Raw genomic sequence first — 230,686 nt, 5'->3', positions numbered from 1 at the left:
CGCAGTTTACCGTGCAGCCCTTTATCGCGAGAGCCGGAAGTGGCACCCGCTTCGGTGGTGTTACGGAAATGTAACAGCGTCAGATCGGGGATCAGCGCGGTGACAAAAGCCGCCATGGTGGTCGACTTCCCTGCACCGTTACCGCCTGACAGCGTAGTGACCAGCTCGTCAAGGTCGAAAGTGCGGGCGAAGAAACCATTCCAGTTAATCAGCGTTAGTGAACGAAATTTGCCACGTTCAATCATTTACTCTTCCTCCGCACTGTCCGGCGCGCTGTTTTCCGTTTCATTATCACCTTCTCCGCTTTCCTCGTTCAGCACCAGGCCACCGTCAAGCTGCATCGCTTCACCATCACGGATCATCCGCAGCTGCGCTTCACGCGCATCGTCCCCGCTGCGCACGTCCGCACCAAAGCGGAACACCGACTCGGTAATACGGAATTTGCTGCTGTCATTACCCATGAACCACACCATACCGAGGCGACGCAGACGGTTTAATGACGCCCGCATCTTCTCCTGTAGCTTCTGGCGGTCGAGGTCAGATCCGGTGGAACGCTGGTTCACCAGCTTCAGCAAGCGACCTTCATCGGCCAGAGACATCAGCTCGTCGTGCAGCTCCTGCTGGCTGAAGATCCCTTCATTGGCCAGCCGTTCAGGACTGAGATAGAGATAGCAAAGAATTTTTCCCACCATCATGTCCAGCTCAGAAAGCACCGAACGTGGAATTAGCGTGGTCGAGCGCGGGCGCAGATAGAAAAAACCTTCTGGCGCACGGATCAGTTCTACGTTGTAGCGCGCATAGAATTCTTCCAGGAACTCCTGGTAATCCATCAGAAAAGCGTGGTTGTCCAGCTCTTCAATACCAATATGACGCCCCGCACGCAGCTGGCTATCCAGCGCCGGGAAAATCGGGCTGGCCAGGGCCTGTGCCAGTTTGACCGGCATCACTTGTTCAATATTTGTCGATGACATGTGCCTGCACCTTGGCTCCGTAATCATTTATAGCCTGCCATTGAGCAGTCAGGCCGGAGAAATCTGCTTCGGCCACGCCTAAGCGTACGGCCTGATCGACGACAATGCGCGCCACGTCAAAATGACGAACGCGCGGATATTGTGTCAGGTAATCGCGCATCACCGCACCGAGATCCAACGGTTTTTGCTGCGCTTTATAGACAGCCAGCGCTTCTTCAATCATCGCCGCCAGCCGTTCGCGAATTTCGTTGAACTCTTCGTACTCCAGCTCGGAGGGCAGTTCGCCGGTGACCTCTTCATTGCGCAATACCAGATCCTCATCACGCATGTCGTACAGGCGCCCGGCGTTGGCGTGGGTCAGCGCCCACGGCATGTCGAAGTAGTTTTGCACCGACAGACGCAGACGCTGGGCGAACACGCGGTTTTTATCCATATCGATGGCGGTGCGGATAAATTTATGTACATGTCGGTCGTAGCCAATCCACAGGTCAATCGCCTGCTGGCCCCAGCTGATTATGCGGTCAAGCTTGTTTTGCAGGTCAAAAACCAGCTTATCGACAAAGCCCAGATCCGGGCTGTTCATGGTCGCATCCTGAATGCGCAGCAGGTTGGCCTGAAGTTTGTCGCCGGCGGCTTCCAGCGTATCCTGAAGCTCTCGCAGCGTGCCGGACGTTTCGTTCAGCAGCAGTTCGCAGCTGGAAATAGCCGCGCGCCAGTCTTTATGCAGCAACTGTGCGATATCGTCTTTTACCGCCTGCTGCTGCTCATCCATGATGCGCTGGGTAATATCAATGCTGTCGAAGATCTCCGCCACCGAGTATTTGAGCGGAGCGTAAACGTTGCGATGCCAGTGGAACTCATCGCCATTTTCATCGGCGGCATCTGCTGCACGTTTCAGCTCGCTGGCAACGATTGACAGCTGCATCGACAGGCGCAAGGTGGAAAACTCGCGCTGGCGAATGTAATAGTCGGTGATGCCAATGCCTAGCGGGGTAAGTCGATAAATGGCATGGCCTTCGGAATGCTCGCTGGTAAAGCGATTAACCAGGCGCTGACGCACCATGTCATTGATGGCATTGTTGGCCCGTACCAGTACCGTGTCACTGGTTTGCTCAAATCCTTCGCTGACGTGGCGAAAAGCATCAATCAGTTCGCCTTCACTCATTTCCCCATCCATGCGCTCCCCGTTCAGGGTGGCGAGCGCCAGCAAAAAAGCCAGACGTTCGGTTGGCAACGAGACGGAAAAATCATTTTTTCGCGCCCAGGCCACCAGTTCAGGTAATGTCTGGGAAAAATCACTCATAGTTCGTCTGCCTTATGGGTTTCCGCGCGGTAACGTGGATGTAACGCCCTAAACTTAAAAAAGGCTCCTGGCGGCAATACTGCTTCTCCAGGGCCAGCACCTCATCAAACCGGTCGAGCTGTTTGCTTTTGTCACGCAAATAGTCGTGGAAAACCCGAATGCCGGTTTTATTTTCTATCACGAATCCGCATGCTTCCAGCCAGGCGTAAACCTGCTGCGGATCGCGTGGATAATCAGGAGACAGGGTTTTCTTTTTACGTTTATTCAATCCGGCCTGCAAATAGCCGAAGTTGCCCAACACCATGGTTTGCATCAACAGGCCGTTGAGGTTGTAGAACATCAGCGATAATACGCCGCCGGGCTTAAGCGCCTGATACAAGGCGGCTAAAGTCTGCTGCGGTTCCGTTATCCATTCCAGCACCGCGTGAAACAATACCAGATCAACCGGTTTATCCAAATCATCGGCAATCTGTTGCGCGCTCATCTGCCTGAACTGCATATTAGCACTCACGCCTTGCTGTTGCGCGAGACGCTGTGCGCGCGTCAACATTTCTTGTGAAACATCACACAACAGCACCTGATGCCCACGCGCGGCAATACCGCACCCGGTTTGCCCCTCTCCGCCGCCGGCGTCCAGCACCGACAATGGCCCGTCCGGGAAGGTGGTTAACAGCTTGTCCAAATCCTGCCAGAGGATCGCCTGCCGGATGCGCCCTTTAGTGGTACCGTAAATGTTCTGCGAGAATTTTTCTGCGATATCATCAAAGTTGCGATCCTGCATACTAACTGCTCCGGCGTCAGGGCGTGATTCAGCGGAGTATTTTGGCATACACTGGCAAATAAGGAACCTTTCCGTCGCTTCATAACGCCTGGGTGATGTTTTTTCGGACAAAAAGAGGCCTTTATCATGTTTTTTACCCTGAAGAAAATCATGGGTAGCCTGCTGCTTCCGCTGCCAATACTGCTGCTAATCATCGGGCTGGGGCTTCTCCTGCTTTGGTTTAGCCGCTGGCAGAAAAGTGCTAAAACGCTCATTTCCGTGGCCTGGTTGTTTTTGCTGCTGCTAAGCCTGCAACCGGTTGCCGACAGGCTGCTGGCACCACTGGAACATCGCTACCCGACCTGGCACAATCAGCACCCGCTGGATTACATCGTGGTGCTCGGCGGCGGCTATACGTGGAACCTGCAATGGGCGCCCAGCTCCAATATGCTGAATAACAGCCTGCCGCGGCTGGCCGAAGGTATCCGCATCTGGCGGGCAAACCCACAGGCAAAACTGATTTTTACCGGAGGTAAAGCGCAGCATAATCCGATGAGTTCTGCTGCGGTCACAGCCAGCGTGGCACAATCTCTGGGCGTCCCCGCCGCGGCCATTATCATCCTTGACAAACCGCGCGATACCGAACAGGAAGCGCATGAAGTAGCAAAAATCGTCCATAACCAACCCTTTGCGCTGGTGACCTCGGCGAATCATCTGCCGCGGGCAATACGCTTTTTCCAGTACCAGGGGTTACAGCCCTGGCCTGCCCCTGCCAATCAGTTAGCTGTCGCATCCCCACTTAACGTCTGGGAGCGGGTGCTCCCCTCTTCATTCTGGCTTGGTCACAGCGAGCGCGCACTTTACGAGAATATCGGTCGACTGTGGCAGTGGCTGAAACAGCCAGACAGCCCGTCAACCGGGCCACGGCAGCAGTGAGCGGGCGGCAAGCGTAAACGTGGTCGGTCGAACCGTGCACGGAGGATCAGGTGCGACACTTCATCCCAGATAATATCATGCCAGCGGCGTGCCGCGGATCCTTCGGCTACCGGCACAAAGTGCACATCATCATTCGCCAGCGCATCTCCGGCCCGCTTGCGCACACAGGATGAAGTTCAAACTCACGCGAAGCCCGCTGAATGGGGCCGGCGAACTGTTTTCTGCATGCGTTCAGCGTCGCCCACCAGGCCTGCGCAGACGGGACGATATCAGGAGAACATGACTGCCACTATCTGCCCGCGCAGCTGCTGCCCGCGCTCCGGGGTTCGCACCGGCACCTCCAGCATGACGCCGCTAATGCGCTCTGTTAATAGCACGTTAAACCGTGATCCTGCTGACTGATGACCAGGCCGTATAGCGCCAGGAGGCGCACTTCACCCCTGCGTGCCAGCATTAACAGCTTTGGGCCTCCGGGCGGCGGCACCTGGCAATCTGAAATATCTGGCTAATCACGGTATCGTATGTCCGCTGCCGCCATAAAGGGTATAAGGGCCGGACCAGGGCTACTGGCTGATGCACTCAACCCGACTGACAGGCTCACCGTGCGCCAGCGCAATGTCAGCGCGCAGCTGTTGTTTCTGGCCTCCTCACAGAACAGAGGCCAGATGATGGCGCTTTTAAAGGACTTTCCGCGGCAAAAACCGCGTATATTTACCGGCTCGTTGCGGCCACTGACGCGGGCGCGCAACAGGTTTACTGCATGGCAGCGCGCACGCGTAACAGATCTTCTGCCGTATCCACCCCTGGGCTGGGAACCGCTTGCGCCACATCAACGTGAATTTTTTCGCCGTACCACAGCACGCGTAACTGTTCCAGCAGCTCTATCTGCTCCAGCGGGCTGGCTTGCCAACGCACATAGCGGCGGATAAAACCGGCGCGATAGCCGTAGATACCAATATGGCGCAGAAAGTGGTCGCCAATATTGTCACGTGATACGGCAAAGCGCTCGCGATCCCACGGGATGGTGGCACGGGAGAAGTACAGCGCGTTACCCTGGGCATCGCGTACTACTTTCACCGCATTGGGGTTAAACGCTTCTTCCACAGAATCCAGGTGCACTGCCAGCGTTGCCATCCCTACGCTGCGCTGCGCAAGGTTTTCTGCAACCTGACGGATTATGACCGGGGGGATCATCGGCTCATCGCCCTGAACGTTAACAATCACCTTGTCGTCGGGGAATTGATAGTAATCAATCACTTCTGCCAGACGCTCAGTCCCGGACTGATGATCGACCCGAGTCATACAGACTTCGCCACCGGCTGCTTCCACCGCACGCGCCACGTCAGCATGATCCGTCGCCACAATCACTCGCCCGGCTCCCGATTCCTGTGCACGTTGCATAACATGTACCACCATCGGTTTACCGTGAATATCCATCAACGGTTTTCCCGGTAGCCGGGTAGAAGCGAAACGGGCAGGAATGATGGCAACAAAACTCATGGGTGGCTCTCGTCCAGAGTCAGCGCTCGCGCTTCCACTTCCAGTAACACGGGAATACCATCCCGCACCGGGAAAGCCAGACCGTCAGGTTTACAAACCAACTCCTGTTGTTCTTTGTTGTAGTACAGCTTGCCGTGACAAACCGGACAAGCGACGATTTCAAGTAGACGATAATCCATGATTTCTCCGTAAGGGACCCGTTTATGTAACCCGGTTTTGAATCGCGTCAGAATATCATAGCTGCCGCACCGGGAGTTACTCAGTTACATTGAAAGTTGGCGGCAGGTCATTCAGTTTCCTGCAAGGCCCAGCAACCGAATTCTGGCGGTGCTGGCATTCTTCATTGCTGCTGCCGTTGGCTTACGTGGCGTAAGGCCATGACTGGCTGGAACCGACCCGCCATGGCGTCAGTAGATGATGAAAGAGTAGCTGATATTAGCGCGCTGTTAACGCAGCTATCGTGTTCAAAAGCTCTTCAGCCTTAGCCTCAGGCAGCGAGGCGTCTACCGGCAGATACCACCAGTTATGCGCGGCAAAGGAACGCGCTTTTACAGCATCTTTTTCCGTCATCAGCAGCGTTTGCCCGCTGGCTGCGATCGCATGCAGGCTGTCGGGGCTGTAGGGTTGATGGTCGGCAAATGCCACCTGCTTCAGCGGCGTCACGCCCTGCTGACGCAGCGTGTGGAAAAAGCGTGGCGGGTGGCCGATACCGGCCATTGCCACGACGTTATCCAGCTCGGCCACAGGCCGCCGCTCGCCGGATTTAAGGTTCACTGCCAGCCCCGTCTGTAGCTGCATGGCCACTTCTCCGGGGAGCGCAGTACCGCCGTTGGTGACGATTGCCGTAACGCTACGCAGACGGCCGGCACGTTCACGCATTGGCCCGGCAGGAAGCCACCAGCCATTACCAAAACGTCGTTCGCCGTCAATCACCACGATTTCAATATCGCGCGCCAGGGCATAGTGTTGCAGCCCATCGTCGCTGATAATGATATCAACTGCCGCAGTGCGCAACACCGCTTCAGCCGCCTGACGCCGCACTGGTGCAACGGCTACGGTTGCGCCAGTGCGCTGATAAATCAGTACCGGCTCATCACCGGCTTCGGCGGCGGTGGTTTGCGCGTCCAGCACCAGCGGATAATGCTCTGCTTTGCCTCCGTAGCCGCGAGAAACCACGCCTACGCGTAATCCGCGTTGCTGCAAAGCCTGCACCAGCCAGATGGCTAGCGGAGTTTTGCCATTGCCCCCGGCGGTAAGATTGCCCACCACCACCACCGGAACCGGAGCGCGCCACGCCTTACGCCAGCCCCGGCGATAGCTCAGGTGCAGCAGGTTGCTTATCAGGCCGTACAGCAGGCTGAAGGGTATAAGCAGCAGATAAAGCGCACAGCGCCCGCTCCAGATACGCTCAATCATTGGCCAAATTGCATCTTATGCAGCTGCGCATAGGCACCGCGTTCAGCCAGTAGCTTTTCATGAGTACCGCGTTCCACGATGTGACCATCTTCTACCACAACAATTTCATCCGCTTTCTCAATGGTGGAAAGACGGTGCGCAATCACCAGCGAGGTGCGGTTCTTTTGCAATTCGTCCAGCGCCGACTGAATGGCACGTTCGGATTCGGTGTCCAGCGCGGAGGTGGCTTCATCAAGGATCAAAATCGGGCAGTCACGCAGCAACGCCCGCGCGATAGCAATACGCTGACGTTGGCCGCCAGAGAGCAGCACGCCATTTTCACCAATCACCGTATCAAGGCCGTCGTCCATCTTGCTGATGAAGTCCATGGCATGTGCCATAGTCGCGGCCTTTTCAATATCTTCCCGGCTGTATTGCTCATGGCGAGCGTAAGCGATGTTATTGGCAACGGTATCGTTAAACAGATGCACATTTTGCGATACTAACGCTACCTGATTACGCAGTGAGGCCAGCGTGTATTCACGCAGGTCATGCCCATCCATCATAATGCTGCCGTGCTGGATATCGTAAAAGCGCGTCAACAGGCTGGCCATTGTAGACTTACCGGAACCCGAACGCCCGACCAGCGCCACGGTTTTTCCGGCCGGAATTGCCAGATTGATATTATTCAGCGCGGGCAAATCGCGCCCGGGGTAGCTGAAGGTCACGTCGCGAAATTCGATATCGCCCTTTGCACGCTCAATGCTGCGTTTACCGCTATCGACTTCCTGCTCGCTATCGAGAATCGAGAACAGCGTCTGGCAGGCCGCCATGCCGCGCTGGAACTGGGCATTGACGTTAGTTAAGGATTTCAACGGGCGCATCAAAGCGATCATCGATGAGAACACCACGGTGATGGTACCGGCAGTAAGCGTCGCCATCACGCTGGGAAAACTGGCAGCAAACAGCACAAACGCCAGCGCCAGTGAGGCGATCAGCTGTATAATCGGGTCGGAGATTGAAGATGCGGATACCAGCTTCATTCCCTGCTGACGCATGCGGTTGCTGACGCGGTTAAAGCGTTCGCTCTCAATATTCTGGCCGCCGAAGATCAGCACTTCTTTATGCCCTTTCAGCATCTGCTCGGCGCTGGTCGTCACCTGCCCCATAGTGTTCTGCATATTCTTACTGATATTGCGGAAACGCCTGGAGACGGTGCGAATGGCGAAAGAGACCACGGGCGCCAGCACGATCAAAATCAGCGACAGCTGCCAGCTATAGTAAAACATCAAGATAAACAGGCCGACGATTGAAGCCCCTTCGCGCACCACGGTCACTAATGCGCTGGAGGAAGAGGAAGCGACCTGCTCAGAATCATAGGTAATACGTGACAGCAATGTCCCGGTGGACTGCTGGTCAAAAAAGGAAACGGGCATGCCCATCATATGGCTGAATAAGCTGCGGCGCATTTTCATCACCACATTGCCAGAAACCCAGGAAATACAGTAGCTGGAAGCGTAACTGGTTACGCCACGCACCAGCATCAGACCAATAACGGCGAGCGGCATCCACAACAGCACCGAGTTATCCGCTTTACCAAAGCCATCATCAAGTAAAGGCTTCAGCAGTGACAGCATAAGTGTATCGCCTGCCGCATTGAGGATCAGCGCGACAGCGGCCACAATCAATCCCGTCTTATATGGCACAATCATTGGCCAGAGACGACGGAATGTCTGCCAGGTGGAGAGATCTTTATCCAGATGCATTTTTTAACCAGCTTTAGTTGAAAATAGCCGCTTATTCTAGCCGGAATCCCTGGGTACGCCAAACCACTGATGATACCAACGGTTCATTATTTGTTCTCTTAACCCAATAAGTTGCCATCGGTGCGCAAAAAAATGTGCGCTTAACTGGCCGGAAAGCGCAGTATCCCGCCATTCGACCCCATTTTCGCCGTAGCGACGAATAATCTGTGTTGCTGGCAAACGCCATGCGCTGAAACGCGCCGCGGAAGCGACGGCTGCGGTTGGCGAGACGGCGCGCAGAAAAGGGGGAGTGGAAGAGGTTCGGCTGCCGTGATGAGGCACCTGGAGCAGGTCTGCACGCAGGCCTGAGCGCTGCTCCGCAGTCAATTTCAGTTCCGCCGCCGCTTCGATGTCCCCTGTTAATAATACCCGCCATTTGCCATCGCTGACCATCACCACACAGGACTGGTTATTGCCGTCGCCATTTTCTTTATGCGGCGGCCAGAGCACGCGAAAATCTAACCCCTGCCAGCTCCAGCTATCCCCCTTTCGGCATGAAAGATGGTCCGTCCGGGCCAATGGACTACGCACACGGGCCTGGGGGAATGCATCCCTGACGCTGGCCAGCCCGCCGATATGGTCAAGGTGAGCATGACTGATAATAACTTGAGTGACGCGGATCCCCTGCCAGGCAAGCCAGGGAAGGATCTGGCTTTTGGCAGCATCGCCGCCAGGCCAGCGATTACCGGTATCATAGAGCGTGGCTTCTCCATGCCGTGAAATCACCACTGCCAGTCCGTGCCCCACATCCAGCATATCTACCCGCCATTCCGCAGCGGGAAACAGTGAACGCCAGCTACATATCAACAGAGCCGTGCTTGCGATGCTGGCCGTTGAGGTGCGCCACCAGCCGAAGCGTAAGCTTAGCAATGCAAGCCAGCACAGCAGGCTGGCAGCGCTTAGCGCATGGTCCAATGGAAACCAGCCACGCGGCAAACTCTGTAACGGCATAAATACCAGCGCCAGTGACCGGTCGACGCATTGCCATAGCAGAGGAGCAATCCACGGCACCGCATTGCACAGTAATGCCACAAGGATCAGCGGCACGGTGACCAGAGAAATGAGCGGCACCGCCCACAGGTTAGCCAGCAAAGCGCTCAGGCTGATTCCATGAAACAGCAATGCCTGCAGTGGCATCATAAGTAATAACATCCCGAACTGCAGATGCAGTAAACGCAGCGGTAGCCAGCGCCAGCGCCGACAAAAACGCGCGGGTAGCGGAAAACTGTGATACCAAAGCAGCAACCCTGCTACCGCAAGGGCTGACAGCCACAGGCTGTCTGACAGCAAGCTGAGCGGGTCAAAGAACAGTATCAGGGCAATGCACAGGCTCCATACCTGCCAGGGCTGACAGAAGATCCCATGCAGTCGCAAAATACTCCACGCCAGCAAGGCCAACATGGCACGCAAAGCCGGTGCATTCCCGCCTGAAAGCCAGCAGTAAATCAACGCCACCAGCAGGCTGCAAAACAGCGGTAATCTATAGCCTATATATCTGACCGGCAATGCAAACTGTATGCCGCGCATCAGCAGCCAGCCCAGGCTGGCGGCAAGGGCAATATGCATCCCTGAAATTGCCATCAGGTGCGCTGTACCGGTTTCACGTAACAGTCGGTTAATTACCGGTTTGACCTGCTCCCGCTCACCAAATGCCAGCGCAGAGATCAATCCTTGCCACGGCAATTGAGCATAATTTTTTTGCGCAGAGTTAATCAGGCGGGCACGCCAGCTACAATCTGCCGTTACGATCTCTGCACTTTTCACTCTGCCGGTTAACGGCGTGTGGCTAGCCAGGGCAAAACGTTGACGATCGAATCCACCCTCATTGAGCTGCGCATGCACCGGCCTGAGTATCAGCTGCATCCGCCAGCGCTGACCGGAGCAAAAGGCGATATCTTGCGGCGGCGACTTTACGCTGGCGTAAACGGGAGGGAACAGCACCCTGCCCCGATAGTTTGTTATTCGTATTTTTAGTCGTCCGCCATTGGGCTGTACATTTTCAATCTGCACCCCGGCTTCAATTGGTGCCCGGGTCAACTCATTAATCTGGAGCAGTGCAGACTGCCCGGCTGATACTGCCCAAACAAACATGACCAGTATCAGCGCCGGAAATTTTGTCAGCCGCCACGGGCACAGCGCCAGAACAGCAGCAAGCAACAGAATGATGAGCGCAACACCATAACCCGGCAGATGAGGTAAAAAGTTGAGCGGCAGCGTTGCAACTATAACGCCCCACGCTACGCGGATAATCGTCAGCGACATGCACCCTCCCTGTTCAAGACCGGCTAAGTGTGCCGTGACTTTGCGGGGCATGCAGCCTGATAACTACCGATTTGGATAGCAGCGCGCAAACAGTTTGCACTTTTGCAGCAAGTTGCAAGAATGATGCGGGAGGGAGAATTTTCGCTTACGGCAAAAAAAAACGACACCGAAGTGTCGTTTTAGCAATTCATCGCTTATCAGCCGCCGTATATATTGGCGCGATCGCGCAGCTCTTTTCCGGGCTTGAAGTGTGGAACGTATTTACCTTCCAACTCCACTTTGTCACCCGTCTTCGGGTTACGGCCGGTACGAGGTGCCCGATAGTGCAAAGAGAAGCTGCCAAATCCCCGGATTTCGATGCGTTCACCCTCTGACAACGTCGTTGCCATGTGCTCCAGCATCTCTTTTACCGCATCCTCAACGACTTTCGCCTGAATATGAGATTGCTGGCCTGCAAGCCTCTCAATCAGTTCTGACTTGGTCATAAAACCTCCGGTTAATCCCTGACAGGAATAGTTATGACAGTTAACGACGATAACGGGGCAGCTTATGCTGCCCTTGAACGATTACTCGCCTTTAGCTGCTTTGAAAGCTTCAGCCATAGCGTTAGAGAAATTGCCTTCTTCCTGTTTGGTGTTAACAGTGTTGATAGCTTCTTTCTCGTCGGCCTGGTCTTTTGCGCGAACAGACAGGCTGACAACGCGGTTTTTACGGTCAACGCCGGTGAATTTAGCTTCAACATCGTCGCCAACATTCAGCACCAGGGTTGCGTCTTCTACGCGATCCAGCGATGCTTCGGAAGCGCGCAGGTAGCCTTCAACGCCATCAGCTAATTCAACTGTAGCACCTTTAGCGTCAACCGCAGTGACTTTACCGTTAACAATTGCACCTTTCTTGTTCAGAGAGACGTAGTTGTTGAACGGATCTTCTGCCAGCTGCTTAACGCCCAGCGAGATACGCTCACGCTCTGCGTCAACCTGCAGAACCACAGCTGCGATTTCGTCGCCTTTCTTGTATTCACGAACCGCTTCTTCTCCGGTCGCGTTCCAGGAGATGTCAGACAGGTGAACCAGGCCGTCGATGCCGCCATCCAGGCCGATGAAGATACCGAAGTCAGTAATTGACTTGATTTTACCTTCAACACGGTCGCCCTTGTTGTGGGTTTCTGCAAACTGCTGCCATGGGTTAGATTTGCACTGCTTCAGACCCAGGGAGATACGACGACGCTCTTCATCGATGTCCAGAACCATGACTTCTACAACATCACCCACGTTAACCACTTTGGATGGGTGGATGTTTTTGTTGGTCCAGTCCATTTCTGAAACGTGTACCAGGCCTTCAACGCCTTCTTCGATTTCAACGAAGCAGCCGTAGTCTGTCAGGTTGGTCACACGGCCAGTCAGCTTGGTGCCTTCTGGGTAACGTTTAGCGATAGCAACCCATGGATCTTCACCCAGCTGCTTCAGGCCCAGGGACACACGGGTACGCTCACGGTCAAATTTCAACACTTTAACCATGATTTCGTCGCCAACATTGACGATTTCGCTCGGATGCTTAACGCGCTTCCAGGCCATATCGGTAATGTGCAGCAGGCCGTCAACGCCGCCCAGATCAACGAATGCACCGTAGTCAGTAAGGTTCTTAACGATACCTTTAACTTCCATGCCTTCCTGCAGGTTTTCCAGCAGCTGATCGCGCTCTGCGCTGTTTTCAGATTCGATAACCGCACGACGTGAAACTACAACGTTGTTACGTTTCTGATCCAGCTTGATGACTTTGAACTCAAGCTCTTTGCCTTCCAGGTGCAGCGTATCGCGGACTGGACGCACGTCTACCAGTGAACCTGGCAGGAACGCACGGATGCCGTTCAGCTCAACTGTGAAGCCGCCTTTGACCTTGCCGTTGATAACACCGGTAACAGTTTCAGCGTCTTCGTAAGCTTTCTCCAGCGTGATCCAAGCTTCGTGACGTTTAGCTTTCTCACGGGACAGCAGGGTTTCACCGAAGCCGTCTTCTACTGCATCAAGGGCAACGTCAACTTCGTCGCCAACCTGGATTTCCAGTTCGCCGGCTGCGTTCTTGAACTGCTCTGCAGGAATTGCAGATTCAGATTTAAGACCCGCATCAACCAGAACTACGTCTTTGTCGATAGAGACAACAACGCCACGAACGATGGAACCCGGGCGGGTTTCGATTGTTTTTAAGGATTCTTCAAATAGTTGAGCAAAAGATTCAGTCATATTGATAATCTTCAGGATTCTTCAATTTAACGTCCACCTGACATCCTGACGGGTGGGGTTGTTTCACATGCCCCATGACGTCCATATCACAGGGTTATTTAAATCATTCCGCGAACTGTTGCTTATAACATTAGAAACAAGCATAGCTGAAAATTACGCCAGTGCGAGTTTGTCTCGCGCATATTTAAGCGCGATTTCAATCACCTGTTCAATTGACATGGTAGTCGAATCAAGCACTAAGGCGTCAGCTGCAGGCACCAGCGGCGCGATTGCGCGATTGCGATCGCGCTCATCTCGCTCTTTTATCTCAGATAAAAGGCGCTCAAAGTTAACACTAAAGCCTTTTTCCTGCAACTGTAGCATACGGCGGCTGGCACGCTCTTCAGAACTGGCATCAAGGAATATTTTCACTGGCGCATCGGTAAATACGACGGTCCCCATATCGCGACCATCGGCAATCAGCCCCGGTAGCTCACGGAAACCACGCTGGCGGCGCAGTAGCGCTTCGCGTACCCGGGGAAAGGCGGCCACTTTGGAAGCCGTATTACTGACATCCGGGCTACGGATCTCAGTAGAAACATCTTCCCCTTCAAGAATGACTTCAATCTCACCGTTGTGAGAAACAAAACGCACGTCAAGATGAGCGGCAATCGGGACCAGAGCCTCTTCGGAGCTGATATCTACCTGGTGGTGCAGCGCAGCCAGAGCCAGCACGCGATAAATGGCGCCGGAATCCAACAGGTGCCACTGCAGTGCCTCGGCCATCGCTTTACACAATGTCCCTTTCCCTGCACCGCTCGGGCCATCAATAGTGATCACGGGGGCTGTTGCCGTCATGTCGTTCTCCTTTCGGTGGGATGCCCAGGCAGCAGGTGCCCAGGGAAATATCGACGCGCATTATACCTCGCATAACCCAGGCTGCAACCGCGCGCTGGCATTGAGCGCCAGGCTAGCGGGCGGCAGCGCCGTTACTTATGCCAGCTGGCTGATGCGGGCTAACTGAGTAAAATAATCAGGGAAGGTTTTGGCGGTACAATTCGGATCAAGGATGGTCACCGGGGTCGATGAAAGAGCCACCAGCGAGAAACACATGGCCATACGGTGATCGTTATAGGTAGCGATTTGCGCGCAGGCAATTTTGGCGGGTGGTGTAATACGAATGAAGTCATAGCCTTCTTCAACTTCAGCGCCAACTTTACGTAACTCTGTCGCCATCGCCGCCAGCCGATCGGTCTCTTTAACCCGCCAGTTATAAATATTACGCATGACCGTGGTACCTTGCGCAAACAGCGCGGTGGTTGCTATCGTCATGGCAGCATCGGGGATGTGATTCATATCCAAATCAACTGCCTTCAGTTCGCCACGGGTGCAGGCAATATAATCATCACCCCATTCTACGCTGGCCCCCATTTTTTCCAACACATCGGCAAAACGAATATCGCCCTGCATGCTGTTACGACCAATTCCTGTTACCTTTACCGTACCGCCTTTGATTGCGGCAGCTGCCAGGAAATAAGACGCAGAAGAGGCATCGCCTTCTACCAGATATTCACTCGTTGCCTGATACTGCTGCTGCCCGCGAATGCGGAAGGTATGGTAATTGTTATTATCCACCACCACGCCGAACGCAGCCATCAGCTTCAGCGTGATATCGATATAAGGTTTAGAAACCAAATCGCCTTTGATAATGATTTGGCTATCATTTTTTGCCAGTGGCGCCGCCATCAATAGTGCGGTCAAAAACTGGCTTGAAACGCTACCGTCCACCGTGATTTCACCGCCGCTAAACCCCCCCTTAACACGCAGCGGAGGATAATCTACCTGCTCAAGATAATCGACGTCAGCACCGCCCTGGCGCAAAGCGTCTACCAGATGGCCTATCGGGCGCTCTTTCATGCGCGGCTCACCGGTCAGAATAATATCGTTACCACCAATGCATAATGCTGCGGCCAACGGGCGCATCGCCGTACCTGCATTTCCAAGAAAAAGCTCAAGCGATCTGTCGGCCTGAAGTGCGCCTCCCTGACCAGTTATTTCACAGCGGGTACGGTCTGCGGACAGACTGTACTGCACGCCAAGCGCCTGCAATGCATCCAGCATATGCCGTACATCGTCGCTGTCGAGCAGATTAGTCAGGCGGGTGGTGCCCTTTGCCAACGCCGCCAGCAACAAAGCTCGGTTCGACACGCTTTTAGAACCTGGAAGGTTAACAGTGCCGTCTACAAGGGCGATAGGTTGTAAAGTCAGGGAATCCTGCATGTGAAACGTATTCTCCAAAATAATTGCAATGAAACCCCGCCGGAATGCGAGGTTTCATATTAAAAGCTTATTACGCCTTTGGTGTACCTTAGCCGCGACGACGCTCGAAGTCGACCATAAAGTCGGTTAGCGTTTTCACCCCTGACAACGGCATGGCATTGTAGATTGAAGCACGCATTCCACCGACCGCACGATGACCTTTCAGGGCGTGTAATCCGGCAGCCAAAGACTCTTCAAGGAAAAGTTTATCCAACGCGGCATCCGCCAGCTGGAAAGGCACGTTCATGCGCGAACGGTTGCCGGCAGACACATCATTGCGATAGAGATCGCTGCTGTCGATAGTGCTGTACAGCAGGTCTGCTTTAGCTTGATTGCGTTTGTCCAGCTCGCCCACGCCCCCCTGCTCTTTCAGCCATTTAAACACCAGGCCAGACAGATACCAGGCGAAGGTCGGCGGGGTGTTAAACATTGACTCGCTTTCGGCCAGCACTTTGTAGTCAAGGATGGAAGGCAGCTCTTTGCGCGCCCGGCCTAACAGATCTTCACGCACAACTACCAGCGTTAAGCCAGCCGGGCCGATATTTTTTTGTGCACCGGCGTATAGCACGCCATATCGGCTCACATCGACAGGCGTCGACAGAATTGTTGAAGAGAGATCGGCAACAACGACCTTGTCACCAAAATCAGGCGTTTCATGGATGGCAATACCATCAATGGTTTCATTCGGACAGAAATGGACATATGCGGCATCGTCGGACAGCGCCCAGCTGTTCATCGGCTTAATGGCACGCAGACCGTTAAGCGTGGTTTTTGCATCAATAACGTTAGGTGTACAGAATTTTTGCGCCTCTTTTATAGCGCTGGTCGCCCAGTAACCGCCATCAACGTAATCCGCTTTGCTGTTTTGACCCAGCAAGTTTTGCGGCACCGCTGCGAACTGCCCACGCGCCCCGCCGTGGCAGAATAAAACTTTGTAATTGGTGGGGATTTTCAGCAGATCGCGAAAATCTTGTTCTGCCTCTTCTGCAACCTGAATAAATTCCTTACTGCGGTGACTGATCTCCATCACCGAAGTTCCCAAACCCTGCCAGTTGCACAGTTCCTGCTCAGCACGACGAAGCACTTCTGCCGGCAGCATTGCCGGGCCGGAGCTAAAATTATAAATCTGACTCATTTCCCCTCACCATTAATTAGAAAAAGCGGTTGTCTTCTTCATCGGTTTTATCATTGCCATCAAGCTGCTGCAATAGCTTGTACGCTGAATCATTGAGTTCTGCGAGGAGTGCTGCAACAGTTTATAGGGCAAATGAAATAATAAACGATATTTTGTGAGGTACTTTCCTGATGTCATAACGGCTGCTTCACTTTTCACAAAAACAGGGCACTCTTCACCACATGAAATTAACGTTGCCGGATAGCGATTACAGCGGAAACCCCGTATCATTGCGCGCTTTCCGCACAATCAATCACGAGTGGGCAAAATGACTCAAACTTTTATCCCAGGCAAAGACGCCGCGCTGGAAGTCTCCATAGCACGCTTTCAGCAAAAATTGCAGGATCTCGGCTTCAACATTGAAGAGGCATCCTGGCTGAATCCGGTCCCTAACGTCTGGTCAGTCCATATTCGCGATCGCGACTGTCCGCTGTGCTTCACTAATGGTAAAGGTGCCAGCAAAAAAGCGGCGCTGGCCTCTGCACTGGGTGAATATTTTGAGCGTTTATCCACCAACTATTTTTTCGCCGACTTCTGGCTGGGTCAACAGATCGCCAACGGCGATTTTGTTCATTATCCTGATGAAAAGTGGTTCCCAATAGCGGATGACGATAGCTTGCCCGAGGGCATTCTTGATGCACGTCTGCACCAATTCTACAACCCGGAAGATGAAGTTAGCGCCAGCGATCTGATCGATCTGCAATCCGGTAATGCGGCACGGGGTATTTGCGCGTTACCGTTTACCCGCCAGTCGGATCAGCAAACCGTTTATATCCCAATGAATATCGTCGGCAATCTGTATGTGTCGAACGGTATGTCGGCCGGTAATACCGCTAACGAAGCTCGAGTACAGGGCCTTTCAGAAGTTTTCGAGCGCCACATCAAGAATCGCATTATCGCCGAATCTATCAGCCTGCCGGCCATCCCACAGGAAGTGCTGGATCGCTATCCTGGGGTGGTGGAAGCCATTGCTACCCTCGAAGCGGAAGGTTTTCCCATCTTCTCTTACGATGCCTCACTGGGCGGCAAATACCCGGTTATCTGCGTGGTGTTGTTCAACCCCGCGAACGGCACCTGTTTTGCATCATTCGGCGCGCATCCAGACTTTGGCGTAGCGCTTGAGCGTACCGTCACCGAACTGCTGCAAGGGCGTGGGCTGAAGGATCTGGACGTCTTTACTGCGCCAACCTTTGATGACGAGGAAGTCGCGGAACATGCCAACCTTGAAACGCATTTCATCGACTCCAGCGGTCTGATATCCTGGGATATGTTTAAAGATGAAGCGGATTACGCTTTCGCGGACTGGAGCTTCAAAGGGACAACTGAAGAAGAGTTCGCTACGCTGATGGCGATTTTCAGGTCAGAAGATCGTGAAGTTTATATTGCAGATTATGAACACCTTGATGTCTACGCCTGCCGCATTATCGTTCCAGGCATGTCCGATATCTACCCGGCAGAAGACCTGCTGCTGGCCAATAACAGCATGGGGGCTTATCTGCGCGATACGCTACTTAGCTTGCCAGACAGCCGTTGGGATAAGCCAGACTATCTGTCACTGTTGCAGCAGCTTGACGATGATGGCCACGACGACTTCACGCGCGTGCGCGAACTATTGGGCCTGGCAACCGGTAAAGACAATGGCTGGTATACCCTGCGTATTGGTGAACTTAAGGCTATGCTGGCCCTGGCCGGGGGAGACCTGCAACAGGCGCTGATTTGGACCGAGTGGACGATGGAGTTTAACCAGTCGATCTTCAGCCCAGCGCGGGCAAACTACTATCGCTGTCTGCAAACACTGCTGCTGCTTAGTCAGGAAGAAGATCGCGATCCGCAGCAGTATTATGCCGCTTTTGTACGCATGTATGGTCAGAGCGCAGTAGATGCCGCATCGGCTGCTATCGCTGGCGAAGCCCCATTCTATGGTTTGCACAGCGTGGACGGCGACCTGAAAGCATTCCCGGCTCATCAGGCACTGCTGGCTGCTTATAACAAACTGCAGTCCGCCAAACGCCGTTACTGGAAATAATGCCGCAAAAATGGGCATAACCTGCAAATGCAGCAGTAAGTTGTTTTAACCCGTGGCGCCGGGGCAATGCCAGCTGAAGCAAAGGTAAACGTTGAGGCGTTTACCTTTTTTATTATCATTGCCCCGTCCTGAAAAACCTGGCACATCTTGCTCGCACACTGAGGAATATGTGCTGAACCAGTATGTTCAACGTACGTAAAGCGATTATTCTCTACCCTGCTAATAAGCCGATGTCGAAGAGATCGAAAAAGGTACGTGGACGGGAAGTACCGGCTCAAAATGTTATCGAACAGGTGACCAGCATCCGGTTGCAACAATCCCGGCTGGGTAAGCGTAAATGGCATGACTTGCTGCAACGGCAGGCAGAAATGGCACCGTATGTCGGCCGCGATAGCCTGTTCCAGAACCAGCGTTGCTCACGTACGGAACCAGACGCTTTGCCAAAAAAATATCTGTATATCATGAAGTTGAGATTCCACATACCCTTAATGCGGCCGCAGCATTCAAAATGGCCCTGTCTTGGGAGAGTTATCTAACCGTCGCACCCCTCGATTTTGCCCGCTGTCTGGCGTAGCGCCACAACCGCACCTGGATCCGCGATGTGGTGGTTTCAGGGTACTCCGACGACAATAAGTCAGTACAAGGACCGGGCGAATTCAGCGCTGGGATGGCTAACATCGGGAAGACAAAGCTGCAGCCCTGTCATGAACCCGGCAAGCATAAATAGCTGGCAATGAGGGAAGAGTACTCGCTGCATGGCGTACACCCGCCTGATGCCGGGATCAGGCAGCGGGTGAAGCACATTCTGCAAGGCTATGGCCACTACGTCATGTGTTAAACGGACGAACCCGTTTGCGCGCTTCTCTCAGGCATGTGCGATTGGCGTAGCATGGCGATCGGTTTTACGTAGTAACATCACCAGGTAGACCAGTGCCACTGCGGCAATCATGACAAACAGCAGACGATCGGAGTAATTTTGCATTAATATTGACGTCATCGCCGGGCCAACCAGACTGCCCACGGTGTAGCTCAGTAACAGCGCCTGATTCATCGCCACCAGCTCGTGATTTGCCACCGTTTCACAAGCCCATGACATCGCCACCGGGTAGAGGGTGAATCCCGCACAGCCGAGAAGGAACAATGCAGGGGCCATGGCGGCATTACCCAGCATCGCCAAAGCGCCAAGGATAACGACAAACACCTGTACGCGCAGTACCAGCAGGCGGCCAAAGCGGTCCGCCAGCCTCCCTACCGGCCATTGTCCAATAATTCCTGCACTGACCAGCAACGCCATCCAGTAGCCAACGGTGGCATCGCTGATCCCCTGATGAGAAAGATAAAGCGGCATCAAACCATACAGTGAGCCGAGCAGGATACCGGAGATAACACAGCCATTGATCCCCAAACGCGCGCTGCGGCGGCGCAACATCGGCCACATCCGCCCCGCCGGCAGCTGTTCTTCGCCCCGGCCAGCCGTTACGCGGCAGAATATCAGCGGCAGGATCGCCGCCAACACCACGCCGCTCACCCACGGTAAGACATGCATCAGTTCGGTGGAAACCTTGCTCACTAACAGCTGGCCGATCACGGTGCCGAGGTAATAGACGATCATATAGGCCGCCAGCATGCGTCCACGATTGTGCAAAGTGCCGTTGCACATCAGCGCACTTTCCACCACCACCCAAATCAGCGCACAGCCAATGCCGGCGATAAAACGCCACAGGGCCCATAAACCAAAGCCGGTTCCTAATCCCAGCGCAACAATCGCCAGCGCAAACAGCAACGAGGCAAAATAATAACTGCGGTTAAACCCGTAGCGTTTGATCACCCAGCCAGCAATTAACGTGCCCACCAGATTGCCACAATAGTAAGAAGAGCTGACAACTCCCACCTGCCAGGTGGGTAAGGCGTCATGCGTCAGCCATAGCGGGACCAAAGTATTAAGCACGGCGATAGAAATCGTCAGCAGCAGCAGGCCGCAAAGCAATACCAAAACAGGGCGTGACCAGGTGAACATAATAGTGAGCAACCGAAACGGGGTGATATTTTGCGCGCATCATGCCACCGCGCTGGCGATTGGAAAAGCGTAATAAACCAGCAATAGCACAATTTGCATTTCGCCGATTCGGTCATTTTAGCCGTGCCGGCACGGTAACAGGTCAACGTCACCCAACACCCCATTAGCTTGATTGATTTAACGATAAATACCAGCCTGCAGCGTGCATTATCCCTCATCTGTTCTGCTTAACGGCAGTGGAAATAAGCCTGGGTGGCATAAACGGCGTAAATAGCAGGAAGAAAGTGATTGATGCAGGGCGGTCAGTGGATCGCACTAACCTGTTAAGAGCAAAGCCCCAATCTTAGGGCTTAATCTTTGCTCTTAATGTGACTAAACCCGCCTACGGCGGGTTTAGTCACTGCATAGCGAAATCATCCGCGCGCAAACTCAACCAATAAAGGTTAAACCTTTCATATAAGGACGCAAAACCTCTGGCACTTCAATACGTCCATCGGCCTGCTGATAGTTTTCCAGCACCGCCACCAGGGTACGCCCCACGGCCAGTCCGGAACCGTTCAGGGTATGCACCAGGCGGGTTTTGCTTTCGCCCTTAGGCCGGCAGCGCGCTTTCATACGGCGGGCCTGAAAATCTCCCATATTCGAGCAGGAAGAAATTTCACGGTAGGTATCCTGCGCCGGCAACCACACTTCCAGGTCGTAGGTTTTTTGTGCACCGAACCCCATATCTCCGGTGCACAACAGCACCTTGCGGTACGGCAGATTAAGAAGCTGCAAAACTTTTTCAGCGTGCCCGACCAATTCTTCCAGCGCATCCATTGAGTCTTCCGGTCGCGTGATATGCACCATTTCAACCTTATCGAACTGGTGCATGCGGATCAGCCCACGCGTGTCACGACCATAGGCCCCGGCTTCGGAACGGAAGCAAGGCGTGTGTGCGGTCATTTTCAACGGCAGTGATTCTTCTTCCAGAATTTCATCGCGTACCAGATTGGTCAGCGGCACCTCAGAAGTAGGGATCAGCGCATAATTGCTGCTGGATGCTTCTTCATCCAGTGGACGAGTATGAAACAGATCTTCGCCGAATTTAGGTAACTGGCCGGTGCCGTACAGGCTGGCATGATTGACCAGATAAGGCACGTAGGTTTCCTGATAGCCATGCTGTTCGGTGTGCAGATCGAGCATAAACTGGCTCAGGGCACGGTGCATCAGCGCTATCTGGCCCTTCATCACGATAAAACGTGAGCCGGTAAGCTTGACCGCAGCGGCAAAGTCCAGCCCCGCAGCCCGCTCGCCCAGTTCAACATGGTCGCGCACGGTAAAATCAAATTTACGCGGTACGCCCCAGCGGCTAATCTCCTGGTTTTCACTGTCATCTTTGCCCGGCGGCACCACGTCAGCGGGGATGTTCGGGATCGCCATTGAAAAGTCGTTAATGCTGGTCAGCAGCGTATCCAACTCTGCTTTGGCCGCGTCCAGACGTTCACCCAGCGCATTCACTTCCTGACGCAATGGCTCGATATCTTCCCCGCGCGCCTTGGCCTGGCCGATGGATTTGGATCGTGAGTTACGCTCAGCCTGCAAATTTTCTGTTTCAACCTGCAATACTTTACGGCGCTCTTCATGCGCGCGCAGCGTGTCAACGTCCAGCTTATAGCCCCGGCGTGCCAGTTTTTCAGCGACTGCGTCTGGCTCATTACGCAGTAGATTGGGATCGAGCATGGTTGTCCTGTGAATAATTATTGAGTAAAAAAAGAGGGGAGCGCATCCACAAGGTGAATACGTTTATTTCATTGTTAACCTTACCGCAACGCCATCATCAGCGGTAGCGTTTTGTCGGGCTATTTTGATCCTGTTCCGTCAGCCAGGCAAGCTTTTCACCAATCTTGCCCTCCAGCCCGCGCGATGTCGGCTGATAATATCGCGTTTGCGCCAGTTCCGCTGGGAAATAGTTCTCACCGGCGGCGTAGGCGTTGGCTTCATCATGAGCGTAACGATATTCTGCTCCCAGTCCCATCTCTTTCATCAATTTGGTCGGCGCATTGCGCAAATGTTCAGGAACATCATAATCAGGGTTTTCGCGCGCATCGCGCATCGCTGCCTTAAAAGCGGTATAGACCGCGTTGCTTTTTGGTGCACAGGCCAGATAGACAATCGCCTGCGCAATCGCCCTCTCTCCCTCGGCCGGGCCAACGCGGGTGAAACAGTCCCAGGCAGAAATGGCTACCTGCATACCACGCGGGTCGGCATTACCGATATCTTCTGAGGCAATCGCCAGCAGGCGCCGCGCCACATATAGCGGGTCACCGCCGGCAGTGATAATACGCGCATACCAGTAGAGCGCTGCATCCGGTGCCGACCCACGCACCGACTTGTGCAAGGCGGAAATCAGGTCGTAAAAGCGGTCACCCTTATTATCAAAACGCGCACTGCGTTCCCCGCAAACTTCGTTAAGCAGTTGCGGCGTCAGTTCACGCTTGCCCTTAGCGTTGACCTCCGCCATGTCGGCCATCATTTCCAGCGTATTCAGCGCGCGTCGGGCGTCGCCGTTAACCAGTTGAGCGATCATATCGCGGGTGTTTTCTGGCAGCAGGATGTTGTCTTTGCCATAGCCACGCTCGCCATCCTGCATGGCCTGGTCAAGCACCGTTGCAATATCGTCACTGGTGAGCGATTTCAACAAGTAGACGCGGGCGCGGGATAACAGCGCCGAGTTTAGCTCAAACGAGGGGTTTTCCGTGGTAGCGCCAATAAAGGTGATGGTACCATCCTCAATATGCGGCAAAAAAGCATCCTGCTGGCTTTTATTAAAGCGATGAACTTCGTCGACAAACAGGATGGTGCGCCGCCCGGCGTGACGGTTTTGTCGCGCACGTTCGATCGCCTCCCGGATATCTTTAACCCCCGAGGTGACAGCAGAAATGCGTTCGACGTCGGCCTGGCCGTAGTGACCGATGATCTCTGCCAGCGTGGTCTTACCCGTGCCTGGCGGCCCCCACAAAATCATCGAATGAAGCTGCCCAGCCTCGATAGCACGCGGCAACGGTTTCCACGCCGCCAGCAGATGCCGCTGGCCGATATATTCAGCCAGCGTGCGTGGCCGCATACGTGCGGCCAGAGGCTGAAACTCATTACGGGAAAAGTCCAGGGACAGGTTACTCACGCCAACCTCACTGCCGCTGATCGTCCACGGTCACGCCTTCAGGCGGGGTAAACTTGAATTTATCAGCGCTGATCGGGCCATTTTGCTGGCTTTTCAACGCATAGCTACTGCGTTGACCGTCCTGTTCGATCGCACTGAATTGATTAATGGTGCCGTTCTGCGCCACGTTGATGGTGAACTGTTTCAGGTTGCCATCGGCAGATTTTGGCGTCAGCGAGAAATCGTCACCTTTTTGTGCAACATGATATTGTTTCCAGTCACTGGCTTGATTTCGGGCAATAAGCATAAACGGCGTGTTGCTGGTGGCATCTTTCAGCAGGCTGGCGCTGACCTGCTCAACAAACGGGTTGTAAAACCACAGGGTTTTACCATCCGCAATCAGGATACTTTCATCTGGTGCGGTCATGTGCCAGTTGAACAGATTAGGACGCTGCACCCATATTTCACCTTCGCCGTCCTGCACGGATGATCCGCTAGCGTCTGTGACTTTCTGATTAAAGGTGGCGTGAAAGCTTTTTACTTTGTCCAGACGCTGTTGCAAATCGCTTGCGGCATCAGCCCACGCACCGGCAGCAGTAAAAGTCGCCAACAAACAGCAGGAAATGATTAATCTTTTCATTACGGCATCCTTAGTGAAGCTCTTGTATCCCGTTTAGGGTTAAGCGTAACGTGGATAACTTTAGCCAGGGAATGACTGGAAAAACAGGAGAAAAAACTGATTTCTTCCGACTCTGCCGTGCAGATATGGGGACAAATTATAAAGATTCAACGGGTAAGGCGCGCCTTACCCGTTGATGATTTCCGGTCAGTGCGGGCAGTTATCTCTCATGTGGCGGAGGTGCCAGCACTTCACGATTACCGTTATGGCCCGGAGACGAGACAATGCCCTGCGCTTCCATCTGTTCGATGATGCGCGCCGCACGGTTGTAACCAATACGGAATTGACGCTGCACGCCCGAAATCGAAGCACGGCGTTTATCCACCACAAACTCAACCGCCTGATCGAAAAGCTGATCCAGCTCCTCGTCTCCGTCTATGCCGCCCGCCGCGCCTTCACCGTCATCTCCTCCGCTAAGGATCCCTTCTTTATACTGAGGACGTTCGCGCGCTTTCCAGTCTTTGACTACCGCGTGAACTTCCTGATCGCGCACAAAGGCACCGTGCACGCGCACCGGGATCGACGAGTTAGGTGCCAGATACAACATGTCACCCATACCCAGCAACGACTCGGCTCCTCCCTGATCGAGGATGGTACGCGAGTCAATCTTACTGGAAACGGTAAAGGCAATACGCGTCGGAATATTGGCTTTAATCAGACCGGTAATGACGTCTACCGAAGGTCGCTGGGTAGCCAGTACCAGGTGGATGCCGGCAGCACGCGCTTTCTGCGCCAGGCGGGCGATCAGCTCTTCCACCTTTTTACCGACGGTCATAATCAGGTCGGCGAACTCATCCACCATAACCACGATGTAAGGCTCTTTCTCCAGCACCGGAGGGGTCATATCCATGCTGTCCGTGGGTTTCCAGAACGGATCGGGTATTGGACGCCCCATGGCGTCGGCCATATCGACCTTTTCGTTATAGCCTGCAATATTACGCACGCCCAGCGCCGACATCAGTTTGTAGCGGCGCTCCATCTCAACTACGCACCAGCGCAGCGCATTCGCCGCATCTTTCATGTCGGTGACCACATCAGTTAACAGATGTGGAATACCTTCATACACCGACAGTTCAAGCATTTTCGGGTCGATCATGATAAAGCGCACTTCTTTCGGCGTGGCTTTATACAGGATGCTGAGGATCATCGCATTGACCCCCACCGATTTACCGGAGCCGGTGGTACCCGCGACCAACAGGTGAGGCATTTTACCTAAGTCGGCGACCACCGGATCGCCTGAGATATCCTTACCCAGCACGACAGACAGCGGCGACGGGTTATCGCGAAACGCCGGACAGTCCAGCACTTCGCGCAGATAGACCGTTTGGCGATGCACGTTCGGCAGTTCGAGACCGACATAAGGTCGGCCAGGGATCACCTCGACGATACGCACCGCCACCGCCGACAGGGAGCGGGCCAGATCGCGTGACAGGTTGGAGATGCGCGCGGCTTTAACCCCGGGTGCCAGATCCAGTTCGAAACGGGTGATCACCGGGCCTGGAGAATACCCGACAACCTCGGCCTTCACCCGATAATCAGCCAGACGAGCTTCGATAAGACGGGCGGTCTGCTCAAGCGCAAACTGGTCAACCGGTTCGGTTTCTGACGGGGGCGAAGCCAGCAGATCGAGGGTTGGCAGCGGTGTGGTTGGCCTGTGCGTTGGCTGCTCATGGCGCATCAGGAACGGATGGATAAGGCTGTCCATATCCGGATTCTGCGGGATAAGCGCCTGATCGGCTTCAGGTGAGTCAACAGGTTGACGCGCCGGAGCCGCAGACGGCGCAGCTTCAGCCGCAGGCGGCTGTTGCCATGCCGCAGCCGGGGACGCAGACGGCGCAGCTTCGGCCGCTGGCGGCTGTTGCCATGCCGCAGCCGGAGCCGCAGACGGCGTTGCTTCAGCCGCTGGCCGCTGTTGCCATGCCGAAGCCGGGGACGCAGACGGCGCAGCTTCGGCCGCTGGCGGCTGTTGCCATGCCGCAGCCGGGGACGCAGACGGCGCAGCTTCAGCCGCTGGCCGCTGTTGCCATGCCGCAGCCGGGGACGCAGACGGCGCAGCTTCGGCCGCTGGCGGCTGTGGCCATGCCGCAGCCGGAGCCGCAGACGGCGCAGCTTCGGCCGCTGGCCGCTGTTGTTTTTCCGGTTGCTGCCATTGAGGCTGCTGCTGCACTTCAGGCTCAGATTCGGGGGCTACCGACAGTGTAAACAGGGGTTCGACAGGACCTTCCTCTACTAAATCGTCCATTGGCGAGAAATCAAACGCACCTCGCGTGTCAAACGTGAAGGCCGGTCCCTCGTCTTTCACTTCCGATGCATATCGCTGTTGCTGCTGCGCGGCAAACTGGTTGGCCAGCTCGGCCTGCTGCAGGGCTTCTTCATTTTCCGCAGCCAGTTGGTCACCACTCAATTGGCGCATATCGCCCAGGGTGACGTTCTGACCGCGCGGTTCTGACGTGTAAGCTGCAGGCTGCTGTATCTGCTCCTGGTCTTTCGCTTTTTCTTCAGCCATCCGCTGCGAAGGAAGTTTAATACCGTAGGAAGCCAGTTCGCGTCGCGTCGGCAGCTTGACCGGATTTGGCCGCGGCAGCTCAGGACCAATACCCTGCTTAACCTGTCGGTTGACATCGTCACCGCTGGTGGCGGTAAAACCAGGCATAAATGGCGTGTTGCTGCTGGTTGATTGCGCCGGGGCGTCCAGCGCCGCACCCTGGGTAGCGGTCGCCACTGAATCAGGGTGAGACGCATGTGCGGTTGAGAAATCAAACGGCGAAGCGTGCTGTGCATCACGCCAGTTGCCGAGCTGCGGGCCGTCATCTTGATCAAGCGGCAGCGATGGGGTGGGTGTCTGCACCTCGGAAAGCAATTCGAAGCGGTAAAGCGGCGGGTCAACGGCAGTGGATCCGACAGCCTGCTGCGTTGGTACTGGCTGCTGGCTGACAGCCGCAGAAGATTTTGCAGCGGCAGTGGGCGATTCAACCTGCTGACCTGCCGTCGCTTCTGCCCCTGGCATTGTCGCCGCGATTACCCGCGCGGCATTGCCCTGTTGGTCAACGCTTTTATCCTGCACGGGTTGGGGTTTCGACAGAAGAACATCGTCATCGTGCGCAGCGTTGCTACCGGCGTTCAGGTCAGCGCTGCCGTGCTGATCTTCGTCATGATAGTCTTCTTCCTGCTGCCATCTTTCATCGCCGCGCGATCGGTTGCTGGCGAAGGTGAGTATGCCCATCACCACTGCACCAATCTTTTCAGCGATAGTCAGCCAGGACCAGCCGGTATACAGCGTCAACCCTGAAGCCCAGACGCACAGCAGCGTCAACGTGCCGCCGGGACCACTTAAATAAGGGGACATGGCACTGCTCATCAGGCTGCCAATCACCCCGCCTGAGGCGAAGTACCAGATATCATCGGCGTTGAGAGCAGCTAAACCGCATGATGTGACCACCAGGGCCAGAACGCCAATCAGTCGCAGGGCGACAGCGAAATAATCGATGTAGTCCTGGGAATGGCGCTGCCGGAAAGTAATCCAGCACAGGCCCAGAATTATTACAGGAATGGCGTAAGCCATTACGCCAAAAACGAAAAATAGCGTATCCGCAAGCCACGCCGCCACTTCCCCGCCTACATTGTGGATGGGTTCATGCCAGGCAGTTTGTGACCAGCTGGGATCGGAAGGATTAAAACTGACCAGCGCCACCATCAAATAAGCGGCGAATAAAGCAACGATAATCAGTAAGGCTTCAAGCAGGCGACGCCCGCTGCTCAAAGATTGTAACGTAACTTCTTTGTCTTCTGAGTATTCCTGGCTCAAGAGTATCTCCAGGTGCCTGTAAACTATGAAGGAAACAGCGCCGGACAAGCCCGACGCTGAACCTGTATGAATTCACAGGAGTGTAGCGAAAACTATCAGGTTTTGCACCTGCCCTGTGTTACCGAGTTTTAATGACCAACCGGTTGCTTTGTTTTACTTCTTCCATGACCACGTAGGTACGGGTATCGTTCACGCCCGGCAGACGCAGCAAGGTTTCGCCGAGTAATTTACGGTATGCCGACATATCCGGTACACGGGTTTTTAATAAATAGTCAAAATCACCAGAAACAAGGTGACACTCTTGAGTTTCCTCAAGTTTTTGTACAGCGGCGTTAAATTGCTCAAACACATCCGGCGCACCGCGATTCAGAGTAATCTCAACGAATACCAGCAAAGAAGCGTCCAGATAATGCGGATTGAGCTGAGCGGTATAACCGAGAATAAAACCCTGTCGTTCCAGACGACGCACACGCTCCAGGCACGGTGTTGGTGATAAGCCCACGCGTTTAGATAGTTCGACGTTAGAAATACGTCCATCTTTTTGTAGTTCATTCAAGATGTTGCGGTCGATTCTATCCAGATCTTTACCAGGTCGTTTTTTATTTTCTACCATTAGTGTCTCTCATATATTTCTTCCCTTTACCTGCCAGACCCTGAACTACATCAATGTAACAGGGTTGATCTAAGTAGAAGACATAGAGCCTGTCGCGTTATAAAACACTTTATCCGCATGACGCATGTTGTCTGTCCACACCATGCGTCATTCCAAATAACAGACTGAGTTTATTCGGCCTTCAATGCAAAACTCTGGGCGTCACCCCGGGTTCATTCTCGAATAGTCTCTGCTTCCCATAATGTTTTCGCAAAAGCGCAGCCGATTGTCAAAGCAAAACAAACAAAATCAGAACAACATGCCATACAAGCTGCTGTCTGTCTGTTTTTCAATGACAATTTTGCCCGGACCGGACCGTAACAGCTGGCTGGCTGCTGTTTTATCAGTCGGAAAAAACCTGCCCCGGCAGTTGATTGACGCCACCTTTTTCATTAATTGTTAACAAAATCGCAGAATGCTTTTTTTGCCTCGTCAAATTCCCTACAATCCCCTTCATCTGTTTGCCAGTTAAATAATGAGGGTCTCATGAGTACGGCTAAACACAGTAAATTGCTGATTTTAGGTTCAGGTCCGGCTGGCTACACCGCTGCCGTGTACGCGGCGCGCGCTAACCTTAATCCGGTGCTGATCACCGGATTGGAGAAAGGCGGTCAGCTGACCACCACAACCGACGTTGAAAACTGGCCGGGCGATGCCCATGAGCTGACCGGCCCGCGGCTGATGGAGCGCATGCACGAACATGCTGTTAAATTTAACACTGAGATCGTCTTCGACCACATCCACCGTGTCGATCTGCAAAATCGTCCGTTCCGTCTGACCGGTGACGAAGGTGAGTACACTGCCGATGCCCTGATCATCGCCACCGGGGCTTCAGCCCGCTATCTTGGCCTGCCTTCAGAGGAAGCGTTTAAAGGACGTGGTGTATCTGCCTGTGCCACCTGTGACGGCTTTTTTTACCGCAATCAGAAAGTCGCGGTGATCGGCGGCGGTAACACGGCCGTAGAGGAAGCGCTTTATCTGGCAAACATTGCTGCTGAAGTGCATTTGATCCACCGTCGCGATAGCTTCCGTGCCGAGAAAATTCTGATTGACCGCCTGAATGAAAAGGTAAAAAACGGCAACATTGTCCTGCATACCGATCATACGCTGGATGAAGTGCTGGGCGATCAGATGGGCGTCAGCGCACTGCGCCTGCGTTCAACCAAGGACCAACAGACGAAAGATCTGGCGGTTGCCGGACTGTTCGTTGCCATCGGCCATAGCCCGAACACGGCGATTTTCAACGGCCAGCTGGCGCTTGAAAACGGTTATATCAAGGTGCAATCAGGGATCCACGGCAATGCTACTCAAACCAGCGTTCCGGGCGTATTCGCAGCCGGTGACGTGATGGACCACATTTATCGTCAGGCGATTACCTCTGCCGGCACCGGCTGCATGGCTGCGCTTGACGCTGAACGCTATCTTGACGGGCTGGTTAAAAAACAATCAGTAACTTGTTAAAATATTGAGCTTATTATCCCCAAGGCGACGAGCAATTGTCGCCTTTTTGCCCTCTGCGTTGTACCATTATCACGACATCAATCCTTCCAGGCTTTTGCCTTTCTACTGTTTACGACAGGGCAATACGGCAACAGATGAACAAAACACGGCAACAAATTCTCACCCGCTGGCTAAAAAGCCAGAGCGTGCACGGTCAGCGCTGGCTGCGTCTCTCATTTCTGTCAGGCATTTTGAGCACGCTGCTGATCCTTGCTCAGGCCTGGTTGCTGGCCGCACTGTTACAGGCATTAATGGTTGACCAGCAGCCGCGCAACGCGCTGCTGGTTCATTTCTGCTTACTGCTGGCCTGTTTTGCCGGGCGCGCGTTACTGGCCTGGTTACGTGAGAAAGCAGGATGCAAAGCGGGCCAGGCAATACGCCTGGCATTACGTCAGCAGGTGTTAAACCGACTGGCGCTTCTTGGACCGGCGTGGATCCATGGCAAACCGGCCGGCAGTTGGGCAACGCTGCTGATGGAACAGATTGAGGATATGCAGGATTATTATGGCCGCTATCTGCCCCAAATGATGCTGGCCGGCGCGATCCCGTTGATGGTGCTACTGGTGCTGTTCCCTGTGAACTGGGTTGCGTCGCTGATACTTCTGGCTACCGCGCCGCTTATCCCGCTGTTTATGGCAATGGTCGGGATGGGGGCTGCGGATGCCAATCGCCGAAACTTCCTTGCGCTGTCGCGTCTGAGTGGACAGTTTCTTGACCGGCTGCGCGGTCTGGACACGTTACGTCTGTTCCATCGCGCTACGGCGGAGACCGCCACTATCGCCACGGCCTCTGAGCAGTTTCGCCAGCGCACCATGGAAGTTCTGCGCATGGCATTTCTCTCTTCAGCTGTGTTGGAGTTTTTCGCCTCAATTTCCATTGCGCTGATCGCCGTCTATTTTGGTTTCTCCTACCTGGGCATATTTGACTTCGGCCATTACAGCGGCCCGGTGACCCTGTTTGCTGGCTTCCTGGTGTTGATCCTCGCCCCGGAGTTTTATCAACCGTTACGCGATCTCGGCACGTTTTACCATGCTAAAGCCCAGGCAGTTGGCGCGGCCGACGCGTTACAAAGCTTCCTTGATCAGAGTGAAGCGGCCGCGACAGAACGTGGTGATTTAACGCCGCAGCTCGACGGAGGAGTCGACCTGGTGGCAACCGGGTTGACGATTTTCAGCGCCGACGGCCAGCAGCTGGCCGGGCCACTGAATTTCAAGCTAAGGCCGGGGCAGCGTGTCGCCCTGGTGGGGCAAAGTGGCGCCGGAAAAACCTCGTTGATGAACCTGCTACTTGGCAACCTGCCTTACCGTGGTTCACTGTTGGTTAACGGCACTGAACTGCGCGATATCGCCCTGCCGCACTGGCAACAGCAGCTGGCCTGGGTCGGGCAAAACCCCCACCTTCCGGCCGCCACTCTGCGACAGAATATTCTGCCGGGCGCCGTTCACGATGAGGGGCGTCTGCAACAGGTGTTGGCGCTGGCTGGGATAAACGAATTCTTGCCCCGACTGCCGGCTGGCCTTGATAGCGACACGGGAGAGCGGGCCGCCAGGCTGTCGGTCGGTCAGGCCCAGCGTGTGGCCGTTGCGCGCGCGTTAATGAAACCCTGTCAGTTACTGCTGCTGGATGAACCCGACGCCAGCCTCGATGCGCAAAGTGAACGGCACGTTAACCGTGCGCTGCTGGAGGCATCCGCAGCACAAAGTACGCTGCTGATTACCCATCAGCTTGACCGACTGGCGCAATGGGATGAGATTTGGCTGATGCGTGATGGCAAAATCGTGCAGCAGGGATGCTGGGATACGCTGGCCAATCAGCCCGGCCCCTTCGCCGGGCTGTTGGCACAACGGGGAGGATCGCTTGAATGAAAACTCTGCTGCCATTTCTGAAACTCTATCGTCGCCATATTCTGCGGCTGCTGTGCGGCATCCTGCTGGCGGCAACCACGCTGCTGGCCAGTATTGGCCTGCTGACGCTGTCCGGCTGGTTCCTTGCGGCCACTTCGCTGGCTGGCGTGGCGGGCATTTACAGCTTCAACTATATGTTGCCCGCTGCCGGCGTACGCGGCGCGGCTATCAGTCGTACCGTTGCCCGCTACCTGGAGCGGCTGGTCAGTCATGACGGCACCTTCCGCGTACTGCAGCATCTGCGCGTGTTCACCTTCAGTAAACTGCTACCGCTTTCACCGGCTGGCCTCACCCGCTTCCGTCAGGGAGATCTGCTTAATCGCCTGGTTGCCGACGTCGATACGCTGGACCATCTCTATCTGCGGGTCATTGCGCCGCTGGTTAGCGCGCTGACGGTGATTGTGTTGGTAACCACGGGGCTGAGCTGGCTGGACAGCAGGTTGGCGCTTACCCTCGGTGCGTTGATGCTGCTGACCCTGCTGCTACTGCCGCCGGTATTTTATCGTGCCGGGCTGCCGGTTGGCAGCGATCTGACCCGCCTGCGCAGTGAGTACCGTGACAGTTTGACCCGCTGGTTGCAGGGGCAGACGGAACTATGTCTTTATGGCGCAGCGAGCCGCTTTCGTCAGGGGATGGACGCAACCGAGGCGGCCTGGCTGACCGCTCAACGGCGTCAGGCAAGCCTGACCGGGATGTCACAGGGGCTGGTCATGCTGATGGGCGGTATTGCCGTGACGCTGATTTTGTGGTTAAGCGCCAGCGGTATCGGTGGCGATGCCCATCCCGGCGCATATATCGCCCTGTTTGTCTTCTGTGCACTGGCCGCTTTTGAAGCGCTTGGCCCGGTGGGTACGGCTTTTCAGCATCTCGGGCATGTTATCGCTTCAGCGCAGCGCGTCTCTGAGATCATTGCACAACGTCCACAGGTTACCTTTGCAACGAAAGACGCTGCACCACAAGCTGATTCAGCAGCGCTGAGTCTGAACAACGTTAGCTTCCGCTATGATGATGGCCCTTTTGCCATCAAAAACCTGTCGCTGGAGATTGCCGCCGGACAACACATTGCCCTGTTGGGCCGGACCGGCTGCGGCAAATCCACGCTGTTGCAGCTCCTGACCCGCGCCTGGGATCCCCAGTGCGGCAGCATCATACTTAACGGCCGACCGCTGCACGCCTGGAGCGAAGCTGAACTGCGGGCCTGTACCAGCGTCGTGACTCAACGCGTGCATCTGTTCAGCGCCAGCCTGCGGGATAACCTGCTGCTGGCCGCCGCGTCCAGCCAGGATGAACAGCTGTCAGACGCGCTGCGTCAGGTGGGGCTGGAGAAGCTGTTGGACAGCGATGCGGGACTGGATGCCTGGCTGGGTGAAGGCGGTCGCCAACTTTCCGGCGGGGAATTGCGCCGCCTCGGCCTGGCGCGCGCGCTGCTGCATAACGCTCCCCTGATGTTGCTGGATGAGCCTACCGAGGGGCTGGATGCGGAGACCGAGCAGCAGATTCTGGCTCTGCTACGCGAAATTGCCACCGGCAAAACCCTGATTATGGTCACCCACAGACTGCGCGGACTGGCGCACTTTGACCAAATTTGCGTGCTGGATGACGGCCAGCTGATTGAGCAGGGAGACCACCAGAAACTCGTCGCAAAACAGGGGCGCTACTGGTCATTTCTCCAACGCTTTGCGCTATAGTGATGATCCCGTCCTGATGAGCACTTTTCCATGCGGCTAATCCAGCTTTCGCACGAATCGCTAAACTTCCCGCCACCTGAAAAGGCGCTGCGGGAACCTAACGGCCTGTTGGCTATGGGTGGCGACCTGAGCCCCCAGCGGCTGTTGAACGCTTATCACCGTGGCATTTTCCCGTGGTTTTCTCCGGGCGACCCGATTCTCTGGTGGTCTCCCGATCCGCGTGCGGTCCTGCTGCCGCAGCACTTTCATCTGAGCCGCAGCATGAAGCGTTTCCACCAGCGGTCCTCCTATCGTGTTACCCTTAATCACTGCTTTCATGACGTCATTGAAGGCTGCGCCTGCGACCGACAGGAAGGAACGTGGATTACCCACGAAGTGAAACACGCCTGGCAGCGGCTGCATGCACTTGGTCATGCGCACTCTATTGAAGTTTGGCACGGTGACGAACTGGTTGGTGGGATGTACGGCCTGGCGCTGGGGCGAATTTTTTGTGGCGAATCGATGTTCAGCCGCAGAGAGAATGCGTCCAAGACCGCACTGTTGGTATTTTGTCACTACTTTCTGCAACAGGGTGGCAGGCTGATTGATTGCCAGGTGCTGAATCCCCATACCCGCTCTTTGGGTGCGCAAGAAATCTCACGCGCCAGCTACCTGGAATATGTCAGTTCTCACGCAATTCAGACACTTTCAGCAAACTGCTGGCGTGTGCAGCGGCTTTTTTAGTGCAATCGTTAGATGTTTTACACGCATGGTGAGTAGAACAGTGATATAATGTGCGCGTTTGGTATGCCGTCCGCTTTTCATCGTTACAAGAGGATGAAGCGGAATACCAGGCTGAGAATCGCAACGCACCTTGTCAGAACTGTTTAAATCGTGCGAAAAAAGCAGATTTCAACAGATTCTTAGCCCGCTGCTCCCCCACGCTGACGCTATTTACTCCAGATTTAATCGTAACTCGTCTGCGCCGGGTGCGCGTAAGAGGGGTTGATGTGGGTGAATTCATCCGCAATTCTTTACTTAATATGTGAAATTCGGCATTATCTTGCCGGTTCAAAACTAAGGTAGTCCACCTAGAGGATTCGATGGCCAAAGAAGACAATATTGAAATGCAGGGTACCGTACTTGATACGTTACCTAACACCATGTTCCGCGTTGAATTAGAAAATGGACATGTGGTTACCGCTCATATCTCCGGTAAAATGCGCAAAAACTATATCCGCATCCTGACGGGCGACAAAGTCACTGTAGAGCTGACCCCGTACGACCTGAGCAAAGGCCGCATTGTCTTCCGTAGTCGCTAATTTGCCCCATTCTGCCGTGCTGCCGCAATAACCGCAGCACTGATATCCAGGGCCGGACAGGAAACTGTCCGGCCTTTTTATTTGGCAAACGTTATCAACCGGCCTGGTTAAGCCGGAGTCGCCCTGTGGCCGCCTCGTCAGGCGACGGGGAAAGCGGGAATGACTATCCCGCGCTTATCCACTGTCGCCAGTTAAGCTGCCTGAAGGAATGATGAGGGGCCTGTATGCCGTGTTGACGTAAAACAAAAAAGCCTGACAGGAGAAGATCCCGCCAGGCTTGATGTCGATATCACTGAGTGGATTAATGCACCGCGCCTTCCGCTTTACGCTTCTCTGCACTGAGGAAATGGTAGGTAAGCTGGTTTTTCTCTTTATCCAACGTCACCGACACCGATCCACCTTCTACCAGTGAACCAAACAGCAATTCATTGGCCAGCGGTTTCTTCAGGTTTTCCTGCACGGTACGAGCCATCGGGCGCGCGCCCATCGCTTTGTCATAGCCCTTATCCGCCAGCCAGTCACGGGCATCGTCGCTGACTTCCAGCGAAACGCCTTTGGCATCCAGCTGTGCCTGCAGTTCGACAATAAATTTGTCGACAACCTGGTGGATCACCGCCTGATCGAGGTGTTTAAACCAGATGATATTATCCAGACGGTTACGGAACTCAGGCGTGAAGATCTTTTTGATCTCTTCCATCGCATCCGTGCTGTTGTCCTGCTGGATCAGGCCGATAGATTTGCGCTCGGTTTCGCGTACCCCGGCATTGGTGGTCATCACCAGCACGACGTTGCGGAAGTCCGCTTTGCGCCCGTTGTTATCGGTCAGCATACCGTTATCCATCACCTGTAACAGGAGATTGAACACATCCGGGTGGGCTTTCTCTATTTCATCCAGCAGTACCACCGCATGCGGATGCTTGATCACCGCATCGGTCAGCAGACCACCCTGATCAAACCCCACGTAACCAGGAGGCGCACCAATCAGGCGACTGACGGTGTGGCGCTCCATGTACTCGGACATATCAAAGCGCAGCAGCTCAATGCCCAGTGCTTTCGCCAGCTGGACTGTTACTTCCGTTTTCCCGACGCCGGTAGGGCCGGCAAACAGGAAGGATCCGACAGGCTTGCGATCCTGACCCAAACCGGCCCGACTCATTTTGATGGCTTCGGTCAACACTTCAATCGCGTTATCCTGACCGAACACCAGCATTTTAAGACGGTCGCCGAGGGTTTTCAGCGAATCGCGGTCGGACGCGGAAACACTTTTCTCCGGTATGCGTGCAATACGCGCGACCACGGTTTCAATATCCGCCACATTGACAGTTTTCTTACGCTTGCTGACCGGCATCAGGCGCGCACGTGCGCCGGCTTCATCGATCACGTCAATCGCCTTATCAGGCAGATGACGGTCGTTTATGTATTTCACCGCCAGCTCTACCGCCGCGCGCACCGCTTTAGCGGTATAGCGGACATCGTGATGCGCTTCGTACTTCGGCTTGAGGCCGATAATAATCTGCACCGTTTCATCGATAGAGGGTTCAGTAATGTCAATTTTTTGGAAGCGGCGCGCCAGCGCACGGTCTTTCTCAAAGATATTGCTGAATTCCTGATAGGTCGTTGAACCCATCACGCGGATTTTGCCACCCGACAGCAGCGGTTTAATCAGGTTCGCTGCATCTACCTGGCCGCCAGAGGCGGCGCCGGCACCAATGATAGTGTGAATTTCATCGATAAACAGGATGCTGTTATGATCCTGCTCCAACTGTTTCAGCAGGGCTTTAAACCGCTTCTCAAAATCACCGCGATATTTAGTCCCGGCTAACAGCGAGCCGATGTCCAGCGAGTAAATGGTGCACTCTTTCATCACTTCCGGTACGTCGCCCTGCACGATGCGCCAGGCCAGACCTTCCGCAATTGCCGTTTTGCCAACGCCAGACTCGCCCACCAGCAGCGGGTTGTTTTTACGCCGACGGCACAGCACCTGAACGGCACGCTCAAGCTCTTTATCACGGCCGATCAACGGGTCAATCCCCCCAACGCGGGCAAGCTGGTTGAGGTTGGTGGTGAAGTTTTCCATACGTTCCTCCCCGCCTGCTTGCTCTTCGTTTACCGGATTTTCTGCACCCGATGCCGGGCCTGGCTCATCTTTACGCATACCGTGAGAAATAAAGTTCACCACGTCCAGCCGGCTGACATCGTGCTTGCGCAGCAGATAAGCCGCCTGCGACTCCTGTTCGCTAAAGATAGCGACCAGCACGTTGGCTCCGGTCACTTCGCTGCGGCCCGATGATTGCACATGGAACACAGCACGTTGCAGAACCCGCTGGAAGCTCAGCGTCGGCTGGGTATCGCGCACTTCCTCACTCACCGGCAGGACCGGAGTGGTTTGTTCGATAAAGGCTTCAAGCTCCTGGCGTAATGCCACGATATCCACCGCACAGGCTTCCAGTGCCTCTCTGGCCGACGGGTTACCTAACAGCGCCAGTAACAGATGTTCGACGGTCATAAACTCATGTCGGTGCTCACGCGCTCTGGCGAAAGCCATATTTAAACTGAGTTCCAGTTCTTGGTTGAGCATAGGCACCTCTCACAGTAGATCGCCTTCTTCAGGCTTTTTCCAGCGTACATAGCAACGGATGCTCATTATCCCTGGCATATTTGTTCACATGAGCGACTTTGGTCTCGGCCACTTCGGCAGTAAAAACACCACATATCGCTTTGCCCTGGTAGTGAACGGTAAGCATCAGTTGCGTTGCACGTTCAATATCATAAGAAAAGAACTTTTGCAGAACGTCAATAACAAATTCCATTGGGGTGAAATCGTCATTGTTCAGAAGAACTTTATACATTGAGGGTGGCTTGAGCTCTTCACGGACTTTGTCCTCTGCGAGCTGTTCAAAATTAAGCCAGTCGTTAGTCTTACCCATATTTTTCCAGTGTGATCAGCATAACTTGCGCCAGACTTAGCTGGTTCAGATGTGGAACAGCCTGAACAGTAAGTCGAACAGTGCGGTTAAATTTTTGTTGCATCGCCATCAATAGCGACCTCTATCACAAAATTTGCAATAGCGTTAACTGCTTCAAATTTTGATGAATTTTTCCTCGCCTCAGACTTACGTTTGCTTGACCGTACCCATCAATTCTTTACAGTACAGCAACGGGCTGACCCGCTTTTCACCAGCCTGCAAGCCTGACCCGAATAATTCGAGTTGCAGGAAGGTGGCAAGCGGGTGGATCCCGATGAGCTGACCCCAGTCAGTGACAAGGGTGAACATACACGGCCAACGCACCTGCAGCTTGAAGTATAACGGGTTTCACCACCAGAAAACCTCACCCTATACATACAGTCTTTCGAGGGATGAAGAAGCATGATGACGGGTACTGTTAAATGGTTTAATAACGCCAAAGGCTTCGGTTTCATCTGCCCGGCGGGCGGTGGCGATGATATCTTCGCCCACTACTCCACTATCCAGATGGACGGTTACCGAACGCTGAAAGCCGGGCAGCAAGTCCAGTTTGATGTGCATCAGGGACCAAAAGGCAACCATGCCAGCCTCATAGTCCCTGTGGAAGAAGTCCTGGCAATTAGCGCCTGATCCTGACTACACATTCTGTCCAACCCTGAGACAAAATGCCAGCCGGCAGCGCTGGCATTTTTATGTTAAGCGCCACCGCTTTCATCTGTATTGGGTGGTGGTCAGACAATTTCAAGTGCCCCTGTAATCACCAGGTGCAAAACGGCTTGCAGACGGCCGATCGCTGGCTGTTGATTATTTCTCAATCGGTTTTGCCGCGCGCCAGCCACTGTACCCGGGCAAACATCTTACGCAGCAGCGCCGGCACCGCTTCCGTACCCCGTTCTGCCGCATCCATCGCTACAGCAATTGCCAGCTCCGGCTTTGAAGAGTGGTGTACCGCCTTAGCGATAATGCGCCGCAGATTCATCGGCACGTGAGAAGGCAAGCGGGCGATACGATGATAAACCTCAGAAAATCCCTGCTTGTACAGGAAATGCTCCATATCCAGTGCGGGTAACTGGGTCAGATGTTGCTGTTCAGGCTCGCCATCCAGCAGGCTGCGGGCAGTAGCGGCATATTTTCTTCCCGCTTCATCGCCGTCGGTCAGCACATGCCACTCAATGCCCATGCGCCCGGCAAACGTCAGTAACGGTCGCAGCCCGCACTGGGCAAACTCAATCACCTTTACCCCTTCGGCGGCAAAATGGTGACCGCACTGACGCGCCAGCTCGTTCATTACCCACACTTCGGTTTCACCTTCCACCAGCAGCCAGCAGCGGGCAAATAGCGAAGAGGGCCGGTTAAAGCGAATATGAAAAGCAATACGACGGCTCTCTTCAGCGCTCATGCCTCCCGGACCAACACGCCACGCCGCGACCCGTTCAGGCTCACGTACCAGACGGCATACTTGTTCCACCGGCACCTGCGACAGCAATTCCCCTGAATTGGTGGTGGTGATTTTTTGTAAAGGCAGCAGGTTCAGTAGCCCCCACGCCACCGCCAGCATAATAGGGTGCAGGCGCGTTTCCGGGTCTTCTACCAGCAGCAGCGGCCGGGCCTGAGCATCAAGTTGATGCGCCCCACGCACCTGCAGCAGCAGGGCAAACATCCGCAACAGGATCACTCTGCGGCTGCGGCTGTCGGCCTCGGCGATCAGCCGATTAATATTATCCAGATAGCGCCAGCCTCTGCGAGAAGCCATCTGATGGGATAAACGCCCGCTTTGCGACGCTGCGGAAGGTTGCTGGAGCGAAAAATAGTGTTGCAGCAGTTGTTGCATGGTTATCAACCCCTGACGCAGAGCGCTGTCGGTCAAATTCTGCGGACGTGAATGCAAATCACGCGTCAGCGTATCAATGTGCTCTACCAGCGTATTGAAACCGGCATCATCGCCGTGCTGCGTGGGCTCAAGATGCATACGGCGGTTAAAGCGCGCATCACGCAGTCGCAAAACCGGATGTAGACGTTTAAGGGTGCGCAGCCGCCCGGCCCCATCGTCCTCCAGAACCTTCCCCACTTCTCCGGGGAAGTGATGACGGGTTACCACCGTCCCGTCCGCCAGCAGCTCCCCCAGCACCTGATAACAAAGTTGAGGCGACCCCGCCTCGCCTCGCTGCCATAAATCGCTGAACTCCGCGTAGCGCGCCGCATTGCGCTGCCCGGCTTCGAACTCGCGGAAGGTGAAGCGTATCTGGATATGCCGTTCGCGCCCGGGGTCATCTCCCGGAGGAAAATGAAAATCTCCAGCGCAGAACTGATAAGGCTCGCCCGGGGCCAGCAGAAGCGTCAGCGCATCCAGCAGACTGGATTTCCCCCAGGCATTTTCGCCGATCAGCACGTTATTTTCTTCCAGCCTGAGCGACAGCTTATTGATACCACGAAAGCCGCTAACGGCGATTTTTTCCAGGATCATCTTTGCCTCTGTTATCCCTTTTATATTGAGGATGGTTGGCCGGAACAACGTGGTCAAGGCGGGCAAAAAAAAACAGGCGTTATCGCGCCGGAATATCATTGATCCAGGCTTGCCCGGGAAACAGCTTATTTTATTTACCCTGCTCCCGGTTGCGCTAACCTAAACTATGCTTGTGCTGCAAATCCTTCCTTCCGGCTGATGGATATTGCCTTAACTCAGGAGAAAAGCATGAAGCAAACCGTTGCAGCACTGGTGGCAAAAACGCTGGAAAGTGCAGGCGTTAAACGCATCTGGGGGGTCACCGGTGATTCACTGAACGGCCTCAGCGACAGCCTGAACCAAATGGGCACCATTGCGTGGATGCCCACCCGCCATGAAGAGGTAGCCGCCTTCGCCGCTGGCGCAGAGGCGCATCTGACCGGCGAACTGGCGGTATGTGCCGGTTCATGCGGCCCGGGTAATCTTCACCTGATTAACGGGCTGTTTGACTGCCACCGTAACCATGTGCCGGTCCTGGCCATCGCCGCGCATATCCCTTCAAGCGAGATCGGCAGCAACTATTTTCAGGAAACACACCCACAGGAACTGTTTGGTCAGTGCAGCCACTACTGTGAAATGGTCTCCAGTCCCGGGCAGCTGCCTCAGGTACTGGGTATCGCCATGCGTAAGGCTATTCTGAACCGCGGCGTGTCGGTGGTGGTGCTGCCCGGGGATGTCGCGCTCCAGCCGGCCCCCGATAACGCTACTTCAGACTGGTATCCGCCCCAGCTACCTCAGGTGCAGCCAATCCCTGCCGAACTGGCAAAACTGGCAGCGGCGCTTAATCAGGCTGAAAATATCACCCTGCTGTGCGGCAGCGGTTGTGCCGGCGCGCACGCCGAGGTGGTTAAACTGGCTGAAACCCTGAAAGCGCCAATTGTGCATGCGCTGCGTGGCAAAGAACATCTTGAATACAACAATCCTTATGACGTAGGGATGACCGGCCTGATCGGCTTCTCTTCCGGCTATCACGCGATGATGAACGCCGATACTCTGCTGGTACTTGGCAGCCAGTTCCCCTATCGTGCTTTTTATCCGCCGAAGGCGAAAATTATACAGATTGATATCAATCCCGGCAGCATTGGCAGCCACAGCCGGGTCGATATGGCGCTGGTCGGCGATATCAAAACCACCCTCAATGCCCTGCTGACGCAGCTGTCGGTGAAAACCGAACGCACTTTTCTGGATACAGCGCTGAAGCATTACGTTGAAGCACGCAAAGACCTGGATGCACTGGCCACCGCGAATGATAATCAGCCGATCCACCCGCAGTATCTCGCACAGCAAATCAGTCAACATGCCAGTGAAGACGCCATCTTCACCTGTGATGTCGGTACGCCAACCGTCTGGGCGGCGCGCTATCTGAAAATGAACGGTCAGCGTCGTCTGATCGGCTCCTTCAGCCACGGCTCGATGGCCAACGCCATGCCACAGGCGATTGGCGCTCAGGCGATTGACCCGCAGCGCCAGGTGGTTGCCCTGTGCGGCGACGGCGGTTTCAGCATGCTAATGGGGGACTTCCTGTCCCTGGCGCAGCTCAAGCTGCCGGTGAAAATAGTGATATTTAACAACAGCGTGCTGGGTTTTGTCGCCATGGAGATGAAAGCGGGTGGCTACCTGACCGATGGCACCGGGCTGGATAACCCCAATTTCGCCGCCATTGCCAACGCCTGTGGGGTGAAAGGCATTCGTGTGGAGCAGGCATCCCAGCTGGACGCAGCGCTTCGCGAGGCGCTGGCTCACGACGGTCCGGCGCTGGTTGATGTGGTCACCGCCAGCGAAGAGCTGGCTATGCCGCCGCAGATCAAACTGGAACAGGCTAAAGGCTTCAGCCTGTATATGCTGCGGGCGGTGATAAGCGGCCGTGGCAATGAGGTGGTCGACCTGGCTAAAACCAACTGGCTGCGCTAAATCGGTTGCCGGCCATGTGACGGAGGCCGCAGCGTCCGTTTCACTGTGAACAGGAGTACAAAGGTGATTGATTTGCGTAGTGATACCGTTACACGCCCGACAGCGGCCATGCTGCAAGTAATGATGCATGCTGAAACCGGCGACGACGTATACGGCGACGATCCCACGGTCAACCAGCTTGAAGCCGAAACCGCACGTCTGAGCGATAAAGCGGCGGCGCTGTTCCTGCCCACCGGCACACAGGCCAATCTGGTGGCGCTGCTGTGCCACTGTCAGCGTGGTGAAGAGTATATTGTCGGCCAGCTGGCACACAACTATAAGTATGAAGCGGGCGGCGCAGCGGTACTGGGCAGCATCCAGCCCCAGCCGATCCTCGCCGCCGCTGACGGCACGCTGCCGCTGGACGTGGTGGCGCAGTTTATCAAGCCTGACGAGATCCACTTTGCTGTTACCCGCCTGCTGAGTCTTGAAAACACCCACAACGGCAAGGTACTGCCGATAAGCTACCTGCAACAGGCGTGGGATTTCACCCGTGAGCGTCAGCTGGCGTTGCATATCGACGGCGCACGCATTTTCAATGCTGCGGTGGCGCTCGGTTTACCACTCGAAACGCTGGCGCGCTATTGCGATACGCTCACAATTTGCCTGTCGAAAGGTTTGGCTACACCGGTTGGCTCCATGCTTTGCGGCAGCGAAGCGTTTATTCAGCGGGCGCGCCGCTGGCGAAAAATGACCGGCGGCGGGCTGCGCCAGGCGGGCATCCTGGCGGCGGCCGGGCTGTATGCGTTGCAACATAACGTCGCACGTCTGAAGGACGATCATGATAACGCCGCCTGGCTGGCTGGCGCGCTACAAGACCTTGGCGTGGATGTCATCAGTCAGGATACCAATATGGTCTTTCTGCGACTGCCGCAAGCACAGATCGCTTCACTGGGGCCGTGGATGCGCGAGCGTGATATTCTGCTCAGTCCCGGCGCGGTGACGCGTCTGGTAACACATATCGACGTAGACCGGGCGGCGCTGCAAATTCTGGTCAACGCATGGCGGGCGTTTTTAGCAACAGGCTAATCGCTACTGTGCAGGGTATTTTTCCAGCAGCGCGGCGGCGATTGCCTCTGTTTCCGCATCGGCGATGCCGCGGTAGTCTGACGGGCGGGCATGGCGGGCGTTTCAGCAACGGGCTAATCGTTACTGTGCAGGGTATTTTTCCAGCAGCGCGGCGGCGATTGCCTCTGTTTCCGCATCGGCGATGCCGGGTAGTCTGACGGGCGGGCATGGCGGGCGTTTTAGCAACAGGCTAATCGCTACTGTGCAGGGTATTTTTCCAGCAGCGCGGCGGCGATTGCCTCTGTTTCCGCATCGGCGATGCCGGGTAGTCTGACGGGCGGGCATGGCGGGCGTTTCAGCAACAGGCTAATCGCTACTGTGCAGGGTATTTTTCCAGCAGCGCGGCGGCGATTGCCTCTGTTTCCGCATCAGCGATGCCGCGGTAGTCTGACGGGCGGGCATGGCGGGCGTTTCAGCAACGGGCTAATCGCTACTGTGCAGGGTATTTTTCCAGCAGCGCGGCGGCGATTGCCTCTGTTTCCGCATCGGCGATGCCGCGGTAGTCTGACGGGCGGGCATGGCGGGCGTTTCAGCAACAGGCTAATCGTTACTGTGCAGGGTATTTTTCCAGCAGCGCGGCGGCGATTGCCTCTGTTTCCGCATCGGCGATGCCGCGGTAGTCTGACGGGCGGGCATGGCGGGCGTTTCAGCAACGGGCTAATCGCTACTGTGCAGGGTATTTTTCCAGCAGCGCGGCGGCGATTGCCTCTGTTTCCGCATCGGCGATGCCGCGGTAGTCTGACGGGCGGAAATGCATCTGAAACGCCGCGATCAGCGCCTGTCGCTGATACGGCAATATCGGGTTGGGCACTTCATAGCCATAACTTGCCAGCAGGCCCAGCAGTTTCGTTATGTCTACCCGCTGGCTGGCGGGCCGCCCGGCCAGATAAAACGCCACGCGGTCATCATCAGGCCACGCCCCCACGCCCTGCAGGGCCAGCCAGCGCCACGGAAATAGCGGGCCGGGATCCTGCTTACGCATCGGGGCGATATCGCTGTGCGCCACCACGTCCGGCGGGCTGATGGCGTAACGCTCGACGATATCACGCAGCATCGGCAGCAGCGCGGCCATTTGCGCAGCAGGAAACGGAGCCCAGCTCACGCCGGAGGCGGTGCGGTGCCAGCCTGGGTTCTCCAGCTCAATACCAATCGAGGTATCGTTGAGCCGGGTGGCTCCTCGCCAGAAGCTGATCCCGGCATGCCAGGCCAGCATCGACTCAGGCACCAGCCGCCAAACCAGCGGTTGACCGTCATACTTCGGCGGCACGGCCGGAAGTAAATAGTGCGCGCTGACGCTGCGGTCGGTAAGCACGTTCAGCGAACGCGGAAAATCACCGGCCGTGTAATGAATCACCAGCACCTTGATGCGCGGGCGTATACCGTAAGCCTGCTGGCGGGTATCCACCGTATAACCCCGCTGCGGCTGCAGCCCCTGCGGCGTTATTGAGGTATAAAGGGAGATAGCCAGCAGCACCCACAGCGGGCGTAGGACAGAAATGGGACGCATCAGTGGCGCAGTTTCACCGCGGTGCCGCTGACGCTGACCATCAGCATGCTGCCGTCTTTGCCTACGGTTTCATAATCTATATCAATGCCCACCACCGCATCAGCACCCAGCGCTTTTGCCTGCTCTTCCAGCTCGGCAAACGCGATCTGACGCGCTTTGCGCAGTTCTTTTTCATACGCACCGGAGCGCCCGCCGACGATATCGCGGATGCCGGCGAAAAAGTCGCGGAAGATATTTGCGCCGAGGATCGCCTCACCGGTCACCACGCCGCAATATTCGCTAATCGGCTGGTCTTCCAGCGTGGGGGTTGTGGAAAATTTCATGTTGCTCTCCTTGGTCAGAATGGCTATCGCTTTCAGGGTTAAACTGAGTGGCTATACTTAATGATAAAGCACGCCCCCAGATAACAATAAGGAAATCAAAATGAAATACCCGCCTTTCGCTGCCGTGCTACCCGCGGCTCTGTTACTCAGTGCCTGTAACACCGTCGAGCCGGCCCTGGAAGACACCGGTGCACGCCTGAGCTCCTGTGTCGGGGGTGGCCCCGACAGCGTGGCGCAGCAGTTTTACGATTTGCGCGCGCAGCAGCCCGCAAAAGGCGTACCAGATGCGCAGCTGCTGGCAAAGTACCGCCCTTATCTCAGTGACAAATTGTACCAATCGCTGATCGGCGTACAACGCGAACCGCAAAAAAGCGTCATGCTGACCGGGGATATTTTCTCCAGCGCCAGCGAGGGCGCAAGCCACGCCAGCGTTACCGATTCCTCGACCATTCCCAACCGCGATGCCCGCAACATTCCCCTGCGCGTCACCCTGCAACAGGGTAACAGCGAATGGCAGGATGAGGTATTAATGGTCCGCGAAGGCGCCTGCTGGACGGTGGATGACGTGCGCTATCTGGGGCATAAGCCGCATTTGGCCAGCGGCTCACTCTATCAGCTGCTGTCAAAATAAGTTTTTTGCGTGCCCCGCCCTGTGGCACGCACAGTTGCATAACGCCGACAGGCTAACAGGCCAGATATACCTGTAACGCGATATGATGTGCTGTAATTTACGCATTCTGCAAGCAGAAATAAATTTTAACGCACAATGATTGCATAACTATTCTGTCGGCGTTAAGATTTGCGCCATCAATTGCTATTCACTTTTTGCGCATGAGTATTCAACTAAACGCTATTAACTGCTTCTATGGTGCCCATCAGGCGCTGTTTGACATTCAGCTAACTTGCCCGGAGGGCGAGACGCTGGTTTTGCTTGGGCCGAGCGGTGCCGGTAAAAGTTCACTCCTGCGCGTGTTAAACCTGCTGGAAATGCCGCGTTCGGGCACGCTTTCGATCGCCGGAAACAACTTTGACTTCGGTAAACCGCCTGCCGACAGCGCCATTCGCGCACTGCGTCAAAATGTCGGCATGGTGTTCCAACAATATCATCTCTGGCCGCACCTCACCGTCACACAAAATTTGACGGAAGCTCCGTGTCGCGTGCTCGGCTTAAGCAAAGACCGGGCGCATGAGCGGGCGAAAAAGCTGATTGAGCGCCTGCGCCTGACCCCGTTCGCCGACCGCTATCCCCTGCATCTGTCGGGTGGCCAACAGCAGCGCGTAGCCATTGCCCGTGCGCTAATGATGGAGCCAGCCGTGCTGTTGTTCGACGAACCGACTGCCGCACTTGACCCTGAAATTACTGCGCAAATCGTCAGCATTATTCATGAGCTGGCGCAGACTCATATCACCCAGGTCATCGTCACCCATGAAGTAGAAGTGGCGCGTAAGACCGCCAGCCGCGTGGTTTACATGGAAAACGGTCACATCGTGGAACAGGGTGATGACCGCAGCTTTAACCAGCCGCAAACCGAGGCGTTTGCACATTACCTATCGCACTGATTGCAGGATATAACGATGAAAAAAATTGTCATTGCCGCACTGTTAGCTGGTTATAGCCTGAGCGCCGGCGCCAGCCAGACCATCCGTTTTGCTGCTGAAGCGTCTTATCCGCCGTTCGAGTTTATTGATGCCAACAACAAAATTCAGGGCTTTGATGTCGATCTGGCAAACGCGCTATGCCGTGAAATCGATGCCGACTGTACCTTTACCAATCAGGCCTTTGACAGCCTGATCCCCAGCCTGAAATTCCGCCGCTTCGATGCAGTAATGTCGGGAATGGATATCACCCCCGAGCGTGAAAAACAGGTGCTGTTTACCCAAGCCTATTATGATAACTCGGCCCTGTTTATCACGCAGAAAGGCAAAGTGGCCAGTGTGGATGCGCTGAAAGGCAAGCGCGTAGGGGTGCAAAACGGCACCACGCATCAGAAGTACATCGCCGAGAAACTGCCGGAAGTCAAAGTGGTGCCTTATGACAGCTACCAGAATGCCATCCTCGATTTGAAAAATGGCCGTCTCGATGCCGTATTTGGCGACACGGCAGTGGTCAATGAATGGCTGAAGAAGAACCCGGAGCTGGCACCGCTTGGCGAAAAGGTCACCGACAAATCCTACTTTGGTAGCGGACTCGGCATTGCCGTTCGCCAGGGAAACAGCGAGCTGCAGGGTAAACTCAACGCGGCGTTGGACAAAGTTAAAGCCAACGGCAGCTACCAAGCCCTCTACAGTAAATGGTTCCAGCAGTAATCAATGAACGACTTCTATCCTCTTGCCAGTGCCGCCGGGATAACCGTCGGACTGGCCGTCTGCGCCCTGGTCGCCGGATTATTCATGGCGATGGTGTTTGCCGTTTGGGAATCTGCCCGCTGGCGCCCGCTGGCGTGGCTCGCTAGCGGACTGGTCACGCTGTTTCGTGCTTTGCCGGAAATCCTCGTGGTGCTGTTTATCTATTTTGGTGCCTCGCAGCTGCTGATCAGCCTGTCGGATGGTTTTACCCTCGATCTGGCTTTCGTACAGATCCCGGTGCAGATCAACATCGAGAATTTTGACGTCAGCCCCTTCCTCTGCGGAGTGATTGCGCTGGCGATCCTCTACGCGTCCTATGCATCGCAAACTCTGCGCGGCGCGCTGCAGGCTGTACCGCTGGGGCAATGGGAATCAGGACAGGCGTTAGGAATGAAAAAGTCTGCCATATTTCTGCGCCTGATTGTGCCGCAGATGTGGCGACATGCGTTACCGGGGCTGGGCAACCAGTGGCTGGTGTTACTGAAAGACACTGCGCTGGTGTCATTGATCAGCGTTAACGACATTATGCTGCAAACCAAAAGCATCGCCACGCGTACACAGGAGCCTTTCACCTGGTATATGATTGCTGCGGCTATTTACCTGGTGATCACCCTGTTCAGCCAGCAGGTGCTGAAACGCATTGAGCTACGCGCAACACGCTTTGAGCGGGGAGATGCCTGATGCTGAACTATTTTCCTGAACTGCTGAAGGGGCTGCACACCAGCCTGTCGCTGACCGTAGCGTCGCTGCTGCTGGCCCTGGCGCTGGCGCTGATTTTCACCGTGGTGCTGGCGTTGAAAGTGCCGGTGTTCAGCATGCTGACCCGGGGTTATATCACGCTGTTTACCGGTACTCCGCTGCTGGTACAGATCTTCCTGATCTACTACGGGCCGGGCCAGTTTCCTTCTGTTCAGAACGTATCCTGGCTGTGGAGCCTGCTGTCACAACCGTGGCTGTGCGCGCTGCTGGCGCTGTCACTTAACAGTGCTGCCTACACCACGTTACTGTTTCACGGTGCGGTACGCGCCATCCCCTCCGGACAGTGGCAGGCCTGTGCCGCATTGGGGATGGACCGTAAAGACCAGCTGCGCATCCTGCTGCCCTATGCGTTTAAGCGTGCGCTTTCGTCCTACTCCAACGAGGTGGTGCTGGTGTTTAAAAGCACTTCACTGGCCTATACCATTACGCTGATGGAGGTCATGGGCCAGGGTCAGCTGCTGTACGGGCGCACCTACGACATCGGCGTGTTTGCCGCCGCTGGCGTGGTTTATCTGTGCGTCAACGGCTTACTGACCCTGTTAATGCGCCTGATTGAACGACGGGCGCTGGCTTTTGAGCGGCGCAACGGATAAACGCTGACCGCGGGCTATAGCAATCGCCCCGCTATCGACTGAACTCATCGTTAACCCTTTCAACAAGCCGTGGCAAAGGCCATTTGTCACGGCCTCCGTCAGAACTGTAAGGCATTAAGGAACTGAAAAAGATGAAAAAAATCGTTCTGGCGGCCCTGCTCGCCAGCGTAACCTTTGCTCCCCAGGCCGCAGAGAAGATTCGTTTCGCCTCGTCGGCTACCTACCCTCCTTTCGAATCCCTTAACGGCGAAAATCAGATCGTCGGCTTCGATATCGATTTAGCCAACGCGCTGTGCGCGCAGATGAAAGCGGAGTGCAGCTTTAGCAATAACCCGTTTGACAGCCTGGTACCGGCACTGAAATTTCGCCGCTATGACGCCGTCATTTCCGGCATGGATATCACCGCAGAGCGCAGCAAACAGGTGAGTTTCACCCGACCTTATTATGCCAATTCAGCCATTATCATTGCGCAGAAAGGGAAATTCACCGCTATCTCACAGCTGAAAGGGAGACGTGTCGGGGTTGAAAACGGCACCACGCATCAGAGGTATCTGCAGGAAAAACATCCGGAGATCGTCACTGTCGCCTATGACAGTTATCAAAATGCCATTCTCGACCTGAAAAATAGCCGCCTGGACGGCATCCTGGGGGACAGCGCGGTGGTGGGGGCCTGGCTGAAAACCAATGCGAATCTGGCGAGCGTGGGTGAGCACATTACCGACAGCGACTTCTTTGGCACCGGCATCGGTATTGCGGTACGTAAGGACAATCAGGCGCTGCTGGATCAATTTAATGCGGCTATTGATGTGCTGAAAGCCAACGGCACTATCGACAGGCTGGATCAGCGCTGGTTCGCGCGCTAACCAGCGGTGTGCGTGGCGGCAGGCGATGCTGCGCCCGGTCGCTGTGTTAGCGCTCAACCCGGCGAGTGAAATAACGGCGGCTGCCGGCAGGCACGAAAAGCAGCAGCAGCACCAGCAAATCGGCTGATTTCTCCAGCAGCAGCGAGGGTATCAGCTGGCGGTCATCTTCCCTGACCATGCTGAATATCTCCGGGTAAATCCAGCCCAGGGAGGCGAAAAACATATACAGCAGCACGCCGGCCTGAATAGCGAGGAAGCCCCATCGTCCCCAGTTGTGTCCGCGCATCAGGGCAAGTGCGCAGCGCAGTTCCATTAACCACACCAGCTGACTGGCGATGAAAATCAACGTTGAACCCCAGGCCTGAGCACTACGATGGATCAGGTTCATCAACTCCTCATAGCCGAGTTCGTTAGCCAACAGCAGCACGCCAAGGCAGCGAGTAGCCATAATCGAACTGCCGGCAACCCACACCGCAACGGGCATATGCTTCGCCCGGCTGAACGAGGCTTTGTTTTTTCTAAAATTCGGTAACATCATTTCCTCCGTCCCTGGCTTCATCATGATGCAACCGTTTGTCCCGGCGCTTTATATCAGTGCCTGACTCTCTGGCCAATGAAACAAAAAGCGCTCCCGCTTTTAGCCGCTGCGATAGATAACCCCGTGTTGCATAGGATTCACCAACTATCGGGCTGGTAGATATTGTTGCTGGCACAATATCCACCACTCTGATCCGCTGACAGGGTATTTATCGGTACTGATAAGGCTATTTTTCGGCCCGGCAACCACCTGCACGAGCTGATGCTTGTTCAAAGCGGGCTGACGCGTCTCCACCAGCGTTGGCGGTTGACGGTCGAACCGGACTGATGCCCGGGCGGGTTTATTCGCCGATGGTTGATGGCGATCGCGCCGGTATGATCACTGACCACCACGGGCTTTCTGTAAATCCTGCTGCCGCTGCTGCTCTTCACGTGCCATCAGCCGCCAGGCAACCAGCCCGATCATTCCCACCACCAGCAGGATCAGCGACGCAAGGGCATTAATTTCCGGGTTGACGCCACGACGCACGCTGGCAAATATCTGCATTGGCAATGTCGTGGCACCAGGCCCGGTGACAAAGCTGGATATCACCAGATCGTCAAGCGATAACGTAAATGCCAGCAGCCAGCCGGTAACAACGGCCGGGGCGATCATCGGTACGGTGATCACAAAGAACACTTTCAGCGGCGTTGCGCCGAGATCCATCGCCGCCTCTTCGATCGATCTGTCCAGCTCACGTAACCGCGAATTGATCACGACCGCCACGTAGGCGGTGCAGAAGGTCACATGCGAAAGCCAGATGGTCAGCATTCCGCGATCGGCGGGCCAGCCGAAGGTATTTGCCATGGCGACAAACAGCAGCAGTAGCGACAGCCCGGTGATCACATCCGGCATCACCAGTGGAGCAGTCAGCATAAAGGCAAAGCTGGCCGATGTCTTAAAACGGCCGAAACGCACGATGACCACCGCCGCGAGGGTGCCGAGCATCGCCGCCGCCGTCGCCGACATGGCGGCAATTGACAGGCTGAGCGCCACCGCGCTCATCATTGCATTATCGTCGAACAGTACCCTGTACCAGCGCAACGAAAGGCTTTCCCATCCGGCGAGCTGCGACGAATTAAATGAATAAACCACCAGTAGCAGCATCGGCGCATACAGAAAGAAGAAACAGACGGCGAGGATCGCCGTACGCCACTTCGAGCGAATAACAGGTAAACGATTCATCCCTTGCCCCCCACCTGTTTGTTCTGGTGTTTATGAAACCAGATAATTGGCAGGATCAGGATCAGCAAAATGATCACCGCTAACGCAGATGCCACCGGCCAGTCACGGTTGTTAAAGAACTCCTGCCACAGCAGGCGGCCAATCATAATGCTGTCCGGGCCACCCAGCAATTCCGGGATCACATACTCCCCGACCGCCGGAATAAACACCAGCATCGATCCGGCAATAATTCCGCCTTTGGTCAGCGGCACTATCACGCTGAAGAAGGTCTTAAGCGGGCGCGCACCGAGATCGAGCGCAGCCTCCACCAGCGAGTAGTCAATACGCGTCAGCGCGGTGTAGATCGGCAACACCATAAATGGCAAATAGCAATAAACGATCCCGATGTACACCGCGAGGTTGGTGTAAAGGATGGCGATCGGGTGGTCGGTGATCCCGCTCCACATCAGAAAACGGTTTAACACGCCGTTATCGTTAAGGATCCCCATCCACGCATAAACCCGCACCAGAAACGAGGTCCACGAAGGCAAAATCACCAGCAGCAACAGCACATTACGCGTGGCTGGCGCAGCATGCGCCACCGCCCATGCCAGCGGATAGCCAATGAGCAGACAGATCGCCGTTGATATCGCCGCCACCTGCAAAGAATGCAGATAGGCGTCGATATACAGCGGGTCATCGGTCAGCGTTAAGTAGTTACCAAAGTTGAGCACCATACTCAGTTGGCCATCAGCCCAGCTGAACAGTTCGCTATAGGGTGGGATAGCACGCGCCACGTCGGCGAAGCTTATTTTGAGCACAATCAGGAACGGCAGCATAAACAGCAGCGAAAGCCAGAGGGTCGGCAAGGCGATCGCCAGTTTCCGCCCATGCGCCATCTGCATGCGGGTCAGCAGCCCTTTTATGCCGGTTTGCCGGGCGCCCGGGGCCGACGTATAACGTGCAGTAAATTGACTCATTGGCCCCCCGCTATAGCGTCAGAATAACGCAGCTGTCTTGATCCCAACACAGATGCACTTCATCACCCCAGGTGGGTGCACCCTGGCGGAAGCGGTGCGCGTTTTGCAGCTGGGCGCTAATCATCTGGCCATTGCTCAGGCGAGCATGGTAGACAGAAAGATCGCCGAGGTAGGCAATATGCACCACTTCGCCAACGGCATAATTGCAGCCATCGGCGGGTACCTGTGTGCACAACATGATCTTTTCCGGGCGCAGCGCCACTGCAATCGGCACGCCATCGACCACTGACGCATCAGAAGTCACTTTCAGCGGATGGGCAAGGCCGGGACTGTCAATCAGCAGGTTATCAGGCCGACGTTCGCGCAGCATCCCCTCAAACAGATTCACCGAGCCGATAAATTCGGCGCTGAAGCGCGTAGCCGGGTGCTCGTAGATCTCTTCCGGCTCACCGATCTGAACGAATTTACCCCGGTTCATGATCGCAATACGCCCGGCCATCGTCATTGCTTCTTCCTGGTCATGGGTCACCATCACACAGGTCGCCCCCACGCGCTCAAGGATATCCACCACTTCGTGCTGCATCCTGTCGCGCAGTTTTTTGTCCAGCGCGCCCATTGGTTCATCCAGCAGCAGCAACTTCGGCCGCTTCGCCAGGCTCCGTGCCAGCGCCACGCGCTGACGCTGACCACCGGAAAGCTGATGGGGCTTACGTTTGGCGAATTCCTGCATATGCACCAGCGCCAACATCTCGCCAACGCGCGCGCTGATCTCCCCTTTTGCCAGACGATCCTGCTTCAGGCCAAAGGCGATGTTTTGCTCCACCGTCATGTGCGGGAAAAGCGCATACGATTGAAACATCATATTTATCGGGCGTTGATAGGGCGGCACATGGGCAAGGTCAAGGCCGTCCAATACGATTTGCCCCTGAGTGGGCGTTTCAAATCCGGCCAGCATGCGCAACAGCGTTGACTTACCGCAGCCTGAAGGCCCCAGCAGGGCAAAAATCTCGCCTTTGTAGATGGTGAGGTTCACATCATCTACCGCGTGCTGACCTTCAAAAGATTTAGTCAGATTACCGATCTCCAGCAGCGGCGTCAGCACCTTGCCAGCTTCGCTTTGAGGACGGGGGATCACATCATTCACTGCCATTTTACTCCGGTGCTATAGGTAAGGCTGCTGTCGGGGCTTTGCCCCGCGCTGAAACCGCCGTTCAGAGGCCGCATGATGCACTTCTGCGGCGACTTTTAAGTTTAGTTGTATCACCCCGTCACTGACCACTTTTTACCTTAGTCCATGCACGTGTGCGCACACGGTCAAGCTTCGGGTCCTGCACCTTGAGCGTGAACAGTTTTGCCATAATGTCCGCCGGAGGATAAACGCCAGGGTTATTACGGATGGCGGCATCAACCAACGGCACCGAAGCTTTATTACCACTGGCGTAGAAAACCGCATTGGAAATCTGCGCCGCCACTTCAGGTTTCATCAGGTAGTTAAGGAACTGCCAGGCTTCATCAACATTTTTCGCATCTTTAGGGATGGCCAGCGTATCGAAGAACGCCAGTGCGCCCTCTTTTGGGATGCTGTAGGCAATATCGACACCATTTTTCGCCGCCAGCGCGCGGTTCTTCGCCTGCAGAACGTCCCCCGCCCAGCCGATAGCCACGCACGTGTTGCCGTTCGCCAGGTCATTGATGTACTGCGATGAGTGGAAGTAACGAATGTTTGGACGCAGCTTCAGCAACAGGTCAGTGGCTGCTCCCGAGTAATCTTTTGCCTCACTGCTGTTCGGGTCTTTACCCTGATAATTCAGCACGGTGGCAAATATTTCCTCAGGAGCGTCAAGGAAGGAAACGCCACAGCTTTTCAGCTTAGCGAGATTTTCAGGCTTCAGTACCAGATCCCAGCTGTCCACCGGCGCGTCTTTGCCCAGCGCCGCTTTGACTTTTTCAACGTTGTAGCCGATGCCGGTGGTGGCCCACAGATAAGGGATAGCATATTTATTGCCCGGGTCGTGTTGCTCCAGTTTCTTCAGCAAATCCGTATCAAGATTCTTGTAATTCGGCAGCTTGCTGCGGTCCAGTGGCTGAAACACGCCGGACTGTAACTGGCGCGCAAGGAAGCTGGAAGAAGGCACTACCACATCATATCCGGTGTTGCCGGCCATCAGTTTCCCCTCCAGAACTTCATTGGAATCGAAAACGTCGTACACTACTTTGATGCCGGTTTGTTTCTCAAAATCCGCCACGGTATTTGGCGCAATGTAATCGGACCAGTTGTAGACGTGGAGCGTTTTGTCGGCGGCGGGCGAGCCAGCTGAAACTGCCATCAGCATTGCCACAGCACCAGCAGATAACCATTTTTTACCTTGGTTGAGCATCTTCTATCCTCCAAAACAGGGCTAATCTTTATCCCATGCCGCCAGGCGCAAAGTTCCGCCAGCAGCGTGCAGATCGACAATGCATCATTATTCACTGTAGTACGAATACTCAATACCGGGCCTCTGCCAGCATGACGGCGTAAATCCGACCAGGCAAGGATAGCCCCAGTCATTCATGCTGGAAAGCCCCCGGACTAAAAAACGCCGGGTAGCGATTTATTATGCATATTTCCCCTACAGGACAGGCATCAGACGCGTTAAACCCCGATAAAATACGGTAACGGTGGGTAAAACGCAGAATAAAAAAGGGTCAGGGTGACCAAGTGAGCGCGGTTAAGCAGCCTGCCACGCTTTATTCACTGAAATAAAACCGGGCAAGATGAACGGGCGGTCATGATCCCGCCCGTGGAAAACCGTGAGGTGCAATTTAATGCAGCAGGGAATGGCTGGTTATCATTGGAGGTCGTTCTTCATCTTCAGCGATCATCAGGAGATGATTCGCGAAGGCTTCCATGACGATCATCGAAATCTGTTCTTCACTCTCTTTCATGAAGTGAACGAACTGACCGTAGGTCAGGCCAGCCGCTGCGCTAAGCGACTGGCAAACAATCAGCTTGGGCAGATTGTCGTCCTGAATATCCAGAAATGCTTTCACCGTCAGTGAACTGGCATTGATTTGCGAAAGGTCGCCCGCAAGCGGGATCAGCGCGGTCGGCTTAACCTCCGCCAGCGCCGAGAACAGGATAACCCCGTCCATTAAATCAATCTTGGCATCGAATACGCCGTCGAAATTTTGCATATGCGGCAGATGAAGAGCCTGACACGAATCACACTCAAACCAGGTGATACTTTGTTGATCCAGCCAACGTCGTAGCACGTCGAGATCCGGGACGACCAGTGAAACCATATGCATTTGTCTCTTGAGCCTTAAAATTGCGCTCTAGCTTACGTAAAAACGTCAGCAAAAACTACGATCGCGATAGAAATATGAGGTTAAAAGCCGCAATTAGGACAGAACCCATACTGTTGGTAGATCAATTCTATCCATCGCTATGCCAACATCCTGTGCTGCGCTGACTTTCACAACACGTCTGTTTACCCGGCGGCGAGCCACCGCCATTGACAGCGCTAAGTTGACGGATCGCGGCGTGTTAAAACGGCTGGGAAATTGGATTAACGCGTAGCCCAGCCTTGCTGATGCAGATAATCAAGGATGAACGGGCGGCTCTCTTTACTAAGGGTTTTCTGGATATGTTCACTCCAGCTTTCAGAACGAGGATTGCTGTCGCGCTGCTGGTAATATTGCACCAGTTCCTCGTCGTACTGCGCCAGCAGTTCGCTGTCCAAAGCCCGGTAACAGTTTTCATGCACTAACAGCTCCGCTGGCATACGTGGCTTACATTGCGGGTCCTGAGCCGGTTTGCCCAGACACAGACCAAACAGCGGCAACACAAATTTTGGCAAACCCAACAGTTGCGTAACCTCGGCAATGTGATTACGAATACCGCCGATGTACACGCCGCCGTAGCCAAGTGATTCTGCGGCTATCATGGCATTCTGCGCCATTAAGGCCGTATCGACGCAGCCCAGCAGCAGCTGCTCTGCCATGCCCAGCTCCGCCTGCGGGCTGATTTGCTGCAGGCGGTTGAAGTCCGCGCAAAACACCCAAAATTCCGCGGCTTGTGCAACATAGTGCTGGCCGCCGCTCAGTTTAACCAATGCGTCACGCAAAGCGCGGTCGCTGATGCGTATAATCGAAGAGCACTGCAAAAAGCTGGAGGTGGAGGCTGACTGAGCGGCATCAATAATCGCTGCACGCTGTTCGGCGGTGATCTTCTCGTCACTGAAAGAGCGGATCGAACGATGGGAACGTAATAGCTCAATGGTTGGGGTCATGAGGATCTCCTGGTGTGGGTTGATCACGCAATGAACGCGCGTTAAACAATGCGGGGGCGACTATCCTGGTGCAGCGCCATAGCATTACCGAAACGGCTGGCAGCATCAGGGCTGTTCCGGCAAACAGCAATGCCTTTGCGGCGGGCTTGCCGCTCAGTGGCCATGGCAGTCTCTCGCGCAGTGCAAAGGCGGAGGCGACCAGCATCGCAATGCCCACCACTTCCAGCAGAAGTACCAGCCGTGGTAGTTGACTCAAGGCACGCATTTTTACTCTCCTGACTGCGGCTGTTTGCTTTTGGCAGAGCCAGATTGAGGGACGCAACCGATCGGTATAGATCTGGCGAATCAGACTAACAGGTAATACCTTCTTCCTTTAAGCAGGAGATGCGGGCATCATTCAGCCCATTAACTCAAAATTGACACACCTCATTTTCAGGAGAACTCCATGTTTGCAGTGATTTTTGGCCGCCCGGGCTGCCCCTATTGTGTACGCGCTAAAGAACTGGCAGAGAAGCTGACTGAAGAGCGTGAAGACTTTACCTTCCGCTATATCGACATCCATGCTGAAGGTATCACTAAAGCCGATCTGGAGAAAACCGTAGGTAAACCGGTCGAAACCGTTCCACAGATTTTCCTCGATCAGACTCATATCGGTGGCTGCACTGATTTTGAAGCTTACGCGAAAGAAAATCTGGGTTTGTTCCAGTAAATTCTGCGGGCTGCGGGCGCGGGCAACCCGTCAGCGCCCGGGCTGATCCTTCGTAGCGCAAACTCCGTACCCCCTTTCCCGGCAGTGTCATCACCCGAATTTGCCTCCATCCTCACCAACCTGCCACCTTTTACGGTCTGAGTGATGTCTTTCAGCCGTTAACACCGGCCTCGCCACTTGCTGCGTACATCCCTGCCACAGAAAGATAAATAACCTCGCCGGGAGGTGGCTGTATGGCTCGGTAGCGATTAAAATAGTGCGCGTTTGAAGAGATTATTCCGATTACGCTGCTGACATTGCCCCCCGGGCAGCATCACCGGGTAAAATTAACCTATTAACCCTGCCATCACAGGTTATTGATAAAAAGAAGTGAAGCGTGAATATAAACGTCGCAGATTTGTTGAGTCGCAATTACATCCTGTTGTTATTTGTCGTGCTGGCGCTGGGGTTATGCTTAGGCAAACTTCGGTTAGGTTCCGTCCAACTCGGTAACTCTATTGGCGTTCTGGTGGTCTCATTACTGCTCGGTCAGCAGCACTTTTCCATCAATACTGACGCCCTCAACCTGGGCTTTATGTTATTTATTTTTTGTGTGGGCGTCGAAGCCGGGCCAAACTTCTTTTCTATTTTCTTCCGCGATGGCAAAAACTACCTGATGCTGGCGGTAGTTATGGTCAGCAGTGCAATGGTGCTGGCTCTTGGGCTGGGTAAGCTGTTCGGCTGGGATATTGGCCTGACTGCCGGGATGCTGGCCGGGGCGATGACATCCACCCCGGTACTGGTGGGCGCTGGCGATACCTTGCGCCAGACGCTGGCCGACGGCAAAAGCCTGAGCCAGGCACAGGATCATCTCAGTTTGGGCTACGCGCTCACCTACCTGATTGGCCTGGTCAGTTTGATTTTTGGCGCGCGCTACTTGCCAAAATTACAGCATCAGGATCTGCCTACCAGCGCACAGCAGATCGCCCGGGAGCGCGGACTGGATCCGGACAGTAAACGTAAAGTCTACCTGCCGGTGATCCGCGCCTATCGTGTAGGCCCGGAACTGGTGGCCTGGAGCGATGGCAAAAATCTGCGTGAGTTGGGGATCTATCGCCAGACGGGTTGTTACATTGAACGTATTCGCCGCAACGGTATTCTGGCTAATCCGGATGGAGATGCCGTGTTACAGCCCGGTGATGAAATCTCGCTGGTCGGCTACCCCGATGCCCACGCTCGTCTCGACCCCAGTTTCCGCAATGGCAAAGAGGTCTTCGATCGCGACCTGCTGGATATGCGCATTGTCAACGAAGAGATTGTGGTAAAAAACAACAATGCGGTTAACCGACGCCTGAGCCAGCTTAAGCTGACCGATCACGGCTGTTTCCTTAACAGGGTCATTCGTAGCCAGATTGAAATGCCGATTGATGACAGCATTATTCTCAATAAGGGCGATGTGCTGCACATCAGCGGGGAAGCAAAACGCGTCAAATCCGTCGCGGACCGCATCGGCTTTATTTCCATTCACAGCCAGGTCACTGACCTGCTGGCATTCTGCGCTTTTTTATCGTTGGCCTGATGATTGGCATGATCACCTTCCAGTTTAGCAACTTCAATTTTGGTATCGGCAATGCCGCTGGCCTCCTGTTCGCCGGGATTATGCTTGGCTTCCTGCGAGCCAACCATCCCACCTTTGGCTATATTCCACAGGGCGCCCTGACCATGGTGAAGGAGTTTGGGCTGATGGTGTTTATGGCAGGAGTTGGTTTAAGCGCCGGTAGCGGCATCAACCAGGGATTGGGCGAAACCGGCTTGCTGATGCTGGCTGCAGGAATAGTGGTCAGCCTGGTTCCGGTGATTATCTGTTTCCTGTTTGGTGCCTGGGTGCTGAAAATGAACCGCGCTCTGCTGTTTGGCGCAATCATGGGCGCCCGGACCTGTGCCCCGGCGATGGAAATTATCAGCGACACTGCACGCAGCAATATTCCGGCACTTGGTTATGCCGGAACTTACGCGATTGCTAACGTACTACTCACCCTGGCGGGTACGCTGATTGTTATCATATGGCCGATGCTGGGGGGCTAAAATAATTTAAGCCTGCGCCGAACTTTTTTTGGCGCTGAAGTCTTAATTATTGCCACTGCTTTTCTTTGAAATTCCCACATTGAGGAGCCCGTTAACCTTCTGATTAACGGGTTTTTTTCACATACAGTTCCCCCCCTGTATCACCCCCTGGTTCAGCCATTCACTCTTAATGTTTCCTTAAGCGCTGCCCGGCAAAATAAAAAGCCTGTTTATCAGCCGGCAGAAACAGCATGAAAATGTCAACCCTGTTCAACAGAGGCACGAAGACCCACAACATACAGAGCGATCCCCTTTACCCATTGCCCCTGCACTTTTATCTTAATCAGCTGGTGTTACTGCTGCTTACCGCCCTGTTTCTGACCTGGCTGTCGCGCAGCGGGAACTGGGATATGGCGGTCAGCCGCCTGTGGTACGACCCGCTTATTCATCGTTTCCCGTTACAGGACAACCGCTGGCTGGATGTGATCAACCATCGCCTGCTGAAAGATACGCTGATTTGTGGTGGCTTCCTGCTGCTGCTGGCCGGTTTGCTGCGCCGCCAGCCGCGCCAGATACTGGTAGCCCTGATGATGGGGATTGGGCCGCTGGTGGTTGGGATATTAAAGGCCAGCAGCGCGCACTCTTGTCCGTGGGATCTGGTGCAGTTCGGCGGCAAAGCCGTCTCTTATCCGCTGTTCGGCATCGTGCCTGCTCACAGTGGGCCGGGGCGCTGCTTTCCGGGCGGGCACGCTTCAAGCGGTTTTAGCGCCATGGCGCTGTTTTTTTTGTTCTATCCGCGCCGTCTGCGGCTTGCCGTCATTTGCTGGTGGATAGCGTTAACCATTGGGCTGGTAATGGGTTTTGGCCAGGTGATGCGTGGCGCGCACTTTCTGTCGCACAACCTGTGGGCGGCATGGTGGGTATGGCTGACACAATGTGTCACTTTCGGGTGCGTGACGCATCTGCTAAAAAAACGGGAAATTTATCGTAATGGAAGCATTCAACCGGGCGCGGTTTCCCGGCTCTGACGCCGGGGCAGACTCTGCTGGCTGGCTTACCGGACCGGCCACCTTTTTGTCCGCGATGCTATCTCCTTAAGCCGCTGCGTTCATCCCGGTGTAAAACGCTGTTTACTTTTCCTCTGCGTAATGGTTGAGTGCGCAACTAATATCACTTTATGAGTCTGAAATTTAAGGATCTGGCTTTCTTAATCAAGCTACTCAGAATTTTCTCACCATGCGATCACATTATTATTTCCTTCCTCATCCGTCCAGTTGCGCAAATTAACACAGATTCATGCTGCTTTATTTTCTATTTGCGCAACTGATTAAAATTACGGCAGTCGATAAGCTCTCACTGATGAACAACCATTGATTTATAACAGTTTTTCTGAACATTATCAGCATCATCTTATACTTTGCCATTTGTTAAAAATCGCAAAAAAATAAATTTTTAGCGTAAACACCTGGTTGAAAACAGACAATTGGCAGAATTGGCTGCAAAAGTGACTCCATTTAGCTATTGATACTAAAAAGGTGGTAGAAATGTGATTCCGATCACCGGCAATTAATCATTCAGTACTTTCTTCTCTATCCTGGGGTGGTAAAGTGTGCGCCATAAAATCACAGCAATTAATTAAAGCCGTAAATCAGGAAATTAATTTCTCTCTGACCAATGGCAAAAGATTTAGTTAATTTATAACGCGTTAACACTGGAGAATTCATGGATACATCCCAAACGGCGGTGCTGGCCCCCGAAGCAACTCAGGATGCCAGCACATGGCGTAAAACTGATACCATGTGGATGCTGGGCCTGTACGGCACCGCCATTGGTGCTGGCGTATTGTTCCTGCCGATTAATGCCGGTATCGGTGGCCTGATCCCGCTGGTGATTATGGCGCTGCTGGCCTTCCCAATGACCTTTTTTGCTCACCGGGGACTGTGCCGCTTTGTGCTTTCCGGGCGTAAACCGGGCGAGGATATCACCGAGGTAGTCGAAGAGCATTTTGGCGTCGGCGCTGGTAAGCTCATCACCCTGCTCTACTTCTTTGCCATCTATCCCATTTTGCTGGTGTACAGCGTTGCCATCACCAATACGGTTGAAAGCTTTATGATCCATCAACTGCAGATTCAGGCCCCGCCGCGTGCGCTGCTGTCACTGATTCTGATTATTGGCCTGATGACCATTGTACGTTTCGGCAAAGAGATCATCGTCAAGACCATGAGCCTGCTGGTCTATCCGTTTGTTATGGTGCTGATGGTGCTGGCGCTGTATCTGATCCCCCACTGGAGTAGCGCGATTTTTGACAACGTCAGCCTGGCTGGCAGCGGTAAAGGTTTGATGATGACCCTGTGGCTGGCCATCCCGGTGATGGTGTTCTCTTTTAATCACTCGCCGATTATTTCCGCATTTGCCGTAGCCAAGCGCGAAGAGTACGGCGACCAGGCGGAATCCAAGTGCTCTCGCATCCTGGCGCGCAGTCATATCATGATGGTTGCCACGGTGATGTTCTTCGTTTTCAGCTGCGTACTGAGCCTCACGCCGGAAAACCTGGCGGAAGCCAAATCACAGAACATCTCCATTCTGTCCTACCTGGCAAACCACTTTAATACGCCGCTGATGGCATGGCTGGCACCGATTATCGCGATGGTAGCCATTACCAAGTCTTTCCTCGGCCACTATCTGGGCGCGCGTGAGGGCTTTAACGGCACGGTCAACAAGATGCTGCGCAGCCGGGGTAAAAACCTTGCTGAGAAGAAACTTAATCGCTTCACCGCGGTGTTTATGCTGGTAACCACGTGGATGGTGGCAACGCTGGACCCAAGCATTCTGGGTTTGATTGAAAGTTTGGGCGGTCCGATTATCGCGGTGCTGCTGTTCCTGATGCCAATGTATGCCATCAACAAAGTCCCGGCTATGCGTCAGTACAGCGGTAAGCTGAGCAACATATTTGTGGTACTGGTCGGCCTGGTGGCGATTTCTGCGGTGGCCTGGAACCTGATCTGATATTGATGCCCGTCCGGTACTCTTCACCGCAAAACGGGGGCTTTAGCCCCCGTCTGCCATTAAACAGCGGAACGTCATGAGAACCACTGGCCGAACCAGCTGTTGATCTTCATCTTCACGAAATCCCAGATACGGCCAAACACCCCCCCCTCTTTTACCGCCTCCAGCACCACCAGCGGCCGCTGCTCAACAGACTGGCCATTTAACTGAAAATCAATGGTTCCCACCACCTGGTTTTTCGCCAGCGGAGCGGTCAGCTGCGGCTGACTTAGCGTAAAGCTGGCTTTCAGGTTCTTCATCTGCCCGTGAGGCAGCGTGATTGCGGCGTCCTGCGCAACGCCAAGATTGACCTCATGACGATCGCCGTACCATACGCGCTGCGTGACGAAAGCGTTTCCTGCTTTAACCGGCGTCACGGTTTCGAAATTGCGCACCCCCCATATCAGTAGCTTTTCGCTTTCGCGAAAGCGCACCGCATCGGTCGCCGCCCCCAGCACCACGGAAATAATCCGCCGATCGCCATCGACCGCCGAAGCGACAAGGTTGTTGCCCGCACCGGAGGTATGCCCGGTTTTGATTCCGTCAACCTGCAGATTGGTACTCCATAGCAGGCGGTTGCGGTTGTGCTGGCGGATTTTGTTGAAGGTAAACGCTTTATCTTTATGCAGCGCGTACTCGTCCGGCACGTCGCGGATCAGCGCCTGACCAATCAGCGCCATATCCCGTGCGGTGCTGTACTGCCCGTTGGCATCAAGGCCGTGAACGGTTTTGAAGTGGGTATTTTTCAGCCCCAGCGCCTGCACATAATGGTTCATCAGGCCGACAAATGCGTCCTGACTGCCGGCAACATAGTCGGCCAGAGCGATACTGGCATCGTTCCCCGACTGGATAACAATGCCTTTGTTGAGTTCAGAAACCGCAATACGGTCACCGGGTTTGAGGAACATCAGGGATGACCCCTTCAACACCGGATTACCGGTCGCCCAGGCATCTTTACCTACGGTGACCACATCATCCTTACTGATCTTGCCCGCTTTTAGCGCCTGGCCAATAACATAGCTGGACATCATTTTCGTCAGGCTGGCCGGATCGAGACGCAAATCGGCGTTGTACTCCGCCAGCACTTTGCTGCTGTTGTAGTCCATCAGGATCCAGGCTTTGGCATCGAGCTGCGGCGCCGCGGGCATCTGTTGCCCCCGGGCGCTGGAAAGCGTTAGCATTAACAGTGATGAAGTACTGACCAGTGTCATCACACCGGTAGAAAGGCGCGTTTTTTTCTTCATGGCGTAACCAGGTATCCCTCTGAAAGACCAAGATAATTGACGCAGTGTCTGGCGATTAACCTCACTACACTAAGGCGTTATCGCTTAAAAAAAAACCGTTTATTGGCGAAGTTTGCTGATATTTACTTAACGCAGCGGAAATGGGCCCATTTTTCGTCATGCCGTCAGCGCCTGAAATGAAGCTAATGGCAATTTGTAGCCAACGGTTATCACCGTCACAGAAATCCGCTCATACTAAGACAAACTGCAAGATGAGAGAAGACAGCGCGGGGCTGTGGCCGATCTGTTGGCAATACAGCGTTATCATTTTTTCGACAGCCCTTTTTCCCTTGCCGGGGCAGCGTGCTCCCATCAGCCGGGATGACGTTTCCAGCCGCAGAGGCCAGTATCGTTGCCGCAGATGTTCTATAACAAAGTTAGTCTGAAAGGACCTTCATGGCTTGATCTCTTGCCTTAATCCTCGCACCGATACGGTTAAGATGAGCGGTAAAAGCACCCGCCACATAAGCCGGTGCGCTGCAAAAGGAAAAAAACATCCTTTCAGCCCTTCAGTTTCGGGTCCAGCGCATCGCGCAAGCCATCTCCCAACAGATTAAATGCCAGTACGGTAAAGAAAATCGCCAGGCTGGGAAAAATAGCCACGTGCGGTGCCAGCACCATATCCGCCTGCGCTTCATTCAGCATCGCGCCCCACTCCGGGGTCGGCGGCTGAGCGCCCAGCCCAAGGAATGACAGGCTGGCAGCAGAAATGATCGAGGTGCCAATGCGCATGGTGAAGTAAACGACGATCGACGACAGCGTACCGGGCAGGATATGGCGCAGAATCAGGGTGAGATCAGATGCGCCAATACTGCGTGCCGACTCGATATAGACCAGATGTTTCAGCACCAGGGTATTACCGCGTACCAGGCGAGCAAAGGCCGGAATGCTGAAAATCGCCACCGCCAGAATGACGTTTGACATACCGCTGCCCATCACCGCCACCACAGCAATTGCCAGCAGAATGCCGGGAAAGGCAAACAGCACGTCGCAGATACGCATTATCAGACGGTCCCACCAGCCTTCATAGTACCCGGCGAGCAGCCCGAGTACGCTGCCAATTATCGCCCCAATCGCCACCGAAAAGAACCCGGCTACCAGCGACAGACGGGTCCCCAGCAGCACGCGGCTATAGATATCGCGCCCCAGCGCATCAACGCCAAACCAGTGCAGCGGCGAAGGCCCCTCGTTTAACCGATCATAGTCAAAATAGTTTTCCGCGTCGAAAGGAGCCAGCCAGGGGGCAAACAGGGCTATCAGGATCAGCAACAGCACGAACACCGCAGCCACCATCGCCATATGCTGACGTCGAAAACGCCGAAAGAACTCGCTCCAGGGGGTACGAACCCGATCGGGGGAAATGTTCGGCAGTGAAGAGAGTAAGGCATTACGTCGCCAGTTAATCATCGTACATCCTTACTGGTAGCGAATGGCTGGATTGATTGCTGCATACAGCATATCGACCAGCAGATTGATCAAAATAAATTCCAGCGAAAACAGCAGCACTTCGGCCTGGATCACCGGATAATCACGCATCTCTACCGAGTCCACCAATAACCGCCCCAGGCCAGGCCAGTTGAACACCACTTCGACCACGATAGAGCCGCCCAGCAGAAAACCAAATTGCAGGCCCATCATAGTGACCACCGGGATCAGGGCATTACGCAGACCGTGCTTCACCATCACCACCGCTTCAGGCACCCCTTTCGCCCGCGCGGTACGCATGTAGTCTTCCTGGACAACCTCCACAAATGAGGCTCGGGTAAAGCGCGCCATCACCGCCGCTACCGCCGCACCAAGGGTGATGGAGGGCAGGATATAGTGTTGCCAGCTATCGGCCCCCACGGTTGGCAGCCAGCCAAGCTGGACGGAGAAGAGCTGCATCAGCAAAATGCCAAGGGCGAAAGCCGGGAACGAAATACCCGATACCGCCAGCGTCATTCCCAAACGATCGGGCCAACGGTTGCGCCACACGGCGGAAACCACCCCGACGGCCATGCCAATAAAAACTGACCACAGCATGCTGGTCAGCGTAAGTCCCAGCGTAGGCAAAAAGCGTTGCGCGATTTCGGCAGAAACGGGCCGTTTCGACACCATCGATATGCCAAAATCCCCCTGTAACGCTCGAGTGATGTAACGCCAGAACTGCTGCGGCAGTGGCAAATCCAGCCCTGACTGCTGGCGCACCATCGCCACCACTTCTGCATCGGCTTCGCGTCCGGCAATCAGTCGCGCCGGGTCGCCGGGCAGCAGGTGCACAAACAGAAATACCAGCACGGCAACAATCAGCAGTGTGGGGATCAGGCCAAGCAGTCTTTTAAGAAAATAATTAAGCATGTTGTACCCTGCACCTCCCCGGCGGGAGGCGCGTTAACCGTTACTTCAGATCTGCATCGTCAAAGTTGAACGACGTATCCGGCATCACGTAGAAACCGCTCAGATTACGGGTGTTCGCTGAAATCAGCTTTTCCACCACCAGCGGTGCCCACGGCTGGTCATGCCAGATACGGTCCTGCGCATCTTTATACAATGCGGCTTTTTGCTCACCGTCGGTGGTATTCAGCGCATCGGCTAAATCCTTATCCACTTGGGGATTGCTGTAGAAGGCGGTATTGAAGATGGTTGGCGGCCAGGACTGGGTGGCAAACAGCGGCGTCAGCGCCCAGTTTGCTTCACCGGTTGAGGCCGACCAACCGGTGTAAAACATGCGCACACCGCTCTCTTTCTGGCCTTTGTCTTCCACCTGGGCCGCCCGCTGGCCGGCATCCATCGCCGTCACTTCCACCTTAATCCCTACCTGAGCCAGCTGCTGCTGGGTAAACTGCAGTACTTTCTGCGCCGTACTGTGATTATGTGAAGACCACAGCGTAGTGGTAAAGCCGTTTGGGTAGCCCGCTTCTTTCAGTAGTTCACGCGCTTTCGCCGGGTTGTATTCCGCTGCCGGATACTGCTGCGCATACTGGATAGACGGCGGTACAATGCCGCTGGCCGGGGTGGCATATCCGGCGAAAGCCACCTTCGCCAGCGCCTGACGGTTAATGGCGTAGTTAATCGCCGCGCGCACTTTCGGGTCACTGAACGGCTTCTGCGTCACGTTAAAGCTGATATAGCGCTGCATAATCGACGGAGAAGCCACCAGGTTCAGCTTGCTGTTTTTCTCCAGCAGTTTGGCCTGCTCAAACGGGATCGGAAAGGCAAAGTTGGCCTCGCCGGTTTGCAGCATCGCTGACCGGGTATTGTTATCTACGACCGGGCGCCAGGTGATGCTATCCAGCTTCGGATAGCCCGGTTTCCAGTAACCGTTGAACTTCGCCACCTTGACGAAATCGGTCTGATTCCAGGTCACAAACTGATAAGGACCGGTGCCAACCGGATGGAAAGCGATATCCTTGCCGTACTTCTTTAGCGCGGCCGGTGAAATCATCGCTGCGGCCGGGCTGGCCAGGGTGTTGATAAACGCGGAGAACGGCTGTCTGAGGGTGATTTTCACCGTGTTTGCATCAATCACATCGGTACTGGCGATGGTTTTAAACAGGTTAAAGCGCTTAAGATGGTTATCCGGGTTGCTGGCGCGGTCGAGGTTGGCTTTTACCGCTGCGGCATCAAACTCCGTGCCGTCCTGGAACTTTATCCCCTTTTTCAGCCTGATGACGTAGCTTAGCCCGTCCGGGCTGGCCTGATAGCTGTCTGCCAGCACGTTTTCAAGTTTCATTTCTTCATCAAAACCGAACAGCCCCTGATAGAACGACTTGGCCACCGCCTGCGACAACGTATCGTTGGCATCGTAAGGATCGAGGGTGGTGAAATTAGACGCCACCGCAATAGTGACATCCTTCGCCGCCACGGCGGGAAGTGCAGCACAGCTGCCCAGCAGGCCGGCCGTTAACCATACATTACGCGTACGCTTATTCATCATCTTGTTTATCCCTTTTGTTAAGCAGTAATCAGGCCCGGCCGATAGCGTGGCGCGCCACAAAATGCCCGGTACCGACTTCTATCAACGGCTCCACTGCCGGTTCGTCGCCCAGGGCGCGAATCGGACTGGGAATTTCATCAACTAACAGTGCACGTTCACGTCGGCGATGAGCCGGATCGGCCACCGGCACCGACGCCATCAGCTTACGGGTATAAGGGTGCTGAGGATGGCCGAATACCGCCTGACGCGGCCCGATCTCCACGATTTGCCCAAGATACATCACCGCCACCCGGTGGCTGATACGCTCCACCACCGCCATATCATGGGAGATAAACAGAAACGCGATGCCAAATTCGCGCTGCAAATCGAGCATCAAATTAATTATCTGCGCCTGAACCGAAACGTCCAGCGCCGATACGGCCTCGTCGGCAATCACCACTTTTGGCTTAAGCGCCAGCGCACGCGCAATACAGATCCGCTGACGCTGGCCCCCGGAGAACTCATGCGGATAGCGCCGGGCGTGGTCCGCCTGCAGCCCGACGCGCTCCAGCAGACTTGCCACCCGCTGCTCCGCCTCCTGTCCCCGGGCAACACCATGAACCAGCAGCGGTTCCATAATGGAATATCCAACGGTCAGGCGGGGATCGAGCGAGGCGTACGGATCCTGAAAAATAAACTGCATATCACGGCGTAAGTGCGACAGCGCCGGGCCGGACAAGCGTTCAATACGCTGACCATTAAAGGTAATGCTACCGCCCTGGTTCGCCACCAGCCGCAATAAGGAGCGCCCGGTGGTGGACTTGCCGCAGCCGGATTCCCCGACCAGCGCCAGCGTTTCACCGGCGCGCAGATCGAAGCTGACCTTTTCTACGGCGTGCACACGGCGCTTCACCCGGTTAAAAATACCGCTGCGAATGTCAAAACGGGTCACCAGGTCACGCACCTGAAGGATCGGGGCTTTCTGCCTGTCGACCGTATCCTGCGGTGCTTCTGCCGCCGTGGCGACAGCATCGGTCAGTGGAAATTTCGCTGGCAGATCGCGCCCGCTCATCGACCCGAGTTTAGGCACCGCCGCCAGCAGCGCACGCGTGTATGGCTGTTGCGGGCGGCTAAAAATTGCTTCCACGCTGCCGGTTTCCACCACATCGCCGCGATACATCACCTGTACCCGATCTGCCATTTCTGCCACCACCCCCATATCGTGGGTAATGAAAATGACCCCCATCTGCATCTCTTTTTGCAGCACGCGGATCAGTTGCAAAATTTGCGCCTGGATGGTGACATCCAGCGCGGTGGTCGGTTCGTCGGCGATAAGCAACGCCGGACGGCAGGAGAGCGCCATGGCGATCATCACCCGCTGACGCATGCCGCCGGAAAGCTGGTGTGGATAGCGCGCCAGCACATTTTTGGCTTCCGGAATGCGCACAAGGTCGAGCATACGCCGCGCCTCGGCCAGCGCCTCGGCATGGCTTTTTCCCTGATGCAGGCGAATTGACTCGGCTATCTGTTCGCCAACCGAAAAGACCGGATTAAGCGAGGTCATGGGTTCCTGGAAGATCATCGCCATATCAGCGCCCCGTATCCTGCGCAGCTGCCGCTGAGAGAGGATGGCAAGATCAACCGGCGGCTGCTGGCGGCGATGGAACCATATACTGCCGCTGTCGAGGGTGCCGCCTCCCTGCTCCACCAGCCGCATCAGCGCCAGAGATGTCACTGATTTGCCGGAACCGGACTCGCCGACAATCGCCAGCGTTTCACCGGCATGCACGTCCAGCGACAAATTTTTCACCGCCTGAATGTGCTGGCCTTCACGCGCGAAGCTGACGCTCAGATCGCGTACCGACAGTACCTTGTCCTGATGTGAAAACGCGCTCACCAGGGTTCCTCCTGATAAATAGCGACCACCGGCGCTTTGCCCTCCACGCCATAAGCGCGATACATTCCTTCACTATTGAAAGGCAGCGCGAGGTTACCAGCAGCATCGACGGCAATCAGCCCCCCGCTGCCACCCAGCGCGGGGATTTTCTGCATAATAACCTGCTGCGCCGCCCGATGCAGAGACAGCCCGCCATATTCCATCAATGCGGCCACATCATAGGCAGCCAACAGGCGCATAAAGGCTTCTCCGCTTCCGGTACAGGAGACGGCAACCCCGGCGCTGGCATAGCATCCCGCACCGGGTAGCGGCGAATCACCCACGCGCCCGGCCTGCTTATTGGTGATGCCGCCGGTCGAGGTGGCTGCCGCCAGATTGCCGGCACCATCACACGCCACAGCCCCCACGGTGCCAAATTTACGATCGGCATCGATCGTGTCACCGTCATGATCCAGCCGCATTTGCCCGGCGGCAATAGCGCTTTCCAGCTGAACGCGGCGCTGGGGGGTAGAAAAAAAGTGATTATCGACCATTTCAAGGCCCTGCTGCTCCGCAAACGATTCCGCACCCTCACTGATAAACAGCACATGCGGGCTGTTTTCCAGCACGGCGCGCGCTGCCAGCACCGGATTGCGAACGCGGGTAACACCCGCCACTGCCCCGGCTGCGCGCGTTCTGCCATCCATTATGCAGGCATCAAGCTCATGACGCCCCTGATGGGTAAATACCGCGCCGCGCCCGGCATTGAACAGCGGACATTCTTCCAGCTGTCGCACCGCTTCGGTAACCACATCCAGCGCGCTGCGCCCCGCTGCAAGGCTGGCCTGCGCGCCAGCAATAATCTGTGATAACGCCTGACGATAGTGTTGCTCCTGGCTGGCATCCATGCTGGCACGCGCAATGGCACCGGCACCGCCATGAATTGCAATCGTCGCTTTGGCCATTATTCAATTTACCCTGTGATAAATCAGCATGTAAAACACTGAGTTAGAATATATTTCTCGTGAAAATAACCCTTTTGACTATAGGTAGGCAGTATAGAGATGTAAAGCGGAATATTTACCTGTGGATTATAACTAATCGTTCTAAGATAAGCCCCGACGATACTTAAGGCCCGCCTGCATGGGTAAACGTGACCCCGCAGCGGATCCACGCCATAATAGAGCCATCAGCTTTTGTTCGTCTTCTGGAGACATAACCTATGGAAGCATTTAGCGCGGGATTGATCTCACTTGACGATGCCCTGACAACCCTGTTGGCACGCATCACCCCTCTTGCTGACAAAGAAACCGTTAGCCTGACGCACGCGGCTGGCCGTATTACTGCCCACGCGGTGATTTCCCCGCTGAACGTACCGCCGTTTGATAATTCGGCGATGGACGGTTATGCCCTGCGGCTGGCCGACCTCGCCCCGGGAGTCGCGCTGCCGGTCGCCGGGAAGGCCTTCGCCGGTAGCCCTTATGACGGCGAATGGCCTGCGGATAGCTGCATCCGCATTATGACCGGCGCGCCGTTGCCGGCAGGATGCGAAGCGGTCGTCATGCAGGAACAAACCGCTGCGGTGGGTGACGCGGTGCGCATTACCGCCAGCGTTATCGCCGGGCAACATATTCGTCGGGCGGGGGAAGATATCACCAAAGGCGCTCAGGTGCTGGCAGCCGGGGTAAAACTCGGCGCGGCGCAACTGCCGCTGCTGGCCTCGCTCGGTATTCCACAAGTGACGGTGCTGCGCAAACTGCGCGTGGCGATATTTTCAACCGGAGACGAACTGCAGCCGGTGGATCAGCCGCTGGCGGCAGGGCAAATCTACGATACCAACCGTTTCGCCGTGCGGCTGATGCTGGATAAGCTTGGCTGTGAAGTGATTGACCTTGGCATCATTCGCGACGACCCGGCCGCTCTGCGCGCCGCCTTTATCAACGCCGATGCCAGCGCCGATGTGGTTATCAGCAGCGGTGGCGTATCGGTTGGCGAGGCTGATTACACCAAACAGATCCTGGAGGAGCTGGGAGAAATTGGCTTCTGGAAGCTGGCAATTAAACCCGGTAAGCCGTTTGCCTTTGGCCGCCTGGCGCACAGCTGGTTCTGTGGCCTGCCCGGCAACCCGGTCTCGGCAGTGCTGACCTTTTACCAGCTGGTGCAACCCCTGCTGGCCAGGTTGACCGGGCAGCACGGCCCGGCGCTGCCGCCGCGTCAACGGGTTCGCTGCGTCAGCGAACTGAAAAAGACGCCGGGACGCCTTGATTTCCAGCGCGGCATCCTCCAGCGCGATGCTGACGGCGATCTGCTGGTGAAAACCAGCGGACATCAGGGTTCGCACATATACAGTTCGTTCCGGCAGGCCAACTGTTTTATTGTGCTGGAGCGCGAACGCGGCAATGTGGCAGTGGGTGAATGGGTAGAGGTTGAACCCTTCAACGCGTTGCTGGAGGGCTGATATGTTGCCCGAACTGAGCGATGAGGAGATGCTGCGCTATAACCGTCAAATCGTCCTGCGGGGTTTCGACTTTGACAGACAGGAACAGCTGAAGGCCGCCCGCGTACTGGTGGTGGGGCTGGGGGGGCTGGGCTGCGCCGCCAGCCAGTATCTTGCCGCCGCCGGAGTCGGGCAGCTGACGCTGCTTGATTTTGACCAGGTTTCGCTGTCGAATCTGCAACGTCAGATATTGCACGGCGAGGCCGAGGTAGGAATGGCAAAAGTCGATTCGGCGCGGGCACGCCTTGCTGCCCTCAACTCACTGATTGCCATCGACACGCTGAATGCCCGCCTTGATGACCACGCGCTGGCACCGCTGATCGCCCGGCATCAGCTGGTTATCGACTGTTGCGACAGCCTTGAAACGCGGGAACAGCTCAACCGCCTGTGTTTTGCCGGTAAAACGCCGTTGGTGTCCGGGGCGGCAATCCGCATGGAAGGGCACATCAGCGTATTCAGCTGGGGCAACGAGGAACCCTGCTATCGCTGCATCAGCCGTTTATTTGGCGCAGCAACCCTGAGCTGCACCGAAGCGGGGGTGATGGCACCGCTGGTCGGGGTGATCGGTTCACTGCAGGCGATGGAGGCCATTCGCGTTCTGACCCACTACGGCAGCCCGGTAGCCGGGCAACTGCTGCTGTACGATGCCATGACGCTGCAGTTCCGCTCGATCAAGGTGGCGAGAGATAAGGCCTGTGAAGTCTGTGGAGGTGATGGCCAGTGAGAAGTTCGGGGGAAAACCGGGAAAATCGACAAACCGCTGCCCCATGCCGGGGCAAACGGTTTGCGCAGAGGCTGACTGCTGCTGCAATCAGCCTCTGCTACGGGGATTAAACGATGCCCTGGCTGCGCAGATAATCTTCGTAGTTACCGGTGAAGTCGTTCATTTTGCCCGGCGTCATTTCAATCACGCGGGTCGCCAGTGAACTGACAAATTCACGATCGTGGGAAACGAAAATCAACGTGCCTTCGTACATCTCCAGCGCCATATTCAGCGCTTCGATGGATTCCATATCGAGGTGGTTGGTCGGTTCATCCATGATTAATACGTTCGGTTTCTGCATCATCAGCTTGCCGAACAGCATACGTCCCTTCTCGCCACCGGACAGCACCTTAGCCGGCTTTTTGATGTCGTCCTGGCTAAACAGCAGACGCCCGAGAATGCCGCGCACCGCCTGCTCGTCATCACTCTCCTGCTTCCACTGGCTCATCCAGTCAAACACGGTGAGATCGTCACTAAAGTCGTGAGCATGGTCCTGAGCATAATAGCCAATACGCGCGTTCTCAGACCATTTCACCGTTCCGCTATCCGGTAACAGGTCGCCCACCAGGGTTTTCAGCAATGTGGTTTTCCCGATACCGTTCGGGCCGATGATCGCCAGCTTCTCACCCACTTCCAGCAGCATATTGAGTTGGCTGAACAGCGGGCCGTTATCGAAGCCTTTGGTGACGGCTTCCAGCTCAAGCGCGTTACGGAACAGTTTCTTGTCCTGCTCGAAACGAATAAACGGGTTTTGCCGGCTGGACGCTTTGACTTCGTCCAGTTTGATTTTATCGATCTGCCTGGCGCGTGAGGTCGCCTGACGCGATTTCGACGCGTTGGCGCTGAAACGGCTGACGAAGGATTGCAGTTCGTTAATCTGCGCCTTTTTCTTGGCGTTATCCGACAGCAAACGCTCACGCGCCTGGGTGGCCGCCGTCATATATTCGTCGTAGTTACCCGGGTAGACGCGCAGTTCGCCGTAGTCGAGATCGGCCATGTGCGTGCACACCATATTCAGGAAGTGACGGTCATGCGAAATAATGATCATGGTGCTGTTGCGATCGTTCAGCACCTGCTCCAGCCAGCGAATGGTATCGATGTCCAGGTTGTTGGTTGGTTCATCCAGCAGCAGAATGTCCGGGTTAGAGAACAGCGCCTGTGCCAGCAGCACACGCAGTTTCCAGCCGGGAGCGACTTCGCTCATCGGGCCATAATGCTGCTCCAGCGGAATGCCCACGCCCAGCAGCAGTTCACCGGCGCGCGCTTCGGCGGTGTAACCGTCCATTTCACCATAGGTCACTTCAAGATCGGCAACTTTGTAACCGTCCTCTTCGCTCATTTCCGGCAAGGCATAAATGCGGTCACGTTCTTCCTTAACCGCCCACAGCTCGCCGTGGCCCATGATCACCGTGTCCAACACGGAAAACTGTTCAAAGGCGAACTGATCCTGGCGCAGCTTACCGATTCGCTCGTTAGGATCGAGAGCGACGTTACCCGCTGAAGGCACCAGGTCCCCACCGAGAATTTTCATAAAGGTGGACTTGCCGCTGCCGTTGGCACCGATCAGACCATAGCGGTTGCCGCCGCCGAATTTGACAGAGATATTTTCGAACAGCGGCTTACTGCCAAACTGCATGGTGACATTGCTGGAAACTAGCACAGGATAGCCTTTCGTTTGCGAGGTGGATGGGTGGATCAGCGCGCATTATGCCAAAAAAATAGCGCGCGGCATACAGCACTCTGGCAGAGGAAAAGGCCGGGGTTGTGCGGTGCAGCCGGGTAAATCCCCGGCTGCCGGGCTTAATGGCTGGCCGCCTGGCGTTTTGCCGCTGCCAGCGACGGGCGGCTTTCGTTATCTTCACCCAACCGCTCATGGAGGTAGTGTTCGATTTGCTCCAGGCTGCGGTTGCGCGTTTCCGGCACGCATTTGACCACGAAAATACCGGAGAAAATGCCAATCAGGGCAAAGCTTAAGAAGGCACCGGGCAGCCCCACGCTGGCTAATAACAGCGGGAATGCCAGCGATATCAGAAAGTTGGCAATCCACATAGCGAAGATTGCACTGCCCATAAACACGCCGCGCATGCGCGTTGGGAAGATCTCCGACAGCAGCAGCCAGGTGGCCGGTGACAGGAAGGCCTGCTGGAAGCAAAGGAATATCAGCATCCCGAGCAGTACCATGTAGCCGCGCAGTGCATCAGCCTGCCCGTGCACGGTTTCCGGCATAAAGAAACTGACAGCAGCAATAAACAGCAGGCTGAAGGTACAGCCAAACTGTCCGATTAGCGTCATGGTGCGCCGCCCCGTTTTGCCCAATAGCCAGATGCCCACACAGGCCATCAGCACCGATACCGCGCCGTTGGCGATGGTGGCAAACAGCGCCGCGTTGGTGCTCATCCCCACAGCCTTCAGCATGGTCGGCGCGTAGTACATAATGGTATTTACGCCGGAGGTTTGTTGGATCATGGCAATACCGATACCGATCAGAAACAGCTTCAGCAGCCATGGTTTTGCCAGATCGCGCAGCCGCGCCTTAACCCCGTGATCTTCTTCTGCCAGCGTTTCCTCGATTTCCGCCATTTCCCAGTCCACGTCTTCCCTGGCACGGGTGCGTTCCAGCACGCGCCGGGCTTCTGCCAGCTTGCCCTGCATGGCATACCAGCGCGGGGTATCGGGCATAAACATCATGCCGAACCACAACAGCACAGCCGGGACGGTGGCTAAAGCCAGCATCCAGCGCCAGCTTTCACTGCCGCCCCAGGCGGCGTTAAATCCGGCATTGGAGATATAGGCCAGCAGCTGACCGCTGACGATCATCAGTTCCTGCAAAGTCACCAGCTGACCACGATGGTTAGCCGGCGCAATTTCGGCGATATAGACTGGCACCGTGGCCGAAGCGCCGCCGACCGCGACGCCGAGGATCAGACGGAAGAAAATCATCCATCCAACGTTCGGCGCAACAGACGTGCCGACGGCACCGATAATAAAGATCAGCGCAAGAAGGATAATGATGTTCTTCCTTCCGGCCGCATTGGCGAAAAGGCCCGAGAATAGCGCGCCAAAAGCAGCACCGAACAGCAGGGAGCTGGTCACCAGGCCGGTTGTGAAAGGCGTCAGGTGCAGTTCATCGCCCATAAACAGCAGTGCACCAGAGATCACGCCGGTGTCGTAACCGAACAGCAGGCCGCCAAGGGTGGCCACTGCTGCAATCACTTTGACAAAGGGTTCTGTTTTACTGCTGCTGTTGGGGCCGGACGCCCGGTTAAGGGTAATATATTGTTCTTTTGTCATGGGCTACTTTGACCTCTCATCAACCTGGTGAGTAAGGGGACGAACCAGAAACCTGTCCGCTGGCATGGAGCATTGTCATATGCCATTTTCAATTTAAATCATTTCGTCCATTTTTGTTATTAATGAAATTAAAATTCTGAGTTGCCGATCGCACTTTTGCCCCAAAATAGTGTTTGTTGGCGAAAATTCGCTACTGGCGGGTTTTAGACGGGGATTTACTCAGTTTTTAAGATATTTCTTGTTTCATTTATCATTAACAAGGAAAATATGTTCTAAACACTGATGATATGCCATCAAGAAAAAGAGGTGAGACAAGTAACAGGCCGTTTGCGGTACAGCGTGGAAAATTTAATGTATTCAGTTCGTTAAAGATCCCCACCGCTGGATTGCACGGTGGTAAGCGTGCGCAGCAGTTTTGCATTATTCATGGCTGAAATTAGCCCGCTGGTGGATGAGAATAACGCTTTATCTGCACGTACCGAACAGCAGGCAGCTTCAGTGAAGGAGGCCGCAACCGGTATGGCGCAAATGATGCAAACCGTTTCAAGAGACTGGCAAAATGCGACTCAGGCAGCCGGCATGGCTTCACTTGCGGCACCATCGGCCGAAGGTGGCGTCTTGCCGCCAGCGAGCAGGATAAGCTTATCCTGCTGAATGACAGCCAGTTGCAGCAATCCTCTTCATCCTGCAACTGGTTAAAAGAGCAGGTTTCACCCCTGTATCACAGCGCTAAATGATCCAATCTGGAGCCGGCACGCCAGGCCGTTTGCCCGCGCATGCCATCTGGATGATGAGTCTCGCACGGCCTGTTCAACGGCCGTGCGTTTTGGTTATACGGGTTTTTTCAGGGTTTTTCAGCGGCGCCAAATACCGGGTAATCCGGCAAATGTACCTTCTGCCAGCTTTCCCAGCCACCGCCAAGCGCCTTATACAGCGCCACCAGGTCGAGAAGGCTTTGTACCCGTGCCTGCTCTGCCTGCTGTTGTAGCTGCGCCAACTGTCGCTGCGCATCCAGCGGTTCGATAAATGAAGACAGCCCCTGACGGTAGCTGACGCTGGCAAGGTTACAGGCGTTTTGCAGCGCCTGGGCGCTGTCATCCAGCCCGGTGACCTGCTGCAGATCGCTGCGGTAGCTGACTAACGCATTCTCCACGTCCTGCAACGCCGTCAGCACCGTCTGACGATACTGTAACGCCGCGCTGGCCTGCTGCGCTCGCGCCAGCTTCACGCCGGAAACCAGCCTTCCCCCCTGGAATATCGGCAGGGTAATTGACGGGCCAAAGCTGTAAAAATTGCTGCTCCAGCGATCCAGATAGCTGGCATCACTGTTACGCACACCAAACTGCCCGCTAAGCGACAGGCTGGGGAACAGCTGCGCCACCGAAACGCCAATACTGGCCGTGGCGGCATGCAGGCTGGCTTCGGCGGCGCGAACATCAGGGCGGCGGCGCGCCAGCTCAGACGGCACGCCGACCGGCACCGCGGGTGGCAACAGCGTTAGCGCTTTACGCGGCGTCAGTTCTGCGTCCAGCGCCCCCGGAACCTTACCGGTTAATACCGCCAATCCGTTCATCGCCTGGTGGATCTGCGCCTGGTAATGCGGCAGCTGCGCACGCAGCGAGCTGAGCTGTGCACGGGCATTTTCTACGTTGGTCTGCGGTGCCAGTCCGTTTTGCTGCTGGCTGCGCGTGAGTTCCAGCATCAGCTGCGCCACATCAATTTGCGTTTCGATTGTCCGGGTAATGGCCTGTGCGCCGCGCAGTTGCAGATAAGCGCGTGCAACCTCGGCTTCCAGCGACACCAGCGCATCGTTGCGCTCTTCCACCGACTGCTGCTGCCGGGCATCCGCCATTTCGACCTGGCGGCGCACCTTGCCCCACAGATCCAGTTCCCATGAAGCATCGAAACTGCCCTGATACAAACCAATCGGTTTTTCCAGGCTGTCCAGCACCGGGCGCAAGCTGTCGGCGTTGCCCATCCCATTGAGCCGATCGTCGACCCCTTGCGATTCCAGTTCGCCTTTTATTCCCAGCTGCTGACGGGAAAAGCGCGCATTGCCACTGGCTGAAGGCGCCCAGGCACCACGCGCCTGATCCAGCTGCTGACGCGCCCCGGCGATGCGCAGCACCGTCTGTTGCAGGGACAGATTTCCCTGCACCGCCCGCTCGATCAGGCTGTTTAACTGCGGATCGCCAAACGCTTTCCACCAGTCGGCGCGGGGGGCTGATGGCAGAATTTTTGCTCCCCCCTGTGGCGGCATACTGTTAAAAACTTCCGGCGTAACGGGCCTGGGGGGCTGATAGTCCGGCCCCGGCGCACAGCCGCCAAGCGACAGCGCTGCCGCTATCAGTACGCCGTTTCCTGAGCGCCGAATATAACAAGGAACCTTCATGTCAGTGTGCTCCCGCACTGCCCTCGCTCTTGATCGGAGCCAGCAGTAAACAAAATGGAATAAGGATCAGGGCGACAATGCTCAGGCCCATAAAAACGTCAATATAGGCCAGGAAACGCGCCTGTACGATCATCTGTTTATACAGCTGGCCGCTGGCAATAGTCAGCGGGTCACCGGCAGTATGCGCAAAGTCCCTGACGCCCTGTGTCCACCGCTCAAGCGTTAAGTTAAACGGTTCGTTGAAGGGCGTCATGCCGTCCGCCAGCTGCGCGCTACGTGCCTGTGAGCGCTCGGTGATCATTGAGGTGGAGAGTGAAATGCCGATCGACCCGGCCACGTTGCGGAACATGGTAAACAGCGCCGACGCATCGGCATTTAAACGCTGCGGAATAGTGACAAAGGCGATCGTGGTCAGCGGTACAAACAGGAAACCTAAACCGATAGTCTGGAAGCTACGCATCAATACCAGAGTAGTGAAATCGATATCCGGCGTCAGGGTTGAGGAATAGATAAACGACACGCCCAGCAGCGTAAAGCCAAAGGCAATCAGCAGGCGTGTTTGTACCAGCGGCATCAGCTTTAACACCAGCGGGATTGACAATACGATCAGCACTGCCCCGGGTGACAATACCAGCCCGGATAAGGTGGCAGTGTAACCCAGATCCTGCTGCGCCAGCTGTGGGATCACTACCGAGCTGCCATAGAGAATGACCGCCATTCCTGCCATCAACAGGCAGGCCACCGCAAAGTTACGGTCCTTCAGCACAAGCAGATCCACCACCGGCCTTTTGGCATACATCAGCCAGTAGACAGCACCGACAATGCCGGTCAGCGCCAGCAGGGCGAAAGTGACAATAAAGCTGGACTGGAACCAGTCGGCATCTTCGCCGCGATCCATCATCACCTGCAAACAGCCCAGGCCAAGGGTAATCAGGCCGATGCCAATATAGTCAATGCTGAGTTTACCCTTGGCCAATTTGCGCTCCCACGGTGGATCTTCCAGCAGCTGATAGATGGCCAATACGCTGAAGATCCCTACCGGAATATTGATGAAAAACACCCAGCGCCAGCTGTAGTTATCGGTGATCCATCCACCCAACGTTGGGCCAAGCACCGGTGCTACGATCACCGCAATGGATGACAGGCCAAATGCCTTGCCACGATCGGCGGGTTTAAAGTAGTCCAGTAACACCGACTGTTGCACCGGCTGCAGGCCACCGCCAAAAAAGCCCTGTAATACGCGGAACAGAATGATCTGCCACAGCTCCGTGGCGATACCACACAGGAAGGAACAGACGGTAAACATCACGATGCAAACCAGAAAAAACTGCTTGCGACCCAGCAGGCGACTGAGAAAGGCGGAAATCGGCAAAACGATGCCGTTCGCCACCAGATATGAGGTCAAAACCCAGGTGGATTCGTCGTAACTGGCCGAGAGCGATCCCGCAACGTGCGGCAGGGCAACGTTGACAATCGTGGTATCGAGGATCTCCATAAACACCGCCAGCGTCACCGTCATCGCCACCAGCCAGGGATTACTGGCTGGCTTCCAGCTCTGGCCGGAACTCATTCCAGCGTTACCTTCGGTTCAACCGACAGGCCAATCGGCAGCGGATGGTTGGCATCCAGCCCGCTATCAATGACAATTTTCACCGGGACGCGCTGGACAATTTTCACGTAGTTTCCGGTGGCATTTTCAGACGGGAACGCAGAGAAACGCGAGCCGCTGCCCATTTGTATGCTGTCGACATGCCCTTTCAGCTTCAGATCGGGCCACGCGTCGACGCTGATATCGACTTTATTACCCGGCTTCATGCGCGCCAGCTGGGATTCTTTAAAGTTGGCAACAATCCACACATCCGGTGATACCAGCGAAAACAGCGAAGAACCCGCCTGCACCAGCGTGCCTGGCTGCACATTGCGTTTGCTGATAAAGCCATCGTAAGGCGCACGCACCTCGGTGTAGGACAGATTGAGGCTGGCAGTATTGAGTTGCGCCTGGGCCTGATCAACCTGGCTTTGGCACGCTTCGACGCGGGTTTCCTGCTGACGGATTTGTAAAGCCACCTGCGAAGCCACGGCGACCTGAGCCTGCGCGTCAGACAGCTCCGCTTTGGCCGTGCGCAGCCGGGCGCTGGCGGCATCGATATTGCGTTGCGAGGTGGCGCGTGGGTCAACGCCGCGCTGACGTTTATCGTCTTCCCGCGCGTTAAGATAGTTGGCTTCAGCACGCGCCAGCTGCGCCAGCGCCTGCTGTTTCTGCGCCGGATATTGTACCCGCGCCAGGTCCAGCTGTGCCTGCGCCTGATGCAGCTGTGCCACGGCAACCCCAAGCTGCGCCTCAGCCCGATCGTGCTGGGCGGTGGCATCGCGTGCATCAATTACCACCAGCAGGTCACCTTCCTTCACCCGCTGGTTGTCTTTCACCTTCAGCTGAGTGATATAACCCGCAACTTTTGGCGCGATGGTAACGGCATTCGCTTCGGTAAAAGCATCATCGGTGGTTTCAATATTGCGGGTCATCAACCAGAAAAGCAGCGCAACGAACAGCATAATGACCACCACAATGCCCAGAATAATCAGCGGTTTTTTGCCGGGACGTGGACGACTATTTTCATCTTGCTGGCCGTCATCGGCCGGTTGTGATTCATTTTGTACCAGGGATTGATCATCGGGTGCGGAGGGAGTTTGCTTAGCCATAGTTTCCATCAGTACAGGGCGTTGCTAAAGCGCAGACGCAATTATTCAGTCTGAGATAACCATAGGAGCAAAACTGACAAATGCCAGGAGTTCCTGACAAAAATTAATTTAACCGAAGCTCCATATGGAAAATGAGCACATAAAGCCCCCGGTCACTGCGCAGAGACTCGCCCAACACGGGCAATGTATAGCAGCGCTTCAGCAGATAGTCACCTGGCGCGTAAAGCCATACTGCTGGCACAGCTCGGTTGACATTTATTGCCGGCTTTCACTGAATTGCCGGAAAATGAGCAGGGTTTCATCGCTGACATGGTGCTCAATGCCTTCCGCATCGCGGCGGGCGGTATCCGGGCTGATACCCAGCGCCAAAAGGAAAGTTTCCACAATGTGGTGGCGCTCACGACTTTCGTTCGCCAGCTTTTCTCCTTCCGGGGTCAGGAATACGCCGCGATACGGCACTTGCTCGACCAGCCCGCCAGTGGCGAGACGTTTCAGCATTTTAGCCACCGTGGGCTGCGAAACGCCAAGACGGGCGGCCATGTCCACCTGCCGCGCTTCGCCAAACTCACGGATAAGGTCAGAAATCAGCTCAACATAGTCATCGATCAGCTCACGACGATGCGCTTCACGTACCTGGCGGAAGCCTTCGACATGCTCTTCGATATCTTTCAGTGGCGCGGGCACTGCAACTTTTGCGCGACGACTCATTCAGCTTCCTCTTTATTATCAACCAACACATTTCACCAACGCATCGGTCTGTTAGTGGCACATTGTAAACGAACCGCCGGGAAGCACAAAATTTAGCATTTTAGCTCTGGCTATACGATATAGCCTGTGCTATATCTCTGGGTAATTGGTGCATAACCTGAATGACCGGAGGGCCAACAGATGAAACTCCCACTGCTGTTAAGACTATTTTGCCGATCGCCCTTTACACTGCGCCTGATGCTGCTGGAAATGCTGCTTAAACCTGAGCCAGCCACCCGGGCTTCTTAACCCCTTTGCCTTTTTTACTGTTTATCCTTTGTCAGCGCTGATTCACTTTTTACTCGTTAAGCAATAACCTTGCCTGTCCTGAACGGGTTTAGCCCACGGTTTACTTGACTTCTTTTTCATTGGTGAACAGGCTCGGGCAGCCAGCACGTAAAATCGCTGAAGCAAAGCAAAAAAAAATCCGCCCCCCGGGGCGGATTTCTTCAACGTCAGTCCGCTAAACGGACTTGCGGTTGGCAGCTTAGAAGCTGTAACCTACGCCGGCAGTCCAGGTACCAACGTCAACGCTGCGGATACGGCTCTGCTCGTAACCCACATCCAGAGCAACGTGCTCCATTGGGTTAAACTGCATGCCGGCACCGTAAGAGAAGCCAGCATCGCTTGAAGATGACTGGAAGCGATCTTCTCCAGTTGCCTGGAATTTACCGAAGCCAACACCAACCACACCATAGATGCTTGCCCAGTCGTTCAGACGGAAAGCAGGACCACCGGTGATGCCGTAGTACTGGCCTTTCAGGTAGTCACCTTCTTCGGTGCGATCTTTCTCTGTGTAGGTGAAAGAACCGATCCAACCCAGCGGATCGCTGCCGTTTTCGTAACGGTACTTCAGGTTGAAGCCGTTAGCTTTGTTAGCAACGCCCTGGTAATCGCTCTGAGCGTAGCCGCCGGTAACGGTGCTCTGCGCCATTGCTGAACCAGCAGATACTGCCAGTACGCAAGCTAATGCTGAAAGACATGCAATTTTTTTCATAACCACCTCAAATGTGAAAGTACTACTCTCCTGACAACGTTGAAAATATAACAAAAAATGGCCGGAAACTCTGCCCCGATTTTGTTGTCTAATGAAAAGTTTGGTGTAACAGAAAGTTAATGGAACACCTTATGTCATTCATTTTTCTTATCTTTTCTTTAAGAATATTCGCACTTTTAGAGCGAAAAAAAAACCTTCATTGAGATAATTCTTAATACTGACTGGCAAATTTTTACTCAACCGCCGCCACTTTTACCCTTAGCCAGACTTTTTTTTACTACATGCCCGGTTTACCGACAGCATCCGTTACACTAAGCGACAGGTTTTCTTACAACGGATATCAAGGCTGGAAACAGGATGTCTTCTTTACAGGTAAAAAATGCCATCTGGCGTCCCGTGGCGTTGCTGCTTATCGCCATGACCTCTATTCAGGGGGGAGCCGCGTTGGCCAAAACGCTGTTCCCAACGGTCGGTGCGACAGGGATCATCGCCCTGCGACTCGGCTTGGCAACCTTGATCCTCTGCATCATCTTTAAGCCCTGGCAGTTGCGCTTTAACCGACAGCAGAGGGTACCGTTAGTTATCTATGGGCTGGCGCTTGGCGGCATGAACTACGCGTTTTATTTGTCCATTCGCACCGTACCGCTGGGTATTGCGGTGGCGCTGGAGTTTACCGGCCCGCTACTGCTGGCTCTGGCCGGTGCGCGCCGTGCGCTGGACTTTGTCTGGGTGGCGCTGGCCGTGACCGGATTGTTCTTCCTGCTGCCGATTGACCACGATATGGCCAGCGTTGACCCGATGGGTGCCCTGCTGGCATTGACCGCCGGGGCCTGCTGGGCGGTCTATATTCTGGCCGGACAACGAGCGGGCAGCCAGCATGGTCCGGCAACCGTGGCGGCAGGCTCTGTGATTGGCGCGCTGATCTTTGTTCCGCTGGGGCTGGTATTCGCCAATCCGGGTATCTGGACGCTGTCTCTGCTGCCTGTCGGGTTAGCGATCGCTATCTTGTCCAGCGCGCTGCCCTACTCACTGGAAATGCTGGCACTGACTCGTCTGCCGGCACGTACCTTTGGAACGCTGATGAGCCTGGAACCCGCCATGGCGGCAATTTCCGGCATGCTGTTTCTTGGTGAAGTGCTAACTCTTGTACAGTGGCTGGCGCTGCTGGCCATTATCATTGCTTCAGCGGGGTCTACTTTGACCATGCGACCGGCAAAACCTAAAATCACCCCAATAAATTCAACCGAAGAATAACGTTTTGCCGCCCGCGGGAACCGACTTTACCTGCAGGCAATACAGTTGCAGGGGGTTTATAATGGCATAGCTTCTCTCAAACAGGGGCTGATTAATTCCCACAGAAAAGGCTGAATATATTTTCCACAAATTGAATATAAAAGACGCAATATAAAATTGTATTCAAAAGCAATATGTTAAAACGTCAATAAATCAAACACCCTTGGTGGAAATTAGCAGATATCGGCGTGGTTAAGCTATTTTCCAATCCACCGCTCTATGCCATCGATAGGCGCGACCTTTCCGGCAGACGGCGAAATCGGTGCTATACTGAAGTCCGTATTCAATTCAGAACAGCCCGAATATTAAGAGGATATAAATGATGAGTACCGCTAAACTGGTTAAAACAAAATCTTCTGATCTGATTTACACCCGCAACGATGTGGCTGAAGACGAGAAAAAAGCCACCATCGAGGTGCTTAATCGTCTGGTTACTCAACTGATCGATCTGTCCCTGATCACTAAACAGGCTCACTGGAACATGCGCGGAGCCAACTTTATCGGCGTGCATGAAATGCTGGACGGCTTCCGCACTGCCATCACCGATCATCAGGATACCATCGCCGAGCGCGTGGTACAGCTGGGTGGAGTCGCACTGGGAACAGCTCAGGTGGTGAGTGACAGAACGCCGCTGAAGAGCTATCCCCTGAACATTCACAGTGTACAGGATCACCTGAAAGCGCTGGCTGACCGCTATGGCGTTGTGGCTAACGATATGCGCAAAGCTATCAGCGAAGTTGAAGACGAAGACACGGCAGATATCTTCACCGCCGCCTCGCGTGACCTTGACAAATTTCTGTGGTTCATCGAGTCCAATATCGAGTAGTACCGTCTGGTACCCCGTCGACGTAGCAGATCGGGAGCAGATGGCCGCGCCATCTGCTTTTTTTACCTGGAGGAATTATGGCCAGTGGTTGGGCACGAGATGATGCCGTGCAGGAACAGATTGATTCCACCGTTGATGACGCCGTACTGCGTGCGCGTCGCGCCCTGCATCACGGCGTCAGCGCCAGTGAATGTGAAGAGTGCGGTGAAGCGATCCCTGAAGCCCGCCGTTTAGCCCTGCCGGGAGTCAGGTACTGTATTCAATGCCAACGCCTGCACGACGATCGCCAGGCAGCCAGTCTGTACAACCGCCGTGGCAGCAAAGACAGTCAGCTGCGCTGAATATATTTGCGATCAAAATATGCGCCCGCTGGCATTAACAAGATTTTCATTCAAGACAGCGTTGTTTTCATCCTGAAATTAGCTAAATTGCTTATGCACCATCAGGATTATCATGCCCCCCAACAGCACCCCAAAATAGTGCAAGAGGATTGCCATGCCGTTTTAACCGCGAAAAGTGCAACCAGATTGCTGTGTTAGATCGAGGTTTACAAACTGGCACGATTCTTTCATTAGGCTGCGGGCATTTAATCGGTTATGCCCTTTCCCAAAACAGCAATAAGGATAAGATGATGAAGTCAATTTTTAAGTTTTCGATTGCCGCGTTGGCGCTGGCATTTGCTTTCTCTTCCGCAGCTGCTGAAAAAAAACTGGTCGTGGCTACCGATACCGCTTTTGTGCCCTTCGAATTCAAACAGGGTGGTCAATATGTCGGCTTCGACATTGACCTGTGGGATGCAATTGCCAAACAGCTGAACATGGAATACACCCTGAAGCCAATGGACTTCAGCGGCATTATCCCTGCTTTGCAAACACGCAACATCGATCTGGCGCTGGCCGGTATTACTATCACCGACGAACGTAAAAAAGCCATTGCATTTTCAGACGGTTACTACAAAAGTGGCCTGCTGGTGATGGTGAAAGCCAACAACGACGCCGTAAAAGGGATAGAAGACCTGAACGGTAAAGTTGTAGCGGTTAAGAGCGGTACCGGTTCCGTTGACTATGCCAAACAGCACATCAAATACAAAGACCTGCGTCAGTTCCCGAATATCGACAACGCTTATATGGAGCTGGGCACCAACCGTGCCGATGCGGTGCTGCACGACACGCCAAACATTCTTTACTTCATTAACACTGCCGGAAAGGGGCAGTTTAAAGCGGTAGGCAACTCCATTGAGGCTCAACAATACGGTATTGCCTTCCCGAAAGGCAGCGACGATCTGCGCGAAAAAGTTAACGGCGCGCTGAAAACCCTGCGTGATAACGGTACCTATAATACGTTATACAAAAAGTGGTTTGGCAGCGAACCTGAATAACACCGTCCCTGCTTGCAACTTAACGCCAGGGGGGATTGCCGTGTACTACCCCCGGCGTTTTTAATCTTAAGCAACAAAGGGTTTTCAACCCGGAGAATACGACACATGCAGTTTGACTGGAGCGCTATCTGGCCTGCTATTCCCATCCTGCTGGAAGGCGCGAGGATGACCCTGCTGATCTCTGTCCTCGGTCTGGTTGGCGGAGTGTTAATCGGCCTGGTTGCCGGTTTCGCCCGCGCCTACGGTGGCTGGCTGTCACGTAACATCGCGCTGGTATTTATTGAACTAATCCGCGGCACGCCGATTGTGGTGCAGGTGATGTTTATCTATTTCGCCCTGCCGATGGCGTTCACCGATCTCAGAATCGACCCGTTCAGCGCGGCGGTGGTCACTATTATGATCAACTCCGGCGCTTATATCGCCGAAATTACCCGTGGCGCGGTACTGTCAATTAACCGTGGCTTCCGTGAAGCGGGACTGGCACTGGGGCTTTCCAGCCGTGAAACGCTGCGCTATGTCATCATGCCGCTGGCGCTGCGCCGTATGCTGCCCCCGCTCGGTAACCAGTGGATTGTCAGCATCAAGGACACGTCGTTGTTTATTGTGATCGGCGTGGCGGAACTGACCCGTCAGGGGCAGGAAATTATTGCCGGTAACTTTCGCGCGCTGGAGATCTGGAGCGCCGTTGCCGTTATCTATCTGATTATTACCCTGGTGCTGAGCTTTGTGCTGCGTCGCCTGGAGAGAAGGATGAAAATCCTGTGATTGAATTTAAAAACGTTTCCAAGCATTTTGGCGCAACCCGGGTGCTGCACGACATCGATTTGAAAATTAACCAGGGTGAAGTGGTGGTGATTATCGGGCCGTCAGGTTCCGGCAAATCTACCCTGCTGCGCTGCATCAACAAGCTGGAAGAGATCACCAGCGGCGAGCTGATTGTCGACGGCATAAACGTCAACGATCCTAAGGTTGACGACCGTTTGATCCGCCAGGAAGCGGGGATGGTTTTCCAGCAGTTTCATCTGTTTCCACAAATGAGCGCGCTGGATAACGTGGCATTTGGCCCAATCCGCGTACGCGGTGCAAAAAAAGAGGATGCGCAGCGTCTGGCGCGTGAATTGCTGGGCAAAGTGGGCCTGGCTGAACGTGCCGGTCACTTCCCTTCCGAGCTGTCCGGCGGGCAGCAGCAGCGCGTCGCCATTGCCCGTGCGCTGGCGGTGAAACCCAAAATGATGCTGTTCGATGAGCCCACCTCGGCGCTGGATCCGGAACTGCGTCACGAAGTTTTAAAAGTGATGCAGGATCTGGCCGAAGAAGGCATGACGATGGTGATCGTCACCCACGAAGTCGGCTTCGCGCAGAAAGTGGCTTCCAGGCTTATCTTTATTGATAAAGGCCGCATCGCCGAAGACGGCAACCCCGATGAATTAATCACTAACCCTCCCAGCGCACGTTTGCAGGAGTTTTTGCAGCACGTTTCGTAATAAACTTTGTCAGCAGTCGGATGACTGTCCGGCTGCGGGTAATCCGCCTGATTAATTTATCAGCTTAGATATATTGTCATCAGCCAGGGAGAGATGGCTGTATATGCCTACATCCCAAGTTTCTGCATCCTCCAGGCTCACCGTTAAGCAATATCCAGACGAATTCAATTCTAAAATACCCGAAGTATTTACGCTCATCAAAAAATCCATATTACCGGAGCACTTAACAGGAGGGATAACATCCTGCATTTAGCTAACAGTCAAATTAATCCGGGACAATTTAATCAGGTCACCTCTGTTCAACTTCAGCAGGCCAGCAATGCCGATTTAAAAAGCGCGCTGCCGGATAAGAAAAAAAACTTTTTACGGCACTTGAACAAGGTGAATAACAGCAATAACGCTTATCGCAGTCAGGTTAAGAATAATTGTGAAAATACTCTCAGTGAATTATCCTTATCAATGTCTGAATTCTTTCCTGTTGAGATTATCGAAAAAATATTTTATGATAACTTTGACAACAGAGAAGAACTATTAACAGGATTGAAATACTGCTTTGCTAGAAAATTATTAGATAGCAAGTCCTACACTTCGTTTTTAACTGCTGCCGAAATTAATAATAAGTTTATTAATTTGCTGGTTCTGGCGAAAAATCGTGGGGGCGATAAAATTGATGATTTTGCATGGCATGAACTCAATCAAGTTGCAGATTTCAGACTGCCTAATTTATTTTCCTGCCTCAACATGTGTAACGTCCGCTCAATTATCTCTGTCATTTGCATACAAGCCAGGCGTAAGCGCTTAAAATCGGATCCATTTAGCGAAAAACTTTATCAGTTACTTTTAAATCTTATAACAAAAGTTTCTCCGCCCTACGATAATATAGAAATAAATTCTTTTTTAAGAGAGGCAGCATTCGACGAACGTTTATACGAACTCATTTATGATTATATGGTAAGTTCTGATATTAAAGTCTGTAAAAGATCGGTCTCCACGGCAATGAGAGCTTCGAACATAGTCAAGGGGACGGCGCAAAAAATAGTTATTCATGCTGATAAAAATGACCTTCTGGAAGGCATAAATCTTCTAAAAAGAGACATCTGGATTCAGACAATCAACAGCATTTTTTAAATCTGGATTCTGTTCTGAAAAAAAGAGCTGCCCCCCCCTACAGCTTCTACAACATACACACCAACAAGGGAAAAACCATCAGCAATGTCATAAAAAGGCACTGTAGCGGCGATAAGAAGTTACTTGCATTATTGGAAAATTTGAAAGCGTTAGCGAAAGACGACCCGGGTCCTCATCTGGAAATGACTCAACGCGTAGTGCGCAAATTAACGCAACAGGGGTTGCTCCAGCCACGAAATCAGGATTAGACATAAATAACCCGGCAATGTTGCTTAACTGCGCACCAGCGGAATAATACTGAAACCTTCATCCGCTCACCGCACAGTCTATTTTCAGTGACCTGCCCGCCGATGCTTCGATTGCCAAACGTTAACTCTGACCAGATCCGCTGACTATACTTGCCATTAATTGCTGCTATCAGCATCGTCATCGGAGAAAACAATGCCGGGGTTAACACCACAGTTACGCTATCTGCTGCAAGGACTGATTTTCCTGCTGTTTACAACTGCAACACTCACTGCTGCACCGGCTGTGAGCCTGCCTGCCGCAATGGTCGGCGCCTCACAGACGCAACCAGCGCCCTCTGCCCGGCAGCAACCAGATCTTGCGGAGAAAAAAGCCGCCTGGAACGCCCTCGCCAATATTCTCGACAATGACAGCTCGCGCAAAGAGCTGGTCGAGCAGCTGCGCGCGGCGGCCGCTACGCCAGCGTCCTCAAACGAGCCGCTACTGACGCCGCCCGCTGAAGATGAAGACAAAACCGTTTTACAAAGCGTTACCGACGTCAGCCGCCATTTCGGCGGGCAGTTCGCCGCCCGCCTGCAGACTCTGCATCAGCGTATTGCCGATGCCCCACATAAACCGTTTAATCAGCAGACGTTTATCAACGCGCTGCGCCATTTCGCTATGCTGACGGGCGCGCTGTATGCCTTCTACTGGCTGTTACGCTGGGCGGTGTCGCCGCTATATCGCCGGATGGGGGCCTGGGGCCGTGAGAAAAATCAGGATCGCCGCAGCTGGCTGCATCTGCCGGGCATGATTGTGGGTGCCTTTATGCTCGATCTGCTGCTGCTGGCGCTGGCGCTGTTTGTTGGCCAGATGCTTAGCGACAATATGAACGCCGGCAGCCGCACCATCGCCTATCAGCAGGGCCTGTTGCTTAACGCCTTTGCCCTGATTGAGTTCTTTAAGAGCATCCTGCGGATGATGTTCTGCCCGCGTTATCCACAGCTGCGCTTTTTCCATCTCTCCGATGCGCGTGCCGCCTACTGGAATTTGCGCTTAAGCTGGTTAAGCGGATTGATTGGTTACGGTCTGCTGGTGATTGTGCCGATTGTATCTAATCAGATAAACGTGCAGGTCGCAGCACTGGTAAATATGGCGATCATGGTACTGGTCACGCTCTGGGCGCTGTATCTGATTTTCCACAACAGGCAACATATTCATCAGGAGCTGACCCGGCTGGCCGATCGATCCATGTCGTTTTTCGCGTTATTTATCCGTGCATTTGCGCTGGTGTGGCACTGGCTGGCCAGCGCCTACTTCGTGACGCTGTTCCTGTTCTCAATATTTAACCCCGGTAACAGCCTGAAATTCATGATGGCGGCCAGCGTACTTTCTCTGGCGATCATCGGCAGCGGCGCGCTGATTTCCGGCGTACTGACGCGCTGGATCCACAAAACCATTGTGCTTTCCCCTGAACTGCGCAGCAGCTACCCCGAACTGCAAAGCCGTGTTAACGGCTGGGTTTCGGCGCTACTGAAGCTGGCGCGCGTGCTGACCGTCTTTGCCGTCACCCTGCTGCTGCTGAATGCCTGGCATCTGTTCGACCTGTGGCACTGGCTGACGGAGGGAGCGGGCGAGAAGATGGTGGATATGCTGATCCGCATTGTGGCGATCCTGTTCTTTTCCGCCGTCGGCTGGACCCTACTCGCCAGCCTGATTGAGAGCCGTCTGGCCTCTGACTCGCACGGACGACCGATGCCAAGCGCCCGTACGCGCACGCTGCTGACGCTGTTCCGTAACGCCCTGGCGGTAATTATCAGCAGCATTACTATTATGATCCTGCTCTCCGAAATAGGCGTTAATATCGCTCCGCTGCTGGCAGGCGCCGGCGCACTGGGGCTGGCGGTCTCATTCGGTTCACAAACCCTGGTGAAAGATATTATCACCGGAATATTTATTCAGTTTGAAAACGGCATGAACACCGGCGATCTGGTGACCATCGGTCCGATAACCGGAACGGTGGAAAGAATGTCGATCCGTTCGGTTGGCGTCAGGCAGGATACCGGGGCTTACCACATTATTCCCTGGTCCTCGATCAGCACTTTTGCAAACTTTGTGCGCGGCATCGGCTCATTTGTTGCCAATTATGATGTCGACAGGCGTGAAGATACTGAGCGGGTCAATGCCACCCTGCAGGCGGCGGTAAAAGAACTGCTGGAGGACAACAGCATCCGCGCGATGGTGATCGGTGAACCGGCCTTTGCCGGGTTGGTGGGCTTGACCAATCAGTCGTTTACCGTACGCGTCTCCTTTACCACCCAGCCGCTGAAGCAGTGGACGGTGCGTTTTGCCCTGGATGGGATGGTGAAAAAACACTTTGATGCAGCGGGGATTAAAGCCCCGCTGCAGACGGTGCAGGTGATGCAGAGCGGCACGGATATTGACGGCGCGGCCAGCTTTGCCGCCCTGGGATCGCCAAATTGATGCGCTTACCTGGCCAGCAGGCGAGCGCGCTGAGGCTGTTCCATAAAGCTCCAGGCAATAAAGCGGCTTTGCTTCTGCCCCTGTGCCATATCGATGGTGCGCACTGCTGCCACGCCGGCCTCTTCGAGCGCGCGCCAAAGTTCAGGCAGGTTCTCCTTGCGCGAAACCAGCGAGGTGAACCATACGCACTGGCGGCCAAAACTGACGCTCTCGTCAATCATGCGACGGATAAAGGCTAATTCGCCGCCCTCGCACCACAGTTCATCCTGCTGTCCACCGAAGTTCAGCGGCGAGTGGCGATCAAGACCGAGATTGCGCAGCTTGCGCTGGCTGCCCTGATGCGCATCGGCGGCCGATGCATGGAAAGGCGGATTGCAGAGCGTGGCCTGGTACAGCTCGTTTTTGTGGATCACGCCGCTAAATATCGCCTGGCTGTCTTTCTGGCGACGCAGGCGAATAGCACGATTCAACCCCGGGTTAGCGGCGATAATGGCGTTGGCTGCGGCCATCGCCCGTTGGTTAACCTCGCTGCCGGTAAAGCGCCACTGGTATTCGCTATGACCGATCAGCGGATAGATCAGATTCGCACCGCAGCCAACATCCAGCACGTTGATCTCACGCGGCACCACGCGGCGGTTATCTTCCGCCAGCAGATCGGCGAGATGGTGGATATAGTCAGCGCGCCCCGGAACCGGCGGGCAGAGGGATCCTTCAGGGATATCCCAGTGGGCTATCTGATAAAAATGGTGCAAAAGCGCCTGGTTCAGCGCCTTTACCGCGTTGGGATTAGCAAAATCTATTGACTCGCTGCCCCAGTTATTCACCGCAACAAACGGCGCCAGCGGCGGATGGCTGGCAATCAGCGCAGCAAAATCATAGCGGCCGCGATGGCGGTTACGCGGGTGAAGCACGGTTTTTTCGGCAGCGGTTTTCATCAATGACTCTCTTATCGGCAGGCGCGTAAGATACCTGCTGTGATCATAATGGTAAACCACTGGCGACATTTTTCCGCCTCAGGTTGCTCAGATGCCCCATGGCGCGTCCCTACCCTTCATCGCTATCCCCCATCAGGGACTGATAAAAGAAACACATTTGTCATTGCCCGAACTGCCCTGATTGCCCGATGCATGGTCATCCCTGTGACAGGTGATGTATTTTTGTTCTTATATGCTAACCGCTACTGAAAGTTTTGCTGTACCTATTTAATGCAGATGCAATTTGTTGTACCGGCTCTCATCTACAAGGGACTTTCGTGAGTAAATGACAGCGTGAAATCACCTCAAATAAAGCCCAACTGGTTAATGCAGACGTCAGGAAAATGCAACGCAAAGTGTTTGTTGACAGCCTGCTGGATACTGTTTCTGGCGGTTGGGTAAATGCTTTTGCCAACTGGACTAAGCGTATTTAATTGAGACTGCAAGGGGGGATATTCTTCTGATCCCCCCTTTACCCCAGGGAGGGATGCTCATGACGTTAATAAAGGGCGAGAAGATTAAGCATCTTGAAATAATTTTAAAGGTCAGTGAACGATGCAATATTAGCTGTACCTACTGTTATGTCTTTAATATGGGAAACACACTGGCTGCCGATAGTCATCCTACGATATCTCTTAATAACGTCATTGCTCTCAGGGGATTCTTTGAACGCTCAACTGCAGAAAATGAGATCGAGGTTATTCAGGTAGATTTCCACGGTGGTAAACCGTTGATGATGAAAAAAGATCGTTTCGACCAAATGTGTCATATTCTTCTACAGGGTGACTATGGTAATTCACGAATTGAGTTAGCACTGCAAACTCATGGCATTTTAGTTGATGAAGAATGGATTACTCTGTTCGAAAAATACAAGGTGCAGGCCAGCATACCGGTCGATGGCCTAAGGCATAGAAACAATCGGCACCGGCCAGACAGAACTGGGGAAAGCACATATAAGGGAACCATTAACGGGCTGCGTCTGCTGCAGAATGCGTAGCAGCAGGGCCGCCTTTCCGCAGAGCCCGGAATTCTCTCTGTGGAAATACCAAAGCGAATGGGGCAGATATTTATCACCAATTCGCAGACGTTCTCAAACGTCAACGCTTCGATTTCCTCATCCCGGACGATCATCACGATGATATCACTGATAGCGAGGGCATTGGACGATTTCTCAATGAGGCGCTTGATGCCTGGTTTGCTGATGGAAGACCTGAACTTTTCGTCAGGATCTTTAACACCGACCCGGGTACGCTGCTTGATAAGCAATTTAGCCGGGTTAGCGGTATGAGTGAAAATGTTGAATCTGCCTGTGCCTTTACGGTGACGGCTGATGGATTGCTTCGTATTAATGACACACTGCGTTCGACATCTGATGAAATATTTAATCCGGTTGGACACGTCAGGGATCTCTCGCTCACAGGGGTACTTAAAAATACTGCTGTCGAAGAATATCTTTCATTGAGTAATACACTGCCTGAGGGGTGTAAAGACTGCGTATGGAATAATGTCTGCCACGGAGGGCGTTTGGTCAATCGCTTTTCACAGGCAAACCGATTTAATAATAAAACAGTATTCTGTTCATCAATGAGAATTTTCCTTAGTCGTGGCGCATCCCATCTGATGGCAACCGGCATCGATGAGAGAACGATAATGGCCATTATTCAGGGGTAACGGGAGCGAATGATGAAAGGAATAAATCTCTGGCTGCTCAATATTTCATATATCGCCCTCACCCTTTTTTCAATTTATACCTCTGCCAATATGAAAACGCCTGTTATATTAAAACTGAGCTTTGACAACTACTCCACTCCCCATGCAACGTTTGTAATCGATGGTCAGCCGGTATATGCAATGCTTGATACAGGCTCTTCTTTCGGTTTTCATCTGCATGAATCGCAGCTTAAAAAAATAAAGGGGATAAAAAAAGAGCACATGTACCGTAGTACTGATGCAGCAGGTAAAATTCAGCAGAACATAGAATATCTTGCTGACTCTCTCGACATGAATGGGCTTGAATTAAAAAACATCACAATCACGCCATTTAAAAAATGGGGTCTGGTCATATCCGGCAAAGGTAAACTGCCAGAAAGCCCCGTCGTCGGCATTGGTGCATTCAAAGATAAACAGATATTACTGGACTACATATCCAATTCATTGACCATTGCAGAAAATATCAATGACGCATCTTTGATGAAAGGAGGATTCAAAGAAATTTCTTTCCGGATGTCTGCTGATGGTATAGTTTTTAATGTCGAACAGTCCGGATATAAATACAACCTGATATTTGATACCGGTGCCACTACATCTATGATCTGGAGAGAAAGACTAAAAAAACATGAAATTGTGAGCTGCCTGCTGGTCGATCCTGAAATGGATAATAAAGGATGCGAGGCCACTATGCTCATGATTAAATCAGGGAACGGAGATGCACAGCCCTTTGCGGCGGTTATTGTCGCTGGCGACTTTAAACATATGGGCAGCATTGATGGTCTTATCGGAAACAGCTTCCTGAGAGGAAGGAAAATACTTATAGATTTTAAAAACAGCAAGGTTTTCATCTCTGATGCCCGTCAAAAAGGATAAAAACTCTGTCTTTCGGGTCGAGGCTTTGCAACACAAACGTGAGGGGTGGTTAGGCCCTTCTCGTCTTCACATTCCCTCAAGCCTTACCGTTGGTCTTTTTCGCTTTTGCTCTCCTTGTATGGCTCATCGGCCAGAGATGATCGCCGTCGCCGACAGGGTTTATAACCTGAAGGAAAAAATTTTATTACATAACGCTGATGCCGTTGTTCAGGAAATTATCTATGCTAAGACCATCACTTAAAAGGAAAGATTTATGGCGCATCAACGTTACTCTTATCAACCGAAACAGGGTCACGGCCTGCCGCACAATCCGCTGAACGCGATAATTGGCCCACGTCCTGTCGGCTGGATCAGCTCACAAAATGCCAGCGGTCAGCGTAACCTGGCACCTTACAGTTTTTTTAACTGCTTCAACTACGATCCGCCGATTATTGGCTTTGCCAGCAGCGGCTGGAAAGACAGCGTGCAAAATATTGTGGAAACCGGTGAGTTTGTCTGGAACCTTGCCACCCGCTCACTGGCGGTGCCGATGAATGAAAGCTCTGCTTCTCTGCCCCACGGCGAGGACGAATTTGCCTTTGCCGGACTGGGCGCCGAACCTGCCAGCCTGGTCGGCGTCAGCATGGTGGCGGAAAGCCCGGTGAATTTTGAGTGCCGCCTTACGCAGTGCATCCAGCTGCAAAGCGCCGACGGCGAGGCCATTCCGGGCTGGCTGGTTCTGGGCGAAGTGGTGCTTATTCATATTGATGAAGCCCTGCTGGAAGACGGTATTTATCAGACGGCGAAAGCGGAGCCCATTCTTCGTGCAGGCGGACCCAGCGCTTACTACACCATCAGTGAAGCACACAGATTCGATTTGACGCGACCGGATGCCCGTTAGCGGCGGACAGAGTGGGCAAAATGACGGCGGCGCTGCCGTTTTTCAGCATTTATTTGTTATGATAGCGGCACTTTTGCACCGTTTATCATGGAGTGATTATGAAACGTATTGCCATCGATATGGATGAAGTCATTGCCGACTTCCATCCCAAGATTTTAGCCACCTGGAACAACCATTTTACCCGGCAGCTCAGCGCGGAAGAACTTAACCTGTTTGACCTGCACCGGGACTCCCCACAACAGCTGGCCGAGCTGTTTGCCTTGGTAGATCATCCAACCTTCTTTGACGATCTGGCAGTGATTGCCGACAGCCAGCAGGTTATCGCCAGGCTCAGTGAGCATTACGAGATTTTTATCACCACTGCGGCGATGCTGATGCCGAGTTCGTTTAATGCCAAATTCCGCTGGCTGAACGCCCACTTCCCGGCGATCCCACATAGCAATATTGTCTTCTGCGGCGATAAAAGCATTATCAAAGCTGACTATATGATCGATGATAATGCGATTAATTTTGCCAACTTCGGTGGCGAAGGCATTCTCTATTCCGCGCCGCATAACCGCAAGGTGACCGGCTACCGCCGGGCAGAAAACTGGCAGGATATTGCAACCCTGCTGCTGTAATCAGCTGGTGAAGAGGGGCGCGAAACCTCGCGCCTGGTGCGCAACGGTTAGCGGCTATGATGCTGCAACATCGTCTCGATCAACTGTTTAAGCAACGGCTGCACGCGCTGCGCTTTATCAGCACGCCAGGCAAAAGGCGCGGACTCATCCATATAATTACACTGCGCCAGCTCAAGCTGTAACGCATGCTGGTTCTCCTCCGGCTTACCGTAGGCGCGGGTAATATATCCTCCCTTAAAGCGCCCGTTCAGTACCCAACTGAACCCTGACTGCGCCTCACAGCATTGCGTCAGCCGCTGCGCCAGCGCGGGTGTACAGCTGGCACCGTCATTGGTACCCAGATTGATATCCGGCAGCCTGCCCTTAAACAGGCGCGGCACCCGCGAGGCAATAGAGTGGGCGTCAAACAGCAGCGCATAGCCAAAACGCCGTTTGATCTGCGCCAGCTCATGCTGAATTTTGTCGTGATACGGTTGCCAGATCTGCTGTAACCAGGCGTTACGCGGCGGCTGGCCCGGCGTCATCCCCGGCTTAAAGGTTGGCGTACCGTCAAACAGCGTTTCCGGATAGAGTCCGGTGGTTGCGGTGGTATACAGCGCCTGATTGTCCGGTGGGCGATTAAGGTCAATGACCAATCGCGAGTAATTCGCTGACAGCACGCTTACCCCCATCTCACCGGCAAAATCGTACAGCGCGGGAATATACCAGTCGGTATCCGGCAGACTTTGCGCTTCATCACTGAGCCCGGCTTCAACCTCCGGCGTGAGCCGGGTACCCGCATGCGGAATACTGAGTAGCAGCGGCAGCGTTCCGGCACGGAATTGATAAGCGTTCATCGTTCTTCTCCTCGGAAAATCGCCCGGCAGGGCAGCTGCCCGCCAAGCCAGTAAACCAGTTCGGCCGGGCGTGTCAGCGGCCAGTGGACAAAATCGGCCAATTTACCGCTTTCCAGCGAGCCGATGCGCTGTGCCAACCCCAGCGCCCGCGCGGCGTGCAAGGTCACGCCGGCCAGCGCCTCTTCCGGCGTCATGCCAAACAACGTACAGCCCATATTCATCATCAGACGCAGCGACAGCGCGGGTGACGTGCCGGGATTGGCATCGCTGGCCAGCGCCATCGGCACCTGATAACGGCGAAACAGCGCCACCGGGGGGCGCTGTTTTTCACGCAGCAGATAGAAAGCGCCGGGCAGCAGCACCGCCACCGTGCCATGCTGCGCCATCGCCGCGACATCACTTTGCGTGGCGTACTCAACATGATCGGCAGACAGCGCGTCAAATTCAGCCGCCAGCGTACAGCCGCCAAGGGACGAGAGCTGCTCCGCATGCAGTTTCAAGGCAAAACCCAGCGCCCTGGCGGCGCTAAACACCCGCCGCACCTGATCGGGCGAGAAAGCCAGATGTTCGCAAAAGGCATCCACCGCGTCCGCCAGCCCTTCAGCCGCTACCTGAGGCAGCAGCTGGTCACAAATCACATCAACCCATCCTTCCGGGTCATGCTGGTACTCCGGCGGGATCGCATGTGCGGCCAGACAGGTGGCCTGAATCTGCACGGGAACCTGCTGCGCCAGTTGGCGGATGGCCTGTAACATGCGCAGTTCGCTGGCAACCTCCAGCCCGTAGCCAGATTTGATCTCAACGGTAGTCACCCCCTCCGCCAGCAGATGATGTAAGCGCTGTCGGGCACCCTCCACCAGCTCGCTCTGCGTGGCGCTGCGCGTGGCGCGCACCGTGGCGAGGATCCCCCCGCCCTGCGCGGCAATCTCGCTGTAGCTGACGCCGTTAAGGCGCTGTTCAAATTCATCACTGCGGTCGCCGCCAAACACCAGATGCGTATGGCAGTCCACCAGCCCGGGCGTCACTATCCCCCCGCCAAAATCGGTGCGCTTTCGCGCCTGAATATGCGCCGACTGCGCGTAAGGCCCTACCCAGACAATCTGTTCGCCGCTCACCGCTATCGCACCCTGCTCAATGATGCCGTAGCGCCCGCCCTGCATGGTGACAATATCTGCCCCGAACCATAAATGCTCACAGCTAAGTTGCTGGTTCATCCGTTCTCCCACGTTGTGCACTTTACTGTTGATTCATAAGTATGTATATGTATATACAACCTCATTGCACAGGAAGCAACCATGACTCGCTTTTTTGCGCCACGCGCACTGATGGCCGATGGCTGGCAACATAATGTCCTGATCGACGTCGATGACCAGGGTTTCATCAGGACGACCCGCGCCAACTGTCAGCCACAGGGCGCACAGCGTCTTAATGGCTGCGTGCTGCCGGCGATGGCAAACCTGCACTGCCATGCCTTCCAGCGCGCAATGGCCGGGCTGGCCGAAGTGGCCGGCAATCCTCAGGACAGTTTCTGGAGCTGGCGTGAACTGATGTACCGCATGGTACAGCGCCTGACCCCGCAGCAGGTCGGGGCTATCGCCGCTCATCTGTACGTCGATATGCTGAAAGGCGGTTATACCCAGGTGGCGGAATTCCACTATCTGCACCACCAGCCCGACGGGCAACCTTATCCCGATGATGCGATGCTGCAGCAGCTGATAAGCGCCGCCGAACGCAGCGGCATCGGCCAGACGCTGCTGCCGGTTTTGTATAGCTATGCCGGTTTCGGCAGCCAGCCCGCCCGGGCGGGACAGAAACGCTTTATCCAGGATGCGCAAGGTTATCTGGCGCAGCAGCTGCGGCTGCAACAGATGATTAAGGCCAGGCCGCTACACAATCAGGGGCTGTGTTTTCATTCACTGCGCGCGGTCGATGAACAGCAAATACATGAGGTGCTGGCAAGCAGCCCTCAACATCTGCCGGTGCATATTCACATCGCCGAACAGGAAAAAGAGGTCAGCGACTGCATCGCATGGAGCGGCGAACGCCCCGTCAGCTGGCTGCTCGACCGCTTCACGGTGGATGCGCGCTGGTGCCTGATCCACGCAACCCACCTTAGCCAGCAGGAAATCAGCCGTCTGGCCGCCAGCCGGGCCGTTGTCGGCCTGTGTCCGACCACCGAAGCCAATCTCGGCGACGGTATTTTCCCCGCCGGTGATTATATTGCTCTGGGTGGACGCTGGGGCATTGGATCCGACAGTAACGTGTCGCTGGACGTGGTGGAGGAGTTACGCTGGCTGGAATATGCGCAACGCCTGCGCGACCGCCGCCGTAACCGCATTGTCACATTACAGCAGTCTGCGGTCGGCGATGTCCTGTTCAAACAGGCGCTGGCCGGGGGCGCTGAAGCGTGCGGAGTCAGGATCGGTAGCCTGCAACCCGGCTATCGTGCCGACTGGCTGGTATTGAACAACGACGCCCTGCTCGCCAGCACCGCCGACGGCGCCCTGCTCAACCGCTGGCTGTTCGCCGGCAATCGCGCGCAGATTCAGGATGTGTTTGTCGCCGGGCAACAGCGTATCAGCGCCGGACAGCATGCAGGCCAGGCGCAGATTGACGCCGACCTGCGCAACGCATTGCAGGCGCTGCAATGATCCATTGGTATGACAGCCGGACTTTGCCGGTCAGCCGCTGGCGTAACGGCGGCGGTGACACGCGGGAAATCATCAGTTTTCCCCCTGACGTGAAGGATTTTGACTGGCGTATCAGTATTGCCACCATCGCCGCCGATAGCGATTTTTCGCTATTTCCGGGCGTGGATCGCATTATTACTCTGCTAAACGGCGGGGTAACGCTTTACCGCCAGGATCGGATCTGTCAAAAATTGGTGCTGAATCAGCCTTTTGCCTTTGCGGGTGAAGTGATTATCACGGCGCGTATTACCGCTGTCAGCAGCAGTGATTTCAATATCATGACGCGGCGCGACCGCTTCTGCGCGCGGTCGGGCATCAGCACTCAAAGTCTGACTGCAGCGGCATCGCACTGCGGCGTGGTCTATGTTATTTCAGGATGCTGGCAGCACGGGGAGACCCGACTGTCAACAGGTCAGGGGGCGTGGTGGCAATCTGGCGCTAAAACCTTTGTGCCTGAGTCCGGGAATGCGCAGCTGCTATGGGCCAGGATCGTGCCACAGCCAACATCAGCCGTGGCCTTTAAAACGCCCCAGCAGCTGATAGCGTGAACCGGGATAGAGCAGGCGGGCGTAGGTAACAATTTTGCCGTCGCTCCAGGTCTGGCGACGGATCAACAGGCAGGGATCCTGCGCCCGGATTGCCAGATGCTGGCACTGACTGGCGTCCGGCAGAACGGCTTCAACAATATGTTCGCCTGCCGTCAGCGGTGCCACCTGCATCAGATAGGTATAGGGCGTAAAATTGTGGTAATCCTGTTGCAGGTAATCGGGTGCCATGAGCGGATTAACGAGACGGTCTTCCAGCTGAACCGGCAGTTCGTTTTCAAAATGCACCATCAGCGAGTGAAATACCGGTTGCCCGCTGCTTAAGCCCAGCATGGCTGCCTGTTCCGGGTTGGCTTGACTTTCCCCCAGCGTTAATATTTTACAGCTGTGACGGTGACCGCGATCGGCTATTTCTTCGGCTATATTATGCACTTCCAGCATTGCGGTGTAGCCCTTCATCTGCGCGACAAAGGTGCCTACCCCCTGCATGCGCATCAGGTAGCCTTCACTGGTCAGTTCGCGAAGCGCACGATTAATGGTCATGCGGCTGACGCCAAGCTCATTCACCAGCTCGCTTTCTGACGGTACGCGTTGATTGGGCTGCCATACCCCTTCGCTAATCTGGCTGACGATGGCCTGTTTGACACGTTGATAAATCGGAGCAGGTCGGTCGCTCATCGCTGCTGAAAGTTGAGAAATGGCGGTCTGGCGAACCATAACGAATTCCTTGTTGTCGTAATAGCCGCAGTTTACTGGCTTAAATCCGCTATGTATAGACATGTGGGTTACCCCCTTAAGTAGCACGACGAACCCGTCGGGTGCAGCCTGTAGACGGTGGATGTCCCGACCTCCCTCCCATTCGTAGCCGCCGTTTTGTGACAAAGCTGGCACAACCCTCGGTAGTTGTATAGACAAGAATATACAAATGTGATTCACTCAGGATCATTCAAATAAGAAACCCTGCAAACACAATTGTCTATACAGGAGCAAACATGCCAGCACCCCTGCATCACTGCCTGCTTAAGCCCGGCAAGGTGGACCTTGCCATCCTCAAAGCCATCTATCGCGGCGGGGTTAACCTGGCGCTGGACGCCGCCTCGCGCACCCGTATTCAGCAGGCGCACGACACGGTGAATGACATCGTCAGCTCGGGCAAAGTCACCTACGGGATTAACACCGGTTTTGGCAAACTGGCGCAAACCACCATTCCCGCCGGACGCCTGGCTGAACTGCAACGTAACCTGGTGCTGTCGCACAGCGTTGGTCTGGGCGACTTACTGCCGGATGACGTAGTGCGACTGATCGTGGCGACTAAAGTGATTAGCCTGGCGCGCGGCCACTCCGGCATCCGCATCGAACTGGTTGATGCGCTGATCGCACTGTTCAACGCCGGGGTTATGCCATGTATCCCGGAGAAAGGCTCGGTCGGTGCTTCAGGGGATTTGGCACCGCTGGCGCATCTGTCTCTGATGCTGCTGGGCGAAGGTGAAGTGCGGGTGGCGGGTAAACTGCTGCCTGCCAGGCAGGGTTTAGCCCTCGCTGGCCTGCATCCCTTTGTCCTCGGCCCGAAAGAGGGGCTGGCATTGCTGAACGGTACTCAGGTATCTACGGCGCTGGCACTGCGCGGCCTGTTTGAAGGTGAGAACGTTTTCGCCGCTGCACTGGTGGCAGGCGCACTGTCGCTGGAGGCGATCAAAGGCTCGGTGAAGCCATTCGACAGCCGTATTCATATGGCACGCGGTCAGCCGGGGCAAATCGCCGTGGCGGCGGCGGTTGCAGCCCTGCTCGAAGGTAGCCATATTCTGGCTTCCCACGCGAACTGCGGGCGAGTTCAGGACCCCTACTCCATTCGCTGCGTACCCCAGGTGATGGGTGCCTGCCTGGATAACCTCAACCACGCGGCGCGCGTATTACAAATTGAAGCCAATGCCGCCTCCGATAACCCGCTGGTGTTCCCCGACAGCGGAGAAGTGATCTCCGGCGGTAACTTCCACGCCGAGCCGGTGGCGTTTGCCGCCGATATTATCGCGCTGGCGGTGGCGGAAATCGGGGCGATTTCAGAACGCCGCATGGCGCTGCTGCTGGACAGCAGCCTCTCCGGCCTGCCGCCGTTCCTGGTCAATGACGGCGGGGTCAACTCCGGCTTTATGATCGCCCAGGTTACCGCCGCCGCGCTGGCGTCAGAAAACAAATCTCTCGCCCATCCGGGCAGCGTTGACAGCCTGCCGACCTCCGCCAACCAGGAGGACCACGTATCGATGGCGACTTATGCCGCTCGTCGCCTCGGCGCTATGTGCTTCAACAGCGCCGCGGTGGTGGGCATTGAGGCGATGGCCGCCGCACAAGGCATTGATTTTCATCTTCCGCTCACCAGTTCGCCGCAGCTGGAGCAGGTGATGATGACCCTGCGTGAGCGTGTGGCATTTCTGGAAAAGGATCGCCTGATGGCACCGGATATCGAACAGATGCGCCAGTGGGCCAGCGGCGACTGCTGGCCGGATGCCGTCGCCGCCCTGCAACCAACACGCGCTCTTACATTCTGATTTAAAGGGAGTAAACCATGACTGAATCGTTGAGCAACGCCATTGCCCGTCCCGTTCGCGCCCCACACGGCAGTCAGCTGCACTGTGCCAACTGGCTGATAGAAGCGGCCTGGCGCATGATCCAGAATAACCTTGACCCGGATGTTGCCGAGCGGCCTGAAGACCTTGTGGTCTATGGCGGCATCGGTAAAGCGGCGCGTAACTGGCAGTGCTTTGAACAGATCCTGCGTGCGCTAGAGGCGCTTCGGCCGGAAGAAACCCTGCTGGTGCAGTCCGGTAAACCGGTCGGGGTGTTCCGCACGCATGCGGATGCGCCGCGCGTGCTGATTGCCAACTCCAACCTGGTACCGCACTGGGCGAACTGGGATCACTTCCACCAGCTGGATAAAGCGGGGCTGATGATGTACGGCCAGATGACCGCCGGTTCATGGATCTATATTGGCGCACAGGGCATCGTCCAGGGCACCTTTGAAACCTTTGCTGAAGCGGGCCGACAGCATTTTAACGGCAACCTCGCGGGGCGCTGGATCCTGACCGCCGGGCTGGGCGGCATGGGCGGCGCACAGCCGCTGGCGGGGGTGCTGGCAGGCGCCTCGGTGCTGGCGATTGAATGCCAGGAATCACGTATTGATTTCCGTCTGCGTACCCGCTATCTGGATCATAAGGCGTTCTCGATTGATGAGGCGCTGGCGCTGATAGCTAAAGCCAACGATGAAAAGCGGGCGATTTCGGTTGGTCTGCTGGGCAATGCCGCTGAGATCCTGCCTGAACTGGTACTGCGCGCCAAAAGCGGAGGAATGAGGCCGGATATGGTGACCGATCAAACCTCCGCGCACGACCCGATTAACGGCTATCTGCCCGCCGGTTGGGATTTGGCCCGCTGGGAATCCGAGCGTAAAACCAATGCCAAAACGGTGGAAAAGGCCGCTCGCGCCTCGATGGCGGTTCACGTACGGGCGATGCTCGATTTCTGCCATATGGGCATTCCTACCGTCGACTACGGCAACAATATCCGCCAGGTGGCGCTGGACGAAGGGGTGGAAAACGCCTTTGATTTTCCCGGCTTTGTCCCCGCCTACATTCGACCGCTGTTTTGTGAAGGCAAAGGCCCGTTCCGCTGGGTGGCGCTTTCCGGTGACCCGGAGGATATTTATAAAACCGATGCCAAACTGAAAGAACTGTTCCCGCAGCACCACAACCTGCACCGCTGGCTGGATATGGCCCAGCAGCGCATCGCCTTTCAGGGGTTACCGGCGCGTATCTGCTGGCTGGGGCTGGGTGAGCGCCATCTTGCCGGTCTGGCCTTCAACGAGATGGTACGCAACGGCGAGCTGAAAGCGCCGGTGGTGATCGGCCGTGACCATCTTGACTGTGGATCGGTGGCCTCACCCAACCGTGAAACCGAAGCGATGAAGGATGGTTCCGATGCCGTTTCCGACTGGCCGCTGCTGAACGCCCTGTTGAATACCGCTGGCGGAGCGACCTGGGTCAGTCTGCATCATGGCGGCGGCGTTGGTATGGGCTTCTCACAGCACTCTGGCGTGGTGATTGTCTGTGACGGTAGCAAGGAAGCCGATCGGCGCATCGGGCGCGTATTATGGAACGACCCGGCCACCGGCGTGATGCGCCACGCCGATGCAGGCTACGAGCTGGCCAAAGCCTGCGCCCGGGAACACCAGCTTAATCTGCCAATGATGCCATAATGCTTTACGGGCCTTGCTGCAAACGACAGGCCCGTCTTACCACAGCGGCCCCTTCCTGCAACGATTTGTGCTAACTTACTTTCTGAACGCCAGAGGATAGCCCCCGGTACAGGAGAATCCCCCTATGACTATTCCCGATTCGCTGATCGCTGAAGCCACCGCCTGGCGCAGAAAGCTGCATGCCTGCCCGGAACTGGGTTATCAGGAACATCAAACCGCGCAGACAGTGGCGGAACAGCTGACGGCGCTGGGGTTGCAGGTGCATCGCGGGCTGGCTGGTACCGGCGTGGTGGCCACGCTGGAAAACGGCCCCGGCCCGGCGATTGGCCTGCGCGCAGATATGGATGCGTTACCGATAACCGAACTCGGTAACCCCGATCATCGCTCCACCCGGCCGGGGGTGATGCACGCCTGCGGCCATGACGGGCACACCGCCATTCTGCTGGCTGCCGCCAAACATCTGTCACGTACCCGCCGCTTTAGCGGCAGCGTGCACTTTGTTTTTCAACCGGCGGAAGAAAACCTCGGCGGCGCTCGCCGTATGGTGGAAGAAGGGCTGTTTACCCTGTTCCCGATGGAGGCGATCTACGGCATGCACAACTGGCCGGGGCTGGCTGCGGGTGATGTGGCGGTCAACGAAGGGGCGATGATGGCCTCGCTGGATTCATTCGAAATCACCCTGCGCGGCCGCAGCTGCCATGCGGCGATGCCGGAAAACGGGGCCGACCCGGTGGTCGCCGCCGCACAGCTGATCCTGGCGCTGCAAACCATCCCGTCACGCCGTCTTTCTCCGCTGGCATCAGCGGTGGTCAGCATTACCCAGATTAACGGCGGTGAAGCGATAAACGTGATCCCGGAAGTGGTGGTGCTGCGCGGCACGCTGCGCTGCCTGCAGGCCGATGTGCGCCTCCGCGTACGCCAGATGATTGATGAGTTTGTCACCGCCTTTACCACCCCGTTCGGCATCGTCGGCAGCATTGACTATCAGAGCGGCTACCCGGTCACGGTCAACGATGCGCAGCAGGCGGCCCGGGTGCGTGACGGCGCGCTAACGCTGCTGCCGGCAGAACGGGTGCACTGGAATAGCAATCCGTCAATGGCCTCGGAAGATTTCGCCTGCATGCTGGAAGCCTGTCCGGGGGCTTATTTCTGGCTGGGAGCCGACGGTGCCAGCGCTTCCGCGCCGCTGCACAACGCCCATTATGATTTCAACGACGCGCTGATTGGACCGGGCATTGCGCTGTGGACCGCGCTGGTTGAGCAGCAGCTGATGCTGAAGTCATCCCCATAGGCTGCGAGATAACCGGTCGTGCTGACCAGCTTCAATACCCGGCCTGAGCGATCTGCGCCAGGGCCGCATCCACATCCGGCGCACGTCCGGTTGCCAGATAACAGCAGGCGATTTGCAGCCGCAGCGACTGCGGCACGGCGACTTCACGTTGCAGGCAGCGGCGGATCCAGGCGGCGGTGGTTGGGGCATCTTTGGCTGGCGGCAGCTGGTCAACGCCGGCTAACCAGTCGGGCTGGCGCGCGACCAGCAGCTGCGGCTCTGCTCCGGCAATCAGGCTAATGGACGGGCAGCGCTGCGGGTTGGCATACACTTCTCCTTCCGTGCCGTTAAGCAGCAGCCCACGGCCGCCAACGGCGCTGAAAAATTTGGCGATGCGCGGAATGTATTCCGGGTGCGACACGCTGGCGATACGCAGTGCGGCATCCTCCGCAAACGGTGTCGCCAGCTTGGCAAGGGTGTGCGCGCTGTTACGCACGCCCATGCGCCAGCGCAGTGCCAGCTGCTGCTCCAGCGGGGCGCACAGCTGACCCACCGGGAAAAATACCAGCTCGCCCGCATCCAGTTTTGCCTGAGCCTCTGCGGCTGAGCGCACGGCGGGAACGCCGAGCGCGGCAAATACCGCCTCACTGGTAATACGCGTGGCGTCGTCGCTGATGCCGTGCACCACGAGCGGAAAGCCCAGCTCCCCCAGCAGCATCGCCAGCAGCGGCGTCAGATTCCCCTGCTTACGTGCACCGTTATAGCTGGGGATCACCACCGGCATCGGCCGCTGTACCGGTGGCGTCAGGCGCGGCATCAGCTCCTGCATCGCCCGGTAAAAACCGAGCATCTCCTGCTCGCCTTCCCCTTTGATACGCAGCGCTATCAGCATCGCGCCCAGCTCCAGCGGCGGCACTTCTGCCGCCAGCATCTGGCGATAGAGCGCACACGCCGTGTCGGCGTCGATATCACGGGCATGGTTTTTACCACGGCCAATCTCTTTGATAATCTTGTTGTATTCCATGCTTATCTGCTCGCTAAGTCGGTTAACGTCGTCGCCGGGCGGCCGTTTTTTTGCCCACGGCGGCGGCAGTGGCTTTTGGCAGCTCTCCTTGCGGCATTGGTGGCTGCTCTATCGGGAATACCGGCAGCGCCCCCAGCAGGCGCGCGCCATAGCTTTTGTTGATCAGTCTGCGGTCGTAAATCACGATTTCGCCGAAGCAGTCATGACTGCGGATCAGTCGCCCGACCTGCTGGATCAGATTAAAAGAGGCGCTGGGCAAACTCTGCACTTCAAAAGGATAGCGCTTCAGGCTTTTCAGCCACTCCCCTTCCGTCAAAATAACCGGGCTGTCCACCGGCGGGAAAGCTATTTTATGAATATGCACCTGCGACAGCAGCTCACCTTTCAGATCCAGCCCCTCGGCAAAGGACTGCAGGCCAACCAGTACGCTGGTTTCGCCCCGCTCCACGCGCTGGCGGTGCAGCGCCACCAGCGCGGGGCGGGGTTTATCCCCCTGCACCAGCATCATCAGACGCAGTTCGGGCAGATAGCTGAGAAACTGCTGCATGGCGCGATTACTGGCAAACAGCACCAGGATGCCTTTATGCGCCGCCAGGCGGATCTGCTGGCGGAAGAAGTGCGCCATTTCCGCCAGGTGCTGCACCTCATTGGCCAGCATCGGCTCCAGCTTCATCTGCGGGATGACCAGCTTGCCCTGCGCGACATGGTTAAACGGCGAGTCCAGCGCCACAAAGCGATCGCCGGCCTTTTCGCTCAGGCCGGACATCTCCTGCAGGCGCTGGAAGCTGTTCAGCGAACGCAGCGTGGCCGAGGTCAGTACCACATGGGGAATTTTGCGCCACAGCAGCTTTTCCAGCTGTTCGCTGACGCGAATGCCGGCGCAGTGAAACAGGTAATGCGCGTTGCCGTCGCGTATTTCGCGCGTAACCCATTTCGATACCGGTGCACCGGAAGCCTGCTCCATCGAGGCCAGCCGCCACAGCTTGCTGCTGGCCTCGAACGCACCGAGCGCACGGCTCATCTGGATCAGCGTGCGTTGCAGGCGCACCACGTCAAACTGGCCGGTTTTCTCACTCAGGTCGTTCATCAGCCCTTCGGCCAGCCCGCGCAGCGCGTCACTGAGCTTAAACAGCCGGGCGCACAGGGCCATTATCTCTTCCGGCAAGCGCCCCATTTCAAAGCGGAACTCGTCTTCCTGCCCTTCAGCGGGCAGATACAGCGCGAAAATCTGCGTGAGCAGCTGCAGCTGCTCACGCAGATTTTCGCAGTGGGCTTTGAGTTTGTCAGGATGGCTAAGCGGTGGCGGTCGTTTCGGGCGGAACTGCGCCAGGCACTGCTCTACCAGCCGGCAGAACAGATCGAGCTGCAGCGCGTTCCAGCCCGGTGTGACGTCCCCGCTCATCTCCAGCGCATCACGCGCCACTTCCGGCAGATGATGGCCTTCATCCAGCACCAGCAGCAGTTCTTTCGGCGGCGGCAGCACCGATTCGGTTTCCAGCGCCGCCATCACCAGCGCGTGGTTCGCCACCACCACGTCAGCATGTTCAATTTCGCGCCGCGCCACGTAAAACGGGCATTCGCGGAACCAGTGACAGTGGCTGCCGAGGCAGTTGGCCTTATCAGTACTGAGGCGCTGCCAGAGAGAATCTTCAATGTTTTCCGCACTGTGATCGCGCAGCCCGTCCCACTGATGGCGGTTAAGGGATTTTTCCAGTTCGCTACAGACCGCGCGCTCATCTTTACTGGCGGTCATCTGCTCGTCGAGAAACAGCAGCAGATCGCCCTGCTGCTGCTCGTCGCCAGCCAGCGCCGACAGGTTACGCGGGCAGACATAGCGTCCACGGCCAAAGGCGGCGGTAAACTTAAGTTCGGGGATAATCTTTTTTAACAGCGGCAGATCTTTACTGAAAATCTGATCCTGCAACGCCACGTTAGCGGTACTGACCACCAGCGGTTTTTCCCCGGCACGGCTCACGGCGATGCCGGGGATCAGATAAGAGAGGGTTTTCCCCACCCCGGTAGGCGCTTCTATCGCCAGGTGACGGCCATCGTCCCCCGCCAGCGTTTTCGCCACTTCGGCGATCATCTGCCGCTGCGGGGCGCGCGGAATAAAATCGGGGACTTGCTGTTGCAGGGCTTTATACCACCCGGCAATCTGCGTTTTTAACGCGACAGTTAACGCCATGACAACCAATTCCAGCTAAACAGGGCTGTATTTTTGCACAGTATGGCGTCGCCGTCAGCCTGCAAACGCCGGTTGGCAAAAACTATCGCGCCGCTAACAGAAAAGTTTAGCCGCTGTGCTGTTTATACATCAGCGTAGTGGTATCCAGATCACCTGCCGTGGAGCGCGCACAGGCGGGGATCTGCCCGGCTACCTGCCAGCCGAGCTGCAGTTAGAGCGATTCAGCGATATCGCCGCTGCGCGTGTCCAGCACCAGCAGACTGCGTCCGGCCTGCCATGCCTTCTGTTCGGCCCGGCACATCAGCTGCCGGGCGATGCCGCGCCGCCGGGCGTCCGGGTGAACCAGCAGCTTAATAATTTCACCGCGATGTGCCCCGTTAGCCGGCATCGCCAGCGCCAGCATCACCGTCGCCACAATCCGCCCTTCAATGCGCGCCACCAGCAGCTGCTTATCTCCACATGCCAGGCTAAGTAGCGCATCCTGCCAGAAGTGGCGCAGTAATTCAGGGTCACGCTGGATAAAACCGATACTCGCCCCCTCTGCAATACAGCCATCAAGCACCGCACACAGTGCCGGAAGTTCTGCCTGCGCCTGCTGCGCCGTTAACCATTGATAGTCCGTCATGGGCGAGCCACCACCAGCGCATAGTGCGCCCCCGTGGCCTCCGGCGCATGAAAAGAGCTGCGGCCAGACAGATGAAAGCGCAGACAATCCCCCTGCTCCAGCCGCCAATGGCGATTGTCCAGGGTAAATTCCAGCACGCCGCCCAGCATCCAGATATGCTGCTCCAGCCCGGCCAGCGGCGGTAGGTCGTAGTCGATACGCGCACCGACATCCAGCCGTGCTTCAACCAGTTCAGCCTGAAATGCCTGTGCCGGGGGCGATACGCTACGCCGCCGGTAACCGCTCTGCGCATCGTACCAGAGGCTTTGACTATCCGTACGCAGCAGCTGAATTCCGTCCTGCTCAACCTCGCTTAACAAGCGTGACAGGGTGAAGCCATAGAGGTGGCACAGGCGATTGAGCAAGCTGGCCGTCGGGCTGCTCTCCGCCCGTTCAATTCGCGACAGTGAAGCGCGGCTAATGCCGGAAAGTTCGGCCAGCGTCTCCAGCGACCAGTTTTTTTCCAGCCTCAGGTCTGCAAGACGCCGGGCAAGCCGTTGTTATGTTGAATTAATGTCCATTTAATTGTTTCAAATATGGGAATTAATCTCTTTTATGAGATTCAGCCGCGTTTTCCCGCCCCGACAAGTTGTACATAAAAAAAAAGTTTGTACAACAAAGCAGAATTGAGTAGTTTGGTGGCAGGTCTGACAGTCAGTAAGAGGTAATTCATGACCCTGTACAGCATCGGAGACGTTGCCGAAAAGTGCGGTATTAACCCGGTCACACTGCGCGCCTGGCAACGACGTTATGGACTGCTGAAACCCCAGCGCACCGAGGGTGGCCACCGCCAGTTCGATGATGAAGATATACAGCGTATTGAAGAGATCAAACGCTGGATTGAGAGCGGCGTATCGGTAGGCAAGGTCAGGGCCTTGCTGGAAGGCGAAAATATTAGCCAGGATAATGGCATAGTTGCTCTTCAGGACGAGATGATGAGCGTTATTCGGCTGGTGCGCCCATCCAAACTGCGCGTTAAAATTGCCTCATTAGGAAAAGAATTTCCGGTTGATACTCTGATCGACGAGGTTTTTGTCCCCATCCGCCAGCGCCTTGGGCTGGATCAAAACACCGCGCGCACCCTGTGCAGTTTTCTCGATGGTGCACTGATTGATTACATCTCCTTTTGCCTGACCGGCGCGCGTAAGAAAGCAGGAAAAGATGCATTGCTGATTGGTTGGGGGATAACCGATCGTACGCGCCTGTGGCTGGAAGCCTGGCGGCTGGCGCAGCAAGGTTGGCGCATTGACCTGCTGGCAGAACCGCTGGGATCACCGCGCCCCGAACTTTTTCCCGGCCAGCATATTTTTGTCTACAGCGGTAAAACGCTGACCCGGCGCCAGGAAGAACAATTGGCTCACTGGCAGGAACAGGGATTCTCTGTCACCCCTCACGTTCACTGAAGGAATCATCAATGACGCAGCAGGCAGCACTGAAACAACTGGTGGCGTTTTATCAACGGCTTGATGCCAGCCAACTGTCGATGCTGGCCGCGATCTACCACCCGGACATTCGCCTGTGCGACCCGGTTGGTGAACATCAGGGGCTGGCCGTGGTGGAACGCTACTTTGCCGCATTGTTAAAAAACATGCGCTATTGCCGCTTTGTGGTGACGCTAACCCGGGAATTTGATGATGATGCCCTGCTGCTGTGGCGCATGGAGTACGCTCATCCCCGGTTGCAGGGCGGCGCTGATCAAACGCTGGAAGGTAGCAGCTATCTGCAGTTGCGTGATGGCAAGGTGGTCTTTCAGCGTGATTACTACGACATGGGTGCGATGATTTATGAAAAGTTGCCGCTTGTGGGTGCCGCTGTGCGCCTGGTCAGAAAGAGGTTACAACCATGAAACGCGTACTTATCACCGGAGCCAGTTCCGGGATTGGCCTGCAGCTGGCGCGCGATTACGCCGCCGACGGCTGGCACGTCATCGCCTGTGGGCGCAGTCAGCAAAAGCTGGAGGCGCAGCATGCAGGACACGCGCACATCGATATCTGCACCTTTGATATCACCGACCTGGCGGCGACGCGGGCCGCCCTTTCCGGCCGCATCGTCGAGTTGGCGATCCTGTGCGCCGGCACCTGTGAATACCTCGACCACGGCATTGTGGAAGCCGAAAAAGTCCACCGCGTGATGCAGACTAATTTCAGTGGGCCGATCAACTGCCTTGATGCCCTGCTGCCGCAGATGCAGCCCGGCAGCCGCGTGGCGCTGGTGGGGTCCATCGCCAGCCTGGTCGCTCTGCCCCGCGCTGAAGCCTATGGGGCATCGAAAGCGGCGCTGGCGTATTTCGCCCGCAGTCTGGCACAGGACATTAAGCGCCAGCAGATAGGCATCAGCCTGGTGTTACCCGGCTTCGTCGATACCCCGCTGACGCAGCGCAATGACTTTGCCATGCCAATGATGGTCGATACGATGCAGGCATCGCGTTTTATCCGCCGTGGGCTGGCCAAAGGGCAGACTGAAATCGCCTTTCCCCGCCTGTTTGCCTTTATGTTGCGGGTGACTTCCCGGTTGCCCCTTGGCCTTCAGCGTCTGTTAACGCAAAAAATAGCGAGGTAATCCGTGCGGGTTGCAATTATTGGTAGTGGTATTGCCGGCCTGAGCTGCGCGTGGAAACTGGCGGCAAAGGCAGAAGTTGATCTGTACGAAGCCGCTTCAACGCCTGGCGGCCATACCGCAACGGTTGACGTCGAACTGGCGGGTGAAAGCCGGGCTATCGACACCGGCTTTATTGTTTATAACGATCGCACCTATCCGCGCTTTCGGGCGCTGCTGGCCGAACTGGGACTGGAAAGCCAGCCGACCGAAATGAGCTTTTCGGTACGCAATCAGCGTAGCGGTCTTGAGTATAACGGCCATTCGATCAGTAGCCTGTTTGCCCAGCGCAGTAACCTGCTGAAACCCTCGTTCTACCGCTTCCTGCTGGAAATTGTGCGATTCAACCGCCGCGCTAAAAGGTGGCTGCTACAACCCGGCCAGCAGGCGTTGCTTGATGACTTTCTGCGTCAGCACGGGTTCAGCGAGTTCTTTGCACAGCATTACATTCTGCCAATGGGGGCGGCTATCTGGTCCACCTCGCTGGCGCAGATGCGCAGTATGCCACTGGCCCAGTTTCTCAACTTCTTTAATCACCACGGTCTGCTGGATTTAACCCAGCGCCCGCAATGGTTCGTGGTGCCAGGCGGTTCACGCCAGTATATCCGGCGGATGATGCAGCGGATTGGCGATCAGATAAACCTGTGGCTGGCAACGCCGGTAACACGGGTAACCCGCGATGCCGACGGCGTCACGCTGGAGAGTTCGCGTGGTTTACAGCGCTATGATCAGGTCATCTTTGCCTGCCACAGCGACCAGGCACTGGCCCTGCTGGCTGACGCGTCTGCTGATGAGCGCACCATGTTGATCGGCGTGCCCTACGCCGCTAATGAAGTGGTGCTGCACACCGATATCAGCCTGTTACCGCGCGCACGCGCCGCCTGGGCCAGCTGGAACTACCATCTTAATGACTGCAGCAAAAGCGATGAGCAGGCCGCCGCCAGTGTTACCTACAATATGAACATTTTGCAGGGCATCAACGCCAGTCACACCTTCTGCGTCAGCCTCAACCCGTCGCAACCGATTGATGAAGCCAAAGTGTTGCGCCGCTTCATCTATCACCATCCGCAGTTTGGTGCCGACTCGCCCCAGGCTCAGCAGCTGCGGCTGCGGCTCAACGGCGACAACCGTAGCTGGTTCTGCGGTGCCTGGAGCTATAACGGTTTCCATGAGGATGGCATCCGCAGCGCGCTGGACGTGATAAGCGGCATGGAACAAAAGGGGCTGCTATGAACAGCGTGCTGTACAGCGGCCACGTCCGTCACCGCCGCTTCACGCCGGTGGACCACCGCTTCAGCTATAAAATTTTTATGCCGCTGATCGATCTTGATGAATTGTCACAGCTTAAAGAAGCAGGAATTGGCAGCGGCCGCCTGTGTGCGGCCAGCTTCTGCCATGACGATTATCTGGGCGGCGGCGATATCAAACAGCGTGCCCAGGCGCGTATCGCGCAACTGACCGGGGAACATCTGTCAGGACGGGTGATGCTGCTGACCCAGCTACGCTACTTTGGCTGTTCGTTTAATCCGGTCAATTTTTACTATCTCTATGATGATGCCGATACCCTACGCTGGATGCTGGCGGAGGTGCGCAATACGCCGTGGAATGAGCGTCATACTTACGCGGTCAAACCCGACGGCAGTGAAACAACAGAAAAAGCGTTCCATGTCTCACCCTTTAACCCGCTGGAGATGACCTACCACTGGCGGCTGTCCGCGCCGGGTCAATCACTGCTGGTGCATATTGAAAATCACCGTGACGGGCGTGAGTTTGATGCCACTTTACATCTGCGCCGCCAGCCGTTGAACCGGCAAAATCTGCGCCATTTTCTCTGGCGATTTCCACTGATTACCGCTCGTACCGCGCTGGCCATTTACTGGCAGGCGTGGAAACTATGGCGCAAAGGCGCGCCAGTTTATGCTCACCGTAAAGCAGAGAAATGATCGATGACTGACACCAATTTAAGCCTGACGCGCCGCGACAAAACCGCCAACTGCTGCCCGGCTTCACGCCGCGCGATCTTCTCCCTGCTGCAACATATTCAGGGTGCGGGGCTTACCGTGCACGATCCGCAACTGGGTACGCAGTTTTTTGGTGATGCCGGGGCATCGCTGCAGGCTAAAATGGTGGTGCAACATGCACGCACTTACCGCCGGGCGCTGCTGGGCGGCACCATTGCCGCCGCCGAAAGCTATATGGATGGCGACTGGGATACCCCGGATCTCACCGCCCTGCTGCTGACGCTGGCCAATAATATCCACGTTGCCGATCGGCTGGAGTCGCGCATGAGCTGGCTGACAACACCGCTGAATCAGCTGATTCATGCCCTGCGCCGCAACAACGTGCGCCAGGCAAAGCGTAACATTGCCGCACACTATGACCTCGGCAACGACTTTTATAGCACATTTCTTGATCAGGCGATGCTTTACTCCAGCGGCTGGTTCCGCCAGCCAGAAATGACGCTTGAACAGGCGCAGCAGGAAAAAATGCAACGGTTGTGCGATCGGCTGGCGCTTGGCCCACAGGATCATTTGTTGGAAATTGGCAGCGGCTGGGGCGCGATGGCGGAATACGCCGCACGGCAATACGGTTGCCGGGTCACCACCACCACCATCTCGCGCGAACAGTTTGAATATTGCCGTCAGCGCATTGCCGCAGCGGGTTTAAGCGACCGCGTCACGGTACTGTGCGAGGATTACCGCCATCTCAACGGACAGTATGACAAGATAGTTTCCATAGAAATGATCGAAGCGGTCGGTAAAGCCTATATCCCGCTGTTTTTCCGGTGCTGCCAGCAGCTGCTGAAACCCGGTGGCCGCATGGCGTTGCAGGCGATTACCATCAGCGAAGAACGTTTTTCCTCATATGCTCGCGGCGTTGACTTTATTCAACGCTATATTTTTCCCGGTGGCTTTCTGCCCTCGGTCAGTTTATTAAATGACACGTTGAAAGCTGTGAGTGATTTCAGCGTTGTTGACCAGTTTGAGATGGGCGAGGATTACGCGCGGACTTTGCAATGCTGGCGACAGCGCTTTGACCACGCCTGGCCGCAGCTGGCACAGGGGCGCTTTGACGAACGCTTCCGCCGTATGTGGTTGTTTTACCTCTGTTACTGTGAAGCTGGCTTCCGCGCCCGGACCATCGGCACCGTGCAGCTGACGCTGCAACGGCATGAGCCGCTGGCGCTTTAACCCTGATTTATGCGTGGCCAGGCCTGGTAAGCTGGCCGCTTCCCGTTCGCACAGATACACGCCACCTGGAGGTCAATAATGTTGAAAGCCCTGTTACTGACGCTTTGCCTGTTAACTGCGGGCTGCGGAAGCCCGCTGGACAATTATCAGCAGGCGCAGCCAAAAATAGACATCTTCAACTGGTTTAGCGGTGAATCACGCGCGTGGGGGATGGTACAGGATTACAGCGGTAAACAGGTCCGCCGTTTCAACGTCACGATCCACGGCCAGGTGGCCGGAGATACCCTGACGTTAAACGAGCATTTTGTTTATGACGACGGCGAAAAACAGGCCCGCGTCTGGCATATTCGCCGCCAGCCGAACGGCGGTTACGTAGGGAATGCCGGGGATATCATCGGTAGCGCACAGGGCAACGCCAGCGGCAACGCCTTCAACTGGCGTTATACCATGAGGGTAAAAACCCGGGACAGCGAGTATAAGCTGAACTTCGACGACTGGATCTATCAGCAGGATGCAAACCATCTGATGAACGTCACCTCAATGAAGAAATTCGGCATAGAAGTCGCCCGCGTCACGCTGTTTTTCGCTAAACAGACTGAACTGGCTCGCTGAAGCACCATTTTAGCTTAATTTCGACGCATTAAGGCGTTATACTGCGCCCTCTTTTGAGTAAAACAGGCTACAACATGAACTGGCAAAAAATCGGTGTAGTATTTATCTTCCTGCTGATGGCGCTGGGCGGTATCGGCGGCGTCATGCTCGCCGGGTACACCTTTATCGTTCGTTCCTGAAGCGTAGTCTGGCGGCTTCCTGCCGCCGTCCTCTGTGCAAAATGAAACGCAACCTGTTACCCGTAGAGAACTTTTGCCTGTAGTTCCCCGCCGTACCCGCGCAATAAACAGAAATAATCCCTGCATCAGGCACCCCTCATGGCAAACTCTGCCATACTGAATACCGGCTCACGCACAATCTTTTACAGCCTGAATTGACTTCACTCAGTTGCACACACCCGATCTAAATCAATAATTAACCACCGGAGTACTAATGAAAATAATTATTAGCGATCATAAATATCCGGAAAAAGAAATATCATTACTGACGGTGATAATACCTATTTAAACTTCAGATACAAAAACCTCTGGCTGTATATCAACGCGCTAAGGAGGAAAATTTTTAAAAAGAACAAATCCTTCATTTTTCAAACTATTCCCACCTTAATTCCGGAAGATATCGCTGTTATTCACCTGTTCAATGAGGTGGCCAGAACTAACAGAAAATGGGTTTCAACCTTTGAAACCGAGATACCGCGCGTGCTGCCAGTCAAAGGGATGGCTAAATTAGCCAATCCGGAACTCCACTCACAGCTTAAGCTGGCTGCGGCAGCGCAATGTATTGGGGTGATTGCCATTTCTGAAGCCACGCGAAATATACAGTTGAAGCTTTTGCATTCATTTCCGGCAGAAAAACAGGTTATTTCAGCCAAGCTGCATGTCCTGCATCCTCCTCAGTCATTACTGCATGAAGAGGTCCGCCACCATTGCGAACCGAAGGTGACTTTCACCTTTATCGGTTCGGATTTCTACCGCAAAGGCGGAGCCGAGGTGGTGCTGGCTTTCAGTGAGCTGGCTGATGAAGGCGTTATTGATGTCAACACCGTGCAGGTTAACGTAATCGGGGATTTAACGCGCAGACATAATATTGCTCATGGCCGTTTCCAGGACGACGAACCGTTTTATACACGGATTGAAACCCTGCTGGGCGAACTGCCTGTTTTCAAACAGGTCAACTCGCTGCCTAATACGCAATTTCTGCAGCTGCTGAAAGAAACCCAGGTTGGCCTGCTGCCAACCTGGCAAGATACTTACGGGTTTTCCGTACTGGAGATGCAGGCCAGTGGCTGCCCGGTGATCACCACTAACGTGCGCGCTCTGCCGGAAATCAATCCTGAGCAGGCGGGGTGGCTGATCGCCTGTCCGCTTAACGACAGGTTTGAGTTGACTGTCTCTTCCGAACAGGAGAAGAACCAGCTAAGAAAACTGATCGTCACGAAACTGAAGGAACAGGTTACTGCCATTCTGCAAGACAGGAGTATGCTTCATGCTCGTTCGGCAGGTTCGCTGGCCAGAATCCGGCTTGAACACGATCCCGCCGCGTTTCGTGCCAGGCTTAATGAGATTTATCAGTCTGCTATATGAGCGACACATATTGATTAAGTGCATGATGTAAAACTAAAATTCACCGACAGGCGCGTGCAAAGCCGGGCGTCTTTTCTCCCTGTCAGGGTTTTAAAATTGACTGCGCCGATAAGCCTTTGCGTACCGACATCAGCAATCGATCTACAGCGTTTGTTATCACCCTGAAGGAAGAAGTTATTCTGTCATCCACCAACGGGTCGCTGCGTGATATAGCGGGCAAACTCGTCAGGGATACGCGCAAAGGTAAACAGAAACCACGGGGTAAAACGCTCAGGATGAGTCTCTATTTCCTGCTGGATATCCGCCAGTGAACTGTAACGCCAGTCATCCGCTTCTTCAGGGTTGATGGCGGGTAGCGCGTCGCTGACGGCGAAATAAACATGGCCGTATTCATGCTCGGTGAGTCCGTTACTTAACGGCAGGTTGTAACTGAGTTCAAACATCGGCTGCAAATGCAGATCCAGCCCCATCTCTTCCAGAAGGCGACGTTGTGCAGCATCTGCGGTCGACTCCTGCGGATAAGGGTGGCCGCAAGTGGTATTACTCCACAGGCCGCCACAGTGATATTTACCGCGTGCGCGTTGCTGCAGCAGCAGCTGATGGTCAGAGTTAAACACGTAAACGGTTACTGCGCGGTGCAGTAACCCCTTCTCATGTACCTCAAGCTTTTCCATCTTACCGGTAGGGCGGTCGTGGCGATCGACCAGGATAACTTCAATTGCAGACATGCCGACTCCTTTACGCTAATGCCAACTATTTTGACATAAGACAAGGACATTAATCTGCATATTATCGCGTGCTAAAGAACGCAAAAGATGACATTGCCGCTCCGGCTGCGCATTTGGGGTTGCCCGTGCTCGCTGCTAACCGGCTGCTTTAGCTTACCGCTTATGCTCCGGCTTCTGTCACCTGCTGACGGGCGCGAAAAATATGCCCGCAGCCATACTGCAATAGCCGCGCGACCAGCAGCTGACCGCCATCGGTTTCACGCCGGGCAAACTCAAGCTCCGGCGCGGTAACCGGCGCAGCCCATAGCAGATTGACCTGATCTCCGTGACGTTTGGGTAAGGCGAACTGCCCGGCATCGCCCGCCAGCAGGCCGGACAAAACAAAGCCTGCGAAGCCAACCGGGGCCAGCGCGGAGTCCAGCGTATGCCCTTCCCCCAGCCAGCTAAGACGCGCCCACGGCATATGGGCAAAGCCCGCCAGCGCACTTGCCATCTGTACCGCGTTATCTTCCGTCATCACTGAAGCATCAACAGCGAGGGCAAGTTCGCAACGGCGATGCGCAGAAGCGAAATGCGGATAGAGAAAGTCAACCCGGGGCATCGGCCGCACCGACATGCCCAGCGTGAAGAAATACCAGCTTCCCTGATGATAATGCTGCGAAATCGCCATCGGCGGCCAGTTACCCTGGTCGATGGCGTAGTACTTGAGGGATCCGCCATACTGCGCCTGGTAACACTGCAACATCTCCTGCTGTAAAGACTGCCACGGCTGGCCATCTTGCCAGTCGCGCCAGAACTGGCGGTGCTGCTGCGCGGCGGCATAGTATTCATTGGTGGAAGCCGACCCGAGCGGTGCGGTCAGAGGACTGGCCTTAATACAGCCAGCCGAATAGCTGACCTGCTTATCCTGATAAAGACTCCAGCCGGGGATCACCGCCAGCAGCTGCCCCTGATACCACAGCGCTGCGCCATCATCACTGGGTTCCCAGACAATTTGCACAGCGGCGGGGTCGAGCATTGGCTCCGCCTCCAGCGTGCGGCAGTACGCGGCGCTAAGTAACGGCGCAATGCCTTGCTTTATCGCCGCCACGTCCTCCCGTTGCGGCGCCGGCAGCAGGTTGCGTAACCAGCGGCCGCGTACGGCAAACCGCGTGCGCAATGCTTGCGCTGGCCAGATGTAAAAGTAGGCAGTTCGCTCGTCCTGTTCGACTATGGCGATCAGCGTCTGTTGCTGATTGCTGACTTCAGCAATCTGATAAGGCCTGGTCATAACGCCTCGACGTCAGTGCGGAGGGGGCGATTTTCGCCGATTATCAACCAGCATGCCGCGCCGGGCGACGCTGCGGCAAGGGTAATTGTCTCAAAACGGCATGGGGCTAACCGCCAACCCGCGTCATGGCAGGCTGCAAGGCACCACGATGCATTGAATAACCTGGCGATAATATGAATGCGCGCACGGACAGTGCGCCGTCTTAGCGGCAAAAGTACCGGCCAAAAAACTGTTGCTGAACGTTGTCACCTGTCACGGGCACCCCAGCTGCCCGGGTGTTGAGAGCGGGGCAAGCCCCGCTGATACCTACAGATAATCAAATTCGGCATTGTGGGTGCGCACGGAGTCCAGTCCAATCATTACGCTGAATTTACCCGGCTCGGCAACATGCTGCATTTTGGCATTCCAGAACTTCAGCGCGCTGGCGTCGATCGGGAAAGTGACCGTTTGTGATTCACCGGCCTGTAGCATGATACGCTTGAAGCCTTTCAGCTCTTTCACCGGACGGCTGATGCTCGCCACATTGTCGCGCAGATAGAGCTGAACCACCGTTGCCCCGGCGTATTTACCACTGTTGGTCACCGTGATGCTGGCGTTGACCGTGGCGTTTTTCTTCAGGGTTGCCGCAGACATTGTCACCGGCGATAGCGTAAAGTCGGTGTAGCTCAGGCCATAGCCGAACGGGAACAGCGGGCCATTCGCTTCATCGAAGTAATGCGAAGTGTACTTGTTAGGATGTTCGAAATTATAGGGCCGCCCGGTATTCAGATGGTTGTAGTACATCGGGATCTGCCCCACCGAACGCGGGAAGGTCATCGGCAGCTTGCCAGAGGGGTTATAGTCGCCGAACAGCACATCAGCAATGGCATTGCCGCCTTCGGTGCCGCTGTACCAGCTCTCCAGCAGCGCATCGGCCTGCTGCGTCTCCTGCACCAGCGTTAACGCCCGCGCGTTCATCAATACCAGCACCAGCGGCTTACCGGTGGCTTTTAACGCGCTGATCAGCTGCCGCTGACTGGCTGGCAGCGTCAGGTCGGTACGGCTGGAAGCCTCGTGCGCCATACCGCGCGCTTCACCTACCGCCAGCACCACCACGTCCGCTTTCTTCGCCGTTGCTACGGCTTCATCCAGCATTTGCCGAGGGGAACGCGCATCAACGGTCACCGCCTTTTCATACAGATTGAGGAAATCCTGAATGCCCCTGTTGTCGGTGATATTGGCCCCTTTGGCATACAGCAGCCTGGCCTTGTCGGCAGTGGCATTTTTCATCCCCTGCAGCAGCGTCACCGACTGGCCTGCCACCCCGGCCGCCGACCAGCTGCCCATAATATCTATCTGGCTGTCGGCCAGCGGGCCAATCAGCGCAATGGTGCCGTTTTTTTTCAGCGGCAGCGTGTCCAGCCGGTTTTTCAGTAGCACCATGCTTTTACGCGCCACATCACGCGCTTCTGCACGGTGCAGGCGGCTTTCCGCGTTGGTATCAGCCGGATCGCTGGTGGCCGGGCCTAAATGGCTGTAAGGATTGTTAAACAGTCCCATATCGTATTTCACATTCAGTACATGACGGGTGGCGTCATCGATTTCCGCCATGCTGACCGCCCCGCTCTTTACCAGGCCCGGCAAGTATTTGCTGTAATATTCGTCGCTCATACTCATATCGATACCGGATTTCAGCGCAACGCGCACCGCATCCTGCGGATCGCGCGCCACGCCGTGCTGGATCAGCTCTTTGATCGCCCCGTGGTCGCTGATGGTAATGCCCTTGAATTTCCAGTCATGACGCAGAATGTCTTTTAGCAGCCAGCTGTCAGCACTGGCCGGTACGCCGTTCAGTGAATTCAGCGCCACCATCACGCCGCCGCTGCCGGCATCCAGCGAGGCTTTATACGGCGGCAGATAGTCCTGGAACAGGCGTTGCTGGCTCATATCAACGGTGTTGTATTCGCGCCCACCTTCTACCGCACCGTAGGCGGCAAAGTGTTTCACGCTGGTCATCACCGAATAGCGATCCGCCGGACTGTGGCCCTGCATGGCTTTTACCATCACCCGCCCCATAACACTGCTCAACCAGGTATCTTCGCCAAAACCTTCCGATCCCCTTCCCCAGCGCGGTTCACGGGTCACATCCACCATCGGCGCCCAGGTCATATTAAGACCGTCATCGGCCGCTTCATAAGCCGCAATACGCCCCACTTCAGCGACTGCATCCGTATCCCAACTGGCGGCTAACGCCAGCGGGATCGGGAACTGGGTGCGCTGCCCGTGGATCACGTCATAGGCAAAGAACAGCGGGATCTTCAGGCGGCTAAGCTGCATCACCTGATCCTGCATCTGCCGGATATCCTGGCGGGTAATGGTATTGAAAATCGCCCCGACCTGCCCCTGCTGGATCATGTCGCGAATGGCCGATTGGGGATTCTCCGGCCCGACGCTGATTAGCCTGAGCTGGCCAATTTTTTCATCAAGGGTCATTTTTGTCAGCAGCCTGCTGACGAAAGCGTCGCGCGCCTGTGGGTTGAGCTGATGAGGGCCGATGATATCGGCGGCGAAAGCTGGCTGGAATGCCAGAGTGACGGCAAGGCTGACAGAACAAATCCAATTCATCAGATGATCTTCTCTCAAGTAACTGTAGCGTATCAATTATCTAACTGCATGCAGGCTGATGCGCGCAGTGTGGCATACCTGGATAATAGCAGCTAGTTTTACCATCATGAATTACCGTGTTGAAGCACGGGCTTTATAGACGGCCGGCTGATGCTAAAGTAGACAGGTGATACTGAAAAGGAAATGACATGCACACTTGCCAAGCTGCAGGAAGAAAACTGATTGCTGAACTCGGCCGTATCGTTGGCCGCAACCATTTGTTAACCGAACCCGCAAAAACCGAACGTTATCGTAAAGGCTTTCGTTCGGGCGAAGGTGACGCGCTGGCCGTGGTGTTTCCCGCCTGTTTACTGGAGCAGTGGCGCGTCCTGCAAGCCTGTGTTGCCGCCGATGTGATTATTCTGATGCAGGCGGCCAATACCGGGCTGACCGAAGGATCGACGCCCAATGGCAATGATTATCCACGCGACATCGTGATTATCAACACGCTGCGCATGGATAAAATCCAGCTGCTGGATGAGGGCAAACAGGTGCTGGCATTTCCGGGAAGTACCCTGTATCAGCTGGAAAAAGTCCTTAAGCCGCTCGGGCGCGAGCCGCATTCGGTGATCGGTTCGTCCTGTATTGGTGCGTCGGTGCTGGGCGGCATTTGTAATAACTCCGGCGGGTCGCTGGTCAAACGCGGCCCGGCCTATAGTGAAATGGCGCTGTACGCACAGATTGATGCCAACGGAAAATTGCAGCTGGTGAATCATCTGGGGATCAACCTTGGTAGTACGCCGGAGCAAATCCTCGGCAGACTGGATGATGACAGCTGGCAGCCTGCTGACGTGCAGCACGACCAGCGTCACGCCTCCGACCCGGACTACGTCAACCGGGTGCGCGATGTCGATGCCGCTACGCCGTCGCGCTTTAACGCCGATCCACGCCGCCTGTTTGAAGCCTCCGGCTGCGCCGGTAAGCTGGCGCTGTTTGCCGTGCGCCTTGACACATTTGCCAGCGAAAGTGCGCAGCAGGTGTTCTATATCGGCACCAACGATACGGCGGTGCTCGACCAGCTGCGCCGACATATTTTGTCCTGCTTCACCAACTTGCCGGTGGCCGGGGAGTATATGCATCGCGATGCTTTTGATATCGCGGAGACCTGGGGCAAAGATACCTTTGTGATGATCGACAAGCTCGGCACTGATAAAATGCCGCTGTTCTTCACGCTCAAGGGACGGATAGATGCGCTGCTGGCTCGCGTCAAGTGGCTGAAGCCCCACGCTAGCGATCGCCTGTTGCAGAGGCTGTCCGCCCTGCTGCCCGGGCATTTGCCGCCGCGCATGAAGCAGTATCGCGACCGTTTCGAACACCATCTGATGCTGAAAATGTCCGGCGACGGCGTGGCGGAAGCGCGGGCGTACTTGCAGGCGTTTTTCCAGCAGGCGCGGGGCGAGTTCTTCGAATGTGAAGGCAAAGAAGGCGCGCATGCTTTTCTGCATCGCTTTGCCGCCGCCGGTGCGGCGGTGCGCTATCACGCGGTGCACCATGATGAAGTCGAAGATATTCTGGCGCTGGATATCGCCCTGAGGCGCAACGACCGCGACTGGTTTGAGCAACTACCGCCTGAGTTCGACGGTGCGCTAGTGCATCGCCTGTATTACGGCCACTTCCTGTGCCACGTCTTCCATCAGGACTACATTGTGAAAAAAGGGGTGAATGTCCACGCGCTGAAGGAGAAGATGCTGGCCATCCTCGAAGCGCGCGGGGCGGAATATCCGGCCGAACATAATGTCGGGCACCTTTATCAGGCTAAGCCGCCGCTGAAAGCGTTTTACCAGCAGCTTGATCCCACCAACCGTTTTAATCCCGGCATTGGTAAAACCACGCGGGCAAAAAACTGGGCTGACTGCGACTGCGGCAAGTAGGTTACCGGGCGGGGACGGTTTCCCCGCCAGCCACCTCTTAGCGCTCTGCCCTTGCGCTTTACTGATGTGCCGCGTTTGTCGGCATTATCATCAGATGCGAGTCTTACTCTTATTGTGTGAATAATTAACACAGCGGGGTCAGGGCGAGAACAACCAGCATCAACCCTGGCGAACAGCAGGACGGCTTTATCGCTCGCTTAATCAACAGCCGCCGTCAGGGCCTGGCGAGTGAGGTGATGCGATCCGCTTTACGCCTGCTGGCGCAGCACGAAACCCATAATGAAGCGGTACGCCGGGCTGGAAAGCGGCGAAAGTGCGTAAACGCCGGAAGATTTCGCAGCACAAAGAAAACTGGAGCATGGCGTATAAACTCAGTCAGCGGGCAGCCGGGGATTTCTGCGAAATTTCAGACTTCAGGTGGCGGGAATTTGGTGAAGCCGGGCAGACCGCTGACCGAATGCGCCGGAAGCTTTGTTTGAGACGCTGGCCGGCATGCCAGATTTGCCCTGCTGTAGCAGGCGTTGAGCATAGCGAATTTCAGCGACACACGACTTTACACCGCGCGCCAGCGACATTCTCATTGTACGGATTTTGTACTAAGGGATGAACCCGCCACGTCATTGACGTTACAGCTCAGGCTGGCACCGCATCCGCTTAGTCCCCGGCCTGGCATACCCGTCTTTGCGCGACTGGCCCGGTTTGCTGCCAGCCGCACATCAATCATTACTCCTGCGGTGCTTCTTTTAACACCAGCTGTTCATCCTTACGTTCGATGATCATGGTTTGTGGCGTCGACAGCACCACGCCCTCTTTACGCAGCCGGGTCAGAATATCAAACAGCAGATCGCTTTTCACTCCACTCACCTGGCGTGGGCTGGCCACATTGCCGGTGATCGCCAGCACGATGCCGCTAGTGGTCAGATCCTTAAACGATACCGACGGCTCCGGCGTTTCCAGCACGCATTCGTTTTCGATATAGACATCTAACAGCAGCTGGCGTACCCGTACAGGATCGATATCCAGCGGGAAGGTCAGAGTGATGATCACCACCCCCTGGGCATTGCCCATCGTGGCGTTACGCACGTTCTGCGAGATAAACTGTGAGTTAGGCACAATCACCGTCGATCTGTCCCCCAGCTGGATCTCGGTGGCGCGCACGTTAATACGGCGGATATCCCCTTCGATGCCGCTGATGCTCACCAGATCGCCAACTTTTACCGGGCGTTCGGTCAGCAGGATCAGGCCGGAAATAAAGTTCTTCACGATCTCCTGTAAGCCAAAACCGATGCCCACCGACAGCGCGCTGACGATCCACGCCAGCTTGTTCCACTGCAGGCCCATAACAGACAGCGTCATCAGGATAACCAGCACAAAACCGATATTGCTGAACAGGGTGATGAGCGATACGCGCATCCCGACATCCATAGTGGTTTTAGGCAGAAAATCATGCTCCAGCCAGCGTTTCACCGACCGCAGCGCCCAGATACCGACCACCATACAAACCAGCGCATTCACCATATGCGCCGGGACAATGTTTAGCGATTCCAGCCCCTTACCGCCCCAGAATTCGATAGCTTTCTGCACCAGCTCGATAGGCGTTGAACTGCCAAATGTGCCGTTGAGCAGCGCCATAGCCACGACCAGCACCAGCAGGGTTTTGCCCAATGCACCCAGCAGCGCAGCGACCTGGCCCAGATGACGCTCGTCGATATTGAGCGAGCTTTGGATGCGTTTGCCGCTGGCGCTGGTAGCGGAAAACAGGCTCTCTGTGGTATCCGCCAACAGCTGGCTGCAAATATAGAAGGAGCCGAAAACGATGCCCATCCACACCAGCTCATAACTGAGGAAGCGCGCCAGGGTGATATAACCGATGGCCAGTGCAATCATAATCGCCACGCCGATCAGCGTCAGCGCCATCTGAATCAGCCCGACCAGCGTTGATTTCGCCTCCGGCTGATGCCCTTGCAGCAGCATGCGACGGCGTACGCGATTGGTACGCATGCTGATGGACAGCGCAGTTGCGCCAATCAGTAGCGCGGTCATGCCGTTGGCAAAGATGGTGGTGCCCACGCTGGTGTTCACGCTGCTGTTAACCGTTTCTACCGTCTGGAAGATAAACACCAGCGCTGCGGTTAAAGGCGGGTACGGTTTTAACGCCAGCGCGACCTCATTAGATATGGTGGGCAGACGCCACGACGGGCGGCGAGTGGAGAGAAAAGCACGTCCTAATCCGGCTATCAGTCCGCAGATAATGCTCTGATCCACCAGCCGGTCAGCAAAGACGCGCACGTCATCCACCACTTCATCGGGGCGGGTGAAGGCCAGATCGAGGAAGTTAAGCGCCAGTGCCACCGCGGCCAGCGTGGTCAGGGCAGTGGCAGCAGCAAGGAAACTGCGGCGCAGTCGGCCCCCCGGCAGATGGTGAATGCCCACCCAGGCGAGGAACTCCTCCAGATAACGGCGGCCCAGCGTGGCCACCAGTACCGCCGCCAGCACCCAGGCGAGGGTGCCTAAGCGCCAGTCTGGCTGCCAGACAAGTGCCGCAGTGGCGCTCAGTTCATCGCTAAACGCACTGATTTTGTCGCGGTCATCGCTTTGGCTGTTGAACAACGGCGTCCAGAAGTGCGCGCCGAAGATGCTGCCGGCATTCAGCGCCAGCTGGGTTTTCAGCGCATCGCGCCGAAGGTTGGCAATCTGCGCCGATAGATTGATCGAGCCGTTTTTGATCGCTTCGGCCTGCTTGATCTGATCGTCCATTTTGGATTTAAGGTTTTCCAGCTTGCCGCGCTTGCTGGTCACCTCGGCGGTCTCTTTTACCCCGCTGCCAGACTGCGGCGCCGGGCCGAGCACCGCCAGCTGAGCGTGCAGCTGGGCGCGCTGCGGAATGAGGTTCTGCATCAGGGTATCGGCATCGCCAGAAAGCTCCAGCGCCATATCATTGAGCTCATTCAGCCGGCTGGCGTTAGTTTCCGTTGAAACCCGCTGCTTGATATTGTCCAGCACCTTCTGCATTTTCGGCAGCTCGACGGCGGCATTGACCTTATGCGGCGCATCGCCATTTTGCTGAATGCTGTCATTTTCTGCCGCCAGCACCAGCTGGGGTGATAGCACGACCAAAGCCAGCAGACAGATACGAAGATAAGTAAACAAGCCAGACATGAACAGGTTCCTGATACCAAAAGCGGTGCCGACACGGCACCATGAAATTTGCCGGACAGTTTAGGCTTTTGCCCTGCACGGCACTATAGGATTAGTGAGGTAAAGTTGCGGTCGCCATCATCACACTTAACAAGCAATTGCGCCTGAGCGGGCGCGGTATTGACAGCGCGCGGCCGGATGCGCTGATTGTTTGCTGTCAGCAGTGGGCATTGCGATCGCCCGATCGCCAGAGTCAATCTGCGGCGGCTACTCAAGCGCGCTGTCATCGCCCTGTTCAGGGTTCGCTACCCGCGCCGACCGGTCCTTTTTATAGCTTAACGCGGCAGGCGGCACCGCAGAGACCTTACCGGTTTCCATCCACTGGCGCAGACGACTGGCGTCAGCAAAATGGGTGTACTTGCCGAATGCGTCGAGTACCACCAGTGAAACCGGGCGCTGATTAATCACGGTACGCATCACCAGACAGTGCCCCGCTTCGTTGGTGAAACCGGTCTTCGTTAGCTGGATATTCCAGTCAGGGCGATACACCAGATGGTTAGTGTTGCGGAATGGCAAGATGTAATTCGGGCGACGAAAGCTGGCCATATCCTCACGGGTGGTGCTCAGTTGGCCTATCAATGGGTAACGCCTGGTCGCCAGCAACAGCTTACTGAGGTCGCGAGCGGTGGAGACGTTTTCAATCGCCAGTCCGGTTGGCTCCACGTAGCGGGTATGGCTCATGCCCAGCGCACGCGCTTTGGCATTCATTGCGCGGATAAAGGCATCGTAGCCGCCTGGATAATGATGTGCCAGGCTGGCCGCCGCACGGTTTTCAGAAGACATCAGCGCCAGCAGCATCATGTTTCTGCGGCTGAGTTCACTGTTTAGCCGCACCCGCGAATAGATGCCGCGCATTTGTGGCGTGTGGCTGATATCCACTTTCAGCATCTCATCCAGCGGCAGATGCGCATCCAGCGTCACCATTACCGTCATTAACTTAGTGATTGAGGCAATGGGCCGCACCCGATCCGGGTGGCTTTGGTAGATCACTTTATTGCTGTTCAGATCGACGATCATCGCGCTTCCCGAAGCAATGTCAGGCTGGACAGCGCCGCTGACTTCAGGCTGGTGAGCACGGGCAGCGGCCTGATTCATCAGGAACGGTATGGAAAACAGCATGGCCAAACTAAGCAGGAATAAGCGAATTTTTGCTGGCATCAGTGAAAACTTCACGGCTGGTTATTCAGGTGTGGGTGCCACACGCCGCTTCCCGTCAGAGTACGGGGGCTGGCACCGGCATAATAAGCGCTTGCACCAGAATTTTCCTACTTAATATTCGTATCACCACGTTAATGAAAACACCGCCGGTTACCCGGCGGTGCGGCACGTCAGAACAGCTTGAAACCATAACCCCAAAGAAGCACGGTCAACGCCAGTAACACTTCAAGGACCAGCACACCGATAGCCAGGGTGGAACCTGAAAAACGCAGACTCTCTTCGCGGTCAATACTGAGAAACAGTGGTATGCCAACAAACAGCAGGTAGCCGGTGTAAACCAGCGCCAGCGTACCCACCAGCGCGCACAACCACACCAGCGGATAGAGCGCCACCAGCCCGCTAAGGAACATCGGCGTGGCGACATATCCGGCGAATACCCGGCAGCTGGCAAGCGAAGGACGCTGCGGGTAGTCACGCGCCATCCACCAGATGACTCGCCCCATTACCGCCACGCCGACCAGCATCAGCGCGTAGAAGAAAACAGCCAGCGTGAAAGCCGTGGATAACGACAGCATGATCGCCGGTTGATCGCTGGCCCGCCAGCCAAACTGGGTGGTGCCGATAAAAGCGCAAATCACCGGGATCAACGCCATCAGCAAGACGTGATGCGTATAGTGGTGAGAGAGAGATTCGTTCTCCTGCCTGATGTCGCGCATCTCACGGCCGGGATGCGCAAGAAGTCCCCATACATGGTTCATATCTTCACTCCTCTGAACATTGGACCGCCAGCTGGCAACCTTCCGGGCGGCATCTGTTTAAGTATAAGTGCCCCTGAACAATTTGCGGCTGATTCGCTGCAACCCGTGGTAACCAGCTCAATTTTCAACCAAAATAAACGTCAGCCCGACTTCAAATCCGGCAATCGGTGATAAAGGCGTTAAACTTACCCGTGGGTAAACAAAAGGAGTGGCGGTTTGCAAATTGACGTTAATACACTGATTGCCCATTACGGCTACTGGGCGCTATTTATCGGCTGCCTGGCCGAAGGGGAAACCTTTACGCTGCTGGGCGGCGTGGCCGCGCATGAAGGACTGTTGCGCTATAGCGGCGCAATTCTGGCGGCAATGTGCGGCGGCATGCTCGGTGACTGCGCCCTGTTCTTTATCGGTCGGCACTACGGAGAGACTATTCTGCGGCGCTTTAAACAGCATCGCCAGCCTGTCGCCCGCGCCAATCGACTGATCCGCAGCAGGCCGGTGCTGTTTGTGATTGGCGTGCGCTTTATGTACGGCCTGCGCATCGTCGGGCCGATCATTATCGGTGCCAGCAAGCTCCCTCCCCGCCAGTTCCTGCTGTGTAACCTGATTGGTGCGGCGCTGTGGGCGACTATTTTTGTTTCGCTCGGCTATCTTGGCGGCCAGGTGATTGCCCCCTGGCTGCATCAGCTGGAGCAACACCTGAAGCCGCTTTTCTGGCTGCTGTTGATGGTGGCCATAGTGTGGGGCCTTCGTTTTGCCTTAAAGAGGCGCGCAAAGTCCTAGCAGCGCCCTTTTATTCGGCGGCTGGCTACGGCGCCCAGGCTTTTGTCTGGCGATGGCTGGCCGGCATCCCACTGTTGTTTATGCGGCTATAGTTAAACGATGAAAAAAGCGAAACGAGCGATTGAAGACCACGGTGTGATTGGCGATTTGCGTACCTGTGCGCTGGTAGCCAACGATGGCACCATCGACTATTTCTGCTGGCCAAACCTGGACAGCCCATCGGTTTTCAGCGCGCTGCTGGACAGTGACGACGCCGGCGTATTCAGCCTGGGCCCGGACTGGATCGGCGCGCGCCGTATGCAGCTTTACCTGCCTGACAGCAATATCCTGCAAACCCGCTGGCTGCATCAGGACGGCGTGGTTGAACTGACCGACTATATGCCGGTTTGTCGGCAAAATGGCGCTTTACCGCGCATTATTCGCCGCATCAAAGTGGTTCACGGCAGCGCCTCAGTCCGGCTGCGTTGCGCCCCGGTGCATGATTATGCCCGCGCAGCAACTTGCGCCACGCGCCATGCCGGCGCGGTAATATTTCACGCCAAAGACCAGCCAGCCTTGCGCCTGAGCGGCGACGCGGATTTCACCCTGCATGACGCCACCGCGCTGGCGCATTTTACCCTGCAAGCCGGCGAAACGCGGCAGTTTGTCTTTGGCGCGGCACCAGATGACGACAACCGGTGCGATCACGCCGACGGCTTTCAGGCCACGCTGGATTTCTGGCGGCAATGGAGTGCTCAAAGCAGCTACCGTGGCCGCTGGCGCGAACGGGTTCAGCGGTCGGCGTTAACCCTCAAGTTACTGACCTCCTGTCAGCATGGCTCGATTGCCGCAGCAGCCACTTTCGGCCTGCCTGAAGAGCCGGGCGGCGAGCGCAACTGGGACTACCGCGCCTCCTGGCTGCGCGATGCGTCATTCAGCATGTATGCCCTGATGCGCCTCGGCTATGTGGATGAAGCGAAGCACTTCACCCGCTGGGTTGGCCGTTGCGTGGAAAACAGCCATCATCAGCTGGCCAAGTTGCAGGTGATGTATCGCCTTGACGGAAGCAAGGAGCTGCATGAGAGCGAGCTGGCACATTTGTCAGGTTATGCGGGTTCCACCCCGGTGCGGATCGGTAATGACGCGTGGCGCCAGACCCAGCTGGATATCTATGGCGAATTGATGGACGCCATCTATCTGGCAAATAAGTACGGCGAGGCGATCTCTCAACGCGGCTGGAGCCGTGTCTGTAGCATGATCGACTATGTCGTCGTTAACTGGCAGCAAAAGGATGCCGGGATCTGGGAGATGCGCGGTGAACCGCAGCATTATCTGCATTCGCGCCTGATGTGCTGGGTGGCAGTGGACCGCGCAGTGCGTCTGGGCGATAAGCGATCGCTGGCGATGCCGCGCTCAAGTTGGGTGCAGGCGCGCGACGCAATACGCAGCGATATCCGGGACAACTTCTGGCATCAGGAACGCGGGCATTTTGTTGCCACGCGCCACGGCGAGTATGTCGATGCCGCGATGCTGCTGATGCCGCTGGTGCGCTTCGTGGGTGCCACCGATCCGGACTGGCTGGCAACGCTGGACGCCATCAAAGCGAATCTGGTCAGCGACGGCATGGTGCGGCGCTACAACGTTGCAGAGACTCCGGCCGACGGATTGCAGGGAGAAGAAGGTGCTTTTGCCGCCTGCTCCTTCTGGTACGTCGAATGCCTGGCACGTGCCGGACGCATCGATGAAGCCCGTTTCGAGTTCGAAAAAATGCTTGGTTATGCCAACCCGCTTGGCCTTTACGCCGAACAGTTCGACGATCGCGGGCGGGCGCTGGGAAATACCCCCCAGGCGTTGACGCACCTGGCCTTTATCAGCGCTGCGTTCTTCCTCGACCGCAAGCTCAGTAACGCGGAGCCGTTATGGCAACCTTGAACGGAAAAATTCCGCCTGCCAGTCATTTGCACGCCGTGATTAATCGCAAAAGTAGTTCTGTAGCAATAAATGCTGGTTTCCTCAGAGGCTATTATGCCCATATAATGCGCAGCCGGTCATATAGGTTAAACTTCAGGTTGCAGTCACCCTGGCTGCAACCTGAATGCTTCGGCTTCAGTTGACCAGTAATGGGTCGTTTATCAACAGTCTACATGGCGCTACACCTGAATTAATATGAAAAAAAGCATCCGTGCGTTCGTCACCCTGATTTTCGCTGCAGCGGCGTTAAGCCACTCGGCCTTCGCTGTGGTTTACCCTCTTCCGGCCGCTAACAGCCGTCTGACCGGGGAAAACCTTGAAATTACCATTCCGCAAGACAGTAAACTTCCGCTGGAAGCTTTCGCGGCTCAATACCAGATGGGCCTGAGCAACATGATGGAAGCTAACCCGCGCGTTGACGTCTATCTGCCTGAAGCCGGCAGCAAACTGATTATTCCTCATCAGCTGCTGCTGCCTGACGCCCCGCGTGAAGGCATTGTGATCAACAGCGCAGAGATGCGCCTGTACTACTATCCGAAAGGCAGTAAAACCGTGGTAGTGCTGCCTGTCGGTATCGGTGAACTGGGCAAGGACACGCCGATCAACTGGACGACCACCGTTCAGCGTAAAAAAGATGGCCCGACCTGGACGCCAACCAAGAAAATGCATGAAGAGTACGCCGCGCGCGGAGAATCCCTGCCAGAAGTGTTCCCGGCTGGACCCGACAATCCGATGGGCCTTTACGCGCTGTACATCGGTCGGCTGTATGCCATCCACGGCACCAATGCCAACTTTGGTATCGGCCTGCGCGTCAGCCACGGCTGTGTGCGCCTGCGTGCGGAAGATATCAAATGGTTGTTCAGCAATGTGCCGGTCGGCACCCGCGTGCAGTTTATCGACCAGCCGGTTAAAGCGTCGGTAGAACCGGACGGTTCACGCTATGTCGAAGTTCACAACCCGCTGTCGCAAACCCAGGAGCAGTTTGCATCCCGCGATCCGGTGCCGCTGACCCTGAGCGATTCAGTGAAAAAAGTGGTCTCCGATGTCAGCGTCAACAGCGCCAGTATGGAAGCCGCGCTCAGGACGCGTTCAGGTATGCCGGTGAAGGTTAACGGTGCGGCCGATGAGCAGGCGGCCAACCCGGTTGCCGTAACGGAGCAGGATGGTGCGCAGCCGGAAGTACAGCCTGATGCTTCAGCCGCTTCGCCTGAGAGCAATCAGGCGGCTCCAACGGATGGACAGGATGCGCCCGCGCTCAGTCAGCCTGGCCCGGTCTACAGCCAGCCGAAACCTTAGTTTCCGGCCGTCACATAAACCCCCGTTCCGCCCGGAACGGGGGTTTTAATGCGCATCAATTATCGCGGCGATCTCACCTGAGGTTTTCAGCACCCGCACCTGCATAAACAGCTCCGTCGCTTGCTGATACTCCTTGCGCAAATAGCCAAGCCACTGCTTAATGCGCGCCACATGATATAAACCGGTATCACCCTGCTTCTCCAGCCGCACATAGCGCTGCAACAGCTGAACCACCTGCGGCCACGCCATAGGCGGCTCACGGTATTTAATCACCCGACTGAGGTTGGGTACATTCAACGCTCCACGCCCGATCATCACCGCATCGCAGCCTGTCATCGCCATACATTCTTGCGCACTCTGCCAGTCCCGGATTTCGCCGTTGGCAATCACCGGGATGTTCAAGCGCTGGCGGATCTCACCGATCGCCTGCCAGTTAATCGCTTCGGCGCGGTAACCCTCTTCTTTAGTACGGCCATGCACCGCCAGTTCGCTCGCCCCGGCTTGCTGCACCGCATCGGCAATTTCAAACTGACGTGCGCCAGAATCCCAGCCCAGCCGCACTTTCACCGTCACTGGCAGATGGTCGGGCACGGCAGCGCGCATCGCTTTGGCACCCTGATAGATCAGCTCAGGATCCTTAAGCAGGGTCGCTCCCCCGCCGCTGCCGTTAACGGTTTTGGACGGGCAGCCGCAGTTGAGATCAACGCCCCAGGAACCGAGTTCCACCGCGCGGGCGGCGTTTTCCGCCAGCCATTCGGGATATTGCCCTAACAGCTGAATGCGTACCAGGGTGCCTGACGGCGTGCGGCTGGCATTATTCAGTTCGGGGCACAGACGTTGAAAGCATTTCACCGGCAGCAGAGCGTCCACGACGCGCAGAAATTCCGTGATACAGAGATCGTAGTCGTTGACGTCGGTCAGCAGCTCTCGCACTAATGAGTCGAGAACACCTTCCATCGGGGCAAGTAATACGCGCATGGTAAACCTGTGGAGAGGTTAACAGGGGGAAGCGGGCGCTTCCCCCCGGTTAATTAGCCGTTATTTGCCGGGTTGGCGCGGCGTGGACGGGTTTTGTTGACGCGGGGTGCTCCCGCGTTGCCGCCTTCGGAGCGTGCGCCGCGCACGGCACCGGCACCGTTGCCGTTACCCTGGCGGCGTTCACCGCCATTGCCGTTACGGTTTGCGCTGGCGCTACGATCGCCGCCGCCACGGGGTGCCTGGCCCTGACCGCCGCGCCCACGTCCGCCACCACCACCGCCGCGCTGCTGCTGACGACCGTTGATGATCGGCTCGGCTTTGATGGCTGGATCCGGTTCAAAACCGTCGATCGCCATACGCGGGATCTCACGCTTCAGCACACGTTCGATATCGCGTAACAGCTTGTGCTCGTCGACGCACACCAGCGACAACGCTTCACCGACCGCCGCCGCACGACCGGTACGACCGATGCGATGAACATAGTCCTCCGGCACATTAGGCAATTCGTAGTTCACAACGTGCGGCAGCTCTTCGATATCGATACCGCGCGCGGCAATGTCCGTTGCCACCAGCACGCGGATTTTACCGTCTTTGAAATCACTCAGTGCGCGGGTACGTGCGCCCTGGCTCTTATTACCGTGAATGGCTGCGGCGGTGATGCCATCTTTATTCAGCTGTTCGGCCAGGTGGTTAGCACCATGTTTGGTACGGGTAAACACCAGCACCTGCTGCCAGTTGCCGCGCCCAATCAGCAAGGACAGCAGCTCCCGCTTGCGTTTTTTGTCTACCAGGTGAACATGCTGGGTCACCTGCTCGGATGCGGTATTGCGGCGGGCAACTTCCACCTGTTCGGGATTGTGCAGCAGCTTTTCCGCCAGGGTTTTGATTTCGTCAGAGAAGGTCGCCGAGAACAGCAGATTCTGGCGTTTGGCCGGCAGTTTTGCCAACACGCGGCGGATATCATGAATAAAACCCATATCCAGCATACGGTCCGCTTCGTCCAGCACCAGGATTTCCACTTTCGACAGGTCAAGCGCATTCTGATGTTCAAGATCCAGCAGACGGCCAGGCGTTGCCACCAGCACGTCCACGCCGCCGCGAAGTTTCATCATCTGTGGATTAATGCTGACGCCGCCAAATACCACCAGCGAACGCATATCAAGATATTTGCTGTAATCCTGCACGTTTTCACCAACCTGGGCCGCCAGCTCACGGGTCGGGGTCAGGATCAGCGCGCGCACTGGTCGGCGGCCCTTCGGGTGCGGATTATGACTGCTCAACAGCTGCAGTAATGGCAGAGTAAAGCCGGCGGTTTTACCCGTACCCGTCTGGGCGCTGGCCATCAGGTCTCGTCCAGCAAGCACTACCGGGATTGCCTGACGCTGAATAGGCGTCGGCTCGTTATAGCCCTGTTCTGCAACAGCGCGCAAAATATCGGCATTGAGGCCGAGAGAATCAAATGACATAAAGTTGACAGACTCCGGATCCGCCCTGACCGCATCGCGGTGAAGTTTCCAGGGGGAGAGTTGACGCCAGGATCATTCCTGACGCTTGAATGACAGCACAAACCACGGTGCATAAGGTGCTGATTATAGCAGACCCCAACGCGTTAAAGGCAGTTATTATTGCCAGTATTATGAGAAATTGATCGACAGGCCAAAAAGCACAATGCTCCGTGCGGCTGAAAGCGCTTAAGGTATGTGACAATATAAACGGGCCAGCGAGGTGGCCCTAAAGGTAACTAGCGTGGACGCTGGGGCGGCTGTGAGCGCTCTTTCACCAGCAGCGAAACCAGTGCCGGCCCGGCCAGCATCACCACGCCGACTGCAACAAGCAGCAGGTTATTGTGGACGATTCGGGACAGTACCAGCAGCACCATCATCGCGGCACCGAAGTAGTAAGTGGTGGTGACATCTTCAAGGAAATCACCGATACGCCGCAGATGCGGCCGGCGCTGGGTCAGCAACATGGCTGAAAATACGCCGGCATACAGCGTCAGTAAAACAGTGCTGACCTGTAACAGCGCCTGATGTTTCCAGCCCCACACCAGCGCGGCGATCAGCAGCAGGTGCAGTGCAATATGTACGCAGTTTTGTCCGGTGACAATCTGAATACGATGGGACCATTTCATCTGTTTCTCCTGGCAGACCCGACAAAGGTCGCTCAAGCGGGTTACCGAAACCAGTCAGTAACGTATTACCTCAGACTAACGTAGTTTTAGGTGAATGCCGTATAAAGAACGCGCGCACTACCCGGTTTTGTGACCAAGACTACACTCTTTCTTTCACTGGTTAAAAGCAAGAGTGCCGACAGTATGCCACAAAAGCCTGGGGAATTTTCAATTTAAGTCCCGGCTGCGAACGCCTCGATGAGTTTCTATCAGGTTACCGCTGGCTGCTGCCCGCCCGGCAGCGGCGGCAATAGTTTTGCGCCAAGAGGAAACGAGGATAGGTCAGGATTGGCGTGTATCAGGGCAAACACTGCACCAAACAGATTTGACTGGCCAGACGGGGATGGAGCAGTTCGGTGAGCAACACGTCATAGCCGTCACTCACCGCGTTGACAGGCAATCTGGCTTAAGTGACCATCGATTAACGGCGGTTGCCGAAAATACGCAGCAGCATCAGGAACAGGTTGATGAAGTCGAGATACAGCGTCAGCGCCCCCATTATAGAGTAGCGACGCATATTCTCTTTATCTTCAACGTTGATCCCTTCACCGATGTTTTTCAGCTTTTGCGTGTCATACGCCGTCAGTCCGACAAACACCACTACTCCGATATAGGTCACAGCCCACATCAGCGCCGTGCTTTTTAGCCAGATATTGACCAGTGATGCCAGCACAATGCCAATAAGTGCCATAAATAGCATGCTGCCCATGCCGCTCAGGTCACGTTTGGTGGTATAACCCCACAGACTCATGGCACCAAACATCCCGCCGGTCACCACAAAGGTGCTGGCAATCGACGAAGAGGTATACACAAGGAAAATGCTGGCCATGGTCAGCCCGGTCAGCGCCGAGTAAAGCATAAACAGCCCGGTGGCCACGGCCCCACTAAGTTTATGCACCATACCAGACAGGACAAAAACCAGCCCCAGCTGAACAATAATCAGGCCAAAGAAGGTGATGCGGTTAGCAAATACCAGCTGCATGACCGCTGGCGTATTCGCAGCATACCAGGAGATAAATGCCGTCAGCAGCAAACCGCATGTCATCCAGCCATAGACCTGGGCCATATATACCGAAATGCCGCTGCCGGCACGTTGAACGATTGAATCTTGAGAACGTGGATATCTATCCATGATGCCCCCCTTAAATGGTTGAATGAAAATACAGTGTAATCCTTTTCTCAGTCTGGCATATACCGACTTCCTGCACCACCCTTCAACCACGCCGAACGCTGTCAATTATGCGATTGAAGGGGGAAAGGCAGTGAGTACAAAGCTGCTATATATCTTAGCGATTTCGGCGACAGATCCAGCGTTTTTTTCGTTCAAACCACAAGCCATCGCACAACCTTTTTACGCTGCCGGGACGGCACAATAAGCGATACGCCGACGGTAGTGAATTAAGAAGTGGAATTTCCACAGCAGCCGGTTTGGTTATAGATACACATGACAATCACTGCTGAATAAGCTCCGTAGAAAGCTGGCACCATGCCGTGGCCAGCTTTTTATGCTCGTCAGTTCACAGTTAAATCAGTTGTTATTTTCTTATCATCCGGGCTGCGCCTGGCACAGCTCCTGTTGCTCCTGACCGTCGGCCCGGCGAAAAATGATTCAGTGACGTGATAAACATTTCTGGTAACGGCTATTGACGCGCTGGGCAAACCACGCGGTGGTGAGATTACGCGTAATTTTCGGGCTTTCCAGCTTGATACCCGGCAACATTTCACGCGGTAACTTTTTGCCAGCGTCCTTATCGGCCAGGGCAAATACCGCTTGCCACAGATCGGTTTTGTCGAAGTCATCGCTGTCCCCTTTTTCCAGCGCCCGGCGAATGGCCCGGTCGCTGTGATCCAGCCGTTTACCCAGCAGACGCACGGCCTTTTCGGTCCCTCCGGCGCTGTCAGAACCGTAGTTGATCAGGTCACCGTCCAGCGCCAGCTTAATACCACTGAGGCGAGACACGGCGGCCTGGAAGGCGACATTGCGGCTGGCATACCGGCCGGCGTTGAAGTCGGCAAAGCGATACAGCGGCGTGGAGTAGTTTGCCGGGTAAGCCAGCAGATGCATGGTGCCAAACCACAAGCCACCACGTCGGGTAAAGACCTCGCGCCGGATGGAGCCATCTACCGGGTAGGGATAGTCTTTCGCGTGAGACTCGGCAAAGGCAATGCTGACCTGCATCGGCCCACCGGTATGGATCGGGTTCAGATGGCCAAACAGCTTCTGCCCCATCGGTACCATGTCAATGAGATCATCAAATACCGCGCTCAGCTCCTTTTCGCTTTTGACATGATCCAGCCGGTCGGCATAGCTTTTACCGGTAGGGGATTTGAAAAGCAGCGCGGTGCGTACCAGGAATGACGGGATATGGTGCTGTGCGGCGCGGCGGTCGATTTCTCCCCAGGCGATTTTGGGTAAACCGGTTACCGCCGCATCAGCGCTGAAATTCGACTCCTGCCCGGTGACGGCAATCACCGCGCACAGGTTGCTGACGGATGGAGGGAGGTTCTGGCCGTTGAATGCCACATAAATATCCCCCGCCCACCCCTGGCGGTCGCTCACCCCTTCAGGAAGCAAACGGGCAATCTGCGCTTTAACCTCGGCGGGGCGTGGTGCAGAGGCATTGTCTGACGGATGATGACTACAGCTTGCCAGCAGCAGCGCCAGCGGAACAGTGAGTTTTTGCAGAGAACGGTTCATTGATTTCCTTTCCAACGGGCGGCGGCCTGCCGATCGCTGTCGCGTGCAGCAACCCAGCGCTGGCCGCCGGCGGTGGCTTCACGCTTCCAGAACGGGGCGCGTGTTTTCAGCTGATCCATGATAAATTCAGCAGCGGCGAAGGCGGCAGCGCGATGAACGCCACTGACGCCTACCAGCACGATATCATCGCCGGGGAATAGCTCGCCAATACGGTGGATCACCGTGACCCGCTGCATCGGCCATTGCAGGCGTGCCTCTGCAACAATCGCCGCCAGCGCTTTCTCCGTCATGCCGGGGTAGTGTTCCAGCGTCAGCGCGCTGACATCGTCACCCAGATTGTGGTTACGCACCTTACCGGTAAAGGTCACTACCGCGCCGTCCAGATCGGAGGCAGAAAGCCACTGATGCTCATCAGCAATACTGAAGGGCGCATGGCCCACTCTGATTCGCGTTTCCATTTTAACCTCCGGTCACGGGAGGGAAAAATGCCACTTCGTCCCCGGCGCGCAGCGGATGCTGCAGCGACACCAGCGTCTGATTCACGGCCGCCAGAAGCATACCGGATCCCAGCGCCAGCGCCCAGCGTTCCCCCTTCTCTGCCAGCTGGCGGCGCAGCGCTTCAACATCGGCGTATTCTGCGCTCACCTGTAGCCCGTCGGTACCGACCAGTTCACGCACCTGGGCAAAAAACAGCACGTTAATCATAAGGCACCGCCTGAAAATCACCCGATTTGCCGCCGCTTTTACTCAGTAACCGGCACTGCTCAATGGTGATATCCTTCTGCACCGCTTTGCACATGTCGTAAATGGTCAGAGCGGCGACCGAAGCCGCCGTCAGCGCTTCCATCTCGACTCCGGTTTTACCGCTCAGGCGACACAGTGATTCGATTCGCACCCGATGGCGGGACGGATCGGCGCTAAGCGTGACTTCAACCTTACTTAACAGCAGCGGATGGCACAGCGGGATCAGCTCCCAGGTGCGCTTTGCCGCCTGAATACCCGCAATGCGCGCGGTGGCAAACACATCGCCTTTATGATGGCTGCCGTCAATAATCATTTGCAGCGTCTGCGGGTGCATCACCACAAACGCCTCTGCACGCGCTTCGCGTACGCTTTCTGGTTTGGTGGAAACATCCACCATATGCGCCTCTCCGGCAGCATTAATGTGAGTCAACTGGGGCATATTACGTTTTCTTCAAATGCGAGACAAAATGACAGGGGCGGGTACGGGCATCAAGCTGGTGCTGAATAATGCGTTCCCAGGCAAGCTGGCAGGCAGCGGTTGAACCGGGAATAGCGAAAATCAGCGTACCGTTAGCGATACCGGCCAGCGCGCGCGATTGCAGGGTTGAGGTGGCGATATCCTCCCAGGAGATCATGCGGAACAGTTCGCCGAACCCGGCAACCTCACGATCGAACAATGGCCCGATCGCCTCCGGGGTAGCGTTTGTGTCATTGAAACCGGTGCCGCCATTAATCAGCACCACCTGCACATCCGTGCTGGCAATCCAGCTGGAAACCACTGCGCGAATACGGTAACGGTTGTCCGGGACAATTGCACGATCCAGCACCTGATGTCCCACCGCGGCCAGCGCCTCTTGCAGATAGCTGCCGGAACTGTCGCTGTCGGCGCTATGTCGATCGGATACGGTCATCACCGCCACGTTAAGGGGGATAAAATCGCTGCTGCCTTTTGCCATTATCAGGTCCTTAGCTTAACCGCCGATAAATGAGAGATTTTGGGTCATACCGGTATTGCCCTGATGCAGAAAATGCGTCTGTTTTTTCGTCGCCAGACTGCCGGCTATACGCGCCTGCAGCTCCGCCTGCTGGCCGTCATGCGCCAGCAAATCTCTTAGCGGCACGCCGCCGTCGCCGAACAGGCACAGATGCAGGTTGCCCGTGGCCGAGACGCGCAAACGATTACAGCTGGCACAGAACTCTTTTTCATAAGGCATAATCAGGCCAATCTCACCCAGATAGTCTTGATGGCGGAAGACCTGCGCCGGGCCATCGCTGCGCACGCGCTTCTGGAGAACCCAGCCCTGCTGCAACAGGCGTTGGCGGATAACGCTGCCGGAAATATGGTGTTGACGAAACAGCGCTCCGCCGTCGCCGGTTTCCATCAGCTCAATAAAGCGGAGCTGGATGGGCCGGGGACGGATCCAGTCGAGAAAGGTTTCCAGGCTTTGGTGATTGACGTCACGCATCAATACGGTGTTGACCTTGACTTTGCTGAAGCCAGCGTCGAAGGCCGCATCGATGCCGCGCATCACCTGATCGAATTTATCCTGCCCGGTGATGGCGTGAAACTGGCGCGCATCCAGGCTGTCGATGCTTACGTTGAGCGCGTTCAGTCCGGCAGCGCGCCAGCGCGCCACGTCGCGTTGCAGGCGGTAACCGTTGGTGGTCACCGCCAGCTGGCGAATGGCGGTATTTTCACGCACCGCAGCGATAATCTCGGTAAAATCACGGCGCATGGATGGCTCGCCCCCCGTCAGACGCACTTTTTCAGTGCCGGCAGCGGCGAACGCACGCGTAACGCGCCTGATCTCATTCAGCGTCAGGAAGCTTTTATTTTGCGCGCCCTGGGGTTGATAGCCATTGGGTAGACAGTAAGTGCAACGAAAGTTACACACGTCGGTGATCGACAGACGCAGATAGTAGAATCTGCGCGCGAAGTTATCAGTAAATTGTGACACGGGTGACACCTTTCCAAAACGGGAGATGCAGGCATTTCTTTCTGCACCCTGGCAGCGCGATGGCTGCGGCCAGGACACCATATCCGTGGGACACAGGTATCAGGGCTTAAGTGCGGTATGCCGACATCGGCAAACCGTGGTGCGGGAATGTTAACGCTAATGGTGTAAGGTTACCAGAACAGAGTTCCGCTATATATTTTGATATATAGCGAATTTTAACCCCATTTCCCTGCCGGATAGCGTAAAATATGCCGCAACAATCGGTTGATAACCACAGGGAAACAGGATGCGCAATCGCACTTTAGCTGACCTCGATCGCGTGGTGGCCTTAGGAGGTGGACACGGGCTGGGCCGCGTAATGTCCGCCCTGTCACCTCTGGGTTCCCGCCTGACCGGCATCGTTACCACCACGGATAACGGCGGCTCCACCGGGCGCATCCGGCGCTCCGAGGGGGGATTGCCTGGGGAGACATGCGTAACTGCCTGAATCAGTTAATTGCCAAACCCGGCGTGGCATCGGCAATGTTCGAATACCGCTTCAACGGCAGTGGCGAACTGGCAGGACATAACCTCGGCAATCTGATGTTGAAAGCACTCGACCATCTCAGCGTGCGGCCTTTAGAGGCAATTAATTTGATCCGTAATCTGCTGAAGGTCGACGCGTTCCTGATCCCGATGTCCGAACAGCCGGTTGATCTGGTTGCACGGGACACTGACGGGCAGCTGATCTTTGGCGAAACGGACATTGACCTGATGGCGATGCCGCCACAGGAGCTGATGCTCTCCCCGGCGGTGAGCGCCACGCGTGAAGCGGTAGAGGCGATTGGCCAGGCCGACCTGATCCTTATCGGCCCCGGCAGTTTCTTTACCAGCCTGATGCCGGTGCTGCTGCTGCCGGAGATTGCACAGGCGCTGCGCCGCACCCCGGCGACGATGGTTTTCATTGGCAATCTGGGTAAAGAACTGAGTCCGGCGGCAGCCGGAATGACCACAGTGAAAAAACTGGAAATGATGGAAAAAGTGATAGGGAAACAGGTGATTGATGCTCTGCTGCTTGGGCCATGCGCTGACAGCGCCCGGCTTGAGCAGCGCCTGGTATTCCAGCAGCCGCTGGAAGCAGCGGATATCCCCTACCGTCATGATCGCCAGCTGTTGCGCATGGCACTGGAGCGGGCAGTGCAGTCGATGGGGTAACGGCCGTTGCTGCGGCGGAAAGCCCCGGTGAGAGGAACGGCGCTTATCAGGACGCGGCGATAAACAGCTCGCGCACCTGATGCAGCTGGTCGCGAACCTGGGCGGCCTCTTCAAATTCCAGATTCTGTGCATGTTGCTGCATCTGTGCTTCCAGCTGGTGAATGCGCTTTTGCAGCCCCAGCGGCGACAGATCGACAAAGGCCGGATCGTCTTCCACAATACTGCGCCCTTTCATGTTACGCGGCTTGGCTTTGTTCTTCGCCAGCCCCTGACCCAGCTCAAGAATATCGGATATTTTCTTGTTCAGGCCTTGCGGGACAATACCGTGTTCTTGATTGTGCAGCTGCTGCTTTTCACGGCGACGTTCGGTTTCGCCAATCGCGCGCGCCATCGAAGGAGTGATTTTGTCGCCGTAGAGGATCGCCTTACCGTTAAGATTACGCGCAGCACGGCCAATCGTCTGGATCAGGGAACGCTCGGAACGCAAGAAGCCCTCTTTGTCCGCGTCGAGGATGGCCACCAGCGACACTTCAGGCATATCCAGCCCTTCACGCAGCAGGTTGATCCCCACCAGCACGTCAAACTTACCCAGACGCAGATCGCGAATAATTTCCACGCGCTCTACGGTATCAATGTCCGAATGCAGATAGCGCACCCGCTCACCGTGCTCTGTGAGGTATTCGGTTAAATCCTCCGCCATGCGTTTGGTCAGCACCGTGACCAGCACGCGTTCGTTAATTGCCACGCGCTGGCGGATTTCAGAGAGCAGATCGTCCACCTGAGTTCCCACCGGACGCACTTCAACGATCGGGTCGAGCAGGCCGGTAGGACGCACCACCTGGTCGATCACCTCGCCACCCGATTTCTCCAGTTCGTAATTTCCCGGCGTGGCGGAAACGTAGATAGTCTGCGGCGCAAGCGCTTCAAACTCTTCAAACTTCATCGGGCGGTTATCCAGCGCTGACGGCAGACGGAAACCGTACTCCACCAGCGTTTCTTTGCGCGCCCGGTCGCCACGGTACATGCCGCCAATTTGCGGAATAGTGACGTGGGATTCATCAATCACCAGCAGGCCGTCGGCGGGCAGATAGTCAAACAGCGTGGGGGGCGCTTCGCCCGGCCCGCGAGCGGACAGATAGCGCGAGTAGTTTTCAATCCCGGAGCAGTAGCCCAGCTCGTTCATCATTTCAAGATCAAACTGGGTGCGCTGACTCAGGCGCTGCTCTTCCAGCAGTTTGTTGTTATCCAGCAGCACCTTTTTCCGTTCCACCAGCTCTTCTTTGATCTCTTCCATCGCCTGCAGGAGGCGCTCACGCGGCGTCACGTAGTGAGTTTTGGGATAGATGGTATACCGCGGGATCACCGATTCGATCTGACCGGTCAGCGGATCAAAAATGGACAGCCGTTCTACCTCTTCGTCGAACAGCTCCACGCGCAGCGCATAATCATCAGACTCCGCCGGGAAGATATCGATAACCTCCCCGCGTACGCGGAACGTACCGCGCTGGAAGGCCTGGTCGTTGCGCGCATATTGCAGCTCCGCCAGCCGGCGCAGAATGGCACGCTGGTCAATCACCATGCCGCGCGTCAGGTGCAGCATCATTTTCAGATAGAGATCGGGGTCACCGAGGCCGTAAATCGCCGATACTGATGCCACCACCACCACGTCACGCCGTTCCAGCAGCGCTTTGGTGGCCGACAGGCGCATCTGCTCGATGTGTTCATTCACCGAAGCATCTTTTTCGATAAAGGTGTCCGAACTGGGAACGTAAGCTTCCGGCTGATAGTAGTCGTAATAAGAGACGAAATACTCTACCGCATTATCCGGAAAAAACTCTTTCATTTCGCCGTACAGCTGCGCCGCCAGCGTTTTGTTCGGAGCCAGCACCATCGTTGGGCGATTCAGGTCGGCAATGACATTTGCCACGGTAAAGGTTTTACCCGAACCGGTCACGCCGAGCAGGGTTTGATGCGCCAGACCGTCTTCCAGCCCCTCTTCCAGGCGACGGATAGCCTCCGGCTGATCGCCAGCGGGTTTAAATTCGGAGTTGAGTTTGAAGACTTTGCTCATTTCAGGCTACCTGATGAAGATGGACACGAACCGGGATCTCATTCTACCCGGCCCTGACGATTTTGCCAGCAAAAAACACTGGATATAATCACAGCTATACAGCATGATGACGCTTTATCGGTTAATGCCGCTGAATGACCGGGCATTGCGTTAAGGGCTGAACCGGCTAAGCGAAGGGGTTATCCCCAACAGGGTTCAGGTTTTACATTTTGTCAAGCGTGCCGGCATGAAAGTCTTTACCAATCGATTACATCAGCCTGGCATGATTGATTTTATCTAACCAGTTGATTTGAAGTATTTATTCATTAAAGCCGAGTTTCGCACCAACCCGGAGCAAAGCCGCGTCCGCTCTCGTATCCTACAGGTTTTCATCGCCTAATACACAAGGTTATCCACAGGAATGGTGGATAACTGTTTACAGCGCTTGAGGCGCTTGATGTGTATAACTCATCCCCAGGCAGGGTTAAGCCCGGCAAATATTTTTTTCTGCCGTTTTTTTTGCACCGCCGGCACGCAGTCGTGCAGAGAAACGCGTTTTGCCCGCCTCTTTTCTGTGATGGCACATTGTACAGGCTGCTTGCCACCGGGTAAGCGACTTGCACCATCACTGATTAGCCGCTGGCACTGCCCCGGTGCAAAAAGCCTTTTATCCCGCTGAATAGTTTAGCTGCGCTCACCAATAGCCGGTGGAATGGTGCAGGCATCGCGTAAACCCGGCCGCAAAACTCACCTGGCCTGATGATTGCATAGTTATTTTGAGGACATTGATTTAGCTGCAAGGCCTGATGCTTGATAACACCACAGCAAGAAGCATTAAGCCGAACGGTTGTTAACGGTACGCCGGACTGTTTGCCATACGACAAAGAGCGTAAGCAGCAGGTGCGATCTAAAACTTTCTGGAGGAGAGTGTCAGATGCTCAGTTTACGTTCAGTCAATCAGTTTTACGGGCAGAACCACATTTTGTGGGACGTCGATTTGGAGCTTGAACCCGGCACCTGCACCGGGATCCTCGGGCGGCAAGGCATGGGGAAAACCACGCTGGTAAACTGCATTATGGGACATCTGCCGATCAACAGCGGCTCCATGACCTGGCAGGGTATCAGCGGGCCGCCTCAGGACCTGCTGCTGCAACCGGTGGAAACCCGCGCCTCGCTGGGGATCGGTTATGTGCCACAGGGGCGGCACATTTTCTCTCAGATGAGCGTTGAAGAGAATCTGCAAATCGCCCTGTTAGCCGGTGCCGGTATGGCGTGCCATCAGGCGATCCCGAAGAGGGTTTATGACCTGTTTCCGGCGCTGTGGTCATTGCGCCACCAGCGCAGCGGTGAGCTACCCATCGACCAGCAGCAGCAGCTGGCGCTGGCGCGTGCCCTGGTGTTGCAGCCCAGACTGCTGATTCTGGATGAACCCACGGAAGGCATGTCGCCGTGGCTGGAAGAGGAGATGGGGAATTTGATCCACCGACTGAATCACGAATTTGGTATGACCATCCTGCTGCTGGAGCAGCGCCTGTCGTTTATCCGTCGCGTAGCCGACTATTTTCTGTTGCTGCATCGGGGACGTAATGTGGCTCACGGCAAAGTGGCGCTGCTCGATGACCGCGTGGTCAATACGTGGCTGGCGGTGTGATCGTCACCGCCAGCCAGCTGCACGGGCCGTTTCCCCCGTGATCTGGCGAGGATTATGGCAGAGTGAGGTATGCGCCGAGGTTGTCCCGCCTGTCCCCAGCCAGATGGGGGATTTCACCCAGACAGGGCGCGGCTATCAGCGCGTTCAGGGTGGCCAGATATTCGCGATGCCGTCTGCCTGCGGGCTGGATCCCGTTAGCTATCCAGCCTGCCAGCGGTAACCCCCCCGACAGCACCGCCTGCGCGGTCAGTAGCGCGTGGTTAATGCATCCCAGCTTAACCCCCACCACCAGGATCACCGGCAGCTGCTGTTGTACCACCCAGTCAGCGAAGGTGAAGCTCGCAGAAAGTGGCGTAAACCACCCGCCTGCTCCTTCGGTTAACACCCAGTCGGCCTGTTCGGCTACCGCCGCCAGCCCGGCGGAGAGCTGACTGGCGGCAATGGGGCGCTGCTGCTCCGCGCTGATAATATGCGGTGAAGTCGGCTCGGCAAATGCCAGCGGATTGACCATCTCATACGGCAAGCGCACGCGGCTGTATTTCTGCAACGCCAGCGCATCTTCGTTACGCAAGCCCTGCGCGGTCATCTCACAGCCGGAGGCCACCGGTTTATAGCCTGCACAGCGATAGCCCGCCGCCCCGGCCGCCTGCAGTAGCGCACAGCTGGCAACGGTTTTGCCCACTTCCGTATCGGTCCCGGTGACAAACCAACGTTTACTCACATTCAATCACTCCTGATACCAGTTGATAACTCAGCAGGCAGCCGCGCGCATCGCGCTGCCAGACCTGCTCCAGCCGTTGCAGCTCGCGCCGACTGAGCATGCTGTCCGGGCGCCCCTGATGCAGATGGGTTGCGCCAATCCCCTTCAGCGAACGCAGCGCGCTCTGCACGTCCGGGAATGCCAGGGTCAACGTATAGCTTGCCAGCATCATGCCGGCCGCCGCCTGCTCAATCACCGGCAGGCTGGCAAAACGGTTGAGCGGTGCACTGCGCCCGAGGTACTGCCAGGCCGCACTGACTTCATTCAGCGATCCCTCCGTCAGGGTTGAAAACAGCACCTGCCCGCCCGGTTTCGTCACGCGCCGCAGTTCACGCAGCGCCTGAGACAGGTCGCTGCACCACTGGACGGCCAGATTGCTCCAGCAGCGGTCAAAACGGGCGTCGGCAAAGGGTAACGCTTCGATGTCGCCGCTCTGATAGCAGTCCGCCGCCTGATTTTCCCGCGCCTGCTGTAACATTTTTTCTGACAGATCGAGCGCGGTAACCCGATGCCCGTCAGCGCGCCAGCGCCGGCTGAACCAGCCTGTGCCGCAGCCTGCGTCAAGTACCTGTAGCGCAATGCCGGGACGGGCATGTTGCAGCAGCCGCTCGCCGCACTGGCGCTGCAGCTCTGCATGCTGGTTATAGCTGCGAGCGGCACGGCCAAACGCCGCCGCTATCGCCTGTTTATTTACCGTCTGTTGCATGCAATGCCTCGATCAGCCGGTCAATATCATCTGCCCGGTGGGCGGCGCTCAGCGTAATACGCATGCGCGACGTTCCGGGTGGCACGGTCGGTGGACGCATGGCACTCACCCAGAAGCCGCTGTCACGCAGCCGCTGTGCCAGCCTCAACGCTTGCTGCTCATCACCGACGATGAGCGGCTGAATGGCGCTGTCGGACGCCGCCAGCGGCCAGCGCAGCCCCTGCCCCCCCTGGCGAAAGCGGGTGATATTGGCCGCCAGCTGCTGGCGCAGATCGTCCCCCTGCTGAATGCAGCCCAATGCCGCCCGGATGGCACAGGCCTGAGCGGGCGGCATAGCGGTGCTGTAGATCAGGTGGCGGGCAAACTGCAACAGATATTCGGCGGTGGCGTCATCGCACAGCAGCGCTGCGCCGCTGACGCCAAACGCTTTGCCAAAGGTGACAATCAGCAGTTCAGGCCGCACGCCCTGCTGCCAGCAGCTGCCGCGCCCCTGCTCGCCGCACACGCCCACGCCATGTGCGTCATCCACCAGCAGCCAGCCATCGTGTGCCTGGGCAAGTTGGTGAAGCGACTTCAGCGGGGCGCGGTCGCCGTCCATGCTGAACACGCCTTCCGTCACCACCAGCGTTTCTCCCTCACTTTTATGCACCAGCAGCTTTGCCAGCGCAGACGGCTGATTATGAGTGAAACGGCGCAGCGTTGCCGGACTCAGGCTGGCGGCTTCCAGCAGCGAAGCGTGGCATAGCTTATCGGCGAAGATACGGTCTTTTTTTTCCATCATCGCCGCGATTACCGCCTGGTTAGCGGCAAAACCGGAGATAAACAGCAGCGCGCGCGGGTAGCCAAGCCAGTCGGCCAGCTGCTGTTCCAGCTGCGCCTGTGGGTTTCGGTAACCGGTGACATGCGTCGATCCCCCGGCACCGACGCCGTAGCGCTCTGCCCCCTGCTGCCAGGCACTGACGATGCGCCCGTCATGGCTAAGCCCCAGGTAATCATTAGCGGAAAAATTGAGATAATCACGCCCCGCCACGTTCAACGTGCGGGCATCTCCCTGCTGGCTGACCTGACGCTGGCGATACTGTCCGCTCAGGCGGCGCCTGACGAGCGCCTGTTCAATACGCGCTGACCAGCTCATCACCGCGCCGCGTTGTAAAACAGTTCGCTGTCGGCATTGAGCAAACGGGCGGTCAGCGCCTGCTGCTGCGCGTTGTCCCCGCTTTGCGTCGTGCTGTGCTGTGGATTAAGACCCAGCTTGCGAAACAGCAGCAGGTCTTTATCTTCTGCCGGATTGGGCGTGGTCAGCAATTTGCAGCCGTAAAAAATGGCGTTAGCCCCGGCCATAAAGCACATCGCCTGAGTCTGTTCGCTCATCTGTTCGCGTCCGGCGGAGAGACGAACATGGGATCGCGGCATCATAATGCGCGCCACCGCAATGGTGCGCACAAAATCAAACGGGTCGACGTCGTCATTATCGGCCAGCGGCGTGCCTTTCACCTTGACCAGCATATTAATCGGTACGCTTTCGGGGGGTTCCGGCAGATTCGCCAGCTGCACCAGCAGCCCGGCGCGGTCCTGCACCGTTTCGCCCAGTCCGACAATACCGCCGGAACAGACCTTGATGCCGGCCTCACGCACTTTACCCAGCGTGTCGAGGCGCTCCTGATAACTGCGCGTGGTGATGATACTGCCGTAAAACTCCGGCGATGTATCAAGGTTGTGGTTATAGAAATCCAGCCCGGCGTGCGCCAGCCGCTGCGCCTGCTGTTGACTGAGCGAACCCAGCGTCATGCAGGTCTCCATTCCCATTGCCTTTACCCCCTGCACCATCTTTTCCAGATGCGGCATATCGCGCTCGTGGGGGTTCTTCCACGCGGCTCCCATACAGAAACGGCCCGATCCGGCGGCTTTGGCCTTACGCGCCGAACTGAGCACCTCTTCCACTTCCATCAGCCGTTCCGCTTCCAGTCCGGTTTTGTATCGGGCGCTTTGCGGGCAGTATTTGCAGTCTTCCGGGCAGGCCCCGGTTTTGATCGACAGCAGCGTACTGACCTGAACCTGACGCGGGTCAAAATGCTGACGATGCGTCTGCTGGGCTTCGAACATCAGTTCGAGAAAAGGCTGTTCAAACAGCGCCTGCGCCTGTGAAAGAGTCCAACGTGTTGCCATTGCTTGCTCCGAAAAATCTGTCAATTGTCTGTACGGCCCGGTTATACTTGTAAACTAATTTTTTTATTTTTGGTTTACAAGTGATTTTATGACCCCGGACGATCTTGCCTTCGACCGTAACCATATCTGGCATCCCTATACCTCAATGAGTGCACCACTGCCCTGCTACCCGGTGGTTGCCGCGCACGGAACTTCGCTGGAACTGGCTGACGGCCGCCAGCTGGTGGACGGCATGTCCTCATGGTGGGCCGCCATTCACGGCTACAATCATCCACGCCTCAATCAGGCATTGCACAGCCAGCTAACGCAGATGTCGCATGTGATGTTTGGCGGGATGACTCATCCGGCGGCGGTAGCGCTGTGCCGCAGACTGGTGGCGATGACGCCTGACCCACTGGAATGCGTGTTTCTGGCCGATTCCGGTTCGGTGGCGGTGGAAGTGGCAATGAAGATGGCGCTACAGTACTGGCAGGCGCGCGGTGAAAAACGGCAGCGTTTCCTCACGCTGCGTCATGGCTATCATGGCGATACTTTTGCCGCCATGTCGGTGTGCGATCCGCAAAATTCGATGCACAGCCTGTATCAGGGCTATCTGCCTGAGCATCTGTTCGCGCCCGCGCCGGGCTGCCGCTTCGATGACGACTGGCTGGAGAGCGATGCCGATGCCATTGAGCAGCTGATAGCGCAGCATCACCGCCAGCTGACGGCGGTGATCCTTGAGCCGATCGTGCAGGGCGCGGGGGGGATGCGCTTTTACCATCCGCGCTATCTGCAACGGGTGCGCGCACTTTGCGACCGCTATCAGCTGCTGCTGATCGCCGATGAGATAGCCAGCGGTTTTGGTCGCACCGGCCGGCTGTTTGCCTGCGAACATGCGGCCATCAGTCCGGATATTCTCTGCGTTGGCAAGGCGCTGACCGGCGGCACCATGACGCTGTCCGCCACCTTAACCACTCGCCACGTCGCCGACACCATCAGCAACGGCGCGGCCGGCTGCTTTATGCACGGCCCCACGTTTATGGGCAACCCGCTGGCCTGTGCCGTGGCCAGCGAAAGTCTGGCGCTGTTACAGGAGAATCGCTGGCAGGCTCAAGTGGCGGCGATTGCAAGCCAGCTACGCACGGCGCTGCTGCCGTTGCGCACGCAGCCGGGAGTCGCCGATGTGCGCGTGCTGGGAGCGATCGGCGTGGTGGAAACGCAGCGCCCGGTGGCGCTGGCGGCGATGCAGCAGTTCTTTGTCGGACAGGGCGTATGGATCCGGCCATTTGGCAAGCTGATTTATCTGATGCCGCCGTATGTGATCACGCCGGAGGCGTTACAGCAGTTAACCGCTGCCGTCAGCGCGGCCGTTGCCCGCCCTGAGCTGTTCAGTTAGCGCCCGCGCCGCCAGGCAGCGACCTGCATGATGCGCTACGCTTTTAGCTGGTTTGCTGCAGTCAATATGCCCTGGAGGTTACATGCCACAAGATAAACAGACTAATCGCCGCCTGCTACTGGCTTCGCGCCCGCACGGCGCGCCCACCGCCGCCAGTTTCCGCCTTGAATCACAGCCGGTACCGGTGCCTGGCGCCGGACAGGTGCTGCTGCGCACCGTCTGGCTGTCGCTCGACCCCTATATGCGCGGGCGCATGAGCGACGCCCCTTCTTACGCGCCACCGGTCGCGCTGAACGAGGTGATGTGCGGCGGCACGGTGGCGGTGGTTGAGCGTTCTGAGCACAGCGACTTTGGCGTTGGCGACTGGGTCGTCAGCGGCAGCGGCTGGCAGGATTTCGCCCTGTCGGACGGACGCGACCTCATCAAGCTTAGCGGCCCGGTGCTTGAGCATCCGTCGTGGGCGCTCGGCATGCTGGGGATGCCGGGCTTTACCGCTTATATGGGGCTGCTGGATATCGGCAACCCGCAGCCGGGAGAAACGGTAGTAGTGGCTGCCGCCACCGGTGCGGTGGGTTCGCTGGTGGGGCAGATCGCCAGACTGAAGGGCTGTCATGTGGTTGGCATTGCCGGCGGTGCGGAAAAGTGCCGCTATGCCGAACAGGTGCTGGGCTTTGATCGCTGCCTCGATCACCGCGATGATAATCTGGCAGAACAGCTGAGCCGCCACTGCGCGGACGGTATCGACGTTTATTTCGAAAGCGTTGGCGGTAAGGTATTTAACAGCGTGCTGCCGCTGATGAATACCAAAGGGCGCATTCCGGTGTGCGGGCTGATCGCCGACTACAACCGCACCGGCATCGCTGAGGGTCCCGACCGTCTGCCGCTGCTGCAAAGCGCTATTCTGCGTAAGCGTCTGCGCATTGAAGGCTTCATTATTAATCAGGATTACGGTCAGCGCTTTGACGAGTTTTTCCAGCAGATGAGCCGGTGGGTCGCCGAAGACAGGCTGGTTTTCCGCGAGGATATCATCGACGGGCTGGATAATGCGCCGGAAGCGTTTTTTGGCATGCTTGAAGGAAAAAATTTCGGCAAAGTGGTGGTTCGCGTGGCACAAGACAAGCCCGCGCTAAAGCGTTAAGGTATTGCTTCAACAGGAAATAACCCCAAACGGAGTCAAGATGAAACTCATTAGCCAGGATTTTAACGACGGCGATAAGCTACCGGAACGCCAGGTATTGAATGCGATGGGCTACCAGGGCGATAACCTGTCACCCCACCTCGCCTGGCACGATGTACCGCCGGGCAGCAAAAGTTTTGTTGTCACCTGCTACGATCCCGATGCGCCCACCGGTTCCGGCTGGTGGCATTGGGTGGTCGCCAACCTGCCAGCCGACACGCGTGAATTAAAGCCGGGCGCGGGTTCCGGCAAGGCCGAACTGCCTGTCGGCAGCCTGCAAACGCGTACCGATTTCGGCAGCGCGGGCTACGGCGGTGCTGCTCCACCTGAAGGTGAAAGTCACCGCTATATTTTCACCGTCCACGCGCTTGATGTTGACAGGCTGGAGGTGGATGAACAGGCCAGCGCTGCGCTGGTGGGCTTTAATGTGCATTTCCATGTGCTGGCCAGCGCGTCGATCACTGCCATCTATAACTGATTTGCGCCGCTGCTTATCCCGTGCAGTCATGGCGGAGCGGTTTTCCGCTCCGCCTTTTTCACGCCGTCAGGCAGCCCCGGCTGATTAACCCAGCGGGTTAATCACTACCCACATCGGCCCCTGGCCGACGGCATAACGCGCCAGCGGCTGTAGCAGACCGCGATCGGCGCTGATTCTGTACACTTCGATATGATGGGATTTCTGCCCGGCCGCCACCAGATACTGACCGCTGTGGTCAATATTGAAACCGCGCGGCTGCGTTTCGGTCGGCTGGAAACCTTCCACCTTCAGGCTGCTGCCATCGGCGCTGACAGAAAAGAGGGTGATATGACTGGCGGTGCGATCGCAGCTGTACAGATGGCGTCCGTCCGGGGTGATATGAATATCTGCCGCCCAGCGCGTATCGCTGAATCCTTCCGGCAGCGCATCCAGCGACTGCACTTTCTTCACTTCATCGCCGCTGATATCCCAGACGTCGACGCTGCTGTCCAGCTCATTGACGCTGTAGGCGTAACGCTGGTTTGGGTGGAACGCCATATGACGCGGGCCTGCACCGGTGCTGGTCTTCACTTCAGCCTGCGCGCACGGCGTCAGCTTACCCTGATTATCCAGGCTGAACAGCGCGATGCGATCCTGCTTCAGCGCGGGCACAAACAGCGTCTTGTTGCCGGGATCGATATTGGCCGAATGACAGCCTTCCAGCCCCTTCACCACCTGAAGCGGCTCGCCCGGTAATCCGTTATCGCCAATCGGGCTGACGCTAACGCAAGCATCGTTATACGAGCCGACAAAGATAAAACGCCCCTGACGATCGGTAGATATATGCGTCGGACTGCCGGGTAACGGGGCGTGGCCTGCTTCTTTCAGTTTACCTTCAGCATCAATCTGATACGCCACCACGCGAAAATCAGGACGAACGCCAACGTAAAGGAAAGCTTTATTCGGGCTGACCACCATCGGCTGCACCTGGCCCGGCGCATCCACCACCTGCAACAGCGTCAGAGCACCTTCCTCATTCAGCTGCCAGACGTGGATCTGCTGGCTTTCCGGGCTGGCGGTATAAACAACTTGTTTCATCAATGCTCCTTGTTCTGAACAGAAAATCACCACAGTGGCGGAGTATCGCCACCGTCACCGAACGATTGCACCGCCAGTATTGTCGCTGGCGTCACAAGGTGTACACTTATTGACTCTTTTGCGTCACGGAAACTGTTATGAGCTATCGTATCATCGCCCTCGATCTGGACGGCACGCTGTTAACCCCGGATAAGACTATTCTGCCCGCCTCAATAGAAGCGCTGCACAAAGCACAGCAGGCGGGGATCAAAATCCTTATTGTGACCGGTCGTCATCATGTTGCTATCCACCCTTTTTATCAGGCACTGGCGCTGGATACACCTGCAATTTGCTGTAACGGCACCTATTCGTATGATTACCAGGCAAAAACTGTCTTAGAATCCGACCCGCTGCCGCTGGGGCAATCGCTCCAGGTGCTTGAGATGCTTGACGAAGCGCGCATCAACGGCCTGCTGTATATCGATAATGCAATGCTTTACCAAACCGAGATGGGCCATGTTACCCGCACCCTTAATTGGGCACAGTCCCTGCCGCCGGCGCAGCGCCCGACGTTTTTGCAGGTCGACAGTCTGGCAGACGCGGCACGCGGTGCGCAATCCATCTGGAAATTTGCCCTCGCTCACTCCGATACCGACGCGTTACGGCAGTTCGCCTGCCGAGTGGAAGCAGACATGGGGCTGGCCTGTGAATGGTCGTGGCACGACCAGGTTGATATCGCCAAAGCCGGTAACAGCAAGGGCAAGCGCCTGGCGCAGTGGGTGGCGGCTAACGGCTTCAAGATGAGTGACGTCATTGCTTTTGGCGATAACTACAACGATCTCAGCATGCTGGAGACCGTGGGTTTAGGCGTGGCAATGGGTAATGCGGACCAGGCGATCAAGGATCGGGCGCAGCGCGTTATCGGTAGCAACATGGAACCCGCTATCGCTGAAACGATTTATCGCGAGGTCCTTTGATCCCGGCTAACTGACGGCCATAAAGGCCAGTCAGGTGGTAATCGACACGCTTTTGATCTGGGCAAACAGCCACATATTTGGCTTAATCATCAGCTCATCACGCGCCCAGGGCGTAATACGCGCCCACAGCTCGCTTTGCCCCACCAGCAGCTTCACCTCAACCTGGTTGTCAATCTCCAGCAGTTCGTCAACTCTGGCCGGGACCACATTACGGATGCTGCTACCCATCGGCTGCTTCAATACCAGTGAAACATCTGCCGACTGAATGCGAATGCGCAGCGGCGTATTCAGCGGCGCATTCACCCGGTTGACCCAGATATGCTGGTCGCCCAGCGACAGCGCGGTCATCTCGTAATACGGATGCTGCTTCAGCACCTGCACGCGTAAAATGCTGCTGCGGTCGCTGCCAGCCAGCCAGGGGCGCATCGCGCTGCTGGCCCAGACTTTCTCCAGCGGGCCAAAGGCTTTCACCGTGCCCTGGTCCAGCACCAACACGTTATCCGCCAGCCTGAGCAGTTCATCCAGACTATGGCTGACATACAGGATCGGCGTTTTAACCCGGTGCGCCAGCGTCTGTAGCCAGGCTAACAGCTCGCGCTTACGCGGCAGATCGAGCGAGGCTAACGGTTCATCCATCAGCAGCAACTCCGGCGCGGTAAGCAGCGCACGGCCTATCGCCACGCGCTGTTTTTCGCCGCCTGATAGCGACCATGGAAAGCGGCCCAGCAGCGCCTCTATCCCCAGCATCTGCACCACGTCATCAAACTGCGCACGCATCGATTTCGTCAGGCCGTATTGCAGATTGCCGCGCACCCGGTAGTGCGGGAACAGGCGTGCATCCTGGAAGACATAGCCAATTCGCCGTTTCTCCACGGCCAGCCAGGTGCCGCTGGCCGTATCGCTCAGTACCCGTCCGTTAAGGGTAATACTGCCCTGCTGTGGTACGTTCAGCCCGGCTATCGCATTGATTAATGATGTTTTACCGGCGCCGGACACGCCGAAAATAGCGGTGACCCCGCTGGCGGGCAGTGCGGCCTTTATGGTCAGGCGGTGGTCGCCCAGTTTCTGCGTGAAATCAAGTTCCAGCATCAAAGCCCCAGACGCTTACGACCCCAACGGGTCAGCCATTCGGAAAGTAATAGCGATGCCAGCGCCAGCAGGATAGCAATCACACACAAACGTGCTGCCGCGCCTTCCGCTGCGGGCGTTTCAAGCAGCGTATACATCGCCGAAGGCAAGGTACGGGTTTCACCCGGAATATTCGATACGAAGGTAATGGTGGCACCGAACTCGCCCAGCGATCGGGCAAAACCAAGCACGGCCCCGACGATAATGCCGGGTAGCGTCAGCGGTAGCGTAATGGTGAAAAACACCCGCCAGCGGCCGGCTCCCAGGGTACGCGCCGCCTGTTCCAGTTTGCTGTCCACCGCTTCCAGCGCCAGGCGGATAGCACGCACCATCAGCGGGAAGGCAATCACCGCCGAGGCCAGTGCCGCACCGCGCCAGCTAAAGGCAAAGGTAAAGCCAAACCAGTCGTAAAGATATTTGCCAATCACCCCACGTCGCCCGAACCCGAGCAGCAGCAAATAGCCTACCACCACCGGCGGCAGCACCAGCGGCAGATGGATCAGGCTGTCGAGCAGGGTTTTGCCGCGAAACTGACAGCGCACCAGGATCCACGCCATCAGGATGCCGAACGGCAGACTACCTGCCACTGCCATAACGGATACTTTCAGGCTTAACGCTACCGCCTGCCATTCGGGTTCACTGAGGATCATTTTAGCGTGGTAAATCCATATTGTCTGAAAATCACCGCCGCCTGCGGCCCTTGCAGATAGTGATAGAACGCGCCAGCGCTGGCATTGTTACGCCCCTTTACCAACGCCAGCGGATACTCCACCGGCCTGTGGCTGTCTTGCGGGAAGATGCCAACCACCTTAACCTTTTTACTCGCCACCGCATCCGACCCGTAAACGATGCCGTAGGGGGTTTCATCACGCTCCACCAGCGCCAGCGCGGCACGCACGCTGTTGCCGCGTGCCATCAACGGTGAAAGCTGCCGCCATGCACCGAGGTTTTCCAACGCTTCTTTGGCATACATACCCGCCGGAACATGATCCGGGTCGCCGACCGCCAGCCGCTGGTCTTTCAGCAGGCTTTTCCAGTCGGTGCTTTTACTGATACTGACCGGCTGCGGGTTCGCCTCCGTTGGCGCTATCAGCACCAGATCGTTGCCCAGCAGGTTGACGCGGCTGGCGTTGTCGATGGCGTGCTTACCGGCGACATAGTCCATCCACTGCTGGTCGGCAGAAATAAACATATCCGCCGGTGCGCCCTGCTCAAGCTGGCGTGCCAGCGTTGAGGATGAGGCAAATGAGGAGACGATCTTCACCGCTCTCCCCTTCTCATACTGGCTGGCAATATCCTGCAACGCATTCGTCAGAGAAGCAGCGGCAAACACGGTCACTTGCCCGGACGCCAGCGCGTGGCCGCCAATACTCAGGTTGATGCAGCCAGCAACCAGCCAGTGGTGCCATTTTACAGACATGATGATGCTCCAGTGAGTTGCGCTATATATATGATGATATAACGATGCTTCGGAGAGCCGTTACCGTTAATATCGGCAGCGGTGAGAAAAAGGTTAACGACGACAGAAACGAGAACGCCCGGCATCACCGGGCGTAGAGAATAGCGGGCAAAATTTAGCGGACAGAATGGCCTTTGGTTGCCTGGCGATTGTCACGATGTCCCAACCTGGAAACAATGTTGAATACTTCGCCCAGCCCCCAGATCAGACCAAGAATAATCGCCATCACCACCGGCACCATCAAAATGGCTAACGCAAGGCCTTTCAGTAATTCCAGCATGGAAACCTCATCTTGCTGAACAAAAACCTAATTGTAACGCCAGAGTCGCACAATGCACTGACGTTTCGTGCCTTCTTAAGCAATTATTTCGCCACGCCACGCCGCCGCCAGCTGTTACAATGAGCGTTTCCCCTGTCGCCCCCGGAGCGCTTATGCAGGCTGAAATTGCCTTGATCCTGAAACTTCAGCAGCGGCTGTTTGCCGACCCGCGCCGTATTGAACTGCTGCGCCGGGTGAAAGAGAGCGGATCGATCAGTCAGGGAGCAAAACTGGCGGGGATCAGCTATAAAAGTGCCTGGGATGCCATCAATGAGATGAACCGGCTGGCTGATTTTACGCTGGTGGAACGCGCTGCCGGCGGCAAAGGCGGCGGCGGTGCCATCCTTACCGCTCGTGGCGAACGGCTGATACAACTTTATGCGCTGCTGGAACAAATCCAGCAAAGAGCCTTTGACGTATTACAGGATGATGCCCAACCCGGCAGCCTGCTGGGAGCGATTGCCCGCTTTTCATTACAAACCAGCGCACGTAATCAGCTGTATGGCCGCATTGTTGCCCGCGATTTTCAGCCGGTGCAGCAGCAGGTCAGCGTACTGCTAAACGATGGTGTTACCCACATTCAGGTTGCGTTGACCGAACAGAGCGCTGACCGCTTGCAGCTGGCAGCAGGAAAAGAGGTGCTGGTGATGATCAAAGCCCCGTGGATTACTGTCACCCGCGGCACGGCAGAGGCGGATAACCAGCTGCCCGGCATCATCAGCCAGATTGAACGGGGAAGGAGGCAAAGTGAAGTGTTGATTGCCTTCGGCGATGGTGCAACGCTGTGCGCCACGGTGGACAATCAGCTTATCAGCCAGCAGGATCTCTTACCGGGTGCTGCGGTTACCGCCTGTTTTGCTGCCGATCGCGCCATTATCGCCACGCTGGTGTGAATTTGCCTCCGGTTTAACAACGGATGGCGAGTGGCTGCTGATGACTCTGCAATCCTTTAAAGGAATTAATCATGTCAATGTTGCACATCGCGCAAGCTGTCTTTCGCCTTAGTGATAGCCGAACGCTTAATCTTGATCGGCTGGCCATTCAGGCCGGGGAAAGCTGGGCTTTTGTCGGCGTTAACGGCAGCGGCAAATCCTCGCTGGCCCGCGCTCTGTCCGCAGAACTGACCCCAATGTCAGGCAGCCTCGTTAGCCAGTTTCAGCGCCCCTGGCGCCTGTCACTGGAGCAATTACAACAGCGTGCTGAAGACGAATGGCAACGCAACAATACCGATTTGCTTAGCGTTGACGAAGAGGATACCGGCTATTTTGTCAGTGAAGTGATTCAGGAAGAGATCAAAGATGAAGCGCGCTGTCAACGGCTGGCCGCGCTGTTCGGCATCGGGCACCTGCTGTCGCGCCGCTTCAAATACCTTTCCACCGGAGAAACGCGTAAAACCCTGCTGTGCCAGGCGCTGATGGCGCAGCCCGATCTGCTGATCCTCGATGAGCCTTTCGACGGGCTGGATATCGCTTCACGCGCCGGTCTCGCCGAGGTTCTGCACGATCTGCAACATCAGGGGGTCACGCTGGTGCTGGTGCTGAACCGTTTCGATGAAATTCCTGCTTTTATCAATCAGGTGGGCGTGCTGGCAGAATGTGCCCTTATCCGTACCGGCAGGCGCCAGGCTATTCTCGCCGAAGCGCTGGTGGCGCAGTTAGCGCACAGTGAAAAAGCCATAAGGCTGCCTGAAGCCGACCATAACAGCGCCATCCCGGCGCTGGCAGAAGATGCCCCGCTGATTGTGCTGCACAATGGCGTGGTGTCTTACAATGACCGGCCCATCCTGCATCAGCTTAGCTGGCAGGTGGAGCGCGGCCAGCACTGGCAGATTGTCGGCCCGAACGGGGCCGGGAAATCGACCCTGCTCAGTCTGGTGACCGGCGATCATCCGCAAGGCTACAGTAACGACCTGACGCTGTTCGGCCGCCGCCGCGGCAGCGGAGAAACCCTCTGGGAGATCAGGCAGCATATTGGCTACGTCAGCAGCAGCCTGCACCTTGATTACCGCGTCAGCAGCAGCGTGCGTAACGTGTTGATATCCGGCTATTTCGATTCAATTGGACTTTACCAGGCGGTGTCCGACCGCCAGCGAATGCTGGCCAGTCAGTGGCTGGATTTGCTGGGCATCAGCGCGGCGATGGCTGACTGCCCGTTCCACGACCTTTCATGGGGCCAGCAGCGGCTGGTGCTCATCGCCCGTGCACTGGTCAAGCACCCGGCGCTGCTGATCCTCGATGAACCGTTGCAGGGACTGGACCCGATAAACCGCCTTCTGGTGCGCCGCTTTGTCGACGTGCTGATCGGCGAGGGCTGCACCCAGCTGCTTTTTGTCTCGCACCATGCGGAAGATGCGCCGCGCTGTGTCACCCATCGCCTGAGCTTTGTCCCTGACGGCGAGACATACCGCTATTTACAGCAGAGCCTGTAAAGCAGCATGCCGACGCGTGCACAGAGTTCGCCCTGCTGCATGACAGGGCGAAAACTTGCTGACCCGCTATGTAATCGTTTTCAACAACGATTCTTCCTCTGGCAGAATATCTGCATTTACCCGCGAAACGGAGCGGCAATCAGCGATTCTTCACTTAGTGTAAACGATTCCATTTTTTTACAACCGGTCACGCTTCCAGCCACTGAAATATGCTATTTTTTCCCTGTCGTTCATCAAGCGTATAACGAATATCAGGACTCAATATGCAGACATTTAATCCGGCCGATCACCCTCATCGCCGCTATAACCCACTGTCCGATCGATGGATCCTGGTTTCGCCACACCGGGCCAAACGCCCGTGGCAGGGCGCACAGGAGACGCCAGCACAGGAAAAGCTGCCTGCCTACGATGCGGACTGCTTTCTTTGCCCGGGCAACACGCGGGTCACCGGGGATAAAAACCCCGATTACACCAGCACCCATGTTTTTACCAACGACTTTGCCGCGCTGATGACCGATACGCCCGACGCCCCGCACAGCGCTGACCTGCTGATGCGCTGTGAAAGCGCGCGTGGCACCAGCAGGGTGATCTGTTTTTCGCCCGATCACGGTAAAACGTTGCCGGAACTGACGCTGGATGGGCTGGCAGAGGTGGTTAAAACCTGGCAACGGCAGACTGCCGATCTCGGCCAGCATTACCCGTGGGTTCAGGTGTTTGAGAATAAAGGCGCGGCAATGGGCTGCTCGAATCCCCATCCGCACGGTCAGATCTGGGCCAACAGCTTCTTGCCCAATGAAGCACGGTGCGAAGACGACCTGCAACGCGCTTATTATACGAAGAACGGCACGCCGATGCTGGTTGACTACGCTGCGCGCGAGCTGCAAGACGGCAGCCGCACGGTGGTGGAAACGCCACACTGGCTGGCTGTTGTTCCCTGGTGGGCGGCATGGCCATTTGAAACGCTGCTGCTGCCAAAAACGCCTGTAAAGCGCCTGACTGAGCTGAGCGATGGGCAGCGCGACGATCTGGCTGTGGCATTGAAAAAGCTCACCAGCCGTTATGACAATTTGTTTCAGTGCTCTTTCCCCTATTCCATGGGCTGGCACGGCGCGCCGTTCAATGACGATGCCAACGCCCACTGGCAGCTGCACGCACATTTCTACCCGCCGCTTCTGCGCTCGGCAACGGTGCGTAAATTTATGGTCGGCTACGAAATGCTGGCTGAAACCCAACGTGATTTAACCGCAGAACAGGCAGCAGAACGGCTGCGTGCCGTCAGCGATATTCATTTCCGTGAGGCGGGAACGCAACCATGATTTTAAAAAACACCACCCGGCAAATCTTCAACAACGCTTTCGGCTATGCGCCCACCCATATGATTCAGGCCCCAGGACGCGTCAACCTGATCGGTGAACATACCGATTATAATGATGGCTTCGTGCTGCCCTGTGCCATCGATTATCAGACGGTGATTGCCTGTGCCAGGCGCAGTGACCGCCAGGTGCGGGCGATCGCCGCCGACTATGATAATCAGCAGGATATCTTCTCGCTGGATGAACCGATTGAGCGCCATCCGCAGCAGCTGTGGTCGGACTACGTGCGCGGCGTGGTGAAATATTTGCAACAGCGCACGGCTGACTTCGCTGGGGTTGATATGGTTATCAGCGGTAACGTGCCGCAGGGGGCCGGATTAAGCTCTTCAGCCTCGCTTGAAGTAGCGGTGGGCAGCGTGTTTCGCCAGCTGTATCAGCTGCCGCTGAACAGCGCGGATATCGCTCTCAACGGCCAGCAGGCTGAAAATCAGTTTGTCGGCTGTCACTGCGGCATTATGGATCAAATGATTTCAGCGCTGGGCGAGAAGGATCACGCCCTGCTGCTCGACTGCCGCACCCTGAATACGCGCCCGGTGCCGCTGCCGGGCGATATTGCGGTGGTGATTATCAACACCAACTTCAAGCGCAACCTGGTGGGCAGTGAATACAACACGCGCCGCCAGCAGTGCGAAGCCGGGGCGCAGTTCTTTGGTAAATCCTCGCTACGCGACGTTGAGCTGGCGGAATTCGTCGCACGTGAACATGAGCTGGACCCGCTGGTCGCTAAACGCGTGCGCCACGTCCTGACGGAAAACGCCCGTACGCTGGAAGCGGCCAGCGTGCTGGCGCGCGGCGATCTGGCGCGTCTGGCGGTCCTGATGGCCGAATCACACGCCTCGATGCGTGATGACTTCGAGATCACCGTACCGGCGGTGGATGTGCTGGTGGATATTGTTAAACACAGCCTTGGCGATCGCGGCGGCGTGCGCATGACCGGCGGCGGCTTTGGCGGCTGTGTGGTTGCCCTGATGCCGCGTGAGGTGGTCGCCAGCGTCAAGGCAGCGGTTGAGCAGCATTACCAGGCGAAATCAGGTCTCAAAGAGACTTTTTATGTCTGCTCCGCTTCAGCAGGAGCCGGCCAATGCTAACTCCTCATTCATCTGTCACAGAAGGGGCTAACTGGCACCTGACCACGTTGCGCAACCGCAACGGCATGGTCGCCACCTTTATGGATCGGGGGGCTACATGGCTTTCAGCCCGCGTGCCGATGGGCGACGGCAGCGTACGCGAAGCGCTGCTGGGCTGTGCTTCGCCATCAGACTATGCACACCAGTCGGCTTACCTGGGCGCTACCGTGGGCCGCTATGCCAACCGCATTGCTAACGCGCAGCTGCACAACAGCGGCGACCCCATCCAGCTGGTTGCCAACCAGGGTAAGCATCAGCTTCACGGCGGCCCTGATGGCTTCAACCAGCGCCGCTGGCAGCTTGTCAGCCAAAGTGATAGTGAGGTGGAATATCGTCTCGAATCCGCGGATGGCGATCAGGGATTCCCCGGCACGCTGTGGGTTTCGTTGCGATATTGTCTTGACGACGATAACAGACTGTCGATTCTTTATCAGGCCGCGGTAGATAAACCCTGTCCGGTTAATCTCACCAATCACGCCTATTTTAATCTTGATGGCTTTCAGGGTGATGCACGCCAGCATCGCCTTTTGATCAATGCAGATCGCTATCTGCCCGTCAACGGTGAAGGCATTCCTGCCGCGCCGCTAAAAGCCGTGGAAGGCACCAGCTTTGATTTTCGCCGGGCAAAGAGCGTGGCACAGGATTTCATGCAGGATGATGACCAGCATGCCGTACAGGGTTACGATCACGCTTTTCTGCTGAACGCGACAGCAGGCGAAGCGGCCGCCACGCTTTGGTCTGCTGACGGCAAATTACGGCTGGATGTGTTCACCAGCGCCCCCGCGTTGCAGCTGTATAGCGGCAATCACCTGGCAGGTATTCCGGCACGCGATCGGGGTGTTTATCATTCTTTTCAGGGCATTGCACTGGAAAGCGAGTTCTTGCCCGATTCGCCTAACCACCCAGAGTGGCCGCAGCCAGACTGCTGGCTACAGCCCGGTGAAACGTATCAGTCGGCGACGCACTATCAGCTGACGGTGCTTGACTGAGCGCGTGAAAAACACGCAAAGCGCGTCTGACGGGCTTACGCGCTGCGCAGAATTCAGCTATGGTATTGCACATTGAAATTGTCGCGGGTGATGTCGCGGCGATTTACCGATCGCCTTTAACATTGAAATGTAGATTTATTAAGGAGTTAAGCTATGGCTGTAACGAAGCTGGTTCTGGTACGTCACGGCGAAAGCCAGTGGAACAACGAAAACCGTTTCACCGGTTGGTACGACGTTGATCTGTCAGAGAAAGGCCGCACCGAGGCAAAAGCCGCCGGTCAGCTGCTGAAGAAAGAAGGATTCACCTTCGATTTTGCTTACACTTCTGTGCTGAAACGTGCCATTCATACCTTGTGGAACATCCTGGATGAAGTTGACCAGGTGTGGCTGCCGGTCGAGAAATCATGGCGTCTTAACGAGCGTCACTACGGTGCGCTGCAAGGACTGGATAAGGCTGAAACCGCTAACAAATACGGTGACGAGCAGGTCAAGCAGTGGCGTCGTGGCTTCGCCGTTACCCCGCCTGAGCTTGATCGTGCCGACGAGCGCTTCCCGGGCCACGACCCGCGTTATGCTTCATTGACCACAGAACAGTTACCGACGACCGAAAGTCTGGCGCTGACTATTGACCGCGTGCTGCCATACTGGAATGAATCCATCCTGCCGCGTATGAAAAGCGGTGAGAAAGTGATCATTGCTGCGCACGGTAACTCCCTGCGCGCGCTGGTCAAATACCTGGACAATATGAGTGAAGAAGAGATCCTCGAATTAAACATCCCAACCGGCGTACCGCTGGTTTATGAGTTCGACGAAAACTTTAAGCCGATCAAACATTACTATCTTGGTGATGCTGATGAAATCGCCGCTAAGGCAGCTGCCGTAGCTAATCAGGGTAAAGCAAAGTAAGAGAATAAATCCGCACCCTGAAAGACCTGATGTGAGATGTTCAGGGTGCGGTTCAACAGCTGTACCAGTCATACGCGGACAAAAACCAACCCTGACGAAGTCAGATACTATTCATCTCTGTGGCTGCTAAGAAAAATATTTGGGAGAGTAACCAGCGTTATGGATGATTTCAAATCGTGAGGCGAACTGTTTTAAAATATTTTGCAAAGCATGCGGGTCATGAGAAAATTTTTCAAAACTGCTTTGTAATATTTCCGGGGGGTAACCAAAAGAAGTCACTGTTCCCTGGAAAGCTTTCACCGGCAAGCCGGTTATTTGATGCATGTCGTACCCTAAAGGTGGGGTCAGAAAACCGAAATCAGCGGAGTGGCAAGCAATAATTCTTATTGATGCGTAATTATCATATTGAATGCCTCCGGTCGAACGCAATAGCTGATCTAGCCCCTTATAATCTAACTTATTAACCGGTAGTAGCCTGCCTGAATCATCAAGTCGGGTTTCAATTAAAGACGCCCTTCTTCCGTGCGAATAGATATTCAGTCGGGGTTTATTTTTATATGTGTCAGTAAAAACACTGACGCCATGGCCTAAATACTTTAATCCCATAATTTCCTTTTTCTTTTTATCGAAAGAGAGATTACGCATAGTTTGTTGACTTTTATTGAAGTCGAAAAAACTTTTTAAACTCTTAGATAAAGGATATTTGTACCTTCCAAAAACATGAGAAAGAGATACCCCTAAACCTAATGATGAAGCAGTACCCCCAACGGCCAGTTCATACTCATTACCTTCTCCCTGCAAGGATGCTATTGCTGAAATCCCCGCTCCGATTTCAAATATTGAAAAAGCGGTCATCATGACAGAGGACATCGCCAGCGACCCTCCCAGAGTAGCCACTCCAGAAAGTAATGATAAAGAACCGGCGATATATATCGGGATTTTCCAATGTTCGTTGGTGAGATAACCGGATTTGTCATCATTATTTACTGGGTTATTATTACAGTAGATGTAAGGGTTTATATTACCACCGTAGAAAGGTGATAAATCATCAGGAGTGGTAAACCTCATACATTCAGGATCGTATAACCGTGACCCGAGCAGATATCCGTCTGCATGTGCGTCATAAAGATATCCATTAATACCAACGGGGGAGACGCTTTTTGCATAACTGCCATAAATATCCGTCGTTGGAACCTCACTGCCTTTATATTTACCGTTATTAAAGTTCATCACATAGAATGGAGTACCTGAATTGTCAGTTGTGATTTTTTTTATGATCGTGTCATTCTGACTCTGAGAACAAATCTGCTTCGCTTTCCCCTGAAGAAAATTGACTTTCTGGTATTGCATCTTATTTTGAAAATCGATAATGCTAATAATTTCATCGTTACAACCACGAAATGTGCTGATTTCCTCTGTTTTTTTTCCTTCCGCAATGGTCCTTTTAAACATGACTTTATTAGAGTTTCCAAACTTGTAATCTGTAACCTGTCTGCCACACGCTAAATTGTTTTCATAGCTGGTTTGATCTATCGAAGATAAATTTAGCGAGCTATCATAGCTGTAAAATGACTCTTTTGCCCTGGTCAAACGATCGTTCACAGTCTGCGACTGACTTTTTCTTGAAAGGTAACCCAAACTGTTAAATTCATAATTAGTATAATCCGATGTGCTGCTATGGAGCATGCGCCTTAATAAAAACGGGTTAATCTCATCATAGGAAAACTTTTTAATACCGTGGCTTTCATCGTCTAAAGTGAAATCGGCTTGAGATATGTTGCCTACTTCATCATAAGTATACACTACTGCTTTTATTCCCTTTCCACTATTATCGGTTGTCCGTACGTCTCCCTTGCATTGATAATTTTTTATTCTGTCCAGTTCATCGTATATAAAAGTTTCAATCCTGATGATTTCGATATGGTTTTTTAACTGCTTTATCACTTTTGATTGAATTAAATTATTAGCATAATAACTGGTTTCAACGACCAGAGTAAGGCTCTGAAGCGGATCTGGAACAAGTTCAGTACTGGAAAGAGACAAAGTAACACGCCGCTCAATCTCTCTGCCAAACTCGTCATAAACCAACTGAATAACAGATTTTCCGAGTTCATCACTTTCTGAGACATGACTGGCCCTGCTGAATTTATCGTACAAAATTTCAGTTTTGACTTTACCGCCATTAATTCCTGTAAGCCTTCCATAAGTATCATGCGTATAAACATATTCCGTGTTAGTTTCATCCGTAATTTTGCTAACACCGTCATTATTGACAAAGTTTTCCTGTTTATAAGCGATATCAATCGAATTGTTGTCATTTATAAATGTAGTATTAATGACCAGAGAACTGTTAAGAGCATCTTCAGTAAATTTTTCAATGTAAACATCATGTGCTGAAATATATTTAGTTTCGATCAATGAATCATCGATATTAGAGTAGAAAAATTCTTTGCGGAATTTTTTTTCTTTATCTGTAATCGATATTACTTTGTCTTTCAACCCATAATCGTTTTCATATAATATAGAGTTGCCATCTGCAAAAGTAATCTCATCAGGGAGTAGACGATTAAGAGTATAACGATACATTGTCGTCACGCCATATGCCTGACTCTCTTGCACTCTGTTCAGTTCATCAAACATCTGTGACCCTATTTCAAAGATTTTCCCATTGAAAGAGGTAAAAGTCAGCTTTTCGATAAGTTGTTCTTCTGAATACCTGTTGTATGACTTAGTAATAATTGACTTATCGGGAAGAGTAATGACATTAACTCTGTCCTGAAGGTCATAATCATAGTGAGTAACTCTTCCTAACTCATCTTTTTTATTTACCACTCGACCTGAAACATCCCGCTCCAATGTTAATTGTGTAAATTTTGCATCCAGAGAGTATCTTTTAAATATTATTGGCTGATTATTTAAATCAAACTCAGTCATTGTTTTATTCGAAATATCATTACCATGTGATAACCAGTGAGTCACAGTTCTATTTATGACATCTGTTATAACATTTTCTTCAACCCCGTCATCATGCCTGATCTTATTGATATTACCCCAAAAATCATACGAATAAATATTTATAAAACTTAGCTTTTCATTACCTTTGTATGAAAAACGATCTTCGTGAACTAGTTGAGACAGTTCATTATATTTGTACGAATTAATGATTTTTTCTTTATCGCTGTTATTCTTCATGATTGCAACAGTTTGCATTCTACCAAGACCGTCATAGCGCTCATAGAGCTTATTGCCATATAAATCTGTAGTCTCCACCTCATAATTAAAAGATCCTAACTGCTCCTTAAATTGGTATTTATATCTGTATTTAAAACTTTTCTTTTTATATGGGTCATCGATATTGGAGGTAAGAGTGACTAAGGTTATTCTCCCCAGTTTATCACGCTTATATTCTATCGACTTATTAAATCCATCATAACTACTTTGAAGCAGGCCTGTTGTTCCATTAAACTTCACGGTAGTGCAGCCAGAAAAATCGTTATTTTGATTAATGGCCTGCACAACTAATTGGTCAGAAAGGTAATCCCATTTGAAAGTCTTACATATTTTTCTGTCGAAACATAGAAGCGTATGAGACTTCAATTTACCGAAATGGGGTTTATCTTTCGATTCCATATGGTAAGTCAGCAAAGTGGTATTGACTAATTCGTAGTTTATGAACAATTTCTCTTCAGTTGATACTATCTTATAGCTGGTTATATCTTCAACAGATTTGGAATCGTTAACAGATTCTGTTAATAACTCATAAACATATTCCTTACAAATCTGACTTTTGACATTATCAGGATATACTATACTGGTAGATTTCATGATCCAGAAGCCATTGGGATTTTCGACTAGCTGGTCTCCATACAAGATTAAATTCGTATAGATAAATGAAAAAATTGAATTGTTATGATTCTTTTGTTTGACCAGGTTGCCAAATTCATCGTATTCCATACTGACGACTTCATCACGCTGTTTGACTTCAGCACCGCTGTTATCGATATATGTTGTCTTTATTACATTGATACATTGATACTTGAGAGATTGCAGCATTAGACTTTTCGTAACATCGCAATCATTATAAACATAGCTGATATGCTTAACAGTCGTACCAGATTCAATGCTTTCGCTAATTAATAAATGGAATTTATTATAAGTTCTGGTGATTTTTTTTATTGCCTGGCGTCTTATGTCCAAATACTCTTCAACAGATGAATATTGATTATTATCATCGGCCCAGTTATAAGTATAGTTTGTAGCAATCTGCTTTATTCCCGACATGAACTGTGGGATTATCTGGTAAAGCCATACGCTGTATAATAGATAATCTCCTGGAAGAATCAAATCGAAATTATTTTCGCTACGCTTATATTCAATCGTATCTTTCCTTCCACTCGGGTATCTGATTTCCTCTAACAGATGATCTTTAGCCGCCACATCAGAATATTTGAACTTCCAGCTATGTTTGCCATAAATATCTAAACCCGTATTTTTTATCTGTACTAACTGATTTTTGCTATTCAAAGTCAATACTATTCTATAATTATATTCAGTATCATCAAATACGCTTAACCTTATCTTACCCTTTTCCTTATGACTTAAAGATAGCAGATCAGTATTAATATTTATGCCTTTTTTTATTTCCCGAACTGTCGTTAACTGCGGCACTCCATTATCGTAATCCCAGAACATCTGTATTTTACCGCTAACTCCATAAAGGATCATGAAAGGGACATAACAAGATTGTTCATCACCGTTAATGTCTACGTTTTCAAGTTTTTCCACTACGCCATTCATATATGTAATGTAGTATATCTTTTGGGATACGGCGCCATCAGGGCTTCTGAGCAATGTTTTTTTGAAGGTAAAGTCGTGGTATTTACAATCGGCTATCTCTGGCTGCCCCTCTATGGGGTCGTTAGCTATTCTGTATACCTGGCCTGATGAAAGAGATAATAATTTTTTTCCTTCGTCATAGCGTGATTGATTATCCGTAAACCCATAGCCATATCCTTGATTCAAACACATGTTCTTGGAGTTATAGTTAAGTACAAAAGAAAACTTGGCGTCGGAGAAACATGAATTATAGTCAAAAAGCGTGGTGGAATTACAGAAAAAACCTGTCCTAGGATCGACTCCAGCCATACAAGCACTGATGAAATTATCCTGTTGAATATTTACATTGAAATCCGCAAGCGTTTGCGTTATTCCCTTCATGAACCCTCCGTAATAATATCATTAGGTTACTGTCGCGTTGTTGAATCATTTACCCCTTACTATAGTACAATTAAAAATACCCATGCTAATTTAGACATTAAAAGTAAAGCATTCATCCCATACTGCGTATATTGCCAATTAGGAGAAATACGTCGGGAGATAATTGGAATTATGAATAAGTTCGAATTCAGCGGAAAATTTTTTACGTATGTTATGCAGAGAATGTGGGTCAGTAGAATGCCTTTCGAAATAGCTTTGTAGAGTTTCTGGTGGAATGCCAAAAATCGTCACATCCCCATGGAAAGCTTTTACCGGCAAGCCTGTTATTTTATGCATATCAAACCCTATTGCCGATTTATATTGACTGGGGTCACCAGAATGGCAGGCAATGATTCTTATTGATGCATAATCGTCATATTTAATCCCTCCACTCGTACGCAGTAAGTTATCCAGACTTTGCGAACTCAGTCTGAATTTTTCGTAAAGCTTGCCTGAATCGTCCATTCGTGTTTCAATCAGTGCGGCCCTTTTCCCGTGTGAATAAATATTTAACCTGGCTTTTTTTTTGTAGGTATCGTTGAATATACTCACTCCTCTCCCCAGATAGTTCACCCCAGATATTTTTTTCCTGTTTTTATTCACGGGCAACGTTCTAAGATTAGTCAAACTTCTGTTAAAATCAAAAAAACTGCTCAAATTCTTGGATAAGGGTAATCTGGACAATTTTGCAACGTTAAAAAATGACAGGCCAATATCAAATAGCGTTGAAATGCCGTGTGCAGCTAACTCTGAATCATCATTGATATTTTTAAGAGATGCCAGACTAAACGCACCTCCAGTTATCTGAATTATTGACATAACGCTTATCAAAACCGATGACATTGCAATTGAGCAACCTAATGTCAATATACCCGTTCCTACAGACAGTACTGCACCAATATATATGATATTCTTCCAAGTCTCCCTGGTAAGGTAGCCCGTGTTATCACTATTATTTACAGGATTATTATTACAATAGATATAAGGATTAATATTCCCTCCATTAAAAGGTGACAAACTATCTGGCGTGGTAAACCTCATACTTTCTGGGTCGTATATTCTACCCCCCATTATATACCCACCGGACTCATCATCAAATAAGCAACCATTTAATGCAAGTTGCATACTATTTTTCCCTAATGATCCGTAGATCCCGATGGTGGAATATTCACTACTCACATATCTACCACCCCAGTATTTCGCCACAAATATCGGAGTATTTGAGTTATTAGTTACCATTTTATAGTTAGTCGTCAGCACGTCAGTTTTCTGCAATATCATTTTAGACGCGCCATATGCAGAGTTGATTAGCGTCATCTTTGACTGGTCTTCAAAATCTATAAAGTTAGTTATTTCCTCATTGTAACCCCGATGAGTTATTATTTGCTCATTCTTTACCTTATCCTTTACTGACTTTCTAAAGAACAGTTTTCCCGTGGTGCCAAAACGGTACTCAATATTCTGGCTTTCATCAGAAAGATGAGTACCGGTGGTTTTATTCGTGACAGATGACAAACAAAGTAGGTTATTATATCTATAGTCAACTTCCTGTTTCTTAGAAAAATCAGCATTTATCCTTTTCGTGTAAGTTTTATTGACAAGAAAGCCAAGTCTGTTGTATTCATTCTGAGTAATATCAAGGGTACTCTCATTTTGCATCCAACTCAGGATAAATGGATTTTTCTCATCATAGATAAATGATACGCGAGCTCTACTCTCGTCTGAGTAAACAGTATCAGTAATCACTATATTCCCCACGGTATCGTAGGAATATCCTATCGTTTTTATTGCTTTATTGTTTTTATCTACAGTTGGTATAATACCAATACATTCATAAAATATGATACGATTCATAATGTCGTAGTTGAAAGATTCTTTTCTAATATCTATTTTATTTTCGCCAGAGTATTGTTCAATCGATCGTGATTTTAGCAAATTATTCTTATGGTATTTAGAGCTAACTGTGAAAGAAATACTGGGCTGGCTAAGAGAAGGATCGTTATCGAAATAAATCTGTACCTTTCGACCAATTTCTCTACTTAATTCATCGTAGGATAATTGAACAACGGACTTTCCTTCCAGGTCATATTCATCAATGATGCTAATCCTGCTGAAAATGTCATACGCTATTTTTGTTTTCTCTTGTCCTGAAGCGATCTCCGTTATTCTGCCATAAAGGTCACGAGAATAGACAAATTCGGTGTTGGTTTCATCCGTGATTTTATAGATACCTTCATTATTATAATTATCTTCTTGCTTGTACATCATTTCGATGATTTTCCCATCATGAATAAACTTTGTGATGATTTCTACGATGTTATTTAAGTTGTCTTCTTCAATGTTTTCTATATAGGTATCTTTTGGAGTAAAGAATTTAGTTTCTTTTAGTAAACCGTCAACGTCTGAATATTTAAATTTTTTTATAAACTCCCCCTTATCATCAGTCACTGAGAGAATATTATCATTCAAAGCGTAGTTATTTTCATAAAAATTACTCGTCCCGTCAGCAAAGACGATCTCATCAGGTAGCGTCTGGTGTAGAGAATAAACATACTTCGTTTTTACCCCATAGGATTCCTTTTCAATTATTCGCTCTAATTCATCAAAAGTCTGAACACCTATATCATGAACCTTGCCATCAGCCGATGTGAATGTAATATTCTCAACCAGTTGCTGCTCTGAATATATACTATATTTTTTATCGATCACTGAATTGTCAGGAAAAACGATTTTATTGACCCTGTCATACAAATCATAACCATATTCAGTTATGCTTCCTAATTCATCTTGATGTTTGATTAGTCTGCCGCAAAAATCTCTTTCGAAGATTGTTTGCAAAAATTGCCCGTCAGACAAATATCTTTTATAACTCACGGGCTGATTGTTGATATCAAATGTGATTTTTGTTTCATTTATTTTTTTCTCGCCAACTGCCAACCAATGCGATTTAGTTCTGTTTATCAGATCTGTAACAACATTCTCTTCAACTCCATCATTGTGTCTTAACGTCTTGATATATCCCCAATCATCATAAGAGTAGATGCTGGCTAAACTAAAGCTTTTACTTCCTTTATGAGTAAAATGCTCTTCGAATTCAATTCTCGACAGATAGTCATATTTGTAAGCGTGAAGTATCTTTTCTTCATTACTGTGTTTTTTCTCATCGCTACATATTGTAGCCTGCCAAGACCATCATATCTTTCGTAGATACTGTTATGGTGCAAGTCCACCGTTTTTTTTTGGTAAAATAAGGTTCCTGAAATATTCTCAATACTGTATTCATAGTAATGTTTAAATTTCCTTGACCTTGCATGGTCATTGATATTTGATGTCATGATTGTGTTAAGGATCCTTCCTACTTTATCTCTCTTATACTCTAATTTCCTGCCCAAGCTGTCAGTGGCACTGTTTAAAAGGCCCGTTATTGCATTCCATACTAAAACCTCCTCAATTATTAATTCATTTATCATTGTTTTAGTATATAAAGTCAGATCGTCATAGTAAGAACCTCCAGACCATGTAAACTCTTTAACTTTTATTCTGTCAAAGCACTTAATTCTTGTAGATTTCAATTTTCCTAAGTTTTCTCTGTCATGGATGCTTTTGAAGTATTTTAAAGAAGTCGATTTTATTAAAATGTTATTAATATGCGTGCTCTCATTCACAAGCACCAATTTATAAGTTTTAGGTTCTTCGGGATTACCTATCATCACAGCAGGCTTAGAAATTAATTCATATTCATATTCTTTAACGATATTGTTACCTTGACTCTTGAGATACATTATTTCAAGAGACTCGAGTAATCTCATTCCATTAGGAATATCAACTAAAACTCCACCTTGATTTACTCTAAGCGCATAAGAAAAAAAGATTATCGAAATATTATTATTGATCTGCCTTGTCAGGTTACCTTTTTCATCATAGAACATTTCAACCTTATCTCGTCTCGTGTTGTTCTTAGCAATAGACAAATCGGTATACGTCGTGGCTGTTTCTGTGATGCATTGATAGTTAGCAGCCTGGTGTAACAATTCTTTTTTTTCATCACAATTTAGGTAGGAGTAAATGATTTCTGTGGTTGTCATACCGACTTCTGTCAACTCACTGATTAAAAGATGGAATTTGTTGTAGTTTCTGGTAATTCTCCTCATCACTCTGAAACTTATATCCATATATTCTTCAGCAGATAAATATCTTTCGTTCTCGTCGGTCTTTTTAAAATGATACTGCGTTACAATTTTCTTTATACCCGCGACGAACTGCGGGCTTATATAGTATCTTCTTACCACAAATAATTTTAAAATTTTCGAAGATGGTATATTCGAACGGCCTCTTGCTCTGATATATTCAATTTTATCATTTCTGCCGCAAGGATATCTTATTTCATTCAAAAGCCTCCCTTTTCCTATTTTATTTGTGTATTTGAATTCCCATTTGTAAATCCCGCCAGAGTCTAATCCGAAATTTTTTATTTCCGCCAGAAGATTTTTTTCATTGATATACAGAATTACCTTATATTCATATGGTTCATTTTCAAATAGCCTTATCGTTCTTTCATTTTTGTTTCCGGCCATGAATGATAAAAGATAGCCGCTGGTATAGGTACCGGATTTATGTTCTTTTACCGATTGTAAAAATGGAACTCCGTCAATATAATCCCATTGCAAATGTATTTCACTGGTCACACCATAATAAATAACGCTTGGCACATATATTTTTTGCCCTCCCCCGCTCAAATCTCTGTTTACCATCCTTTCAATGACACCATCGATATATTTTATATAGTAGCTAATTTTGGGTTCTTCTCCCGTAACGTCTTTTACTCTATTTTTAGTAAATGTGAAGTTTTCAAAATCGAAGCTGACTAAATCCGAGGGGTCATCGTCCATATCATTAGCAATAGTGTAAACCTGTCCGGAAGAAAGCATCAGCGTCTTCAATTCTGCATCATAACGTGACAGGTTATCGGTAAAACCATAGCCATAACCCTGATTGTAATAAATTGACTTAGAATTATAATTCAGCACAAAAGTAAACCTAGCATCAGAATTCACTGAGTTGTAATCAAATATAGTCGTCGCGTGATTGAAAAAACCCGTTCGGGGATCTACACCGGACATGCATGCGCTTAAAAAATTATCCTGTTGCGTGCTTAAGATTACATTATCAACGCCGTTATTGATTATTTCCACAATGGAACTCCAAAGATTTTTTGTATTTAATATCACGTTTTCACTTTAACCTGTTACTGCATGCTGCACATCACCGATGTCGATTTACTGGACGGACATTTCCTGTCACTGAGCATAATAATACGCATTATTTATATGCCATTGCCATTGCCATTGCCATTGCCATTGCCATTGCCATTGCCATTGCCATTGCCATTGCCATTGCCAGATGAGTATTAAACCTTATTCATCAACTAATGGTTGGCTATGAAATATAAAGCACCATTAGTTTCCTGAGGGTTTTTATATCGGATATTGGAGACAAACCCTTGCTTTGAGGCAGCAGGTTATGATGCATTTCTATTCAAGTAAGAAAACACGGTTCAGGAATTGATTCAGGAAAAAGTTATCAATTAGTAAAAAGATAAAATCTTAATTAAGGATCATTTCTATTTTCAACAGATGTGAAAAGGTGTGATAAACAAGTTCAGATGATGCACTGGATTATGGCGGTTTTGAGCCAGTGGAGCTTCAACAAAAGATCAACTTGATGAATAAATCGTGGAAATATATTTACGCGATGTGGAATAAGACTGTTTATGGATTTTTTAGATTTACTGGGGAGTTAATGCATACTGTGAGTTCAAATTAATAATCTGTGTGCAGCCTGTCAACGTCGTAAAAGACAGCCATGCCGTACGTTCTGCGGCGCCAGCCGCTGAACGTTAAACAGCACTCCTGCACCTTTGACGATAAAGGTGCTGAGTGCTGTAAAGCCAGTACAGGGCGCTATTTACGACGAGTTTTCACCGCCTGTGCAAGCTGACGCAGCACGGTTTCGGTGTCTTCCCAACCTATGCAGCCATCGGTTACGCTTTTACCGTATACCAGCGCTTCTCCGCCATCCGGGTTCTGATTGCCTTCCACAAGGTGGCTTTCAATCATTACACCGATAATGCTTTGTTCACCTCTGGCAATCTGTAACGCCACATCTTCAGCAACTATCAACTGTCTTTTATACTGCTTGCTGCTGTTCGCGTGGCTAAAGTCGATCATCATCTGAGCAGGAAGCCCTGCTTTTTCCAGCCCGCTTTTCACTTCACTGACATGATGTGCGCTGTAGTTTGGTTCTTTACCACCGCGCAGAATAATGTGGCAATCTGTGTTACCACTGGTTTCAACGATGGCAGAATGGCCGTACTTTGTCACCGACAGGAAACAGTGTGGTGCACTGGCCGCACCGATAGCATCAATGGCAACCTTGATGGTTCCATCGGTGCCGTTTTTAAAACCCACCGGGCAGGACAGTCCGGATGATAGCTCGCGGTGTACCTGGGACTCGGTGGTACGCGCTCCAATAGCGCCCCAGCTCATCAGGTCGGCGACGTACTGCGGAGTAATCATATCCAGGAATTCGCCGGCTGTCGGTAATCCGATGTTGTTGATCTCTACTAATAGTTGGCGAGCGATGCGCAGACCGTCATTGATACGAAAGCTGCCATCCATATACGGATCGTTAATTAATCCTTTCCAGCCCACCGTCGTTCGCGGTTTCTCGAAATAGACACGCATCACGATTTCCAGTGAATCTTTGAGCTCTTGTCGGAGAGCCTGTAGCCTGCTGGCGTACTCTTTTGCCGCAACGGTATCGTGGATGGAACAAGGGCCGATCACTACCAGCAGCCGATCATCTTCTTTTTGAAGGATCTGGTGGATGGCTCGTCGGGCGGAGGAGACTGTTGCAGCAGCCTTTTCTGTGGCAGGGTATTTTTCGAATAATGCCACTGGAGGCAGAAGCTCTTTTATCTCTTTGATTCTTAAGTCATCGTTCAGATAATTCATAATATTTCCAGGTTATTTCATTGCCTTACTGCACACCGGGCGCATCAGGCTCAATTTATCGCGCCTGTTCTGCCCTGTAAATCAGCTTTAGACATTAATATCGCATCCAAATTTGATTTCTCTTCGATGCTGTCTACACTTTCGAGTGCTAACAGCTGTATTAACCCTATTTACAATTTATGTGATTCGATCATGCAGAATGTTTCTTTCTGCATGTTCACATTGCGTTAGCTCACTAATCGCGTTTGTCAGGCAGTATTCAATACTTAACGGAGCATAATGATGAATAAATTTGCAATCGTATTGCTGACAGCAGCAATAACCCTGGGTAGTGGTTCAGTGATAGCAGCAAGCGGTAATGGTTCATCCAATGCGGCCGCAGACGCCGGTGCGATTGCTCCCGGCGCAAAAGATAACCTGGCTCCTAACCACGTCGATAACAGTAAAATCAATACCGAGGGTAGCAGCGCACTCAACCACAAGAAAAAGCACCACGGTATGAGCGCAAATGACGTGCACAAAAATACCCAGTGTAAAGAGGGTAACTGTACCAACATCAATTCTAAGGTTGGTAGCGGTGCAGATACCAAAACTAACGGTACCAGCCAGTAAGCTGATTGACACTGTTTACGGAGAGCCACGGCTCTCCTTTTTTTGTATTCATATTTGCGTTAATCGGATGTTTTGCCCAAATCCGCCGGGATTTAGCTGATTTTCTTTCCCGCCAAAGAGAGTCATGTGCCAGTGAAACTAACCGATTCAGACTCGCCATCACTTAAATTTATCAGCCCGCCGAGCCAGTCTTCAATTTATTGATATCATTGCTGCATAGTCAGTTCAATTAACGGGGAAATTATGGCTCACAATCACATGAAGAAGGATGGTAACCGCTCACGCTTGCTGGCGGCATTTAGTGTTACCGCAGTATTTATGCTGGCTGAAGTCGCTGGCGGCTTGCTGTCAGGTTCACTGGCGCTACTGGCAGATGCCGGGCATATGCTCACCGACGCCGCAGCTTTGCTGATAGCTCTTTTAGCAACGCATTTTGCACGCCGCAGGCCCAGTGGACATCATTCGTTCGGGTTACTGCGCCTGACCACGCTGGCAGCGTTTGTTAACGCTATTGCTCTGTTGGCGATCACCGTGCTGATTGTCTGGGAGGCTGTGCAACGTTTCTGGCATCCGCAGCCGATAGCGGGCGGTATGATGCTGGTCATTGCCATCGGTGGCCTGCTGGCAAATCTGCTCTCCTTTTGGCTACTGCACCACGGCAGTGGTGAGAAAAACCTTAATGTCCGCGCCGCCGCGCTGCACGTTCTGGGCGATCTGCTCGGTTCCGTTGGAGCGATTGTCGCCGCGCTGGTTATTTTGTTTACCGGCTGGACCCCGATCGACCCGATACTCTCTATCCTGGTTTCAGTGCTGGTATTGCGAAGCGGTTGGAGGCTGATTAAAGAAAGCGGGCATGAACTGCTGGAGGGAGCACCACAGCATATCGACATAACTAAGTTACAACGTTCGCTGGTTCGCGATATATCAGAAGTACGCAATGTGCATCATGTGCATTTGTGGCAGGTGGGAGAGAAACCACTAATTACTTTGCATGTTCAGGTGATCCCACCCCACGATCACGACGCCCTGCTGCAGCGTATTCATGATTACCTGCACGATCATTATCAGATTGAGCATGCTACGGTGCAAATGGAGTATCAGCGCTGTGAGTCTGACGATTGCGACAGCCGTTGGGTACAGTCAGGCAATGACGAACATCTGCACCATCATTAACGATGCCCCTTCATTCGCAGAGATGCGTCTTTCCGCCCGGTACACATCTTTCGTGCACCGGGAGAAAGCAACAGTGCCCACTACTTGCGCTGAGCGGCGCGTTTGATCCATAACCGGGAGCCGTTGAGTGCAATTAACGTCAGTAAAACATACTCCAGTGCCATGGCGTAGACCCCCTGACGCGCAAAGATAACCACGCTGATAACATTAATAACCACCCACAACAGCCAGTTTTCCACGTATTTCCGCGTCATCAGGATCATCGCGGCAATCGACAGTACCATCATACTTGAGTCCCAAAGCGGGAAAGCATCAGGCTGAAGCTGCGGCATTGTGACATCGAGACCTGTTGCCTGCATCAGCGTTACCGCTGACCGGGTCAGTAAAGCAAATACCGGGTCGATATAGTGAGTCAACAGGGCAATCGTTAGCGCTAAGCCAGCAGTCCAGCCAGAGAGCTGCCGCCTTGGCAACCAGCGGATGTTTAACGCCTGCTGGTGTTCGCTGGTCTGACGGCTCCAGGCATACCATCCGTAAAGATTGGCAATAAAGAAAAACAGCTGTAGCAGCAGGCTGGCATAAAGTTGGATTTGGAAAAAGATCGCTGCAAATAGCGTCACGTTAATCAGGCCAAATGCATAGTTTACAATCTTCTCAAGGCTGGCTAACCAGATGCACAGTAATCCTGCAAGGGTTCCTGTCGCTTCAATCCATGACAAATCGTATCCCCCCGCTCCGAGAGGGATATGAAACAGAATATTCGACGTGCTAAAAAAATCCATACTGTCTTCCTTATCCTGAAAAGAGGAGCCAGGCGTTACCCTTGACCTTAAGCTTGAGAACTGCCGCAAAGGTTAGCATACGATGCAGCGGGATCAATGCACCCTCACGCAGCGCATCGTCAACCAGAATTTCGCGCCCTCTCTCCCTGCTCCAGCCCGTCGGCAATTGCTTTCAGATCGTTCATTGCCATCCACGGACAGTGGGTGCAGCTGCGGCAGGTCGCCCCCTCGCCGGCGGTGGGAGCCTCCAGCAGCTTCTTGTCAGGGCAGGCCTGTTGCATTTTGTAGAAAATTCCGCGTTCGGTGGCCACAATACGGCTGCATTGGGATCAAAAACTGCGCTTAATTCTCATTGTTGTTTTTCGTACTTAACCCATTTTATAATTAACGCACAAATTTCACCAGAAATTTGTATTTTTGTTTTATATGATAAACAAAACAACCGATAAACCGGTCGCTGTCTTGCTCTTTTTTTCTGTAGATGAGGCAGTTAACGACACAGCGCCTGCTTTCCCCAGCGCAGTCCATTCTCCAGACGCAGTAAAAAGGCTTTACTCGCCAGCCCACCGGCAAACCCGGTCAGCTTACCGTTGCTGCCGATCACCCGATGACATGGCGCAACGATTGGCAAAGGATTTCGCCCGTTTGCCGCCCCCACAGCACGCACGGCGGAAGGATGGCCAATTTGCTGCGCAATTTGCCCGTAGCTGCGCGTTTCGCCATAAGGGATGGCGATCAGTGCAGCCCAGACCTGTTTTTGAAACGAGGTGCCGACGAACTCCAGCGGAAGATCGAATTTTTGCAGATGCCCGGTAAAGTATTGTTGCAGCTGCCGTTCCGCCTCCGTCAGGATCGCATGACGCGGTGCCTCATGCGACGGGGAAAAACATGCGCCCGGCAACCTGGCATCTGCCCACATAACGGCAACCAGGCTGCTTTGACTGGCGACCAGGGTGAGTTCGCCCAGCGGGGAGTGCATCTTTTTATAACAGAAAGCCACGTTGCTTCTCCTTGAATTGTGTTTCAGCACCGATTATGCCTGTTCTGGCGTTGGTCACTGGCCGTTTACGGACATCAGGATAAAATAGTTTGACGACCAACACGGCGGGCTGCACGTATAACCTATGATGAACTCTCCAAAACAGGGCATCAGCATGATCGACCCCATTTCCGCCTATCGTGCGCTTACCTCGCGTGATGCGCGCTTTGATGGCGTGTTTTACGTTGGCGTAATCTCTACCGGCATCTATTGTCGTCCGGTTTGCCCGGTGAAAGCGCCACGCGCGCAGAATTGTCTGTTTTTCGCCACTGCCGAAGCCGCGGAAAAAGCCTCTTTTCGACCCTGCCTGCGCTGCCGCCCGGAGTTGGCACCCGGCAATGCGCCGGTCGATCACGGTCAGCGTATTGCAGAACGGCTGGTGCAGCGTATCGATGAAGGACTGGTTGAGCAGGTTGACAGTCTGGAGCAGATCGCTGCCGAGTTTCAGCTCAGTCTGCGCCAGCTGCGGCGTATTGTTAAGAAGGAGCTGGGGGTATCGCCACAGGAGCTTCGGCAAACGCGGCGATTGCTGCTGGCGAAGCAACTACTGAGTGAAACGCAGCTGGCGATCACACATATTGCCTTTGCCTGCGGGTTTAACAGCCTGCGCCGCTTTAACGCCGTATTCAGCAGTCATTATCGCATGTCACCTTCACGTTTGCGCAAGGTAAGCGCACAGCGGGAAAACCTGTTGAAGGACATTGACACATCAAGGTTTTTACTGACCTACCGCCCGCCCTATGACTGGCAGGCGATGCTAACCTTTCTGCGGCAGCGCGCGTTGCCAGGCGTGGAATACGTTGAGGAGAACAGTTATGCCCGTACCGTGTGTCTTGGGGAGCGCCGCGGGTGGATACAGGTGACCCAGGTACTGTTAAAAAATGCGTTACAGGTGGAGTTTAGTCATTCATTGACCCCGGTATTATCGCTGCTGCTGCGAAGATTAAGAAACCTGTTTGATCTCAGCGCCCGTCCCGATCTGATTGCACAGCAGCTCAGCCTTGACCCGCAACTACGCCCCTGTTTGCTGGCACATCCCGGACTACGCGTTCCCGGTGCTTTTGACGGCTTTGAGATAGCGGTAAGCGCCATTCTCGGTCAGCAAATCACCGCCGGGGCCGCCGCCACACTCGGTTTCCGCTTCGCTAGGGCCTTCGGCGAGGCGATAACTACGCCGTTAGCTCAGCTTTCAATCCTTTCACCGCTGGCGGAAAGAGTGGCGCAATGCAGTATTGCAGAGCTGACCCGCCTGGGGATTGGCAGCTCACGTAGCCGGGCCATCCTGGCACTGGCAGCCAATTGTGCCCGAAATGAATTGCAGCTGGATGTGGCCAGCCAGCCAGAGCAAAGCATCGGTCAGCTACTGCAACTTCCCGGGGTCAGTGAAGGGACAGCGCAATATCTCGCCATGCGCGCGCTGCGTTGGCCTGATGCGTTCCCGGAGGGAGATCTGGTGGTGCGTACTAAGCTGGGCGGGCTAAGCGCAAAGCAGGCACAGGCGCGTTGTATGGCATGGCGCCCGTGGCGCAGTTACGCGGTAATGCATCTCTGGTTAGCGGAAGATTAGCTTAGAGATGATGTTTTGCCCGGTTTGCGCACAGCCAAAAGGCGCCTTTGGGGCGCCTTTCTACACTGGTGGGTCGTGCAGGATGACTTCGGCTGCGCCTCGCACTTTGGCCGTTGCCGCTGGCAACGTTGTCTCACTTACGTTCGACCCGACCTGCTGCAGGTTCGAACCCTGCCCGGTTTGCGCATAGCAGAAAGGCGCCTTCAGGCCGCCTTTCTACACTGGTGGGTCGTGCAGGATGACTTCAGCTGCGCCTTGCCCTTTGGGCCGTTGCCGCTGGCAGCGTTGTCTCACTTACGTTCGACCCGACCTGCTGCAGGTTCGAACCCTGCCCGGTTTGCGCACAGCAAAAAGGCGCCTTCAGGCCGCCTTTCTACACTGGTGGGTCGTGCAGGATGACTTCGGCTGCGCCTCGCCCTTTGGCCGTTGCCGCTGGCAACGTTGTCTCACTTACGCTCGACCCGACCTGCTGCAGGTTCGAACCCTGCCCGGTTTGCGCACAGCAAAAAGGCGCCTTCAGGCCGCCTTTCTGCACTGGTGGGTCGTGCAGGATGACTTCAGCTGCGCCTTGCCCTTTGGGCCGTTGCCGCTGGCAGCGTTGTCTCACTTACGCTCGACCCGACCTGCTGCAGGTTCGAACCCTGCCCGGTTTGCGCACAGCAAAAAGGCGCCTTTAGGGCGCCTTTCTACACTGGTGGGTCGTGCAGGATTCGAACCTGCGACCAATTGATTAAAAGTCAACTGCTCTACCAACTGAGCTAACGACCCGATATGGTGGGTGATGACGGGCTCGAACCGCCGACCCCCTCCGTGTAAAGGAGATGCTCTACCAACTGAGCTAATCACCCATATCGAAACTTGATGCAACTGCTTAACAGTACTACGACTACGCCTGCTGTGCCTGCACTGCGGGTCGTTGCTGGCGCAACGTTGTCTCGCTCTCGCTTGACCTGCCCTGCTGCAGTTCGGAGCCTGCACGGTTTACATCGTATACTGCCTGAAACTGGTGGGTCGTGCAGGATTCGAACCTGCGACCAATTGATTAAAAGTCAACTGCTCTACCAACTGAGCTAACGACCCGGAATTCGGTCAATCTGCAAGGATGGGTCATCTGAGATGACTGCGGTCAGGCCTCGCTATGAGGTCAGAAGCTGACGCAACGTTGTCTCGCTGTTGCCCGACTCAAGCTGCTGTGGCTTATCATCCTTTACGGTTCGCACCGCTTACTGCAGTAAAAGTGGTGGGTCGTGCAGGATTCGAACCTGCGACCAATTGATTAAAAGTCAACTGCTCTACCAACTGAGCTAACGACCCACTTTTGCGCCGCTGGAGCCTCTGAACATATTCCCCGGCAACGGCGGCATATATTACTGATTTGAATTCCCAGCGCAACCACTATTTCAGCACAGGCTGTTCAACTGCTTAGCTTTCATGCGGTCAGAACAGAATACAGGCAAAAACAGGCCATCTGGCCCCTTTATAGCGCCGCAGATCGCTTCTGTGCCGTTTTAGCCGCTTCACTGTCAGGATACAGTTTGATCACCTGTTGATAGACCGCTTTTGCTTTCGCCTTATCACCCTTTTCCTGCATGATCACCCCAACCTTAAACAGGGCATCAGCACTCTTCGGCGACTTAGGGTACATTTTGACTACCGTGGCGAAATAGTATGCCGCATCGTCTTTTTTGCCTTTGTTATAATTCAACTGGCCCAGCCAATAGTTAGCATTTGGCTGGTAGGTGGAATCTGGATACTTCTTAACAAAAGTCTGAAAAGCCGAAATGGCGCTGTCATACTGTTTCTTTTCCAGCACCAGCGCGACCGCAGCGTTATAGTCGGTATTGGCATCGCCGCTCTGAGTGGGAGCCGACGCCACCGCGGCACCATCCGTAACCGGTGCTGCGGCATCAGCATTACCCGACGCTGTCGCAGCGGCATTTGAACCTCCGCGACTTAAACTGTCAATCTGCTGGTAGATTCCTTTCTGGCGTTCCACCGCCTGGTTCAGCTGATAGCTGTTTTCCTGGATCTGACCGCGCAGTGAGTCAATATCGTTTTGCGAGTCGGAGAGCTGCTGCTGAAGTTGCTGGAGGAGTTGTGCCTGAGCATTCGAGATACGCTCAAGAGTGGTGACACGGTCTTCAACCGAGCCGGAGCCAACGCTACTGATTGTTGCCTGGGCATTAGCGGCCCAGGGGGCCGCTACGCCAACCAGTAACGACAGACTCAGGAGATGAGTTCTGAAGCTACTAATCATATGATTCTCTTAATATACCAGTACGGCACGACGGTTTTTAGCATACGCTGACTCGTCATGGCCCAGGACTGCTGGTTTTTCTTTGCCGTAAGAGACGATAGAGATCTGGTCGTCAGCAACGCCTTTACCCTGCAGGTACATTTTCACCGCTGATGCACGACGTTCGCCCAGGGCGATGTTGTATTCAGGGGTTCCACGCTCATCAGCATGACCTTCTACAGTCACTTTGTAAGACGGGTTGCTACGCAGGAAGTTAGCGTGCGCATCCAGCATCTGAGCAAAATCAGACTGGATGTCATACTTGTCCAGGCCAAAGTAAACGATGTTGTTTTTCTGCAGCTCCTGCATCTGCAGGCGAGCCTGCTCGTCAGAAGACATATTGCCGCTGTTCATGCCGCTGTTGGCAGAACCGTCCAGGCCCATTCCATTAGTCTGGTCATTATTGTTGTTTTTGTGAGAGCTACATGCCGCTACTGCGATAACTGGCAGTGCCAGCATTAAGCCTTTCAGCACTTTGTTCAGTTGCATTATTTAATTCCTATTATAGTTTGCCATACATATTTACACATGCATCACAGATACGGCGACCAGGCAGGAAATTTTACCTGTCCATCAGTTGCCGGAAGACGCGCTTTGAAACGCCCATCCGTCGAAACCAACTGCAAGACGGAACCCATGCCCTGAGTAGAGCTATAGATCACCATTGTGCCGTTAGGTGCGAGACTTGGCGTTTCATCCAGGAACGTGTCCGTTAGTTTTTGAACGGCTCCGGTTACCAGATCTTGTCGGGCGACGTGTTGAGCGCCGCTGTTGGTGCTTATCATCACCATTGATTTGCCATCAGCGCTAACGTCTGCATCCTGGTTTTGTGCACCTTCCCAGGTAATGCGCTGGGCAGTGCCGCCGTTAACGCCGATTTTATAAATTTGTGGTCTGCCTGCTTGATCAGAAGTATAAGCCAGGCTCTGGCTATCCGGGAACCAGGTAGGTTCCGTGCTGTTATAGCGACCGTCGGTAATCTGGCGGATTTGACCGGAACCCACATCCATCACATACAGGTTGAGGCTACCGGTTTTAGACAGCGCAAAGGCCAGCTTACTGCCATCAGGCGAGAATGACGGTGCCCCATTGTGACGCGGGAACGAGGCAACCTGCCTGATAGCACCGTTAGCCAGAGTCTGAATAACCAGCGCCGATTTACCACTCTCAAAAGTCACGTAGGCCACTTTGCTGCCGTCCGGTGACCAGGCGGGAGACATCAGCGGCTGTGGTGAACGGTGTACAACGAACTGGTTGTAACCATCATAATCAGAGACGCGCAGTTCATAGGGGAACTGTCCGCCATTAGTCTGCACCACGTAAGCGATACGGGTACGGAATGCGCCTTTAATCGCCGTTAATTTCTCAAAGCTTTCATCACTGGCGGTGTGCGCAGCATAGCGCAGCCACTGTTTGGTCACTTTGAACTGGTTCTGGGCCAGCACCGCCCCTGGATTGGCCGAGGTATCGACCAGCTGGTAAGAGACCGCATAGCTGCCGTCAGCCCCGGGCTGAACCTGCCCGACGATCACCGCGTCAATGCCTAGCGCAGTCCAGGCCGCTGGCTGCACTTCTGCGACAGAGGTAGGCTGCTGCGGTAGACGAGCACGATCGATTGGATTGAACTTACCACTGTTACGTAGATCCGCCGCAACAATGGCGCCAATGTCTTCAGGCGCGGCACCGGGGCCATCCCATTTAAACGGCATAACGCCGATAGGACGAGCGGTATTCACACCCTGAGTAATTTCAATGCGTACTTCTGCATGTGCCACCGCGATAAACAGCATTAAAACGCTCAGCGCTACACGAAATGCCTGCTTCATTATTTCTCCCTTATCCGGGTTAAGCACCCACGATAATTAGCTATGAATCAACAACCCTAAGAGTACGGCATGTTTAACATAGTTCAACAGGCCACAGTTGAGCAAAATGTTACGGCTTAAACTCAATAGTGGCCTCTTTCACCGCCTGCCATACATCCTGGCTCGGTGGTTTTGGTATCCTGGCCATACGTGCCGCATTGATTGCAGCCTGACAAAGCGCTGCATCCCCCCCTGCCGCAGTGGCGGAAATGAGCAGCCCGTCCGGCCCCAGCTTAATCCGCACGTCACAGGTTTTACCCGCGAAGGTGTCAGCATCGTAAAATTTGCTCTGAATTGCGCCTTTTACCTGCCCAAGATAGCTTTCAATGGCCGCCCCTGAAGCCCCTGCTTTTTTCTGCTGGCCCTGCCCTGCAGCGGCGCCACCAGCCTCGCCAGGCTTCGGTGCATTTTTGCCGGCAGTAAGGTCACCCAGCAGATCGCCGACGTCACCAGACTCTTTTGCCGCTTCGGCAGCCGCTTTCTTTTTCGCATCCGCTGCGGCCTTCGACTTCGCGGCGGCGTCAGCTTTTGCTTTGGCAGCTGCGGCTGCTTTCTCTTTCGCTTCAGCGGCCGCTTGCGCTTTGGCTTCGGCAACGGCCTGCTGTTTAGCTTCCTGAGCCGCTTTAGCCTCTGCCGCCGCTTTTACTTTAGCGGCTTCTGCGGCAACCTGTTTAGCTTCGGCATCCGCCTGTTTTTTCGCATCAGCGGCCGCCTGCTTTGCGGCATCGGCTGCTTTTTTCTGCGCGTCTGCAGCGGCTTTCTTCGCTGCTTCTGCCGCCTGTTTCTGCGCCTCCGCCTGCGCTTTTGCGTCGGCTTTCGCTTTTGCTGCAGCGGCTTCGGCCTGTTGCTGCTCCTGACGTGCAGCTTCTGCCGCCTGTTTCTGTTCTGCCGCCTGCTGTTTCGCCTCTTCCTGAGCCTGCAAACGCTCTTTCTCAATCTGTTTCAGCCGCTGCTGTTCAGCAGCCTGCTTCTGCTGCAACTCTTCCGCCTGCTGTTTAGCCTGCTTCTGGCGCTGTTGTTCGGCACGCTGGCTGTCGCTTTGCTGATTTTGCTGACGATTGTACTGTTCTGCCACTGCGCCCGGGTCAACCATGACGGCATCGATATCGCCACCGCCACCGCCGCTACTGGCATCTATGTTTTCGTCAAACGAGCTCCATATCAGCAGTGCAATCAAAATGATATGCAGGATTACAGATATGGATATGGCACGTTTTAGCTTATCGTTTTGTTCGGTTGCCTTCGACACTGTCGGTTCCCAAAAACGGTTCGAATGAATTAAATCGGCTGCGTCATCAATCCAACAGACTTCACGCCTGCCTGATGCAGCAAGTTTAGCGCCTTGATGATTTCCTCATAAGGAACCTCTTTAGCTCCACCAATCAGGAATACCGTCTTAGGGTTAGCCGTCAGGCGGCTCTGCGCTTCGGCAACGACCTGTTCTGCCGGCAACTGCTCCATCCGGTCATGATCGACTACCAGGCTGTACTGCCCTACGCCAGCCACTTCCACAATCACCGGCGGATTATCATTACTGGAGACCGTTTTAGAATCTGTCGCATCCGGCAGATCGACCTCCACGCTCTGGGTGATAATCGGTGCTGTTGCCATAAATATCAGCAGCAGCACCAGCAGCACGTCCAACAGCGGAACAATATTGATCTCGGACTTAACGTCGCGGCGACCGCGACCACGTTTTCTGGCCATGCTAACCTCCGGCTTACTTGCTTACATCGCTGGAAAACGCCTGGCGATGCAGGATAGCCGTGAACTCTTCCATAAAGTTATCGTAGTTCTGTTCCAGCTTATTCACGCGCAGAGTTAATCGGTTATAGGCCATAACCGCCGGGATAGCGGCAAACAGGCCGATGGCGGTAGCAATCAGTGCTTCAGCAATACCCGGAGCAACCATCTGTAATGTGGCCTGTTTAACGGCACCCAATGCGATGAAAGCATGCATGATCCCCCAAACCGTACCAAACAGGCCAATATAAGGACTGATAGATCCAACGGTGCCAAGGAAAGGGATGTGGTTTTCCAGCGCTTCCAGTTCGCGGTTCATGGAGATGCGCATCGCACGCGTCGCCCCTTCTACCACCGCTTCTGGCGCGTGGTTATTGGCACGATGCAGGCGGGCAAACTCTTTAAAGCCGGCGTAGAAAATTTGTTCCGAACCGCCTAGCTCATCGCGCCGAGACTGGCTTTCCTGATAAAGACGTGACAGCTCAATCCCGGACCAGAACTTATCTTCAAAGGCATCAGCATCTCGTACCGCCGCATTCAGGATACGGGTTCGTTGAATGATCACAGCCCAGGAGGCGATGGAAAACCCGATCAAAATCAACATAATAAGTTTGACCAGAAGGCTCGCCTTCAGGAACAAATCAAGAATGTTCATGTCAGTCACTGCTTGAACTCCGCGACAATAGACTTGGGAAGCGGTATCGGCTTCATTAGATGTGGATTGATGCAGGCAATCAGAACCTCTGCCTCATTAAGCACACGGCCTTCTGCATTTACAATGCGTTGTGCAAATGTCATGGTGGTTCTGGTCATGGCAACAACCTCGCTTTGCACCTCGAGCAGTTCATCGAGACAAGCCGCAGCCAGGTAATCAACCGTGATGCGCCTCACGACAAAGCCGACTTGCTGTTCCAGCATAACCTGCTGACTGAAATGGTGCTGACGCAGCATTTCAGTACGTGCCCGATCATAAAAAGCGACATAGCTGGCGTGGAAAACCACCCCACCGGCGTCCGTATCTTCGTAATAGACACGCACCGGCCATCGAAACAGCGTTGTACTCACTCTACATCCCGATAATGCTAAACGTTGGCCAGGAAAACGTTGTTACTATACGCAAGAGCATTCGCATTGGGAATGGGTTGCCAGAGGGGAGAGAAAATAATTATTACAGGCTAACAACTTGCCTTATTTCAGCACGGTTATTTAACCCTCTTTGATAATGACAAAGATCAGGTTAGCAGAGTAGCCGGCTACACATCCAGTTATCAGTGATGCTCAAAAAAAAGGCCGCTGAAAGCGGCCAGTGATTGCATGATGTCAATGCAGGTCGGTTTTACTGCGGCAATACCGCTTTCACCGCATCACCGATATCGGCAAGGCTACGGACGGTTTTTACACCGGCCGCTTCCAGCGCGGCAAACTTCTCATCAGCCGTGCCTTTACCACCCGCGATAATGGCACCGGCGTGGCCCATACGTTTACCTTTCGGCGCGGTAACACCAGCGATATAGCCGACTACCGGCTTGGTGACGTACTCTTTGATAAACGCCGCCGCTTCTTCTTCAGCGCTTCCGCCGATTTCGCCGATCATCACGATCGCTTCAGTCTGCGGATCGTCCTGGAACAGCTTCAGGATATCGATGAAATTAGAACCCGGGATTGGATCGCCGCCGATACCTACGCAGGTTGACTGGCCATAACCAATGTCCGTCGTCTGTTTAACCGCTTCATAAGTCAGGGTCCCTGAGCGGGAAACGATGCCGATGCGGCCCGGCTGGTGAATATGGCCAGGCATAATACCGATCTTACAGGCGCCGGGAGTAATCACACCCGGGCAGTTTGGACCGATCATACGCACACCGGCTTCGTCCAGTTTCACCTTGACCGTCAGCATATCCAGCGTGGGGATGCCTTCGGTAATGGTGATGATTAGCTTGATGCCGGCTTCGATGGCTTCCAGAATGCCGTCTTTGCAGAACGGAGCCGGAACATAGATCACCGATGCGGTTGCGCCCGTGGCTTCCACCGCTTCGCGCACGGTGTTAAACACCGGTAAACCAAGATGCTCGCTGCCACCTTTGCCCGGAGTCACGCCGCCAACCAGCTGTGTACCGTACGCCAGCGCCTGCTCGGAGTGGAAGGTTCCCTGACCACCGGTGAAGCCCTGGCAGATTACCTTGGTATTTTTATCGATCAAAATAGACATTATTTACCCTCCGCTGCGGCAACAACGCGCTGCGCCGCATCGCTCAGGCTGGTTGCTGCAATAATATTCAGGCCGCTGTCCGCCAGTTTTTTAGCACCCAGCTCGGCATTGTTTCCTTCCAGACGAACGACTACCGGTACGTTGACGCCCACTTCTGCTACCGCACCGATAATGCCGTCTGCGATCAGGTCGCAGCGTACGATGCCGCCGAATATGTTAACGAACACCGCTTTCACCGCGTCGTCAGACAGAATGATTTTAAAGGCTTCGGTAACGCGCTCTTTGGTCGCACCGCCGCCCACGTCGAGGAAGTTTGCCGGCTGACCACCGCTCAGTTTCACAATGTCCATGGTACCCATCGCCAGGCCGGCACCGTTAACCATGCAGCCAATGTTGCCTTCCAGGGCAACATAGTTCAGTTCCCACTGGGCGGCATGCGCTTCACGCGAGTCTTCCTGGCTTGGGTCACGCATTTCGCGCAGATCGGGCTGGCGGAACAGCGCATTGCCGTCGGCGGTCAGCTTGCCATCGAGGCACACCAGATCGCCCTGTTTGGTGACAACCAGCGGGTTGATCTCAACCAGCGCCAGATCGCGCTCAAGGAACAGCGTTGCCAGCCCCATAAAGATCTTGGTGAACTGCCCTACCTGCTTACCGCTAAGCCCGAGCTTAAACGCCAGCTCGCGGCCCTGATAAGGCTGGGGACCGGTCAGTGGATCGAGCGCCATTTTGTGGATCAGGTGCGGGGTTTCTTCCGCCACCTTTTCGATTTCAACCCCACCTTCGGTGGAAGCCATAAACACCACCCGGCGGGTACCACGGTCAACCACCGCGCCGAGATAAAGTTCTTTATCGATATCGGTGGCGGCTTCAACCAGGATCTGGTTTACCGGCTGACCGCCAGCGTCAGTCTGATAGGTCACCAGACGTTTACCCAGCCAGTTTTCGGCAAATGTGCGGATATCTTCTTTGCTGTTGACAACCTTCACGCCGCCCGCTTTACCACGGCCACCGGCATGAACCTGACATTTCACTACCCACGGGCCAGCACCAATCTTGGAGGCGGCTTCTTCTGCTTCACGCGGCGTTGTGCAGGCATAACCGGTTGGTGCCGGTAAGCCATACCGTGCGAACAACTGTTTTGCCTGATACTCGTGTAAGTTCATGATGTTATATCCATTCAGGTCTGAAAAGACGTGGCTGCCTTACGCAGCCATCCAGGAATGGGTGCGGCATTATTCCATGCCACACGCCAGGGTTTAGACGTCCAGCAGCAGACGAGCCGGGTCTTCCAGCAGCTCTTTGATCGCCACCAGATAGCCAACGGATTCACGGCCATCAATCAGACGGTGATCGTAAGAGAGCGCCAGATACATCATTGGCAAGATCACCACCTGACCATTAACCGCCATCGGGCGATCTTTGATCGCATGCATACCAAGAATAGCGCTCTGTGGCGGGTTGATGATCGGCGTGGACATCAGTGAACCAAAGACACCACCATTAGTGATAGTGAAGTTACCGCCGGTCAGTTCGTCGACGGTGAGCTTGCCATCACGGCCTTTCACCGCCAGCTCTTTGATTTTCTTTTCAATATCGGCCATGCTCAGCGCATCCACATCTTTCAGCACCGGGGTTACCAGGCCGCGTGGCGTAGAGACGGCAATACTGACGTCAAAGTAGTTATGGTAAACCACATCCGTCCCGTCGATTGACGCATTCACTTCCGGGTAACGCTTCAGGGCTTCTACTACCGCTTTGATATAGAAGGACATAAAGCCCAGACGGACGCCGTGACGTTTTTCGAACGCTTCGCCATACTGCTTTCGCAGCGCCATAATCGGCTGCATGTTCACTTCATTGAAGGTGGTCAGCATGGCGGTGCTGTTCTTCGCTTCCAGCAGACGTTCGGCCACGCGCTTGCGCAGACGAGTCATGGGCACACGTTTTTCACTGCGGTTCGCCAGATCGGCGGGGACAGCCGCTTCTGCCGCTTCAGGTGCAGCTTTGGTCGCCGGGGCAGCCTGCGCCAGATGTTTTTCCACGTCCTCACGCGTGATGCGCCCGCCGACACCGCTGCCTTTAATCGCTGCCGGGTCAAGGCTGTGCTCGGCAATCAGGCGACGAATAGCCGGGCTAAGTGCATCGTTGCTTTCTTCTTCCAGCGATGCCGTCTGGCGCTGTGCTGGCGTCGATTCATTGGCTTCGGCTTTGGCAGAGGTCTCTTTGCCACCGCTGTTGCCCTCTTTCAGGCGACCCAGCGCCTGACGGGAAATCACCGTGGCACCCTCTTCTTCAAGGATCGCTTCCAGCACGCCGTCGGCAGAGGCCGGTACTTCCAGCACTACTTTATCGGTTTCGATTTCCACCAGCACTTCATCACGCTTGACGCTGTCGCCGGTTTTTTTGTGCCAGGTGGCTACGGTGGCGTCAGCCACGGACTCAGGCAGGTCAGGAACAACGATATCTACGCTACTCATTTTCTTTCCTTAATTATTCAACGTTCAGCGCGTCATTAACCAGATCTTGCTGCTGCTGCTGGTGAACGGACATATAACCCACTGCCGGCGATGCAGAGGCAGGGCGACCGGCATAACGTAATGAAGCCCCAAACGGGACGATTTCACGGAAATGATGCTGACTGCAGTACCATGCCCCCTGATTGAGTGGCTCTTCCTGACACCAGACAAAATCATGTACGTGGGAATACTGCTTCAACACATCCTGAACCGCTTTATGGGGGAACGGATAGAGCTGCTCAATGCGCACAATAGCGACATCGGTTTGCTCATTCTTGCGGCGCTTATCCAGCAGGTCGTAGTAAACCTTACCGGAACACAGCACCACGCGTTTCACCGACTTCGCATCAAGCGCATCGATTTCGCCAATCGCCGGCTGGAAAGCACCGTTAGCCAACTCTTCCAGAGAAGATACTGCCAGCGGATGACGTAAAAGTGACTTAGGCGACATCACCACCAACGGGCGACGCATGCCGCGCAGCGCCTGGCGGCGCAGCATATGGTAAACCTGTGCGGGCGTAGAAGGGACGCAAACCTGCATATTCTGCTCGGCGCATAGCTGCAGATAGCGTTCAAGACGCGCGGAGGAGTGCTCCGGCCCCTGCCCTTCGTAGCCGTGAGGCAGCAGCATCACCAGACCACACATGCGGCCCCATTTCTGCTCGCCGGAACTGATGAACTGGTCGATGACTACCTGAGCGCCGTTGGCAAAGTCACCAAACTGTGCTTCCCAGATGGTCAGCGTGCGCGGTTCCGCAGTCGCATAGCCATATTCAAACGCCAGTACCGCTTCTTCCGACAGCACGGAGTCCCATACTTTGAAGGTGCCCTGACCGTTATGGATATGCTGCAGCGGGGTGTAAGTCGAACCGTTAGACTGGTTGTGGATCACCGCATGACGATGGAAGAAGGTACCGCGCCCCATATCCTCACCGGAGAGACGGCATGGAATGCCCTCATCCACCAGCGTGGCATAGGCGAGGTTTTCCGCCGCGCCCCAGTCGAACGGCTTGTTGCCAGCGGCCATATCTGCACGGTCGTTGTAGATTTTCGTCACTCTCGATTGCATCTCTACCGCTTCCGGTACGGTACTGATGCGCTTAGCCAGCTCCTGCAGGCGCTTCAGTTCGATGCGCTCCGGATAACTCTCGTCCCAGTCGTGGTTCAGATACGGTGACCAGGTGAAGGAGTGCAGGCTCATCGGTCGCCATTCCGGCACCACGCACTCGCCTTCATCTAAGGCATCACGGTACAGGTTGACCATTTCCGTGGCATCTTCCAGGCTGGCAACCTGCCCGGCTTCCAGCTTGTCAGCGTAGATTTTACGCGGCGTGGGATGCTTTTTGATTTTCTGGTACATCACCGGCTGCGTGGCACTTGGCTCATCCGCTTCGTTGTGACCGTGACGTCGATAGCAAACCAGATCGATAAACACATCGCGTTTAAAGGTGTTACGGAAATCCAACGCCAGACGGGTGACGAAGGCAACCGCTTCCGGGTCGTCAGCGTTGACGTGGAAGATAGGTGCCATCACCATTTTACCAATATCGGTGCAGTACTGCGTAGAACGGGCATCTTTCGGGTTTGAGGTGGTGAAACCAATCTGGTTGTTGATCACGATACGCACCGTACCGCCCACTTCATAACCGCGCGCCTCGGACATGTTCAGGGTTTCCTGCACCACACCCTGGCCAATCACCGCTGCATCGCCGTGAATGGTAATCGGCAACACTTTGTTGCTGCCAGGCTGGTCAAGACGATCGAGGCGGGCACGAACCGATCCCATCACTACCGGGCTGACGATCTCCAGATGCGACGGGTTAAACGCCAGCGCCAGGTGAACCATACCGCCTTCGGTTTCAACATCGGAAGAGAAGCCCATATGGTACTTAACGTCACCGGTACCGAGATGTTCTTTATGCTTGCCGGAGAACTCGTCGAACAGGTCCTGCGGCTTTTTGCCCAGCACGTTGATGAGTACGTTCAGACGGCCACGGTGCGCCATACCCAGCACCACTTCGCGCGTGCCGCTTTTACCGGCATGGCGGATCATCTCGTTCAGCATCGGCACCAGCGCATCCCCCCCTTCCAGCGAGAAGCGTTTCGCACCGGGGAATTTCGCCCCGAGATAACGTTCCAGGCCTTCTGCGGCGGTTAGCTGCCTGAGGAAACCTTTTTTCTCTTCCACAGAGTAGGAAGCCTGCCCCACCACCGATTCAAGACGCTGTTGAATCCAGCGCTTCTCATCTGTATTGGTGATGTGCATATATTCCGCGCCAATGGAACCGCAATAGGTTTGCTTTAGCGCCGCGTAAAGGTCGGCCAGTTTCATCGTCTCTTTGCCGATGGCAAAAGATCCTACGTTGAAACTTTCCTGGAAATCCGCCTCATTCAGGCCGTGGTAGCCCGGGTCAAGATCCGCTACCGGCTCCTGTTTCCATAGCCCAAGTGGGTCAAGGTTGGCCTGCTGATGGCCGCGAAAACGAAACGCGTTGATCAGTTGCAGTACCTTAACCTGCTTGGCATTGGTTGCAGGGTCGCTGATGGGAGTGTTGTAACGCGAAGCGTCTTTCGCCAGGCGGCGGAAGTATTCGCGGGTGGTGGAGTGAATTTGTTCAGGTCTAACCCCAGTACCAGGAAGCTGCTGGAAAAGAGACTTCCAGGCCACATCGACAGAGTCAGGATCGGTTAGAAAGTCCTCATAGAGCTGCTCTATGTAGGACTGGTTCGCGCCGGCCAGCCAGGAGGAGTCCAGCCAGGGTTTCATCGCGCTGTTCTGCATTGTGATCCCTTAAGCATAATTGTGCTTTTTTTTCGCCGTGGTTGTTTGATGGAACCTTTGCAAGTCCCGCGCCGCGTTAACGGCTTGCCGTGGTACGGTTCTTCGATACGAGCGACCGGCCCGTAAGGGAACCTTTGTAAAAAGTTTCCGCTAACATCCGTCTGGCGAACACCCCTTACAAAGATAGCCTGATAAAAATTCCGGGAACCTTTGGTTCCCGGAATTGTGGCGTTATGCGCCCCGCTGCAGCAGCATCGACTTGATATGGCCGATGGCGCGAGTGGGGTTCAGCCCTTTAGGGCATACGCTGACACAGTTCATAATACTGTGACAGCGGAATACGCTGAAAGCATCGTTGAGATTATCCAGACGCGCATCCGTTTCGGTGTCACGGCTGTCAATCAGGAAACGGTAAGCGGCCAGCAGGCCAGCCGGGCCGATAAACTTGTCCGGGTTCCACCAAAATGACGGGCATGAGGTGGAACAGCAGGCGCAAAGAATACATTCGTACAGACCATCCAGTTTTTCGCGCTGCTGCGGCTGCTGAAGATGTTCTCTTGCTGGCGGTTTCTGCCCATTATTCAACAAGTAAGGCTTGATCTTCTCATATTGCGCATAGAATTGCCCCATGTCCACCACCAAATCGCGGATCACCGGCAATCCCGGTAACGGACGGATAACAATTTTTTGCTTACCGTTACCCAGCGCAGAAACGGGTGTAATACAGGCCAGCCCGTTCTTACCATTCATGTTGAGGCCGTCGGAGCCACAAACCCCTTCACGGCATGAGCGGCGGAAGGTTAAAGTCGGATCTTTCTCTTTCAGACGCATCAGCGCGTCCAGCAGCATCATGTCACGGCCGTCTTCAGACTCCAGCTGGTAATCCTGCATACGCGGAGCATCGTCGACATCCGGGTTGTAACGATAAATGGAAAATTCAAGTCTCATGGTGTTATCTCCGCAAACTAGTAGGTACGCGCTTTCGGCGGGAAGGCCGCACGCAGTTTAGGCTGCATGTTCACCTCACGGCGCGTCATGCTTTCACTTTGCGGCAGATACAGGCTGTGACATAACCAGTTTGCATCGTCACGTTCAGGATAGTCAAAGCGGCTGTGCGCGCCGCGGCTTTCGGTGCGGAAGTTGGCCGATACGGCGGTGGCGTAAGCCGTTTCCATCAGGTTATCCAGCTCCAGGCATTCGACGCGCTGGGTATTGAAGTCGCTGGAACGGTCATCGAGACGGGCATTTTTCAACCGTTCGCGCAGTTCCTTCAGCTCGGCCAGACCTTTTGCCATCGCATCGCCTTCGCGGAACACCGAGAAGTTGTGCTGCATGCAGGCCTGCAGGGCTTTACGCAGATCTGCCGGATCTTCGCCGGTGATGTTGTTGTTCCAGCGGTTCAGACGCGCCAATGAAGCCTCAATTTCTTCTTCAGTTGCATCCAGCAGTGCGCCCTGCTCCTGAACTGACTCCTGCAGATGCAACCCGGCCGCACGGCCAAATACCACCAGGTCAAGCAGTGAGTTGCCGCCCAGACGGTTAGCACCGTGCACCGATACGCAGGCAATTTCACCGACGGCAAACAGACCGGGGATCACCACATCCTCCCCCTGCTCGTTCAGCGTCAGCGCCTGACCGCTTACTTTGGTCGGGATGCCGCCCATCATGTAGTGACAGGTTGGGATGACCGGAATAGGTTCTTTCACCGGGTCAACGTGGGCAAAGGTGCGTGACAGCTCCAGAATGCCCGGCAGGCGTGACTCAAGCACCTCTTTGCCAAGGTGATCAAGCTTGAGCTTAGCGTGCGGTCCCCACGGACCGTCACAGCCACGGCCTTCGCGAATTTCGATCATGATCGAACGTGCTACCACGTCGCGCCCGGCAAGGTCTTTCGCATTCGGCGCATAGCGTTCCATAAAACGCTCACCGTGTTTATTCAACAGATAGCCGCCTTCGCCACGACAGCCTTCCGTTACCAGCACGCCCGCACCGGCAATCCCGGTTGGGTGGAACTGCCACATCTCCATATCCTGCACCGGCACGCCGGCACGCAGCGCCATGCCTACTCCATCGCCGGTATTGATATGTGCGTTAGTGGTCGACTGGTAGATGCGCCCTGCACCGCCGGTAGCCAGTACCGTTGCACGCGCTTTAAAATACACCACTTCACCATCTTCGATATTGAGCGCGGTGCAGCCGACGATGGCCCCGTCAGCGTTTTTCACCAGATCCAGCGCATACCATTCAGAGAAAATGGTGGTGTTGTTTTTCAGGTTTTGTTGGTAAAGCGTATGCAGCAAGGCGTGACCGGTACGGTCAGCAGCAGCAGCAGTGCGAGCCGCCTGCTCACCGCCGAAGTTTTTCGACTGCCCACCGAACGGACGCTGATAGATACGACCGTCGTCCAGGCGTGAAAACGGCAAGCCCATATGCTCAAGTTCAAGGATCGCTTCCGGGCCGGTTTTGCACATATATTCAATCGCGTCCTGGTCGCCGATATAATCGGAACCCTTGACGGTGTCGTACATATGCCATTCCCAGTTGTCTTCATGGGTATTACCCAGCGCTACGGTGATCCCCCCCTGAGCCGATACCGTATGGGAACGGGTTGGGAAAACTTTTGATAACAGGGCACATGTCTGCCCCGATTGGGAAATCTGTAATGCGGCGCGCATACCTGCACCGCCTGCGCCGATCACAACGGCATCAAATTCTCTGACTGGCAACTTCATGACGCACCCCACACAACAACAGTTCCATAAATGGCATACACCAACAGTGCTACCACAACAACCAGCTGCAGCATCATGCGCAACGCCAGTGGTTTAATATAGTCGGTCAGTACCTGCCACATCCCGATCCAGCCGTGCACCAGGATAGAAAACAACGTCAGAAGGGTGAAGACTTTAGTAAAGGATGAGGCAAAAAAACCACGCCAGATATCATAGGTCAGGGTGCCTGACATGACGATAAAAGCGAGGATGTACAACACGTAAAGGGTCATTATCATAGCGGCGGCACGCAGCAGCAGCCAGTCATGAATGCCATTGCGCCCCAGTGCAGAAGCGTTGCTTACCATACGAGGACTCCAGCCAGAATTGAGAGCACGACGGTGATACCGAATGCAATTTGCGCAGAAAATTTGCCGGTCTCTAAGGTTTCACCCAGCAGGCCAAAATCCATCATCATATGGCGAATGCCACCGGCAATATGGTACGCCAGCGCAGTTAAAATACCCCACATAATGAATTTGGCAATGAAGCTGTCCATCACGGCAGAAGCCTGGAGGAAACCTTCGGGAGAAGAGAGCGACAAACCCAGCAACCACAGCAGAATTCCAATCGACACAAAGGTAATGACGCCGGAAACGCGATGGAGGATGGACGCAATTGCGGTTAAGGGAAACCGGATCGTTGAGAGATCCAAGTTGACAGGTCGTTGTTTTTTCAAGGTTTTGCCCACACAGCCTTTCTTATTTTGCTTCCTCCGGTCCTGAAGGGGGGTCAGACAGCGTTATTGAGGCAAGCATTCGCGGCAGGCACATAAACTTCAACGTCCAGTGTCAAACGGCGCGTATGAAACGCTGGGTGGCTCCTGTTGCAGGGTATTTCCGGAGACCTGGCGAAAGTATAAGTGGATCACAATCTCATTACAATTCCCCTACAAACTCTTTGGTAAAAAATCGGTCAAACAGTGACAAAAATCACACTTTAGATAAAACTCGCATATTTAATTATCTGATTTGACAAAAGTTAAACAATTTTGCTACAAATCTACGGATACGTTCCGAAATGCACAAAAGTTAAGGGGACACACTTTCCCATACGCATAAGTTATGTAACATTGGTTAAGATTATCCAAACTCTCAGGTATTGGCTACTATGTAAGCCATATTCATACCGGATCGTGTCATGACTATGATACTCATCAGGATGGTGCCCACCCGCCCGGCATGCGCCCGTCACTCTGTACCCTGCACACAATAAGATGCCACAGAGTTGATTACCTTTCGCGTCAGGCAAGAGGCTGGGGAGATGTGGCTTTCCCGGTGATAAAGATCCCTATATTAGGCGCTAAGGAGATTGAAAATGGCTGATAAAAAAGCAACGCTAACCCTCGATGGTGAAGCTGCTATCGAGCTTGATGTGCTGAAAGGCACGTTAGGCCAGGAAGAAATCGATGTCCGTGGGCTCGGCTCTAAAGGCTACTTCACCTTCGATCCAGGCTTTACCTCTACCGCGTCCTGCGAATCTAAAATCACCTACATCGATGGCGATGAAGGCATCCTTCTGCATCGTGGTTTCCCTATTGACCAGCTGGCGTTGCACTCCAACTATCTGGAAGTTTGTTACATTCTGCTTAATGGTGAGGCGCCCAGCGCAGAACAGTTCGAAGATTTTAAAGTGACAGTGACGCGTCACACCATGCTGCATGAGCAAATACATCATCTGTTCCGTGGCTTCCGCCGCGACTCCCATCCGATGGCAGTGATGTGCGGTGTTACCGGGGCGCTGGCCGCATTTTACCATGATGCGATGGATGTCAATATTGAACGCCATCGTGAAATTGCCGCTTTCCGACTGCTGTCTAAAATGCCGACCATGGCGGCGATGTGCTACAAATATTCCATCGGCCAGCCGTTTGTTTATCCGCGTAACGACCTTTCCTACGCCGGTAACTTCCTCAATATGATGTTCTCTACGCCTTGCGAAGAGTACGTGGTGAACCCGGTTCTGGAACGCGCCATGGACCGTATTCTGATCCTGCACGCCGACCACGAACAGAACGCCTCCACCTCTACCGTACGTACTGCCGGCTCTTCCGGTGCCAATCCGTTCGCCTGTATTGCAGCGGGAATTGCCTCACTGTGGGGTCCTGCTCACGGTGGGGCAAACGAAGCCTGCCTGCGTATGTTAGAAGAGATCAGTAGCGTTGAGCACATTCCTGAATTCCTGCGCCGGGCTAAAGATAAAAACGATTCGTTCCGTCTGATGGGCTTCGGCCACCGCGTGTATAAGAACTACGATCCACGCGCCACGGTGATGCGTGAAACCTGTCATGAAGTGCTGAATGAGCTGGGGATGAAAGACGATCTGCTGGAAGTAGCGATGGAGCTTGAACACATCGCGCTGAATGATCCGTACTTCATCGAGCGAAAACTCTATCCTAACGTTGACTTCTATTCCGGCATCATTTTAAAAGCGATGGGTATTCCTTCCTCTATGTTCACGGTGATCTTTGCCATGGCACGCACCGTGGGCTGGATTGCTCACTGGAAGGAAATGCATGATGATGGGGTGAAAATTGCCCGCCCGCGTCAGCTTTACACCGGTTACGACCAGCGTAATTTCACCTCAAAGATTAAAAAGTAAACTGCTGGCGACAGGTTCTGGTAACGCATCCTGTTGCAAGCGCTAAACGTGGCCGGGCTGGCTTAGTCAGCCCGGCTTTGTTATTTCTGGCAGCCAGGGCACCAGTAAAAAGGCCGGGAAGAGAGCACGGTTTTGACAATGATGTCACCGCAGCGCTCGCATCTTTTACCGGCGCGGTGAAAAACTTTAAAGCTGAACAGCGCGCCGTGATGGTGGTTTTCATCCACCTTGCCGCGGGTACGATAAGAGAGGCGTGGTACCGCCAGCAGTGCCGTTGCCAACGCATCGAGCTGCTGGTCGCTCAACGTTTCGGCCTTGTGCTGTGCGGCAAGCCCTGCCTGCCAGAGGATCTCAACGCGCAGATAGTTACCCAACCCGGCGAGAAATGCCTGATCCAGCAACAGCCCGCTGAACTGGCGACGGCGAAAGCGCTTCGACAATAACCGTTCACGCACCTGCTCTGCTGTCAGCGCCATATCCAGCACGTCCGGGCCTGTCCGTTGCAGAAACGGATGTGCAGCCAGCCCCTGAACATCCAGTAGCTGAATATCCGATGCGCTGTACAGCAGCAGCGTTTGGTCAGCGGCCGCCAGCCGCACCCGCAGTACACGCTTGCTCTCTGCCGGCTCGGCCCCGCTGTTTATAATGCGCCAGACTCCATACAGCTGATTGTGGCTGTACAGCGTCAGGCCATTTGAAAAATGGGTCAACAGCGCCTTGCCGCGCGTTTCAATGGAGATAATTCGCTCGCCGACCAGCATTTGCTGATAAGTCTGCAATGCCGGGAAGGCAAACCAGACGTCGGTCAGCACTTTCCCTTTTATTGCCTCTTCCAGCCGATCCGCCACCCGGCGGATTTCAGGACCTTCCGGCATCTGTCGCTCCTTTACTCTTAATGCGTTGCCCCGCCCTCAAGACGAATATCCTCTTCAACAGCCGGCGCAATGCTGACGGCCATCTCCAGCGCCAGAACGTTCGTTGCCAACGGCATGCCGGGCGCGCCGGGATGATTCATCGCCTGCTCAGGCAGATAAGGGAGATGGATAAAACCGCCACGCGTTTTGCGCCGACGCAAATAGTGCATCAGTCCGTACATAACGTGATTACAGGTACAGGTACCTGCAGTTTGCGAAACCGATGCGGGGATCCCGGCTTCACGGATCCCGGCCACCAGCGCGTTAACAGGCAACGTGGAAAACAGCGCTACCGGGCCACCGACAACCACCGGCTGGTCAACCGGCTGCGCACCCGCATTATCCGGGATGCGCGCATCGTCAATGTTAATCGCCACGCGCTCAATGCTGATATCAGCGCGGCCACCGGCCTGCCCGACCGCAATCACCCGCTCCGGCTTTACCGCTTCGATCGTCGCATACGGCACCTCCAGCGAGGAGCCAAACGAGCAGGGCAGCTGTTTTGCCACGATCGTGGCAATGCCCATCAGCGGCCAGAGATTCACGGCAACGTCCATAGTCACTCCTTAAAAGAGAAAAACGCGCCAACGGTTGAGGCCGGAGCCTGTAAAAAGTTACGGTTTTAGTGACTGCTGACTTCAATATCCAGCAAGCTGAACGCCCGGCGCAGCTGGCGGGCAAAATCGAGCGCGTGGGGGCCGTCGCCGTGCAGGCAGATACTGTCCGCCTGAACCTTCACCCAGTCCCCGCCCAGGCTCTGGACCTGCCCTTTTTGTATCATCGTCAACGTCTGTCTGATGGCCTGCGCATCGTTTTCAACCAGCGCACCGGGTTGACCGCGTGCAACCAGCGAGCCGTCGCGCTGGTAAGCGCGGTCGGCAAAGACTTCCTGGCGCGTGGTTAACCCGTGGCGTTTTCCGGCGCGGATTAACTCGCTGTTGGCCAGCCCGACCAGCACCAGCGCCCGGTCAGTCACGCTTACCGCCCGGGCGATAGCGTCAGCCAGAACCGGGTCTTTTGCCGCCTGGTTATACAGCGCACCGTGCGGTTTAACGTGTACCAGTTTGCCCCCCTCGCCTTCTGCCAGCGCTTTTAACGCACCCAGCTGGTAAACCACCTGCGCGTAGACGGTTTCCGGCGGCAGCTGCTGCGGGCTGCGGCCAAAATTATTGCGGTCGGCAAAGCCGGGATGCGCGCCTATCGCCACGTTAAATTCCAGCGCCCAACGCACCGATTGCAGCATGGTTTGGGCATCACCGGCGTGAAAACCACAGGCGATATTGGCGGATGAAACCAGCTGCAACAGCGCGCGGTCATGCGCGCATCCTTCACCCAGATCGGCATTAAGATCGACTTTCATCGGCCAGCCCCTTAGCCATTTGTTCCAGCGCCCGCAGCTGTTCACGTTTTGCCTGCAACGCCTGCTCCAGCGTGCAACAGACAAAGTGCACCGGTTCGCCGAGACGCAGCTGCGCCAGATGCCAGAGATCGGCTTCGATAACGCAAGCAATACGCGGATATCCGCCGGTCGTCTGCGCATCCGCCATCAGAACGATGGGCTGGCCGCCCGGCGGCACCTGAACCACGCCGGGCACCAGGCCATGCGACAACAAATCGCGCGAAGTATCACGCCGCAGCTGACGCCCCTGCAAGCGGTACCCCATGCGGTTGCTCTGCGGATTCAGCCGCCAGGCCGTGCGCCAGAACGCTTCCCGGCTCTCTGCGCTGAATTCATGATACTCCGGGCCGGGCATGGCGCGCACCCGGTTGCCCCACAGCAGCTGGCGCACGCCGGCAGGCTGATGAAACTCACGGCTGGGCGTACCGAGTGGAATGCGATCGCCGTCCTGGAGCTTGCGCCCGGCGAATCCGCCAAAACCGGCGTTCAGATCGGTGCTGGCAGAGTTCATGATCTCCTCAATCACATAGCCACCGTTAACCGCCAGATAGCTGCGCATGCCGCGCTGCGGCAGACTGAGCGTCAGCCGCTGGCCTTTTTTCACCGCACAACGCCAGCCGGTCCACACCGCCTGACCATCCAGTTCAGCGTGGCAGCCCGCCCCCGCCAGCGCGATCCAGCCATCACGCTCAAACTCGGCGCAAAAACCGCCAAGCGTGATTTCCACTACCGCACTGCCTGCGGCGTTGCCCACCAGCATATTGGCGGTTTGCATGGCCGGTTGATCCATCACGCCGCCCGAACTGACCCCGTATTGCCGCCAGCCAGCACGGCCCGCGTCCTGAATACTGCTGCCGATCCCGGCGCGGATAATGTTCAGCATATACCCTCCTTCTGCGGCACAAAGCGCACGCGATCGCCGGGGCGCAACAGCACCGGAGGATGTTGTTGCGGGGTGAACAGCGCGATAGGTGTCTGACCAATCAACTGCCAGCCGCCGGGAGCCGCCACGGGGTAAATCCCGGTCTGACTGCCGCCAATACCGACTGAGCCGGCAGGCACCAGCACGCGAGGTTCCGCGCGTCGCGGCGTATGCAGCCGTTTGTCCAACCCAGCGAGATACGGGAAACCCGGCTGGAAACCAATAAAGTACACCACGTAATCTGTCGATGCGTGACAGGCCACGACCTGAGAAGCTGTCATGCCGCTATGATGCGCCACCTCGTCCAGATCCGCGCCCGACTGACCGCCATAGACCACAGGAATGTCAACCCGGCGTGATGCCAGCTCCAGCGCTTCACTCTCTTCCCAGTGCTGCTGTAGCCAATCAATTGCCTGATGTATATCGCGCTGAGGATCGCGCAACAGAACGGTAATGTTGTTCATTCCGGGGACAATTTCGAGGGTTTCGCGGCAATCCTTCAGGCGTTGCATTAACCCCCAGATGCGCTGCTGGCTGGCCAGCGATAGCGGAGGTGCTAACTCGAGGACTACCGCGCGTTCGCCCAGCAGGTAACAGCGTGCTTGTTGCAAAACTGGCCTCCTCAATCAGGGTCAGGTTATCAAGTAGTTATGCGTAATTGTGGCGGGGCTGTCAACCACCCGCCAGACTGTTCAGATCTGGCAGCTGGCGCATGAATGGTGCAAAAGAAAGGATCAGGCAGGGTTGTCGATATCAATAAAAGTGACGTCAAGACCGTGGTGCACGGCCAGCCATTCACCCAGCGCTTTGATGCCGCCACGCTCGGTGGCGTGATGCCCGGCAGCGAAGAAGTGCAGCCCCTGTTCGCGCGCGCTGTGTATCGTCTGTTCAGAGACTTCACCGGTGATAAAAGCATCAACGCCGAAAGCCGCGGCCGCGTCAATAAAGCCCTGACCGCCGCCGCTGCACCATGCCACGCGTTTGATCACGGCCGGGGCATTGTCGCCACAGTGAAGCGGTTCGCGCCCCAGCGTCTGACTGATGCGCTGCGTCAACATGGCGGGGCTTAGCGGCTGTGCTAATTCCCCCCAGGGAACCAGCGGTTGCACCTCGCCCTTCACCGCAATGCCAAACAGCTCTGCCAGCCGGGCGTTGTTGCCTAACTGCGGGTGCGCGTCAAGCGGCAGATGCCAGCCAAACAGGTTGATATCGTTCGCCAGCAGGGTTTTTAAACGCTGGCGCTTCATGCCGGTAATAGCGGGCGCTTCGTTTTTCCAGAAATAGCCATGATGGACCAGCACCGCATCCGCCTGCAGGCGCACGGCCTCATCCAGCAGTGCCTGACAGGCGGTAACGCCGGTAATCACTTTTTTAATCTCACTGCGCCCTTCAACCTGCAGCCCGTTTGGCGCGTAGTCGCTAAAGTCCGCGCTGTTAAGCAGCTGGTTAACCCGCTGTTCGAGTTCAGTATTGCGCATGATCAGTCCCGTTTTTTCGTGCCGCCTCAAAAACATCCAGCGTCTGCTGGCGTGCCTGCTTATGATCCACTAACGGCAGCGGATAATCGAGCGTTCGCTGATTTTTTCGCGCCCACTGGTGCGGCTGATGAATGTATTCCGTCGGAACCTGGCGCAGCTCGGGTAGCCAGCGGCGAATAAACTCGCCGTCTTTGTCGAAGCGCTCCCCCTGAGTGGTGGGATTGAAAATGCGGAAGTAAGGGGCCGCATCGGTTCCGGTGGAGGCCGCCCACTGCCAGCCGCCGTTATTCGCCGCCAGGTCACCATCCAGCAGCTGCGACATAAAATAGCGCTCGCCTTCGCGCCAGTCGATCAGCAGGTCTTTCACCAGGAAACTGGCGGTAATCATGCGCAGACGGTTATGCATCCAGCCCAGGCTGTTGAGCTGTCGCATCGCTGCATCAACAATCGGATAGCCGGTTTTGCCCTGTTGCCAGGCGGTGAGCTGTTGTTTGTCGTCGCGCCATTTGACGCTATTCGTCCAGCGGGTAAACGGCTGATGGCGGCACAGTGCGGGAAATGCCACCAGCAGATGACGATAGAACTCGCGCCAGATTAGCTCGTTAAGCCAGACAAAAACCCGGCTGTCTTCCAGCCCAGCGGGATGCTGTTTCAGCAACCGATGCAGGCACTGACGCGGTGACAGAACGCCGGTGGCGAGGTAAACCGACAGACGGCTGGTGCCATCGCGTGCCGGTAAATCGCGCTGTTTCGGATAGTCGGTTACCGCCTGCTGACAAAACTCACGCAGCCGGGCAATCGCCGCTTTTTCGCCGCTCGGGAACAGGCTGGATTCGATATCCTCACGCGGGTAGTCAAAGGGTTTCAGTGAGCCTGCTTCAGGCTCAATCGCCCCGCTCTGGCGTACGGCGGGGGCTGGCAGACATTCCGGCAGCCCCTGCTGCAGGCGTTTAACGAAGGCTTTGCTGAACGGGGTGAAAACCTTGTACATTTCGCGATTACCGGTCAGTACGCTGCCGGGCGGCAGCAGCAGGCTGTCGTCAAAGCCCTGTGACACCACGTCGTCCTCGAAAAGCGCCCGCTCTACCGCCGCATCGCGTTGCCGTTCGTTAACTTCATACTGATAGTTATAAAACAGGCGGTCGACGCGATGCTCGCGGCAGAAGTCCTGTAACAGCGTGACGCTGGCGCTAAAGTCATCGCACTGCGCCACGTGCAGTACAATCCCCTTTGCCGCCAGCGACTGCTGCACATCCTGTAAACTTTGCCAGATAAATTCTGCCTGCTTCGGTGCCATGTGGTGCATGCGCCACTGTTGCGGCGTGGCGATAAACAGCGCGATGACGTTGGCCTGTTCGGAACGGCAGGCCGCATACAGGGCGTGATTATCATTGATGCGCAAATCGTTGCGCAGCCAAACCAGATGAGTCGTCATAAAGTTCCCTGAGATCAGTGTCCGTAACGCAGACGCAGCACTTCCGGGTACGGCGCGAAATAGCGCTGCTCCGCCAGCCACGGGTGCGGGAATTGCGTCATATAGTGTTTCAGCAGGGTTATCGGTGCCAGCAGCGGTAACAGCTGTTGACGGTAATCATCGATCACTCCTGCCAGCTCCTGACGCTGGGCTGAAGTCAGCTCGCGGCGGAAGTACCCCTGTACATGCATCAGCACATTGGTGTGGTTGCTGCGCGTTGCCGGATGCTGCATCAGATCCATCAGCCGCTGCCGGTACTCGGCGGCAAACGCCTCCAGCGACGCCCACTGGTCCATTTTGGCGACAAAAGGCCCTATCTGACGATAATCCGGCTGGGAATGAGCCAACAGCAGCAGTTTATATCGGGTGTGAAACGCCATCAGTTTGGCGCGCGTCAGCCCACTGCGCCATAGCCGGTTAAACTCGTGCAGGGCATAGACGCGTGCAACAAAGTTTTCGCGCAGCAGCGGATCGTGCAGGCGGCCGTCCTCCTCAACCGGCAGCCAGGGCATCTGCGCCATCAGTTCGCGGGTAAACACCCCGGTTCCGGCCTTGCGGTTATTATTATTGTCCGGTTGATAGATGCGCACCCGTTCCATCCCGCAGCTGGGGGATTTAGCGCAGACGATATAGCCGCAAAGATGGTGCAACTGGCTGATTTTTTCCTCGGAAAAGGCCTGCATCTTTTCGGTGACGGGAAGGTCGCTGCCGTTGCTAAAACTGAGCGAAATATCCCCCTGAGCGGCTTCGGTCAGGCGCAGTGCAGGACGTGGGGTTGGCAATCCAATTGCCATTTCCGGGCATATTGGTTCATAACGCAAAAAAGGTGCCAGCTGCTGTGCGGCAAATTCGCAGCGTTTGTGCCCACCATCAAAGCGCACGCGCTCGCCCAACAGACAGGCACTGATGCCAACCGGAATTTTCTTATCCATAGTTATACAGCCTCTAGAAACTTGTACACATTTAAGTGTAGCGTAAACCTTGGGTCACGGGCAAAAAAAATCCTGCCACAGGGCAGGATGATCCATTTTCACATCAGATGAAGTCAGGCTGATAACAGGGTGAGGTTTAATAATAGTTGCAGCCGGCGTCTTCAGCCTGCGCCAGCCACACCGGCCGATCGCTGGTTTTAACCCAGATACGGTGCAAATAGCTGTAAAAACGAGCGCGGTCAGAGCGGAACAGCATTAATGGAAAAGCGCTAATACCCAGGATAAGCACCAGGCTGCGACGTAAGAAAATGCGGCCCAATGAATAATGTTGATAAAGACCCATACGTCCTCCCGAATTGATAAACAGAAGTGGCTGTGTATAAACTAAGCAAAATACTAATACTAAAAGGGTAGCTTATCTACTGATCGGACCACTTTTGCTGAAAAAAAACCTGTAATCAGGCCAAATCCGCAACAATGTGACCTTTACGTTAATGAAAGACTTTTAACGGGCTGACCGGACCCTTTTCTGCCCCATCTGCCCGCTGGTAATAATCACAGACGCCATCCAGCCTTTTTTGCTAAATTAGCCCGGTTAAGCGTAATGCCACTATGATAGTTGACCGACCGGCGAGGTATTGTGACCACCATTTTGATTGTTGAAGATGAAAAAGAGATCCGCCGTTTTCTGCGCGTTGCGCTGGAAGGCGAAGATTTCCGCGTTGTCGATGCAGAAACCCTGAAGCGTGGCCTGATTGAAGCGGCAACACGTAAACCGCAGCTGGTCATCCTCGATCTCGGACTGCCTGACGGCGATGGCTGCCAGTTTATTCATGAAATTCGCCAGTGGAGCACCATGCCGGTGATTGTCCTCTCGGCGCGCAGCGACGAGAGTGACAAGATCACGGCGCTTGATGCCGGTGCAGATGACTTTCTGACTAAGCCGTTCGGCGTGGGTGAGTTGCTGGCACGAGTTCGCGTTGCCCTGCGCCATCGTCCGCAGAGTAGCGAAAACGTTCAGGCTCAGGTCAATTTCGGCAGCGTTAGCGTTGATATCGCCGCTCGGCGCGTCACCCGCAACGGCCAGGACCTGCACCTGACCCCCATTGAGTTTCGTCTGCTGGTGAGCCTGCTGAATCATCCCGGTAAAGTGATGACGCAACGTCAGCTGCTGATGCAGGTTTGGGGACCTAATGCGGTTGAACATCACCATTATCTGCGTATTTACATGGGCCATCTGCGGCAAAAGCTGGAACATGACCCGGCGCAGCCGCAGCATCTTCTCACCGAAACCGGCGTTGGATATCGCTTTATGCCATAAAAAAGGGGCGTTCACCGTGGGTGAACGCCCCTTTTCACCGCCGGTCAAATCAGGCGTTATTCAGAACCGCACTGACAATCTCTACCGCTTCTTTCTCTATTTTCTCGCGGTGATCGGCACCGAGGAAGCTTTCGCAGTAAATTTTGTAGGCATCTTCCGTACCGGACGGACGTGCAGCAAACCAGCCGTTTTTGGTCATCACTTTCAAACCACCAATAGCTGCACCGTTACCCGGAGCCGCTGTCAGGCGGGCGGTGATAGCATCACCCGCCAGCGTATCGGCGCTGACCCTGTCCGGTGACAGTTTAGACAAGGCGGATTTCTGAGCCGAGGTGGCCGGAGCCTGCAAACGATTGTAGCTTGGTGCGCCAAAGCGCGCGGCCAGCTCATCATAGTGCTGCTGCGGGTTCTTGCCGGTAACTGCGGTAATCTCCGCTGCCAGCAGGCACATGATGATGCCGTCTTTATCGGTCGACCACGGCGTGCCGTCGAAGCGAAGGAATGAAGCACCGGCGCTTTCTTCGCCACCAAAGCCAAAACTGCCATCATACAGGCCATCCACGAACCATTTGAAACCGACCGGCACTTCCACCAGCTGACGCCCCAGATCCTCGACCACGCGGTCGATCATCGCGCTGGAAACCAGCGTTTTTCCGACGGCAACCTCTTTGCCCCACTGCGGGCGGTGCTGGAACAGATACTGAATCGCTACCGCCAGATAATGGTTAGGATTCATCAGGCCAGCGGGCGTGACGATACCGTGACGGTCATAGTCCGGGTCGTTAGCAAACGCCAAATCGAATTCATCGCGCAGCGCCAGCAGGCCAGCCATAGCCGATTCCGATGAGCAGTCCATGCGGATCACGCCATCGTGATCCAGATGCATAAAGCGGAAAGTCTGGTCAACGGCATCATTAACGATGGTCAGGTCAAGCTGGTAATAATCGGCGATGCGCTGCCAGTAAGCGATACCTGCACCGCCCAGCGGATCGACGCCGATTTTCAGCCCGGCTTTCTGGATCGCCGCGATGTCAACGATTTGCGCCAGACCTTCGATGTATGGCTGGATCAGATCTTTTTCCTGCAAATGACCACTGGCCCACGCCTGATCCAGCGTCACGCGCTTAACTTCTTTCAGCCGGTCTTTGATCAGCGCGTTGGCGCGGTCTTCCACCACTTTAGTCACATTGGTATCGGCCGGGCCACCGTTCGGCGGGTTATACTTGATCCCGCCATCTTCCGGCGGGTTATGGGACGGAGTGATGACAATACCGTCCGCCAGCGGGCCGCCGCTTTTATTGTGTTCAAGGATCGCATTAGAGATCGCCGGCGTTGGCGTATAGCCGTTATCCTGCTGCACGATCACATCGACACCGTTAGCTGCAAGCACTTCCAGCACCGAGACCATCGCCGGTTCTGACAGCGCATGCGTATCCTTGCCGACATAACAGGGACCGGTCACACCGTTTTTTTTACGCTCTTCAGCAATTGCCTGCGCAATCGCCAGAATATGCGTTTCGTTAAAGCTTTGGCGACCCGCGCTGCCGCGATGGCCCGAGGTGCCAAATTTTACCGCATGCTCTGCGTTGCCCAGTTCAGGCTGCAAGACGTAATACTGCGAGGTTAACTGTGCAACGTTAATCAAATCGCTCTGCCGGGCGGGTTGCCCGGCACGGGGGTGATTGGCCATTGGCGCTTCTCCCTGACGCTAAAGTTAGAGGGTACCGCAAACTTTGTCAGTCAGTTCCGCCGGGAACTGCATTGACTGCATGATGTATTCCACCATGCTGCGTTTACGATCGGTATTGGTGTTAGTGATCACCCAGTAAGGCGTGCCAGGAACATGCTGCGGCTTGGTATGGGTACCACTCTCCAGCAATGTTTGCTGATTACCTGCGAAATAGACGCGGGTACGCCCATGCAGTGACTCTGTCGCTGCACCAAACGCTTTGGCATCCAGACGGTACAAAGTTGACAGGATCAGCATGAAGCGATTTACTGCTTTTTTTTGTTCGGCATACTCATCAGACAGCAATAGCTCGCGCACGACACGCACCGGGTTTTGCGAATGCGCTTTAGCTGGCGCGTCAGTTGTTTCGGTTGCAGTCGGGACATTCTGACCCGCCGTGAACTTCAACATCCGGCGCAAAATATCCGATGCGCTTTCACCAATATGCTGAGTGTGGCTGGCTATATAACGGTATAGTTCTTCGTCGACTTCTATCGTTTTCATCTTTATCCAATACGGTTATTACCTGGCTGAACCCGGGTGGCCAGAGACGAACATGAGCGTCATCGCGCTAACGAGACCTCCAGCCCAACCTGTTCCAACATCAGGACTATAAGGTTAAATACTGCCAGAGTGTAGCGCCAGGCCCGTTTCACGGCAAAAGTCGGAATATGCCGTAAAAAAGCCCATGACCGCTATCTGGTTAACGGCAGAAATTGTGGAATTCATGATACCCTAAGCCCCCGTCTCATTAGAAAGAACTTCGCTATGAATTTGAATTTCCGCGTGCAATCTGAACAATCTGTGAGCAACGATCTGCCGCTGGTGCTGATCCACGGCCTGTTTGGCAGCATGGATAATCTGGGCGTGCTGGCGCGTGGTTTGAAGGACGAGCGCCACCTTATCCAGCTTGATATGCGAAATCATGGCGCTTCCGGGCGAGCAACCGAGATGGCTTATCCGCTAATGGCCCAGGATATCCTTGATACGCTCGACGGCCTGCAGGTTGAACGTTTCGATGTGGTCGGCCATTCGATGGGCGGTAAAATCGCCATGGCGTTGGCAGCGCTGGCTCCCGAACGCGTGGCGGGCATCGTCGCCATTGATATTGCGCCCGTCGCCTACCGCACCCGTCATCACGATCGGATATTTGATGCCCTGCGCGCGGTGACGGCAGCCGGTATCACCCGGCGTGGTGATGCAGCAGTACTGATGCGTGACATTCTCGCAGAAGAAGAAGGCGTTATTCAGTTTCTCCTTAAATCCTTTCATGACGGAGAATGGCGCTTCAACGTGCCGGCGCTTTGGCAAAACTACGACCGCATTATCGGCTGGCAACCGCAGCCTGCATGGCCCCATCCGGTGCTGTTTATTCGTGGCGAACTGTCGCCTTATCTGGCCGATGAGTATCGTGACGAGCTGCTGGCGCAGTTCCCACAGGCGCGTGCACATGTGATAGCCGGGGCCGGGCATTGGGTTCATGCGGAAAAACCTGATGCCGTATTGCGCGCAATACGCCGCTTTTTTGCGCTGTAAAAACAATTATTTCACGCTGCGGTGAAATAATTGTCGTCACCAGTTTCGCTGGGTTATGATGACGCGCTAAAAATTTTGCCGCTGCTATTTTTCAGGCGGCAACACGGACCTATTCATCAGAAATCCAGCCTTTCAGTATCACGATCCTATGGCAAAAGAGAACACTGACCGCACCACGCTCGATCTGTTTGCAGATGAACGTCGCCCGGGACGACCCAAAACGAATCCGCTGACGCGAGATCAGCAACTGCGTATTAATAAACGCAATCAGCTCAAACGCGATAAAGTGCGCGGGCTGAAGCGTGTCGAACTGAAAATGAACAGCGACGCGGTCGAGGTACTTAATCAGCTGGCTGAAGAACGTAATATGAGTCGCAGCGAACTGATCGAAGAAATGCTGCTTGAGCAGCTGCAACGCCATCAGAGCTGAACGGTAGCGGACTTAGCACTCAGCAACAAATGTCGCGATATTACACATTTATCCGCTTACGGCAGTCTGATATCATTACAGCTAGCTGCTTATCATACGGCAGTCTCCATATCATTAAGATTCAAGAGGTTATTAAGCTCATGGCACTTGTCGGCATTTTCTTTGGCAGCGACACAGGTAATACAGAAAATATTGCAAAGATGATCCAGAAACAGCTGGGTAAAGATGTTGCAGAAGTTCATGATATTGCCAAATGCAGCAAAGAAGATCTTGAAGCCTTTGATATTTTGCTGCTGGGCATTCCCACCTGGTACTACGGCGAAGCCCAGTGCGACTGGGATGACTTCTTCCCAACGCTTGCCGAGATCGACTTTAACGGTAAGCTGGTTGCCCTGTTCGGCTGTGGCGATCAGGAAGATTATTCTGAATACTTCTGTGATGCACTGGGAACCATCCGCGATATCATCGAGCCTAACGGTGCGGTGATCGTCGGTCACTGGTCTACCGAGGGTTATACGTATGAAGCCTCAAAAGGTCTCGCGGACGATAACCATTTCCTCGGCCTTGCCATTGATGAGGACAGGCAACCCGAACTCACCAACCAACGCGTTGATAAATGGGTAAAACAGATTTTCGATGAGCTTCAGCTGAAAGAAATCATTGAGGCCTGAACTGAGCAACCTGGCGTGACAGTCATCCCGCGCTAAGTCAATGGTTTTAGCGATACAAGTAATAGATAGATGTTTGTACCTTTTACCTGCAAAACGGTACAATAACCCCATCGGTTATCGGCTCTCTAAGCGCCCTTCGCCTTTCTGACGACCATGGTCGGTCAAAGGCGATCGGATGTGGTAGATCGAAATGTTAACATTGCACCACCCGGGCGCTAAATTCCCTGGCTGTTAAGAGTGTTGTTTTTGCCTCCAGCTGCGGTTTACGGTCCCCCTTTGGTTTTCATTTCGACGTATCAGTTCTATACTGACCTTCATTGCGCTTTAGCGTCGACCGATGTTCAGGGCCTTACAGCCACTAAGTGACGAGCAAAGTAACAGGACAAAATCCGCATGACTGACAATAACACCGCATTAAAGAAGGCCGGCCTGAAAGTCACGCTTCCCCGACTGAAAATTCTGGAAGTGCTTCAGGAACCCGAAGGCCATCACGTCAGTGCGGAAGACTTGTACAAGCGCCTGATCGACATGGGCGAAGAGATTGGTTTGGCCACGGTTTACCGCGTACTGAACCAGTTCGACGATGCGGGGATCGTTACCCGCCACAACTTTGAAGGCGGAAAATCCGTCTTTGAATTGACGCAGCAGCACCATCACGACCACCTTATCTGCCTTGACTGCGGCAAAGTTATTGAATTCAGAGACGAATCCATTGAGTCCCGTCAGCGTGAAATTGCCACGCGTCACGGCATCAAACTGAGTAACCACAGCCTGTATCTGTATGGTCACTGTGCTCTGGGCGACTGCCGAGAAAATGAGACGCTCCACGACAAATAATCTGCACTTGATAACCGAATATGGCGCGCTGCGGGAAGATGGCAGCGCCCCTGGCCTTCATCAGGGACGGATCAGAAGACGGAACGGTGGCCTCTGCGCCACCGTTTTTTTTCCCTGCTACTGAGCATAAACCGGCAGCCAGCCACCGTAAGAAATGATTGAAACCACCGCATTCATGGCGCCGAATATCAGCACCAGCACCACAGGCAGCATCCCCCCCCTTACCCGCCATGACGGTGTAGCGAAGCGCTGCCGCGCCCGCCAGGCCAGCAGCGCCGGGGTGATCACCGCCCAGATGGTCGCCGCCAGCCCGGCATAGCCAATGGCCAGCAGAAAACCATTGGGCCAGATCAGCGCAGCCGTTAATGGCAGAATAAACGTCAGCACGGTGGTTTTCAGCCGCCCGGTCGCCGAATTATCCAGCCTGAACAAGTCGGCAAGATAATCAAAAAAGCCGAGGCTGACACCAAGAAATGAACAGGCGACGGCGAAATTAGAGAAAATATCCAGCAGCAGATTGAGGTTACGGCTTTGCAGGACGCCTGAAAGGGCTGTAACCATAACATCGATATTCCCTCCCTGCGCGGCAATCTGTTTAAATTCAGGACGCGGGATATTGCCCATCGTGCCAATGATCCAGACAAAATAGATGACCAGCGCCAGCAACGTCCCGTAAACCAGGCAGCGACTGATGCGGCCGCCATCTTTGCCATAAAAGCCAATCAGCCCGGCAATGTTGCCGTGATAGCCAAATGAGGCGAGGCAAAATGGCACCACAATCCACAGATAGCGCAGATAGTGACTTTCACTCGTGCCGCTGTCCATCAGATTGGCGGGCTGGACATGCCATAGCAGCCCGCCAAAGATCATCAGAAATGTCACCACCTTCGCGCCAAGGAAAATAAGCGTCATGCGGCTCACCACCGCAGTACCCAGCCAGATAAACAGCGCGACCAGCAGCGTGAATAGCAGCCCGGCCATGCGCGCCGAAATCCCCACATTCAGTTGATTCAAACTGTGCTGGATAATCGCGCCGCTGGCCGAGATATAGGCGTAGGTCAGAATACCCAACACAAAGACCACCGACAGGCCATTAAACGCATTCCAGCCGCGCCCCAGCAAATCGCGAGTGACGGTGTTGAAACTGGATCCGGCGGGATAGTGCAGGCTGGCCTCAAGATAGAGCAACCCGGATAGCAACATGCAAAACCAGGTGACGAGCAACATCATTGATGACCAGAGAAACCATGCACCGGACATCACAACCGGCAGGGAGAACATGCCGGCACCAATAATGGTACCGCCGATGATTAAAGTCCCCCACAGAGTGGAAGGTAGAGCAGCAGAAGCGGGCACAGCCATAGCAAATCCTTAGCGAAAAACAGAATAAAAACGCCCCCGCCGGGATATTCCACTGGCTAAACGGCATTAACGCCGCATAGTTTACATGCAATCACACCATCGAACTAGTACAGTAATTAGCTGACAACCCTGTTTCTTGGCAATAACGCCAGTGCGGCAGGTTGCAGGCGCCGTCAGTCACCGCCAGACAAATACCCTGGTTTCCTCCTGCTGCTGAAGCTGGGGATAGCGGATGGCCAGTTGCTGGTCAAACTGCGCAATAATGCTGCTGCTGGCCTGTTCGGGTAACACTGACATGAAATGCCTGTAAGTTGGCAGCAGCAATAATCAAACCCCGATAATAACCAGCCTGGCCTAAGCAACGGTCAAAAAAAAGGGCGAATTATCGCCCTTTACATGCATAAAATCAGACTTATTCGCCGTTTTTCGCCCAGGTGTCACGCAGACCAACGGTACGGTTAAACACCAGCTTAGCCGGACTGGAGTAAACACTGTCGGCGCAGAAGTAACCTTCGCGCTCGAACTGGTAAGGGGCAGAGGCCTGCGCCTGCTGCATACCTGGCTCAACAAAACCCTGGCGAATAACCAGTGAGTCCGGGTTGATGGTAGAGAGGAAATCCTCCTCCGCCGCCGGATTAGGCACGTTGAACAAACGGTCGTACAGGCGGAATTCTGCCGGCAACGCGTGCTCTGCTGAAACCCAATGGATCACGCCCTTCACTTTGCGGCCATCGGCAGGGTCTTTGCTCAGGGTATCAATATCGCAAGAGCAGAACAGGCAGGTGATGTTACCCGCTTCATCCTTGGCGATACGTTCAGCTTTGATCACGTAGGCATTACGCAGCCGCACTTCTTTACCCAGAACCAGGCGCTTATAGTGCTTATTCGCTTCTTCACGGAAGTCAGCACGATCGATGTAAATCTCGCGGCTGAACGGCACTTCGCGCGTGCCCATTTCGGGCCTGTTAGGATGATTCGGCATGCTGATCATCTCTTCATGATGCGCCGGCAGATTTTCAATCACCACTTTGACCGCATCCAGTACCGCCATGGCGCGCGGTGCATTTTCATTGAGGTCGTCACGAATGCAGCTTTCCAGCGCCGCCATCTCCACGATATTGTCCTGTTTGGTCACGCCAATGCGGCGGCAGAACTCACGAACAGATTCTGCGCTGTAACCACGGCGGCGCAGACCAGAAACGGTGAGCATGCGCGGATCGTCCCAGCCCTCAACCACTTTCTCTGATACCAGCAGGTTCAGTTTACGCTTGGACATGATCGCGTATTCAAGATTAAGGCGTGAAAACTCATACTGCCGCGGATGCACCGGAATAGTGATGTTGTCGAGCACCCAGTCGTACAGACGACGGTTATCCTGGAACTCCAGAGTACATAGCGAATGCGTAATACCTTCCAGCGCATCGGATATGCAGTGGGTAAAGTCATACATCGGGTAGATGCACCACTTATTACCCGTCTGGTGGTGGTCGGCAAACTTGATACGGTAGATCACCGGATCGCGCAGCACGATAAAACTGGAAGCCATATCGATTTTGGCACGCAGACAGGCGCTGCCTTCAGCGAACTCGCCGTTTCGCATTCTGGCGAACAGCTCAAGGTTCTCTGCCACACTACGGTCGCGGTACGGGCTGTTTTTACCCGCTGATGTCAGGCTGCCACGGTATTCGCGGATCTGTTCTGGTGACAGTTCGTCAACGTAAGCCAGGCCTTTACCGATCAGTTCAACGGCATAATGGTGCAATTGCTCGAAATAGTCAGATGAGTATCGTACTTCCCCACTCCACTGGAAGCCGAGCCACTGCACATCACGTTTGATTGACTCAACGAATTCCAGATCTTCTTTTACCGGGTTGGTGTCGTCGAAACGCAGATTACATTGCCCCTGATAGTCTTGTGCGATACCAAAGTTCAGGCAAATTGATTTGGCATGGCCAATGTGCAGATAGCCGTTAGGCTCAGGCGGAAAGCGCGTATGCACGATATTGTGCTTACCGTTCGCCAGGTCTTCATCAATAATCTGACGAATAAAGTTAGTTGGGCGGGCTTCAGCCTCACTCATCTCAATTTCCTCAATAATGCATGGCATAAATTAGCTATACGCAAAAATAATTCGAGTTGCAGGACAAAAACGCAACGCGCTTTTGAACAGCACTGGTGCTGGCCCGGAAGGGGCGAGGCCCAGACTTATGCCGGGTAACGCGCCAGACTCGCTGATCCCGATAAGCTTACCAGAGTAAGTGATTCGGGTGAATGCGAGCGGCCCACGTAACTGCGGCTTGAAGTATGAAGGGTATATGAAATAACGGAGTATGATCCACAAAGCAGAGTTGTGAAACAACCGTTTGTTGAACGAATAGCATAAAAAAAGGCGGGGAATGTCTCCCCGCCCTGAAACAGTAGTCTTAGCCGCCTGACTTAGCCGTTAATTTCATATAACCGTGTTTCACCGGCAACGACGGTTTCACCCGCCAACAGCGTTAAACCGGCGAAGTCTTCAATATTGCTGACCACGACCGGACTGACCATTGAGCGAGCGTGCGTATTGAGGAAAGCAAGGTCCATTTCCAGTATCGGTTGACCGCCCACCACCTGTGCGCCCTCTTCAACCAGACGGGTAAAGCCTTTACCTTCCAGCGCAACGGTATCCAGCCCCATATGCACCACCACTTCCACCCCTTTATCGGTTTCCAGGCAGAAAGCATGGTTGGTATTGAAGATTTTCACCAGCGTTCCGGCTGCCGGAGCAACAACGGTGCTGCTGGTTGGCTGGATAGCCAGCCCGTCACCGACCGCTTTGCTGGCAAAGGCTTCATCAGGTACCTGTTCGATGGCCACTACGGTTCCGCTGACCGGAGCCACCAGCGTTGCGACAATACCCTTGGCGCTATTCGGTACCGCCTGCGGCGCTGCGGGCGCAGTGCAGGCACTGTTCGTCGCGGCCACCGGCCCCCTGGCGATCAGTTTCTTCATCTCTTCGGCAATCGATTCGGCTTTCGCGCCAACAATCACCTGGATCGTCTGCTTGTTCAGTTTTACTACCCCTGAAGCCCCTAAACGTTTGCAGGCTGCATCATCGACCCGCGCAGCATCTTTAACCGACAGCCGCAGACGGGTGATGCAGGCATCTATCACGTTCAGGTTATCTGAACCGCCAACCGCCCCTATATACTGACGCGAAAGCTGACTCAGTCCTTCTTCTGTATTGCTGTTGCCACCCTGCTGCTCGAAGGCATCTTCACGCCCGGGAGTTTTCAAATTAAACATGCGGATAACTGCGCTGAACAGCGTGAAGTAAATGACAAATGCAACGGCACCCATCACCATCAGCAGCCAGACGTTATGGCTCGCCGCCGGCAGTTTATACATCAATGCATAGTCGATAGCGCCAGCCGAGAACGAGAACCCGGCATGGATGCCCAGCGCGGTTGCTGCAAAGAGACTGATACCGGTCAACAGGGCGTGGATCAGATACAGCGCCGGAGCCAGGAACATGAACAGGAATTCCAGCGGCTCGGTCACCCCGGTCAGAAATGCGGTCACCGCAACGGACAGCAGCATCCCGCCCACCATCGGACGTCGCGCCTTTGGTGCCGCCAGATACATCGCCAGCGCCGCCCCCGGCAGGCCAAACATCATGATAGGGAAGAAGCCGGACATGAACATCCCCGCCGTGCCGTCACCGGCATAGAAGCGGTTGATATCACCGTGTACCACCGCACCGGCAGCATTGGTGAATTCACCAATCTGGAACCACGCAATGGTATTCAGCACCTGATGCAGGCCGGTAGGGATCAGAAGACGATTAACCAGCCCGAAAATACCGGCGCCGAACGCGCCTTCAGAAACAATCCACTCCCCGCCGGCATGAATAGCAGCCTGCACCGGAGGCCAGACGTAGCCAAATACCGCTGCCAGCAGCAAACAGAAGAAACCGGTGGCAATGGGGACAAAACGTTTGCCACCAAAGAAGCTGAGAAAGTCAGGCAGTTTAATACCGGCCCAGCGATTATAGGTCATACCCGCAATCAGGCCGGTAACGATCCCCGCCAGAACGCCCATATTCACCGTAGGGCTAATGGTCACCATGGCCTTCGTCATGATGAAGTAGCCCACAGCGCCCGCCAGCGCGGCTGCTCCGGCGTTATCTTTAGACCAGGTTGACGCCACCCCAATGGCAAAGATAAGCGGGAGATTGTCGAAAATGGCTCCGCCGCCCTGAGCAATAAATGGCATATTGAGTAAGTCAGGCTGACCAAAACGCAGCATCAACGCGGCCACTGGCAGCACGGCTATCGGCAGCTGTAAAGACCGCCCCAATCGTTGGAAAAATCCTAGTATATTCACCTTTTACCCCGCAAAGTCCCCTTCAATAAGGCGACAGAAAAACTATGTTATTAACCGTCTGTGCAGAATCAGTTTAAATCAAAAATTCTTAGGCTGAGTGTAAAAACAATAAATTCGTACAGCAAATTAATTCCCCATATATGTGATTAAAGTCACCTTAATAAAACAATATCATTGGTGTTACGCTGGTAAAAAAGGCCAACTTATTTTATGATTCAAAAAATCAAAGCAGACGATCCCCCTTTCTTCTTACGGCTGTAGCGTTACGCTTATCCAACGACAGTCAGGGCGCCGTTCTAACCCTTACAACTCTCTCTTAATACGAGGTGCAACATGAGACTTATTCCTCTGTCCACACCAGGGCAGGTAGGCAAATGGGCAGCACGACATATTGTTAACCGTATCAATACGTTCAAACCCACTGCTGACCGTCCATTCGTGCTGGGGCTACCCACCGGAGGCACGCCGCTGGAAGCCTACAAGCACCTCATCGAGATGCATAAATCGGGCCAGGTTAGCTTTAAGCACGTAGTGACTTTCAACATGGACGAATACGTCGGGCTGCCGCAGGAGCATCCGGAAAGTTATCATAGCTTTATGCATCGCAACTTTTTCGATCATGTTGATATTCCAAGTGAAAATATCAATCTTCTCAATGGCAATGCGCCCGATATTGACGCAGAATGTCGCCAATATGAAGAGAAGATTCGTTCCTACGGCAAAATTCACCTGTTTATGGGCGGAGTCGGCAATGATGGCCATATTGCTTTTAACGAACCGGCTTCATCGCTGGCTTCGCGCACGCGCATCAAAACGCTGACTCACGATACGCGCATCGCTAATTCGCGCTTCTTTGGCGGCGATACCAACCAGGTGCCTAAATATGCACTCACCGTGGGCGTTGGTACCCTGCTGGATGCCGAAGAAGTAATGATTCTGGTTACCGGTCATCTGAAAGCGCTGGCGCTTCAGGCAGCGGTAGAAGGCAATGTGAATCACATGTGGACAATTAGCTGCTTGCAGCTGCATGCCAGGGCCGTTGTAGTCTGTGACAAACCGGCCACCATGGAACTGAAGATGAAAACCGTGCAGTACTTCAGCGAAATGGAAGCGGAAAATATAAAAGATCTGTAATTGCTTCCAAATTTAGCGATATAGCAGACCTGTTCCTGCCGCGACAGTCCCCTGTCGGGCAGGAAAGGAAATGAGTGGAGTCAGGAGAACAATTATGTACGCTTTAACCCAAGGCCGCATTTTTACCGGCCATCACATCCTTGAGCGGCACGCGGTAGTGGTGGCTAATGGCCTGATCGAACGTGTTTGCCCGCAGGACGATCTTCCGCCCGGTATTGAGACTCGTGAAGTGGGTGATGCGATTATTGCCCCTGGCTTTATTGATTTACAGCTTAATGGCTGTGGTGGCGTTCAGTTCAATGACGACATGGCAGCAATCAGCGTTGAAACGCTGAAGATCATGCAAAAAGCCAATGAGAAATCCGGCTGTACCAGCTTCCTGCCGACGTTGATCACCAGTAGTGATGAGTTAATTAAGCGGGCGGTAGAAGTGATGCGCACATGGCTGGCGCAGAATGCCAATCAGGCGCTGGGCCTGCATCTGGAAGGGCCCTGGCTGAACCCGTTGAAAAAAGGCACCCATAACCCGGATCTGATCCGCGCCCCCAGCCAGCAGCTGGTGGCTTACCTTTGCGCCAATGCCGATGTGATCAGCAAAATTACCCTTGCGCCTGAGAAAGTCGACGCCGCAGTGATACGTCAGTTACATGATGCGGGGATCGTTATCTCGGCAGGCCACTCAAACGGCACCTATGAAGAAGCCCTGAGCGGTATGGCGGCCGGTGTCACTTTCTCTACGCATCTTTATAACGCCATGCCGACCACCAGCGGACGTGCGCCCGGTTTGATCGGTGCACTGCTTGATTCGCCCGACGTTTGGTGTGGCATTATCGCGGATGGATTGCACGTCCATTACGCCAATATTCGTAATGCTAAACGCATCAAAGGCGATAAGCTGATACTGGTTACTGATGCCACGGCACCCGCCGGTGCATCTATTGATCGGTTCATTTTTGCCGGTAAAACAATATACTATCGGAACGGGCTATGCGTTGACGAAAACGGTACTCTCAGCGGTTCTGCACTGACAATGATTGAAGCTGTGGCTAACAGCGTCGAACATGTCGGCATCCCCCTTGATGAGGCCGTTCGTATGGCAACATTATACCCGGCACGAGCAATCGGAGTGGACAAAACTTTGGGTTCTGTTGAAGCCGGAAAAGTGGCCAACATTACCGTGTTCACCCGCGACTACAAAATCACCCGGACCATCGTTAATGGTAACGAGGTCTTAAGCGAGTAGATATTTAATGACCACCGGCGGCCAGGCTCAAATTGGAAATGTTGATCTTGTTAAACAGCTTAACAGCGCGGCCGTATATCGGCTTATTGACCGGCAAGGCCCTATCTCACGGATTCAAATCTCTGAACTTAGCCAGCTTGCGCCCGCCAGCGTCACCAAAATCACCCGCCAGCTTATCGAACGCGGGCTGATCCGTGAGGTTGCCCAGCAGGCTTCTACCGGAGGGCGGCGGGCAATCTCCATCATCGCCGAAACGCGCGGTTTTAATACTGTCGGAGTGCGTCTTGGACGTAACGATGCCACGGTCACGCTGTTTGATCTCAGCGGTAAATCGCTGGCTGAAGAGATTTACCCCCTGCCGCAGCGCACCCAGGAAACCCTGGAAAATGCGCTGTTTAAAGCGATTGCCGACTTTTGCGCACTGCATCAGCGTAAGCTGCTCGAACTGATTGCTATCTCAGTGACGTTGCCCGGTCTGGTTGACCCAATCAATGGCATCATTCGCTATATGCCGCACATCAGCGTCGAACACTGGCCGCTGGTAGCCCATCTGGAAAAACGCTTTCGCGTGACAAGTTTCGTCGGCCACGATATTCGCAGCCTGGCACTGGCCGAGCATTATTTTGGTGCATCACGCGACTGCGCAGACTCGATTTTGGTGCGCGTCCATCGCGGAACCGGTGCCGGTATCATCGCTAATGGCCATATTTTCCTCGGCAGTAACGGGAATGTGGGTGAGATCGGCCATATTCAGGTTGATCCGTTAGGCGAACGCTGCCACTGCGGTAATTTTGGCTGTCTTGAAACCATTGCCGCTAATAGCGCCATTGAAAGCCGCGTGCGTCATCTTCTGACTCAAGGCTACCCGTCGAGTCTTACTCTCGATCAGTGCCAGATCCAGGCAATCTGCCTGGCGGCTAACCGTGGAGATGCACTGGCCAGCGAAGTGGTTGAATATGTTGGCCGCCATCTGGGCAAAGCGATAGCCATTGCCATCAACCTGTTTAATCCGCAAAAAGTAGTGATTGCCGGTGACCTCATCACAGCTGATAAAGTGCTGCTCCCGGCAATTGAAGGCTGCATTAATACACAGGCACTTAAAGCCTTTCGCAAAAACCTTCCGGTGGTACGTTCAGAAATTGATCACCGATCGGCCATTGGCGCTTTTGCCCTGGCAAAACGGGCAATGCTGAACGGTGTTCTGCTGCAACGCCTGTTGGAAGGCCATTTAACGGGTGGACTCTGAACACATGACCATAAAGAACATAATCTGCGATATAGACGGCGTGCTGATGCACGATAATACTGCTGTACCCGGCGCACGCGAGTTTTTACAACGCATTTTGGGCAATAATATGCCGCTGGTGGTGCTGACTAACTACCCTTCGCAAACGGCGATGGATCTTGCCAACCGTTTTGCCGCCGCCGGCATTGAGCTTCCTGACGGCGTGTTTTATACCTCCGCGATGGCAACCGCTGACTTTCTCAAGCGCCAGGAAGGCAAAAAAGCGTTTGTCATCGGTGAAGGCGCGTTGATCCATGAGCTATACAAAGCCGGATTCACCATTACCGATATCAATCCTGATTTCGTTATCGTCGGAGAAACGCGCTCCTTCAACTGGGATATGATGCACAAGGCCGCCAGGTTTGTCGCCAACGGGGCGCGCTTTATTGCCACCAACCCCGACAGTCACGGCCACGGATTCTCCCCGGCCTGCGGCGCCCTGTGCGCCGGCATTGAAAAAATTTCCGGCCGTCAGCCATTTTACGTTGGTAAGCCCAGCCCGTGGATAATGCGCGCCGCACTCAATAAGATGCTGGCACATTCCGAAGAGACGGTCATCGTTGGCGATAACCTGCGTACCGATATTCTGGCCGGGTTCCAGGCGGGGCTGGAAACTGTTCTGGTGCTGTCTGGCGTTTCCACCCTCAGTGATATTGACGCCATGCCTTATCGACCAACCTGGGTTTACCCTTCCGTCGCTGATATCGACATTTTCTGACGCCTGGCCCGGTTGGCCGGGCATTGCAACTGACTCTGCGTACAGATTTCATTCACATTCGCCATATAATTGACGATTCATCAATAAAACCCTGCTAATATTGCATATTCAATAAGTATCAGGCCGGTCAGTCAGACTAATTTTCACTAAATAGCTAAAATACTTGCATCACCTGCCGTCTTAACGCATTTTCATAGTCATCAGGCGATAACTGTCGCTTAACTCCGATATCTTCACCGCAAGCTAAGTCGTTAGGGAGCTGTATATGTGTTCTATTTTTGGTGTACTGGATCTGAAAAGCGATCCTGCTGAACTCCGTAAGAAAGCCCTTGAGTTGTCGCGTCTGATGCGCCACCGCGGCCCGGACTGGTCCGGGGTTTATGCTGATGAGCATGCGATCCTTGCCCACGAGCGACTGTCGATTGTCGACGTTAATAACGGCGCACAGCCGCTGTATAACGCAGCGCACACCCACGTTCTTGCGGTGAACGGTGAAATTTACAACCATCAGGCTCTGCGCGCTGAATTAAGCGACCGCTACGAATTTCAGACCGATTCTGACTGTGAAGTCATTCTGGCGCTCTACCAGGAAAAAGGCGTCGAATTCCTTGATGATCTCCAGGGTATGTTCGCCTTTATCCTGTATGACAGCGTGAAAAACACTTACCTCATTGGCCGCGATCATATCGGCATCATCCCGTTGTATATGGGCAATGACGAACACGGTAACCTGTTTGTGGCTTCTGAAATGAAGGCGCTGGTGCCGGTTTGCCGCAGCATTGAAGAATTCCCGGCAGGCAGCTACCTGTCCAGCAGCGATGGCGAGGTCCGCCGCTACTGGCAACGTGACTGGTTTGACTACTCTGCTGTCGAAGACAACACAACAGACGCTCAGGCGCTGAAAAATGCGCTGGAAGAGTCAGTCAAAAGCCATCTGATGTCCGATGTCCCCTATGGCGTTCTGCTTTCAGGCGGGCTGGACTCTTCTATCATCTCCGCAATTACTAAACGTTATGCGGCTAAGCGGGTAGAAGATGAAGATAAAAGCGATGCCTGGTGGCCGCAGCTGCATTCATTCGCAGTGGGCCTGGAAGGTTCGCCGGACCTGAAAGCAGCAAAAGCGGTAGCGGAACATCTGGGAACGGTACATCACGAAATACATTTCACCGTACAGGAGGGACTGGATGCCATCCGTGATGTGATTTATCACATCGAAACCTATGATGTGACCACGATCCGCGCCTCAACGCCGATGTATTTAATGTCACGTAAAATCAAGGCGATGGGCATCAAAATGGTCCTTTCTGGCGAAGGTGCTGACGAAGTCTTTGGTGGCTATCTCTATTTCCACAAGGCGCCGAACGCCCGCGAATTTCATGAAGAGAACGTGCGCAAGCTCCATGCTCTGCATATGTTTGACTGCGCCCGCGCTAACAAAGCGATGTCTGCCTGGGGCGTTGAAGCTCGTGTGCCTTTTCTTGATAAGAAATTTCTCGATGTGGCAATGCGCATCAACCCACAGGACAAAATGTGTGGTAGCAATGGCAAAATGGAAAAACACATTCTGCGTCAGTGTTTTGCCTCTTATCTGCCAGAAAGCGTGGCCTGGCGTCAGAAAGAACAATTCTCTGACGGCGTTGGTTACAGCTGGATAGATACTCTGAAAGAGATGGCCGCCGCCCAGGTGAGCGACCAACAGCTGGAAACGGCGCGCTTCCGTTTTCCTTACAACACGCCAACATCGAAGGAAGCGTATTTGTACCGCGCAATCTTTGCGGAACTGTTCCCGCTCCCCAGCGCGGCAGAATGCGTACCGGGCGGCCCCTCAGTTGCCTGTTCTTCAGCGAAAGCCATTGAATGGGACGAAGCCTTCAAAAACATGGACGACCCGTCAGGACGTGCTGTAGGCGTGCACCAGTCCGCTTATTAATCAGTGGCGGGTGAGTCAACTGAAACGGGCTTAACGGCCCTTTCTGTTCTCTCTTGCGTTGCTCAGCCCTGTAATCCGTTGCTTTTATCATCAGGATGGTTACAAGGCAGTCAATCAGTGCGAATGTGGTTAAAAACGGCAAAAAACTTGTTGACGCATTTGGACCAACTTAGCATAATGCGCCCCGCAACGCCGATGAAGGTGGCGCAAAAAAAGAAGGCTACTTAGCTCAGCTGGTTAGAGCACAGCACTCATAATGCTGGGGTCACAGGTTCGATTCCCGTAGTAGCCACCATTTTTTTTGCGCGGGAGTGGCGAAATTGGTAGACGCACCAGATTTAGGTTCTGGCGCCGCAAGGTGTGCGAGTTCAAGTCTCGCCTCCCGCACCAGTTCAGAAGCTTGCACGGATGGGGTATCGCCAAGCGGTAAGGCACCGGCTTTTGATGCCGGCATTCCCTGGTTCGAATCCAGGTACCCCAGCCATTTTTTTATAACAACATGTTGTCAGCAGTAAAGTTCAGGCTACTTAGCTCAGCTGGTTAGAGCACAGCACTCATAATGCTGGGGTCACAGGTTCGATTCCCGTAGTAGCCACCAATTTTATTGGGGTGTCGCCAAGTGGTAAGGCTCTGGTTTCTGATACCAGCATTCCGGGGTTCGAATCCCTGCACCCCAGCCATATTCAGACGACTGGTTTTATAGGTCGCAAAAAAAAAGACGCCTGGTTCGCCAGTCGCATAAAAAATTGGGGTGTCGCCAAGTGGTAAGGCTCTGGTTTCTGATACCAGCATTCCGGGGTTCGAATCCCTGCACCCCAGCCATAAAGTAAAAAAGCCCGCTTTTGCGGGCTTTTTTGCATCTGTAGCAGCGGTAAATACAGCCGGCGGGCAGCCCCGCCATACGGGCCTGCCCGCCGGTAACGTCATAAACCCAACGCGTAGCGCAATGCACGGCGTTTTAACACTCCCGAATGCTCCGCGACTATCAGCCCCAGGTTACGCACCACCTTTAACGGTGCCAGCTTATTGCTGAAGGCGAAGTAGAACAGATCCATCCCGCATTGCATCAATAAGTTATCCGTCAGACGTTTGCGTTGATAACGCTGTAATACTGCTGCGGAAGACCAATCCTCCGCTCGCTGGCGTGACTCACTCAGCACCGAGATCAAGGCATCCACATCACGATATCCCAGGTTTACCCCCTGCCCGGCTAACGGATTAATGGTATGTGCCGCATCGCCGACCAGCGCCAGCCCGGGTAAGGTGTAACCCGTAGCGTGGCGACGTACTAACGGGAAAGAACCGGCAACCACCGGCGTCACTTTGCCCACTCGCGCCGGGAAATGCGCCTGAATCTCTTTTTGTAACTGCGGCATACTCATCGCCTGCAGTTGGCGAATACGTGCTGGCGTGTCATACCACACCAGCGAAGCCCAGCGGTCGAACAGCGGCAGAAAGGCGCGTGGCCCCTGCGGCGTAAACTGCTGCCAGGTGGTATCACCCGTCGAATGTTCACAGCGCACGCTGATCAACATGCAGGATTGCGCATAATTCCAGCCATGAATGCCAATACCCGCCAGCTGGCGTACCTGTGAATTAGCCCCGTCAGCCCCAACCACCAGCCGTGTCTGCAGTATCTCGTCATTATCCAGCGTTATCTGCCAGCCACCGTTTACCTGCTGCAAATCCTGCAAGCGGGCCGGGCAAAGCAGGTTCACATCCTGCTGCTGCAAACGTTGCCAGAGCGCACGTTGCAGCACGCTGTTCTCGACCATAAAGCCCAGTTCGGGTAAGCCCAGCGACTCGGCGTCAAAGCTCACCTGGGCCGCTTGCCACTCCCAGGTCTCCAGTTTGCGATAGGGCGTGCAGCGCATACTGAGCACCTGTGGCCAGACATCCAGCTGCCTTAGCAGGGCAACTGAAGCCGCACCAATCGCTGAAATACGCACATCAGGATCGGCGGACGGATCAAATTCAGCCGGTGTTTCCTTTTCCAGCACCGCCACCCGAAAACCCTGCTGCGCCAGACCACTGGCTAACGCTGCCCCCACCATACCGCCACCAACAATAGCGACATCGACTTTTTGCTTAATTTGCGTCATCTTTTTTCCTTCACCAGCGGCTTCAGGTGCACCGTGCTACTACACCTCACCGGCCAAATTCTGTTATCCTGAACGTTATTAAGTGTACCGGATTTCTCGCTATTATTCTGAACCCGTTACACCAGTTTAACAGGCTGCGCACCTCTGCATTACGCGCCCTGCACTTCTTTCTGCATGACAAATGGCAAGTCAATGACTAAAAAACTGCATATCAAAACCTGGGGCTGTCAGATGAATGAGTATGATTCATCCAAAATGGCTGACCTGTTAAACAGCACTCACGGCTATACCCTGACCGAACAGGCAGAAGACGCCGACGTATTACTGCTGAACACCTGTTCAATTCGTGAAAAGGCTCAGGAAAAAGTT

The 230,686-nt window shown here is 54.5% G+C and carries 196 protein-coding genes, 10 tRNA genes, 4 other RNA genes, 10 pseudogenes and 1 riboswitch (2 of these 221 cut by a window edge); of the genes and pseudogenes, 92 read left to right on the top strand and 128 right to left on the bottom strand.

The features are described 5' to 3' along the window. The 4 genes in view from mukB to cmoM are tightly spaced (each overlapping or abutting the next) and all read right to left on the bottom strand, a layout consistent with a single transcriptional unit that may run on beyond the window. On the bottom strand, positions 1-245 hold the start of the coding sequence (gene mukB, locus JGC47_RS06675; protein ID WP_004156939.1) for a chromosome partition protein MukB. The gene continues 4,204 nt to the left of window position 1, outside the view; only the first 245 of its 4,449 coding nucleotides appear in the window; it begins with the start codon at positions 243-245; its stop codon lies off the left edge, out of view. Beyond that, positions 246-971 (bottom strand): chromosome partition protein MukE, encoded by a 726-nt coding sequence (mukE, locus tag JGC47_RS06670; RefSeq protein ID WP_004156938.1) that lies wholly within the window; start codon positions 969-971, stop codon positions 246-248. Then, positions 952-2,274 carry a chromosome partition protein MukF gene (gene mukF / locus JGC47_RS06665; protein ID WP_004156937.1) on the bottom strand — a complete coding sequence of 441 codons (1,323 nt, stop codon included), beginning with the start codon at positions 2,272-2,274 and terminating at the stop codon, positions 952-954. Before mukF ends, mukE begins: the two co-directional genes overlap by 20 nt. Further along, positions 2,267-3,055, bottom strand: a complete 789-nt coding sequence (gene cmoM / locus JGC47_RS06660) for a tRNA uridine 5-oxyacetic acid(34) methyltransferase CmoM (RefSeq protein WP_004156936.1) — start codon at positions 3,053-3,055, stop codon at positions 2,267-2,269. The genes mukF and cmoM overlap by 8 nt, the downstream gene beginning before the upstream one ends. 126 nt (positions 3,056-3,181) lie before the next feature. Here cmoM and elyC point away from each other — a divergent pair, with 126 nt between their 5' ends. After that, on the top strand, positions 3,182-3,970 hold the full coding sequence (gene elyC, locus JGC47_RS06655) for an envelope biogenesis factor ElyC (RefSeq protein ID WP_004156935.1): 789 nt from the start codon (positions 3,182-3,184) through the stop codon (positions 3,968-3,970). 753 nt (positions 3,971-4,723) lie between these two features. On the opposite strand, the gene kdsB is transcribed toward elyC, so the two are convergent. The 10 genes from kdsB to serC all read right to left on the bottom strand — a co-directional run bounded on the left by kdsB (position 4,724) and on the right by serC (position 16,605). Further along, positions 4,724-5,470 carry a 3-deoxy-manno-octulosonate cytidylyltransferase gene (gene kdsB, locus JGC47_RS06650; protein ID WP_004156929.1) on the bottom strand — a complete coding sequence of 249 codons (747 nt, stop codon included), beginning with the start codon at positions 5,468-5,470 and terminating at the stop codon, positions 4,724-4,726. Continuing rightward, entirely contained in the window at positions 5,467-5,649 is a 183-nt protein-coding gene (locus tag JGC47_RS06645) for a Trm112 family protein (protein ID WP_004156928.1), read from the bottom strand. The genes kdsB and JGC47_RS06645 overlap by 4 nt, the downstream gene beginning before the upstream one ends. A 256-nt stretch (positions 5,650-5,905) precedes the next feature. Further along, the gene (lpxK, locus tag JGC47_RS06640) at positions 5,906-6,886 is read right to left on the bottom strand and encodes a tetraacyldisaccharide 4'-kinase (protein ID WP_004156927.1); all 981 of its coding nucleotides are present in this window, start codon (positions 6,884-6,886) and stop codon (positions 5,906-5,908) included. Further along, positions 6,883-8,631: a lipid A ABC transporter ATP-binding protein/permease MsbA gene (gene msbA, locus JGC47_RS06635; RefSeq protein ID WP_004156926.1), complete on the bottom strand. Its 1,749-nt coding sequence runs from the start codon at positions 8,629-8,631 to the stop codon at positions 6,883-6,885. Before msbA ends, lpxK begins: the two co-directional genes overlap by 4 nt. 36 nt (positions 8,632-8,667) lie before the next feature. Next, positions 8,668-10,932, bottom strand: a complete 2,265-nt coding sequence (locus JGC47_RS06630; protein ID WP_004156924.1) for a ComEC family protein — start codon at positions 10,930-10,932, stop codon at positions 8,668-8,670. A gap of 197 nt (positions 10,933-11,129) precedes the next feature. Then, the gene (gene ihfB / locus JGC47_RS06625; protein WP_004156921.1) at positions 11,130-11,417 is read right to left on the bottom strand and encodes an integration host factor subunit beta; all 288 of its coding nucleotides are present in this window, start codon (positions 11,415-11,417) and stop codon (positions 11,130-11,132) included. An 81-nt stretch (positions 11,418-11,498) separates the two neighbouring features. Continuing rightward, the gene (rpsA, locus tag JGC47_RS06620; RefSeq protein ID WP_004156920.1) at positions 11,499-13,172 is read right to left on the bottom strand and encodes a 30S ribosomal protein S1; all 1,674 of its coding nucleotides are present in this window, start codon (positions 13,170-13,172) and stop codon (positions 11,499-11,501) included. 153 nt (positions 13,173-13,325) lie between these two features. Then, positions 13,326-14,009, bottom strand: a complete 684-nt coding sequence (gene cmk, locus JGC47_RS06615) for a (d)CMP kinase (protein ID WP_004156919.1) — start codon at positions 14,007-14,009, stop codon at positions 13,326-13,328. Positions 14,010-14,144: 135 nt separating this feature from the next. Beyond that, entirely contained in the window at positions 14,145-15,431 is a 1,287-nt protein-coding gene (aroA, locus tag JGC47_RS06610; RefSeq protein WP_004156911.1) for a 3-phosphoshikimate 1-carboxyvinyltransferase, read from the bottom strand. Between the two features lie 88 nt (positions 15,432-15,519). Further along, positions 15,520-16,605 (bottom strand): 3-phosphoserine/phosphohydroxythreonine transaminase, encoded by a 1,086-nt coding sequence (serC, locus tag JGC47_RS06605; RefSeq protein ID WP_004156910.1) that lies wholly within the window; start codon positions 16,603-16,605, stop codon positions 15,520-15,522. 307 nt (positions 16,606-16,912) lie between these two features. On the opposite strand from serC, the gene ycaO reads away from it, so the two are divergent. Further along, positions 16,913-18,670 carry a 30S ribosomal protein S12 methylthiotransferase accessory factor YcaO gene (gene ycaO, locus JGC47_RS06600; RefSeq protein ID WP_004156909.1) on the top strand — a complete coding sequence of 586 codons (1,758 nt, stop codon included), beginning with the start codon at positions 16,913-16,915 and terminating at the stop codon, positions 18,668-18,670. A 182-nt stretch (positions 18,671-18,852) separates the two neighbouring features. Beyond that, positions 18,853-19,206, top strand: a complete 354-nt coding sequence (locus JGC47_RS06595) for a hypothetical protein (RefSeq protein WP_004156907.1) — start codon at positions 18,853-18,855, stop codon at positions 19,204-19,206. Positions 19,207-19,535: 329 nt separating this feature from the next. Here the strand turns inward: JGC47_RS06595 and JGC47_RS06590 are convergent, their stop codons facing one another. The 6 genes from JGC47_RS06590 to lrp all read right to left on the bottom strand — a co-directional run bounded on the left by JGC47_RS06590 (position 19,536) and on the right by lrp (position 28,926). Beyond that, positions 19,536-20,687: an MFS transporter gene (locus tag JGC47_RS06590; protein WP_004156904.1), complete on the bottom strand. Its 1,152-nt coding sequence runs from the start codon at positions 20,685-20,687 to the stop codon at positions 19,536-19,538. A 429-nt stretch (positions 20,688-21,116) separates the two neighbouring features. Next, positions 21,117-22,409, bottom strand: a complete 1,293-nt coding sequence (gene serS, locus JGC47_RS06585) for a serine--tRNA ligase (RefSeq protein ID WP_004156903.1) — start codon at positions 22,407-22,409, stop codon at positions 21,117-21,119. 97 nt (positions 22,410-22,506) lie between these two features. Next, positions 22,507-23,850, bottom strand: a complete 1,344-nt coding sequence (locus JGC47_RS06580; protein WP_004156902.1) for a replication-associated recombination protein A — start codon at positions 23,848-23,850, stop codon at positions 22,507-22,509. 7 nt (positions 23,851-23,857) lie between these two features. After that, positions 23,858-24,469 (bottom strand): outer membrane lipoprotein periplasmic chaperone LolA, encoded by a 612-nt coding sequence (gene lolA / locus JGC47_RS06575; RefSeq protein ID WP_004156901.1) that lies wholly within the window; start codon positions 24,467-24,469, stop codon positions 23,858-23,860. 199 nt (positions 24,470-24,668) lie between these two features. After that, positions 24,669-28,313 carry a DNA translocase FtsK gene (locus tag JGC47_RS06570; RefSeq protein WP_004164167.1) on the bottom strand — a complete coding sequence of 1,215 codons (3,645 nt, stop codon included), beginning with the start codon at positions 28,311-28,313 and terminating at the stop codon, positions 24,669-24,671. 118 nt (positions 28,314-28,431) lie between these two features. Then, positions 28,432-28,926 carry a leucine-responsive transcriptional regulator Lrp gene (gene lrp / locus JGC47_RS06565; protein WP_004156893.1) on the bottom strand — a complete coding sequence of 165 codons (495 nt, stop codon included), beginning with the start codon at positions 28,924-28,926 and terminating at the stop codon, positions 28,432-28,434. 525 nt (positions 28,927-29,451) lie between these two features. Between lrp and trxB the strand changes: the two genes are divergently transcribed. The 5 genes from trxB (at position 29,452) to infA (ending at position 35,358) form a co-directional block, all read left to right on the top strand. Beyond that, positions 29,452-30,426 carry a thioredoxin-disulfide reductase gene (trxB, locus tag JGC47_RS06560; RefSeq protein ID WP_004156891.1) on the top strand — a complete coding sequence of 325 codons (975 nt, stop codon included), beginning with the start codon at positions 29,452-29,454 and terminating at the stop codon, positions 30,424-30,426. Positions 30,427-30,560: 134 nt separating this feature from the next. Continuing rightward, positions 30,561-32,330 carry a heme ABC transporter permease/ATP-binding protein CydD gene (cydD, locus tag JGC47_RS06555; protein ID WP_004156890.1) on the top strand — a complete coding sequence of 590 codons (1,770 nt, stop codon included), beginning with the start codon at positions 30,561-30,563 and terminating at the stop codon, positions 32,328-32,330. After that, positions 32,327-34,057, top strand: a complete 1,731-nt coding sequence (gene cydC, locus JGC47_RS06550) for a heme ABC transporter ATP-binding protein/permease CydC (RefSeq protein WP_004156889.1) — start codon at positions 32,327-32,329, stop codon at positions 34,055-34,057. The genes cydD and cydC overlap by 4 nt, the downstream gene beginning before the upstream one ends. Positions 34,058-34,087: 30 nt before the next feature. Then, positions 34,088-34,780 (top strand): leucyl/phenylalanyl-tRNA--protein transferase, encoded by a 693-nt coding sequence (aat, locus tag JGC47_RS06545; protein ID WP_004156888.1) that lies wholly within the window; start codon positions 34,088-34,090, stop codon positions 34,778-34,780. A 359-nt stretch (positions 34,781-35,139) separates the two neighbouring features. After that, the gene (gene infA / locus JGC47_RS06540) at positions 35,140-35,358 is read left to right on the top strand and encodes a translation initiation factor IF-1 (RefSeq protein ID WP_002211347.1); all 219 of its coding nucleotides are present in this window, start codon (positions 35,140-35,142) and stop codon (positions 35,356-35,358) included. 301 nt (positions 35,359-35,659) lie between these two features. On the opposite strand, the gene clpA is transcribed toward infA, so the two are convergent. From clpA to JGC47_RS06525, 3 genes are all read right to left on the bottom strand, one after another. Continuing rightward, on the bottom strand, positions 35,660-37,936 hold the full coding sequence (gene clpA, locus JGC47_RS06535; protein ID WP_004156887.1) for an ATP-dependent Clp protease ATP-binding subunit ClpA: 2,277 nt from the start codon (positions 37,934-37,936) through the stop codon (positions 35,660-35,662). A 28-nt stretch (positions 37,937-37,964) separates the two neighbouring features. Beyond that, positions 37,965-38,285: an ATP-dependent Clp protease adapter ClpS gene (gene clpS, locus JGC47_RS06530; RefSeq protein ID WP_004156885.1), complete on the bottom strand. Its 321-nt coding sequence runs from the start codon at positions 38,283-38,285 to the stop codon at positions 37,965-37,967. 186 nt (positions 38,286-38,471) lie between these two features. Next, positions 38,472-38,633, bottom strand: coding sequence for a hypothetical protein (locus JGC47_RS06525; protein ID WP_013035967.1), 162 nt, complete (start codon positions 38,631-38,633; stop codon positions 38,472-38,474). A 93-nt stretch (positions 38,634-38,726) separates the two neighbouring features. Between JGC47_RS06525 and cspD the strand changes: the two genes are divergently transcribed. Next, a complete protein-coding gene (gene cspD / locus JGC47_RS06520; protein ID WP_004156882.1) occupies positions 38,727-38,954 on the top strand; it encodes a cold shock-like protein CspD in 228 nt (75 codons plus the stop codon). Positions 38,955-39,135: 181 nt separating this feature from the next. Here the strand turns inward: cspD and JGC47_RS06515 are convergent, their stop codons facing one another. After that, complete coding sequence (locus JGC47_RS06515; protein WP_004156881.1) at positions 39,136-40,788, bottom strand: ATP-dependent nuclease; 1,653 nt, start codon at positions 40,786-40,788, stop codon at positions 39,136-39,138. A 228-nt stretch (positions 40,789-41,016) separates the two neighbouring features. On the opposite strand from JGC47_RS06515, the gene poxB reads away from it, so the two are divergent. Both poxB and ltaE read left to right on the top strand, forming a co-directional pair. Next, positions 41,017-42,738, top strand: a complete 1,722-nt coding sequence (gene poxB / locus JGC47_RS06510; protein WP_004156880.1) for a ubiquinone-dependent pyruvate dehydrogenase — start codon at positions 41,017-41,019, stop codon at positions 42,736-42,738. A gap of 63 nt (positions 42,739-42,801) precedes the next feature. Beyond that, positions 42,802-43,806 carry a low-specificity L-threonine aldolase gene (gene ltaE, locus JGC47_RS06505; protein ID WP_004156878.1) on the top strand — a complete coding sequence of 335 codons (1,005 nt, stop codon included), beginning with the start codon at positions 42,802-42,804 and terminating at the stop codon, positions 43,804-43,806. Positions 43,807-43,809: 3 nt separating this feature from the next. Here the strand turns inward: ltaE and JGC47_RS17585 are convergent. From JGC47_RS17585 to JGC47_RS06490, 5 genes and pseudogenes are all read right to left on the bottom strand, one after another. Continuing rightward, positions 43,810-43,899, bottom strand: a pseudogene (locus JGC47_RS17585) (N-acetylmuramoyl-L-alanine amidase); the annotation flags it as partial. 259 nt (positions 43,900-44,158) lie between these two features. Further along, a pseudogene (locus JGC47_RS17580) lies at positions 44,159-44,248 on the bottom strand (N-acetylmuramoyl-L-alanine amidase); the annotation flags it as partial. 27 nt (positions 44,249-44,275) lie between these two features. Further along, a pseudogene (locus tag JGC47_RS17575) lies at positions 44,276-44,365 on the bottom strand (N-acetylmuramoyl-L-alanine amidase); the annotation flags it as partial. 144 nt (positions 44,366-44,509) lie between these two features. Next, positions 44,510-45,352, bottom strand: a complete 843-nt coding sequence (locus tag JGC47_RS06495) for an N-acetylmuramoyl-L-alanine amidase (RefSeq protein ID WP_004156876.1) — start codon at positions 45,350-45,352, stop codon at positions 44,510-44,512. Continuing rightward, positions 45,352-45,675 (bottom strand): heavy metal-binding domain-containing protein, encoded by a 324-nt coding sequence (locus tag JGC47_RS06490; protein ID WP_004156875.1) that lies wholly within the window; start codon positions 45,673-45,675, stop codon positions 45,352-45,354. Before JGC47_RS06490 ends, JGC47_RS06495 begins: the two co-directional genes overlap by 1 nt. 100 nt (positions 45,676-45,775) lie before the next feature. Between JGC47_RS06490 and JGC47_RS06485 the strand changes: the two genes are divergently transcribed. The 6 genes from JGC47_RS06485 (at position 45,776) to JGC47_RS06460 (ending at position 50,236) form a co-directional block, all read left to right on the top strand. Beyond that, positions 45,776-46,306: a lipoprotein gene (locus tag JGC47_RS06485; RefSeq protein WP_004156874.1), complete on the top strand. Its 531-nt coding sequence runs from the start codon at positions 45,776-45,778 to the stop codon at positions 46,304-46,306. 200 nt (positions 46,307-46,506) lie between these two features. Beyond that, positions 46,507-47,235, top strand: a complete 729-nt coding sequence (gene artP, locus JGC47_RS06480) for an arginine ABC transporter ATP-binding protein ArtP (RefSeq protein WP_004156869.1) — start codon at positions 46,507-46,509, stop codon at positions 47,233-47,235. A gap of 15 nt (positions 47,236-47,250) precedes the next feature. Beyond that, positions 47,251-47,982 carry an arginine ABC transporter substrate-binding protein gene (gene artJ / locus JGC47_RS06475; protein WP_004156867.1) on the top strand — a complete coding sequence of 244 codons (732 nt, stop codon included), beginning with the start codon at positions 47,251-47,253 and terminating at the stop codon, positions 47,980-47,982. Between the two features lie 3 nt (positions 47,983-47,985). Then, complete coding sequence (gene artQ / locus JGC47_RS06470; protein WP_004156866.1) at positions 47,986-48,702, top strand: arginine ABC transporter permease ArtQ; 717 nt, start codon at positions 47,986-47,988, stop codon at positions 48,700-48,702. Further along, a complete protein-coding gene (artM, locus tag JGC47_RS06465) occupies positions 48,702-49,373 on the top strand; it encodes an arginine ABC transporter permease ArtM (RefSeq protein WP_004156865.1) in 672 nt (223 codons plus the stop codon). The genes artQ and artM overlap by 1 nt, the downstream gene beginning before the upstream one ends. Before the next feature lie 131 nt (positions 49,374-49,504). Next, a complete protein-coding gene (locus JGC47_RS06460) occupies positions 49,505-50,236 on the top strand; it encodes a lysine/arginine/ornithine ABC transporter substrate-binding protein (protein ID WP_004156864.1) in 732 nt (243 codons plus the stop codon). A gap of 46 nt (positions 50,237-50,282) precedes the next feature. On the opposite strand, the gene JGC47_RS06455 is transcribed toward JGC47_RS06460, so the two are convergent. From JGC47_RS06455 to JGC47_RS06420, 8 genes are all read right to left on the bottom strand, one after another. Further along, positions 50,283-50,774, bottom strand: coding sequence for a YbjO family protein (locus tag JGC47_RS06455; RefSeq protein ID WP_004156863.1), 492 nt, complete (start codon positions 50,772-50,774; stop codon positions 50,283-50,285). Between the two features lie 378 nt (positions 50,775-51,152). After that, positions 51,153-51,998, bottom strand: coding sequence for a putrescine ABC transporter permease PotI (gene potI / locus JGC47_RS06450; RefSeq protein ID WP_004156862.1), 846 nt, complete (start codon positions 51,996-51,998; stop codon positions 51,153-51,155). Beyond that, the gene (gene potH / locus JGC47_RS06445; protein WP_004156861.1) at positions 51,995-52,957 is read right to left on the bottom strand and encodes a putrescine ABC transporter permease PotH; all 963 of its coding nucleotides are present in this window, start codon (positions 52,955-52,957) and stop codon (positions 51,995-51,997) included. Before potH ends, potI begins: the two co-directional genes overlap by 4 nt. A gap of 10 nt (positions 52,958-52,967) precedes the next feature. Further along, positions 52,968-54,101 carry a putrescine ABC transporter ATP-binding subunit PotG gene (gene potG, locus JGC47_RS06440; RefSeq protein WP_013035965.1) on the bottom strand — a complete coding sequence of 378 codons (1,134 nt, stop codon included), beginning with the start codon at positions 54,099-54,101 and terminating at the stop codon, positions 52,968-52,970. Between the two features lie 124 nt (positions 54,102-54,225). Next, positions 54,226-55,335: a spermidine/putrescine ABC transporter substrate-binding protein PotF gene (gene potF, locus JGC47_RS06435; RefSeq protein ID WP_004156859.1), complete on the bottom strand. Its 1,110-nt coding sequence runs from the start codon at positions 55,333-55,335 to the stop codon at positions 54,226-54,228. 427 nt (positions 55,336-55,762) lie between these two features. After that, a complete protein-coding gene (locus JGC47_RS06430) occupies positions 55,763-56,242 on the bottom strand; it encodes a YbjN domain-containing protein (RefSeq protein WP_024015208.1) in 480 nt (159 codons plus the stop codon). A 266-nt stretch (positions 56,243-56,508) separates the two neighbouring features. Then, positions 56,509-57,231 carry an oxygen-insensitive NADPH nitroreductase gene (nfsA, locus tag JGC47_RS06425; protein WP_004156854.1) on the bottom strand — a complete coding sequence of 241 codons (723 nt, stop codon included), beginning with the start codon at positions 57,229-57,231 and terminating at the stop codon, positions 56,509-56,511. Next, positions 57,215-57,496 (bottom strand): YbjC family protein, encoded by a 282-nt coding sequence (locus JGC47_RS06420; protein WP_004156853.1) that lies wholly within the window; start codon positions 57,494-57,496, stop codon positions 57,215-57,217. The genes nfsA and JGC47_RS06420 overlap by 17 nt, the downstream gene beginning before the upstream one ends. A 180-nt stretch (positions 57,497-57,676) precedes the next feature. On the opposite strand from JGC47_RS06420, the gene JGC47_RS06415 reads away from it, so the two are divergent. The 4 genes and pseudogenes from JGC47_RS06415 to JGC47_RS06400 all read left to right on the top strand — a co-directional run bounded on the left by JGC47_RS06415 (position 57,677) and on the right by JGC47_RS06400 (position 62,989). After that, positions 57,677-57,940, top strand: coding sequence for a GrxA family glutaredoxin (locus JGC47_RS06415; RefSeq protein WP_004156852.1), 264 nt, complete (start codon positions 57,677-57,679; stop codon positions 57,938-57,940). 376 nt (positions 57,941-58,316) lie between these two features. Beyond that, positions 58,317-60,004: pseudogene (locus tag JGC47_RS06410) on the top strand (aspartate:alanine antiporter). A gap of 230 nt (positions 60,005-60,234) precedes the next feature. Continuing rightward, positions 60,235-61,011 (top strand): phosphatase PAP2 family protein, encoded by a 777-nt coding sequence (locus tag JGC47_RS06405; RefSeq protein WP_004156846.1) that lies wholly within the window; start codon positions 60,235-60,237, stop codon positions 61,009-61,011. A 694-nt stretch (positions 61,012-61,705) separates the two neighbouring features. Then, on the top strand, positions 61,706-62,989 hold the full coding sequence (locus JGC47_RS06400; RefSeq protein ID WP_004156844.1) for an HAAAP family serine/threonine permease: 1,284 nt from the start codon (positions 61,706-61,708) through the stop codon (positions 62,987-62,989). Between the two features lie 74 nt (positions 62,990-63,063). On the opposite strand, the gene JGC47_RS06395 is transcribed toward JGC47_RS06400, so the two are convergent. The 6 genes from JGC47_RS06395 to JGC47_RS06370 all read right to left on the bottom strand — a co-directional run bounded on the left by JGC47_RS06395 (position 63,064) and on the right by JGC47_RS06370 (position 71,047). Further along, positions 63,064-64,272 (bottom strand): serine hydrolase, encoded by a 1,209-nt coding sequence (locus JGC47_RS06395; protein WP_004156843.1) that lies wholly within the window; start codon positions 64,270-64,272, stop codon positions 63,064-63,066. A gap of 540 nt (positions 64,273-64,812) precedes the next feature. Continuing rightward, on the bottom strand, positions 64,813-65,718 hold the full coding sequence (gsiD, locus tag JGC47_RS06390) for a glutathione ABC transporter permease GsiD (RefSeq protein ID WP_004156839.1): 906 nt from the start codon (positions 65,716-65,718) through the stop codon (positions 64,813-64,815). 9 nt (positions 65,719-65,727) lie between these two features. Beyond that, positions 65,728-66,648, bottom strand: coding sequence for a glutathione ABC transporter permease GsiC (gene gsiC, locus JGC47_RS06385; RefSeq protein WP_004156838.1), 921 nt, complete (start codon positions 66,646-66,648; stop codon positions 65,728-65,730). A 40-nt stretch (positions 66,649-66,688) separates the two neighbouring features. Further along, the gene (gsiB, locus tag JGC47_RS06380) at positions 66,689-68,227 is read right to left on the bottom strand and encodes a glutathione ABC transporter substrate-binding protein GsiB (RefSeq protein ID WP_004156837.1); all 1,539 of its coding nucleotides are present in this window, start codon (positions 68,225-68,227) and stop codon (positions 66,689-66,691) included. A 28-nt stretch (positions 68,228-68,255) separates the two neighbouring features. Beyond that, entirely contained in the window at positions 68,256-70,103 is a 1,848-nt protein-coding gene (locus JGC47_RS06375; protein ID WP_004156835.1) for a dipeptide ABC transporter ATP-binding protein, read from the bottom strand. Further along, entirely contained in the window at positions 70,100-71,047 is a 948-nt protein-coding gene (locus tag JGC47_RS06370; RefSeq protein WP_004156834.1) for an isoaspartyl peptidase/L-asparaginase family protein, read from the bottom strand. The genes JGC47_RS06375 and JGC47_RS06370 overlap by 4 nt, the downstream gene beginning before the upstream one ends. A 257-nt stretch (positions 71,048-71,304) precedes the next feature. Between JGC47_RS06370 and moeA the strand changes: the two genes are divergently transcribed. Together moeA and moeB are read left to right on the top strand one after the other, a co-directional pair. Continuing rightward, the gene (moeA, locus tag JGC47_RS06365; RefSeq protein ID WP_004156832.1) at positions 71,305-72,540 is read left to right on the top strand and encodes a molybdopterin molybdotransferase MoeA; all 1,236 of its coding nucleotides are present in this window, start codon (positions 71,305-71,307) and stop codon (positions 72,538-72,540) included. 1 nt (position 72,541) lies between these two features. Further along, the gene (gene moeB / locus JGC47_RS06360; RefSeq protein ID WP_004156831.1) at positions 72,542-73,303 is read left to right on the top strand and encodes a molybdopterin-synthase adenylyltransferase MoeB; all 762 of its coding nucleotides are present in this window, start codon (positions 72,542-72,544) and stop codon (positions 73,301-73,303) included. Positions 73,304-73,409: 106 nt separating this feature from the next. Here moeB and JGC47_RS06355 read toward each other — a convergent pair whose 3' ends face one another. Continuing rightward, positions 73,410-75,002, bottom strand: coding sequence for an ABC-F family ATPase (locus JGC47_RS06355; RefSeq protein ID WP_004156829.1), 1,593 nt, complete (start codon positions 75,000-75,002; stop codon positions 73,410-73,412). A 140-nt stretch (positions 75,003-75,142) separates the two neighbouring features. Beyond that, positions 75,143-76,633, bottom strand: coding sequence for a sugar porter family MFS transporter (locus tag JGC47_RS06350; RefSeq protein ID WP_004156828.1), 1,491 nt, complete (start codon positions 76,631-76,633; stop codon positions 75,143-75,145). Between the two features lie 426 nt (positions 76,634-77,059). On the opposite strand from JGC47_RS06350, the gene JGC47_RS06345 reads away from it, so the two are divergent. Then, positions 77,060-77,287, top strand: coding sequence for a hypothetical protein (locus tag JGC47_RS06345; protein WP_013035961.1), 228 nt, complete (start codon positions 77,060-77,062; stop codon positions 77,285-77,287). Between the two features lie 190 nt (positions 77,288-77,477). Here the strand turns inward: JGC47_RS06345 and JGC47_RS06340 are convergent, their stop codons facing one another. The 4 genes from JGC47_RS06340 to mntR all read right to left on the bottom strand — a co-directional run bounded on the left by JGC47_RS06340 (position 77,478) and on the right by mntR (position 82,433). Then, positions 77,478-79,025, bottom strand: a complete 1,548-nt coding sequence (locus tag JGC47_RS06340) for an efflux transporter outer membrane subunit (protein WP_004156825.1) — start codon at positions 79,023-79,025, stop codon at positions 77,478-77,480. 1 nt (position 79,026) lies between these two features. Then, positions 79,027-80,595, bottom strand: coding sequence for a DHA2 family efflux MFS transporter permease subunit (locus JGC47_RS06335; protein WP_004156824.1), 1,569 nt, complete (start codon positions 80,593-80,595; stop codon positions 79,027-79,029). After that, the gene (locus JGC47_RS06330) at positions 80,592-81,734 is read right to left on the bottom strand and encodes an HlyD family secretion protein (protein WP_004156823.1); all 1,143 of its coding nucleotides are present in this window, start codon (positions 81,732-81,734) and stop codon (positions 80,592-80,594) included. The genes JGC47_RS06335 and JGC47_RS06330 overlap by 4 nt, the downstream gene beginning before the upstream one ends. A gap of 246 nt (positions 81,735-81,980) precedes the next feature. Further along, positions 81,981-82,433, bottom strand: coding sequence for a manganese-binding transcriptional regulator MntR (mntR, locus tag JGC47_RS06325; protein WP_004156822.1), 453 nt, complete (start codon positions 82,431-82,433; stop codon positions 81,981-81,983). A gap of 180 nt (positions 82,434-82,613) precedes the next feature. Here mntR and JGC47_RS18090 point away from each other — a divergent pair, with 180 nt between their 5' ends. Next, positions 82,614-82,721 (top strand): hypothetical protein, encoded by a 108-nt coding sequence (locus JGC47_RS18090; RefSeq protein WP_024015207.1) that lies wholly within the window; start codon positions 82,614-82,616, stop codon positions 82,719-82,721. Positions 82,722-82,959: 238 nt separating this feature from the next. Here the strand turns inward: JGC47_RS18090 and ompX are convergent, their stop codons facing one another. Next, positions 82,960-83,469 (bottom strand): outer membrane protein OmpX, encoded by a 510-nt coding sequence (gene ompX / locus JGC47_RS06320; RefSeq protein ID WP_004156821.1) that lies wholly within the window; start codon positions 83,467-83,469, stop codon positions 82,960-82,962. A 357-nt stretch (positions 83,470-83,826) separates the two neighbouring features. Between ompX and rhtA the strand changes: the two genes are divergently transcribed. From rhtA to ybiO, 8 genes are all read left to right on the top strand, one after another. Next, complete coding sequence (rhtA, locus tag JGC47_RS06315; RefSeq protein WP_004161989.1) at positions 83,827-84,723, top strand: threonine/homoserine exporter RhtA; 897 nt, start codon at positions 83,827-83,829, stop codon at positions 84,721-84,723. Positions 84,724-85,084: 361 nt separating this feature from the next. After that, complete coding sequence (gene dps / locus JGC47_RS06310; protein WP_033477087.1) at positions 85,085-85,588, top strand: DNA starvation/stationary phase protection protein Dps; 504 nt, start codon at positions 85,085-85,087, stop codon at positions 85,586-85,588. A 77-nt stretch (positions 85,589-85,665) separates the two neighbouring features. Next, positions 85,666-85,929, top strand: coding sequence for a DksA/TraR family C4-type zinc finger protein (locus tag JGC47_RS06305; protein ID WP_004156817.1), 264 nt, complete (start codon positions 85,666-85,668; stop codon positions 85,927-85,929). 290 nt (positions 85,930-86,219) lie between these two features. Next, positions 86,220-86,966 (top strand): glutamine ABC transporter substrate-binding protein GlnH, encoded by a 747-nt coding sequence (gene glnH, locus JGC47_RS06300; RefSeq protein WP_024015206.1) that lies wholly within the window; start codon positions 86,220-86,222, stop codon positions 86,964-86,966. Positions 86,967-87,071: 105 nt separating this feature from the next. Next, the gene (gene glnP / locus JGC47_RS06295; RefSeq protein ID WP_004156815.1) at positions 87,072-87,731 is read left to right on the top strand and encodes a glutamine ABC transporter permease GlnP; all 660 of its coding nucleotides are present in this window, start codon (positions 87,072-87,074) and stop codon (positions 87,729-87,731) included. Further along, complete coding sequence (gene glnQ, locus JGC47_RS06290; protein WP_004156814.1) at positions 87,728-88,450, top strand: glutamine ABC transporter ATP-binding protein GlnQ; 723 nt, start codon at positions 87,728-87,730, stop codon at positions 88,448-88,450. Before glnP ends, glnQ begins: the two co-directional genes overlap by 4 nt. A 381-nt stretch (positions 88,451-88,831) precedes the next feature. Beyond that, positions 88,832-89,578 carry a hypothetical protein gene (locus JGC47_RS06285; protein WP_241097898.1) on the top strand — a complete coding sequence of 249 codons (747 nt, stop codon included), beginning with the start codon at positions 88,832-88,834 and terminating at the stop codon, positions 89,576-89,578. Between the two features lie 441 nt (positions 89,579-90,019). After that, entirely contained in the window at positions 90,020-92,287 is a 2,268-nt protein-coding gene (gene ybiO, locus JGC47_RS06280; RefSeq protein WP_004161984.1) for a mechanosensitive channel protein, read from the top strand. Between the two features lie 5 nt (positions 92,288-92,292). Here ybiO and rlmF read toward each other — a convergent pair whose 3' ends face one another. Further along, positions 92,293-93,222, bottom strand: coding sequence for a 23S rRNA (adenine(1618)-N(6))-methyltransferase RlmF (gene rlmF, locus JGC47_RS06275; protein WP_013035959.1), 930 nt, complete (start codon positions 93,220-93,222; stop codon positions 92,293-92,295). A gap of 383 nt (positions 93,223-93,605) precedes the next feature. On the opposite strand from rlmF, the gene xyeA reads away from it, so the two are divergent. The 6 genes from xyeA (at position 93,606) to JGC47_RS06245 (ending at position 97,344) form a co-directional block, all read left to right on the top strand. Then, complete coding sequence (gene xyeA, locus JGC47_RS17565; RefSeq protein WP_229023880.1) at positions 93,606-93,695, top strand: XyeA family cyclophane-containing RiPP triceptide; 90 nt, start codon at positions 93,606-93,608, stop codon at positions 93,693-93,695. Positions 93,696-93,754: 59 nt separating this feature from the next. Continuing rightward, a complete protein-coding gene (locus JGC47_RS06265; protein ID WP_004156805.1) occupies positions 93,755-94,258 on the top strand; it encodes a radical SAM protein in 504 nt (167 codons plus the stop codon). 287 nt (positions 94,259-94,545) lie between these two features. Beyond that, positions 94,546-94,932 (top strand): hypothetical protein, encoded by a 387-nt coding sequence (locus tag JGC47_RS06260; protein WP_004156804.1) that lies wholly within the window; start codon positions 94,546-94,548, stop codon positions 94,930-94,932. A gap of 12 nt (positions 94,933-94,944) precedes the next feature. After that, positions 94,945-95,844: a pepsin/retropepsin-like aspartic protease family protein gene (locus tag JGC47_RS06255; RefSeq protein WP_004156803.1), complete on the top strand. Its 900-nt coding sequence runs from the start codon at positions 94,945-94,947 to the stop codon at positions 95,842-95,844. A 253-nt stretch (positions 95,845-96,097) separates the two neighbouring features. Continuing rightward, entirely contained in the window at positions 96,098-96,724 is a 627-nt protein-coding gene (locus JGC47_RS06250) for a flavin reductase family protein (RefSeq protein ID WP_004156801.1), read from the top strand. A gap of 98 nt (positions 96,725-96,822) precedes the next feature. Beyond that, entirely contained in the window at positions 96,823-97,344 is a 522-nt protein-coding gene (locus JGC47_RS06245) for a 5' nucleotidase, NT5C type (protein ID WP_004156800.1), read from the top strand. Between the two features lie 47 nt (positions 97,345-97,391). On the opposite strand, the gene hutG is transcribed toward JGC47_RS06245, so the two are convergent. Together hutG and hutI are read right to left on the bottom strand one after the other, a co-directional pair. Continuing rightward, positions 97,392-98,180, bottom strand: a complete 789-nt coding sequence (hutG, locus tag JGC47_RS06240) for an N-formylglutamate deformylase (protein WP_004156799.1) — start codon at positions 98,178-98,180, stop codon at positions 97,392-97,394. After that, the gene (gene hutI / locus JGC47_RS06235; protein WP_004156798.1) at positions 98,177-99,394 is read right to left on the bottom strand and encodes an imidazolonepropionase; all 1,218 of its coding nucleotides are present in this window, start codon (positions 99,392-99,394) and stop codon (positions 98,177-98,179) included. The genes hutG and hutI overlap by 4 nt, the downstream gene beginning before the upstream one ends. 81 nt (positions 99,395-99,475) lie before the next feature. On the opposite strand from hutI, the gene JGC47_RS06230 reads away from it, so the two are divergent. After that, on the top strand, positions 99,476-100,831 hold the full coding sequence (locus JGC47_RS06230; RefSeq protein ID WP_004156796.1) for a formimidoylglutamate deiminase: 1,356 nt from the start codon (positions 99,476-99,478) through the stop codon (positions 100,829-100,831). After that, entirely contained in the window at positions 100,828-101,418 is a 591-nt protein-coding gene (locus JGC47_RS06225; RefSeq protein WP_004156795.1) for a HutD/Ves family protein, read from the top strand. The genes JGC47_RS06230 and JGC47_RS06225 overlap by 4 nt, the downstream gene beginning before the upstream one ends. On the opposite strand, the gene hutC is transcribed toward JGC47_RS06225, so the two are convergent. Beyond that, positions 101,377-102,132, bottom strand: a complete 756-nt coding sequence (hutC, locus tag JGC47_RS06220) for a histidine utilization repressor (protein ID WP_013035956.1) — start codon at positions 102,130-102,132, stop codon at positions 101,377-101,379. The genes JGC47_RS06225 and hutC overlap by 42 nt on opposite strands. Before the next feature lie 275 nt (positions 102,133-102,407). Between hutC and hutH the strand changes: the two genes are divergently transcribed. The 3 genes from hutH (at position 102,408) to JGC47_RS06205 (ending at position 106,952) form a co-directional block, all read left to right on the top strand. Beyond that, complete coding sequence (gene hutH / locus JGC47_RS06215) at positions 102,408-103,958, top strand: histidine ammonia-lyase (protein WP_004156793.1); 1,551 nt, start codon at positions 102,408-102,410, stop codon at positions 103,956-103,958. Positions 103,959-103,975: 17 nt separating this feature from the next. Next, complete coding sequence (gene hutU / locus JGC47_RS06210) at positions 103,976-105,661, top strand: urocanate hydratase (protein ID WP_004156792.1); 1,686 nt, start codon at positions 103,976-103,978, stop codon at positions 105,659-105,661. Between the two features lie 124 nt (positions 105,662-105,785). Further along, entirely contained in the window at positions 105,786-106,952 is a 1,167-nt protein-coding gene (locus JGC47_RS06205; RefSeq protein ID WP_004156790.1) for a M20 aminoacylase family protein, read from the top strand. Between the two features lie 31 nt (positions 106,953-106,983). On the opposite strand, the gene ybiB is transcribed toward JGC47_RS06205, so the two are convergent. From ybiB to JGC47_RS06185, 4 genes and pseudogenes are all read right to left on the bottom strand, one after another. Beyond that, positions 106,984-107,955 carry a DNA-binding protein YbiB gene (ybiB, locus tag JGC47_RS06200; RefSeq protein ID WP_004156789.1) on the bottom strand — a complete coding sequence of 324 codons (972 nt, stop codon included), beginning with the start codon at positions 107,953-107,955 and terminating at the stop codon, positions 106,984-106,986. A gap of 22 nt (positions 107,956-107,977) precedes the next feature. Beyond that, positions 107,978-110,140: an ATP-dependent DNA helicase DinG gene (gene dinG, locus JGC47_RS06195; RefSeq protein ID WP_004156788.1), complete on the bottom strand. Its 2,163-nt coding sequence runs from the start codon at positions 110,138-110,140 to the stop codon at positions 107,978-107,980. 106 nt (positions 110,141-110,246) lie between these two features. Beyond that, positions 110,247-110,765, bottom strand: a pseudogene (locus JGC47_RS06190) (GNAT family N-acetyltransferase). Next, entirely contained in the window at positions 110,762-111,277 is a 516-nt protein-coding gene (locus JGC47_RS06185; RefSeq protein WP_080515487.1) for a helix-turn-helix domain-containing protein, read from the bottom strand. Before JGC47_RS06185 ends, JGC47_RS06190 begins: the two are co-directional and overlap by 4 nt. Positions 111,278-111,475: 198 nt before the next feature. Here JGC47_RS06185 and JGC47_RS06180 point away from each other — a divergent pair, with 198 nt between their 5' ends. The 9 genes and pseudogenes from JGC47_RS06180 to JGC47_RS06140 all read left to right on the top strand — a co-directional run bounded on the left by JGC47_RS06180 (position 111,476) and on the right by JGC47_RS06140 (position 118,785). Continuing rightward, positions 111,476-112,207 carry a MerR family transcriptional regulator gene (locus JGC47_RS06180; protein ID WP_004156784.1) on the top strand — a complete coding sequence of 244 codons (732 nt, stop codon included), beginning with the start codon at positions 111,476-111,478 and terminating at the stop codon, positions 112,205-112,207. Positions 112,208-112,218: 11 nt separating this feature from the next. Then, positions 112,219-112,650 (top strand): nuclear transport factor 2 family protein, encoded by a 432-nt coding sequence (locus tag JGC47_RS06175; protein WP_004156783.1) that lies wholly within the window; start codon positions 112,219-112,221, stop codon positions 112,648-112,650. After that, positions 112,647-113,363 carry an SDR family NAD(P)-dependent oxidoreductase gene (locus JGC47_RS06170; protein WP_004156782.1) on the top strand — a complete coding sequence of 239 codons (717 nt, stop codon included), beginning with the start codon at positions 112,647-112,649 and terminating at the stop codon, positions 113,361-113,363. The genes JGC47_RS06175 and JGC47_RS06170 overlap by 4 nt, the downstream gene beginning before the upstream one ends. 3 nt (positions 113,364-113,366) lie before the next feature. Beyond that, on the top strand, positions 113,367-114,632 hold the full coding sequence (locus tag JGC47_RS06165; protein ID WP_004156781.1) for an NAD(P)/FAD-dependent oxidoreductase: 1,266 nt from the start codon (positions 113,367-113,369) through the stop codon (positions 114,630-114,632). Next, positions 114,629-115,342: a DUF1365 domain-containing protein gene (locus JGC47_RS06160; RefSeq protein ID WP_004156780.1), complete on the top strand. Its 714-nt coding sequence runs from the start codon at positions 114,629-114,631 to the stop codon at positions 115,340-115,342. Before JGC47_RS06165 ends, JGC47_RS06160 begins: the two co-directional genes overlap by 4 nt. A 3-nt stretch (positions 115,343-115,345) precedes the next feature. Beyond that, complete coding sequence (locus JGC47_RS06155) at positions 115,346-116,590, top strand: SAM-dependent methyltransferase (protein WP_004156779.1); 1,245 nt, start codon at positions 115,346-115,348, stop codon at positions 116,588-116,590. A 78-nt stretch (positions 116,591-116,668) separates the two neighbouring features. Next, complete coding sequence (locus JGC47_RS06150; RefSeq protein ID WP_004156778.1) at positions 116,669-117,202, top strand: DUF3833 domain-containing protein; 534 nt, start codon at positions 116,669-116,671, stop codon at positions 117,200-117,202. Positions 117,203-117,276: 74 nt separating this feature from the next. Beyond that, the gene (locus JGC47_RS06145) at positions 117,277-117,381 is read left to right on the top strand and encodes a protein YohO (protein ID WP_004156777.1); all 105 of its coding nucleotides are present in this window, start codon (positions 117,277-117,279) and stop codon (positions 117,379-117,381) included. 253 nt (positions 117,382-117,634) lie between these two features. Then, positions 117,635-118,785, top strand: a pseudogene (locus JGC47_RS06140) (glycosyltransferase). 182 nt (positions 118,786-118,967) lie between these two features. On the opposite strand, the gene idi reads toward JGC47_RS06140, so the two are convergent. From idi to bglX, 3 genes are all read right to left on the bottom strand, one after another. After that, positions 118,968-119,513, bottom strand: coding sequence for an isopentenyl-diphosphate Delta-isomerase (idi, locus tag JGC47_RS06135; protein ID WP_004156775.1), 546 nt, complete (start codon positions 119,511-119,513; stop codon positions 118,968-118,970). A 160-nt stretch (positions 119,514-119,673) separates the two neighbouring features. Continuing rightward, positions 119,674-120,783 carry a suppressor of fused domain protein gene (locus JGC47_RS06130; RefSeq protein WP_004156774.1) on the bottom strand — a complete coding sequence of 370 codons (1,110 nt, stop codon included), beginning with the start codon at positions 120,781-120,783 and terminating at the stop codon, positions 119,674-119,676. 306 nt (positions 120,784-121,089) lie between these two features. Further along, complete coding sequence (gene bglX, locus JGC47_RS06125) at positions 121,090-123,387, bottom strand: beta-glucosidase BglX (RefSeq protein WP_004156773.1); 2,298 nt, start codon at positions 123,385-123,387, stop codon at positions 121,090-121,092. Between the two features lie 188 nt (positions 123,388-123,575). On the opposite strand from bglX, the gene dld reads away from it, so the two are divergent. Both dld and JGC47_RS17975 read left to right on the top strand, forming a co-directional pair. After that, positions 123,576-125,297 carry a D-lactate dehydrogenase gene (dld, locus tag JGC47_RS06120; protein ID WP_004156772.1) on the top strand — a complete coding sequence of 574 codons (1,722 nt, stop codon included), beginning with the start codon at positions 123,576-123,578 and terminating at the stop codon, positions 125,295-125,297. 158 nt (positions 125,298-125,455) lie between these two features. Continuing rightward, positions 125,456-125,776 (top strand): type II toxin-antitoxin system ParD family antitoxin, encoded by a 321-nt coding sequence (locus tag JGC47_RS17975; protein ID WP_080515486.1) that lies wholly within the window; start codon positions 125,456-125,458, stop codon positions 125,774-125,776. A 244-nt stretch (positions 125,777-126,020) separates the two neighbouring features. On the opposite strand, the gene JGC47_RS06110 is transcribed toward JGC47_RS17975, so the two are convergent. From JGC47_RS06110 to JGC47_RS06100, 3 genes are all read right to left on the bottom strand, one after another. Continuing rightward, positions 126,021-128,456: a DUF3772 domain-containing protein gene (locus JGC47_RS06110; RefSeq protein WP_004156769.1), complete on the bottom strand. Its 2,436-nt coding sequence runs from the start codon at positions 128,454-128,456 to the stop codon at positions 126,021-126,023. Between the two features lie 246 nt (positions 128,457-128,702). Continuing rightward, a complete protein-coding gene (gene pbpG, locus JGC47_RS06105) occupies positions 128,703-129,653 on the bottom strand; it encodes a D-alanyl-D-alanine endopeptidase (protein WP_004156768.1) in 951 nt (316 codons plus the stop codon). Positions 129,654-129,823: 170 nt separating this feature from the next. After that, positions 129,824-130,411 (bottom strand): Yip1 family protein, encoded by a 588-nt coding sequence (locus tag JGC47_RS06100; RefSeq protein ID WP_004156767.1) that lies wholly within the window; start codon positions 130,409-130,411, stop codon positions 129,824-129,826. 216 nt (positions 130,412-130,627) lie between these two features. On the opposite strand from JGC47_RS06100, the gene JGC47_RS06095 reads away from it, so the two are divergent. The 3 genes from JGC47_RS06095 (at position 130,628) to JGC47_RS06085 (ending at position 134,440) form a co-directional block, all read left to right on the top strand. Continuing rightward, on the top strand, positions 130,628-131,194 hold the full coding sequence (locus JGC47_RS06095; protein ID WP_004156765.1) for a DedA family protein: 567 nt from the start codon (positions 130,628-130,630) through the stop codon (positions 131,192-131,194). A 99-nt stretch (positions 131,195-131,293) separates the two neighbouring features. Continuing rightward, entirely contained in the window at positions 131,294-133,105 is a 1,812-nt protein-coding gene (locus tag JGC47_RS06090; RefSeq protein WP_004156763.1) for a glycoside hydrolase family 15 protein, read from the top strand. A gap of 234 nt (positions 133,106-133,339) precedes the next feature. Further along, complete coding sequence (locus tag JGC47_RS06085) at positions 133,340-134,440, top strand: L,D-transpeptidase family protein (RefSeq protein ID WP_004161969.1); 1,101 nt, start codon at positions 133,340-133,342, stop codon at positions 134,438-134,440. A 45-nt stretch (positions 134,441-134,485) separates the two neighbouring features. Here JGC47_RS06085 and dusC read toward each other — a convergent pair whose 3' ends face one another. The 10 genes from dusC to moaA form a co-directional block, all read right to left on the bottom strand. After that, positions 134,486-135,418, bottom strand: a complete 933-nt coding sequence (gene dusC, locus JGC47_RS06080) for a tRNA dihydrouridine(16) synthase DusC (protein ID WP_004156761.1) — start codon at positions 135,416-135,418, stop codon at positions 134,486-134,488. Between the two features lie 53 nt (positions 135,419-135,471). Further along, on the bottom strand, positions 135,472-136,884 hold the full coding sequence (rhlE, locus tag JGC47_RS06075; RefSeq protein ID WP_004156759.1) for an ATP-dependent RNA helicase RhlE: 1,413 nt from the start codon (positions 136,882-136,884) through the stop codon (positions 135,472-135,474). Between the two features lie 275 nt (positions 136,885-137,159). Beyond that, positions 137,160-137,549, bottom strand: coding sequence for a YbhQ family protein (locus tag JGC47_RS06070; protein WP_004156757.1), 390 nt, complete (start codon positions 137,547-137,549; stop codon positions 137,160-137,162). Positions 137,550-138,009: 460 nt separating this feature from the next. Beyond that, positions 138,010-138,720 carry a Bax inhibitor-1/YccA family protein gene (locus JGC47_RS06065; protein ID WP_004156755.1) on the bottom strand — a complete coding sequence of 237 codons (711 nt, stop codon included), beginning with the start codon at positions 138,718-138,720 and terminating at the stop codon, positions 138,010-138,012. A 477-nt stretch (positions 138,721-139,197) separates the two neighbouring features. Further along, positions 139,198-140,286 carry a DUF1615 domain-containing protein gene (locus tag JGC47_RS06060; protein ID WP_004156753.1) on the bottom strand — a complete coding sequence of 363 codons (1,089 nt, stop codon included), beginning with the start codon at positions 140,284-140,286 and terminating at the stop codon, positions 139,198-139,200. Continuing rightward, positions 140,283-140,744: a molybdopterin synthase catalytic subunit MoaE gene (gene moaE, locus JGC47_RS06055; protein WP_004156752.1), complete on the bottom strand. Its 462-nt coding sequence runs from the start codon at positions 140,742-140,744 to the stop codon at positions 140,283-140,285. The genes JGC47_RS06060 and moaE overlap by 4 nt, the downstream gene beginning before the upstream one ends. Position 140,745: 1 nt before the next feature. After that, positions 140,746-140,991: a molybdopterin synthase sulfur carrier subunit gene (moaD, locus tag JGC47_RS06050; protein WP_004156749.1), complete on the bottom strand. Its 246-nt coding sequence runs from the start codon at positions 140,989-140,991 to the stop codon at positions 140,746-140,748. Then, entirely contained in the window at positions 140,984-141,469 is a 486-nt protein-coding gene (moaC, locus tag JGC47_RS06045) for a cyclic pyranopterin monophosphate synthase MoaC (RefSeq protein WP_004156747.1), read from the bottom strand. The genes moaD and moaC overlap by 8 nt, the downstream gene beginning before the upstream one ends. A 1-nt stretch (position 141,470) precedes the next feature. Next, entirely contained in the window at positions 141,471-141,986 is a 516-nt protein-coding gene (moaB, locus tag JGC47_RS06040; protein ID WP_004156746.1) for a molybdenum cofactor biosynthesis protein B, read from the bottom strand. Between the two features lie 15 nt (positions 141,987-142,001). Further along, on the bottom strand, positions 142,002-142,988 hold the full coding sequence (moaA, locus tag JGC47_RS06035) for a GTP 3',8-cyclase MoaA (RefSeq protein ID WP_004156744.1): 987 nt from the start codon (positions 142,986-142,988) through the stop codon (positions 142,002-142,004). Then, positions 142,979-143,113, bottom strand: a riboswitch (molybdenum cofactor riboswitch). (Overlaps the previous gene by 10 nt.) A gap of 161 nt (positions 143,114-143,274) precedes the next feature. Here moaA and JGC47_RS06030 point away from each other — a divergent pair. Further along, positions 143,275-144,182, top strand: a pseudogene (locus tag JGC47_RS06030) (gluconeogenesis factor YvcK family protein). A 46-nt stretch (positions 144,183-144,228) separates the two neighbouring features. Here JGC47_RS06030 and uvrB read toward each other — a convergent pair. After that, positions 144,229-146,253 carry an excinuclease ABC subunit UvrB gene (gene uvrB, locus JGC47_RS06025; protein WP_004156740.1) on the bottom strand — a complete coding sequence of 675 codons (2,025 nt, stop codon included), beginning with the start codon at positions 146,251-146,253 and terminating at the stop codon, positions 144,229-144,231. 913 nt (positions 146,254-147,166) lie between these two features. On the opposite strand from uvrB, the gene JGC47_RS06020 reads away from it, so the two are divergent. Then, positions 147,167-147,883, top strand: a complete 717-nt coding sequence (locus JGC47_RS06020) for an ABC transporter ATP-binding protein (protein WP_004156738.1) — start codon at positions 147,167-147,169, stop codon at positions 147,881-147,883. A 52-nt stretch (positions 147,884-147,935) separates the two neighbouring features. Here the strand turns inward: JGC47_RS06020 and bioD are convergent, their stop codons facing one another. The 4 genes from bioD to bioB are packed head-to-tail and all read right to left on the bottom strand — an operon-like array spanning position 147,936 to position 151,515. Continuing rightward, positions 147,936-148,604, bottom strand: a complete 669-nt coding sequence (gene bioD, locus JGC47_RS06015; RefSeq protein WP_004156736.1) for a dethiobiotin synthase — start codon at positions 148,602-148,604, stop codon at positions 147,936-147,938. Next, the gene (gene bioC / locus JGC47_RS06010; RefSeq protein ID WP_004156732.1) at positions 148,597-149,349 is read right to left on the bottom strand and encodes a malonyl-ACP O-methyltransferase BioC; all 753 of its coding nucleotides are present in this window, start codon (positions 149,347-149,349) and stop codon (positions 148,597-148,599) included. The genes bioD and bioC overlap by 8 nt, the downstream gene beginning before the upstream one ends. Beyond that, the gene (gene bioF, locus JGC47_RS06005) at positions 149,330-150,484 is read right to left on the bottom strand and encodes an 8-amino-7-oxononanoate synthase (RefSeq protein WP_004156731.1); all 1,155 of its coding nucleotides are present in this window, start codon (positions 150,482-150,484) and stop codon (positions 149,330-149,332) included. Before bioF ends, bioC begins: the two co-directional genes overlap by 20 nt. After that, positions 150,484-151,515, bottom strand: coding sequence for a biotin synthase BioB (bioB, locus tag JGC47_RS06000; RefSeq protein WP_004156730.1), 1,032 nt, complete (start codon positions 151,513-151,515; stop codon positions 150,484-150,486). Before bioB ends, bioF begins: the two co-directional genes overlap by 1 nt. 88 nt (positions 151,516-151,603) lie before the next feature. On the opposite strand from bioB, the gene bioA reads away from it, so the two are divergent. The 3 genes from bioA to JGC47_RS05985 all read left to right on the top strand — a co-directional run bounded on the left by bioA (position 151,604) and on the right by JGC47_RS05985 (position 154,545). Continuing rightward, positions 151,604-152,890 (top strand): adenosylmethionine--8-amino-7-oxononanoate transaminase, encoded by a 1,287-nt coding sequence (bioA, locus tag JGC47_RS05995; protein WP_004156729.1) that lies wholly within the window; start codon positions 151,604-151,606, stop codon positions 152,888-152,890. An 82-nt stretch (positions 152,891-152,972) separates the two neighbouring features. Continuing rightward, positions 152,973-154,028, top strand: coding sequence for an NADP-dependent oxidoreductase (locus JGC47_RS05990; protein WP_004156727.1), 1,056 nt, complete (start codon positions 152,973-152,975; stop codon positions 154,026-154,028). Between the two features lie 40 nt (positions 154,029-154,068). After that, entirely contained in the window at positions 154,069-154,545 is a 477-nt protein-coding gene (locus JGC47_RS05985; RefSeq protein ID WP_004156726.1) for a kinase inhibitor, read from the top strand. 84 nt (positions 154,546-154,629) lie between these two features. Here the strand turns inward: JGC47_RS05985 and pgl are convergent, their stop codons facing one another. Continuing rightward, entirely contained in the window at positions 154,630-155,622 is a 993-nt protein-coding gene (pgl, locus tag JGC47_RS05980) for a 6-phosphogluconolactonase (protein WP_004156716.1), read from the bottom strand. 137 nt (positions 155,623-155,759) lie between these two features. Between pgl and JGC47_RS05975 the strand changes: the two genes are divergently transcribed. After that, on the top strand, positions 155,760-156,578 hold the full coding sequence (locus JGC47_RS05975) for a pyridoxal phosphatase (RefSeq protein WP_004156715.1): 819 nt from the start codon (positions 155,760-155,762) through the stop codon (positions 156,576-156,578). A 30-nt stretch (positions 156,579-156,608) separates the two neighbouring features. Here the strand turns inward: JGC47_RS05975 and modC are convergent, their stop codons facing one another. From modC to JGC47_RS05955, 4 genes are all read right to left on the bottom strand, one after another. Then, the gene (gene modC / locus JGC47_RS05970) at positions 156,609-157,667 is read right to left on the bottom strand and encodes a molybdenum ABC transporter ATP-binding protein ModC (protein WP_004156713.1); all 1,059 of its coding nucleotides are present in this window, start codon (positions 157,665-157,667) and stop codon (positions 156,609-156,611) included. Further along, positions 157,667-158,356, bottom strand: a complete 690-nt coding sequence (gene modB / locus JGC47_RS05965; protein ID WP_004156710.1) for a molybdate ABC transporter permease subunit — start codon at positions 158,354-158,356, stop codon at positions 157,667-157,669. The genes modC and modB overlap by 1 nt, the downstream gene beginning before the upstream one ends. Further along, positions 158,353-159,126 carry a molybdate ABC transporter substrate-binding protein gene (gene modA / locus JGC47_RS05960; RefSeq protein WP_004156709.1) on the bottom strand — a complete coding sequence of 258 codons (774 nt, stop codon included), beginning with the start codon at positions 159,124-159,126 and terminating at the stop codon, positions 158,353-158,355. Before modA ends, modB begins: the two co-directional genes overlap by 4 nt. Before the next feature lie 154 nt (positions 159,127-159,280). After that, entirely contained in the window at positions 159,281-159,445 is a 165-nt protein-coding gene (locus tag JGC47_RS05955; RefSeq protein WP_004156707.1) for an AcrZ family multidrug efflux pump-associated protein, read from the bottom strand. 152 nt (positions 159,446-159,597) lie between these two features. Between JGC47_RS05955 and modE the strand changes: the two genes are divergently transcribed. From modE to gpmA, 6 genes are all read left to right on the top strand, one after another. Continuing rightward, positions 159,598-160,377, top strand: a complete 780-nt coding sequence (gene modE / locus JGC47_RS05950; RefSeq protein WP_004156705.1) for a molybdenum-dependent transcriptional regulator — start codon at positions 159,598-159,600, stop codon at positions 160,375-160,377. A gap of 71 nt (positions 160,378-160,448) precedes the next feature. Next, positions 160,449-161,912 (top strand): molybdate ABC transporter ATP-binding protein ModF, encoded by a 1,464-nt coding sequence (modF, locus tag JGC47_RS05945; protein WP_004156703.1) that lies wholly within the window; start codon positions 160,449-160,451, stop codon positions 161,910-161,912. Positions 161,913-162,175: 263 nt separating this feature from the next. Continuing rightward, the gene (gene galT / locus JGC47_RS05940) at positions 162,176-163,228 is read left to right on the top strand and encodes a galactose-1-phosphate uridylyltransferase (RefSeq protein ID WP_004156701.1); all 1,053 of its coding nucleotides are present in this window, start codon (positions 162,176-162,178) and stop codon (positions 163,226-163,228) included. After that, positions 163,225-164,373: a galactokinase gene (galK, locus tag JGC47_RS05935; RefSeq protein ID WP_004156699.1), complete on the top strand. Its 1,149-nt coding sequence runs from the start codon at positions 163,225-163,227 to the stop codon at positions 164,371-164,373. The genes galT and galK overlap by 4 nt, the downstream gene beginning before the upstream one ends. Continuing rightward, positions 164,367-165,401 carry a galactose-1-epimerase gene (gene galM, locus JGC47_RS05930; protein ID WP_004156698.1) on the top strand — a complete coding sequence of 345 codons (1,035 nt, stop codon included), beginning with the start codon at positions 164,367-164,369 and terminating at the stop codon, positions 165,399-165,401. The genes galK and galM overlap by 7 nt, the downstream gene beginning before the upstream one ends. A gap of 153 nt (positions 165,402-165,554) precedes the next feature. Then, on the top strand, positions 165,555-166,307 hold the full coding sequence (gene gpmA, locus JGC47_RS05925; protein ID WP_004156697.1) for a 2,3-diphosphoglycerate-dependent phosphoglycerate mutase: 753 nt from the start codon (positions 165,555-165,557) through the stop codon (positions 166,305-166,307). Positions 166,308-166,433: 126 nt separating this feature from the next. Here the strand turns inward: gpmA and JGC47_RS05920 are convergent, their stop codons facing one another. Both JGC47_RS05920 and JGC47_RS17865 read right to left on the bottom strand, forming a co-directional pair. Further along, positions 166,434-171,524 (bottom strand): RHS repeat-associated core domain-containing protein, encoded by a 5,091-nt coding sequence (locus JGC47_RS05920; protein WP_004164118.1) that lies wholly within the window; start codon positions 171,522-171,524, stop codon positions 166,434-166,436. A gap of 138 nt (positions 171,525-171,662) precedes the next feature. Next, positions 171,663-176,755, bottom strand: a pseudogene (locus tag JGC47_RS17865) (RHS repeat domain-containing protein). 20 nt (positions 176,756-176,775) lie between these two features. Between JGC47_RS17865 and JGC47_RS05910 the strand changes: the two are divergent. Beyond that, positions 176,776-176,967: a hypothetical protein gene (locus JGC47_RS05910; protein ID WP_004156692.1), complete on the top strand. Its 192-nt coding sequence runs from the start codon at positions 176,776-176,778 to the stop codon at positions 176,965-176,967. A gap of 556 nt (positions 176,968-177,523) precedes the next feature. Here the strand turns inward: JGC47_RS05910 and aroG are convergent. Further along, on the bottom strand, positions 177,524-178,576 hold the full coding sequence (gene aroG / locus JGC47_RS05905) for a 3-deoxy-7-phosphoheptulonate synthase AroG (protein ID WP_004156691.1): 1,053 nt from the start codon (positions 178,574-178,576) through the stop codon (positions 177,524-177,526). Between the two features lie 279 nt (positions 178,577-178,855). On the opposite strand from aroG, the gene JGC47_RS05900 reads away from it, so the two are divergent. Both JGC47_RS05900 and zitB read left to right on the top strand, forming a co-directional pair. Next, positions 178,856-179,188 (top strand): protein YbgS, encoded by a 333-nt coding sequence (locus JGC47_RS05900; RefSeq protein ID WP_004156690.1) that lies wholly within the window; start codon positions 178,856-178,858, stop codon positions 179,186-179,188. Positions 179,189-179,431: 243 nt separating this feature from the next. After that, on the top strand, positions 179,432-180,361 hold the full coding sequence (gene zitB, locus JGC47_RS05895) for a CDF family zinc transporter ZitB (RefSeq protein ID WP_004156689.1): 930 nt from the start codon (positions 179,432-179,434) through the stop codon (positions 180,359-180,361). Between the two features lie 80 nt (positions 180,362-180,441). On the opposite strand, the gene pnuC is transcribed toward zitB, so the two are convergent. From pnuC to JGC47_RS05880, 3 genes and pseudogenes are all read right to left on the bottom strand, one after another. Then, positions 180,442-181,143, bottom strand: coding sequence for a nicotinamide riboside transporter PnuC (gene pnuC, locus JGC47_RS05890; protein ID WP_004156688.1), 702 nt, complete (start codon positions 181,141-181,143; stop codon positions 180,442-180,444). Positions 181,144-181,153: 10 nt separating this feature from the next. Then, positions 181,154-181,457: pseudogene (nadA, locus tag JGC47_RS05885) on the bottom strand (quinolinate synthase NadA); the annotation flags it as partial. Positions 181,458-181,633: 176 nt separating this feature from the next. Beyond that, positions 181,634-182,143 carry a methylated-DNA--[protein]-cysteine S-methyltransferase gene (locus tag JGC47_RS05880; protein WP_004156685.1) on the bottom strand — a complete coding sequence of 170 codons (510 nt, stop codon included), beginning with the start codon at positions 182,141-182,143 and terminating at the stop codon, positions 181,634-181,636. Positions 182,144-182,297: 154 nt separating this feature from the next. Between JGC47_RS05880 and JGC47_RS05875 the strand changes: the two genes are divergently transcribed. Next, positions 182,298-183,749 (top strand): AlkA N-terminal domain-containing protein, encoded by a 1,452-nt coding sequence (locus JGC47_RS05875; protein ID WP_004164115.1) that lies wholly within the window; start codon positions 182,298-182,300, stop codon positions 183,747-183,749. Positions 183,750-183,815: 66 nt separating this feature from the next. Here JGC47_RS05875 and JGC47_RS05870 read toward each other — a convergent pair. The 23 genes from JGC47_RS05870 to sdhC all read right to left on the bottom strand — a co-directional run bounded on the left by JGC47_RS05870 (position 183,816) and on the right by sdhC (position 200,625). Further along, positions 183,816-183,940: non-coding RNA, RtT sRNA (locus JGC47_RS05870), on the bottom strand. Between the two features lie 31 nt (positions 183,941-183,971). Continuing rightward, positions 183,972-184,097, bottom strand: a non-coding RNA gene (locus JGC47_RS05865) — RtT sRNA. 31 nt (positions 184,098-184,128) lie between these two features. Continuing rightward, a non-coding RNA gene (locus JGC47_RS05860) (RtT sRNA) lies at positions 184,129-184,253 on the bottom strand. Between the two features lie 31 nt (positions 184,254-184,284). Further along, positions 184,285-184,410: non-coding RNA, RtT sRNA (locus JGC47_RS05855), on the bottom strand. Positions 184,411-184,441: 31 nt separating this feature from the next. Continuing rightward, positions 184,442-184,517: transfer RNA gene (locus tag JGC47_RS05850), tRNA-Lys, on the bottom strand. Between the two features lie 4 nt (positions 184,518-184,521). Further along, positions 184,522-184,597, bottom strand: a tRNA-Val gene (locus JGC47_RS05845). Between the two features lie 156 nt (positions 184,598-184,753). Further along, a tRNA-Lys gene (locus JGC47_RS05840) sits at positions 184,754-184,829 on the bottom strand. A gap of 158 nt (positions 184,830-184,987) precedes the next feature. Further along, positions 184,988-185,063 (bottom strand) — tRNA-Lys (locus JGC47_RS05835). 163 nt (positions 185,064-185,226) lie between these two features. Further along, the gene (gene cpoB, locus JGC47_RS05830; protein ID WP_004156683.1) at positions 185,227-186,006 is read right to left on the bottom strand and encodes a cell division protein CpoB; all 780 of its coding nucleotides are present in this window, start codon (positions 186,004-186,006) and stop codon (positions 185,227-185,229) included. A 9-nt stretch (positions 186,007-186,015) separates the two neighbouring features. Further along, on the bottom strand, positions 186,016-186,534 hold the full coding sequence (gene pal / locus JGC47_RS05825) for a peptidoglycan-associated lipoprotein Pal (RefSeq protein WP_004156682.1): 519 nt from the start codon (positions 186,532-186,534) through the stop codon (positions 186,016-186,018). A gap of 44 nt (positions 186,535-186,578) precedes the next feature. Then, positions 186,579-187,871, bottom strand: a complete 1,293-nt coding sequence (gene tolB, locus JGC47_RS05820; protein ID WP_004156681.1) for a Tol-Pal system beta propeller repeat protein TolB — start codon at positions 187,869-187,871, stop codon at positions 186,579-186,581. 109 nt (positions 187,872-187,980) lie between these two features. Further along, the gene (gene tolA, locus JGC47_RS05815) at positions 187,981-189,159 is read right to left on the bottom strand and encodes a cell envelope integrity protein TolA (protein ID WP_004156680.1); all 1,179 of its coding nucleotides are present in this window, start codon (positions 189,157-189,159) and stop codon (positions 187,981-187,983) included. Positions 189,160-189,188: 29 nt separating this feature from the next. Further along, positions 189,189-189,617, bottom strand: a complete 429-nt coding sequence (gene tolR, locus JGC47_RS05810; RefSeq protein ID WP_004156679.1) for a colicin uptake protein TolR — start codon at positions 189,615-189,617, stop codon at positions 189,189-189,191. Positions 189,618-189,630: 13 nt separating this feature from the next. Continuing rightward, complete coding sequence (tolQ, locus tag JGC47_RS05805) at positions 189,631-190,308, bottom strand: Tol-Pal system protein TolQ (RefSeq protein WP_004156678.1); 678 nt, start codon at positions 190,306-190,308, stop codon at positions 189,631-189,633. Positions 190,309-190,313: 5 nt separating this feature from the next. After that, entirely contained in the window at positions 190,314-190,718 is a 405-nt protein-coding gene (gene ybgC, locus JGC47_RS05800) for a tol-pal system-associated acyl-CoA thioesterase (RefSeq protein WP_004156677.1), read from the bottom strand. A gap of 271 nt (positions 190,719-190,989) precedes the next feature. After that, positions 190,990-191,862: a succinate--CoA ligase subunit alpha gene (gene sucD / locus JGC47_RS05795; RefSeq protein ID WP_004156676.1), complete on the bottom strand. Its 873-nt coding sequence runs from the start codon at positions 191,860-191,862 to the stop codon at positions 190,990-190,992. Continuing rightward, complete coding sequence (gene sucC / locus JGC47_RS05790) at positions 191,862-193,028, bottom strand: ADP-forming succinate--CoA ligase subunit beta (protein WP_004156675.1); 1,167 nt, start codon at positions 193,026-193,028, stop codon at positions 191,862-191,864. Before sucC ends, sucD begins: the two co-directional genes overlap by 1 nt. A 93-nt stretch (positions 193,029-193,121) precedes the next feature. Further along, entirely contained in the window at positions 193,122-194,342 is a 1,221-nt protein-coding gene (gene odhB, locus JGC47_RS05785; RefSeq protein ID WP_004156674.1) for a 2-oxoglutarate dehydrogenase complex dihydrolipoyllysine-residue succinyltransferase, read from the bottom strand. A gap of 13 nt (positions 194,343-194,355) precedes the next feature. Continuing rightward, a complete protein-coding gene (gene sucA, locus JGC47_RS05780) occupies positions 194,356-197,163 on the bottom strand; it encodes a 2-oxoglutarate dehydrogenase E1 component (protein WP_004156673.1) in 2,808 nt (935 codons plus the stop codon). Between the two features lie 231 nt (positions 197,164-197,394). Next, the gene (locus tag JGC47_RS05775; protein WP_004156672.1) at positions 197,395-198,111 is read right to left on the bottom strand and encodes a succinate dehydrogenase iron-sulfur subunit; all 717 of its coding nucleotides are present in this window, start codon (positions 198,109-198,111) and stop codon (positions 197,395-197,397) included. A gap of 17 nt (positions 198,112-198,128) precedes the next feature. Then, positions 198,129-199,895: a succinate dehydrogenase flavoprotein subunit gene (sdhA, locus tag JGC47_RS05770; RefSeq protein WP_004164113.1), complete on the bottom strand. Its 1,767-nt coding sequence runs from the start codon at positions 199,893-199,895 to the stop codon at positions 198,129-198,131. Continuing rightward, positions 199,892-200,242, bottom strand: coding sequence for a succinate dehydrogenase membrane anchor subunit (gene sdhD, locus JGC47_RS05765; protein WP_004156670.1), 351 nt, complete (start codon positions 200,240-200,242; stop codon positions 199,892-199,894). The genes sdhA and sdhD overlap by 4 nt, the downstream gene beginning before the upstream one ends. Continuing rightward, positions 200,236-200,625 carry a succinate dehydrogenase cytochrome b556 subunit gene (gene sdhC / locus JGC47_RS05760; RefSeq protein ID WP_004156669.1) on the bottom strand — a complete coding sequence of 130 codons (390 nt, stop codon included), beginning with the start codon at positions 200,623-200,625 and terminating at the stop codon, positions 200,236-200,238. The genes sdhD and sdhC overlap by 7 nt, the downstream gene beginning before the upstream one ends. Positions 200,626-201,251: 626 nt before the next feature. Between sdhC and JGC47_RS05755 the strand changes: the two genes are divergently transcribed. Continuing rightward, a complete protein-coding gene (locus JGC47_RS05755) occupies positions 201,252-202,535 on the top strand; it encodes a citrate synthase (protein WP_004156668.1) in 1,284 nt (427 codons plus the stop codon). An 80-nt stretch (positions 202,536-202,615) separates the two neighbouring features. Here the strand turns inward: JGC47_RS05755 and nei are convergent, their stop codons facing one another. The 9 genes and pseudogenes from nei to JGC47_RS05710 all read right to left on the bottom strand — a co-directional run bounded on the left by nei (position 202,616) and on the right by JGC47_RS05710 (position 209,997). Further along, on the bottom strand, positions 202,616-203,410 hold the full coding sequence (gene nei / locus JGC47_RS05750; RefSeq protein ID WP_004156667.1) for an endonuclease VIII: 795 nt from the start codon (positions 203,408-203,410) through the stop codon (positions 202,616-202,618). A gap of 17 nt (positions 203,411-203,427) precedes the next feature. After that, positions 203,428-203,979 (bottom strand): annotated as a pseudogene (gene pcp, locus JGC47_RS05745) (pyroglutamyl-peptidase I); the annotation flags it as partial. Positions 203,980-204,071: 92 nt separating this feature from the next. Then, entirely contained in the window at positions 204,072-204,809 is a 738-nt protein-coding gene (pxpA, locus tag JGC47_RS05740; RefSeq protein WP_004156665.1) for a 5-oxoprolinase subunit PxpA, read from the bottom strand. Continuing rightward, the gene (gene pxpC / locus JGC47_RS05735; RefSeq protein WP_004156664.1) at positions 204,793-205,731 is read right to left on the bottom strand and encodes a 5-oxoprolinase subunit PxpC; all 939 of its coding nucleotides are present in this window, start codon (positions 205,729-205,731) and stop codon (positions 204,793-204,795) included. Before pxpC ends, pxpA begins: the two co-directional genes overlap by 17 nt. Beyond that, the gene (gene pxpB / locus JGC47_RS05730) at positions 205,725-206,381 is read right to left on the bottom strand and encodes a 5-oxoprolinase subunit PxpB (protein ID WP_004156663.1); all 657 of its coding nucleotides are present in this window, start codon (positions 206,379-206,381) and stop codon (positions 205,725-205,727) included. The genes pxpC and pxpB overlap by 7 nt, the downstream gene beginning before the upstream one ends. Positions 206,382-206,504: 123 nt before the next feature. Beyond that, a complete protein-coding gene (locus tag JGC47_RS05725; RefSeq protein WP_004156662.1) occupies positions 206,505-207,248 on the bottom strand; it encodes a type 2 GTP cyclohydrolase I in 744 nt (247 codons plus the stop codon). Continuing rightward, positions 207,235-208,683, bottom strand: a complete 1,449-nt coding sequence (gene phrB, locus JGC47_RS05720) for a deoxyribodipyrimidine photo-lyase (RefSeq protein ID WP_013035944.1) — start codon at positions 208,681-208,683, stop codon at positions 207,235-207,237. Before phrB ends, JGC47_RS05725 begins: the two co-directional genes overlap by 14 nt. Positions 208,684-208,697: 14 nt before the next feature. Continuing rightward, entirely contained in the window at positions 208,698-209,654 is a 957-nt protein-coding gene (locus tag JGC47_RS05715; RefSeq protein WP_004156661.1) for a YbgA family protein, read from the bottom strand. A gap of 136 nt (positions 209,655-209,790) precedes the next feature. Then, on the bottom strand, positions 209,791-209,997 hold the full coding sequence (locus JGC47_RS05710) for a YbfA family protein (protein WP_004156660.1): 207 nt from the start codon (positions 209,995-209,997) through the stop codon (positions 209,791-209,793). Positions 209,998-210,294: 297 nt separating this feature from the next. On the opposite strand from JGC47_RS05710, the gene kdpE reads away from it, so the two are divergent. After that, positions 210,295-210,975, top strand: a complete 681-nt coding sequence (gene kdpE, locus JGC47_RS05705) for a two-component system response regulator KdpE (protein WP_013034853.1) — start codon at positions 210,295-210,297, stop codon at positions 210,973-210,975. 49 nt (positions 210,976-211,024) lie between these two features. Here kdpE and pgm read toward each other — a convergent pair whose 3' ends face one another. Together pgm and seqA are read right to left on the bottom strand one after the other, a co-directional pair. Then, complete coding sequence (gene pgm, locus JGC47_RS05700) at positions 211,025-212,665, bottom strand: phosphoglucomutase (alpha-D-glucose-1,6-bisphosphate-dependent) (protein WP_004156658.1); 1,641 nt, start codon at positions 212,663-212,665, stop codon at positions 211,025-211,027. Positions 212,666-212,689: 24 nt separating this feature from the next. Then, positions 212,690-213,208 (bottom strand): replication initiation negative regulator SeqA, encoded by a 519-nt coding sequence (seqA, locus tag JGC47_RS05695; RefSeq protein WP_004156657.1) that lies wholly within the window; start codon positions 213,206-213,208, stop codon positions 212,690-212,692. Positions 213,209-213,472: 264 nt separating this feature from the next. Between seqA and ybfF the strand changes: the two genes are divergently transcribed. The 4 genes from ybfF to fur all read left to right on the top strand — a co-directional run bounded on the left by ybfF (position 213,473) and on the right by fur (position 216,178). Continuing rightward, complete coding sequence (ybfF, locus tag JGC47_RS05690) at positions 213,473-214,240, top strand: esterase (RefSeq protein ID WP_004156656.1); 768 nt, start codon at positions 213,473-213,475, stop codon at positions 214,238-214,240. A gap of 148 nt (positions 214,241-214,388) precedes the next feature. After that, positions 214,389-214,670, top strand: a complete 282-nt coding sequence (gene ybfE / locus JGC47_RS05685; RefSeq protein WP_004156655.1) for a LexA regulated protein — start codon at positions 214,389-214,391, stop codon at positions 214,668-214,670. A gap of 140 nt (positions 214,671-214,810) precedes the next feature. Beyond that, positions 214,811-215,341, top strand: a complete 531-nt coding sequence (gene fldA / locus JGC47_RS05680) for a flavodoxin FldA (protein WP_004156654.1) — start codon at positions 214,811-214,813, stop codon at positions 215,339-215,341. A gap of 393 nt (positions 215,342-215,734) precedes the next feature. Then, positions 215,735-216,178 (top strand): ferric iron uptake transcriptional regulator, encoded by a 444-nt coding sequence (fur, locus tag JGC47_RS05675; protein WP_004156653.1) that lies wholly within the window; start codon positions 215,735-215,737, stop codon positions 216,176-216,178. Between the two features lie 117 nt (positions 216,179-216,295). Here the strand turns inward: fur and mtr are convergent, their stop codons facing one another. From mtr to nagE, 3 genes are all read right to left on the bottom strand, one after another. Continuing rightward, the gene (gene mtr / locus JGC47_RS05670) at positions 216,296-217,540 is read right to left on the bottom strand and encodes a tryptophan permease (protein ID WP_004156652.1); all 1,245 of its coding nucleotides are present in this window, start codon (positions 217,538-217,540) and stop codon (positions 216,296-216,298) included. A gap of 412 nt (positions 217,541-217,952) precedes the next feature. Beyond that, a complete protein-coding gene (gene glnS / locus JGC47_RS05665) occupies positions 217,953-219,620 on the bottom strand; it encodes a glutamine--tRNA ligase (protein ID WP_004156649.1) in 1,668 nt (555 codons plus the stop codon). 356 nt (positions 219,621-219,976) lie between these two features. Further along, positions 219,977-221,905, bottom strand: coding sequence for a PTS N-acetyl glucosamine transporter subunit IIABC (nagE, locus tag JGC47_RS05660; RefSeq protein ID WP_004156648.1), 1,929 nt, complete (start codon positions 221,903-221,905; stop codon positions 219,977-219,979). A gap of 333 nt (positions 221,906-222,238) precedes the next feature. On the opposite strand from nagE, the gene nagB reads away from it, so the two are divergent. From nagB to JGC47_RS05605, 11 genes are all read left to right on the top strand, one after another. Next, positions 222,239-223,039, top strand: coding sequence for a glucosamine-6-phosphate deaminase (nagB, locus tag JGC47_RS05655; protein WP_004156647.1), 801 nt, complete (start codon positions 222,239-222,241; stop codon positions 223,037-223,039). 94 nt (positions 223,040-223,133) lie between these two features. After that, on the top strand, positions 223,134-224,282 hold the full coding sequence (gene nagA, locus JGC47_RS05650) for an N-acetylglucosamine-6-phosphate deacetylase (RefSeq protein ID WP_004156646.1): 1,149 nt from the start codon (positions 223,134-223,136) through the stop codon (positions 224,280-224,282). Positions 224,283-224,289: 7 nt separating this feature from the next. Next, a complete protein-coding gene (nagC, locus tag JGC47_RS05645) occupies positions 224,290-225,528 on the top strand; it encodes a DNA-binding transcriptional regulator NagC (RefSeq protein ID WP_004156645.1) in 1,239 nt (412 codons plus the stop codon). A gap of 4 nt (positions 225,529-225,532) precedes the next feature. Beyond that, positions 225,533-226,285 (top strand): HAD-IIA family hydrolase, encoded by a 753-nt coding sequence (locus JGC47_RS05640; RefSeq protein ID WP_004156644.1) that lies wholly within the window; start codon positions 225,533-225,535, stop codon positions 226,283-226,285. A gap of 265 nt (positions 226,286-226,550) precedes the next feature. Beyond that, positions 226,551-228,215, top strand: a complete 1,665-nt coding sequence (asnB, locus tag JGC47_RS05635) for an asparagine synthase B (RefSeq protein ID WP_004156642.1) — start codon at positions 226,551-226,553, stop codon at positions 228,213-228,215. Positions 228,216-228,433: 218 nt separating this feature from the next. After that, a tRNA-Met gene (locus JGC47_RS05630) sits at positions 228,434-228,510 on the top strand. A 10-nt stretch (positions 228,511-228,520) separates the two neighbouring features. Beyond that, positions 228,521-228,605, top strand: a tRNA-Leu gene (locus JGC47_RS05625). Positions 228,606-228,624: 19 nt separating this feature from the next. Beyond that, a tRNA-Gln gene (locus JGC47_RS05620) sits at positions 228,625-228,699 on the top strand. A 37-nt stretch (positions 228,700-228,736) separates the two neighbouring features. Beyond that, positions 228,737-228,813: transfer RNA gene (locus JGC47_RS05615), tRNA-Met, on the top strand. A 7-nt stretch (positions 228,814-228,820) separates the two neighbouring features. After that, positions 228,821-228,895: transfer RNA gene (locus tag JGC47_RS05610), tRNA-Gln, on the top strand. Positions 228,896-228,962: 67 nt separating this feature from the next. Then, positions 228,963-229,037, top strand: a tRNA-Gln gene (locus JGC47_RS05605). Between the two features lie 101 nt (positions 229,038-229,138). On the opposite strand, the gene ubiF is transcribed toward JGC47_RS05605, so the two are convergent. Beyond that, entirely contained in the window at positions 229,139-230,317 is a 1,179-nt protein-coding gene (gene ubiF, locus JGC47_RS05600) for a 3-demethoxyubiquinol 3-hydroxylase (RefSeq protein WP_004156641.1), read from the bottom strand. Between the two features lie 192 nt (positions 230,318-230,509). Between ubiF and miaB the strand changes: the two genes are divergently transcribed. Next, positions 230,510-230,686 carry the 5' portion of a tRNA (N6-isopentenyl adenosine(37)-C2)-methylthiotransferase MiaB gene (gene miaB / locus JGC47_RS05595; RefSeq protein WP_013035942.1) on the top strand. The gene runs 1,248 nt beyond the window's last position, so only the first 177 of its 1,425 coding nucleotides appear in the window; its start codon is at positions 230,510-230,512; its stop codon lies beyond the right edge, outside the window.

The organism is Erwinia amylovora (assembly GCF_017161565.1).
Classification (GTDB): domain Bacteria; phylum Pseudomonadota; class Gammaproteobacteria; order Enterobacterales; family Enterobacteriaceae; genus Erwinia; species Erwinia amylovora.
Note: the sequence above shows the minus strand (reverse complement) of the source record. Positions and strands in the feature narration are given on the sequence as shown.

Excerpts from the sequence above, each read along its gene's own strand:
- mukE (WP_004156938.1), bottom strand. The coding sequence starts at position 971 with ATGTCATCGACAAATATTGAACAAGTGATGCCGGTCAAACTGGCACAG.
- mukF (WP_004156937.1), bottom strand. The coding sequence starts at position 2,274 with ATGAGTGATTTTTCCCAGACATTACCTGAACTGGTGGCCTGGGCGCGA.
- cmoM (WP_004156936.1), bottom strand. The coding sequence starts at position 3,055 with ATGCAGGATCGCAACTTTGATGATATCGCAGAAAAATTCTCGCAGAAC.
- elyC (WP_004156935.1), top strand. The coding sequence starts at position 3,182 with ATGTTTTTTACCCTGAAGAAAATCATGGGTAGCCTGCTGCTTCCGCTG.
- kdsB (WP_004156929.1), bottom strand. The coding sequence starts at position 5,470 with ATGAGTTTTGTTGCCATCATTCCTGCCCGTTTCGCTTCTACCCGGCTA.
- JGC47_RS06645 (WP_004156928.1), bottom strand. The coding sequence starts at position 5,649 with ATGGATTATCGTCTACTTGAAATCGTCGCTTGTCCGGTTTGTCACGGC.
- lpxK (WP_004156927.1), bottom strand. The coding sequence starts at position 6,886 with ATGATTGAGCGTATCTGGAGCGGGCGCTGTGCGCTTTATCTGCTGCTT.
- msbA (WP_004156926.1), bottom strand. The coding sequence starts at position 8,631 with ATGCATCTGGATAAAGATCTCTCCACCTGGCAGACATTCCGTCGTCTC.
- JGC47_RS06630 (WP_004156924.1), bottom strand. The coding sequence starts at position 10,932 with ATGTCGCTGACGATTATCCGCGTAGCGTGGGGCGTTATAGTTGCAACG.
- ihfB (WP_004156921.1), bottom strand. The coding sequence starts at position 11,417 with ATGACCAAGTCAGAACTGATTGAGAGGCTTGCAGGCCAGCAATCTCAT.
- rpsA (WP_004156920.1), bottom strand. The coding sequence starts at position 13,172 with ATGACTGAATCTTTTGCTCAACTATTTGAAGAATCCTTAAAAACAATC.
- cmk (WP_004156919.1), bottom strand. The coding sequence starts at position 14,009 with ATGACGGCAACAGCCCCCGTGATCACTATTGATGGCCCGAGCGGTGCA.
- aroA (WP_004156911.1), bottom strand. The coding sequence starts at position 15,431 with ATGCAGGATTCCCTGACTTTACAACCTATCGCCCTTGTAGACGGCACT.
- serC (WP_004156910.1), bottom strand. The coding sequence starts at position 16,605 with ATGAGTCAGATTTATAATTTTAGCTCCGGCCCGGCAATGCTGCCGGCA.
- ycaO (WP_004156909.1), top strand. The coding sequence starts at position 16,913 with ATGACTCAAACTTTTATCCCAGGCAAAGACGCCGCGCTGGAAGTCTCC.
- JGC47_RS06595 (WP_004156907.1), top strand. The coding sequence starts at position 18,853 with ATGTTCAACGTACGTAAAGCGATTATTCTCTACCCTGCTAATAAGCCG.
- JGC47_RS06590 (WP_004156904.1), bottom strand. The coding sequence starts at position 20,687 with ATGTTCACCTGGTCACGCCCTGTTTTGGTATTGCTTTGCGGCCTGCTG.
- serS (WP_004156903.1), bottom strand. The coding sequence starts at position 22,409 with ATGCTCGATCCCAATCTACTGCGTAATGAGCCAGACGCAGTCGCTGAA.
- lolA (WP_004156901.1), bottom strand. The coding sequence starts at position 24,469 with ATGAAAAGATTAATCATTTCCTGCTGTTTGTTGGCGACTTTTACTGCT.
- lrp (WP_004156893.1), bottom strand. The coding sequence starts at position 28,926 with ATGGTAGAAAATAAAAAACGACCTGGTAAAGATCTGGATAGAATCGAC.
- trxB (WP_004156891.1), top strand. The coding sequence starts at position 29,452 with ATGAGTACGGCTAAACACAGTAAATTGCTGATTTTAGGTTCAGGTCCG.
- cydD (WP_004156890.1), top strand. The coding sequence starts at position 30,561 with ATGAACAAAACACGGCAACAAATTCTCACCCGCTGGCTAAAAAGCCAG.
- cydC (WP_004156889.1), top strand. The coding sequence starts at position 32,327 with ATGAAAACTCTGCTGCCATTTCTGAAACTCTATCGTCGCCATATTCTG.
- aat (WP_004156888.1), top strand. The coding sequence starts at position 34,088 with ATGCGGCTAATCCAGCTTTCGCACGAATCGCTAAACTTCCCGCCACCT.
- infA (WP_002211347.1), top strand. The coding sequence starts at position 35,140 with ATGGCCAAAGAAGACAATATTGAAATGCAGGGTACCGTACTTGATACG.
- clpA (WP_004156887.1), bottom strand. The coding sequence starts at position 37,936 with ATGCTCAACCAAGAACTGGAACTCAGTTTAAATATGGCTTTCGCCAGA.
- clpS (WP_004156885.1), bottom strand. The coding sequence starts at position 38,285 with ATGGGTAAGACTAACGACTGGCTTAATTTTGAACAGCTCGCAGAGGAC.
- JGC47_RS06525 (WP_013035967.1), bottom strand. The coding sequence starts at position 38,633 with ATGTTCACCCTTGTCACTGACTGGGGTCAGCTCATCGGGATCCACCCG.
- cspD (WP_004156882.1), top strand. The coding sequence starts at position 38,727 with ATGATGACGGGTACTGTTAAATGGTTTAATAACGCCAAAGGCTTCGGT.
- JGC47_RS06515 (WP_004156881.1), bottom strand. The coding sequence starts at position 40,788 with ATGATCCTGGAAAAAATCGCCGTTAGCGGCTTTCGTGGTATCAATAAG.
- poxB (WP_004156880.1), top strand. The coding sequence starts at position 41,017 with ATGAAGCAAACCGTTGCAGCACTGGTGGCAAAAACGCTGGAAAGTGCA.
- JGC47_RS06495 (WP_004156876.1), bottom strand. The coding sequence starts at position 45,352 with ATGCGTCCCATTTCTGTCCTACGCCCGCTGTGGGTGCTGCTGGCTATC.
- JGC47_RS06490 (WP_004156875.1), bottom strand. The coding sequence starts at position 45,675 with ATGAAATTTTCCACAACCCCCACGCTGGAAGACCAGCCGATTAGCGAA.
- JGC47_RS06485 (WP_004156874.1), top strand. The coding sequence starts at position 45,776 with ATGAAATACCCGCCTTTCGCTGCCGTGCTACCCGCGGCTCTGTTACTC.
- artP (WP_004156869.1), top strand. The coding sequence starts at position 46,507 with ATGAGTATTCAACTAAACGCTATTAACTGCTTCTATGGTGCCCATCAG.
- artJ (WP_004156867.1), top strand. The coding sequence starts at position 47,251 with ATGAAAAAAATTGTCATTGCCGCACTGTTAGCTGGTTATAGCCTGAGC.
- artQ (WP_004156866.1), top strand. The coding sequence starts at position 47,986 with ATGAACGACTTCTATCCTCTTGCCAGTGCCGCCGGGATAACCGTCGGA.
- artM (WP_004156865.1), top strand. The coding sequence starts at position 48,702 with ATGCTGAACTATTTTCCTGAACTGCTGAAGGGGCTGCACACCAGCCTG.
- JGC47_RS06460 (WP_004156864.1), top strand. The coding sequence starts at position 49,505 with ATGAAAAAAATCGTTCTGGCGGCCCTGCTCGCCAGCGTAACCTTTGCT.
- JGC47_RS06455 (WP_004156863.1), bottom strand. The coding sequence starts at position 50,774 with ATGATGTTACCGAATTTTAGAAAAAACAAAGCCTCGTTCAGCCGGGCG.
- potI (WP_004156862.1), bottom strand. The coding sequence starts at position 51,998 with ATGAATCGTTTACCTGTTATTCGCTCGAAGTGGCGTACGGCGATCCTC.
- potH (WP_004156861.1), bottom strand. The coding sequence starts at position 52,957 with ATGAGTCAATTTACTGCACGTTATACGTCGGCCCCGGGCGCCCGGCAA.
- potF (WP_004156859.1), bottom strand. The coding sequence starts at position 55,335 with ATGCTCAACCAAGGTAAAAAATGGTTATCTGCTGGTGCTGTGGCAATG.
- JGC47_RS06430 (WP_024015208.1), bottom strand. The coding sequence starts at position 56,242 with ATGGTTTCACTGGTCGTCCCGGATCTCGACGTGCTACGACGTTGGCTG.
- nfsA (WP_004156854.1), bottom strand. The coding sequence starts at position 57,231 with ATGACCCCAACCATTGAGCTATTACGTTCCCATCGTTCGATCCGCTCT.
- JGC47_RS06420 (WP_004156853.1), bottom strand. The coding sequence starts at position 57,496 with ATGCGTGCCTTGAGTCAACTACCACGGCTGGTACTTCTGCTGGAAGTG.
- JGC47_RS06415 (WP_004156852.1), top strand. The coding sequence starts at position 57,677 with ATGTTTGCAGTGATTTTTGGCCGCCCGGGCTGCCCCTATTGTGTACGC.
- JGC47_RS06405 (WP_004156846.1), top strand. The coding sequence starts at position 60,235 with ATGAAAATGTCAACCCTGTTCAACAGAGGCACGAAGACCCACAACATA.
- JGC47_RS06400 (WP_004156844.1), top strand. The coding sequence starts at position 61,706 with ATGGATACATCCCAAACGGCGGTGCTGGCCCCCGAAGCAACTCAGGAT.
- JGC47_RS06395 (WP_004156843.1), bottom strand. The coding sequence starts at position 64,272 with ATGAAGAAAAAAACGCGCCTTTCTACCGGTGTGATGACACTGGTCAGT.
- gsiD (WP_004156839.1), bottom strand. The coding sequence starts at position 65,718 with ATGATTAACTGGCGACGTAATGCCTTACTCTCTTCACTGCCGAACATT.
- gsiC (WP_004156838.1), bottom strand. The coding sequence starts at position 66,648 with ATGCTTAATTATTTTCTTAAAAGACTGCTTGGCCTGATCCCCACACTG.
- gsiB (WP_004156837.1), bottom strand. The coding sequence starts at position 68,227 with ATGATGAATAAGCGTACGCGTAATGTATGGTTAACGGCCGGCCTGCTG.
- JGC47_RS06370 (WP_004156834.1), bottom strand. The coding sequence starts at position 71,047 with ATGGCCAAAGCGACGATTGCAATTCATGGCGGTGCCGGTGCCATTGCG.
- moeA (WP_004156832.1), top strand. The coding sequence starts at position 71,305 with ATGGAAGCATTTAGCGCGGGATTGATCTCACTTGACGATGCCCTGACA.
- moeB (WP_004156831.1), top strand. The coding sequence starts at position 72,542 with ATGTTGCCCGAACTGAGCGATGAGGAGATGCTGCGCTATAACCGTCAA.
- JGC47_RS06350 (WP_004156828.1), bottom strand. The coding sequence starts at position 76,633 with ATGACAAAAGAACAATATATTACCCTTAACCGGGCGTCCGGCCCCAAC.
- JGC47_RS06345 (WP_013035961.1), top strand. The coding sequence starts at position 77,060 with ATGGCTGAAATTAGCCCGCTGGTGGATGAGAATAACGCTTTATCTGCA.
- JGC47_RS06340 (WP_004156825.1), bottom strand. The coding sequence starts at position 79,025 with ATGAAGGTTCCTTGTTATATTCGGCGCTCAGGAAACGGCGTACTGATA.
- JGC47_RS06335 (WP_004156824.1), bottom strand. The coding sequence starts at position 80,595 with ATGAGTTCCGGCCAGAGCTGGAAGCCAGCCAGTAATCCCTGGCTGGTG.
- JGC47_RS06330 (WP_004156823.1), bottom strand. The coding sequence starts at position 81,734 with ATGGAAACTATGGCTAAGCAAACTCCCTCCGCACCCGATGATCAATCC.
- mntR (WP_004156822.1), bottom strand. The coding sequence starts at position 82,433 with ATGAGTCGTCGCGCAAAAGTTGCAGTGCCCGCGCCACTGAAAGATATC.
- JGC47_RS18090 (WP_024015207.1), top strand. The coding sequence starts at position 82,614 with ATGAAACTCCCACTGCTGTTAAGACTATTTTGCCGATCGCCCTTTACA.
- ompX (WP_004156821.1), bottom strand. The coding sequence starts at position 83,469 with ATGAAAAAAATTGCATGTCTTTCAGCATTAGCTTGCGTACTGGCAGTA.
- rhtA (WP_004161989.1), top strand. The coding sequence starts at position 83,827 with ATGTCTTCTTTACAGGTAAAAAATGCCATCTGGCGTCCCGTGGCGTTG.
- dps (WP_033477087.1), top strand. The coding sequence starts at position 85,085 with ATGAGTACCGCTAAACTGGTTAAAACAAAATCTTCTGATCTGATTTAC.
- JGC47_RS06305 (WP_004156817.1), top strand. The coding sequence starts at position 85,666 with ATGGCCAGTGGTTGGGCACGAGATGATGCCGTGCAGGAACAGATTGAT.
- glnH (WP_024015206.1), top strand. The coding sequence starts at position 86,220 with ATGAAGTCAATTTTTAAGTTTTCGATTGCCGCGTTGGCGCTGGCATTT.
- glnP (WP_004156815.1), top strand. The coding sequence starts at position 87,072 with ATGCAGTTTGACTGGAGCGCTATCTGGCCTGCTATTCCCATCCTGCTG.
- ybiO (WP_004161984.1), top strand. The coding sequence starts at position 90,020 with ATGCCGGGGTTAACACCACAGTTACGCTATCTGCTGCAAGGACTGATT.
- rlmF (WP_013035959.1), bottom strand. The coding sequence starts at position 93,222 with ATGAAAACCGCTGCCGAAAAAACCGTGCTTCACCCGCGTAACCGCCAT.
- xyeA (WP_229023880.1), top strand. The coding sequence starts at position 93,606 with ATGCAACGCAAAGTGTTTGTTGACAGCCTGCTGGATACTGTTTCTGGC.
- JGC47_RS06265 (WP_004156805.1), top strand. The coding sequence starts at position 93,755 with ATGACGTTAATAAAGGGCGAGAAGATTAAGCATCTTGAAATAATTTTA.
- JGC47_RS06260 (WP_004156804.1), top strand. The coding sequence starts at position 94,546 with ATGAGTGAAAATGTTGAATCTGCCTGTGCCTTTACGGTGACGGCTGAT.
- JGC47_RS06255 (WP_004156803.1), top strand. The coding sequence starts at position 94,945 with ATGAAAGGAATAAATCTCTGGCTGCTCAATATTTCATATATCGCCCTC.
- JGC47_RS06250 (WP_004156801.1), top strand. The coding sequence starts at position 96,098 with ATGGCGCATCAACGTTACTCTTATCAACCGAAACAGGGTCACGGCCTG.
- JGC47_RS06245 (WP_004156800.1), top strand. The coding sequence starts at position 96,823 with ATGAAACGTATTGCCATCGATATGGATGAAGTCATTGCCGACTTCCAT.
- hutG (WP_004156799.1), bottom strand. The coding sequence starts at position 98,180 with ATGAACGCTTATCAATTCCGTGCCGGAACGCTGCCGCTGCTACTCAGT.
- hutI (WP_004156798.1), bottom strand. The coding sequence starts at position 99,394 with ATGAACCAGCAACTTAGCTGTGAGCATTTATGGTTCGGGGCAGATATT.
- JGC47_RS06230 (WP_004156796.1), top strand. The coding sequence starts at position 99,476 with ATGACTCGCTTTTTTGCGCCACGCGCACTGATGGCCGATGGCTGGCAA.
- JGC47_RS06225 (WP_004156795.1), top strand. The coding sequence starts at position 100,828 with ATGATCCATTGGTATGACAGCCGGACTTTGCCGGTCAGCCGCTGGCGT.
- hutC (WP_013035956.1), bottom strand. The coding sequence starts at position 102,132 with ATGGTTCGCCAGACCGCCATTTCTCAACTTTCAGCAGCGATGAGCGAC.
- hutH (WP_004156793.1), top strand. The coding sequence starts at position 102,408 with ATGCCAGCACCCCTGCATCACTGCCTGCTTAAGCCCGGCAAGGTGGAC.
- hutU (WP_004156792.1), top strand. The coding sequence starts at position 103,976 with ATGACTGAATCGTTGAGCAACGCCATTGCCCGTCCCGTTCGCGCCCCA.
- JGC47_RS06205 (WP_004156790.1), top strand. The coding sequence starts at position 105,786 with ATGACTATTCCCGATTCGCTGATCGCTGAAGCCACCGCCTGGCGCAGA.
- ybiB (WP_004156789.1), bottom strand. The coding sequence starts at position 107,955 with ATGGAATACAACAAGATTATCAAAGAGATTGGCCGTGGTAAAAACCAT.
- dinG (WP_004156788.1), bottom strand. The coding sequence starts at position 110,140 with ATGGCGTTAACTGTCGCGTTAAAAACGCAGATTGCCGGGTGGTATAAA.
- JGC47_RS06180 (WP_004156784.1), top strand. The coding sequence starts at position 111,476 with ATGACCCTGTACAGCATCGGAGACGTTGCCGAAAAGTGCGGTATTAAC.
- JGC47_RS06175 (WP_004156783.1), top strand. The coding sequence starts at position 112,219 with ATGACGCAGCAGGCAGCACTGAAACAACTGGTGGCGTTTTATCAACGG.
- JGC47_RS06170 (WP_004156782.1), top strand. The coding sequence starts at position 112,647 with ATGAAACGCGTACTTATCACCGGAGCCAGTTCCGGGATTGGCCTGCAG.
- JGC47_RS06160 (WP_004156780.1), top strand. The coding sequence starts at position 114,629 with ATGAACAGCGTGCTGTACAGCGGCCACGTCCGTCACCGCCGCTTCACG.
- JGC47_RS06155 (WP_004156779.1), top strand. The coding sequence starts at position 115,346 with ATGACTGACACCAATTTAAGCCTGACGCGCCGCGACAAAACCGCCAAC.
- JGC47_RS06150 (WP_004156778.1), top strand. The coding sequence starts at position 116,669 with ATGTTGAAAGCCCTGTTACTGACGCTTTGCCTGTTAACTGCGGGCTGC.
- JGC47_RS06145 (WP_004156777.1), top strand. The coding sequence starts at position 117,277 with ATGAACTGGCAAAAAATCGGTGTAGTATTTATCTTCCTGCTGATGGCG.
- idi (WP_004156775.1), bottom strand. The coding sequence starts at position 119,513 with ATGTCTGCAATTGAAGTTATCCTGGTCGATCGCCACGACCGCCCTACC.
- JGC47_RS06130 (WP_004156774.1), bottom strand. The coding sequence starts at position 120,783 with ATGACCAGGCCTTATCAGATTGCTGAAGTCAGCAATCAGCAACAGACG.
- bglX (WP_004156773.1), bottom strand. The coding sequence starts at position 123,387 with ATGAATTGGATTTGTTCTGTCAGCCTTGCCGTCACTCTGGCATTCCAG.
- dld (WP_004156772.1), top strand. The coding sequence starts at position 123,576 with ATGCACACTTGCCAAGCTGCAGGAAGAAAACTGATTGCTGAACTCGGC.
- JGC47_RS06110 (WP_004156769.1), bottom strand. The coding sequence starts at position 128,456 with ATGTCTGGCTTGTTTACTTATCTTCGTATCTGTCTGCTGGCTTTGGTC.
- pbpG (WP_004156768.1), bottom strand. The coding sequence starts at position 129,653 with ATGCCAGCAAAAATTCGCTTATTCCTGCTTAGTTTGGCCATGCTGTTT.
- JGC47_RS06100 (WP_004156767.1), bottom strand. The coding sequence starts at position 130,411 with ATGAACCATGTATGGGGACTTCTTGCGCATCCCGGCCGTGAGATGCGC.
- JGC47_RS06090 (WP_004156763.1), top strand. The coding sequence starts at position 131,294 with ATGAAAAAAGCGAAACGAGCGATTGAAGACCACGGTGTGATTGGCGAT.
- JGC47_RS06085 (WP_004161969.1), top strand. The coding sequence starts at position 133,340 with ATGAAAAAAAGCATCCGTGCGTTCGTCACCCTGATTTTCGCTGCAGCG.
- dusC (WP_004156761.1), bottom strand. The coding sequence starts at position 135,418 with ATGCGCGTATTACTTGCCCCGATGGAAGGTGTTCTCGACTCATTAGTG.
- rhlE (WP_004156759.1), bottom strand. The coding sequence starts at position 136,884 with ATGTCATTTGATTCTCTCGGCCTCAATGCCGATATTTTGCGCGCTGTT.
- JGC47_RS06070 (WP_004156757.1), bottom strand. The coding sequence starts at position 137,549 with ATGAAATGGTCCCATCGTATTCAGATTGTCACCGGACAAAACTGCGTA.
- JGC47_RS06065 (WP_004156755.1), bottom strand. The coding sequence starts at position 138,720 with ATGGATAGATATCCACGTTCTCAAGATTCAATCGTTCAACGTGCCGGC.
- JGC47_RS06060 (WP_004156753.1), bottom strand. The coding sequence starts at position 140,286 with ATGAACCGTTCTCTGCAAAAACTCACTGTTCCGCTGGCGCTGCTGCTG.
- moaE (WP_004156752.1), bottom strand. The coding sequence starts at position 140,744 with ATGGAAACGCGAATCAGAGTGGGCCATGCGCCCTTCAGTATTGCTGAT.
- moaD (WP_004156749.1), bottom strand. The coding sequence starts at position 140,991 with ATGATTAACGTGCTGTTTTTTGCCCAGGTGCGTGAACTGGTCGGTACC.
- moaC (WP_004156747.1), bottom strand. The coding sequence starts at position 141,469 with ATGCCCCAGTTGACTCACATTAATGCTGCCGGAGAGGCGCATATGGTG.
- moaB (WP_004156746.1), bottom strand. The coding sequence starts at position 141,986 with ATGGCAAAAGGCAGCAGCGATTTTATCCCCCTTAACGTGGCGGTGATG.
- uvrB (WP_004156740.1), bottom strand. The coding sequence starts at position 146,253 with ATGAGCAAAGTCTTCAAACTCAACTCCGAATTTAAACCCGCTGGCGAT.
- JGC47_RS06020 (WP_004156738.1), top strand. The coding sequence starts at position 147,167 with ATGCTCAGTTTACGTTCAGTCAATCAGTTTTACGGGCAGAACCACATT.
- bioC (WP_004156732.1), bottom strand. The coding sequence starts at position 149,349 with ATGCAACAGACGGTAAATAAACAGGCGATAGCGGCGGCGTTTGGCCGT.
- bioF (WP_004156731.1), bottom strand. The coding sequence starts at position 150,484 with ATGAGCTGGTCAGCGCGTATTGAACAGGCGCTCGTCAGGCGCCGCCTG.
- bioB (WP_004156730.1), bottom strand. The coding sequence starts at position 151,515 with ATGGCAACACGTTGGACTCTTTCACAGGCGCAGGCGCTGTTTGAACAG.
- bioA (WP_004156729.1), top strand. The coding sequence starts at position 151,604 with ATGACCCCGGACGATCTTGCCTTCGACCGTAACCATATCTGGCATCCC.
- JGC47_RS05990 (WP_004156727.1), top strand. The coding sequence starts at position 152,973 with ATGCCACAAGATAAACAGACTAATCGCCGCCTGCTACTGGCTTCGCGC.
- JGC47_RS05985 (WP_004156726.1), top strand. The coding sequence starts at position 154,069 with ATGAAACTCATTAGCCAGGATTTTAACGACGGCGATAAGCTACCGGAA.
- pgl (WP_004156716.1), bottom strand. The coding sequence starts at position 155,622 with ATGAAACAAGTTGTTTATACCGCCAGCCCGGAAAGCCAGCAGATCCAC.
- JGC47_RS05975 (WP_004156715.1), top strand. The coding sequence starts at position 155,760 with ATGAGCTATCGTATCATCGCCCTCGATCTGGACGGCACGCTGTTAACC.
- modC (WP_004156713.1), bottom strand. The coding sequence starts at position 157,667 with ATGCTGGAACTTGATTTCACGCAGAAACTGGGCGACCACCGCCTGACC.
- modB (WP_004156710.1), bottom strand. The coding sequence starts at position 158,356 with ATGATCCTCAGTGAACCCGAATGGCAGGCGGTAGCGTTAAGCCTGAAA.
- modA (WP_004156709.1), bottom strand. The coding sequence starts at position 159,126 with ATGTCTGTAAAATGGCACCACTGGCTGGTTGCTGGCTGCATCAACCTG.
- JGC47_RS05955 (WP_004156707.1), bottom strand. The coding sequence starts at position 159,445 with ATGCTGGAATTACTGAAAGGCCTTGCGTTAGCCATTTTGATGGTGCCG.
- modE (WP_004156705.1), top strand. The coding sequence starts at position 159,598 with ATGCAGGCTGAAATTGCCTTGATCCTGAAACTTCAGCAGCGGCTGTTT.
- modF (WP_004156703.1), top strand. The coding sequence starts at position 160,449 with ATGTCAATGTTGCACATCGCGCAAGCTGTCTTTCGCCTTAGTGATAGC.
- galT (WP_004156701.1), top strand. The coding sequence starts at position 162,176 with ATGCAGACATTTAATCCGGCCGATCACCCTCATCGCCGCTATAACCCA.
- galK (WP_004156699.1), top strand. The coding sequence starts at position 163,225 with ATGATTTTAAAAAACACCACCCGGCAAATCTTCAACAACGCTTTCGGC.
- galM (WP_004156698.1), top strand. The coding sequence starts at position 164,367 with ATGCTAACTCCTCATTCATCTGTCACAGAAGGGGCTAACTGGCACCTG.
- gpmA (WP_004156697.1), top strand. The coding sequence starts at position 165,555 with ATGGCTGTAACGAAGCTGGTTCTGGTACGTCACGGCGAAAGCCAGTGG.
- JGC47_RS05920 (WP_004164118.1), bottom strand. The coding sequence starts at position 171,524 with ATGAAGGGAATAACGCAAACGCTTGCGGATTTCAATGTAAATATTCAA.
- aroG (WP_004156691.1), bottom strand. The coding sequence starts at position 178,576 with ATGAATTATCTGAACGATGACTTAAGAATCAAAGAGATAAAAGAGCTT.
- JGC47_RS05900 (WP_004156690.1), top strand. The coding sequence starts at position 178,856 with ATGATGAATAAATTTGCAATCGTATTGCTGACAGCAGCAATAACCCTG.
- zitB (WP_004156689.1), top strand. The coding sequence starts at position 179,432 with ATGGCTCACAATCACATGAAGAAGGATGGTAACCGCTCACGCTTGCTG.
- pnuC (WP_004156688.1), bottom strand. The coding sequence starts at position 181,143 with ATGGATTTTTTTAGCACGTCGAATATTCTGTTTCATATCCCTCTCGGA.
- JGC47_RS05875 (WP_004164115.1), top strand. The coding sequence starts at position 182,298 with ATGATCGACCCCATTTCCGCCTATCGTGCGCTTACCTCGCGTGATGCG.
- cpoB (WP_004156683.1), bottom strand. The coding sequence starts at position 186,006 with ATGATTAGTAGCTTCAGAACTCATCTCCTGAGTCTGTCGTTACTGGTT.
- pal (WP_004156682.1), bottom strand. The coding sequence starts at position 186,534 with ATGCAACTGAACAAAGTGCTGAAAGGCTTAATGCTGGCACTGCCAGTT.
- tolB (WP_004156681.1), bottom strand. The coding sequence starts at position 187,871 with ATGAAGCAGGCATTTCGTGTAGCGCTGAGCGTTTTAATGCTGTTTATC.
- tolR (WP_004156679.1), bottom strand. The coding sequence starts at position 189,617 with ATGGCCAGAAAACGTGGTCGCGGTCGCCGCGACGTTAAGTCCGAGATC.
- tolQ (WP_004156678.1), bottom strand. The coding sequence starts at position 190,308 with ATGAACATTCTTGATTTGTTCCTGAAGGCGAGCCTTCTGGTCAAACTT.
- sucD (WP_004156676.1), bottom strand. The coding sequence starts at position 191,862 with ATGTCTATTTTGATCGATAAAAATACCAAGGTAATCTGCCAGGGCTTC.
- sucC (WP_004156675.1), bottom strand. The coding sequence starts at position 193,028 with ATGAACTTACACGAGTATCAGGCAAAACAGTTGTTCGCACGGTATGGC.
- odhB (WP_004156674.1), bottom strand. The coding sequence starts at position 194,342 with ATGAGTAGCGTAGATATCGTTGTTCCTGACCTGCCTGAGTCCGTGGCT.
- sucA (WP_004156673.1), bottom strand. The coding sequence starts at position 197,163 with ATGCAGAACAGCGCGATGAAACCCTGGCTGGACTCCTCCTGGCTGGCC.
- JGC47_RS05775 (WP_004156672.1), bottom strand. The coding sequence starts at position 198,111 with ATGAGACTTGAATTTTCCATTTATCGTTACAACCCGGATGTCGACGAT.
- sdhA (WP_004164113.1), bottom strand. The coding sequence starts at position 199,895 with ATGAAGTTGCCAGTCAGAGAATTTGATGCCGTTGTGATCGGCGCAGGC.
- sdhD (WP_004156670.1), bottom strand. The coding sequence starts at position 200,242 with ATGGTAAGCAACGCTTCTGCACTGGGGCGCAATGGCATTCATGACTGG.
- JGC47_RS05755 (WP_004156668.1), top strand. The coding sequence starts at position 201,252 with ATGGCTGATAAAAAAGCAACGCTAACCCTCGATGGTGAAGCTGCTATC.
- nei (WP_004156667.1), bottom strand. The coding sequence starts at position 203,410 with ATGCCGGAAGGTCCTGAAATCCGCCGGGTGGCGGATCGGCTGGAAGAG.
- pxpA (WP_004156665.1), bottom strand. The coding sequence starts at position 204,809 with ATGAAAGTCGATCTTAATGCCGATCTGGGTGAAGGATGCGCGCATGAC.
- pxpC (WP_004156664.1), bottom strand. The coding sequence starts at position 205,731 with ATGCTGAACATTATCCGCGCCGGGATCGGCAGCAGTATTCAGGACGCG.
- JGC47_RS05725 (WP_004156662.1), bottom strand. The coding sequence starts at position 207,248 with ATGCGCAATACTGAACTCGAACAGCGGGTTAACCAGCTGCTTAACAGC.
- phrB (WP_013035944.1), bottom strand. The coding sequence starts at position 208,683 with ATGACGACTCATCTGGTTTGGCTGCGCAACGATTTGCGCATCAATGAT.
- JGC47_RS05715 (WP_004156661.1), bottom strand. The coding sequence starts at position 209,654 with ATGGATAAGAAAATTCCGGTTGGCATCAGTGCCTGTCTGTTGGGCGAG.
- JGC47_RS05710 (WP_004156660.1), bottom strand. The coding sequence starts at position 209,997 with ATGGGTCTTTATCAACATTATTCATTGGGCCGCATTTTCTTACGTCGC.
- pgm (WP_004156658.1), bottom strand. The coding sequence starts at position 212,665 with ATGGCCAATCACCCCCGTGCCGGGCAACCCGCCCGGCAGAGCGATTTG.
- seqA (WP_004156657.1), bottom strand. The coding sequence starts at position 213,208 with ATGAAAACGATAGAAGTCGACGAAGAACTATACCGTTATATAGCCAGC.
- ybfF (WP_004156656.1), top strand. The coding sequence starts at position 213,473 with ATGAATTTGAATTTCCGCGTGCAATCTGAACAATCTGTGAGCAACGAT.
- ybfE (WP_004156655.1), top strand. The coding sequence starts at position 214,389 with ATGGCAAAAGAGAACACTGACCGCACCACGCTCGATCTGTTTGCAGAT.
- fldA (WP_004156654.1), top strand. The coding sequence starts at position 214,811 with ATGGCACTTGTCGGCATTTTCTTTGGCAGCGACACAGGTAATACAGAA.
- fur (WP_004156653.1), top strand. The coding sequence starts at position 215,735 with ATGACTGACAATAACACCGCATTAAAGAAGGCCGGCCTGAAAGTCACG.
- mtr (WP_004156652.1), bottom strand. The coding sequence starts at position 217,540 with ATGGCTGTGCCCGCTTCTGCTGCTCTACCTTCCACTCTGTGGGGGACT.
- glnS (WP_004156649.1), bottom strand. The coding sequence starts at position 219,620 with ATGAGTGAGGCTGAAGCCCGCCCAACTAACTTTATTCGTCAGATTATT.
- nagB (WP_004156647.1), top strand. The coding sequence starts at position 222,239 with ATGAGACTTATTCCTCTGTCCACACCAGGGCAGGTAGGCAAATGGGCA.
- nagA (WP_004156646.1), top strand. The coding sequence starts at position 223,134 with ATGTACGCTTTAACCCAAGGCCGCATTTTTACCGGCCATCACATCCTT.
- nagC (WP_004156645.1), top strand. The coding sequence starts at position 224,290 with ATGACCACCGGCGGCCAGGCTCAAATTGGAAATGTTGATCTTGTTAAA.
- JGC47_RS05640 (WP_004156644.1), top strand. The coding sequence starts at position 225,533 with ATGACCATAAAGAACATAATCTGCGATATAGACGGCGTGCTGATGCAC.
- asnB (WP_004156642.1), top strand. The coding sequence starts at position 226,551 with ATGTGTTCTATTTTTGGTGTACTGGATCTGAAAAGCGATCCTGCTGAA.
- ubiF (WP_004156641.1), bottom strand. The coding sequence starts at position 230,317 with ATGACGCAAATTAAGCAAAAAGTCGATGTCGCTATTGTTGGTGGCGGT.